We start from the raw sequence: 221,660 nt of genomic DNA, 5'->3' as shown, positions 1-221,660 counted from the left end.
GCCACCAGGGCACCGGGCGTGCCGCCCAGCGGCACCACGGCGACGGTACGGTGCCCGGCCGCGGCGACGGCGCGGGAGACGTTGACGCCCTTGCCGCCGGGGTCCACGCGTTCCCGGGTGGCGCGCAGCACGTCGCCGCGCTCCAGGGCCGGGACCTCGTAGGTCCGGTCCAGGGACGGGTTGGGGGTGACGGTGAGGATCATGCGCGTACGACTTCCGTTCCGGCCGCCTCGATGGCGGCCGCTTGCTCGGGAGCGAGGCCGGTGTCCGTGATGAGCAGGTCCACGTCGGTGAGGTCGCCGAAGCGGGCGAAGTGCTCCTCGCCGTGCTTGGCCGAGTCGGCGAGCAGCACCACGCGCCGGGCGGCGCCGATCATGGCGCGCTTCACGGCCGCCTCGGCGAGGTCGGGGGTGGTGAGCCCGGACGCGGCCGAGAAGCCGTTGGCGCCGAGGAGGAGGACGTCGGCCCGGATCTCTCCGTAGGCCCGCAGCGCCCATGCGTCGACGGCGGCGCGGGTGCGGTGCCGGACGCGCCCGCCCACCAGGTGGAGCGCGATGCCGGGGTGGTCGGCGAGCCGGAAGGCGGCCGGCAGGGCGTGGGTGACGACGGTGAGCGAGCACTCGGGCGGCAGCCCGGCCGCCACCCGGGCCACGGTGGACCCGGCGTCCAGGATGACGCTGCCCTCCTCGGGCAGCCCGGCGAGGGCGGCGCGCGCGATGCGGTCCTTCTCGTCGGACGCGGTGGACTCGCGCTCGGCGAGGTCGGGTTCGAAGTCCAGCCGCCCGGCGGGGATGGCCCCGCCGTGCACCCGGCGGACGAGGCCGGCCCGGTCCAGCGCCTTGAGGTCCCGGCGGACCGTCTCGGCGGTGACCTGGAACCGCTCGGCGAGGGAGAGCACGTCGACCCGGCCGCCCTCACGGGCGAGGCGCAGGATGAGCTGCTGGCGCTCCGGTGCGTACATGTGGGTTTGCGTCCGATCCATGCCCGAGTTTGTGGTTTCACCAGCAGGCTACGACCGGATCCGCAGGAAGTAAACACGGTCGGGCAACGCAATCGGGCAAACGGAAGGCCCGGCTCCAGGGATCTTCCGATCCCCGGAGCCGGTCCTACGGGCCGCCGGGCCGTCCCGGCGGGTGCCCGGGCCGCGCGGGAGCCCGACGCGCGGGACCGCCCGGCCGCCGGGGCCGCCGGGCCGTCCCGCGCGGGTGCCTCAGTGCGTGGGGGCCGGCTCCGCCTCCGTGGCGGCCGCCGCCTCGCCCTCCAGGTGCTGCGCGGGACGCCCGGGCAGCGCGAACATCACGGCGAAGATCAGCCCGAGCACCGCCACGACCCACCACAGCGCGCCCCGGAAGGCGTCCGCGAAGGCGGCACCGACCTCACCGGGCGCGAGACGCTCCTCGTCGATGACCCCGAAGAAGACCACCGACACGAGGCCGAGGCCCAGCGCCGTGCCCATCTGCCCGGTCGTGTTGATCAGCCCTGACGCCGAACCGGCGTGCTCGCGCGGCACGTCCGACAGCACGGCGTCCGTCAGCGGCGCCACGATCAGGCCCATGCCCGCGCCCATCACGATCAGCGGGGCGGCCATCTGCCAGGGCTCGATGCCGGTCCCGTACCGCCCGGCCTCCCAGATGTAGCCGAGCACACCGGCGGCCATCGTCAGCGCGCCCGCCTGGAGCACCTTCCGCCCGAAGCGCGGCACCAGCTTCTGCACGGACATCCCGGCCGCGGCGGACACGGCGATCGAGAACGGCACACCGGTCAGACCGGCCTTCAGCGGGCTCCAGCCCAGCCCTATCTGCATGTACAGCGTCCAGACCAGGAAGAAGATGCCCATCACGACGCCGAAGGTGAGCTGCACCGCGATGCCGGCCGCGAAGCTCTTCACCCGGAACAGCGACAGCTCCACCAGCGGCGAACCGTCCTTGCGCGTCTTGTACCGCTCGTACGCCACGAACACGGCGAACACCGCCAGGCTGCCCACCATGCACACATGGCCCCACAGCGGCCAGCCCAGCTCACGCCCGCGCGTCAGCGGGTAGATCAGCATCAGCAGCGCCAGGGTGACCAGCGCGACGCCGACCAGGTCCAGCCGCATCGCACGGTCGGCGCGGGACTCGGTGATGAACTTCCGGCCCAGGATCAGTCCGGCGATGCCGACCGGCAGGTTGATGAGGAAGATCGGCCGCCACTCCAGCCCGAACAGGTTCCACTGGGTCAGCAGCGCGCCCAGCAGCGGACCGGAGACGGCCCCGAGCCCCACGATCGCCCCGAACATCCCGAACACCTTGCCGCGCTCGTGCGCCGGGAACGTGACATGGATGATCGCCAGCACCTGCGGCACCATCAGCGCGGCCATCGCGCCCTGCAACAGCCGCGAGGCGACCAGCATCTCGGGATTGGCGGCGAGACCGCAGAGGGCGGAGGCGACGGTGAACCCGGCGATGCCGACCAGGAAGAGCCGCTTGCGGCCGTGGATGTCGCCGAGGCGCCCGCCGGTGATGAGCCCGGCGGCGAAGGCCAGCGCGTACCCGGCGGTGACCCACTGGATGGCGCCGAACGACGCCGACAGGTCGCGCTCGATGCTGGGAATGGCGATGTTGACGATGGTGACGTCGACGAGGTCCATGAACGCGGCCGTCATCACGACGGCCAGCGCCAGCCAGCGCCGCCGGTCGGCCTTGGCGGCAGCCGCGGTCGCGGCGTCCGCGGTCACGCCATCCGCGGTCACGGGGTCCGCGGTCACGGCGTCCGCGGACGGGTCCGTCGGTACGGCTGTGGTCTGTGGGGAGGAGGAAGGCATGCCGGAAAACTAATCGTCATATAGGTCAGGTCATGTCCTACTGGGCGCGCATCCTGGGATGCATGACGGACACCCCGGCACGACTCCTCACCCTGCTGTCCCTCCTCCAGACCCCGCGCGAATGGCCCGGCAGCGAGCTGGCCGAACGCCTAGGCGTCAGTCCCCGCACGATCCGCCGCGACGTCGACCGGCTGCGCGACCTGGGCTATCCGGTCGAGGCGACCCGGGGCGCCATCGGCGGGTACCGGCTGGTCGCCGGTGCCGCCATGCCGCCGCTGCTGCTGGACGACGAGGAGGCGGTGGCCATCGCCGTCGGCCTGCGCGCCGGGGCCGGTCACGCCATCGAGGGCGTCGAGGAGGCGGCCGTACGGGCGCTGGCCAAGCTGGAGCAGGTGCTCCCGTCGCGGCTGCGGCACCGGGTCGCCACCCTCCAGAACGCGACGATCCCGCTGACGCGCGGGGACGGCGCCACCGTCGCGCCCTCCACGCTGACCACGCTCGCGGCGGCCGTCACCGGCCATGAGCGCGTGCGGTTCGGCTACCGGGCGGGCGACGGAACGGAGACCAAGCGGCAGGTGGAGCCGTACCGTCTGGTGTCGACGGGCCACCGCTGGTACCTGGTGGCGTACGACCTGGGGCGCGAGGACTGGCGGACGTTCCGCGTCGACCGGGTCGACGAGCCGTTCGCGACGGGCGCCCGGTTCACCCCGCGCGAGCTGCCCGCGGAGAACGCGGCGGAGCTGCTGTCGCACTCGGCGTCGGGGACGCAGGCGGAGCACGAGGTCGACATCAGTTTCGAGGCCCCCGCGGAGTTCGTCACCGCCCGGCTGCCCGCGCACCTCGCCCCCACGCCCACGGGCCCCCGCACCTGCCGGCTGCGCGCCCGGTCGGCGGACTCCGTGGAGTGGCTGGCCCTGCGCGTCGCCGTCGTGGACTGCGCGTTCACCGTCCACGGCCCGCGGGCGCTGGTGGCGTACGTCTCCGACCTCGGCGCCCGACTCAGCCGCGCGGTGGCCTGAGGGCGGCCGCGGTCACGGTCGCGGTCACGGTCACGGTCACGGTCACGGTCACGGGGCGAACGGCCGGCGGCCCCCGGAAGTCCGGGGGCCGCGCCGTCGTGGCCGTCTTGGCGGGTCAGGCCGCCGCGTCGAAGCCCGTGTCGCGGGCCATGCGCTTCAGTTCCAGCAGCGCGTGCTTCTCGATCTGGCGGATCCGCTCCCGCGTCAGGCCGTGCTCCTTGCCGACCTCGGTCAGCGTCCGCTCGCGCCCGTCCTCGATGCCGTACCGCATCCGGATGATCGACGCCGTACGGTTGTCGAGCTTGCCGATCAGGTCGTCCAGTTCCTCACTGCGCAGCAACGTCAGCACCGACTGCTCCGGCGACACCGCCGAGGTGTCCTCCAGGAGGTCGCCGAACTGGGTCTCGCCGGCGTCGTCCACCGACATGTTCAGCGAGACCGGGTCGCGCGCCCAGTCCAGGACGTCGATGACCCGCTCCGGGTTGGAGCCGAGCTCGGCCGCCACCTCCGAAGGCTCCGGGTCGCGGCCGTGCTCGCGGTTGAACTCCCGCTGCACGCGCCGGATGCGGCCCAGCTCCTCCACCAGGTGGACGGGGAGGCGGATCGTGCGCGACTGGTCGGCGATCGACCGGGTGATGGCCTGCCGGATCCACCACGTCGCGTACGTCGAGAACTTGAAGCCCTTGGTGTAGTCGAACTTCTCCACCGCCCGCACCAGGCCCGCGTTGCCCTCCTGGATGAGGTCGAGGAGCGGCAGCCCGCTGCGCGGGTAACGGCGGGCGACGGCCACCACGAGACGCAGGTTCGACCGGATGAACACGTCCTTGGCACGCTCGCCCTCGGCGACCAGGCGCTCCAGCTCCTCGCGGGACGCGCCCGCGGCGGCGCCGTCCGCCTGCGGCTCCGTCTCGCCGTCCAGGATCTGCTGGGCGTACACGCCCGCCTCGATGGTCTGGGACAGCTCGACCTCCTTGGCGGCGTCGAGCAGGGGCGTGCGCGCGATCTCGTCGAGGTACATGCCGACCAGGTCGCGGTCGGCGATCTCCCCGCCCACGGCGCGAACGCTGCTTGCCCGGTCGGTGGTCTCACGTGCGGCGGACTGACGACGGGCGACGGCACGGGTTGCCATGCGAGCTCCCTTGCTGAGTAGGTCGCGACACCCTCCCGGGTGCCCTGCATCCGACGGAAACAACGACTGGAATCCGGACAGAATTCCCATGACGTCCCTCGATTTCCGCGATCTTGCAGTACCCTGTGCGGCCACCGAGGGCAGGGCGTATGTCTCACCACATCGCAGAGGTGCAGGTCAGCCCGGGCGGGGAGGGGGATCTGGCAGCCCTCACGGACCTCTGCCACCACTGCGTCCGTGAGACGGCCATCACATTCGACACCGCTCCCTTCACTCCCGGCGAGCGGCGCCCCTGGCTTCACTCCCACCCTGAAGACGGCCCTCACCGCCTGCTGGTTGCCCATGACGTCCGGGTTGCCGGAACCGTCCCCGGTTACGCCACCTCAAGCCCGTTCCCGGCCGAAGGCCGCGTACTCCGGCCCGCCCGGCCGAACCGCCCCGGCCGCCCCGGCCCTGCCCCATTCCACCCCGGCCCGCCTAGCCGAACTGCACGGACCGCTTCGCCAGCCCCATCCAGAAGCCGTCGATGACACTGCGCCCGCCGCTCAGGTCGCCGGCCGCGTCGGCGGCGCCCAGCGTGACGAACAGGGGCGCGAAGTGCTCGGTACGGGGATGGGCGAGCGCCCCGGCCGGTGAGGCGTGCGCGAAGTCCAGCAGCGCGTCCACGTCGCCGGTCTCCAGCGCCCGCCGCCCCCAGTCGTCGAACTCCGCCGACCAGCCGGGGACGCCCCGGTGGCGCAGCGCGGCCAGGTTGTGGGTGAAGAACCCGCTCCCGACGATGAGGACGCCCTCGTCGCGCAGCGGCGCCAGCTTGCGGCCGATGTCCATGAGCCGGACGGGGTCGAGGGTGGGCAGGGACATCTGGAGGACGGGCACGTCGGCGTCCGGGTACATCTCGACGAGCGGCACGTACGCCCCGTGGTCCAGTCCCCGGTCGGGGAGGTCCTGCACGGGTGTGCCGGGGGCGTCCAGCAGCTTGCGGACGGCGGCGGCGAGCGCGGGCGCCCCGGGAGCCGCGTACCGCACCCCGTAGTAGTGCTCGGGGAAGCCCCAGAAGTCGTACACCAGCGGCGCGGGGGCGGTGGCGCCGAGGGCCAGCGGGGCCTCCTCCCAGTGGGCGGAGACCATCAGAATCGCGGACGGCCGGGGCAGCCGGGCGGACCAGGCGGCGAGCTGGCCGGGCCATATGGGGTCGTCGGCGAGCGGCGGCGCGCCGTGGGAGAGGTACAGGGCCGGCATCCGCCCCGCCCCACGCGGTACGGATTCCTCGTGGGCGGTGGGGGTCATGGCGGCGCCTCCTGACGGGCTGCGTGCTGCTTCCATCCTACTTACTTGAAAGTTAAAGCAGGCTGGTGACCGAGCGTACCGATCCTTTGTTCAACTTTCAAGAAGCCGTAGAGTGGGATACATGGACACGGCAACCAACGGCGGCAACGAGGGGCCGCGCTGGCTCAGCGACGACGAGCAGCGCGTCTGGCGGGCGTACCTGCACGCGACCACGCTCCTGGAGGACCACCTCGACCGGCAGCTCCAGCGCGACGCCGGGATGCCCCACGTCTACTACGGGCTGCTGGTCCAGCTCGCCCAGGCCCCGCGCCGCCGCATGCGGATGACCGAGCTGGCCAAGGACGCCAAGATCACCCGCTCCCGGCTGTCCCACGCGGTGTCGAGGCTGGAGAAGAACGGCTGGGTACGCCGCGAGGACTGCCCCTCCGACAAGCGCGGCCAGAACGCGTACCTCACGGACGAGGGGTACGAGGTGCTGAGGCGGAGCGCCCCCGGCCATGTCTCCGCCGTACGCCAGGCGATGTTCGACCGGCTCACCCCGGAGCAGGTCGGCCAGCTCGGCGAGATCATGCGCGTCATGGCCGAGGGCCTCCAGCCGACCTGCCCGGACGCCGACCTGCCCTGGCTGCGCTAGAAAACGTCTCGCCGATCGTGCCGGCTCGCGGCGCCCGCTCCCTGACCCGGCCCGATCGACACGACCCCCAGGGGGTGTCAGGTCGTCAGCAGCACCCCCGCGTACGACGCCGCCGCGACGAGCACCCAGGCCGTCAGGCCCAGCACCGCGACCCGCGCCCCGGTCCGCGACAGCGTCGGCAGGTGCACCGCGCTCCCTAGGCCGAACAGGGCGGCGGCCAGCAGCAGTTCCTGGGCCGTCCCGGCCGCCTCCAGGGCCGCCCCGGGCAGCCACCCGGTGGTGCGCAGCGCCACCATCGCCAGGAACCCGGCGACGAACAGCGGCACCAGCGGCGGCCGCCGCCCTCCCGGCGCGGTACGGCCGCGGCGCCGTGCCGCCACCACCATGGCCGCGACCAGCGGGGCCAGCAGCGCGACCCGCATGAGCTTGACCAGCACCGCCTCGCCCAGCGCGGCCGGGCCGGCCGTCTGCGCGGCGGCGACCACCTGGCCCACGTCGTGCACGCCCGCCCCCACCCACCGCCCGAACTGCGCGTCGCTCAGCCCCAACGGGCCGTGCAGCAGCGGCAGTACGGCGATGGCGAGCGTGCCGCACAAGGTGACCAGGGCGACCGAGGTGGCGGCGTCCTCCTCGTCGCTGTCCCGCACCGCGCCGACCGCCCCGATCGCCGACGCGCCGCAGATCGCGTAGCCGGTGGCGATGAGCACCGGCCGGTCGCCCGGCAGGCCCAGCCGGCGCCCGAGCCACCAGGTACCGCCGAAGGTGGCGGCCACGACGGCCAGCACCATGGCGACGGTCCGCCAGCCCAGGCCCATCACGTCCGACAGGCTCAGCTTCAGCCCCAGCAGCACCACGCCGACGCGCATCAGGCGCTTGGCCGCCAGCGTCAGGCCGGGCCGGCAGCCGCCCCGGACGCGGTCGCGCAGCCACGGCGTGTGCGCGGCGGCGACCCCGAGGACCACGGCCGCGGTGAGCGGGGGGACGGCCGGTACGGCGAGGTGCGCCAGCCAGGCCGCGCCGACCCCGCCGGCGGCCAGCAGCAGTCCGGGCACGGGTCCGGGGCCCGGCCGCGCCCCCGTGCTCCCGGTGGCGGCGGGGCGGACGCGTGGGCCGACGAGCGTCATCAGCGGTCCGCGGGCAGGCGGTAGACGCGCCGGACGCTGGTGCCCAGGCGCGTGATGTCGGCGCCGTAGACGTGCAGCGACAGGGCGGTGCGGTCACCGCCGTTGCGTACGGCGTGGATGTCGCCGGGCGGGGCGAAGGCGGCGACCGCGCCCGGTCCGTTCACCACGTCCTCGGTGGCGAGCAGCCGGGCGGACGCACCGTCGGGGACGAGCTGGTAGCGCCGTTCGTGCTCCTCGCCCCGGTGGACGCCGGTCGCGCACCACGCGACGTGGTCGTGGATGGGTGTGCCCTGTCCGGGCAGCCAGACGAGGGCCACCACGGAGAAGCCGCCGTCCGGTTCGGCGTGCAGGACGTGCTGGCGGTAGTGCGCGGGGTCGGGCTCGCACTGCGCCGGGGTGAGCAGGTCGGACGCGCCGAGGTGCGGGGCGAGGCGTTCCGCCACGAGCCGGGCGGTCGGTTCGGGCGGGAGACCGCGGTCCACGGTCTCCCGGATCCCGGCGACGAGGGTGCGAAGGCGTTCGGTGGTCGGGCCGGCAGCGGCAACGGGGGTCGTCGTCATGGCCGCAGCGTCCGCCGGGCGCACGCGGGGCGTCCAAGGAGGGTTCTTTGCCCCGTACCCAAGGAACGCTTATGGGTGGGGGCGGGTGGTTCAGCAGCCGACCTTGGACTCCGCCACGGCGGCGATCTCGTCGAGCATCAGGGCCGTCGCGGGGATCCTGAGGTGGTCGCGGAGGACGTAGGCGTAGACCTGGCGACGTGTGTGCGGCTCGACGACCCGTCCGGTGACCTTGTCGTGGCAGAGGAAGGACAGCACCAGCGCCGGGACCATGGCGATGCCCACCCCGGCCGCCACCAGGCTCTGCATCACCAGGTTGTCGTCCGTGGTGCAGGCGATGTCGGGGCTGAAGCCCGCCTCGGCGCACGCGTGCAGGAAGTTGGCGTTGCAGCGCGCGCAGCCGGCGATCCACCGCTCGTGCGCCAGATCGGCCAGGTGCACCGCCTTGCGGCGGGCGAGCGGGTGCCCGGTGGGCAGGAGCACCGTCAGCGGGTCCTCCAGCAGCTTGAACTCGTCCAGCTCGTCGGGGACGTCGACCCGCAGGCCCGGGTAGCTGAAGGCCAGGGTGATGTCGCACTCCCCCCGGGCGGCCATCCGCAGCGACGCGGGCGGTTCGCTCTCCACCAGTTCGACCCGTATCCCCGGGTGCGCGGCCGCCATACGGGCCATCGCCTCCGGCAGGATCGTCGCCCCGGCGCTGGGGAAGGCGCACACCCGCACCCGGCCGGAGCGCAGCCGCGCTATGGCGTCGATCTGCTCCTGGGCGGCGGCCAGGCTGTCGAGGATCGTCCCGGTGTGCCGGGTCAGGGCCTCCCCCGCCTCGGTGAGCCGGAGGCCGCGTCCCACCCGGGTGAACAGCGGGGTGCCGACGTCCCGTTCGAGCGCCTTCATCTGCTGGCTGACGGCCGGCTGGGTGTACCCGAGGGAGCGGGCGGCCGCCGTATAGGAACCGGTCCTGACCACTTCATGGAAGGTCTTGATGTACCGGGAGTCGAACACAGCCGCAAGCATAAGCAGAAATTGGGGTACGAAAAGAGGCGCTCCCCGCCAATCCTGCGGCGGGGAACGCCTCTTGACGGCGAACCGTCAGTGCGCGACCACCGGGATCAGCAGTTCGTCCTCGACCTCGCCGCCGCCGGCGGCGGCGGTCTGCGAACCGGAGCCCGGCCGGCCGGTGTTGATGAAGGTCACCGCGATCGTCGCGGACACCAGCAGGATGCCGACCGCCCACCAGATGGCGGCGGAGTAGCCCTCCACCATGCCCTGGAGCTGGAGCAGCTTCTGCGCCTGCGGGGTGGTCGCGGCGGCCGCGTGGTCGGTGAGGTACGCGGTGGTCGCCGACGCGGCGATGGTGTTGAGCAGCGCCGTACCGATCGCGCCGCCCACCTGCTGCGAGGTGTTCACCATCGCGGAGGCGACGCCCGCGTCCCGGGCCTCGACGCCGTGCGTCGCCAGCGACATGGCCGGCATGAAGGCCGTACCCATGCCGAGGCCGAGCAGGAGCTGCGCGGGCAGGATCAGGCCGGCGTACGACGAGCCGACCTCGAGCTGGGTGAGCAGCAGCATGCCGGTCGCGGCCGCCAGGAAGCCGGGGCCCATCAGCAGCCGGGGCGCCACGCGGGTCATCAGCCGGGCACCGATCTGCGTGGAGCCCGTGATCATGCCGGCGATCATCGGCAGGAAGGCGAAACCGGTCTTGACCGGCGAGAAGCCCTTGACGACCTGGAGGTAGTACGTGAGGAAGAGGAACAGGCCGAACATCGCGATGATGGCGAGCCCCAGGGACAGGTAGACACCGCCCCGGTTGCGCTCGGTGATCACGCGCAGCGGCAGCAGCGGCGACTTCACCTTCGACTCGACGGCGAGGAAGGCGGCGAGCAGCACGACGGAGGCGACGAACATGCCGATGGTGCCCGTGTCGGACCAGCCCTCCGACTCGGCGCGGGTGAAGCCGTACACCAGCGAGACCAGGCCCAGGGTGGACAGGACGACGCCCGGGATGTCGAGCGGCGAGCGGTTGCGGCCGCCGGCCGGCTCGCGGATCACGAAGTAGGCGCCCGCGGCGGCGACGACGGCGAAGGGGATGTTGACGAAGAACGTCCAGCGCCAGTCGAGGTACTCGGTGAGGACACCGCCGAGGATCAGGCCGACGGCGCCACCGCCACCGGCGATCGCCCCGTAGATGCCGAACGCCTTGGCGCGCTCCTTGCCGTCGGTGAACATCACCGCCAGCAGGGACAGCGCGGCGGGCGCCAGCAGCGCGCCGAAGGCACCCTGGAGGGCGCGCGAGCCGAGCAGCATCGCCTCGCCGCCGGCCGCGCCACCCAGCGCGGAGGCGGCGGCGAAGCCCAGCAGGCCGACGACGAAGGTGCGCTTACGGCCCCACAGGTCGGCGATGCGGCCGCCGAACAGCAGCAGACCGCCGAAGGCGAGGGCGTACGCGGTGATGACCCACTGCCGGTTGCCGTCCGAGATCCCCAGGTCCACCTGGGCGGAGGGCAGCGCGATGTTCACGATCGTCGCGTCGAGCACGACCATGAGCTGGGCCAGGGCTATGAAGACCAGCGCCTTCCAGCGGCTGGGGTCGGGACCGGGCCCGGATCTGAGGTCGGCGGGAGCGGGAGCGGACGGGGTTTTCGGCATGGGAACAGCCACCTAAGCACTCGGGACGGCGAGGAGAGGGAACGGGCGAGGAACGACGTGAAGGAAGGGGGTGAAGGAAGGGGGTGAAGGGGGCCGGCGGCCGCGAGCGGCTCAGGGCTCGCGGCGGAGGTCCTCCAGGGTCGCGGGCGAGCCGGGCAGCTCGGAGCGGGCGGGCGCCTCCAGGCCGTCCAGGAAGAGCTGGAGGTGGCGGTGCACGAACCGGTCGAAGCTCGGGCACGCGGAGCCCGGCAGTGGCCGGGTGAGCTGGGACAGACCGATCAGCAGATCGCCGACGGCGACGTCGGTCCGCAGCCGGCCGGCCGCCTGCGCCCGGTCGAAGAGCCGCTGTACGGCCTCCTCCAGGCGCCCGCGTTCGGCGAGCAGCTCGGGGTGGTCCCGGTCGAAGGCGCCGGAGAGCATCGGGCACAGGGCGCCGATCCGCTCGTCGGCGGCGGCGTGCGTGAAGCGGCGCAGCGCCTCGAAGGGGTCGGCCTCCTCGGCGTCCGCCTCCAGGGCCCGCTCGGTGGTGCGGGACATGACGGACAGGACCACCTCGTGGACCAGCGTGCCCCGGTCGGGGAAGTGCCGGTACAGCGTGGCGTTGCCGATGCCGGCCCGGCGGGCGACCTCGTCGAAGGGCACGTCGGGCCCGAACTCGACGAACATCTCGCGGGCCGCCGTCACGATCCGCTCCCGGTTGCGCTGGGCGTCCGCCCGGGGGCGGCCGGCGCGGGACGCGGGGCGGGTGGCGGTGTCGGCGGTGCTCGTCACGGTCACTCCCTTTCTCGGAACGCAAGCGGGGAGTAGTTCCCCGCTTGTCGCGACACAGGGGTAAACGGGGATGCCGTCCCCGCTTACTCCCGTTCCGGCTGTGACCTGCGCCACTCACACCCCCGCTCCCGCGCCCACTCCCATTCCCGGCGGGTAACCCACGATCGGCCGCACCCGGCGGGCGCCCTCCCGCCGCGCGGCAGAGGCTGATCGGACGGAGAGCAGTCCGGGCCCGGCCGGCTGCCGCGGACCGAAGGCGATCAGCACGCATGCAGCAGACCCGCCGGCGGATACGCAGACCGGTCGCACTGGGCGCGGCCGCCACCACCCTGGCCATGGCCGGGCTCGCCACGGCGAGCTCGACCCTGCCGGACCCGACCCGCGCTTCGGCCGGGCCCGCCGCCGCCCGGTCCGCCGCCGACGCACCGGGGCTCGCACCGTGCCGGATCAGCACCGCCCTGGGGGTCCAGCTCTCGGAGGGCATACCCACGGGCCCGGTGTACGCCCGATCCACGGGCGAGATCCGGGCCCTGACCCTGATGGTCGACTTCCCCGACGCCCCCGGCGAGGGCCCGGCCATGAGCCGGTTCGCCGAGTTCTTCCCGCAGACCACCGACTGGTTCCGCGTCAGCTCCTACGGCCGGCTGCGCTACCGCCCCGAAGCCCCGCTGCCGGACTGGCTGCGGATGCCGATGCCCTTCGACTCGTACGGCATCGAGCGCGGCTCACCGTACGAACCCGGCTACCGGCAGCTCGTCCAGGACATCGTCACGGCCGCCGACCCGAAGGTCGACTTCGCCGACTACGACCTGGTCAACATCCTGGTCACGCCGAACGCGGGCCCGTCCGCCCTGGACACCGTCCTGTCCGTCACCTTCTCCGGCAACAGCGAGGCCCCGCACGCGGACGGGACGCCGCTCGCCAACACGTCCTTCGTCTACAGCCGCCAGGACGACGGCTCCGGCACGTACCACGAGACGGGCTTCCGGGTCCTCCCCCACGAGAACGGCCACGTCTTCGGCCTGCCCGACCTGTACACGACCGAGGGCGGCGGCGCGGTGGGGCACTGGGACATCATGTCCGAGGACTGGGGGGCCAACAACGACCTGCTGGCCTGGCACAAGTGGAAGCTCGGCTGGCTCGACGACGGCCAGGTCCGTTGCGCCTCCGCGTCCGGCAGCCGCGAGTACACGCTCACCCCGCTGGCCACCAAGGGCGGCCCGAAACTGGCCTTCGTCCCGCTGACCCCGGAGTCCGGGTACGCGGTGGAGGTCCGCACCCGGGAGGGCAACGACGAGGCGGTGTGCGAGCCGGGGGTGCTGGTCTACCACGTCCAGGCGGACGTCGACACCGGACAGGGTCCGGTCACCGTCGTCGACAGCGACCGCGAGAGCGGCGGCTGCACGCGCCGCCCGAACGTGCACGCGGAACTGTCGGACGCCCCGTACCGCCCCGGCGAGTCCTTCACTGACCGCGAGAGCGGCGTGCGCATCACGGTGCTGTCCGAAGACCCCGGAACGGGCACCTACCGCATCCGCGTCACCCGCGCCTGAGCCCGGCCCCGGGCCGGCCGGCGCCCGCGGGCGGGCGCGTGAAGACCCGCCCCGGCGGTCGCGGCCCCCGCGCGTGAAGACCCGCACAGTCCCGCGCAGTCCGGCACGGCCCCGCGCAGTCCCGCACCGGCCCGCACGGCCCCGCACAGGCCGCCCGCACGGCCACGCACAGGCCCCCGGCCGCCAGGCGCCTTCCTAGGACGCCGCCCGCACCCGCGCCTCGACGGCCGGGCGGAGGTCGCGCTTGAGCACCTTGCCGGTGGCGTTCCGGGGCAGCGGGCCGTCCTGGACGAGGACGTGGGCCGGCACCTTGAACGCGGCCAGGCTCCGCGCGACGTGCGCCCGCAGCTCCTCCGCACCGGCCGCCGCGCCCTCCCGGAGCCGTACGACGGCCGCGACCTCCTCGCCCAGTTGCGGGTGCGGGACGCCGAGGACGGCCGCGTCCAGCACGTCGGGGTGGTCGTACAGCGCCGCCTCGACCTCCCCGCAGTACACGTTCTCGCCGCCCCGGATCACCATGTCCTTCAGCCGGTCGACGACGCTGACCCGCCCGTCGTGCACGGTGGCCAGGTCACCGGTGCGGAACCAGCCGTCGGAGGTGAACGCGGCGGCCGTCGCCTCCGGGTCCTCCCAGTACCCGCGCACCAGGGACTGGCCGCGCAGCCACAGCTCACCGACCTCGCCCTCGGGCAGCGCCCGCCCGTCCGGGGCGGCGATCCGCACCTCGGTGACCGGGGTGGGCCGCCCCACGCTGCCGGGGAAGCGCCGGTAGGACGCGCCGAACGCGGCCAGCACGCCTCCGCAGGTCTCGGTCAGCCCGTACCCGTTCCGGGGCTCGACGCCCCGGGGGCAGCGGGCGACGATCCCGGGCGGGGCGGCGGCACCGCCGGTGTTGAGGTGGGCCAGCGACCCGAGGCCGCCGTCCCCGGCCGCGTCCAGCAACTGGAGCGCGGTGGTGGGCACGCCCGCGTAGTGCGTGACGCCGTGCCGGTGGATCAGCTCCAGGGCCTTGGCGGCGTCCCACCTGTGCATCAGCACGAGCGTGCCGCCCGCCGCCATCACCGCGTAGAAGGAGGTGAAGGCGGCGACGTGGAAGAACGGGAAGGTGGTCAGCGACACCGGCGCGGGGCCCTGCCCGGGGATCTCCCCGCGCTCCAGCGCGGCCGCGGCGGCGTGGAAGCGGGGGTTCGCCGCGGCCCCGGCCTGCGCCAGGTGCGTGGCGACGGCCCCCTTGGGCCGGCCGGTGGTGCCGGACGTGTAGACGATGGTGGCGTCGTCCTCGGGCCGGACCTCGACGTCCGGCGGGCCGAGCGCCGGATCGGCGGCGGGCAGGTCCTCGTACCGCTCGAAGCCCTCCTCGGCCTCCCCGTGGAAGACCAGCGCCGCCACCCGGTGGCGCCGCGCCCAGTCCCGTACGCGCTCCACCCGCTCCCCGTCCACCAGCAGCACGCGCGGCCGGCAGTCGTCGAGGGCGTAGGTGAACTCGTCCTCGGTCCACCAGGCGTTGAGCGGTACGGCGACGAGCCCCGCGAGCTGGGCGGCCCAGAAGGCGACCTGCCACTCGGGATGGTTCCGCATCGCGACGACGGCCCGGTCGCCGGGCCGCAGCCCGTAGACGTCGGTGAAGCGGCGGGCGAGGGCGCAGGCGGCCGCGAAGAACTCTCCGTAGGTGTAGGTCCGGCTGTCGGCGACGAGGAAGGGGCGCTCCCCGTACGCCCAGGTGACCTCGACGAACTCCCGCAGCGTGCGCGGTCCGTCGGCGTACACGCGCCGTCCGTCCTCGGTCGTCACGACCGCGAAGGGCGCCCCGGGCGCGGTGAGGCGCGCGCCGGGATCCGGGGCCGCGCCCCGGTCGGGGACCCGCCCGTCGGGGCCGGGCCCGGGTGCGGGCGCCGGGGAGCGGTGGGTGGACGGATCGGTGTGCGGCACGATCGCCTCTTCCTAAGCGCTTGCTCAGTCCTTCGGGCGACGCTATGCGCCCGGACCGCGCCCCGTCAAGGTCGTTGTAGTCACCACGTAATCCTGCCGCCCACCGGCACCCCCCTGAGCGCCGCCTAGGCCGCCGACACCGAGTGCGCGGGCGCGGGCGACGGGGCGAGGACGGGCCGTACGACCTGCCACATGCGCCCCAGCCACTCCTGCGCCGTCTCGCGCGGGGTGGGCAGCGCCTCGCCGAAGGCCATGTCGGCGCGCGTACGGGCCATCGTCTCGGCGCCCACGATCACGGACATGACGAGCGCCGCGGCGGAACGGGCGTCCGCGCCGGGCAGCGCCGTGCCGTCAGCCTCGGCCCGCCGGAGGGCCTGGAACAGGCTGCCGAGCCAGTTGACGTGGCAGTGCAGCGCCGGGTCCTCCGGAGTCTCCAGTTCACGGGCGAGCCGCACCCCGGCCCGGGTGACCACATCGCTCTCCAGCAGCCCCACCAGGGTGTACGTCATGTCGACGACCGACTGGAAGGCCGGCCCGCGCCGCTCGGCGCACACCTGGAGCGCGGCGCCGGAGGTGGCGCACGCCTCGACCTGCACCGCACGGGCCAGATCGGACTTGGCGGCGAAGTGGAAGGACAACGCCCCCTTGGTGACCTGGGCATGATCGCTGATCACCGCCAAGGTAGCCCGTTCGTAACCGACTTGGTCGAACACCGCGGCGGCGGCCCTGATCAGATTCGCCCGGGTCCGTTCGGCCCTCTCCTGCTTCGCCACAACCCCACCCTTCTCACGGGCACGACGGTAGAAACCAACCTTTTGGTTTGTCAACGGCGCGCAAAAGCAGCGGGTGTTCACGTCGAGACCCGCCCGAGCGGTCAGTTTGCCACCCGGAGGCCCGATCAAACAAACCACCTACGCGGTTCTTTCTTTTCTACCGCCCCAGCAGTCCCTCGGGCCTCATCAGTCACACCAGCCCCGGTACCTCACCCCGCCGACGCGGCCGGAGTGAACGCCTCCGCGTGCGCCCGGGCCCAGTCGGCGAAGGAGCGCGGAGCGTGCCCGGTGGCCTCCCGGACCCCGCTGCCCACCCCGGCCTTGGCCCCGTCGCGCTGGCGCCGGGCACCGTCCAGGAGCGCCCGCACCAGGGGCTCGGGCCACCGGGCCCGCCACCGCTCGACCGCCTGGTCCTCCGTCAGCTCGACGAACCGCAGCGCCCGGCCCGTCACCCGGCCCAGGATCTCCGTCTGCTCGCGCGCGGACAGCGGCTCCGGCCCGGTCAGGGCGTAACTCCGGCCGGCGTGCCCGGGTTCGAGGAGCGCCCGTACCGCCGCGTCGGCCACGTCACGCGGGTCGACGCACGCGTTGCGCCCGGAGCCGTGGAGGGCACGCACCACCCCCTCGTCCCGTACGGAAGCGGCCCATCCGAGCGCGTTCGACATGAACGCCCGGGGGCGCAGCAGGGTCCAGTCGAGTCCGGACGCCAGCAGCCGCTCCTCGTTGTCCCGTTGCCAGCGGGTGAGCGGGTCCTGGGCGCCCGCGTCGAGGACCGCCAGGGCGGAGAGCTTGACCACCCGGCGCACCCCCGCCGCACGGGCGGCGGCCAGGACGTTCTCGTCGTGCTCGGGCCGCAGGGGGTCGGCGGTGACCACGAACAGGGCGCCGGCCCCCGCCAACGCGCCCGTGAGCCCGTCCGGGTCGCCGAAGTCGGCGCCCACGGCCCGCCCCGGCAGCCCCAGGCGCGCCGCCTTCGCGGGATCCCGCACCAGGAGCCGCGCCTCCGCCCCGCCGGCGGCCGCGATCCCCCGGGCGACGAGCCGGCCGACGGTACCGGTGGCGCCGGTGACGGCCACGACGGGCCGGTCGTCCCCGCCCCGCGTCATGCCGCCTCCCCCGCCCGCCGCAGCCGCTCCCCGCGCGCGACACTGGCGTCGACGCTCCCGGCCGTGCCGGGGGCGGCGATCCCGGGCAGCAGACAGCCCCACATCTCCGTGACGCGCCGCGGCAACTCCCGCCGCCCGTCCACCTGGCGCGAGTAGAGCTGTACGCCGGTGCACGCCCCCACCACGAACCGGGCGATCACCTCGGGGTCGGCACCCTCCCGCAACTCCCCCCGATCCCGCGCCTCCCGCAGGTACCCGGCCACCAGCTCGTGCCACCCCTCGAACGGCGGCCCTTCCGCGAACCCCTCCCCGTCGAGCGCCAACTGCATCCCCGCCCGCACCAGCGGATCCTCCTGGAGCCGCCGCGCCCACAGCAGCGTCACGTCCACCAGCCCCTGGAGCCCCCGCGTCTCCAGCATCGGCACCACGGCATCCCGCTGCGCCTCCACCACCGCCTTGGCGAGCCCCTCCTTCGACCCGAAGTGGAAGTACAACGCCCCCGCGGTCAGCCCGGCCCGCTGCAAGATCTTGTTGATCCCGGCCCCGGCGTACCCGTACTCGTCGAACACCTCCGCGGCCGCCCTCATCAGCACCCACCGCGTCTGCACGGCCCGCTCCTGCTTGAGCTGCGCCATCCCTGCCCCCGTTCTCAAAACAAACCGAGCGCCCGCTACCGTACTCCCCCAAACGATCTTCCCCACCCCCTGCACCCGCCTGTCCCACCCTCCCCACCCCCACCCGCTACACTGACGCCGGTGCCGCCACGGCACCACGCCTCCGTAGCTCAGGGGATAGAGCACCGCTCTCCTAAAGCGGGTGTCGCAGGTTCGAATCCTGCCGGGGGCACAAGGGCAAAGGCCACACCTAAACGTTTAGGTGTGGCCTTTTGACATCCAGGTCTGACATCAACGGCGGCGGTCACTCACGGCCGGGCCGCCTCTTGAGCAGCCGGTCCATGTGACTGATCGCCTCACGCTGCGTGTCCTGGACGACGTGCGTATGCACGTCCATGGTGACGGATGCCCGAGGTCCGCGCGGTTCGGCTGCTGGACGCCCTGGACGGGGAAGGCCCGCCCGTCCAGAGCCATGACGGACGCCACCTGCTCCCAGCGCGGTAGAACTTTCCCTACTTCTTCAAGGCACCCGCCGCGCACAGCGCGGCGCGCGCGGCCCCCTGATCATGCTCGGCCCCAGACCGGGCAGGCCGCCGGCCAAACCCACTCCACCGACCTCGCGGACCGGATCCGGCCAATCTGGTGCAGCACTGGGGGGAGTAACTTCGATTAATTGCGAAGTACGGCAAGCTAAAGCAAGCTTGGGCAAGATTAAGTGCAGTACAGATCGCCAGGGGAAAAGCCACAGGGTCGCCCCATTCAGGGACATCGTCGCAGTTCAGGAAAGGTAGTCCGCGCGACCGCCGGGGTGCGGTGCAGGTAACTCGGCATCGAGGTAGCCGAAATCCGCTAGGTCTGAAATTCGTGCTGCGGCCGTCAACATGCATTGTTGCTACGGTTTTTCATGTCAGCACGCAAAAGCCCGCCGCACTGCTGCGCCTCCACAGCAACCGCAGTACGGGCGGGCATAGACACCCACGAAAGAGGTATCCCTTTGAGTCTCCCACACCTGTCTCCGCCACTAAATGCGGATCTTCGACTCTGGCTCATAGTCGTTGTCCTGCTCCTCGCCGTCACGCACGCGCCCACCGCAGAGATCTGTACTGGTGTGATCGACGTGCTCGCCCTGATGTCCCCGTCAGCGGATTGGGGTCCGCGGCCGAGTAGCCTCCCTGGGTATCGCCCTGGAACTCAGCAGCGTCGTACCGCAATACGAGCAACCACCCGCAGCCGATACCGTCCCTCCAAGGCCTAGAAGTAGCCGCTATGACCGTTCAAGACCGGCCTCGCTAGGGTCACGGGTCAGAGGGTGATCGTGCCCGATCCGTGCCCGCGGGTGCGGCAAACCACGGTCAATAGCGGGTGCCAGATCGAGCTCAACGGTTCGACCTGGCACTCCTTGCCAATGGTCAGGGCAGTGCTAAGGCCGGAAGGCGCAGTGATTCCCAAGCCCATGGCGTCGTCGCCTCGGGCTAAGGTAGGTTGCGCCCCATGTCCGCAGCTCCGCCCGCGTGTCCTGAGTGCGCCCAGACGATGAGGGCCGGCGGCCTGGTCCTCTCCGGCCGGGAAGATGATGGCGCGCGAGCCTGCCGCATGCTGTGGCGCTGCCCCGCTCGGCACATCTGGTGGAAGTGGGCGGACCGTCCGGACGACCCGCTGGAGCCCTGTCCGCACCCCCAGCTCTTCCGATCCTGACAGCCACGGCTGACATCAGCGAAGGCGCACAGCCGCATCCGCGGGCGACCCAACACGGCGGCCGGACGCCCCAGCGTGCGTGTGGTACAGCGCCCTTTGATCGAACTCCTAAAGCGGTGGCTTCCTGACCAGCGGCAGCGGCCAGCCGGCGCAGGCCACCAGTGCGCTGCCATCCTCGCTAATGAAGAGCAGGGTGGTCCATGTCCGATCCGGAGCATCGATAAGCCCTGTGCGCACGGGCTGGCCATGTTCGAGGATGAGCTGCACTGCTCGTTCCAGCCCAAGAGGTTCGAGTCCGTGCACCCGCATGCGGTGAAGTCGGCGCTTGAAGACTCCGGCATGCTGGCCTGCGGGTTGTGCCCGGTCCGCCACCCAGTAGGTGGCGCCGCTGCGGAGGGTGGCCAGAGCTATCACGGACACCTCGTCATCAACGGTCAACAGTGATTCCAGCACATGCCGTTCCATGGTCACCCCCGCTTGGATCCTGAGGTACAGCAGCCGGGTACCGCAACCCCGGCAACCGCCCCTGCACGGTGTCGTCCTTCCGGGCCCGCCCAGCGGCCGGTACGGCCGTTGTTGACCGGTCCGGCTAGAGCTACGGGGCAGAAGGTGGCCGTGCCCCCGCCGTGCCCGATCGAGCGGGAGAGCACGGGGAACACCAGGCAGTCACGGCACGCAGGCATGAGAGCGGCCCCCGACCGGACGTCCAGGTCAGGGGCCGTTCTCGCTGTTTTCCGGTGGATCAGATGGCGGCGGGCGCCTTCCTGTACCAGTCGGTGATCACCTTGGTCAGGTGGACGATGTTCTGCTGGCGCATGATCGGCGAGGAGGCGTTGGGCTCGAAGTCCTCCTTTGCCCCGGTGGTGAGCCAGATGCTCTGGTCAGTGACCGGGGCGCCCATGTGGCGGTCGAGCCGCTTGAAGAACTCCTGGACGTCGCCGTCGTCAACCCCGTCCTCCTTGAGATTGCGGTAGACGCCACCGAGGACGCGAAGCATGCCCACGGAGCCGAGCAGTGAGGACGTGCGGAGCTGCATAGCCTTGGTGGGAGGAGCCGGCGGCTCGTTCTTGCGCTTCTCAGAGAGGGAGGGGTGGTAGTTGTCGATGTCCTCCTCAGTGATCGCCGCCAGGTCGGTGAAGGCCGTGGAGATGACGTCTAGGAAGCTTCGGACGCTTTCGATCACCTCGTTGTCGGTGAGGGACTCGACCTTCTTGTTCACGCGCCCACCGGGACCGGCGATGACGGAGCGGGTGATGTCGGCGACGTGCTTGGCGCCCATCAGGTTGCGGTTCGCCAGGGTCATGCGGTCGCGCTCAATGTCGATTTTTCCCGCGAAGAGGGGGTGGGCGACGATGTCGGTGAGCGTGCGATTGGCGATGCGCGAAGTGTCGAAGCGAGCCCGAACGGCGCCGGAGATGCCCTTGGCGTTGTCGGCGACGTCGACGAACATCTGCTGCCCGCGGACGCCGTCGACCTCCACGTAGATGTCGACGCCGATGAACTCCGCCTTGAGGCGCTGGAGCCGGAGGATCAGAGCCTCGCGCTCCTCATCAAGCTTCTGCTTCTTGGCCTCGTTGGCACGGACCGACTCACGGTCGATGCGCGCGATGTCGTCGGTGATGCGCTTCTTCTCCAGGTGGACCCCGAGCACACGATGCTGGCCATCGATCGTGATCAGGCGCCCGATGCCGCCGATGGCCCACGGGACGGTGAGGTATCCCACACTCCCGTCCGCGCTGATCGGCTCGAAACGGCAGCCGCCAGTGTCGCGGATGAGGAGGGCCGGGGCCACCCAACCAGGGTTTTCGGCGAGGTAGTTGCCAAAGCCCTTCGCGTGGTTGGGGTCGACGCGGCGGTTGTCCGGGTCGGGCTTGGCCGGGTCCGGGATCGTGAGGATAACCGGGAGCTCGGACAGAGGGATGCGCGTCGTGTAGACCGTCCGTCCCCCCTGTGTGGTCCGAATCGCCAGATAGGTGGACTCCTCACGCGTCAGCGACAGGCGAGAGGGGTCAACGGTGATACTCACCTACAACATCCTTTCTGGCCAAGCGACTTGTTGTCCGGCCTCAGTAAGACGCAACCGTAGGGCGCTTGCCGAATCTCCACCCAGATAATCCGCTAAGTGGCACGTTTAGTGCATTGGATGTCAAATTGCTTTGGTGTGGTGTCGGTAGTTGATCAGGTGGTGATGAGCGTGGCCTGTTCGATGGCCTCCCGCTCGCATCCGCACACGGGGGTCTGTCGTGTAGTGCTCCTCCGCCAGACAGGTGCGGCGTCACGAGGGCTAAGCGCTACGGCATCGTGGGGCCGCCTCAGGGCCGTCCGGGGTCGACCCGGTGGTGACAGTCGGTGACAGTCCAACTGCAGGAGTGAGTTGCAAAGTCAGCTCACGCGCTTCTGGCATGGACGAGCTGGCCCGGCGGCGGCGCGCGGGGCTGGTCGACCGCCTTGAGACGCTGATGCGCGCGAGTCCGAACCCGCAGGATGAGCGGCTACTACGGGCAAAGGGTCCTCAGCAGCGACGATCTCGCGGAGATGGGCGAACTCAAGGACGTCCGGCGAGCCGCCCGGGAGGCCGGGCGCCGTCTCGGCCGGAAGACCGTTACCCGTCCGGTCGGTGGCCGGCTCTTCCCGCTCGACGAGCGGATTGATGGAGGCGCGGGGGCGAGGAGATCACCGTCGAGCAGTCGGACGAGGACGTCGTCGGAGGGTGCGCGCACCACACGCCCCGTCGGCGGTGCCGGAGCAGCCGACGGGGCGATCCGTCAGGAGGACGTCAGTCCTCGTCGGGGTCGAGGACGCGGCCCTTGAGCTTGACCGGGTTGGCGGCTCCCACCTTGAGTTGGCCGTCGGTGTAGCGGCCCGGTGTCGCGCCGTCGACGGCGGTGACCTGGGCCGCGTAGCCGAGGGCCTCCTGGTTGGTGGACAGGGACGGGTTATGGGTGAAGGTCAGTGTGCGGCCTCCGTCGCCGAGGGTGCCCTGGATGGTGCTCAGGTTGCCCTTCGCCTGGAGCGTGTTGGCATCGTGGTAGGACCAGGAGAGCCAGCCGGTGAACGCGAACCCCGTGGGCGCCTTCAGGGCGAAGGTGACGTCGCCGGGGTTCACCGGGTTCGGGACGGTGCTGAGGATGCCGAAGCTGAGGTGGGCCGGTACCCCGCCCGGTGCGTCCTCGACGATGCCTTGCTGGAGGACGTACAGCTTGCTCTCGGATCCCGGTTCGACGGGGGCCTGGATCTGCGTGGCCATGGTTTTCCCTTCTGTGGATGGTGGTGTCCGCGAGGGTGGTCCCGCTGGTCGCGGGCTCGGGGACCGGGCCCGCTCACGGGTCGCCGGGACGGTGACGGACGTCACGGGCCGGGCGACTGGAGCGGTGTCGTCGGGGCGTGGCCGGCCAGGAGCGGGCCGAGGACGATGAGGGCGCCGAGGGCGATGTCCTCGTAGAGGTAGAACCCCGCCTCCAAGGGGGGCAGCTCGGCATCGGTGCCCTCCGCCGCGGATTCCGGAGCGGTGGCGAGTCCGGTGTCGTCCCGAGTGGTGGGTGTGCCGAGCAGGTCGGTGAGGTCCTGTGCGGCCCCCAGGACGGCGGTGCGGGCGGTGGTGACCAGCAGGCGCAAGGGGAGGCCGAGAGCGGCGGCGGTGCGCTGGCCGGGGACGAGTCTCATCGCGTCGGGGGTCTCCGCGGTGGCGGCGGCGATCCACTGGACGGGCAGGGAGCAGGTGGAGACGATCCGCTCGGTGGGCATCAGGGGCGGGGGATCGCCGTCGACCATGAGGTCTTCCCACTCCATCAGGTCGAAGAGGAACTGGCCGCCTTTGTAGAAGGGCCAGGGCCGGATCGTGTCGAGGAGCAGTCGGGCGCGTTCGGGGGCGTGGCGGCGCAGCGCCACGCCGTGCCGGGCCAGGGTGCACAGGCACTGGCGCAGGCAGTGGTTGACCTGGTCGAGGAAGGCCAGGGCCCGGTGGTCGGTCGGGGTCAGCGGGCCGGTGGCGGCCGGATCGGCCGGCGGGGGCGGGGTCGTGGTGGTCACAGCGGCCTTGAGGTGACGTAGTGGGCGATCTGCCGCAGGACGGCTTTGCCTTCGTTCTCGGGGATGATCTGCAGGTCCTCTTCGAAGCGGGCGATGCCTTCGGCGGCGAGCCGGTCGGCGAGGTCGGTGGCGTACTCGATGGAACCGTGCCGTCGCATGGCGGCGAGGAGTTCCTCGGCGTGCTGCTGGGTCTTGTCGGTGCGGCGCTGCCGCAGGACCTCGAGGAGGCGGGGGCGCTCGTGGGTGCGCGCGGTGCGGAAGAGGTGGATCAGCATCACCGTGCGTTTGCCTTCGAGGAGGTCGCCGAGGGGTTCCTTGCCGTAGAGGGCCTCCTCGCCGACCAGGTTCAGGATGTCGTCCTGGATCTGGAAGGCAATGCCGATCAGGCGGAACGCCTCGTCGAACCGGCCCAGCACGGCCGGGTCGGTGACACCGGCGCAGACGGCTCCGATGCGGCACGGACTGATGCAGGTGTACCAGCCGGTCTTCTTCGTGCTCATGGTGAGGTAGGCGTCGTCGCTCTCGGGGACGACCTCGTGTCGGATCCAGCCCAGCTCCATGGCCTGGCCCTCGATGGACTCCCGGCACATGTGCATCGCCTCGTGGATGAGACCGAGGGTGCGGACCAGGCCGAGCGTTTCGAGGTTGGACAGGACGGCGTCGACGGCAAGCAGGTTGAGGCCGTCGCCAGCGTTGACCGCCAGACCGGGGCCGTGCTCCTCGTGCATGGTCGGCAGGCCGCGCCGGTGGGTGGACTCGTCGGCGATGTCGTCGTGGACGAGGAAGCCGTTGTGGAACAGCTCCAGCGCGGCGGCGGCGCGCACGGCGTCGTCGGGGCGCCCGCCGAAGGCGGCGCAGGTGGCGATGGTCAGGGTGGGCCGCAGGCCCTTGCCCTGCCGGGTGGGGTAGGAGCGCATGAGGTCGTACAGCTCGGCGCGCGGTTCCCGGTCCGGCAGCAGCCGTTCGATCTCCTCGTTGGTGCGGGCCCGGCACCGCTGCATGGTGTCCATCAGGTCCGCGTCGCGGACGGTGTCCTCCAGCGACCAACTGGTGCTGGTGCGGCCGTCCCACAGCAGTCGCGGCGCCCGGACGGTGGTGTCGCCGATCAGCGCGAGCGGTGCGGGTACGTCATCGGGGGAGCGTCGGGCGAGGAAGTCCAGCGCCGTCCAGTCGACCGGGTCGGCGGCCGACTGCGGGGCGGCGGACGCCGCGCCGCCCCACAGGTAGGGGGCCTGTTCGCGGTAGGCGCCCCAGAGTTCTTGCATGCTGCGCAGGCCGGCCGCGCGCTGGGACAGCAGGGTGAAGGCGCGCCACACGGCGAGGGTGTCGTCACGGGAGCCGCGGACGTCGAGGCTGTCGGGGAGGACCTGTTCGACGGGAGGGCGTTGCAGGTCGAACAGCAGGTTCATGGCCCGGTTGTCGAAGGCGACCTCGACGTCGGGGTCGGGGCAGCGGTCCTGGGTGACGACGATCCGGCTGTGCCGTGCGGTGAGGGTGGCGTGGCTGCCGTCGTTGAAGTGCAGGCCGAGCCGGATGCCGCGCAGTTGGTCGGCGGCGGCGGCGAGGACGGCCGGCGCCCGGTCGGACAGGGCGGCGACGGTCTCGTCCAGCAGCCGGGCGCCCGTGAACGCGGGCAGGGTCTCAGTCACGGGCGCCACCGGCGAACTCCACGATGCCCTTGGTGCGGAACCCGATGCGCCGCCCGCCGATGCGGCCTTCCACGGTGCACGGGCCGAGGGTCTCGTGCACGCTGAACGGGTGCAGGCTCGTCTCCGACGGGTTGGCGATGCGGCCCGCCGTGTGCGAGCGGAAGTCGAGGACGAGGCGGTCGTCACCGAGCCGGGCGGTGATCAGCAGCCGGCCGGGCACCGCGGCCATCGGCGGGGTGCCCAGTACGTCCGCCAGCGGTGGCACCATCGCCACCCGGTCGCGGTCCAGGGTGCCGCTGACCGCGACTTGCAGATTGCGCCGCGGGAAGTGGCGGATCATGCGTCCCTCGTGCCACAGCATCACCGACCCGTTGGCCGCGTCCGCCGGACGCGCGGGCTGGAGCAGGGTGAAGACCACCGCCGAGGGCGGGGCGGCATCGGCCGGTCCGGAAGGGTCGTTGACGAACCCGAACACCCAGCCGCCGAGTGTGGGCCAGGACCAGCGGCCGCGTACTCGTTCGTGGTAGCCGAGCAGGTCCGTCTCCGTGGTCGTGCCGTCGCCGTGCCGCAGGGTGCCGGTGCCCAGGACGCCGGGCTCCGACTGCCACCGCAGGTGCTCGTCCTCACCGAACGGCGCGCACTGCGAGGTGCACGGTCTGCTGGTACGGGTCAGCCGTACGTCGATCGCCGGCGCCGCGGACCGGGCCGCCACCCGGAAGACGCCGGGCTCACCGTGCGGATGTGGTAACCGGAAGGCCGACCAGGGCAGTTCGGGCTGCTCGGCGTTGAACTGCGTCGCGCTCCAGCCGTACCCCTCCTGGTAGACGAGGAGAATCGCCATGTGCTGTCCCTCGGCCGCCGTACCGGTGCCGCTGCGGCGGCCGCCGGCCGGGGCGCCCGGGTCCGCGAGGACCGTGCCGCTGGAAGACCCCAGAACGGAGAGGTTGGCGATCAGAGCCTGTCGACCGCACCGGGACAGGAACGCGTAGTGCAGCCATCTGCGGTCGAGCGCATGGGTGAGCGGGGCACGCGGGAAGGGGCCCGGAAGCCCGAGCCTCGGGAGGGTGGGCGTGAACACGGCTCGAACGCTAACTCACTGATTCCGATTTGTTGCCATCTGTAACCCCTCGAATGGGTGACCCGGGAGCGCAGAAACCTTCACTCATATGCCGACCGTGTGAACGCCAAGAGCCGCCCATGGCGGATGGTCCGCCACGGACGGCTCTCGGCCCTGCGCGTGTTCCCGCTACTCCTCGTCGTCTCCGAGAACGCTTGCCTTCAGGCGCACTTCCGGCCGGCCCGAGATCACCGCCCGTCCGTCGGTGTACCGGCCCGGCTCGGCGTCCGCCAGGGACCGGACGCCGAGCATGTAGACCAGGGCCGCCGCCGGGTGGCCGGGAGCGTTCAGGCGGGGCTCGTCCGTGACGGTCAGCGACCGGCCGTCGTCCCGCACGGTCACCGCCGGTTCCCCACCAGGGAGCACCGTGCGGTCCTCGCGGTAGTACGTGCAGGTCACCCGGCCGTCGAAGACGAATCCCGTCGGGGCCGTGAAGTGGTGTTGCACCCGTCCCGGAATCCAGGGATCGGTGGAGGAGACCCGTACGTGCAGCAGTTCGCTTCCGCCGCGCGGGGTCTCCACGCCGACCTCCTGGCGGACCAGCAGTCGCGCGGCGGCCGTGGCCTCGGCAGCGCCGTCGCCGACCTGCGCGCTCTCGGCTCCGCGGTCCGGCTCCGGTGTCGGCTCCGGTTCCGGCTTCGGTTCCGGTGTCGGCTCCGGGTCCGGTGTCGGTTCCGGTTCCGGCTTTGGTTCGGGTGTTGGCTCCGGCTCCGGCTTTGGTTCGGGTGTCGGCTCCGGTCGCGGCTTCGGCTTCGGTTTCGGCTTCTCGGCCGGTCCCTGCTCGATGGTCGGCGAGGGAACCGTGGCGAGGGGCAGAGCCACGATCCGGTGGTGGAAGTTGTCCACCACGAGCAGCCGCCCGGCCGGATCCACGGCGAGGCCGCACGGATAGGCCAGCGCGGTACCAGCGGCGGTACCGGCGCCGGCACCGGGTCCTGCCGTCTCACCGGCCGTCGGCTCCGGCCCCACGGCGACGCTGGCCACTCCGTCGGCCAGCCGCCAGACCCGGTGTCCGTTCAGGTCGGCGACGTAGACCGCCCCTCGGCCGTCGACCGCCACCGCGCACGGGGCGCTCCAGTCGACGGCCGTGGCGTCGCCGTCCCCGCCCGGCGGGCCCGCCAGTACCCGGAGCGTCCCGTCCGTGCCCAGCAACAGCACCCGTCGGCCCGCCGGATCGGCGATGTACAGCTGCCCGGCCGGGTCGACTGCCAGGCCCGCGGGCAGGAACGTCTCACCGGCGTCGGCCGCACCGGAGCCGCCGGACCGTCCGGATGCCGCGACGACCGTGCTGATGACGCCGTCGCCTCTGATCCTGCGCACCCTGGGGCTGCCCGCTTCCCCGATGTACAGCGATCCGGTGCCGTCCACGGCCAGGGCGCACGGGGCGTCCAGCCGGGCACGGACGGCGGGGCCGCCGTCGCCGTCGCCCTCGTCGCCGTCACCGGCGCCGCCGCCGCGGGAGCCGTCTCCCGCGATGGTGTCGATGACTCCCGAGGGCCCGATCCGGCGGACCCGGTGGTTCATCTCGTCGGCGACGAGCACCCCTCCGTCCGGGGCGACAGCGAGTGCGGACGGAAAACCCAGACGGGCCCGCACCGCGTCCCCGCCGTCCCCCGCGAAGCCCCGCAGCCCGTCCCCGGCGACCGTCGTCAGGGTGCCCGAGCCGTCGATGCGGCGGACCCGGTGGTTGGCGTGGTCGGCGACGAGGACCGCCCCGCCCCCCACCGCCACGTCTGCGGGGAACGCCAACCGCCCTTCCGTTGCGGGCCCGCCGTCCCCGGAGAATCCGGCGGTGCCGTTGCCCGCCACGGTGCTCAACGGTCCGCCCGCGGCCGAGGAGGAGACAGTCTTCCGCTGCCGCGCCGCGGCCTTCGCCGTCACGCCGTCACCGCCCGGTACGGGCACGGCCGGACCTCGGTGGCGCCCCGCGCCCCCCACTTCCACGGCCAGGTCTCCCGCATGTCCGTCTCCTTCCGAGCGGTCGTTGGCATTTCCCCTGCATACCGGCTGGGCCGGTCCCGCAGGAGCAGCGCACCGAGCGCTCCACCCGCACGGGGGAGGAGCCGAGCGGGACGCACGGCGACGGGACCCGCCGGGAACGAACAGCAGGGGATCCGGCACCCCCAGCCGGACACGGGCCTGCCGCACTCCGCGCCCTGAGGCCCGTGCGCCTCGGCTTCACTCGAACCAGCGACACAGAAACGATCCGGCACTCGTGAACGGGGGTACGGCGGCATATCGCCCGTGGCCTTGGGCCAACGATGGATCTGGATGACGGTCCAGTGCATGCCGTCATGCCTGTGCGACGCAGCGACGCCCCACCCGACGCCGTCGGCGGCGTCCCGCTCTCCGTCTTCCGGACACCGCTCCCCAGGGCGTCCCGCGTTCGGTGCACGGCACGGTACGCGATGCGGGGAGCCACCGGCCGCCCGGGAGCCGGGGCGGCCCGCTCCAGGACGTCTTTTCCGTCGCACGCTTCGACCACAGCCACAGGAGGACGCGGAGATGACCACCGACGTGCAGTCCAAGAGGGAAGCCTACAAGCGGGGGGAGGACCAGGGACGCGCCGACGCTCTCGCCGGACGCCCGCACGCCGACCCGCCGCGCGACGGCACACGCGGCGAGAAGGACCAGTACGCGAACGGCTACGACTGGGGTTACGAGCAGGGCCGGGCGCAGAAGCTGGACCTCGTGGTGTGGCAGGAAGGCGGCGTCGAGGACGCCCCCGGCGGCCTCGGCACCTCCGTCAACATCTGCGTCCGCACACCGAACTGGAACGAGACCGTCGACGCCGGTGAACGCGAACACGTCTTCACCGCCCCCACCGGATTCCGCTGGAACGGCGTGGTGGGCGCCCAGTACAAGCGCATCGACCGGACGACAGGCGGCAGCCTGCCCCCCATCCGGGCCACGGTCAGCGACGACGGGCGCACGCTGACCTTCACCTACCACGTGCACCTGAACACGAACGACGAGGACAAGGACTGCCTCGCCTACACCTGCGGCCTCGAAGCCGTCGAGGGCGCCAGTCCCGGCCGCCGCACCGACGGCACCGCCCGGATCGGCACCGCGCCGCCGGCCAAGCTCAAGGCCGAGGTCATCGAGGACGAGGACTGAGAGGGCAGGGATCGGACACCATGACCACCGTCGTCACTTCCGGCGTCTTTTCGTCCACGAATCCGGCCGTCTCGCCGGTCAACGGTCTGGGCACCCCGGACATCAGGTGGGGCAGCAACAACTCGCAGAGCGGGTACCAGTTCCGTGGCGCGGCCGCGGACGTCGAGCTCGACGGCACCGAGTTCGTCATCGGCACCTTCGTGCACCGCAACGTCCCCACCGTCGTCAACCCGAGCCAGTTCGACGTCCAGCTCTCCATCAGCGTCATGTTCGAGGACGGCAGCACGACCAACCTCGGCTTCACCTTCCATCACAACGAAACACCCAACAACACGGGCACCAGTCCCGCGGACGACGACCTGGTCGACCTACAGACCTTCGTCCACCCCCAGCCCGTCACGATCGACGGCAAGCAGTACCGGGCGGTCCTGAGCGGGTTCAAGCGCAACGGTCAGATCGTCCGGCAGTTCCGCAGCCCGGAAGGCGGCATCAACTTCGCCGAGGTCGTCTGCATGTTCACGCTCGAGGAGCCCGACGTGATCATCTCCGGTCTGCGCTACCTGGGCACCGGCGCGGGCCAGCCCGACGAATACGTCGAGGTCTTCAACCGGGGCGCCGCGCCCCAGGACCTGACCGGCTGGACCGTGGAGAGCAAACCCACCGGGCGTTCCTTCCCCTTTCCCCCGGGGACGGTCATCCAGCCCGGTCAGCGCTACCGGGTCTACACCAACGAGACCCATCAGCAGTTCGGTGGTTTCTCCTTCGGCTCCTCCGGGGAGGTCTGGCGGGACCAGGGCGGCATCGCCCGCCTGGTCGCGGACGACGGCTTCGTCGTGGACCAGCAGCCCTACCTCGACAAGGGCTTCAACAAGACCGGCGCGCCGTGAACAAGCCTCGCCGGCCCGTCGGGTACCGGTGAGGGCCACTGTCTCCGCAGCTCGCGGCCCCGCCCAGGAAGAACTCCTGAAGCGGGTGTCGCGGGTTCGCATCCCGCCGGAGGGCACCAGCGAAAGGACCCCCGGACCGATCACGGTCCGGGGTCTTCGGCATCCACTTCCGCATCAACGGGCATGGTCACTGACGACCACGCCTCCTGAGCAGCCGGTCCATGCGGCTCATGGCGCTCCTACCCGCGCCAGGTCCGCTGAGGCCGCGCCCCTCCCGGCCTTGGCGGGTGGAGCAGACGATCGGATCCTGTGTCGGTGAGAAGCCGTTCGGTCTGCGGGGACGGGTGGTGCAGCCGCAGGGACGTGTGGTTCCGGGCGGCGTGCCGTGACACGTCGAGGAAGACGCGCAGGCCGCTGCTGTCACAGCGGTCGACGGTGGTCAGATCGACGTCGATGAGGGTGATGCCGTCGTGCAGGCACCGTTCCAGGGCGGTACGCACCCGGGGTGCGGTGGCGGGGTCGATCACACCGGCCAGGGTGACCAGTGCCCGCCCGCGCCGGTCGTGCCGGTAGACGTTCAGTCGCGGAAGAGTCATGACGCCTCGGTTCGGATGCTCGGATGGCTGGGTCCAGGGGTAACGACCGCGCCCGGTTCAGTGCCCGGATGTACGTTCCGGGAACACGGCGGTGAGCGCCGCGCCTCCCGGCGGCAAGGAGCGATGGCCGCGTGAATCTGGAGGACTCCCCCCTCCGGGCGGCGGCCGGCCGGACCCGGTTCCGCCGGAACGCACGCGGACCGCTCCGGCACCCCCGTCCGTCACGGTGTGAGGGTTGATCACCTCCTACCGGCCGGCCCTCGCCGGCCTCAACCAGGCCGTGGGCCGAGCACCGCTCCGCCACACCGGCGCAGTCACCAGCCGCGTCGGTTCAGTCCTGGATCGGCAGGTCCGGGTGGGTGAGGAGGAAGAGCAGGTAGGCGACGGCCGCTGCGGTGCCCGTGGCGGAGAGGGCCAGGGCGAGCAGCGGCGGGGTGCGGGGGTGGCCGAAGCGCGAGGCGGTGCGGAGGTCCAGGAGGGAACGCACCAGGCCGGTGGCGCCGAGGGGGAGGGCGAGGAGCCACACCAGCATCCAGAACGGGCAGCAGAACCAGATCGCGACGGAGGTGCCGCCGCAGATCATCGCGACGTTCCGGGGCCGTGGCGCGCCGGTGGGCGGCGAGGGGTGGGGGCTGCTCATACGGTGATCCCACCACGTGGCTCCGGGGGCCCGTCAGCCGCGGCAGGTGAGGCGGAGCTGGGAGGCGGCGTGGTGGGCGCCCAGGAGGGTGCGGGAGCCCCAGTCGCGGCCCCGGTCGGTGAGGCGGACCGTGAAGGTCGGGGACTTGACGGGGTAGGCGCCGACCTGGACCAGGGTGCCGCGGTGGATGGTCTGGAGGACGCCGAAGACGGCGTACGTGGATGTGGGGTCCGCCGGGTCGGCGAGGACGCGGTACACGGTGGGGTCACCGGCGACATCGATGTCACGTGCGCCCTTCGGAACGTACACCGCCAGCGCGCACCGCTTGTACGCCGTGCCGACCGGCCACGTCCACGTCGCCGAGCCCGTACCGTCCCGGTCGGAGCTGCCCGACATCGGCAGGGCGGTGAACCGGCCGTCGCACCCGCCACCCCGGAAACCACCGGTGGGCACCGTGTACCAGGCGGCGTCGCCGTTCTCCAGCCGGCCCTGCTCGCGGTAGGCGGCCTCGGTCGCACACCCCGGACCCGCCCACACCGTGTACGTCGGCGGGCGCGTCGGGGCTATCCGGGACGGCAGGCTCCGCTCCGGCGGCCGGCCGCCGTCCCGGCCGGGGTCCGGGCGGGCGTCACCGCCCAGCAGACCGACCGAGGCGATCAGACAGCCCGCGGCCACGACGGTTCCCGCTGCCAGCACAGTTCGTACGCTCACCATGCGCGACCACTATGCAGCGCGACTCGCGGTAACCGTGAGGGCCATCAGCGCAGTTCCTCCGGACAGGGCGTGCCACGCGGGAAGATCTTGTACGGGGCGGCCAGCCGGTAGACCCCCGGCGCCGGGGCGACCAGCTCCGTCCACTCGTCGCCCTCCCGGTCCTCCTCCGCCTTCAGCAGACAGCCGCGCAGGTTGAGGAAGGTCTTCGGGCCGTCCTCGCGCTGCTGGGACGCCTCGGTCTCCTCCGGCGGCTCGACCTTCTTGCCCTCCTCGTCGAGGAGCGCGAGCCACGGCGAGTACGGGACCCGGATCAGCACCCGCCCCGCCGTCCGCACCCGGATGGTCACCTCACCGGCGCCCGCCCGCTCCACCGTCGCCGGCGGGTCGGCCAGCGGGGTCGGGTCCTCCACGGCGAACAGCCGCCAGTTGGCGTCGGACCACACCGGCCTGAGGTAGGGCTGCCCGTCCTTGACGAGCTCCGCCTCCTGCTCGGCGCCGGTGTCCGGCTCGCCCTTGGGCAGCACCACGTAGTGCACGGCCCAGCGGTGCAGCCAGTCCCGGTAGGTGGCGGAGTTGAGCGTGTCGTCGTAGAAGACGGGGTTGCGCTCCATGTCCGCCTGGCGGTTCCAGCCCCGGGCCAGGTTGATGTACGGCGTCAGCGCCGACGCCTCCCGGTGGCTGCGCGCCGGCACCACCTCCACCCGCGCCCTCTCCGCCCCGAGCTGCTGCAACTGGTGGATCAGCGGCGCCGCCTCCCGCGCCCACGACGCGTCCGGCGCGGTGCGCACGACGTCGTCGGCGCTCTTGAACCCGATCCACACGTTCAGGACGGCGAAGGCCAGGACCAGCGCGTACCACCTGCGCGTCCCGTGGGCGGTGTACGGCAGCGCGGCCAGCAGCACGACCCCCGCGAACAGCATCGGCAGCCGCGAGACGTTCGACCCGATCTGCGAGTCGATCAGCCAGGTGAGGAGGGTGCCGAGTGCGTACACGGCGGCGGCGGTGCGGACGGTGCGCCAGTCGGACGGTACGAGGACGAGGACGAGCACCCCGAAGGCGAACGGCAGCATCGTCGACCCGAACGACATCGGCTGCGTACCGGAGAAGGGGAACAGCCAGGACGACAGGGCCACGACGACGACCGGCGCGAGACCCAGCGCGTACGCCCCGGGGCGCCGCTTGTTGAGGAACAGGGCCGCCGCCGCGACCCCCAGGAACAGCCCGGCGACCGGACTCGCGGCGGTGGCCAGTCCGGCGAGCGGCGCCGCGACGGCGGCCTTGGCCCACCGCTTGGTGCGCCACCGGTAGGGCCAGCAGAACACGGCGGCCACCGCGCCCAGCGCGAACATCATGCCGAGGCCGAACGTCACGCGGCCGGACAGCGCGTTGCACAGGAACGCGAACACCCCGGCGAGCGCGCACGCCAGCGGATTGCGCACGGCCGGCACGCGGACCAGGATCAGCGCGGTCAGCGCGGCGGACGCCGTACCGGCGATCATCATCGTCGTCCGCACGCCCAGCAGCGACATCAGGTACGGGGACACCACGCTGTACGACACCGGGTGCATCCCGCCGTACCAGGCGAGGTTGTACGCGGAGTCGGGGTGCCGTCCGACGAACTCGGACCACGCGTCCTGCGCGGCGAGGTCGCCGCCGCTGTTCGCGAAGAAGAGGAACCAGACGATGTGGGTGAGCGCGGCGAGTGCCGTCGCGACGGTGACGGGGTGGCGGAGGACGCCGGGTCGGGTACGGGGACGGGGGGCGGGAGCGGGCGCGGGGGTGGGTGCCGAGGCGGGCGCCGGGGCGGCGACCTCGCCGGGGCCGGGCGCGGGCACCGGGAGCGCGGCGGGCGCGGCGGGGGCCTCGGAGCGTGTCTGGCCTCCGGGCGCCCCAGGGTCCGAGGGGCCGTCGAGGGCTTCGGGAAGCATGACGGTCCCGGGCGCCTCGGAGGCCCCCGGTACCTCACGCGCCCCAGCCGGTGGCCTTATTCGCGCCCGCGAATTCGGGGCGTCCTCCGCGCGGGCCGGCTCAGCGCTGGTCGGCTCAGTGGTGGTCACTGCGGCTCTCTGCTCTCTGCGTCGTCCCCCACGTCCTTGCCACGTGCTGTCTGCGAAGACGTCGTCCCGGCGCCTTCCGTTGCCCGGCCGTGCCCGGACGCTAACACGGGGGCGCCCCGGAAATCCGGGGCGCCCAGGGCGATTTCAGCCGATACGGGTCAGCTTGTCGCCGAGCCCGGGTTCGGACAGGGCGCTCTTGAGGGCCACCGGCACCCGGACCTGGCTGGCTCCCTCGCCCACGGTCAGCACACCGACCTGGGTTCCGGCGGGCGCCGAGTGGGGCAGCGGGCGGCCGTCGTTGCCCAGCTCCAGCTTGACGGTGAGGCCCGACCAGCCGACGACCTTCACGTCCTTGGTGGCGATCACCGGCGTACTGCCGCCGAGGCCGTCGTCCACGTACCCGACGACATCGCCCTTCTTGACGACCGCCCGGTCGGCCAGCAGGTCCTGCGTGGCGAGCATCGCCTCCTTGCTGGCGGCGATCGCGCTGCCCAGGATGGGCGTCTTGTACTGGGCCAGGACCGCGCCGACGATGAGCTGGTCCGTGTCACCGACCTTCTTGTGCGCGGCGAAGAGCAGGTTGCCGCCCGCCTTGGTGGTGCTGCCGGTCTTGATGCCGAGCGCGCCGTCGTAGGGGACGAGGTCGTTGTAGTTACGCCACTTCTTGCCCGACGGGTCCGTCCACCACGGCATGGCGGTGATCTCCACCAGCGACGGGATCTCGACCAGCTTCTCGCCGAGCTTCACCTGGTCCTCGGCGGAGCTGACGGTGGTGTGGTTGAGGCCCGAGGGATCGGTGTACGTCGTGTTCTTCATCCCCAGTTCCTTGGCGGTGTCGTTCATCTTCTTGACGAACGCCGCTTCGGAACCGGCGTCCCAGCGCGCCAGCAGCCGGGCGATGTTGTTGGCGGAGGGGATCATGATCGCGGCGAGCGCGTCGTACTCCGAGATCTTCTCCCCGGCCTTCACGGTGTTGAGGGTCGACTCGTTCTGCGCGTCGTAGCCGCCCTCCTTCTCCGCCAGGGCGTCGATCTCGATCATCTCGCCCTTGGACCCCTTCTTCAGGGGGTGCTCCTTGAGGATCACGTAGGCCGTCATGGCCTTCGCGACGGAGCCGATGGGCACGGGCTTCTGCTCGCCGAAGGAGTCGACGGTGCCGAGGCCGGTCGCCGACATGTACCCCTGTCCCTCGCCCGGCCACGGCAGGGACGGCTTGCCTCCCTCGAAGGTGAACGACGACGTGGCGGTCATCTTCAGGGTGGGCGCGGGCAGTGGTCGTACGAACTGCACGATCGCAAAGACGATCAGCAGGAGGAGGACCAGCGGCGTCCAGATCTTGACCCGCCGGACGGCCGTCCGCACCGGGGTCTCCGGCGGCGGCGGGGTGTTGGTGAGCTCCGCGAGCATGTCGAGCGGCGGGCGGGGCGGCAGCGGCTGCTGCTTGGTCCGCTCGGCCTCGGTCAGGGACGCGGGCGCCTGGGCGGCGGGGGCGGCGGCCTTGGCGGGAGCGCCCGTCCTGGGCGGCTCGGCGCTGCCGGCGGGGGCGGCGCCCTTCGCGGGCGCGGCGGGGGTCGCCGGTGCGGCGGGGGCTGCCGGTGCGGCCTGGGAGGGGGCCTTCGGCTCGGGCTTCCTCGCGGCGGGACGTACGTCGTCCCCGCGCAGCGGTACGAACTTGCTGGTCCGCTCGGCCGGGGACTCCGCCGCGGGACCGGACGTCCCCTGCTTCGCGTCGGGCGTGACGGCCTTGAGCGCGGTCGTCGGCTGGTCCACGGGCTTGCGCGGGACGGCCCGGAAGATGGCGGTGGGCTGGTCGACGGGCGGCTGGTCGCCCTTGGGCGCGGGCTCGTCGGCCTCGGGCTCGGGCTCGGGCTCCGGCTGGTCGGCCTCGGTGGTGGGGGCGTCCGCCTCGGCGGCGGGCTCGTCGGCCCCGGGCTCCGGCTCGGCGGCCTCGGGGGCGGGGGCGTCCGCCGCCGCCTCCGTCTCCGCCTCTGCCTCAGGCTCCGGGGAAGGGGCGTTTCCGCCCGGTTCGTCGGCCCGCGTGGTGGACGGCCGGTTCTCCTTGGTCACCCAGGCGGCCACGGCGTCCCGCAGGCGCGCGTCCCCGTCGGCACCCTTGCCGGCGTCTCCGGCCTCCCCGGCGTCTCCGGCGTCCCCCGTGGCAACGTCCTCGTCGGCACCCTTGCCGGCGTCCCCGGCGTCCCCGGTGGCAACGTCCTCGTCGGCACGCTTGCCGGCGTCGTCGGCGTCCCCGTCCGCCTCCGTCTCAGCGCCCCCGTCCACATCCGCGTCGGCATCGGCATCGGCGTCAGCGGCGGCGGTGGCGTCCGTCGGGACCGCCCGGAACACGGCTGTCGGCTGGTCGACCGAGCGCCCCGCGTCCCCCTCCGCCGGCCCGGTGCCGCCGCGCACGGCCAGCCTCGGATCGCGGTCGTTCGAAGCCGTCTCCCCCGGCGACTTCTGCTGCTCCGACTTGTCGGGGGACTCGCCCGCCACCGTGCCTCCTTCAATCAACGCGTTGCCCGAACCATGTACCAGTGTCCTGTGTGAGCGCTTGGCTCCCGTGCAAGACGAGAACGACATACCTGCCGGTTCCCGTACGAAGCACCCAGGCGCTCTCGACAGACCAATGTGAGAGGGGTCACCCTGTCATTCATCCACGCGGGGAGGCATGGATGGGCAGGAGCCGCAGAACACTTCCGGAGGAGCTTCTGCTGCTCGCTCTGGACCCGGCCACGGGTACCACAGCGCAGCCGCAGTCGCTCGACCTCGGCCTCGCCGGAGCACAGCTAGTGGAGCTGGCTCTGGCAGGACGGATAGCCCCTGACGGGGATCGTATCGCCGTGGTGATGCCACGGCCGACCGGAGATCCGACACTGGACTCCGCGCTCGAGCTGCTGCGCAGGCGCGGCAGCCCGGTGCGGGCCGTCCACTGGATCGGCGGGCCCCGGCTGGGGCTGCGCCAGACGTATCTCTCGCATCTGGAACGGTGCGGCATGGTGCATGCCGTCGAGGGCCAGATGTGCGGGGTGCTGCCGACGACGCGCTACCAGGCGACGGAGACGGCGATCAGCCGGGAGATCAGGGCCCGGCTGGACAGTGCGATCCGCACCGGTGTACCGCCGGACCCGCGGACCGCGGCGCTCGCCGCACTGGCCCACGCGGTCGGACTCGGCAAGCACCTCTACCCCGGCAACGAGGGGCGCTCCTCGCGCTCCCGGCTCCGGGACCTGATCAGGCACGACCCCATGGGCGGTCTCGTGGCGCACGCCGTGATGGACGTCCAGAACGGCGTAGGCGCGCAGCCACGCCGCGGCTCCGCCTCGGGAGGCGGTGGCCGCCCGGCCACGGCCGTACCGATGCAGCCGCGCGGCGGGCCCATGGCCCGCGCAGTGGCGCACTGAACCACACCGGCGGGGGCGCACCGCTCACCGCCGGAACACGGCACCGGGCGCACACCCCCACGGCCCGGTCCACGGCCCGGTTCGAGAGCCGCGCGAGCGCGCGGGACGGTGATCACCGCCGCCCCGCGCGCTCGCGCGTTCCCGTACGTGCGTAGTCCAGGGGCGCTTGTGGCCATTTTCCAGCGCGCAAAGCCTATTGGTGGCAGTCTGCTGAGCAGTAGATACGCAGAGCTACGCCAGCTACCCAGCCAAGCAGCCGGAGGTGCAGTTTCCCGTGGCGTCCAACGTCAACCCCACCGTCAGGCGACGCAGATTGGGCCAGGAGCTGCGCCGGCTGCGTGAGCTCAAGGGCATGACGGCGGAGGAGGTGGCGGAGCGCCTGCTCGTCTCGCAGTCGAAGATCAGCCGCCTCGAGAACGGCCGTCGCTCCATCAGCCAGCGCGATGTCCGTGATCTGTGCGGGGTGTACGAGGTCGAGGACCACCGTATCGTCGATTCGCTGATGCAGATGGCCAAGGACTCCCGCCAGCAGGGCTGGTGGCACGCGTTCGGCGACATCCCGTACAGCGTGTACATCGGCCTGGAGACGGACGCGGCCTCGCTGCGGGTGTACGAGCCCCAGGTGGTGCCGGGGCTGCTGCAGACCCGGCAGTACGCGGAGGCGCTGATCAGCGGGGCGCTGCCGGAGTCGTCGCCGGCCGACATCGAGAAGCGGGTCAACGTCCGGGCGCGCCGCCAGGAGCGCATCCGGGGCGCGGAGACGCCGCTGCGCCTGTGGGCGGTGATCGACGAGTCGGCGCTGCGCCGGGTGGTGGGCGACAAGCTGTTGATGATCGAGCAGTTGGAGCACCTGGTCGAGCAGTCGCAGCTACCGCACGTGACGGTGCAGGTGCTGCCGTTCGACATGGGCGCGCACCCGGGCATCAGCGGTCATTACGCGATCCTGGAGTTCCCCGACGCGTCCGACTCGTCGGTCGTCTACATCGAGGGGGTCACCAGTGACCTGTACCTGGAGAAGGCGAACGACGTGCAGCGGTACAGCGTGATGTACGAGCACCTGCGTGCCCAGGCGCTGAACGTGGAGCAGACGCGGCAGTTCATCGGCGAGGTCATCAAGGACTACACGGATCGCGCCCGGTGAAACCGGTGAACCCGGCCTGACATCCCTTATGGCGAAAGGTTCCGGTTCGCCGGTTCATCCGGTGATGAGGGCTTTTGCCCGGGCCGCCGGGGAAGAAGCCGGTACGGTACACCGCGACCGGCTTCCAGTGGAAGCCCCCTTGGAATATGCCATCCGGTCGAGTGAACGGCCGTCCCGCGCACAGATCGCGACGAGTAGCGTCGATCACGCCAGCCTGCAGGTCAGGCCGGTGCGAGTCACTGCTGTCACTGTCGAGAACCGGAGCGGAGAAGATGGCAATCATTCAGGGCGCCACGGACACCTGGACCAAGTCCTCGTATTCCGGCGGGAACGGCGCGTGCGTCGAGGTCAAGTCCCCCGTCGTCGCGTCGATCGCGGTGCGGGACTCCAAGGTCCCCACCGGTCCGTCGATCGAGTTCGTCCCCGAGTCGTGGAACGCGTTCGTGCGTGAAGTGAGCACGGGAGCTCTCTGAGCCTGCCGCGCTGTTCACCGATGAGCCCTCTCGACTGGTCCGCCGTCCCGGCCGAGGGGGCTCGGTCATGCGCCGGCGCGATCGGTCGACGTACCGCTCCGCGCCGAGGTCGGTGACGTACACAGGACCCGCTCCCCCGGGCGTCAGCCCCTCGGGTAGCGGGCCAGCCAGCCGGGTGCGGAGGCGGCCGGGCCGTGCAGGGCCGGGCCCTGGGTCATCTCCATCGCGAAGTCGTCGGCAAGCTGGAGGAGCGTGGGGCGCCCCTCCAGTTCGGCCAGCCAGGCCGGCGGGAGGGCCGTCTCGCCGTGCAGGGCCCCGAGGAGCGCGCCGGTGAGGGCGCCGGTGGTCTCCGACGGGCCGTCGTGGTTCACCGCCAGGCGCAGCCCGTGCCGTACGTCCTCGCCGACGAGCGCGCAGTAGACGGCGATGGCCAGGGCGTCCTCGGCATGTTCGCCGTCGGTGTCGCCGAGCGAGGCGATCCTGGCCGGGCCGGGGATGCCCTGGCGCACCGCGCCGAGGGCGTGCTGGAGGGCCTCGCCGACCGGCTCGTGCCCGGGGCGGGCCGCCAGCAGGGCCAGCGCCCGCTGCACCGAGCCGTCCACGCTCTCCCCACGGGCCAGGCCGTGCACGACGACGGCGAAGGCACCCGCCGAGAGGTACGCGGCCGGATGGCCGTGGGTCTGTACGGCGCATTCGACGGCGAGCTGGTACACCAACTGCGGCTCCCAGCCGACCAGCAGCCCGAACGGCGCGGACCGCACCAGGGCGCCGGCGTCCCGGGCGGCCGGGTTCTTCGGCTTGTCCAGGGTGCCGAGCACCCCGTCGGCCAGGCCGGTGAGCGTGGCGCGGGCCGGGTCGCGGCGGGTGTACAGCCACTCCTCGCAGGCCAGCCAGCCGTTGTCCTGGCGGCGCTCGTCGGGGCCCCAGTCGCGCTGGGTGGCGGCCCACCGCAGATGGGCGCGGTGCACATCGGTGGGCGGGTGCCAGGCGCCGGTGTCCCGGCGCACCTGGGCCCGTATCAGACCGTCCACGGTGAACAGCGAGAGCTGGGTGGCGGACGTGACCGCCCCGCGCCGCCCGTACGCCGGGGCCAGGTCGGCGAGCCCGTCGGCGCCGTGCGCCGCCCGGATCGCCTCGACCGACAGCCCGGACACGCCGGCCCCCAGGGCGTCCCCGATGGCGGCGCCCAGGAGGCAGCCGCGCACCCGCGCGCGGAAGTCCTGCTGCTCGGCCCGGCCCCAGACCGCCGCGGCTGCTGCGCTCACCTCGCGTCCCCTCCGTCGCCCCTGTACGCCACTCCGGCGCGCAGCACTGTAATGGACGGCGTGCGCGCGCCCCGGGCCCGGAGGGTGACGGGCTCAGTCGGTCAGGACCGGCAGCAGTTCCGGGAGGTGTCCGTCGGAGGCCGCGGCCGCGCGCCGGCGTTCCTCGGGGACCTCGCCGTAGAGGGTGGTGCGGGGGCGGGCGGGGCGGCCGGCGGCGCGGGCGATGGCGGTGAGGTCCCGGACGGACTTGTAGGAGCCGTAGCCGGAGCCGGCCATGCGGGAGATCGTCTCCTCCATCAGGGTGCCGCCGAGGTCGTCGGCGCCGGAGCGGAGCATCTCGGCGGCACCGTCGGCGCCGAGCTTGACCCAGCTCGTCTGGATGTGGGGGATGTGCGGGTGGAGCAGGATCCGGGCCATGGCGGTGACGGCCCGGTTGTCGCGGGTGGTGGGCCCGGGGCGGGCGATGCCGGCGAGGTAGACGGGGGCGTTGGTGTGGATGAAGGGGAGGGTGACGAACTCGGTGAAGCCGCCCGTCTCCTGCTGGATGCGGGCGAGGGTGCGGAGGTGGCCGAGCCAGTGGCGGGGCTGGTCGACGTGGCCGTACATCATCGTGGAGGAGGAGCGGATGCCCAGCTCGTGCGCGGTGCGCACCACCTCGATCCAGGTGGCCGCCGGCAGCTTGCCCTTGGTGAGGACCCAGCGCACCTCGTCGTCGAGGATCTCGGCGGCGGTGCCGGGGAGGGAGTCCAGACCGGCCTCCTTGGCGGCCGTCAGCCACTCGCGGATCGACAGCCCGGTGCGCGTGGCGCCGTTGACGACCTCCATCGGCGAGAAGGCGTGGACGTGGATGCCGGGGACGCGGGCCTTCACCGCGCGGGCGATGTCGAAGTACGCGGTGCCCGGCAGGTCCGGGTGGATGCCGCCCTGCATGCACACCTCGACCGCGCCCACGTCCCACGCCTGCTGGGCGCGGTCGGCGACCTGGTCCAGCGACAGGGTGTAGGCGTCGGCGTCGGTGCGGCGCTGGGCGAAGGCGCAGAAGCGGCAGCCGGTGTAACAGACGTTGGTGAAGTTGATGTTGCGGGTGACGATGTACGTGACGTCGTCACCGACCGTGTCGCGCCGGATGGCGTCGGCGGTCCGGCACAGCGCGTCCAGGGCCGGTCCGTCCGCGTGGAGCAGGGCCAGGGCCTGGTCGTCGGTGAGCCGGGTGGGGTCGTCGGCGGCGACACCGAGGGCCTCGCGTACGTCGGTGTCGATGCGCTGCGGCACCATGCCGGGTGCGGCGGCCTCCCGCAGCGCCTCCCAGTCGCCGTACACCTCGTCGAAGTCGTCGCGCCGGTCGGAGGTGCGGCCGGTGGTGTCGATGGTGCGGTGCAGGTCGGTGCGCCCGGCGGCGGTGAAGGCCTCGTCGGGTTCCTGCCAGGGCAGGCCGCGCACCTCCGCGCCGGGGTCGGCCAGCCCCGTCTCGGGGTCGGCGAGGGCGCGGACGTGCGGCAGCAGGCGGGGGTCGAGCCACGGTTCGCCGCGGGTCACGAACTCGGGGTAGACGCAGAGCCGTTCCCGGAGCTCGAAGCCGGCCGCGGCGGACCGCTCGGCGAGGGTGTCGATCGCCGGCCAGGGCCGCTCCGGGTTGACGTGGTCGATGGTGACGGGTGACACCCCGCCCCAGTCGTCGATGCCGGCGCCGATGAGGCGCCCGTACTCCCCGTCGACCAGGTTCGGCGGGGCCTGGAGGCAGGCGGCGGGGCCCATGATGTGCCGGGCGACGGCGATGGTGGCGACCAGGTCGTCCAGTTCGGCGTCCGGCATGCCGCGCATCGCCGTGTCCGGCTTGGCGCGGAAGTTCTGGATGATCAGTTCCTGGATGCCGTGGTGGGCGCGGGAGACGCGGCGCAGCGCGAACAGCGACTCCGCCCGCTCCTCGTACGTCTCGCCGATGCCGATGAGCAGTCCGCTGGTGAAGGGCACGGAGGACCGCCCGGCGTCCTCCAGGACCCGCAGCCGTACGGCCGGTTCCTTGTCGGGCGAGCCGTGGTGGGGGCCGCCCGGCTCGGACCACAGGCGGGTGGCGGTGGTCTCCAGCATCATCCCCATGGACGGGGCCACCGGCTTGAGCCGCTGGAAGTCGGTCCACGACAGCACGCCGGGGTTGAGGTGGGGCAGCAGCCCGGTCTCCTCCAGGATGCGGATCGCCATGGCCCGTACGTACGCCAGGGTGTCGTCGTAGCCGTGCGCGTCCAGCCACTCCCGGGCCTCGGGCCAGCGGTCCTCGGGCTTGTCGCCGAGGGTGATCAGGGCTTCCTTGCAGCCCAGTTCGGCGCCCCGGCGGGCGATGTCCAGGACCTCGTCCGGCGACATGAACATCCCCTGCCCGGCCCTCCGCAGCTTGCCGGGCACGGTCACGAAGGTGCAGTAGTGGCACGTGTCGCGGCACAGCCGGGTGAGCGGGAGGAACACGCTCTTCGAGTACGTGATGACCCCGGGCCGCCCGGCCGCCGCCAGCCCGGCGTCCCGCACGCGCGCGGCGGACGCGGTCAGGTCCTCCAGGTCCGCGCCCCGCGCCCGGAGCAGGACGGCGGCCTCGGTGACGTCGAGCGCGACACCGTCCCTGGCCCGCTTCAGGGCACGTCGCATGGCGGTGGGGGTTCCCCCTGCTCGAGCGGAGCCGAGAGCTCGGGGGAGGGTGGGGCGTCCGGCCTGGTCATCCGTCATGGCCCCGAGCATACGAGTGCCCCCTCCCTACACGTACCGCGCGTACTCGTCCAGGGTGCGCAGCACCTCCGCCTCCCCCGACGGCGGGAGTTGGACGACGACCTCGGTGACGCCGAGGGCGGCGAGGCGGTCGAGCTTGTCCGGCGAGGGGCGGACGGCGTAGGGCACGACCTGGAGGGCTTCGGGGTCGCGGCCCGCCTTCCGCCAGACCTCGCGCAGCGCGGGGATGCTCTCGGCGAGGCCCCGGCCGCCGACGGGGAGCCAGCCGTCGGCGTACTCGGCGATGTGGGCGAACAGCGTGGGCCCGGCCGCGCCGCCGATCAGGACGCGGGGGGCGCCTCCGGCGGGTTTCGGGAAGGCGTGGGAGGCGCGCACCGAGGCCGTCTCCCCGTCGTACGCGGTGGGTTCGGCGGCCCACAGGGCGCGCATCAGCGCCATCCGGTCACGGGTGCGGTCACGGCGGGTGGCCCAGGTGACGCCGTGGTCCTCGGCCTCCTCGCGGTTCCAGCCGTAGCCGACGCCGAGGGTGAAGCGGCCGCCGGAGAGGTGGTCGAGGGTGGCGACCTGCTTGGCGAGGTCGATGGGGTCGTGCTGGGCGACGAGCGTGATGCCGGTGCCCAGGGCGAGCCGCTCGGTGACGGCGGCGGCCTGGCCGAGCGCGACGAAGGGGTCGAGGGTGCGGCCGTACTCCGGCGGCAGTTCGCCGCCCGCCGGGTAGGGGCTGCTGCGTTCGACGGGGATGTGGGTGTGCTCCGGCAGGTACAGGCCCGCGAAGCCGCGCTGTTCGAGTTCGGGTGCGAGCCGTACCGGGGTGATGGTCCGGTCCGTGAGGAAAATCGTCGTCGCGATGCGCATGAGCGCCCAAGGTATGGCGGCCGGCGGCGAATTCCGAGACCGTCGCCCCGGATTGGCGGGAAGTTCACCGGCCGCGAGGAGGGTGGTGTCCCATGGTGGACAGACGAGGGTTCGTGAGGGGTGCGGCGGGTACGGCGGGCGCCTTCGCCGTGACCGGCGGGGTGGGCTCCGCGGCCGGGCGGACGGAGCGGGTGCTGCGCGGCACCCTGCCGCCGGGTGCGCCCGACTACGTGTACCTGCCGGTGGAGGTGCCGCCGGGGGTGCGGGAGTTCCGGGTGTCGTACGCGTACGACCGGCCCGCCGTGCCGCCCGGGACGCAGGGCAACGCCCTGGACATCGGCGTCTTCGACGAGCGCGGTACGGGGCCGGGCGGGCGCGGCGCCCCGCCGGACGGGCGGGGGTTCCGGGGGTGGTCGGGCGGCGCGCGCACCGAGTTCTTCCTGCGTGCCGACGACGCCACGCCCGGGTACCTCGCGGGGCCGGTCCGCCCCGGCACCTGGCACATCGTGCTCGGCCCCTACACGATCGCCCCGCAGGGCCTGGCCTACACGGTGACGGTCCGCCTCACGTACGGCTCCGCCGGGCCGGTCCGGCGCCCGGTGTACCCGCCGGAGCGGGCCCGGGGCCGGGGGCGGGCCTGGTACCGGGGCGACTGCCACCTGCACACGACGCACTCCGACGGGCGGCGCACGCCCGCCGAGGTGGCGGCGGCCGCGCGGGCCGCCGGGCTGGACTTCATCAACACCTCGGAGCACAACACGCACGCCGGCCACGGGGCGTGGGAGGGACTGTGGGGCGACGACCTGCTGGTCCTGACCGGCGTGGAGGTCACCACCCGCACCGGTCACCTGCTCGCCGTCGGTACCGATCCCGGCACGTTCGTCGACTGGCGCCACCGGGCCCGTGACGACCGCTCCGGCCGTACGGCCCGGGCGATCCGCCGGGCCGGCGGGCTGGCCGTCCCGGCGCACCCGCACGCCACGTGCGTGGGCTGCGGCTGGAGGTCCGGGTTCGCCGACGCGGACGCGGTGGAGGTGTGGAACGGCCCGTACACCCCGGACGACGAGGTCACCCTGGCCCACTGGGACAGCGGCCTGGCCGCCGGGGACCGCTGGGTCCCCGCGATGGGCGGCAGCGACGCGCACCGCGAGCCCGACCGGGTGGGCGGCCCGCAGACGGTCGTGCTGGCCGACGACCTGACCCGGGGGGCGGTCCTGGCCGGGCTGCGCGCGGGCCGCAGTTACGTCGCCGAGTCGTCCGCCGTGTCGCTGGCGTTCTCGGTGACGGGCGGCCGCGGCGGCCACGCGGGCATCGGCGGGCGGCTCGCCGTCCCGCCCGGCACCCCGGTCACCGCCCGCCTCGACGTGACGGGCGCCCCGGGCTGCACGGCCCACTTCGTCACCGACCAGGGCCTGGTGCACTCCGCCCCGCTGCCCGCCTCGGGTGCGGGCACGGTGGAATGGACGACGACGCCCGCCCGGGCCGGCTACGTCCGTGCCGAGGTGCGCCACCCGGCGGTGCTGCCGCCCCTCCCGGGGGCCCTGGCGGCGTTCACGAACCCGGTGTTCCTGGGGGCCGTCCGGGCCGCCCCTTAGGCTCGGCCGCATGAGCGATGCCAGTGGTGGGCCCCGGTCCGTGGAGCGTGCGTTGGAGATCCTCGACGTGGTGGCCGACGCGGCCGGGCCCGTCGGGGCGAAGGCGCTGGCGCGGCATCTGGGGTGCTCGCTGTCGACGGTGTACCACCTGCTCGGGCCGCTGGTGGCGCGCGGCCATCTGGTGCGGGCGGAGGGCGGGGGGTACGCGCCGGGGCCACGCGTGGCGGCGCTGCACCGGTCGTTCCGGCGGCGGGTGGAGGTGGCGCCGGGGGCCGGTGAGGTGCTGGCCCGGCTGCGGCGGGAGAGCGGTGCGGAGGCGTACGTGACGGCGTACCGGGACGGGCGGATCACCGTGGTGGACAGTACGGCTCCCGTGACGGCCACGGCCGACCCCTTCTCGCCCGGGCCGGAGGTGCGGGCGCACGCCACGGCGCACGGGAAGGCGCTGCTGGCGGAGGTGTCGCGGGGGGTGCGGCGGCGGTACCTGGCCGAGCACGGGATGGCCCGGTTCACCGACCGGACGATCACCGGGGCGGAGCGTTTCGAGGCGGAGCTGGCGCGGGTGCGGGGGCGGGGGTTCGCGGTGTCGGTGGGCGAGGCGGACCCGGCGTACACCTGCCTGGCGATGGTCGTCCCGGGCGGCGGGGAGGTGCGGCACGCCCTGTCGGTGGCCCTGCCGACGGTGGAGTTCCGGTTGCGGTACGGCAGGGTGCGGGCGGCGGTGGCCGGGGCGGTGGCGGCGTTTTCCGGCGGTGCCGGAATCCCCGGCGCGTGAGCTGGACCGCGGGCGGGGCGGGCAGCACCGTAACGGCATGATCTTCATCGCCGTCAGGTTCACCGTCCGTCCCGAGTACCGCGACCAGTGGCTCACGCTGGTCGACGGTTTCACCCGTGCCACGCGCGCCGAGCCCGGGAACCTCTTCTTCGACTGGTCGCGCGACGTCGCGCATCCGGACCGGTTCGTGCTGCTGGAGGCCTTCGCGGACGCGGAGGCGGGGGCGGCGCACGTGGCGTCGGACCACTTCGCGGCGGGGCTGGAGGCGATGGCCGGTGCCATCGCGACGACGCCGGAGATCATCAACGTCGAGCTGCCGGACCAGCACGGCTGGAACGCCATGGCGGAGCTGAGCCCGCGCGGGTGAGGCCGCTCAGTCGTTGACGGCGGTGAGCAGCACCGCCGCGTCGGTCACGGCCGTCACCCCGTGCCGCTCCGGCGGCAGCAGGTACAGGGTGCCCATGGTCAGCTCCACGTCACCGGACTGGGCCGTCACCCTGACCACGCCCCGCAGCACCTGGAGGGACGCGGCGGGCGGGGTGTTGTGCTCGTCGAGCGAGGTGCCCGCGGTGAGGGCGATGACGCTCTGCCGCAGCGGCGGGTCCCGGAGGATCAGGTTGGCGCTGCGGCCGTGCTCGTCGGCGTGCGCGGCGACGAGGTGTTCCTCTGCGATCACGTTGAGGTCGTACATACCGTCCACCTTGCCGTGCCGCGGAAGGCGGCGCATACGGAGGGGGCGGGCGCCGTGCCGTCCCACGGTGCCCGCCCCCTCCGGCTCAGGTGTCCGTCAGTCGGCGACGACCAGCGACGGCGTCTCCTTCCTGAGCACCTCGCCCCGGAAGAAGGCGGGGCTGCGGCGCTGCATCACCAGCATGATCACGACGCCGAGGAGCAGCAGGCCGACGCCGATCACGAAGACCGAGCCCATGCCGAGGACGGAGGACCCGGAGCCGTAGGCCGGGTCCCACATGTCGTACAGCGTCTTGGCGAAGACGGCGGTGAGCATCAGGCCGCCGAGGGCCGGCAGGACGCCCTTGAAGAGCGCGTCCTTGACGGAGGCCGTCAGCTCGCCGCGGAAGAACCAGACGCAGGCGAAGGCGGTCAGCGCGTAGTAGAAGCAGATCATCAGGCCGAGCGCGTAGATCGTGTCGACCAGGACGTTCTCGCTGACCAGGGTCATCACGGTGTAGAAGACGCCGGTGGCGACCCCGGCGACGACGGTGGCCAGGCCGGGGGTCTTGTACGTGGGGTGGACCTTGGTGAAGGAGTGCGGCAGGGCTTCGTACGTCGACATGGCGAGGACCGTGCGCGCCACCGGGATGAAGGTGGTCTGGAGGCTGGCGGCGGCGGAGGCGAGGACGGCGACGAAGAGGGTGACGCCCAGGACGCTGCCCATGACCGGCCCGGCGAGGGCGGCGAAGACGTTGTCGGAGGTGTCGGGGTTGGCGAGGCCGAGGCCCTGGTCGCCGGAGCCGACGACCATCTGGGCGGCGATGCCGGTGGCCAGGTAGGAGCCGACCAGCACGACCATGGTGATGAGGGCGGCGCGGCCGGGGGTCCTGGCGCTGCCGGTGGTCTCCTCGTTGGTCGCCATGCAGGCGTCCCAGCCCCAGTAGATGAAGATCGCCAGGGACAGGCCGGCGGTGAAGGCCGAGAAGGACTCGACCTCGAAGGGGTTCAGCCAGGACCAGGAGAAGTCGGTGCCGGTGGGGAAGTCGGTGCCGCCGGCCTTGGAGAAGGCCATGACCACGAAGATCGCCAGGACGGCGAGCTGGAGGCCGACCAGCGCGTACTGGACGCTCTTGGTGGCCGTCATGCCTCGGTAGCTGATGGCGGTGGCGATGGCGATGAGGGTGAGGCAGGTGAGGATGTGGACGGCCTTGTTGTCGTCCAGTGCGGCGATGTCCGGGCTGCCGCTGATCTCCCCGGCGAGGAGCCAGAAGTAGGAGGTCGCGACCCCCGCGAGGTTGGACAGGACGATGATCGTCGCGATGACCAGGCCCCAGCCGCACATCCAGCCGATCCGGGGGCCGAAGGCCTTGACGGTCCAGGTGAAGGACGTGCCGCAGTCGGGCATCGCCCGGTTGAGCTCGCGGTAGGCGAAGGCCACCAGGAGCATGGGCAGGAATCCGGCCAGGAAGACGGCCGGCATCTGGAGCCCGACCTCGCCCGCGGTGGACCCCAGCGTGGAGGTCAGGCAGTAGACGGGGGCGACCGTCGAGATGCCGATGACGGCACTGCCGACCAGTCCGACGGAGTTGCCGCCGAGCCCCTTGGTCCGTACGTCACCGGTGCCACCCGTCGCGGTGACGCCCCTCACCGTGTCTCCGGCCTGGGGCCGTGCTTCTACCTGAGTCATGCAGTGGACGTTAGGTGCTGCGGTTTCCACATCCGGAAGAAGGAACTCCGCGATCTTTTCCTTGCATTACGAGGCCACACGGGCGCCTCGGGCAAGGAATGAAAGATGCCCTCGGGTGCATGCCGACCGATTGGTAGGTCAAAACCGCACCGTCCGATATGCGGGAACCGCAGCCATGCCCATTTTGTCCGGTTCCAAATTTTCCCGCGCCGATTTCGGACGGCGCCTCAGCCGAGCAGCGCGTACACCGTCGAGGCCCGTGCGGCGGGCTCCGCCGCGCCCTCGGCGGTCATCGTGATGTCCGCGAACGTCATCCGCCTGCCCAGCTTGGTGATCCGCGCGTCCACCAGTACATCGGCACCGGTCACCGCCCGCATGAAGCTGGTCGACTGCTGCACCGTGGTCATGGGCACGAACGCCCCGCGCGCCGAGGCCACCGCGATCACCGTGGCGGTGTCGGCCGCCGCCATCAGCGCCTGCCCCGACAGCCCGCCCCCTTCCCGGGCCAGCCGCCCGTCCCAGGGCAGCCGCAGCACGGCGTGCGCCTCACCCGCCTCCACGACGGACAGCCCGAGCTCCAGCACCCAGGGCGCGAAGTTGTCGGCGAGGATCTTGTCGGCTTCGACGAGCGTGAGAGTCATGCCGCAATGCTGCCGCCCCGCCCCTCCCCCGAAACCCGTGCGGACGCCCGCCGGCCTGGCGGGAAGAGGCGGGGCGTGGGCGATGAGTCCGGGCGGCGGGCCGGGTCTGCCCCGTATGACACCCGACCCACGACGGCTGCCGGTGAGGGGATGACCACTGTCCACGTTCGAGGGATCGCCCTGGGCGTCGAGTCCTTCGGGGACGACGACGCGCCGCTCGTGCTGCTCGCGGGCGGGCCGACGATGCTCTCCTGGCCCGACGCGCTGTGCGAGCGGCTCGCCGCCGGCGGGCGCCGCGCGGTGCGCTACGACCTCCGCGACAGCGGGGAGTCCGAGGCGACGGATCCGGAGGCGCCCGCCTACACCCTGCGCGACCTCGCCGCCGACGCGGCGGCCCTCGTCGAGGCGCTCGGCGGGGGGCCGGCGCACCTCGCGGGGATCGGCGTCGGCGGGATGGTCGCCCAGGTGGCCGTGCTCGACCATCCGGGCGCGTTCTCGGCGCTCACCCTGATCGGCACCCGCCCGGTCGCCCCCGGCCCGACCGACGACGACCTCCCCGACCACGACGGCACGACGATGGGCCGGCTGTTCGCCCGTCCGGCGCCCGACTGGGCCGACCGCGAGGCGGTCGCGGAGTTCGCCGCCGCCGGCGCGGAGATCCGCGGCGACGACCCCGCCGCCGCGCGAGCGACCGCCGCGCGCGTCTGGGACCGCACGCCCGGCACCGCGCCCCCGGTGCAGCGGGCCAACCAGTTGGGCCTGGTGTTCTCCCGACTCGACTGCCGGCCCCGGTGGCGCGAGCGCCTGCCCGGGATCGCCGTCCCCACGCTCGTCGTCCACGGCCGCCGCGACCCGTTCTTCCCCGTCGGCAACGGCGAGGCGCTCGCGCGCGAGATCCCCGGGGCACGGCTGCTCGTCCTGGAGGACGCCGCCACCGCGATCCCCGGGGCGGCGGTCGGCGAGGTCGCCGGGGCGATGCTCGCGCGCGGATAGCGGAGAGCAAGTCGCCGGACGGCGGCGGGCGGTCAGCGGAGGGCGGATCGCGGACGGCGGACAGCGGACGGCGGCCGGCGGAGAGCGGACGGCGGCCGGCGGCCGGCGGAGAGCGGACGGCGGAGAGCGGACGGCGGACCGGCGGTCAGCCGAGGTGGAAGCCGAGCGCCGTGGCGATGACGGCGGCCTGTTCGAGATCGATCCTGGCGCCGGCCGGGTCCACCGTCAGGGGGTCGAGGGAGGAGAGGTCGCTGCCCCGGAGGTCCGCGTCCTTGAGCTTGGCGCCGTGCAGCAGCGCGCCGGAGAGGTCGCACCGGAGGACGTGCGCGCCCTCCAGGCGGGCGCCGGTGAGGTCGGCCTCGCGGAGGCGGACGCCGTCGAAGCACACCTTGCGCAGGTCGGCGCCGCGGAGGCCGGCGAACGACCAGTCGCCGCCGGTGACCTCCAGGAGCCCGAACGTCGACCGCTCGAAGCGGCTGCCGACGACCTTGCACCGCTCGAAGCGCGTGTCGAAGAAGCCGCACCCGCGGAAGGAGCAGTTGGTGAACGCCGCCCCCGTGTGACGGGAGGCGTTGAAGCGCACCCCCGAGAAGACGCACTCGTCGAAGACCGCCCCCTCGTTGACGACCTCGGTGAAGTCCGTGTCGTAGAAGGTGCAGCCCGTGTACGTGGTCCCGGGGCCGAGCTCCCGGGCGTACCAGTCCTCACCGCGGACGACGAGGTCGCGTACGTCGTGTTCGTTCCCCATGCGCCCATTCAACCGGCCGCCACCGACAACGCGGCCGCTCGGCGTCAGGAGGACAGGAACTGCCCCACGCCCGTCCGCACGTCCTCGGCGTTCATCACGGGCAACAGCGTGATCTTGGCGTCGAGCTCCATGAAGAGCGGCTCGCAGACGACCGGCATCTGGGAGGGGTGCTCCAGGTCGAAGACGATGAACCCGGTGCGCATGCCGTCCACCGAGCCGAAGTACGCCGCCTCGGGCTTCACCCGCTCCAGGAAGGCGCCCAGGACCTCCTCCAGCCGGTTGGCCCTGATCGCCTCGTTGGTCTTCCCGGTGTCCATCTGGCACATCAGCATCGTGCGCATGAGCCCGCCTCTTGTCCGTCTTGTCCGTGGTGTCCGGCCTGTCCGTCATGGCGCCGTCCCGACCAGTGTTCGCGGGCCGGGGCGGACCGCGCATCCGGGCGGAGCCGTCCGGGTGGCGGGTGCAGGGGTGGCCGCGGCGAACTGACGACCCGTCAGATCGCTGGTGGGCGGATCGTGTCACGACCTTGTGCAGAGCGTCACCCACTGCTGACGCAAACGCCGTCGACAAGGCAGACTGTCGGGGGCGGAACCAGCGGTACGGGCAGGGGGAGCTATGGACCGTGAAGACGGGCCGCGGGTGCCGGAGCAGCGCGCCCCGCGCGACGGCGACGGCGCGGTGGGCGGCCTGCGCTTCGGCGTGCTCGGCCCGGTGCGCGCCCGGTGCGACGGCGAACCCCTGCCGTCCGGCTCGCCGCAGCAGCGTGCCCTGCTGGCCGCCCTGCTGCTGCGCGACGGGCGCACGGCGACGGCCGCCGAGCTGATCGACGCCATCTGGGGCGACGAGCCCCCCTCCCAGGCCCTGGCCGCGGTACGGACGTACGCCTCCCGGCTGCGCAAGGTCCTCCCGCCGGGCGTCCTGGTCAGCGAGTCCGGCGGGTACGCGATCCGGGTGCGTCCCGACGCCCTGGACCTGAACGTGGCGCAGGAGCTGGCCGTCGAGGCGGAGAAGGCGCGGGCCGGCGGCGACCGGAACCGGGCGCGGGCGCTGATCGACGAGTCGCTGGGCCTGTGGGACGGCGAGCCGCTGGCGTCCGTCCCCGGCCCGTACGCCGAGACGCAGCGCGCCCGCCTGGAGGAGTGGCGGCTCGGGCTGCTGGAGACCCGGCTGGACCTGGACCTGGAGTGCGGGCACCACGCCGAAGCGGTGTCGGAGCTGACGGCCCTGACCGCCGCGCACCCGCTGCGCGAGCGGCTGCGGGAACTGCTGATGCTGGCCCTGTACCGCAGCGGGCGGCAGGCCGAGGCCCTCGCCGTGTACGCCGACACCCGCCGGCTCCTCGCCGACGAGCTGGGCGTCGACCCGCGCCCGGAGCTGGCCCGGCTCCAGCAGCGCATCCTCCGGGCGGACGCCGAGCTGGCCCGCCCGGTGGAGGCCCCGGCGCCCGCCCCGGCCGTTTCCCGTCCGGCGCAGTTGCCCGCGACCGTGCCGGACTTCACCGGGCGGGCGGCGCTCGTGCGCGAGCTGAGCGACCACCTGGACACGGCCGAGGGCTCCGTGATGGCCGTCTCGGCGCTCGCGGGCATCGGCGGGGTCGGCAAGACGACGCTCGCGGTGCACGTCGCGCACACCGCCCGCCCGCGCTTCCCGGACGGCCAGCTCTACGTGGACCTCCAGGGCGCGGGGGCACGCTCCGCGGAGCCGGAGACCGTGCTGGGCGCCTTCCTGCGGGCGCTGGGCACCCCGGACTCGTCCATCCCCGACACCCTCGACGAGCGCGCCGCGCTGTACCGCTCGACCCTGGCGGGCCGGCGGGTGCTGGTCCTGCTGGACAACGCCCGCGACGCCGCCCAGGTGCGGCCGCTGCTGCCCGGTACGGAGGGGTGCGCGGCGCTGGTCACCAGCCGGGTGCGGATGGTGGACCTGGCGGGCGCGCACCTGGTGGACCTTGATGTGATGTCGCCGGAGGAGGCGCTCCAGCTCTTCACCAAGATCGTGGGCGCCGAGCGGGTGCAGTCGGAGCGGGAGGCGGCCCTGGACGTGGTCGCCTCGTGCGGGTTCCTCCCGCTGGCGATCCGGATCGCCGCCTCCCGCCTGGCGGCGCGCCGCACCTGGACGGTGTCGGTCCTGGCGGCCAAGCTCGCCGACGAGCGGCGGCGCCTGGACGAGCTCCAGGCGGGCGACCTCGCCGTGAAGGCCACGTTCGAGCTCGGGTACGGCCAGCTCGAACCCGCGCAGGCGCGGGCGTTCCGGCTGCTGGGCCTCGCCGACGGGCCGGACATCTCCCTGGCGGCCGCGGCGGCGGTGCTGGACCTCCCGCCGCACGACGCGGAGGACCTGCTGGAGTCCCTGGTCGACACGTCGCTGCTGGAGTCGGCCGCTCCGGGCCGCTACCGCTACCACGATCTGGTCCGCCTCTACGCGCGTGCATGCGCCGCCCGGGACGAACAGCCGCCGGCGGAACGCCGGCTGGCCCTGTCCCGTCTGCTCGACTTCTATCTGTCGACGGCGACCCGGGTCTTCGCGATGGAACGGCCGGGCGACCGCCTGGTCGACCACCTGGAGCCGACCGCGTACGACGGACTGTCCTTCACCGACCGCCGGGCCGCGCTGGACTGGCTGTACACGGAGGCGAACTGCCTGCTGGCCTGCGCCCGGCAGGCGACGGGCGGTCCGGGCCTGCGTACCGCGGTGGACCTGCTGTGGGCCGCCCAGGACCTGGCGGAGTCCGGCGCGAATTCCAAGCTGTACGAGACGGCCGCGCTGACCGCCCTGGCCGCCGCCCGCGCCTCGGGCGACGCCCGGGTCGAGGCGCGCGCCCGGACGTCCATGACGAACGTGCACCTCGTCGCGGGCCGGTACGAGGAGGCGGACCGGGAGGCCGAGCAGGCCGCGCGCCTGGCCGCCGCGGCCGGGGACCCCGCTCCGGTGTACTGGGCCGACAACGACCGGGGCATCATCGCCTTCAACCAGGGCAGGCACGCGGACGCCGAGAAGCACCTGCTGCGGGGCATGGAGGGGTCCCGCGCGGACGGCAACCGCCCGGGTGAGGCCAGCGCCCTGTGCAACCTGTCGCGGCTGCACCTGTCCATGGACCGGGTGCCCCAGGCCATCGAACTGGCGCAGCAGGGCGTCGAGCTGTACGAGCGGATAGGCCACACCCTGCGGCTGGCCAACGCCCAGTACGCCCTCGGGGTCGCCCTCACGCAGGCCCGCCGGCACGCCGAGGCCCTGGAGCAACTGGCGCAGGCGCTGCACCGGTTCGAGACCAACCGGCAGCGCCTGTGGGCCGGGACGACGCACTTCCGCATCGCCCAGACGCACCTGTCCGCCCAGCGGCCGGCCAGGGCCGCCCAACACGCCGAGCAAGCCCTTGCCATCGGCTGCATCGGCGGCGACCGTATCCGGGGCAGTGTGCTGATCACCCTGGGCAAGGCGCTGGACCGGCTCGGGCAGACGGGCCGCGCGCGGGCCTGCTGGCGGGAGGCGCTGGCCCTGCACGAGCAGTCGGGGGCCGCAGAGGCGGCGGAGGCCCGGGAGCTGCTGTCGCCGCTGACCGCCGCATGACCTCCCACCAGGCCGTTCATCGATTGTTTATGCCGGCCCGGCATGCTCGTAGCAGTCGATCCGCCACATCGGGGGACCAGCGGGTCCACTAGCCTTCTGCCCGGCGACCCTCGGGGGAGTCGCCGGACAGAAGGCACGCACACACCATCAGCACCTCACGGGGGACGGATTCATGAGCGCCGAGAAGAAGCTCGAGACGAAGCGCGAAACGATCACGACACTGGGCGACCACCACACGCCGGCCCCGCCGGCCCAGGACCTCATCACCATGGGCGACCACCACACGCCCGCGCCGCCCGCCCAGGACCTCATCACGATGGGCGACCACCACACGCCCGCCCCGCCCGCCCAGGACATCGTCACCACCCAGGGCGACCACCACACGCCGGCGCCGCCGGCGAGCTGACACGGACCTTCACGACGGGGTGCGGCCGCGGCGGCGCGGAGGGGGAGCCGCCGCGGCCGCGGCACGAAACGACGGGGCACCGGACCGAACGCGGTCCGGTGCCCCTCGCGTCGCGTACCGGCTCCGGTAAGGACCGGTCAGAGCGCGTTCTTCGTCGCCGTGGAGACGACGCACTCCTTGTACTCGCTGCCGTCGCCGGTGCCGGTGTACGTCGTCGTGGCCTCGGCCTGCTGGGAGGCGCCGGCCTTGACGGTCAGCCCGGTGACGCTGGCGTACGCCGTGGCGGCGCTCGTACCGCGGAACTTCATGGTGACGTTGTACGTCTGGTCCAGCGAGCCGCTGTTGGTGACCGTGAGCCGGGCGACGAGGTTCTTGCCCGAGTCGTCCATCCGGCATTCGTCGATCTTGATGTCGCGCGAGGCCCGGTCGCTGCTGCTGGAGCCGCCGGGCACGGAGACCCCGCCCGAGCTGCCGCCGGTGCTGTCGCCGCTGCCGCCGGTGGTGCTGCCGGAGCTGCTGCTGGTGTCCGAGCCGGAGCCGCCGCTGGAGCTGCTGCTGGAACTGGAGCTGTGGCCACCGCCACAGCTTCCGCCGTGGGAGCCACGGGCTCCGGTGAGTGCGACGACGGCGATGCCGAAGACGGCGACGGCGCGGACATGGCGGAGCTTCACGTTCAACCCCCGTTGAAAGTGCGAGTGGATGCAGCCCGATCTTGACGGGCGCACGTCACCCTAGCAGCGCGGGAGGGGCCTCCCGTTCCGTCGTGTGGCGCTCCGCTCCCGCCGGGCGTAGCGTCGTGATCGAGAGCCGGACCCAGGGAGGCCGAGGATGATCCGTAACGTCGTCGGCTCGATCCTCGCTCTCGTCGGAGCGACGGCCGCCGTCTGGAGCCCCTTCCGTGCCTGGTACGACGGCCGTCCCGGACGGAACTACCCCGTCGCCGACCTCTTCGGCGGCATCGGCCAGACGAAGGCCGACCTGGCGACCTCGATCCTGCTGCCGCTGGCCGTCGCCGCGCTGGTGACCGTGATCGGAGTGGTGCTGCGGTCCCGGCTGCTGGTCCTCGTCGCGGGCGTGATCGTGCTGGGCTTCACCGTGCTGTGGATGGTCCGCCAGGGGCAGGCCGCCGGCAACCTGAGCGTGGAGTCGGACGGCTCGGGGCTCGGACAGGGCGTCGGGCTGGCGCTGGGCGGCGGCATCCTGCTGTTGCTGGGCGCCGCGCTGATGAGCGGACGCCGACGGGCCGACCGCGAGCCGTACGACACGGAAGGGCGCGGGTGGCGACGCCGCCACCGGCACGACGAGCCGTACGCCGAGCAGCACCCGGAGCCGTACACCGAGCCGTATGCCGACCCCCACGGCCGGCCGGAGCCCTACACCGAGCCCCCGGGGCAGGGACAGTCGTACGGGCAGCGGCCCTACGGGGACGGCTCCGACGAGACCCGCACCGCCGAGTACCCCCGCTACGACGAGGGCCGGTACGACGACCGCCCCGGCCCCGACGAGCCGGGTCCCGGACAGGGCGGACCCGGCCCCGACGCCTGGCCCGGCGGACCGGACCGGCCGCGCGGACCCCACCGCGGGCGCGGCTGAGGCACGCGCCCGGGCGACGGCACCGGCGCCTCGGCCGCTCCGGCCGGGCGACCGACCGGAGCGGGCGACCTACCGCCCGGCGCCGCCGCGGCCCGTGGCCGTGCCCTTCACCGCGTCCAGCGCGTAGACGCACCGGTCCTTGCTGCACGCGTAGACGACACCCGCCCGCGCGACCAGCGAGCCGGTGATCTCGCCGCCGGTGGTGAGCTTCCACCGGAGCTGGCCGCCGCCGGCGTCCAGGGTGTACAGCACGTGGTCGGCCGAGCCGAAGTGGAGCCGGCCGTCGGCCACGACCGGGGCACCGATGATCGGCCCGCCGGCCGGGAAGCGCCACTTCGGGGTGCCGGTCACCGCGTCCAGGGTGTAGACCGCGCTGCCGCTGCCGACGTGCACGTTGCCGTCCGCGACCAGCACGGGCTCGCTGGAGTGGCGGGACTCGGTGGCGATGCGCCAGCGGTCCTTTCCGGTCGTGGCGTCCAGCGCGTACACCGTGCCGAGGTAGTCGGCGAGGTACACCCCGCCGCCGGTGACGGCCGGGCCCGGGGCGAAGGCCGGCGGCGAGAGGAAGACCGCCGGGGCCTCGAAGTGCCAGCGCACGTGGCCGGACATGACGTCGATGGACAGCACCCGGGTGCCGGCGGCCACGTAGACGTACCCGTCCTCCGCCGGGGCGACCCGCACGGGCACCCCGCCGCAGGAGGCGGCGTCCCCGATCGGGTACGACCAGCGCTGCGTGCCGGTGCGCGCGTCGAGGGCCTGGAGCCGGGCGTCGCGCCACACGTAGACGGTGTCCCCGAACAGGGCGGGCCCGGCGTCGGGGGTCTCGAAGTCGGTCTGCGCCCCGGTGATCTCCCAGAGCCGCTCGCCGTTGGAGGCCTCCCAGCCCTGGACGCCGCCGCCGCGCGTGCCGGTGACCACGGTGCCGCGGTCGACCTTGAGCGAGTACGCCCAGGCGTCGGTCTGGAGCCGCCACCGCTCGCTGCCGTCGAGGGCGTCGAGCGCGTACAGCGAGGGTCCGTCGGAGGCGTGGATGCGGCCGCCCGCCACGGCCATCGTCCAGGCCACGTCCCGGGTCTTGAACTGGCGCCGGCCGGTGCCCACGTCCAGTGCGTGGACCTCGAAGGACGTGACGTAGAGCAGGTCGCCCGAGACGACGGGCGTGCCCCAGACGTCGTTGGACATCCGGAACCGCCACGGCCGCCAGTGCCCGGGGCCCGCGGGCTCCTGGGCGCCGGAGCCGGGGGCCCCGGAGGAGCCGGACGGGGCGGAGGAGCCGGACGGGCCGGTCAGGGGCGGCCCGGTGGGGGGCGCGAGGTGCTGCGGGGGCGCCGCGGCGGACCCGGCGGGACCGGACGTGGCCGGGTCGGCGCCGTGCGGGCCGCCGGCGGGGCGGCGGATCCAGCCGGTCGTCGGTCCGGCGTCCACCGGGAAGGCGGCGCGGGTGTCGGCCACGCGGGGCCCGGGTCCGATCGGCACGGGGGCGCCGGGCAGCCGTACGGGGGCGGCGGGGGCCGCGTGCCCGGTGCGCGGGTCGCCGGTGCCGCCCCGCCAGGCCGTGTCCCGGTCGCCGCCGGGGCCGGGCACGGGGGCGGGAGGGGGCGCGGACGGCGGCGCGGGGGGCGGGGCGGCCGGGGGTGCCGGCGGGGGCGGCGGGGTGCTGGGACGGCCGCCCCGGCGGGTCTCGATCATGGCGGTGGCGCGGGCCGGCAGCCACGCCGACGCCGTACCGCTGTCGTCGCTGCCCGAGAACAGGTGCGGTGCGAGCTGCGCCTGGAGGTCGGCCGGCGAGGGCCGCAGTCCCGCCTCCATCTGCATGCACGACTCGATGAGCGGCCGCAGTTCGTCGGGCAGCCCCTCCAGGTCCGGGCCCTCGCGCAGCAGCATGAAGACCGTCTCGACCGGGTTCGCCCCGTGGTAGGGGGCGTGTCCGGTGGCGGCGAAGACCAGGGTGGAGCCGAGCGAGAAGACATCGCTCGCGCCGGTGACGCTGCGGGAGTCCTTCGCCTGTTCGGGTGACATGTAGGCGGGCGTCCCCACGGCGACGTTGGTCATCGTCAGCCGGGTGTTGGAGACGCCGGACGCGATGCCGAAGTCGATGACGCGCGGCCCGTCCTCGACGACGAGGACGTTGGACGGCTTCAGGTCGCGGTGGACCAGACCGGCGCCGTGGATGGACTGGAGCGCCTCGGCGATCCCGGCGGCGAGCCAGCGCACCGCCTGGGCCGGCAGGGGCCCGCACTCATTCACTATTTCCTCGAGCGAGGGCGCCGGGACGTACGCGGTGGCCAGCCACGGCACCGCGGCCCGCGGGTCGGCGTCGACCACGGCCGCCGTGTAGAAGCCGGACACCGCCCGTGCGGCCTCCACCTCGCGCGTGAAGCGGACGCGGAACAGCTGGTCCTCGGCGAGCTCGGTCCGCACCGTCTTGATCGCCACGCGCCGCCCGGACGCCGATCGCGCGAGATAGACCAGGCCCATGCCTCCGGCACCGAGCCGGCCCAGCACCTCGAACGGGCCGATCCGTCTCGGGTCGTGCTGCGTCAGCTGCTCCACTTGCCTGCCACCTCCCCGTCGGGGCCATGAGAGTACGGCCCCGTGCCCCCTGATTCTTCCTGTCCGGGGCGGTGGTTGCGAACCCGGGGGCGGATCGGGGTGTCTCACCTCGTTCCGGACACCGCCGTGAGGGTTCTCAGGCGGCCTTCGGCTCCGCCAGCACGGCGAAGACGGCGCCCTGGTCGTCGGCGATCAGGGCGATCCGGCCGTACGGGGTGTCGAAGGGGTCCTCGGTGACCCGGCCGCCGAGCCGGGTGGCCAGGGCGGCGGTGTCGTCGCAGTCCTCGACGGCGAAATAGGTGAGGAAGTGGGCGGGCATCGCGGCCGGGAAGGCGTCGGTGATCACACTGCGTCCCCCGATGGCCGTATCGTCGCCGGCCCGGGTGCCGGCGGGCGACCAGACGCGGAAGTCGATGGAGGCGTCGTCGAGGTCGCGCACCTGGAAGCCGAAGACGGTCTCGTAGAAGGCGTCCACGGCGTCCTTGTCCCTCGTGTAGACCTCGGTCCAGCAGAAGGAGCCGGGTTCGCCCTGCTTCTCGAAGCCGGGGTGGTCGCCGGGCTCCCAGAGTCCGAAGACGGCACCGCCGGGGTCCACGGCCTGGGCCATGGTGCCGAAGGAGCCGATGGGCATGGGGTCCATCACCATCTGGCCGCCCGCCTCACGGATGCGGCGGGTGGTGGCGGCGGCGTCGGGGGTGGCGAAGTAGACGCCCCAGACGGTGGGCATGCGGCCGTCCCGCTTGGGCGCGAGACCGGCGACCCGCTTTCCCTCGCTGAAGGCGTTGGTGTAGTTGCCGTAGGCCTCGCCGCCCTCGTCGAACGTCCAGCCGAACAGCTCTCCGTAGAAACGCTTGCCGGCTTCGAGGTCGGGGAGCATCGCATCCGCCCAGCACGGCGTGCCCTCTGTGAACGCGGCCATGGACCTGATCCCTTTCCGTGTACGGGCGGGGCGTGTAGTGCCCGTCACGGTCACGCTAAGGGTGCCGGGCGTCCGCCGCAGGGGAGAATTCCCCGGATATGGGTCGCCCATCCCGGTTCGCGGGGGTTCGCGGCCGCCGCCGGGGAGTCCCCGGCCCGTGCTCCGGCGGTTGCCCGCCGCCGTCCCCGTGCGTTGTCCACCGAAGTTTTCCACAGGCTGTTCATAAGCCTATCGGGGTGGCGCGGGGATCCCGAGGTGGCCGAAAACCGCCCATTCGCCCCGGGCGCGGATCCGCGCCCGGGTGGCCGTCGAGGCCCGTACGGGCCTGGTGCGCGGGGCCCCGGCGGCCGCCGCACGGAGGGCCGTCACCCCATTTGCAGTCGGCCGAATCGCGCGCCGATCACCCGTCGGTAAGCTGACGGCATGACAGGACAAGTACGCACCGTCGACGGCCGCGTGGCCGGTCGACGCGGACAGGCGACGCGGCAGAAGCTGCTCGACTGCCTCAGCGAGATGCTCAGCTCCTCGCCGTACCGGGACGTCAAAGTCATCGACGTGGCCCGGAAGGCGGGTACTTCCCCGGCGACGTTCTACCAGTACTTCCCGGACGTCGAGGGCGCGGTCCTCGAGATCGCGGAGGAAATGGCCAAAGAGGGCGCCGGTTTGACCGAACTGGTATCCGGCCGGAATTGGGTCGGCAAGGCGGCCTGGCAGACCTCGGAGGAACTGGTCGAGGGATTCCTCGACTTCTGGCGGAAGAACGATGCCATCCTCCGTGTGATCGACCTGGGCGCCGCGGAGGGCGACAAGCGCTTCTACAAGATCCGGATGAAGATCCTGAACTCCGTCACCAACTCCCTGACGGACGCGGTGAAGGAGCTCCAGGCGAAGAACAAGGTCGACAAGGACGTCAACCCGGCGGCGATGGCGGGCTCACTGGTCGCCATGCTGGCGGCGGTCGCCGGCCACCAGAAGGGTTTCCAGGCCTGGGGCGTCAAGCAGGCCGAACTCAAGCCCCATCTCGCCCTGTTGGTCCATCTCGGCATCACGGGCAAGAAACCGACCCGATAACGCCCCACCCCCGTACGTCCTGTCACGCCGATGGCGGTCCACCTCGTCGACCGCCGTCGGCGTTCCTTTTCCCACGGCCCGGTAACGGTGGCCCCGGGCCGGGACCGGTGACGCATGATGGGCCGATGAGCGACTTCGACGAGACCCTCCGCTCCCTGCGGGTGTGGGACACCGAACTGCCCGCCTTCGACCCGGACTCCGCGCCCGGGGAGCCGCTGCCGCTGTTCCGCGCGTGGTTCGTGGCGGCGGCGGAGGCGGGCCAGGTGGAGCCGCACACCATGTCGCTGGCCACCGTCGGCGCGGACGGGCGGCCCGACGTACGGACGGTCATGCTGCACGGCGCCGACGGGCGGGGCTGGCACTTCGCCACCCATGCCACCAGCGCCAAGGGCCGCCAGCTCGCCGCCGACCCGCACGCGGCGCTCCACTTCTACTGGCCGGCCCAGGGCCGCCAGGTGCGGCTGCGCGGCCGGGTCTCGTCCGGCACGCCCGAGGAGGCATACGCCGACCTGCACGCCCGCTCCACGGGAGCGCTGGCCGCCGCGCTGGTGGGGCGGCAGAGCGAGGTGCTGGGCTCCCTGGACGAGCTGGCGCGGGCGAGCGCGGCCGCCTGGCGGCGCGCCGAGGCGGAGCCGGACGCGGACGCCGACACCTGGACCCTGTACGTGCTCGAACCGGACGAGGCCGAGTTCTTCCAGGGGGACGCCCGCCGCCGGCACGTACGGCTCCGCTACCGCGCCACCGCCGGGGGCGGCTGGGAACGCGACCTGCTCTGGCCGTAGCCCGCACCCCGCCGGGGCGGAGTTCACCGACCGCGTGGCGAGGCTGCCGGGGCTCCCGCCGGCCACCTGCCCGCCTACGAGGCCTGCGCAGCCGCCCCGGACCGCCTCACCGGCCGCCGACGCGGGCGCCCTGCGCGCGGTTCCGGCCGGATCCGGGGGCGGCGGGACACCCGCCCAACCGCGTGCGATTCTTGTCGCGTTGACACGTCGACGCGCATGACCGCACACGACCGAGGGGGACGACCATGACCGTGACGCTGGGCGAGGAGATCACGCTGCTCTCGCTGGACGACGAGTCGGGCGCCGCACGGGAACGTTCGTCGGCCGGATGGGCCGTGGCCGGGGGCATCCTGCTGGAGCTGGCGATGGCCGGGCGGATCGCCGTGTCCGAGGGCCGGCTGGAGGTCACCGACCCGACCCCGACCGGGAACGCGCTGCTCGACGGCCGCCTGGCGGCGCTCGACGAGTGGGCCCGGCGCAAGAGCAGGCGCAAGGTGTCGGACTGGCTGAGCAAGGACCAGTCCAGGGCGGTCCGCTCGACGGTGGAGAGCCTGTGCGAGCGCGGGCTCGTCGTCGAGGAGCAGACCCGGGTCCTCGGGATGTTCCCGGTACGCCGCTACCCCGAGGCGGACGGCTCGGTCGAGCGCGAACTGCGGGCCCGGCTGACGTCGGTGGTGGTGCACGGCGCGGAGCCGGACGACCGCACGTCCGGGCTCGTCTCCCTGCTGCACGCCGCCAAGCTGCACCGGCTGGCGTTCCCGGACATCCCGCGCAAGCTGGTCGAGCCCCGTATGGCGGCGATCGCCGAGGGCCAGTGGGCGGGTGACGGTGTGCGCGAGGCCATCCGGAACATGCAGGCCGCGATGGTGGCGGTCACGGTGGTCACCACCACGACGGTGCTCTGAGCCGCCTCGTACGCTTCAGCCATGTCGGTCAACATCACTTTCACCCTCACGGTCACCGCCCTGGAGAACGAGGCCCAGGCGCGGGAGGTCGTGCGCTCGCTGGACGAGGTCATGGCGGACGAGCGCGTCCAGGACCAGGTGAACCTGGGCGTCGCCTGGGACGCGGACGGCACGGCCTTCGTGTCCGGCGAGACCGACTTCCCGTTGAGCATCACCCGCTTCCACCTGTGGCAGCCGAACTTCGAGAGCTACGTCAGGTTCGCGGTCGACGAGGTCGCGCCGGGCGCGCGGACCACTCTCGACTGGGGCTACCCGGACCTGGAGCGCCGGCCCGCCGCGGGCTAGGGCCTCCGCAGAGTCTCGCCCGCCCCGCGGTTCGGCCGGTTCACGGCATCAGCGGGGCGGCCGGCTGCCGGCGGCGGATGACCAGGGCCATCAGGGCGGCCACCGCGCACAGGGCGCCCGAGGCGTACCAGACCACGTCGTAGGAGCCGAACACGTCACGGGCCAGCCCGCCCGCGAAGGCGACCACCGCCGCGCCCACCTGGTGGGAGGCGAGCACCCAGCCGAAGACGATGGCCGAGTCCTCCCCGTAGTGCTCGCGGCACAGGGCGATCGTCGGCGGTACGGTGGCGACCCAGTCCAGGCCGTAGAAGACGATGAAGAAGACCATCGGCGGGTGGACCGACGGGGCCAGCAGCATCGGCAGGAACAGCAGCGAGACGCCGCGCAGCGCGTAGTACACGGCCAGCAGCCGGCGCGCCTCGAAGCGGTCGGTGAACCAGCCGGAGGCGATGGTGCCGGCCACGTCGAAGACACCGATCACCGCCAGCAGCGACGCGGCCGCCGTCATCGGCATGCCGTGGTCGTGGGCGGCCGGCACGAAATGGGTCTTGACCAGGCCGTTGGTGGACGCGCCGCAGATGGCGAAGGTGCCGGCGAGCAGCCAGAACGGGCCGGTGCGGGCCGCCGAGACCAGGACCGTGACGGTCCGCCGTGCCGCACCGGTCACCGGGGCGGGCTTGGGGACGAACACGTCGGAGCCGTACGGCGTGAGCCCCACGTCCGCGGGGTGGTCGCGCAGCAGGAGCCGGACCAGCGGGACGACGGCGAGGGCCGACAGGGCGACCGTGATCGCGGCCGGGCGCCAGCCGTGGTCCGTGACGAGCCAGGACAGCAGCGGCAGGAACACCAGTTGCCCGGAGGCGCCCGCGGCGGTGAGGATGCCGGTCACCAGACCGCGCCGGGCGGTGAACCACCGGTTGGTGACCGTCGCGGCGAAGGCCAGCGCCATGGAGCCGCCGCCGAGCCCGACGAGGACGCCCCAGTAGAGGACGAGCTGCCAGCTCGCGGTCATCCACACCGTCAGCAGCGAGCCGGTGGCGACGACCGTCAGCGCCAGCGCCACGACCCGCCGGATGCCGAACCGGTCCATGAGGGCGGCGGCGAACGGGGCCGTCAGGCCGTACAGGGCGAGGTTGACCGAGACGGCGAAGCCGATCGTGCCGCGCGACCAGCCGAACTCCCCGTGCAGCGGCTCGATCAGCAGCCCCGGCAGCGAGATGAAGGCCGCCGCGCCGACGATCGTCACGAAGGTGACGGCGGCGACGGACCACGCGCGGTGGACGCGGGGCGCGCGGGCGGCGGGCGGGGGGACGGCCGGGGAGGCCGCGGCGGCGGGGGGCGGAGTCGTCTGGGTCACGTCCGACAGCATCGCGAGCGGCCGAGTACCGTACCAGTGGCCCGGATGCCACCGTTCACTAGGATCGGGCCATGGGTCAGCCGGTTCCGCATCGTGTCGTCGTCCTCGCCCTCGCCGGGCTCCTCCCCTTTGAGCTGGGCATACCGCACCGCATCTTCGGCGGCGCCCGGGACGCCGGGGGGCACCCCCTGTACGAGACGATCACGTGCGGGGTGGCTCCGGGAACGGTCCCGACCGACGCGGACTTCCTCATCTCGGTGGACCACGGGCCCGAGGTGCTGGCCACCGCCGACACGGTCGTCGTGCCCGCCTCGTACGAACTCGGCCCGGTGCACCGGGAGGGCAGGCTCACCGACGAGCTGGCCGCCGCGCTCGCCCACGTCCGGCCGGGCACCCGCCTGGTGTCCATCTGCACCGGCGGGTACGTCCTGGCCGCCGCCGGGTTCCTCGACGGGCGGCCGGCCACCACCCACTGGGCGTCCGCCGAGCACTTCCAGCGGCTGTTCCCGGCGGTGGAGGTGGACGCCGGCGTCCTGTTCATCGACGACGGCGACGTCCTGACCTCCGCCGGGGTGGCCGCCGGCATCGACCTGTGCCTGCACATCGTGCGGCGCGACCACGGGGCGGCGGTGGCCAACGAGGTGGCGCGCCGCACCGTCGTGCCGCCGCACCGGGACGGCGGGCAGGCCCAGTTCGTCCACCGCCCGGTTCCGGATCCGCAGTTCGTCACCACGACCAGGGCCCGCGCGTGGGCCCTGGACCGTCTGCACGAGCCGATCCAGCTACGGGACATGGCCCGGCAGGAGGCCATGAGCGTACGGACGTTCACCCGCCGCTTCCGCGAGGAGGTGGGCGTCAGCCCCGGCCAGTGGCTCACCCGGCAGCGGGTGGAGCGGGCCCGGCACCTGCTGGAGTCCACGGACCTGCCGGTCGACCAGGTCGCGGCGGACGCCGGGTTCGGCAGCGCCCAGTCGATGCGGCAGCACGTCCAGGCCGCGCTGGGCGTCACGCCCACCGTCTACCGCCGCACCTTCCGCGCCGCCCGCGCCTGACCGGGCCGGAGGAACTGTCCACAGCCTGTGCACAGGAACGGCGGTGCGCGTTCCCGCCGGGGTGCTCCCCGGGGGGCGACCTTGGGTGGCGGCGCACGCATGCGCACCCCGAGCACGGCACGGCCGCCGCCACCCGGCTCCGGCGGGCTCACCCCGAGGGCCCTGACAGGAGCCGCCGCCGAGCCGCGACCCGCACTCGCCGAGGGCGTCAAGCCCTCGGCGTCCCCTCGCCACGAATCGCTGCTCCAAGGGTGATCACACGGGCACCAGCCGTCAACACCCCATCAGAGTGGCACCGTTATCCCCGGTGGGTGACGGCGCACGACGGCATGAGTCCCCCTGACTCGCGCACCACCCGCGCCACCGCCGGTGCACCCCGGTCCACTTCGCACCAGATGCTCTTGCCGACCCCCTCCCGCTGCCAGCCCCACCGGTCGGCGAGCCCGTCGACCAGCTCCAGCCCCCGCCCGTTGGTGTCGTCACCGTCGGCGTGCCGCTGGCGCGGCGGGCGGGCGCTGGTGTCCGCGACCTCCACCCGCACCGTCCCCGCCTCCGCGGCACCCGCGCCGAAGAGCATCCGCAGCACGGCCGGACACCCGGTGTGCACCACGGCGTTGGTGACGAGTTCCGAAATGAGCAGCACCAGCGTCTCGGCCAGTGGCTCGTCATCCCCTATCCCGGAACCGGCGAGCCGTGACCTCGCCCATCTCCGGGCCCGACCGACCTCCGCCGGGTCGGGACCGATCTCCAACTGCACCTGAAGCACCTGCACCGCTCACACCATCCGAACCGGCGGACACAACGCCTCGCGTCTCACAGCGACCACAGCCTTCACAGTCGTCACTGAACGTGATTTCCCTGCGGAACAGGATGGTTGACGTACAGTCACCGCAACAAGCGCTTCGGGCATATTCCAGCGCGAAGGAGTACGTGTGCTGCATACTGTGCGACGCACCCCGCGCACAGTCGAACAGGGGGGCGCACCGCGCCGCCGAAGGGCAGGAGAGACGGGCACACCCGGGCAGGGAACCGGCGCACGGGCGGCGCCACCGGAACGCCCCGGCCCGTGAACCACGCGCATTCCACGGACGGTACCGAAGCCGGCGGCCGACTCCGGGCGGTGACGGGCCTCGGGCCCATGACCCGCCCGTTAATCAACGCAGCGTGATCGCGTCACCCGAAAGCGTTCCGCCTTGACCGGCCGGGCTCCGCCGCGCGCGTCTCGTGCGATCACCGCCTCGCTCGCCGAGTACGAGCCGGTCCCGGGGACAGCCATGGGGATGCCCCCGGGGCGGCTCGGTGGAACCCTGGTCAGCCCTGCGGGCCGACCGGTTCGGCGTCCTTGGACAGCGGGACCTGTCCCGTGTTGTCGACGTGCCGCGCGGCGACCCACGCGGCCTTGTCGCGCAGCAGGTACCAGATGCTGTTGCCGTCGATGTTCTGCGCGTTCACTTTGCTGCGCAGGCCGATCTCGGCACCGTGGCTCAGGTTGCCGATGATCGCGGAGTCCGTGCTCGGATACCTCCGCAGGTTGACGCCGATGGTGCTGACGACGGTGCCGAACGGCTGCGGTGGACTGGGCATGATGGCCTCCAGGGGAATGCGGAGCGGCAGAACGCCGTCCGGTATCCGGACGGGTCGCTTGGAGGGTAAGGCCGACTCCCGCCGGTGAGCCGGAGGCGTGCGGGCGGACCCCACGGGCCGCGCCCGGGCGTCATCCTGACGGCTCCGTCCCTGGCGTTCGGCCCGCCCTCACGTACGCGGCGCGGCCGACGACGTGGGCGCCCCCTAGGGCTCCTGGGTCACGAAGTAGCGGGCGAAGGCCGTGACGACCTCCTCCTCGTCGACCAGTCCGCTGCGGTCCAGGTCCAGCGACTCGGCCGCGAGCGCCGCGGTGTGCGACTCGACGCCCAGCACCCGCAGGGCGCGCTCCACCTCCGCCGTCCCGGCCTTCCCGTCGCCGTCCCCGTCGGCGACGGCGAGCAGGGCGCGGACGAAGGGGCGGGCGATCTCGGCGAACCGCTCCGGGTTGTCGCGCAGCCGCTTCACGGCACCGCTGACGAACTCGCCCCGCGTCACCCGCTGGTCACCGTCCACGTCGGCGATCCCGGCCAGGCCCTGCCAGAACGCCTCCGCGCCGCCGGCGAGCGCCTGCCCCTCGTCCGAGCGGAACGGGGTGCCGAACTCCTCCAGCAGCCGGGCGGCCGCGGTGGTGAAGTCCTCGCGGGAGACATAGCCGTTGCCGTCCTGGTCCAGGGCGTCGAACCGCGAGGCGATCCGGCGCTGGTACAACTCCTCTGCGTCCATGCCGGGAGGGTACGACGCGAAGGGGGCGCCGTCACGCCGAGAGTTGCTCGTCCTCCTCGCCGGTGGCCGAGGCGACGTCCGCGTACACAGCGAACAGCCGCCGTACGCCCAGGGCTGCCAGGACCCGGTTGACGTGGGAGCCCTCGACGGCCCCCCGGGCGGGCAGTATCAGCCGCAGCCTGCCCCGGCACGAGTGCAGCAGCCGCCGGGAGGCGATCAGCACTCCCACGCCGCTGGAGTCGCAGAACAGCACCTGGGACAGGTCGAGGACGACGTCGCGCCTGCCCTCCGCGACCGCGTCGTGCACCCGCCGGCGGACGACGGGCGAGGAGACGAGGTCGAGTTCTCCCCGGATGCTGAGCACGGTCCAGGCGCCGTGTTCGGCTTCGTCCACCGTGAGCGTCACGCGCCAACCCTTCGCCGATCCAACCGGGGCACAACGAACCGGAAGCGATGCTTCCTTCGGGCCGCTGCTGCCCCTCCCGTACTCCCATGAAACACGATCCACTCGGAGTGATGAGTCCCTTACCATGCGGAGCCGGCACGATGGGCGCTTGAGGCAAAGAGAGGCGCATTGTCCGTACGGCGCATTACATTCGAGGGGAGTCGGTTCGGGAGGACTTTCCGTATGGCGAAGGACACACCACCGCGCTGGGACCGCAAGATGCAGCAGCGGCTGGCGCGCGGCGAGGCGGCCGCCCTCGGTGAGCTGTACGACCGCTTCGCCTCCCTGGTGCACAACACGGCGCACCGCGTCCTCGACGACGAGTCGGCCGCCGACCGGGTCACCCGCGAGGTGTTCGGGTACGTGTGGGAGAACCCGGACGCGTACGACCCGAGGCGCGAGGGGTCCATGCGCTCGTGGATAGCGAAACTGACCCGCCGCCAGGCCGTCCACCGGCTGCGCCAGGCCGAGGCCAAGGCGCACGCGGAGCGGGGCGGCTCCACCGACGAGCTGGAGCAGAAGGTGCACCGCGCCGCGGTGTCCGCTCGCGCGGACTACATCGTCCAGTCCATGCCGGCGCCCCTGCGCGCCGCGCTGGAACTGGCCTACTTCCAGCGCCGGGACTACCGCCAGACCGCGGCCGACCTGGGCGTGACCGAGGACGAGGCGCGCCGCCGGCTGCGGCTCGGGCTCCAGCTCCTGGCCACCGCGAACAGCAGGCCGCTGGACGGGCGGTCGCTGTGACCGGGCCGCTGGACGGCGGTGGCCACGACGACGGCCGGGAAGGGGTGGGCGGCGTGCCGCGCATACCGGCCCCGCGACGGGCCGCCGACAACTTCGAGGAGCTGCCCGCGCCCGGGACGGCGCCGCCGCCCCTCCCCCACAAGGTCCTCCAGTCCCTGCTCGGCGCGTGGGCGCTGTCCGCGTGCTCGCCCGAGGAGACCACCGCCGTCGAGGAGCACCTCACCGAGTGCGCCCCCTGCGCGGAAGAGGCCCTGCGGCTGCGCGACGCGGTCGGGCTGCTCCACCACGAGCGGGACCTCGACCTCGACCCGCTGCTGCGCTCCCGGGTGCTGGAGAACTGCCTGGGCCGCCGCCCCGCCCGCATCCCCGTGCCCGACTGGGCCGGCCCCTACGACGCGGAGACGGCCCGGCTGGACGCGCTGCTGCGGGACATCGGGGACTCCGAGTGGCACGCCCCGGTGCGGCTCAAGTGGTTCGAGCGCGACCGGCCGGCCAGCCGCCGGACCACCGTCGCGGGGGTGATCAGCCACCTCCAGGCGGTCGACGGCCTGGTGGCGACGGCGATCGGCCTGGACGACCCGCTGTCGCCCAAGACCCCGGCCGAGCGCACCGAGGCCATCTGGCAGAGCGCGCACCACCCGCCCACGAGAGCGGTCCGCGGCCCGTGGCGCGATCAGGCCCACACCCTGATCCGCACGGTGTCCTTCGCGGGCCGCGGGGTGGCCGAACTGTCCGTCTCCTACGGCGACTTCTCGCTGCCCCTCCGGGACGCGCTGCTCGACCGGGCCTTCGAGTGCTGGGTGCACGCGGACGACATCGCGACCGCCGTCGACTACCCGTACGAGCCGCCCAGCGCCGCCCATCTGCACGGCATGATCGACCTGGCGGCCCGGTTACTGCCGGCCGCCCTCGCCGGCCGCCGCCGCGCGGGGCTCGCCGCCCCGGCCCGTCACCTCGTCACGGCCGGCGCGCCCGGCCGCTCGCTCCACCTGGAGGTCGAGGGTTCGGGCGGCGGCGACTGGTACATCGCCCTGGACTCCCCGGCGGCGGTCGGCTCCCCGGACCACAAGGTCGCCCAGGTGGCGCTGGACGGCGTGGAGTTCTGCCAGCTCGTGGCGGGCCACATCGCCCCGGAGGAAGCCGCCGCGGGCCAGGACGGCGACCGCGAGGCCATCCGCGACGTCCTCTTCGCCGCCGCGTCCCTCAGCCGCCTCTGAGCATTCCGGCCCCCCGCCCCCCTGGGGGGACCGGGGGGCCGGAGGCCGGCGGGGCGGAGGCCCGAGGCCTAGGCGAAGACGACCGTGCGGCGGCCGTTGAGCAGGATGCGGCGTTCCGCGTGCCACTTGACCGCCCGGGCCAGTGCCTGGCACTCCACGTCCCGTCCGACCGCGACGAGCTGCTCGGGCGTGACGTCGTGGCCCACCCGCTCGACCTCCTGCTCGATGATCGGGCCCTCGTCGAGGTCGGCCGTCACGTAGTGGGCCGTCGCGCCGATCAGCTTCACACCGCGCGCGTGCGCCTGGTGGTAGGGCTTGGCGCCCTTGAAGCTCGGGAGGAACGAGTGGTGGATGTTGATGATCCGGCCGCTCAGCTCCTTGCACAGGTCGTCCGACAGGACCTGCATGTACCGGGCCAGGACCACCAGCTCGACGCCTTCGGCGCGGACCAGGTCCAGCAGCTCGGCCTCGGCCTGGGCCTTCGTGTCCTTGGTGACCGGGATGTGGTGGAAGGGGACGTCGTACGAGGCGACCAGCTCGGCGAAGTCGGTGTGGTTGGAGACGACGGCCACGATGTCGACCGGCAGCGCGCCGATCCGGGCCCGGAACAGCAGGTCGTTCAGGCAGTGGCCGAACTTCGACACCATCAGCACGACGCGCATGCGCTCGTCGGCGCGGTTGATCCGCCAGTCCATCCCGAAGGAGTCGCCCACCGCCGCGAAGCTCGCCCGGAGCTTGTCCACCGTGACCGGCGTCTCGGCGGAGAAGTGGACGCGCATGAAGAAGAGGCCGGTGTCCCGGTCCCCGAACTGCTGACTGTCCTCGATGTTGCAGCCGGTGATGAAGAGGTAACTCGAAACGGCGTGCACGATGCCCTGTTTGTCCGGGCAGGAGAGCGTGAGGACGTACTGGTCGGTCATCCTGGCAGGATGCCACATCCGCCCGGGACGGCCGGACCTCGGTCCGTCAGGCGGACCCGGCCCCCGACCCGGTCGCGAAGCCCGTCACGCGGAGCCCGTCACGCGGGGCCGGTACGAAACCCGTCACGCGGCCCGGGTCATGATCCGCAGCACGTCCAGCGAGCGCGGCGGCGCGTCCGGGTCCTCGCCGTCGTTGACGGCCAGCCGTACGTGCGCGTCCCGGGCCGCCCGGACCGCCTCGGGCCAGCCGTGGTGGCCCATGTAGGCGGAGACGGGGGCGTCCGGGCCGACCTGGTGCATGATCCGCAGCACTCGCAGCACCGCGACGTCGACCAGCGCGGCCTCGCCCGAGTCCCGGAAGATGGTCCCCACGTACTTCTCGGCGGACCAGTTGTCCAGCCAGGTGTCCTCGACCAGCCGGTACACGGCGTCCGTGACGTCCCCGTACCCCTCGACACCGGCCAGCCAGCATTCCTGGTGGAAGACGGGGTCGGAGAGCATGTGCAGCGCCGAGCGCACGTTGGCGCGCCAGCGCCACCACGGCATGTCGTTGAGCGGCATGCCGCCCATGGTGGAGGAGCGACGGCCGCGACGGGAAGAGTTCACGGAAGCTGACACGTGGCGATCGTACGTGCCCCCTCGGACAACGCGGACCGGCCCCCGCAATTCACCTCGGCGTCACTCCGCGTTGAACCATCCTCACTCCCGCGTTACCCATGGGGCGGAATTGTGCATGACCATGACCGGTAACGGCAGGCGACGCTCCTCCACCACCCCCTCCCTCCTCAGGACGGCGGCGGCACTCGGTTCGGCGTGCCTGCTGGCCGGGTGCGGGGTCATCCCTGGGGCCACGGGGGGCTCCAGGGAGCCCCTCACCGTGATGACCTGGGCCCCCGACAACACCCGCGCTACCAATATGCCCGGTATGCCCGCCATGGGGCAGGCGTACGCCCGCTGGATCAACTCCCGGGGCGGCATCGGCGGCCGCGAGCTGCGCGTGCTCACCTGCAACGAGGGCAACGACCCGGCGGCCGCCGCCGCGTGCGCCCGGCGGGCGGTGCGGGAGGGCGTGGTGGCCGTGGTCGGCTCGTACAGCCAGAACGGCCGGGCCTTCATGCCTCCGCTGGAGGCCGCCGGCATCCCCTACATCGGCGGCTACGGCGTCACGGACGACGAGTTCCGGAGCCCGGTCTCCTACCCCGTCAACGGCGGCCAGGCCGCGCTGCTGGCGGGCAACGGGCTCCAGCTCGCGGACTCGTGCGACCGGGTCTCCCTGGTACGGCCCGACTCGCTGCCCGGCGCCGACCTGCCGTTCATCCTCAACTCGGGCCTCACCCAGGGGCACCACCGGACCGCCACCGACATCCCGGCCGCCGACGACGCCGGCGAGTACACCGAGGAGGCCCGGCTGTCCCGCAAGGGGGCGGGCGAGGAGGGCGGTTGCGTCACCGCCGCCCTGGGCGAGCACACCGCCACGTTCTTCGACTCCTTCCGCCGCCTCCCGCCCGACGGCCGGGACGTCAAGGTCTCCTCGGTCCTGGGCAGCGTGGACCAGCCGCTCATCGACCGCACCGGGGGTGCCGGCGGCCCCTTCGAGGGGGCCTACATCACCGGCTGGTACCCGGAGGCGGGGGACCCGCGCTGGGACACGATGAAGCGGGTGCTCCGCGACCACGCCTTCGCCGACAACCGGATCGACCCGGCCGACGCGGGCGTGCAGACGACCTGGATCGCCTACACGGTGCTGACCGAGGTCGTCGAGTCCCTGGACGGGGAGGAGATCACCCCCCGCCGGATCGGGCAGGCCCTGAACCGGGGGGTGCGGGTGGACACCGGGGGTCTCACCCCGCCGCTGCGCTGGCGCTACGAGGACATGCTCGGCACACCGGGCACGCCCCGGGCGGTCAACTCCCGGGTCACGTTCCAAGTGGTGCGACAGGGACGGCTGGTGGCCCAGAAGGACGGCTTCGTGGACGTCGGCCCGACGCTCCGCCGGGCCGCCGCCCTGTAGGACCTCCGCTTCCGTCGGTGGGCCGGCTCAGAGCTGCGCCGGCTGGCGCGGGGTCAGCCCGTACGTGCCCGCGATGCCGTTCCAGAGCCGCGAGGCCTCCCTCTTCGCGGTCGTCGCCTCACCGCTGGCCCGGTTGCCCTGGGCGAACTCGGCCGTGCTGCGCGCCTTGCCGCCCTTGCAGCCCTTCTTGCCCTTGGCCTCCGTCGCCCAGGCCGCGTAGTGGTCGTCGGCGGAGGCGGACGCCTGCCAGGCCTTGGTGAGCGCGGCACTCAGTGCGGCGTGGTCGGGGAGCTTGTCGATGCTCAGGCCCTCCAGCCGCGTCACCAGGTCCCGGCGCTGCCCGGCGGCACCGCGCAGGTCCGTGGCGGCCCGGTCGAGTTCCCGGCACTGCTTGATGTTCTCCACGGAGCGGATCACCGTGTCGCGGCTGTTGTTGCTGTCCGCGAGGAGCTTGTCGAGGGCCTCCGCCTGCGTCCTGACCGGGTCGGGGGCCACCTGCGAGGAGCCCGCGCCCGGGGTCGGGGAGCTGGCGGCGGCGACGCCGGCCTTGTCGGCGCCCTTCTTGTCGTCCTCGCCGCCGCTGAGCAGGGCGCCGGCGCCCAGGCCGAGCACGGTGGCGCCGATGACGACCGCCGCGATCAGCGGGAGCTTCGACGAGCGGCGCGGGGCGGGCTCGTCGTACGCCTCCTGATACTGCTGGGCGGGCTGGTGCGCCTGCGGTGCCTGGGGTGCCTGATACGGCTGCTGGGCCTGCCGGCGCGGCGCCTGGGCGCCGTAGGGGGGCAGGTGCTGCGTGGCCGCCGCGTCGTCGCGGAACAGGCTGTCGAACTCGGCCGGGGGCTGCCGGTCGCCGGGGGCACCGGGACGGATGCCGTAGGGCGCTCCGGACGGCTGGGGCGGAACGGGCGGGAGGTACTGCGTGGCGTTCTCGTCGCCGGCCGGCTGCCGGGTGCCGAGGAACGTGGTCGACTCGGCCGGGCTCTCGGGCCGGGGCGTGCTCGCCGGCATGGGCATGGGCCCGGCGCCGGTCGCGCCGACGGGCGGGAGGTACTGGGTGGCGGCCGCGTCGCCGGCCCCGGGGGTCACCTCGGGCGGCAGGGGCTGGGCGACGGTGCCGTACGCCTGCTGCTGCGGGGGCTGGTGCTGCTGCTGCGGCGGCTGGTGCGCGTGCTGCTGGTGCTGCGGCGGCTGCTGCGCGTGCTGCTGGTGCGGCTGGTGCGGTTGCGGGTGCGCGTGCTGCTGGGGCTGCTGGTACGGACCGGGCTCCCCGCCGTACGGACCCGGCTGCTGGGGCGGCAGGGGCTGCTGCTGTCCGTCCGGCGGCCCCCACGGGCCGCCCCACGGCCGGCCCCCGGCCGGCCCGGCGTCCGCCGCGCCGCCCCAGGCCTCACTGCCCTCGGCGGGCAGCACGACACCCTCGTGCGCGGGCCGCGCCGCGGGATGGTGCGGCTCCTGGCCCTGTCCGCTCTGCGTCACCGGGACTCCTACGTGTGAACCTGTAAACCTACGGAAGCGTCGGCTCACGCTACCGGGTGACGCAGAGCCCGCGCACACGTGTGTGGCGGCAGTAACAAGATCCTTCCCCGCGACGCTGTTGAGACGGGCACCGCACCGGGCCTCAGGCGGCCTGGAGCTCCAGCCGGGCGCCGAACTCCCGGACGGCGGGCTCGTCCGCGTACGGCTCCAGCCGCTGTTGCAGGTCGTCCAGGTACTCGGCACCCCGCGACGACCGCAGCGTGCCCAGGAGTTCGGCCGCGCGCGTACCCGTGTGGCAGGCGGCCTCCACCTCGCGCTGCTGGACCTGCGCGGTGGCCAGCAGGACCAGCCCGATCGCCCGCCGCCGCGCCCGTGTCCCGGGGTGACCGTCCAGCGCCTCGCCGGCCGCCCTCGCCGCTTCCTCGGGCCGGCCCAGGTCCCGGTAGCAGTGGGCCAGCTCGTCCGCGAGGTACGCCCGGTCGAAGTGGGCGATCCAGGCGGGGTCGTCGCCCGCCTCCGGATCGCTCCGGTCCATCGCGGTCACCGCCCGCGCCGCCACCTCCTGGCACGTGCGCAGATCACCGAGCAGGGCGTGCCCGCGCGCCTCGGCCGCCAGGAACATCGCCTCCGCCCGCGGCGGCACGTGCCCCCGTGCGCCCTCCTGCGCCGCCCGCGCCAACTGGGCGATCTCGCGCGGGTTGCCGAGCTGGGCCGCCAGGTGGCTCATGGACGCGGCCAGGACGTACCCGCCGTACCCGCGGTCGCCGGCCGCCTGCGCCAGCCGCAGCGCCTGGATGTAGTACCGCTGCGCCAGCCCGGGTTGCCCGGTGTCCACCGCCATGTACCCGGCGAGCTCCGTCAACCGGGCCACGGCGGCGAAGAGTTGCCGGCCGACGGTGTCCCGGTACGAGCCGGACAGCAGCCCCGACACCACGCTGTTCAGGTAGTGCACCACCACGGGCCGCACGTGCCCGCTGCCGAACCGGTGGTCCAGGTCGACCAGCGCGGCCGTCATCGCCCGTACCGCCTCGACGTCCGCCGCCCCGACCCGCGAGCCCGCCTGCCGGGCCACCTGCGGGTCGGCGCCCGTGATCAGCCAGTCTCTGCTGGGCTCCACCAGCGCGGACGCCGCCACCGTCGAGCCGGACAGGAAGTCGCGCCGGCCCACGTCGCTGCGCCACAGCTCGCAGACCTGCTCGATGGCGCCGAGCACGGTCGGCGAGAACTGGAGGCCCACGCCGGAGGCCAGGTTCTTGCCGTTGGCCATGCCGATCTCGTCGATCGTGACCGTGCGCCCCAGCTTCCGGCCGAGGGCCTCGGCGATGATCCCGGGGGCCCGGCCGCGCGGCTGCTGGCCGCGCAGCCAGCGGGCCACCGACGTCTTGTCGTACCGCAGGTCGAGCCCGCGCTCCTGCCCCACCATGTTCACGCGGCGGGCGAGCCCGGCGTTGGAGCACCCTGCTTCCTGGATGAGAGCCTGTAGCCGTTCGTTCGGCTGACGGGCGACGAGCGGCCTCGCTGCCATTGACTACCCCCTGTTGCCGCGGTGATCAGTCCCGCTGATCACTGCCCGGCTGATATGCGGAGAATGCAGAAGTTGACCTGCGAATACTGACGAAACCGATGAAGGACCGAGAAGGGCACGCACAGTTACGGAAGTGGGCGGAAGGCGCGGGAAGCGCCGGTCGTACGCAAAGGTCCGATGAAGCCCGATACGTCGTGCAATAGCCTGAGACGGTCACCTCCCCCGACTGTGGCTACCCGCGCACCGCTTCCGGTCCCCATGCGCGCCCCCGTTCGTGCATCCGTGCGCCCCGGATGCCGAATCGATGCTCCTCGGCCTCCCTTCCCGCGCCCCGTAACCCCCGCTGGGGTGGGGAGTTGAGTCCTTTCGTGGAAGAGACCATCGGAGTCACGGAAGCCGCACAGATCCCCAAGCAGCGCGGCGAGCAACTGCTGGACTGCGCCGTGCGGTATGCGGAAGAGCGGCACTGGGACGTGTTCCCCGGCACCTGGCTGGAGGCGGTCGACGGCCACGAGCGGTGCTCGTGCGGCGAGACCGCGTGCCCCGCGGCGGGGGCGCACCCGGCCCGGCCGGACTGGGCGACCCAGGCGACGGGCAGCGCCGTGGTGGCGCGCCGGCTGTGGGGGAAGCAGCCGAGGGCGTCGATCCTGCTGCCGACGGGCCGTACCTTCGACGCGCTGGACGTGCCGGAGGCGGCGGGCTTCCTGGCGCTGGCGCGGATGGAGCGGATGGACCTGACGCTCGGCCCGGTCACCTGCACCCCGGACCGCCGGATGCTGTTCTTCGTGCTGCCCGGTGCCGCCGTGAAGGTGCCGGACCTGGTGCGCAAGCTGGGCTGGTCGCCGACCGGCATCGACCTGGTGGCCCGGGGCGAGGGCGAGTACGTGGCGGCGCCGCCGACCCGGGTGGGCGGTTACGGCGCGGTGCAGTGGGCCCGCCGCCCCACGCCGGCGAACCGGTGGCTGCCGGACGTCGAGGAGCTGATCAGCCCGCTGGCCTACGCGTGCGCCCGCGAGGCCGCCGACGCCAGGGAGGCCGCGGCCGCCCGGGCCCGCCAGGGCTGACCGGGGCCCGGCGGGGCTGACCGGGGCCCGGCGGGGCTGACCGGGGCCCGGCGGGGCGAGGGACGAGGTGGCGGGCGGAGTGCCGAGGACGGCGCCGCCCGCCGCTCGCGTCCGGGGGCCGGGCCAGCGGCCCCGGCGTCATGGGCCCGGCGCGGGGCGGAGGTCAGGGACGGGCGGGGATTCGGGGCGGGCGGGGGTTCGGGGCGGGCGGGGGTTCGGGGCGGGCACGGCGGGCGGGTGCCTTCAGGCTGTCAGGACACCGTCGAGGAACGGGCTGATGGCGGTGCGCCAGCCGTCGGGCCGGTCGTAGTGGACGAGGTGGCCGGCGTCGGGGACCTCGGCGTACCGGCCGTGGGGCAGGACGCGGACCATCTCCTGCGCCTCCGCGCGGCCCAGTTCGCCGTCGAGGCCCCGGACGACGAGGGTGGGGCAGCGGACCTGGGCGAGGGAGTCCCAGTGGGCGTCGTACACCCAGGTCTCCCGGGAGGTGAGCATCTGGCGGCGGGAGAAGAGGGGGCGCCAGCCGTCGGGGCCCTCGGTCATGACCTCGGCGAAGAACTCGCCGCGGGCCGGGTTGGGGCGCTCCACCCAGGGGTCGTCCTCGCCGAACCACTTGCGGACGTCGGCGAGCGTGGCGAACGGCAGGGGCCAGGCGCGGAACCAGTCCTCCCATTCGCGCTGGGAGGCGGCGCCGAGGGCGGAGGCCCGCATGTCGCAGATGACCAGGGCCCGGACGAGGTCGGGGCGCTCGGCGGCGAGCTGCCAGGCGGTCAGGGCGCCCATGGAGTGGCCGATGAGGGTGACGGGCGCGAGCCCGAGCTGTTCGATCGCGGCGGCGGCGTCCGCCACGTACGCCTCGCGGGTGAAGGGGCCGTCGGCCGGCTTGTCGCTGCGGCCGTGCCCCCGCTGGTCGAGCGCGACGGCCCGGTGCCGCTCGGCGAGCCAGCGGGCGGTGGAGGCCCAGTGCGAGGCGCGGCCCATCAGGCCGTGGAGGAGGAGCACCCCGGGCGCCTGCTCGGCGTCCGCGGGCGTGCGGCCCTTGGGCGGGTCGGCGAACTCCCAGGCGGCGAGGCGTAAGCCGTCGGCTCCGGTCAGGTCGATGCGTCGCACCATGTGTCCTGACACCCCCTTCTGTCACGTGCACGGGCCAGACTATCGAACCTGTATTCGAAAACTGGGGTTCCAGCCGCAACACCGCTCGTTCGAGTGACCCGGCTCCAGGGTTGACGGCCGCCGCCGAGGGGAGATCTTCATCGGGAGGCGGGCCGCTCGGGGAAAACGGTCCGAGGGGATTGACCCTGAGAGCTCGGGGCTCCGGGTCAGCACAGGGGAGGTCGGGCCCCGGCGCCGTGCGGCGCCGGGGCTCTCCCCATGTCGGGGGCGTCCAGGCGGGCGCATCACCCTGCCCCTCCCCGGGCGCGGGGACTCGGCCCACGCCCACTCACGTCATATGCCTGAGCCAAGACTGGCACGGGAGCCGCCCCGGCGCTGCCATTCCGCTCGAAAGCGCGTTCCGTGACGGGTGGGGCGGACGCGCCGCCCGGCCCGGGGACCCGGGCAGGGCACCGGACGACGCTCCGGGAGCCGGTGCGGGACGGGGCACCCGCCCCGCCGCACCGGAGGTCAGCGCTTGGCGACGAAGACGTGCGACGCCACGTCGGCGCCCAGCTCGGCGGCCTCGCCGCTGCTGCCGACCAGCACCCCGCCGGGCGACTCCGTCACACTCACCACCGAACCGGGCTGCACGCCCGCCCGGCGCAGCGTGTACATGAGCTGGGCGTCCGTCTGGATCGGCTCGCCGATCCGGCGCACCACCACGGTCTTGCCCTCCGGGCCCGCGTCGAGCTCGGCCAGCGACACCATGCCCTCGTCCAGGAACGCCTCGGTCTCGGCCTTCTCGCCCAGCTCCTCCAGGCCCGGGATCGGGTTGCCGTACGGGGACTCGGTGGGGTGCCGCAGCAGCTCCAGCACCCGGCGCTCCACCGCCTCGCTCATCACGTGCTCCCAGCGGCAGGCCTCGGCGTGGACCTGCTCCCACTCCAGGCCGATCACATCGACCAGCAGGCACTCGGCGAGCCGGTGCTTGCGCATCACACGGGTGGCCAGGCGGCGTCCCTCGTCGGTCAGCTCCAGGTGCCGGTCGCCCGCGACGGTCACCAGACCGTCCCGCTCCATCCGGGCCACCGTCTGGCTGACGGTCGGCCCGCTCTGGTCGAGCCGCTCGGCGATGCGGGCGCGCATGGGCACCACACCTTCCTCTTCCAGCTCGAGGATGGTGCGGAGATACATCTCCGTGGTGTCGATCAGTCCGGACATTCGTGCCCCTCGAAAGATTCGTGCGCTGGCCCTGACTCAATTCTTGCGCATCGCGCCGACAACCGTGCCGTCCCGCGAGGAGCCGGTATTGACAGAGCAATGGTCCAGACCGCAACGTGATCCGCGACACGGAGAGAAGGGGCCTGACGCCATGGCTGACACCACCGGCGGGAGCGAGCTGGCCGGACGGTTCTTCGACGCCGCGATCGGCCTGCTCCGGCGCGTGCGGGACGAAGAGGCGCCGAACATCGCGGCCGCGGGCGCGGCCATCGCCGACACCGTCGCCTCGGGCGGCCGCGTGTTCGCCTTCGGCGCCGGCCACTCGTCGCTCGCCGCCCAGGACGTCGTCTACCGCGCCGGCGGGCTCGCGCTGGTGAACCTGCTCGCCGTGCCCGGCGTCGTCGGCGTCGACGTCATGCCCGCGACGCTCGGCTCCGCCCTGGAGCGGGTGGACGGGCTGGCCGGGGCGGTGCTGGACTCCTCGCCCGCCCGGGCCGGAGACGTCCTGGTCGTGGTGTCGCTGTCGGGGCGCAACGCCCTGCCCGTCGAGATGGCGATGAACGCCCGCGCGCTCGGCCTGAAGACCATCGGGGTGACGTCGGTGGCGTACGCGGAGGAGACGAAGTCCCGGCACGCGTCGGGCACCTTCCTCAAGGACCACTGCGACGTCGTCCTGGACTCCAAGATCGCCGTGGGGGACGCGGAACTCACCCACGAGGGCGTCGAGGCACCGTTCGCCCCCGCGTCCACCGTCGTCACCAGCGCCCTGATGCAGGCCGTGATGGCCGCCGCCACGGAGGAGCTGGTGGCGCGCGGCATCGAACCGCCGCTGCTGCGCTCCGGCAACGTCGACGGGGGCCACGAGTGGAACGGCCGGGTGATGACCGAGTACGCGGACCGCATCTTCTTCCGCCACTAGGGAGCGTCCGCGCAAGTCTCGCCCGGCCCGCCCGGAGGACGGGACGTCGCGGACACGACGGGCCGCCCGTCAGCCGGCGGCGGCCCCCGCCAGGTCCACCGCCGCCGCGACGCGCACCGCGACGCTCTCGGCGTACACCGCGTCCGGGCGCTCGAAGGCCGGGCGCGAACCGGAGCGGAGGAAGGTGACGACGCCGAGCGTCCGGCCCCGGCTGCGGAGCACCGTGCACAGGGCGTGCGCGGCGTCCCCGGGCCACTGCCGCTCGGCGGCCCACGCCTCGGACGAGCTGCTGGCCCGCACCGAGCCCGCCCGCTCCATCGCCTGGAGCGCCGGGTGGCCCGCGGCGTACCGGACCGGGATGCCGCCACCGGCGGGGCGGGCCACCGGACCGGGCTCGCCGGTCGGGGAGGCGGCCGCCCGGACGAGCCGGCCGCCCTCGGCGAGGTCCACCAGCGCGTGGTCGGCGAACCCGGCCAGCGCGAAGTCCAGGTAGGTCGCCGCCGCCTCCATCGGGTCCTCGCACTCGGCGGCCGCACCGCCCGCCCGGTGGAGCTGACTGGTCCGGAACCGCAGCCGGTCGGCCTCCTGTTCCGCCAGCTTGGCGTCCGTCACGTCCTGGAACAGCCAGCCGACCCCGAGCGGCACCGGCTCCTCCGCGAGCGGCGATGCCAGCCGCAGGAAGCCGCTGCGCCAGCAGCGCCGCCGCTCGCCCTGCGCCGTCCTGAGCGTCACCCACAGCTCGACCGGCGCCCGGGGCGGGCCTTCGGCGAGGACGTGGTGGAGCGCGCCCTCCAGTTCCTCCACGCCCTGCACGACCACCTCGCCGAGCGGCCGGCCGAGCAGGCCGGTCCGCCCGGCGCCGAGCGCCCGTGCGGCGTGGACGTTCACGACGGTGGGGCGGAGGTCGACGTCGACCAGGACGACGCCCCAGGAGGCGTCGTCGAACAGGGCCTCGCTCAGGGCGATGGACCGCTCCAGGTCGATCTGGGCGTGCACCTCGCTGAACGCGCAGTACACCCCGGCCGGCCGGCCGTCCGCGCCGCGCACCCCGGCGGACTGCGTCCGCACCAGGACGCGGCCGCCGTCCTTGCGGACCAGGGCGAACTCGTGGACCTGGCGGCCCGGCGCGTCCATGACGGCCATCAGCCGCCGGCGCACCTCGTCGGCGTCGGCGCTGCGCACGGCCCAGCCGGCGAACCCGCTGCGCCCGACGGCCTCCTCGGCGCTCCACCCGAGGATCCGCTCGGCCTCGCGGTTCCAGTGGGTGATCACGCCCTCGGCGTCGAACGCGCACAGCGCGGCGTCCATCCCGTCGAGCAGCGCGGCGAGCAGATCGGCCCCCGGCCCGAGAGCCTTGGCGGTCTCGCTCCTGGACGCACTCATCCCGGCACCCCCTGCAGGACGTGTACTCACGTGCATGTGCACGCCACCGGTCATTCAACTGGAACGTGACCCAGGGCACACCCGGTTCCCGGAAATCGCCCGCCGAGAAAAAACGGTTGTGGGGCGCGGACGGGGTTCCTAGGGTGTGGAGCACACGAAGAAAGGAGGTGATCCGGAAGTGGTTTCTTTTCGGATGCGTGAGGTGACTGCGGGCTGAGGCCCGTTGTCGCACTCTGTGCAACGTCGGCAGGCCTCCTGCCGCAATCCCCAGCAGTCACCGACCCGCGGGCTCGCCGGCACATCCGGCCGGCCTCTCCGTCAGGAGAGCCAAGAGCCCGCGGGTTTCCGCTTGTCCGGGGTCTCCGCTTGTCCGGGGTCCCCGCCCGCCGGAGCCCGCCCGCGTCCGGCCCGTGTTCCCGCGTACGGCGGCTGAGTACCCGGCCCGGCGGCTCTGAGTACGGGGACGGTGTCCGCCCCGTCGCCGGCCCCGCAGCATGTCGGCATGGACACGACCGACGACCCCTTCGCCCCCAGCACCCGGGCGGTGCGCTTCCTCGCCGGCACCGGGCTGGTGCTGCTGGCGTTCGCCTTCGTCATGACCCTGGTGGTGCTGCTGCGGCAGAGCTACGCGGGCGACGGCGTCGCCGGCCCGCTCGCCGGTCTGGCCATGTGGTCGCTGGGGCTCTCGGCGCTCGTGGGGCTCTGGGCGGCGTGCCTGCCCGTCGACGCGGTGGGCCACCGGGTGCGGCGGGCGGCGGTGTGCGTCCAGTACGCGGCGATGGTGGCGGGACCCCTGATGGCGGCGGTCGACCCGGCGTGACGCGGCCCGCCGCGGGTCAGGGCGACAGCCGCTCGACCCGCCAGGCCCCGCCGTCGCGGACGTACCGCAGCCGGTCGTGGAGGCGGTTCTCGTGGCCCTGCCAGAACTCGACCGTCGCGGGCTCGACGCGGAACCCGCCCCAGTGCGGCGGGACCGGCACCTGCTCGCCCTCCGGGTAGCGGGCCGCCAGCTCCTCGTACCGGGCGACCAGCTCCGCCCGCGAGGCGATCACCGAGGACTGCTCGCTCGCCCAGGCGCCGAGCTGGGAGCCGTGCGGGCGGGTGCGGAAGTAGGCGGCCGTCTCGTCCCGCCCGACGCGCGACGCCGTGCCGGTGACCATGACCTGGCGGGCGACCGGGTGCCAGGGGAAGAGCAGCGAGACGTACGGGTTGGTCTCCAGCTCCGCGCCCTTGCGGGAGCCGTAATTCGTGAAGAAGACGAACCCGCGGACGTCGTAGTGCTTCAGGAGCACCGTCCGCGACGACGGCCGGCCGTCGGGCGTGGCCGTCGAGACGATCATGGCGTTCGGCTCGACGATCGCCTCGCTGTCGGCGGCGTCCTTGAACCAGCGCGCGAACTGTTCCATCGGCCCGTCCGCGAGGTCCGACTCCAGGAACTCGGCGGTGCGGTACTGCTCGCGCATGTCGGCGGGATCGAGCGCTGCTGGATCGAGAGCGTCTGTCACAGGGCCATCCTGCCGTAGCCGCCCAGTCTGCCCGGCACCGCGTGCCACTAATCTCCCTGACCGGTTCGGCGCAGTGTGCCGGATGTCACGCTTCCCCGCATCCGACGAACCCGACAGACTCTTGGGCTGGGTCACTGTCCCCTCCCTACGACGGTGAGGATGACCACCAGTCGTACGGGGCATCACCGCACCACCGGAAGACACCCCGGACTGCCGCAACCTGTCGCACACCTCACGAGGAGCCGCCTGATGTCCGACTTCGTACCCGGACTCGAAGGAGTCGTCGCGTTCGAGACGGAGATCGCCGAACCGGACAAGGAGGGCGGCGCGCTCCGCTACCGCGGCGTCGACATCGAGGACCTGGTGGGCCAGGTCTCCTTCGGGAACGTCTGGGGCCTGCTGGTCGACGGGGCGTTCAACCCCGGTCTGCCGCCCGCCGAGCCGTTCCCGATCCCGGTCCACTCCGGTGACATCCGGGTCGACGTCCAGTCCGCGCTCGCCATGCTCGCGCCCGTCTGGGGCCTGAAGCCGCTGCTGGACATCGACGAGGAGGAGGCCCGCGACGACCTGGCGCGCGCCGCCGTGATGGCCCTGTCGTACGTCGCCCAGTCGGCGCGCGGCCAGGGGCTGCCGATGGTTCCGCAGAGCGAGATCGACAAGGCGGAGTCCGTCGTCGAGCGCTTCATGATCCGCTGGCGCGGTGAGCCGGACCCCAAGCACGTCAAGGCCGTCGACGCGTACTGGACGTCCGCCGCCGAGCACGGCATGAACGCCTCCACCTTCACCGCCCGTGTCATCGCCTCCACCGGCGCGGACGTGGCCGCGGCCCTGTCGGGTGCCGTCGGCGCCATGTCGGGCCCGCTGCACGGCGGGGCGCCCTCCCGGGTGCTGGGCATGATCGAGGAGATCGAGCGCACCGGTGACGCCGGCGCCTACGTCCGCAAGGCCCTCGACAAGGGCGAGCGCCTGATGGGCTTCGGCCACCGGGTGTACCGCGCCGAGGACCCGCGCGCCCGGGTGCTGCGCCGTACCGCCAAGGAGCTGGGCGCGCCCCGCTTCGAGGTGGCCGAGGCGCTGGAGAAGGCCGCCCTGGAGGAGCTGCACAACCGCCGCCCGGACCGGGTCCTGGCGACGAACGTGGAGTTCTGGGCGGCGATCATGCTGGACTTCGCGGAGGTCCCGGCGCACATGTTCACGTCGATGTTCACCTGCGCCCGGACGGCCGGCTGGTCCGCGCACATCCTGGAGCAGAAGCGCACCGGCCGCCTGGTCCGCCCCTCGGCCCGCTACGTGGGTCCCGGCCCGCGCAGCCCGCGCGAGGTCCAGGGCTACCAGGACATCGCCGGCTGAGGTCGTACGCACACGGCGCCGTACCTGCTCGGGGGCGGCGCCGTCCGCGTGCGGCGGCTCAGTCCAGGACGTCGTCCAGGAGGGCGGCCCACTGGGCCACCACCCGCTCGCGGCGCGCCGAGTCGTCCGTGAGGAGGTTGGCCAGGCCCAGTCCGCGGGCCATGTCGAGCAGGCCCTGGACGGTTTCGCGGACGCCGGGACGGGACTCGTCGGCACCGAGCAGGTCGACCGCGATGCGGTGGGTCTCACGGCCCACCCGGGCCTCCAGCTCGGTCACCCGGGGGCGAAGCTGCTCCTCGTCGGAGGCGGCCACCCACAGGTGCAGGGCGGCCCGGAACAGCGGCCCGGTGTAGAGGCCCACCAGGGCGGACACGACGTCGGCGCGGCCCTGGACGGGCAGGGCACGCAGTGCCTGGGAGCGCTCCTCGGCGACGTACTCGACCGCCGCGGTGAACAGGTCCTCCCGGGTCGGGAAGTGGTGCTGTGCCGCGCCGCGCGAGACGCCCGCCCGCTCGGCGACGACGGAGACGGTCGAGCCGGCCCAGCCGCGTTCGGCGAGGCAGGCGACCGCCGCCGCGAGGAGCCGCTGCCGGGTGGCCCGGCTGCGGTCCTGCTTCGGCTCCTTCGTGGCTGTCGTCACACCACCCATGCAGGGTCCCGTCGTTCGAGGAAGGCGGTCATGCCCTCGCGTGCCTCCGCCGAGGCGAAGAGCGAGGCCGAGCGCTGTACGAGGTCCTCCGCGTCGCGCTCGAACGTCTCCAGCACCCTAGCCGTGACCAGCCTCTTGGCCTCGGCCAGCCCCTGCGGGGAGGCCTTGCGCAGCCCGTCCAGCACCGGGGCGAGAACACCGTCGACGCCGTCCACACCGTCCCCCACGACCGTGACCAGGCCGATCCGGGCCGCCTCGGCCGCGTCGAACCGCTCCCCGGTGAGGTAGTAGCGGGAGGCGGCCCGCGGATCGAGGCGCGGCAGCAGCGACAGGGAGATGACCGACGGGGCCACCCCGATCCGCACCTCGGTCAGGGCGAAGTCCACGCCGGTGCCGGCCGCCACGATGTCGCACGCCCCGAGGATGCCCAGCCCGCCCGCCCGGACGTGCCCGTCCACCCGGGCCACCACCGGCTTGGGCAGCTCGACGATCGCCCGCAGCAGCGCCACGAAGGTGTACGGGCTGGGCGGTGCCTTCAGGTCGGCGCCGGCGCTGAAGGTGGGCCCGGTGTGGGTGAGCACCACCGCCCGGACCGCCGGGTCCTTGCCGCAGTCGTCCAGCGCCCCGGCCAGTTCGCCGACGAGCCGCGCCGACAGGGCGTTGCGGTTGTCCGGAGAATCCAGCGTCAGGGTCGTGATGCCCCGCTCGTGCGCGGTGGTGACGAGACTCGTCATGCGCCTTCCCGCTCCCTCAGTTCGCGCCGGAGTATCTTCCCCGACGCCGCCCTCGGCACGCCCTCGACGAACTCGACGCGCCGGATCTTCTTGTACGGGGCGACCTTCCCCGCCACGAAGGCGATGATGTCGTCGCCCGTCAGTCCGGTGGTGCCGGGTTGCGGAACGACGAACGCCTTCGGCACCTCGTTGCCGTCCTCGTCGTACACCCCGATCACGGCCGCGTCGGCGACCGACCCATGGGTCAGCAGCAGTGCTTCCAACTCGGCCGGGGCGACCTGGAAGCCCTTGTACTTGATCAGTTCCTTGACCCGGTCGACGACGAACAGCCAGCCGTCGTCGTCGACCCGGCCGATGTCCCCGGTGTGCACCCAGCCGTCGGAGTCGATCAGCGCGGCGGTGGCGTCGGGCCGGCCCAGGTAGCCCTTCATGACCTGCGGGCCGCGGATCGCGATCTCGCCCTCCTGCCCGGGCGGGACGTCCTTGCCGGATTCGTCCAGGGACAGCAGCCGCATCTCGGTGCTGGGCAGCAGTCTGCCCACCGTGCCGGGCGGGGGGGCGATGGCGTCCAGGGGGACGACGTGCGTGCCGGGCGACAGTTCGGTCATCCCGTACGCCTGCCGCACCGGGGGCAGGCCCAGGCGGGCGGAGCACGCCTCGGCGAGGCGGGCGTCGAGCGGGGCGGCGGCGCTGACGACGTACTCCAGCGACGACAGGTCGTACCGCTCGACCGCCGGGTGCTTGGCGAGCGCCAGGACGATCGGCGGGGCGACGTACAGGGCGTTGATGCGGTGCTTCTCGATCGCCGCGAGGAACCGGTCGATCTCGAAGCGGGGCAGGACGACGACGGTGGCGCCCATCCGCAGCGGGGCGTTCAGCAGGGCGGTCAGCCCGTAGATGTGGAAGAAGGGCAGCACCGCCAGGACGCGGTCACCCGGGCCCATGGGGATGGTCGGCTCGAGCTGGGCCAGGTTGGTGGCGATGGAGCGGTGGGTGAGCATGACGCCCTTGGGGACGCCGGTGGTGCCCGAGGAGTAGGGCAGGGCGGCGAGGTCTTCGTCCGGGTCGATGGGGACGGCCGGTTCGGGGGCGGTCGAGCCGAGCATGTCCAGGACGGACCGGTGCCCCTCGGCCTCGTCGCAGACGAAGACCTCGGCGATCCCGCCCGCCAGCTCGGCCGCCCGCCGCGCGGTGGGCAGGAGCGGGGAGACGGTGACGATCCAGCGGGCGGAGGAGTCCCGGAGCTGTGTGGCGAACTCCTCGGGGGTGGCCAGCGGGTGGACGGTGGTGACGGCCGCCCCGGCGCGCGTCGCGCCGTAGAAGACGACCGGGTAGGCGACCGTGTTGGGGCTGTGCAGGGCGAGGACGTCGCCCTTGCGCAGGCCCGCCTCGGCGAGCGCGGCGGCGACCCGCCGGTGGTACGTGTCGAGCTGCCCGTAGGTGAGGGTGAGGTCGCCCGCCCCGTCGACGAGGGCGGTCTCGCCGGCGTACACGGCGGCCGAGCTGGCCAGCACCGCGTCGTGGATGGGGAGGGAAACGGTCGGGACGTCCGCGTACGCGCTGTGGAACACCATCACGGCTCCTGTCGGTACGGCTGCCGGCGCCTGGCTCAGTACGACTTGGGCAGGCCCAGGGTCTGGTGGGACACGTAGTTGAGAATCATTTCCCGGCTTACCGGAGCGATGCGTGCCACTCGTGAGGCGGTGATGAGCGAGGCGAGGCCGTACTCGCGCGTGAGGCCGTTGCCGCCGAGGGTGTGCACGGCACTGTCGACGGCCCGCACGCACGCCTCGGCGGCGGCGTACTTGGCCATGTTGGCGGCCTCACCCGCACCGGTGTCGTCGCCCGCGTCGTACAGGTGGGCGGCCTTGCGCGTCATCAGGCCGGCCAGCTCCAGCTCGATGTGGGCCTGGGCGAGGGGGTGGGCGATGGCCTGGTGGGCGCCGATGGGGGCCTGCCACACCTGGCGGTCGTTGGCGTACCCGACGGCGGTGGCGAGCGCGTACCGGCCCATCCCCAGGGCGAACGCGGCGGTCATGATCCGCTCGGGGTTGAGCCCCGCGAAGAGCTGGAGCAGCCCGGCGTCCTCGTCGCCGACGAGCGCGTCGGCGGGCAGTCGCACGTCGTCGAAGGTCAGCTCGAACTGCTTCTCGTGGGCGTGCAGTTCCATGTCGATGCGCCGGCGGCCGTAACCGGGGGCGTCGCGCGGGACGATGAACAGGCAGGGCTTGAGCCGCCCGCTGCGGGCGTCCTCGGTGCGGCCGACGACAAGGGTGGCGTCGGCGATGTCGACGCCGGAGATGAACACCTTGCGGCCGGTGAGGACCCAGTCGTCCCCGTCGCGGCGGGCGGTGGTGGTGATGCGGTGGGAGTTGGAGCCCGCGTCGGGCTCGGTGATGCCGAAGGCCATGGTGCGGGTGCCGTCGGCCAGGCCCGGGAGCCACCTGCGCTTCTGCTCCTCGGTGCCGAAGCGGGCGATGACGGTGCCGCAGATGGCGGGCGAGACGACCATCATCAGCAGCGGGCAGCCCACCGCGCCCAGTTCCTCCAGCACGAGGGACAGTTCGGCCATGCCGCCGCCCCCGCCGCCGTACTCCTCGGGCAGGTTGACGCCGAGGTAGCCGAGCTTGCCGGCCTCCGCCCAGAGGGCCTCGCGGTCGTGCTCGCGCCCGTGGCGGCGGCCGAGGGCGGCGACGGCCGTGCGCAGGGCGGACTGCTCCTCGGTCTCGATGACTCCGGTCATGCCTGTTCCTCCTGTACGTGCTGTACGACGGCGAGCAGGGCACCGACCTCGACCTGGTGGCCGGGGACGGCGTGGAGCGCGGTGAGCGTGCCGGAGGCGGGAGCGGTGACGCGGTGCTCCATCTTCATGGCCTCCAGCCAGACGAGGGGCTGCCCGGCCTCGACGTGGTCGCCGGCCGCCACGTCGGCCACCCGGACGACGGTGCCGGGCATGGGCGCGAGCAGGGAGCCGGGCGCGGTGCGCTCGGCCGGGTCGGTGAACCGGGGGTGGGCGGTCAGCCGGTGGCCGTTCACATGGACGGCGCCGTCCCCGTGGGCGGCCACCGTGAAGCGCCGGACGACGCCGCCCGCCTCCAGGCGCACGCACCCGGGCGCGGCGGCCACCACCCGGACGCCCGGGTGGGACTCGACGGTGAACCCGCCGTCCCGGGTGGGCCGGTAGCGCACCTCGTGGTCGCCGTACCGGGCGGTCTGCGGCTGCGACGGTACGTTCCGGAAGGCGCCGAACCGGCCGGAGCGGCCGGCCGCGGCGGCGAGCGCGGCGGCGACGGCCGCGTACTCCTCGCCGGGCGCGGGGGCGGTCAGTTCGGCCAGGTGCCGCCCGTAGAACCCGGTGTCGAGGCGCCCGGCCACGAAGTCGGGGTGCCGCAGCGAGGCCACGAGCAGGTCCCGGTTGGTGACGGGCCCGTGCACGCGGGCGCGTGCGAGGGCGTGGGCCAGCTTGCGGACGGCCTCCTCCCGGGTGGGCGCGTGGGCGACCACCTTGGCGAGCATGGCGTCGTAGTGGACGCCGACGGTGTCCCCGGCGGCGTACCCGGCGTCGACGCGCAGTCCTTCGCCGGCGGGGACGTCCAGCGCGTGCAGGACGCCCGTCTGCGGGGCCCAGTCCCGGGCCGGGTCCTCCGCGTAGAGCCGGGCCTCCACGGCGTGGCCGGCCGGGGCGGGGGGTTCCGGGGGGAGGGCGGCGCCCTCGGCGATCCGGAGCTGGTGGGCGACCAGGTCCAGGCCGAAGACGGCTTCCGTGACGGGGTGTTCGACCTGGAGCCGGGTGTTCATCTCCAGGAAGTACGCCCGCTCCCCGGCGACCAGGAACTCGACGGTGCCCGCGCCGACGTAGCCCACCGCCCTGGCGGCCGCGACGGCCGAGGCGTGCAGCGTCTCGCGGAGGGCGGGGCCGAGGCCCGGCGCGGGGGCCTCCTCGACGACCTTCTGGTGCCGGCGCTGGAGCGAGCAGTCGCGGGTGCCGAGCGTCCACACCGTGCCGTGCGCGTCGGCGAGGACCTGCACCTCGACGTGGCGGCCGCGTTCGACGTACGGCTCCGCGAACACCTCGCCGTCACCGAACGCCGACCGGGCCTCGGCGGCGGCCGCCGCCAGTTCGCCGGGCAGGGCGGCCAGGTCGCGCACCACCCGCATGCCCCGGCCGCCGCCGCCCGCGGCCGCCTTGAGCAGCAGCGGCAGGTCCTCCTCGGTGGCCGTCGCGGGGTCGACGGGTGCCAGCAGCGGCACGCCCGCGGCGGCCATCAGCTCCTTGGCGCGCGTCTTGGACGCCATCGTCTCGACGGCCTTCGGCGGCGGGCCGACCCAGGTCAGGCCCGCGTCGGTGACGGCCCGCGCGAAGTCGGCGTTCTCGGAGAGGAACCCGTAGCCGGGGTGCACCGCGTCGGCACCCGCCGCGAGGGCGGCCCGCACGACCAGGTCGCCGCGCAGGTAGGTGTCGGCGGGCGCCGCGCCCGGCAGCCGTACCGCCGCGTCGGCCTCACGGACGTGCAGGGCGTCCGCGTCGGGGTCGGCGTACACCGCCACCGTGCCGATGCCCAGCGTCCGGCAGGTGCGGAAGACGCGGCAGGCGATCTCGGCGCGGTTGGCGACAAGGACGGTGGAGATCATGGGGTGGTCCTCACATCCGGAAGACGCCGAAGCCGCCGCGCGCGCCTTCGACCGGGGCGGTGTGGATGGCCGACAGGCACAGTCCGAGGACCGTGCGGGTGTCGCGCGGGTCGATCACTCCGTCGTCGTACAGCCGCCCCGACAGGAACATCGGCAGGGACTCGGACTCGATCTGCCGCTCCACCATGGCGCGCAGCGCGGCGTCGCCCTCCTCGTCGTACGGCTGCCCCTTGGCGGCGGCCGAGGCGCGGGCGACGATCGACAGGACGCCGGCGAGCTGCTGGGGGCCCATGACGGCGGACTTGGCGCTGGGCCAGGCGAACAGGAACCGGGGGTCGTAGGCGCGCCCGCACATGCCGTAGTGCCCGGCGCCGTACGAGGCGCCCAGGAGGACCGACAGGTGCGGGACCTTCGAGTTGGCCACCGCGTTGATCATCATGGCGCCGTGCTTGATGATGCCGCCCTGCTCGTACTCCTTGCCGACCATGTAGCCGGTGGTGTTGTGCAGGAAGAGCAGCGGCACGTCCCGCTGGTTGGCGAGCTGGATGAACTGCGCCGCCTTCTGGGACTCGGCGGAGAACAGCACCCCCTGGGCGTTGGCGAGGATCCCGACCGGATAGCCGTGCAGGGCGGCCCAGCCGGTGGTGAGGGAGGGCCCGTACAGCGGCTTGAACTCGTCGAAGTCGGAGCCGTCGACGATCCGGGCGATGACCTCGCGCGGGTCGAAAGGGGTCTTCAGGTCGCCGGGGACGATGCCGAGAAGCTCCTCGGGGTCGTACTTCGGGGGTGCGGCCGGGCCGGGGTCGGGGTGGGCCTTGCGGTGGTTGAGGCGGGCGACGATCCGGCGGGCCCGGCGGATCGCGTCGGGCTCGTCGAGGGCGTAGTGGTCGGCGAGCCCGGACACGCGCGCGTGCATCTCGGCGCCGCCCAGGGACTCGTCGTCGCTCTCCTCCCCGGTGGCCATCCTCACCAGCGGCGGGCCGCCGAGGAACACCTTCGACCGCTCCTTGATCATCACCGTGTGGTCGGACATGCCGGGGATGTACGCGCCGCCCGCCGTGGAGTTGCCGAAGACGACGGCGACGGTGGGGATCCCGGCGGCCGACAGCCGTGTGATGTCGCGGAACAGCGCCCCGCCGGGGATGAAGATCTCCTTCTGGGAGGGCAGGTCGGCGCCGCCGGACTCGACGAGGGCGACGCAGGGCAGGCGGTTGGCGTACGCGATCTCGTTGGCGCGCAGGGCCTTCCTCAGCGTCCAGGGGTTGGACGCGCCGCCGCGTACGGTCGGGTCGTTGGCGGTGATCAGGCACTCGACGCCCTCGACGACCCCGATGCCGGTGACGATCGAGGCGCCGACCGGGTGGTCGCTGCCCCAGGCGGCGAGCGGGGACAGTTCGAGGAACGGGGAGTCGGGGTCGAGCAGCAGCTCGATCCGTTCGCGGGCCAGGAGCTTGCCGCGCCCCCGGTGCCGGTCGGTGTACTTCTCGCCGCCGCCGGCGAGGGCCTTGGCGTGCTCGGCCTCCAGTTCGGTGAGTTTGGCGAGCATGGCCGCGCGGTGGGCGGCGTAGTCGGGGCCGGCCGTGTCGAGGGCGGTGGGCAGGGCGGTCACAGCAGGACCTCCGGTACGTCGAGGTGGCGGGCGCGCAGCCATTCGCCCAGCGCCTTGGCCTGCGGGTCGAACCGGGCCTGGGCGGCGACCCCTTCGCCGAGCAGCCCGGTGACGGTGAAGTTCAGCGCGCGGAGGTTCGGCAGGACGTGCCGGGTGACGGGCAGGTCCCGTGTCTCGGGGAGCAGGGCGCGCAGCCGGTCGGTGGTCAGCGTGTGGGCGAGCCAGCGCCAGGCCTCCTCGGTGGGCGCCCACACCCCGACGTTGGCGTCGCCGCCCTTGTCGCCGCTCCGGGCCCCGGCGACCAGCCCGAGCGGGGCGCGGCGCACCGGGCCGGGCGGGAGGGGGGCGGGCGGGGGCGGCTCGGGGACGGGTGCCAGGGCCCGGGTGCGCACCGGCGGCGGGATGACCTCGCGCCGGCCGTCCGGGAGCACGGCGGTGTGCGTGACGGTGCCGGGGTCGACGTACATCGCCTCGAACACGCCGTAGGGGGCGCCCTTCCCGGGCGGGGCGGTGACGTGGAAGCCGGGGTAGCTGCCGAGGGCCAGTTCGACGGCCGCGCCGCTCACGGCCCGGCCCACGGCGTCGGGGTCGGGGTCCCGGACGACCAGCCGCAGCAGGGCGCTGGCCGTCTCCTCGGTGGCGGCGTCCGGCCGGTCGGTGCGGGCCAGCTCCCACCGCACCTCGGCGGGCTTCGTCGTGAGGGCGTCCTCCATCTGCTCGCGCACCAGCCGCGCCTTGGCCTCGACGTCGAGGCCGGTCAGCACGAACACCACCTCGTTGCGCCAGCCGCCGAGCCGGTTCAGCCCGGCCTTCAGCGCCGGGGGCGGTGCCTCCCCGCGCACGCCGGAGATCCGCACCCGGTCCGGGCCGTCGGGGTCCAGGCGGACGGTGTCGAGCCGGGTGGTGACGTCCGGTCCCGGGTACCGGGCGCCCGCCGTCTCGTACAGGAGCTGGGCGGTGACCGTGCCGGTGTCGACGAGCCCGCCGGTGCCGTCGTGCTTGGTGATGACGGCGGTCCCGTCCTGGTGGAGTTCGGCGAGCGGGAAGCCGGGGCGGCGCACGTCGTGGCGGGCGAAGAACGCGTAGTTGCCGCCGGTGGCCTGGGTGCCGCACTCCAGGACGTGCCCGGCGGCGACCGCGCCCGCGAGCCGGTCGTACTCCTCGGGCCCCCACCCGAACCACCAGGCCGCCGGCCCGCTGACCAGGGCGGCGTCCGTGACGCGGCCGGTGACCACGACGTCGGCCCCGGCGCGCAGGCAGGCGGTGATGCCGCCGCCGCCCAGGTAGGCGTTGGCCGTCAGGGCCCCGTCCGGCACGGGGAGGTGGTCGCCCTCGACGTGGGCGACGCGCACCTCCGGCAGGCCGAGGCGGGCGGCGAGGGCGCGCAGCGCGTCGGCGAGGCCGGCCGGGTTGAGGCCGCCGGCGTTGGTGACGACCTTGACGCCCCGGTCGTGGGCGAGGCCCAGGCCCTCCTCCATCTGGCGCAGGAAGGTCTTGGCGTAGCCGAGTCCCGGGTCCTTGAGCCGGTCGCGGCCGAGGATGAGCATGGTCAGTTCGGCGAGGTAGTCGCCGGTGAGGACGTCGAGGGCGCCGCCGGTGAGCATCTCGCGCACGGCGTCGGAGCGGTCGCCGTAGAAGCCGGAGGCGTTGCCGATCCGCAGCGGCCGCCTCACCGGGCCCCCTTGGCGGGGCGGCCGGGGCCGGCCGGGCCGGCGAAGGCCTGCGCGATGTCCAGCCACCGGTCGGCGTCGGGGCCCTCCGCGCGCAGCGCCACGTCGTCGCGGTGGGCGCGCTGGGTGACGAGGAGGCAGAAGTCGAGGGCGGGGCCGGTGATCCGCTGGGCGGCGTCCTCGGGACCGTAGGTCCACACGCCGGAGCCGTCCGGTGCGGTCAGCTCCACGCGGAAGGGCGCGGCGGGCGGGGTGAGGCCCCGGACCGCGTAGGCGTAGTCGCGGGCGCGGACGCCGATCCAGGCGACGTGCCGGAGGCGCGCGGTAGGGGTGCGGGTGACGCCGAGTGCGTCGGCGACGTCCTGGCCGTGGGCCCAGGTCTCCATCAGGCGGGCGGTCGCCATGGCGGCGGCGCTCATGGGCGGGCCGTACCAGGGGAACCGGGCTCCGGCGGGGGCGGCGGCGAGGGCGGCGTGGAGGCGGGCGCGGCCGTCGCGCCAGCGGGCGAGGAGAGCGGGTGGCGGGTCGGCGGCCCCCGCGTCCGCCCCCTCGTCGACGAACGTGTCCGTGGCCTTCAGTGCCTGTTCGACGTGCGCGGTGAAGGCGTCCGGGTCGGTGAGGGCGAGCAGGGCGGCGTCGTCGGTCCACGCCAGGTGGGCGATCTGGTGGGCGACGGTCCAGCGGGGCGCCGGGGTGGGGGTGGCCCAGCCGTCAGGTTCCAGGTCCGCGACCAGCCGGTCGAGTTCCTCGCTCTCGTCGCGCAGGTCGTCCAGCAGGACTTCGGACACGGGGCGCTCCCTCCGGGACACGGCAGTGCGTGCCCCGGAGCATGGCAGCGGCCCGAGAAACAAGCAAGCGTGCTTGCTTTACTTTTTCGCCATCTGGGACCGCACGGCGCCCATGCTCGCCGCGATGACCAGCGCGATCGCCAACGCGTCGACGAGGGAAAGGGCTTGATGCAGGACGAGGAAGCCGGCGGTCGCCGCGATGGCGGGCTCCAGGCTCATCAGGATGGCGAAGGTCGGCGCGGGCAGCCGGCGCAGCGCGAGCAGTTCCAGGGTGTACGGCAGGACGGACGACATCAGCGCGACGGCCAGGCCCAGCCCGACCGTCGACGGCACCAGCAGTTTCGACCCGGCTTCGGCGATGCCCAGCGGCAGGGTCAGCACCGCGCCGAAGGCCATCGCCAGCGCCAGCCCGTCCGCCTGCGGGAACCGCCGCCCGGTGCGGGCGCTGAAGACGATGTACGCGGCCCACATCGCGCCCGCCGCGAGGGCGAACGCCGCGCCCACCGGGTCCAGCCGGTCGAAGCCGCCCCCGCTCAGCAGCACCACGCCGCCCAGCGCCAGGCCCGCCCACACGAGGTTGACCAGCCTCCGCGAGGCGATCACCGACAGGACGAGCGGGCCGAGCACCTCCAGGGTGACGGCGGCGCCCAGCGGGATGCGGTCGGCGGACTGGTAGAAGAGGACGTTCATCCCCGCCATGGCGGTGCCGAAGGCCACCACCGTCCCCCAGTCGGCCCGGGTGTACCCGCGCACGGTGGGCCGGCACACCGCCAGCAGCACCACGGCGGCCAGCACCAGCCGCAGGGTGACCACCCCGAGCGCTCCGGCGCGGGGCATCAGCAGCACCGCGACGGCCGAGCCGAACTGCACGGACAGCCCGCCGGCCACCACCAGCGCGACCGGGCCGAGGCCCCCTCGCCGCTGTCCGGCACCCTCCGGGTGCGCGGCGGCGGCCTCGGGCAGCGCGACGGCGGGGGCGTCTGCGGTACGGGTGGTGTCGTTCACACCGGGACCCTCAGGACTTTCTCTCGCACGGTACTTTCCATTGGCCTACCGGTGCAACATACTGCACCGACCAGGACGGGACCCACCCTCCCACGGTACGGGCCGTCCCTCAGCCCTCCAGCCCCTCCTCCAGCGCCTCCGCCAGCACCTCCGCCAGGTGCCGGGCCCGCCGGCCCGCGAGCTGCCCGATCTGCGTACGGCAGGAGAAGCCGTCCGCCAGCAGCTCGGCGTCCGGGGCGGCTGCGCGGACGGCCGGGAGGAGCTGGTCCTCGGCGCAGGCGACCGAGACGGCGTAGTGGCCGCGCGTGAAGCCGAAGTCGCCGGCCAGGCCGCAGCAGCCGCCGGCCAGGTCGCCGGTGAGGCCCGCCCGCTCGCGCAGGCGGCGGTCGGCGGCGTCGCCCAGGACCGCGTGCTGGTGGCAGTGGGTCTGGCCGGCGACCGGTCGGTCCAGGCGCGGCGGCCGCCAGTCGGGGGCGCGCTCCTGGAGGATCTCGGCGAAGGTGCGCACGGAGGCGGCCAGCCGGCGGGCGCGGGGGTCGCCGGGCAGCAGCTCCGGCAGGTCGGTCCGCAGGGTGGCGGCGCAGCTCGGTTCCAGGACCATCACGGGCGTGCCCAGGACGGGCGCCATGGTGTCGAGGGTGCGGCGCAGCACGGCGCGGGCCCGGTCGAGCTGGCCGGTGGAGACGTACGTCAGGCCGCAGCACACCCGGCCGCGCGGCAGCGCCGGGCGCAGCCCGGCCGCCTCCAGGACGGTGACGGCCGCGCGGCCGACGGAGGGCGTCAGGTGCTCGGTGAACGTGTCGGGCCACAGGACCGGGTCCCCCGGCCCGCCGCCCCGCCGCCGGAACCAGCGGGTGAACGTCTCGGCCGCCAGCTCGGGCAGGTCCCGCTCCGGTGCGACGCCCGCCGCCCGCTTGGCCAGGGCGGCGAGCGGCCGCACCCGGGCCAGCGCGTTCACCGGCCGGGCGACCGGGGCCGCCAGCCGCAGCCACCGCGGCAGCCGGCCCAGCGCGTAGTGGGCGGCGGGGCGCGGCCGGCCGGCGTAGTGGTGGTGCAGGAATTCGGCCTTGTACGTGGCCATGTCGACGCCCACCGGGCAGTCGCTCCGGCAGCCCTTGCACCCCAGGCACAGGTCGAGCGCGTCCCGTACCTCCGGCGAGCGCCAGCCGTCCGTGACCACCTCGCCCGCGAGCATCTCGTGCAGCAGCCGGGCGCGGCCGCGCGTGGAGTGCCGCTCCTCCCCCGTGGCGCGGAAGGACGGGCACATCACACCGGGCCCCTGGTTCGGCCCCTCCACCCGGCACTTGGCGACGCCGACACAGCGCCGTACGGCGGTGGCGAAGTCGCCGCCGTCGTGCGGGTAGCCGAAGGCCACCTCGACGCGCTCGCGCGGGAGCACGGCGAAGCGGAGGTTCTCGTCGAGGCGCGCGGGGCGGGCGAGCATGCCCGGGTTCATCCCGCCGTCCGGGTCCCACAGGTCCTTGAACCGGCCGAACAGGGCGACCAGTTCGTCGCCGTACATCCTCGGCAGCAGCTCGGCGCGCGCCTGGCCGTCGCCGTGCTCGCCGGAGAGCGAGCCGCCGTGGGCGACGACGAGGTCGGCGACCTCCTCGGAGAACCGCCGGAAGCGCCGGACGCCCTCGTCCGAGACCAGGTCGAAGTCGATCCGGACGTGGACGCAGCCGTCCCCGAAGTGGCCGTAGGGCGTGCCGCGCAGCCCGTGTTCGGCGAGCAGGGCGCGGAAGTCGCGGAGGTACGCGCCCAGGCGGGCGGGCGGCACGGCGCAGTCCTCCCAGCCGGGCCACGCCTCGGCGCCCCCGGCGGTGCGCGTGGCGGTGCCGGCGGCGTCCTCGCGCACCCGCCACAGGGCCCGCCGGGCCGCCGGGTCGGTGACGACGGCGCCGTCCAGGGCGCCGGCGGCCCGGAGCAGGGCCTCCGCGCGGGCGCGGGCCTCGCCGGGGGCCGCGCCGCCGGTCTCGGCGAAGAGCCAGGCGCCGCCCCGGGGCAGCGCGGCGCGGGCGGCCGGGTCGCGCACCAGGTCCTCGGCCATGCCCTCGACGGTGAGCGGGCCGTACGGGAGGAGGCCGGGCGCGGCCTCGGCGGCGGCGCTCTCGTCGGCGTACCCGAGGACGGCGAGGGCGCGGGCGGGCGGTGACTCGACGAGCCGGACGGTGGCCTCGGTGAGCACGCCCAGGGTGCCCTCGCTGCCGCAGAAGGCCCGCGCCAGGTCGGTGCCGCGCTCGGGCAGCAGGGCGTCCAGGGCGTAGCCCGAGATGCGGCGGGGCAGGTCCGGGCGGAAGCCGGTGCGGAGGACCGCCAGGTGGTCGCCGACCAGCCGGGCCAGTCCGTCCGGCGCGCCCTGTCCGCCGCGCCCCAGGCGGAGTTCGGCGCCGCCGTAGGTCATGACCGTGAGCCGGTCGACGTTGTCGGCGGTCGTGCCCCAGGCTACGGAGTGCGACCCGCACGCGTTGTTACCGATCATGCCGCCCAGCGTGCAGCGGCTGTGCGTGGACGGGTCGGGCCCGAAGGTCAGCCCGTACGCCCCCGCCGCGTCGCGCAGCCGGTCCAGCACCACGCCGGGCTGCACGACGGCCGTCCGCCTCCCGGGGTCGACCGAGACGACGTCCCTCATGTGCCGGGTGAAGTCCAGGACGACGCCGGTCCCGGTCGCCTGCCCGGCGATCGACGTCCCCGCCCCGCGCGGCACCACCGGCACCCCGTGCTCGCGGCACACCCGGAGCGCGGCGGCCACGTCCTCGGCGTCGCGCGGGGCGACGACGCCCACCGGGACCCGCCGGTAGTTGGACGCGTCCATGGTGTGCAGCGCGCGGGCGGCCGCCCCGAAGTCCACCTCGCCGCGCACGGCGTCCCGCAGCGCCCGTGCGAGGCCCGCCGTCTCCCGAAGCCGATCACCCATGGGGCCAGGATGCCCCGGGCGGGCCCGCCGGTGTCGTGCCCCCCGCCGGGGTCGCCGAGGTCACCGTAAGAAAGCGCACAAGAACTTCCCAAAGTGATCGTCAATTCTCTTATAGTGACCCGGAATTGCTAGGGAATTGACGGCTCCAGATACGTACGCAGATACCCACGCCCAGAGGACTGACGATTTGCGCCCCTCCATCCGGCCGGTCGCGCCGGCCCTGCTGATCTCGGCGGCCGTCACCGGCCTCCTGTGCGCGGGAGCGGTGGCCGTCGCTCCCGGCTCCGTCCGGGCTCCGCTGGCCTGGGGCGCGGCCGCGGCCGCCGTCCTGCTGACCGCCGCGGTCACCCTGGCCGCGTACGCCCTGGGCACCGCCCGCCGGCTGCGCGAACGCAACGCCGCGCTCACCGCCGAGGCCGCCCGCCGCGCCACCGACGGCGCTCGGACGGTCGCCGAGGCCCGCGGGGAGGCGTCCCGCACGAGGGCGGAGGCGGACCGGGCCGTCGCGGAGGCCCGTGCCGAGACCGCCCGCGTCACCGCCGAGGTCCGCGCCGCCGCCGAACGCGCCGTCGCCGAGGCCCGCGCGGAGGCGGACCGCGCCGTCGCCGAGGCCCGCGCGGAGGCGGACCGCGCCGTCGCCGAGGCTCGCGCCGAGACCGAACGCGCCACCGCCGAGGCCCGCGCGGAGGCGGACCGGGCCCGCGCGGAGGCGGCGCGCAGCGAGACCAACCGGGCCGCCGCCGTGGCCGCCTGCGCCAACGCGGCCGGCCGCATGCAGGCGCTGGCCACGAGCATGCTCGCCGACCTGCGCGAGATGGAGCACCGGCACGCCGACGAGGACGTCCTGACCGACCTCCTCCACCTCGACCACCGCACCGCCCAGGCGGGCCGCCTGGCCGACTCCATCGCCGTGCTCACCGGCGCCCGTTCGGGCCGCCGCTGGGCGAAGCCGATCGTGATGGAGTCCATCCTGCGCGGCGCGATGGGCCGTATCGGCGGCTACCAGCGCGTACGGCTGCACACCACCAGCGACGCCGCGATCGCCGGCCACGCCGCCGAGGGCGTCATGCACGCCCTGGCCGAACTCCTCGACAACGCCGCCAACTTCTCGCCGCCCACCGCCGAGGTGCACGTGTACGTGGAGGAGGTGCCCGCCGGGCTGGTCGTCACCGTCGAGGACAGCGGCCTGGTCATGAGCGAGGTGCAGTTGCGCCGCGCCGAGCGGGCCGTCACCGCCGAACGGACCGACCTCACCGGCCTGTCGGGCACCCGGCTGGGTCTCGCGGTCGTCGGCCGGCTGGCCCGCAAGCACGGGCTGACCGTCTCCTTCCGGCCCTCGGCCCGGGGCGGCACCGGCGCGCTGATGATGATCCCGCACGAGCTGATCACCCGCACCCGCCCCGCGCACCCGCCGGCACCGTCCCCCACACCCGCGCTCGCCCCCGCACCCGCGGCCACCGCCGCGCCCGCCCGCGCCCTCCCGCCCGTACCGGCGGACCGCGAGCCCCGGGAGGTCCACGACCGGCCCTCCTCCCCCTTCGCCACGCCCGAGCCGCCGCAGCCGGCCGGCACCGAACCCGGCCCCGGCACCGCGCTGACGCCCGGCGGCCTCCCCAAGCGCCGCCGCGGCCGGACCCTGGCCGCCGCGCACCCGGACGGCACCCTCACCGACGGCACCCTCCCCGAGCCCACCACGCCCCCCGACCCCGCCTCGCGGACCCGGTCGGCCGCCCGTTTCAGCAGCTTCCGCCAAGCGGTACGCACCACCACGGAAGGCACCCCCCGATGACCACCGGCACCACCACCGACGAGAAGCTCAACTGGCTGCTGGAGAACCTGCTCCAGCGCACGCCGGGAGCCCGCCACGCCCTCGTGCTGTCCCGGGACGGCCTCAAGCTGTGCCGTACGCCGGAGCTCTCCGTCGACCAGGCCGACCAGCTCGCCGCCATCGCCGCCGGCATCCAGAGCCTGTCCCACGGGGCGTCCATGGAGTTCGGCGACGGCACCGGCGGCGTACGGTCCGCGATGGCCGAGTTCTACGGTGGAGTGCTGCTGATCGTCGAGGCCGGGGAGGGCGCGCACCTCGCGGTCGTGGCCGCCGAGGACTCCGACGTCGGCCTGATCGGCCACAACATGAGCGAACTCGTCGAGCAGCTCGGTGAGCACCTGCACGCCGAGCCCCGCACCCCGTGACCCCGGGGAGCCACAGGGACGAGTCCCCGGACCGGCTGTACACCCTCACCGGCGGCCGCACCCGTTCCGCCCCGGACGCGCCGTTCGACCTGGTGACCCTGGTGGTGGCGGAGTCGGAGCCGGCGCCCGGCATGCAGTCCGAGCACGCGGCGATCCTGCGTCTGTGCCACCGCCCCACCGCCGTGGTGGAGGTGGCGGCCGAACTGGGCCTGCCGGTCGGCATCGTGCGCATCCTGCTCTCCGACCTGCTGGACACGGGCCGGATCAGCGCCCGTCACCCGCGCACCTCCGCGCACAGCCTTCCCGACCCCGACATCCTGGAGCAGGTGCTCGTTGGACTCCGCAACCTCTGAACGGACACCCCTCACCAGCACCGCCGACAACGGTCTCAAGATCGTCATCGTCGGGGGTTTCGGTGTCGGCAAGACCACCCTCGTGCGCTCGGTCAGCGAGATCCGTCCCCTCAACACCGAGGAGACGATGACCCGCGCGGGCGAGGACGTCGACGACGTGGCCCAGGTCCACTCCAAGACGTCCACCACCGTGGCCTTCGACTTCGGCCGCATCACCCTGGACGCGCACAACGTGCTGTACCTGTTCGGCGCGCCCGGCCAGGAGCGCTTCTGGTTCCTGTGGGACCGGTTGTTCGCCGGCACCCTGGGCGCGGTCGTCCTGGTCGACACCCGCCGCCTGGCCGACTCCTGGTACGCGATCGACCGCCTGGAGCACCACGGCATGCCGTTCATCGTCGCCTGCAACGACTTCGGCGGCCCGGCCCACACCGAGCGGGAGGTCCGCGAGGCGCTCGACCTGCCCGACCACGTACCGCTGGTGGAGTGCGACGCCCGCGACCGCTCGTCGAGCAAGTACGTACTGATCACCCTCGTCACGCACCTCCAGCGTCTGCACGCCCTCCGGGAGACCAGAACATGACCGCCCCCGTGCCCCTGTCCGGGCCCCGGTTCCAGACCGAACCCGCCCGGTTGTACCGGGAGATGAGGCGCGAGCACGGAGCCGTCGCGCCGGTCCTCCTCGACGGGGACGTCCCGGCCTGGCTGGTGCTCGACTACCGCGAGCTGCACCAGGTGACCAGCGACCCGGTGCTGTTCAGCCGCGACTCCGAGCTGTGGAACCAGTGGGACCGCATCCCCGCCGACTGGCCGCTGCTGCCGATGATCGGGCGCAAGCAGCCCTCGATCCTCTACACCACCGGCGAGCGCCACCGGCAGCGGGCGGGGATGATCGCGACCGCGCTGGAATCGGTCGACCCCTTCAGCCTGCGCCGGTACGCCGAGGAGTACGCGGACGGGCTCGTCGACACGTTCTGCGGCACCGGGCGGGCGGAGCTGATCGCCCAGTACGCCATGCTGCTGCCGGTCCGCGTGCTGGTGAAGGTCTACGGCGTCCCCGACGAGCAGGGCCCGGGGCTGGTGACCGCGCTCAACGACATGATCGACGGCCGGGAGCGGGCGCTGGAGGGCCAGCGGCACCTGGCGGAGTCGATGTCCGCCCTGCTCGCCGCCAAGGCCGCCGAGCCGGGCGAGGACGTGGTGTCCCGCATGCTGGCCGACCCGTCCGGGTTCTCGGTGGAGGAGATCGCCCAGGACCTGATGGTGATGATGGCGGCCGGGCACCAGCCGACGGCCGACTGGATCGGCAACTCGCTGCGGCTGATGCTGACCGACGACCGTTTCGCCGCCTCCCTGTCGGGTGGCCGGCACAGCGTCGCCGAGGCGATGAACGAGGTGCTGTGGGCCGACACCCCGACGCAGAACGTGGCCGGCCGGTGGGCGTCGCGCGACACGCACCTGGGCGGGCGGCACGTGAAGGCCGGTGACCTCGTCCTGCTGGGCCTGGCCGCCGCCAACGCCGACCCGCAGGTCCACATCGACAACGCGGCGCTCACCGGCGGCAACAGCGCCCACTTCTCCTTCGGGCACGGCGAGCACCGCTGCCCGTTCCCCGCCCAGGAGATGGCCGAGGTCATCGCCCGTACCGGGATCGAGGTGCTGCTGGACCGGCTGCCCGACCTGGACCTGGCGACCGGCGCCGACGCGCTGACCCGGCGTCCCTCGCCCTGGCTGCGGGGCATGACCGACCTGCCCGTGACCTTCACCCCGACCCCCGCCCTCGGAGGCACTCCGTGATCCCCGTGACCGAAGCGGCCGTACCGGCCGGAGCGGCCGAACCCATCCCCCTCGACCCGTTCGTCACCGACCTCGACGGCGAGAGCGCGGCGCTGCGCGCGGCCGGGCCGCTCGCCCGGGTCGTCCTGCCGGGCGGGGTCCCGGTGTGGGCGGTCACGCGCCACGCGGAGGCGCGGGCGCTGCTCACCGACAAGCGGCTGGTCAAGGACATCGAGGTGTGGGGTGCCTGGCGGCGGGGCGAGATACCGGCGGACTGGCCGCTGATCGGGCTGGCCAACCCGGGCCGCTCAATGCTGACGGTGGACGGCGAGGACCACCGCCGGATGCGGGCGCTGGTCGCCCAGGCGCTCACCCCGCGCCGGGTGGAGCGGATGCGGGGGCGGATCACCGAGCTGACCCGGGAGCTGCTGGACGGGCTGGCCGCGTACGGGCCGGCGGAGACGGTCGACCTGAAGGCCGCCTTCGCCTATCCGCTGCCCATGTACGTGATCAGCGACCTGATGGGCATCGACGCGGCGGACCACCCCCGGCTGAAGGTGCTGTTCGACCGGTTCTTCTCCACCCAGACGCCGCCCGGGGAGGTCGTGGCGACCCTCGGGGAGCTGGCGGGGATGATGGCGAAGGTGGTGGCGGCCCGCCGGGCGGAGCCGGGCGACGACCTGACGAGCGCGCTGATCGCCGCGTCCGAGGACGGCGACCACCTCACGGACGCGGAGATCGTCTCCACCCTCCAGCTCATGGTGGCGGCGGGCCACGAGACGACGATCTCGCTGATCGTCAACGCGGTCGTCAACCTGTCGGCCCATCCCGACCAGCTCGCCCTGGTCCGTTCCGGTGAGGTCGGCTGGGACGCGGTGGTCGAGGAGACACTGCGGTACTCCACCCCCACGTCGCACGTCCTGATCCGGTTCGCCACCGAGGACGTCGCCGTCGGCGACCGGGTCCTGCCGCGCGGGGACGCGCTGATCGTGTCGTACGGGGCGATCGGCCGTGACGAGGAGCAGCACGGTCCGACGGCCGGCGTCTTCGACGTCACCCGCTCGCCCAACCGGCACATCTCCTTCGGCCACGGGCCGCATGTGTGCCCGGGCGCGGCGCTGTCCCGGCTGGAGGCGGGGATCGCCCTGCCCGCCCTGTACGAGCGCTTCCCCCGTCTCACCCTGGCGGTGCCGGTCACGGAGCTGCGCCACAAGCCGGTCGTCACCCAGAACGATCTCTTCGAGCTGCCGGTCCGCCTCGGCTGACGCCCGCCGGGGAGGCGCTGCGCGTCTCATCCGCTCGTCTCACCGGACGGACACGGCGCTCGCGCCGTGTCCGTCACCGGCTAGGCTCCGAGGCGTGGCTGAGATCCAGATTCCCACCGACATCAAGCCCGCCGACGGCCGTTTCGGCGCGGGCCCCTCCAAGGTGCGTACGGAGGCGCTGGAGGCCCTGGCCGCCACCGGCACCTCCCTCCTCGGTACCTCCCACCGCCAGGCCCCGGTCAAGAACCTGGTCGGCGAGGTCCGCTCGGGCGTGCGTGACCTGTTCTCCCTGCCCGAGGGGTACGAGGTGATCCTCGGCAACGGCGGCTCCACCGCCTTCTGGGACATCGCGACCCACGGTCTGATCGAGAACAAGTCGCAGCACCTGACCTTCGGCGAGTTCTCCTCCAAGTTCGCCAAGGCCGCGAAGCTGGCTCCGTGGCTGGCCGAGCCGACCGTCATCTCCTCGGAGCCGGGCACGCACCCGGAGCCGCGGGCGGAGGCGGGCGTGGACGTGTACGCGTTCACCCACAACGAGACCTCCACCGGTGTCGCCGCGCCGGTCGAGCGCGTCGAGGGCGCCGACGAGGACGCGCTGGTGCTGGTGGACGCGACCTCGGGCGCGGGCGGCCTGCCGGTCGACATCACCCAGTCGGACGTCTACTACTTCGCGCCGCAGAAGTCCTTCGCCTCCGAGGGCGGCCTGTGGATCGGTGTGTTCTCGCCCGCCGCCCTGGAGCGCGCCCGGCGCGTCCACGCCTCGGGCCGCCACGTCCCGGAGTTCTTCTCGCTGCCGACCGCCATCGACAACTCGCTGAAGAACCAGACGTACAACACCCCGGCGCTGTCCACGCTGTTCCTGCTCAACGAGCAGCTCAAGTGGATCAACGGCCAGGGCGGTCTGGACTGGTCGGTGCGCCGCACGGCGACCTCCGCGCGGACGCTGTACGGCTGGGCGGAGGAGTCCAAGTACGCCTCGCCGTTCGTCGCCGACCCGGCGAAGCGCTCGCAGGTCATCGGCACCATCGACTTCTCCGACGAGGTCGACGCGGCGGCGGTCGCCAAGGTGCTGCGCGCCAACGGCATCGTCGACACCGAGCCGTACCGCAAGCTGGGCCGCAACCAGCTTCGGATCGCGATGTTCCCGGCGGTCGAGCCGTCGGACGTCGAGGCGCTGACGGCGTGCGTCGACTACGTGATCGAGAAGCTGTAGCCGACGGCACGACCGTGTGACGAAAGGGCCCCCGCCCGATGGGTGGGGGCCCTTCCGCATGCGGCCGATAACCGCTCTATCGGGGCTCGTCCGGTGTCCCTACCATCCCAAGCACTCCGGCAGCACCACACGCCGAGTGTGTGACATGCATGCGCCATCCGCGCTACCCGCGCCATCTGTGCCATCTGTGCCATCTGTGCCATCCACGGTTGGACCCCCCACTTCGACCGGCAACCGATCGGAGCCCCATGTCCAGAAGATCCCGGACCCTCTTCGCCGGCACGGCCGCCACCACGGCCCTCGCGGCGACCGTCCTCACCCCGTCCCCCGCGTCGGCGGGCATCGTCGCCCCGCCCGACAAGATCGTGATCGAGGTCGCCACCGTCAACGGATCGGGCTGCCGCCAGGGCACGGCCGCCGTCGCCGTGGCCCCGGACAACACCGCCTTCACCGTGACCTACAGCGACTACCTCGCCCAGGTGGGCGTGGGCGCGGAGCCGACCGACTTCCGCAAGAACTGCCAGCTCAACCTGATCGTCCACGTCCCCGGCGGCTTCACCTACGCCGTCGCCGGCGCCGACTACCGCGGCTACGCCAAGCTGGAGGCCGGCGCCACCGCCGTCCAGAGGGCGTCCTACTACTTCCAGGGCTCGCCCGACACCGCCCAGAAGAGCCACCCCTACCGGGGCCCGTACAACGACAACTGGCAGGCCACCGACCAGACCGACTGGGGCCAGCTCGTCTGGGCGCCCTGCGGGGTCAAGCGCAACTTCAACATCAACACCGAGCTGCGGGTCAGCGCGGGCACCTCCGACCCGACGAAGACCAACAGCTTCATCGCCATGGACTCCACCGACGGTGAGATCAAGACCGTCTACCGGCTGGCGTGGAAGGAGTGCCCGCCCAAGTAGGCGCTCCCCCGAGGACCGGGTGGGCCCGCGCCCCCTCCGCGGGCCCACCCCCGTCCCTCCCGGCTACCGGCTCAGCCGCCGGAAGCGCCGCACCGCGAGCGGCAGGAACACCGCCGTGATCACCACCGGCCACACCACCGCCATCAGCGGCGCGTGCTGCTCCACCCAGCTCCCGCCGCCCGCGCCGGGGTTGCCGAACAGCTCCCGGGTCGCCGCGGCCGTGGAGGAGATCGGGTTCCAGGCGGCGATCGTGCCCAGCCAGCCCGGCATCGTGCCCGGCGGCACGAAGACGCTGGAGATCATGGTGAGCGGAAAGGCGACCGCGAACAGCCCGCCCGCCGCCTCCGGGTTCGGGACCAGCAGCCCCAGCCAGATCCCCACCCAGGTGAGGCAGTAGCGCAGCAGGAGCAGCAGCGCGAAGGCGCCCGCCGTGGCGGCCGGGCCGCCGTCCGAGCGCCAGCCCATCGCGAACGCCGTCGTCGCCAGGATGGTCAGCTCGGCGCAGGCGATGATCGCGTCGGTGACGCCCCGCCCGGTGACCACCGCGGAGGGGGCCATGGGCATGGAGCGGAACCGGTCGATGACGCCCTTGTTGGCGTCGGTGACCACCGTCGTCGCGGTGTTGATGAATCCGAAGGCCATCGTCATCACGAACATCCCGGGCATCAGGAAGTCGCGGTAGTCCGACGCCCCGCCGCCGCCCGGCGGCTTCATCGCACCGCTGAAGACGTACCCGTAGAGCAGCACCGACAGGATCGGGAAGCCGAGCTGCCAGGCGATGTAGACCGGCTTGCGCCGGTAGGTGGTCAGATGGCGGCGGACCACGTTCCAGCAGTCCGCCACGGCCCAGTAGGCCCGTCCGCGCCCCGCGAGGGGTTCCATGGTCGTGCTCACGCGGCCACCTCCGCCTTCTTCTCCTCGGTCGCGTGACCGGTCAGGCGCAGGAACACGTCGTCCAGGCTGGGCCTGCGCAGCCCGATGTCCTCGACGTGGACGCCCTCGTCCTGGAGGGACCTGACGACCTCGGTCAGTGCCTTCACCCGGTCGGTGACGGGCGCGTGGACGCGGCGCCCGGCCTCGTCCACGCGCGGCTCGCCCAGGCACACCCGCGCCACGGTCCGGGCCACCCGCGGCAGGTCGGCCGCCTCCAGGGCGACGACCTCGATGCGGTCGCCGCCCACCCGGTCCTTCAGCGCCTCGGGGGTGTCGTCGGCGATGGCCCGGCCCCGGTCGATGACCGTGACCCGGGAGGCGAGCCGGTCGGCCTCCTCCAGGTACTGGGTGGTCAGCAGCACGCTGGTCCCGCCCGCCACCAGGGCCCGCACCGCGTCCCAGACCTCGCCCCGGCCGCGCGGGTCGAGGCCGGTCGTCGGCTCGTCCAGGAACAGCACGCGGGGCGCCAGGATCATCGAGGCGGCCAGGTCCAGGCGGCGGCGCATCCCGCCGCTGTACCCCTCGACGCCCTTGTCCGCCGCCTCCGTCAGGTCGAACCGCTCCAGCAGCTCGGCGGCGCGGGCGCGGGCCCGGCGCCCGCCCAGGTGGAACAGCCGGCCGAACATCTCCAGGTTCTGCCGGCCCGTCAGGATCTCGTCCACCGCCGCGTACTGGCCGGTGAGCCCGATCAGCGACCGCACCTTGCGCGGGTCGCGCGCCACGTCGACCCCGGCCACCTCGGCGCGGCCGCCGTCGAAGCGGCGCAGCGTCGCCAGCACCCGCACGGCGGTGGTCTTGCCCGCCCCGTTGGGTCCCAGCAGACCGTGCACCGTGCCGGTGCGCACGGCCAGGTCGAACCCGTCCAGCGCGCGCTTGTCCCCGTACCGCTTCTCCAGGCCCTCGGCCCGTACCGCCCAGTCGTCCATGCGCCCTCCCCGTCCAAGAACTGAGTACACCGTACCCAACATAGCGTACGGCGTACCCAGTTTCTGTCCAGTGATTTACGCTGACGCCATGACCAGCGACAGCAAGCCCGCGGCGGCGACGGCGACCAGCGGCAGCGGCGATGTCGTCCGCAGCCTGGAGCTGCTCTGGGGCACGGGCGAACCCGCCACCCGGGGACCCCGGCGCGGCCTCACCCTCGACCGGATCGTCACCACCGCCGTCGAGGTCGCCGACGCCGAGGGCCTGGACGCGGTGTCCATGCGGCGCCTCTCGGCCGACCTCGGCGTCGGCACCATGTCGCTGTACCGGTACGTCCCCGGCAAGGCGGAGCTGCTCGACCTGATGCTCGACCGCGTCCGCGGCCTGATGCTCGACTCCCAGCCGCCCGACCCCTGCGACTGGCGCGCCGCCGTGGACGCCCTGGCCCACGCCGAACTCGGCCTCTACCGCCGCCACCCATGGCTGCTCAAGGTCAACCAGGCCCGCAGCGTCCTGGGCCCCAGCACCCTGCGCGGCCTCGAACTCGCCCTGACCGGACTGCGGGGCACCGGCCTCTCCGACCCGGAGCTCATCTCCCTGATCATCGCCGTCCAGAGCTTCGTCACCGGCATCGCGCGCATGGAGGCCGAGACGGTCGAGGCGGCCAAGGAGACCGGCGTCAGCGACGAGGAGTTCTGGACGCGCCAGGAACCCTTCCTCGACCGCGCCATGCGCACCGGCGACTACCCCGTGATGGCCGCGCTCTCCCGGGACGCCTTCTCCCCCGACTTCGACCACTTCGCCTTCGGCCTGCGCACCCTGCTGGACGGCCTCGAAGCACGGGTGGCCCGCCGGGCGGAGGGCCGTCCGGACGACAGGCCCTAGGGAGGGACTTCCCGGTCACCGGATCGTCGGTCCGGCGGCTCGGCGCGCGATCGACAAGATCGGATACCTGATCCGTTCGGTAATGTGTTCGTCCGGGGAGGGCCCGAACGGCTGCTGCCAGGCGGCAACGTCCGCCGCAGCCATACACACGTCCCATGACCACGGACGTCGGCACGGCCTCCGGCCCCTTCTCCCAGAGAACGGACCACGATACGGACGGGGGAACACCGATGACGACCGCTCACGCCTCATCCGGGGTAGGGAGCAGCCCACCGCCGGAGAGCGACACGGTCATCGCCGTACGGGATCTGCGGATGCGCTACCGCAGTCAGGACGTGTTGAAGGGTGTCGGATTCACGGCCCGGCGAGGCGAAGTCGTCCTGCTGCTCGGCCCGAACGGCGCGGGCAAGACGACCACGATCGAGGTCTTGGAAGGCTTCCGGATGCGCTCTGCCGGTGACGTGACCGTCCTCGGCACTGATCCGGCCGGCGGGGACGAGCGGTGGCGTGCGCGCCTGGGCATCGTGTTGCAGTCCTGGCGTGACCACGGCAAGTGGCGGGTGCGGGAACTGCTGGCCCATCTCGGCTCGTACTACGCGCCGTACTCCACGGCCCTCGTGCGGCGGCCGTGGGACGTTGACGAGCTCCTCGCCGCAGTGGGTCTGACCGAGCAGGCGGACAAGCGGGTCGGGACTCTGTCCGGCGGGCAGCGCAGGCGCTTCGACGTGGCCGTCGGCATCGTAGGCAGGCCTGAGGTGTTGTTTTTGGACGAGCCGACGGCGGGTCTGGACCCGGAGGCGAGGAACGAGTTCCACGGCCTGGTACGCGGGCTGGCGGACGAGAACACCACTGTTCTGCTGACCACGCACGACCTTGCCGAGGCGGAGAGGCTCGCCGACCGGATCCTGATTCTGGCCGGCGGCCGGATCGTGGCCGATGGCTCGGCCGAGGAGCTGTCGCGGCAGGCATCGGCCGAGGCCACTGTGCGCTGGACGCGGGCCGGGCGGCACTTCGAGGAGGCGACGGCCGAGCCCACCCGGTTCGTCCGTCGGCTGTTCGAGGAGCACGGCGAGGCGATCGGCGGGCTGGAGGTGCGCCGGGCGAGCCTGGAGGACACCTACTTGACGATGGTGCGGGAGCTCGAGGCGGGGAACGTTCCCGATGAGCGGACGGTGCACGCTTTCGGGGAGGGATCGCGATGAGTCCGGTGTGGTACGCGGCGGGAGTAGGAGTGCGGCGCGGCTGGACGGAACTCCGGCAGACCTTCACCACCGGCCAGGACGTGTTCGGCTACGTACTCTGGACGGTCCTGCTCCTCGTGCCGCTGTTCCTGCTCAAGGACGACCCGCTGAAGGGCGCCGGCATCTCGACCGGCGCGTTCATGCTGCCGAGCATGCTGGGCATGACGCTCGCGTTCACCGGGATGATGACCACGGCACAGCTACTCGCGACCGAGCGCGAGGACGGCACGCTCCTGCGGGCCAAGGCGGTGCCGCACGGCATGGTCGGCCACCTGGTCGGAAAGATCATCATGGTGTCGGGCACGGCTCTCGTCTCCATGGCGCTCCCCTTCGCCGTCGGCGTGTTCCTGGTGGACGGGGTGGCCCGGCAGGGCGGCGGAGCGCTGCTGACGCTGGTGTGGGTGACGCCGCTGGGTCTCCTGGCGACCCTGCCGATCGGCGCCGTCATCGGCTCACTGGTCAGCAGTCCGCGCACCGTCGGCCTGCTGATGCTCCCGGTGATGGGACTCGTCGTGATCTCCGGGATCTACTTCCCCCTGTCCGAGCTGCCCGAGTGGCTCCGGACCGTCGGGCAGATCTTCCCCGTGTACTGGCTCGGCCTCGGTCTCCGCTCGGCGCTGCTGCCGGCCGATGCGGTCGCCGCCGAGATCGGCGAATCCTGGCGGCACCTGGAGACGGCGGGCGTTCTGGGCGTCTGGGCAGTCGCCGGGCTGCTCCTCGCACCATCCGTCCTGCGCAGGATGGCCCGCCGCGAGTCCGGGGCCGCGATGGCGGAACGGCACCGGAAGGCGATGCAGCGGGTCGTTTGACGATGTGCCGGGATGTCGGCCCGGCTCCTGGTCAGGCCGCGTCGGGCAGCGGGCGCCGGCGCAGGTGGCGGTGCAAGGCCACGATGTGGATCGGGACGCTGTCGGGCCGGGCGGCACGGATCGGCTTCAGCGCGGCCAGAGTGTTGGCGGTGCCCTTGCGGCGGCCGATGCTGTACGGACACTCCCCTAGCCGGCGCTCCGCCGCCGCGCCCGGTGCCACAGGAGGACCAGCCCGGCCGCGCCGGCCAGGACGAGGGCGCCCATCGTGGTGGTGCCGGTGCCGGTGCCGTCGCCGGCGGCGGGCTTCCCGGGGGCCGGCGTTCCGTCCGGGGCGGGGGAGCTGCGGCCGCCGGGGGCGGGCCGGGGGCCGTCCTCCAGCGGCACCCGCTCCACCCGGCTGCCCGAGCCCTCCGAGCCGTACATCAGCGCCGAACCGTCCGCCGTGTACGTCACCGACTCCGACTGCCGCATGATCGGCGCGCTCAGCCGCTTCTCGGCCCCGAGCCGCCCGTCCTCCCACGCGTACGCCCGGGCGCTGAAGTACCCGCGCAGCACCAGCTCCCGGCCGTCCGGCGAGAACGCCCCGTCGGTGACCCACGGCACCTCGCCGATCCGCCGGAACACGTTCGCCCCGTCCGCCGACAACCGCGCGGGGCCCTCGTACAGACCGCCCCCGTCCTCCTTCTTGGACGCGATGTAGACGCGCCCCGTGACGGGGTGCACCATCAGCGCCTCGGCGTTCCGGGGCCCGTCGGCGTACCGCACCGTGTACTGCGTGGCGTCCACGGCCTGGTCGCGCAGCTCCTTCGGCTCGGGGAAGCGGTAGATCCAGACGTGGTCCCAGGAGCCGTCGAGGTTGTCGCCGATGTCACCGACGTACACCGCCCCGTCGGCTCCGACGGAGATCGCCTCCATGTCCCGGGGCGTGCCGATGCCCCGCAGGGTGACGGTGGCGACGGTCTTGCCCGTCCTGGAGTCCACGGCGAACACCCGTGGCCCGTCCTGGTCGTTGTGCGTCCAGTAGACCCCCGGGTGGGCACGGCTGGCGGCGAGGCCGCTGGACTCGGTGATCCGGGCGTCCTCGACGGTGAACCCGCCGTCCTCCTCGCCGGCCACCGCCGGACCGGCCGCCAGCACCACCGCGGCGAAGGCCGCCCCCAGGGTCGTACGCAACGAACGCATGCCCCCAGTGTCCATGGTCACATCGCACTCCCCGGCCGGGGTCGGCCATGATGGCCCCCATGCGTTTCATGTTCGTCGGCGACTCCATGACCATCGGACGCGCCGGCGACTTCACCTGGCGCTACCGGATGTGGCAGCACCTGGACGCCACCCTCCCCGGCCGGTACGCGATCGTCGGCCCGCGCGACGGGCTGTACGAGGCGTCCGCCGACGCCCCCGTCTCACACGCCTACGCCGACCCCGGCTTCCCCGCCCGCGCCCGCCGGCACCTGGCCGGCTGGGGTGAGGGCTGGCTGCACATGGCGCCCCTGATCGGCGGGGCCGTCACGGCGGCGGAAGCGGACGTGCTCCTGGTGTCCCTGGGCCTGATAGACCTCGGCTTCTACACCAACAGCGACCAGACGTCCGAGAACGTCCACGCCTTCGTCGCCGCCGCCCGCGCCGCGAACCCGCGCGTCCGGGCCGTCCTGCTCCCCGTGATCCCCAACGTGCGCGCCGGGTACGACGCCCCCTTCGCCGCCGAGTGCGCCCGCTTCAACGAGCTGCTCGGCAAGGCCGTGGCCGACCTCGACGAGCCGGGCTCCCCGCTGCTGCTGGCCTCGGTGCCGGAGTCGTACGACATCGCCACCGACACCTACGACGGCACCCACCCGGGCCCGTCCGGTGAGCACAAGCTCGCGGCCGCCTTCGCGACGGCGATGCACCAGGCGTGGGGCCTGGGCGGCCCGTACACCGCGCCGGCCACCGCCTCCGAGCCGGTCACCTAGGGTCACCTAGGAGCGGCGAACACCGATGTTGGCCCGATGGCCGGGGCTGTCCATCCAGCCCCGCAGGACGGCCGCCGCGTCCGGATAGCCCCGGGCCACGTTCTCCCCGGCCATGCCCCACGCGTGACCGGTGCGGTTGATGCGGCCCACGAGCGTGGAGCCGCCCGAGCCGCGGTGGGAGAGCCGGTTGCGCCCCGCCATGTCGACGCTGTGGCCGCGCGCCGCGCGCGCCAGCTTCCGGTGGACCTTGAGCGGCGGGCAACCCGCCTTCCTCCGCTCGATGTTGACCAGCCGGACGACCTGGCCGACCCCCCGCAACGGCTTCGTCCGAGTTCGTCGGCAACGCGTTCGCCTCGGAGAACCACCGGGGCAACACCGCCAACGACGGCAAGCTGGTGGACCTGGCGAGCTGCGACACCTCGTCGGACCTGTCGAAGGACCTCACGCTGACCAAGTCGGCCGACAACCGGGCCGTCCAGCCCGGCGACAGGATCACCTACACCGTCACGGTCAGGAACGACGGCAACGCCCCGAACAACGAGGCCTCCTTCACCGACGACCTCTCGGCCCTGCGCGGCGCCGAGTACAACGGTGACGCCACCGCGTCCACGGGTTCGGTCTCCTTCGACGAGGAGACCTCCACCCTGTCCTGGGCCGGGGAACTCGAACCGGGCGAGGAGGCGGAGGTGACCTACTCCGTCACCGCTGGTGAACCGGACGGCGACACCGCCACCCTGTCCAACAGCGTCACCTCCACCGCGGACTCCAACTGCGGTGAGGGCGCCGAGGACCCGGGCTGCACCAGCGACGTCACCGTCTCGCGCGGCATCCCCGTCGTGAGCCCGGAGGCCCTGGCTCCCGCGCTGGCCTCGATCGGCGCGGTCGGAGCCCTCGGGTACGGCGCGGTCCTGATGCGTCGCCGCCGGGTGACGGGCGCCTGATCACAGCCCGCACCGGCCGAGCCCCGGGTCTCACGGCCCGGGGCTCAGGCGTGCCCGCCAGCCGACCGCCTCCCGGCGCGGCGGGGCCATCGACGCGGCGGCGTCCCGCCGGCACGGCCCGCACCGCGTCTCGTCCCCGACCGGCCGGAAGACGTGCTCGTCACCCGGCCCCTCGCAGACGACCAGCCCCCGCACGGCGGGCCTCGGCTCCAGCGGTACGGGCAGCTTCTCCACCAGCCGGTGCCGTAGGAAGCCCACGGCGGAACGCACCCCGCCGGGCGGCAACCCGGTCGTCAACGCCCGCCGCAGCTCGGTCGTCGAGAAGCCGCGCCGCAGCCACTCGGCCGCAGCCTCCGCCAGGCCCCGGGCTTCCCGCACGCCCAGCCACAGCTCCCGGTGCTCGTGCCGCAGCGAGAGCAACACGCGTTCGGCGGCGACGACTTCGGGGCACGCGGCCGTGGCGGCCGGTTCTTCGGGTGGGGGGTGGGGAGTGTTCTTCTCCCGGTCTTCTTCTACCGGAGGAGAACCGGCGACCACCGGGGGCTCCGGTGCACCGACCGTCGGTTCCGGGACCCTCGGAGCGGGCGGAGGTGGCGGAGGTGGCGAAGACTGTGGCGGCGGGCTGGAGGGTTCGGGCGCCACCCCGTCCCGCAGCCGGCTCGCCTCCTCCCCCGTCAGGGTGACGTTGGACAGCAACTGGTCGGTGATCCACTGACCGCGCCCGCCCTGCCGGCGCCAGTGGTGGAAGAACCCGCTCGCCAGCAGCTCCTCCTTGGCCCGCTGGAACGCCCGGGGCTTCATGCCCAGGCTCTCCGCGTGCTCACCGAGCGGCTTGGCGGCCTCGGGTTCGGGAAGCCCCTGCACATAGATGACCAGCAACTTGGCGTCGCTGCCGAGACGGCGATGCCGTACGAGCTCGTGCGAGACCTTGGTGAAGCGCCGCTCGGGCGCGATAGCATGCCGAAGCATTTCTGGTGGACCTCTAGCTCCACTAGTGGTGAAGGTCCTCGGTCGGTGTTGGCGCACCCCCGGGGACCGCTCCATGTCTGCACACGGAGCGTGTTGGCGCGATTACCGTACAGCATGTTCGACCATTTCGCGCAACAAGTCCGGTTCCACGAAAGGCACTTCGTCCGTGGGCCGCGACCTCCAGTCCAGCGGCCACGTCAGCCCCTCCAGCGCCGGGATCCCCACGAACGCGGCGCTCCGCCCGCTCCGGCTCAACGCCCGCGCCCCCGCAGGCCAGGCGTACGCCGCCGCCGTCTGGGGCGGCAGCAGGAAGTACAGGTTCCGCTCCCCGGTCAGCTCCCGGACGATCGGCCCGGCCTGGAAGTCCGTGAACTCCATGAGCCGGTAGGCCACTTCCTCGCCGAGCATCCCCCGGACGCGCACGGCGTCGAAGTGGATGCCCGCATGCCGGAGGGCATGCCCGGAGGCCGGGATCCAGGACGGAACCCTGTCAAGTGAAACGCGTGGATTCATGCGGCCAGCTTCCCGGTCCGGATCTACTGTGACCAGCGCCACAAGCTGTTTGTGCCGCGTTGTGCACCTGGGGAGGACGGGCGTGAACATCGGGAACAACGGCAGCCCGGGCGCCGCGAAGGCGTTCGGCCGGCTGCTGCGCTTCCACCGCGAACGGGCGAAGGTCTCGCAGGAGCTCCTGGGCCGCGAGACCGGATACTCCAAGTCCCAAGTGGCCATGATCGAGCGCGGTGAACGCCGCCCGAGGGGCAACTTCGTGGAGGTGGCGGACCAGTTGCTGGGTGCACAAGGTGCACTGCTGGAGGTGGCGCAGGAGCTGAAGGCGAGCGGAGTGGCGGCGTGGTTCGAGGACTACTTGGAGGAGGAGGCCCGGGCGGCCGCCATCCACAAGTACGAGAACCACGTCATCCCCGGCTTGCTCCAGATCGAGCCGTACGCCCGCGCTGTATTCGGCTCCCACCGTCCGGCACTGGACGATGAGGAGATCGACGCCATGGTTTCCGCCCGGCTCTCCCGACAGCAGCTCTTCACCCGTAAGCCAACCCCTCTCGTCAGCTTCGTGCTGGAGCAGAGCGTGCTCACCCGCCCCCTGGGCGGCCCTACGGTCCTCAAGGCGAACCTGGAGCATCTGCTCAGCGTCGGACGGCGTAGGAACGTCGAAATCCAGGTAATGCCTGCCGACCGTGAGACACATGCCGGGCTCGATGGCCCGTTTACCCTGCTCGACACGGCGGAACGGCAACGTCAGTTGGCCTACATCGAGGGGCAGGGTGGACGCTACTTCTTGAGCGAACAGCCGGACTTGGGGGACGTGTTCGCACGGTATGGCATTCTGCGGGCACAGGCCCTGGCCCCCGAAGACTCCGCCAAACTCATCGAACAGGTGGCACACGAGCTATGAACAGCGTCCTCGACTGGTTCAAGAGCAGCTACAGCAGTGGCCAGGGCGGCGAGTGCGTCGAGGTCGCCTTCGCCTGGACGAAGTCCAGCTACAGCGGCAGCCAGGGCGGCGACTGCGTCGAGGTCGCCCTGCTCCCCCACGCCGTCCACGTCCGTGACTCCAAGGACGTGACCCGCCCCGCCCTGACCCTCTCCACCTCCGCCTGGTCAGCCTTCCTTGTGGAAGACCACCTCCGGGTGCTGGGCGGTCGGGCCGTCCAGTAGCTTCCGGTCCACGCCCCTCAGGTGCAGGTCGAAGAAGGCGGTCACGTACGCGCGGGTGATCTCCTGGGACCGCTTGCCGGACAGGGGCTCCTCCGGGGGCAGGAGGCCGAGCTGGTCGGCGAGGACGGGCACGTCCGTGAAGGTGAAGTGTTCCGAGCCCGTGACGTTGATCCAGCGCTTCCAGCCGCCCAGGAGCGGCCAGTCGCGGATCCAGGAGGGGTCGTCGTCGCCGGTGCCGAGCATCAGGAAGGGCCGGCCGCCCAGACCCTCGGCGGGTACGGGCTCCATGAAGGAGCCGTCCATGTTGACGCCCGCGCGCACGCGCCGGTCGCCCGCCATGGTCGTGGCGGCGGAGGCGCCGCCGATGGAGTGGCCGGCCATGCCGATCTTCGTGCGGTCGATCATGCGGGCGTGCCGCCAGGCGGGGCGCTTGTCGGCGAGCAGCCGGTCGAGCAGGAAGGACGTGTCCTGGGCCCGGCCCTTGGGCACCACGCCGTACCCGCCCGGCTTGATCTTGTCGCAGGCGACGCAGGAGAGCAGACGGCCGCCCGGGAAGGCGGCACCGGCCGCCTCGTAGGCGTGGTCGACGGCGGCGACGACGTAGCCCTGGGCGGCCAGCTCCTCGGCGAGGACGGACAGGGTCCAGCGGTTGACGGAGAACCCGGGCGACAGCACCACGAGCGGGAACTTCCCGTGTACGGGGGCGGCGCCGGTGCGGGCGTTGGTGCGGGTGGCGCTGAGCGTCCGGGCGGACACCGCGTCGGTCAGCTTCCGGTCCTCCAGGAACGCCTGGGCCTCGCGCTCGGTCATGTACTTGGCGGTGCGGCCGCCACCGGGGCGGGCCGGGTAGTACATCGTCACCATCAGCTCGCGCGGCCCGGCCTCCGGGACCCACGGGTCGGGACGGCCGGTGTCGACGAGGTGCAGCGTGTCGCGGCCCACCGCGTACGGGCCGGTGGGCGCCGGGAGGTGGAGGCGCACGGAGGAGGGGTCGGAGGCGGCGACGGGGCCCACGGCCGGGGCCGCGTGGGCGACACCCGTACCGAGCAGGGCGAGGGACAGACCGAGGAGGGCGGCGGCCGCGCCGCGAGGCAGTCGATGCATACGGCGAGGCTAGGCAGCGGACCGGCCCCCGGGCGTCCCCCCATGGCCCGAGCCGGGTCGCCCCCTGGACGTACGGCGGTCTCCGACCGTGGAACGACCTGCCCCGTAAGGGAGTTGACCTCAAGTCCGGTCGAGGTCCTACGGTCGACCGCATGACGACCACGAAGACCGTTCCCGTCCCCGCCGACCCCGCCGCCACCGACGAAGAGCTCGCCGCGCAGCCCATCGGCTACTGGAGCGGCGTCGCCCACAAGGCGGTCATCAAGTACATCCGTGACGCGATGGCCCGGGTGGACATCACCCAGCCCATGTGGTGGACGCTCAACCGCGTCGACGCCGGTGACGACGTCACCCGAGAGGTGATCGTGGCCGGGCTGGCCGATGTCGCGGACACGCCCCACGACGCCTCCCGTGCCGTCGATCACCTCCTCCACCGGGGCTGGCTGCGCGCCGACGGCGCCGGGCACCTGCACCTGACCGACGAGGGCCGCGCCGCCAAGGCCCGTATCAAGGAGCTGGTCACGGACGTCCGGGCGCGGATCCACGACGGCATCGGCGACGACGAGTACGTGGCCGCGCTGAAGGTACTGCGCCGCATGGCCGCCAACGCGGCGGCTACGCCCGCGTGAGGCGATTGGCGAAGGTGGACATGGTGTACGTGCCGATGCCCATCACCACCTCCAGGGCGTTGCGTTCGGTGTAGCCGTGGGCGAGGAAGGCGGCCAGGTCCGCGTCGGCGACCTCGCCCGCCGTGGCGTACACGGCCTCGACGAACCGCCGCACCGCGTCGAGGCGTTCCTCGGGGAGCGGGGTGCCGTCCCGGAGGGCGGTGATCGTGGCGGGGTCGGCGCCCAGGGCGCGGAGCTTGCGGGTGTGGAGGTCCACGCAGACCTGGCAGCCGTTGCGGGTGGCCACCGTCATGACGACCGTCTCGCGGGCGAGCGGGTCGAGCGAGGTGCGGTCGAACATGGCCGTGAGGGTCATGAACCCCTCCAGCAGCTCGGGCGAGGCCGCCATGCGGGCGACGGCCGGCGGGACGTGGCCGCCCATGCGGTGGGCGACGGCCTCCATGACGGGACGGGAGGCGGGCGGGGCGGACTCCAGGGTGTGGTCGACGAACACGGCCGCTCCTAAGATGGACAACATGGTTGACGATAAGAAGGTAAACCAGGTTGTCGATCCGGGCAAGGGGTCGAGCCGGGGTTACGAGCTGCCGCTGCTCCTCTTCGCGGGCTTCCGCACCCTGATCGACCGCCTGCACGCCGAACTCGCCGCCCAGGGCCACCCGGACCTGCGGCCCGCCCACGGCTACGCCATGCAGGCCGTCGGGGTCGCCGGGGCGACCGCCAGCGAGGTCGGGCGGCGGCTCGGGGTGTCCAAGCAGGCGGCCGGCAAGACCGTCGACCGGCTGGTCGCCCTCGGGTACGCCGAGCGCGCCGACGACCCCGCCGACGCCCGCCGCAAGCTCGTCCGCCTCACCCCGCACGGTCTGGACGCGCTCGCCCGGTCGGCCGCGATCTTCGACGAGCTGCGGGCCGACTGGGCGCGCACCCTCGGGTCCGACCGCGTCCGGGACATGGAGGACGCCCTGCGCGCGGTCGTCCCGGCCGACGCCTTCCGGCTCGACGCGGCGGGGTGGCTGGGCGGGGCGTGACCCGCCCGGCGCCCCCTTGCTTCGAGGGCGCTCGAAGGCGTTGGCTGTACATCCATGAAGTACACGCAGCTCGGACGCACCGGACTCAAGGTCAGCCGACTCGTCCTCGGCACGATGAACTTCGGACCCCAGACCGACGAGGCCGGCAGTCACGCCATCATGAACGCCGCGATCGACGCGGGCATCAACTTCTTCGACACCGCCAACGTCTACGGCTGGGGCGAGAACAAGGGCCGTACGGAGGAGATCATCGGCTCCTGGTTCGCCCGGGACGGCGACCGGGACAAGGTCGTCCTCGCCACCAAGGTGTACGGCAACATGTCGACCGACGGGCAGGTCTGGCCCAACCACGACAAGCTCTCCGCCGTGAACATCCGGCGGGCCGTCGAGGCCAGCCTCAAGCGGCTGAACACCGACCACATCGACCTCTACCAGTTCCACCACATCGACCGGCACACGCCCTTCGACGAGATCTGGCAGGCCATCGACGTCCTGATCCAGCAGGGCAAGATCCTCTACGCCGGGTCGTCCAACTTCCCCGGCTACAAGATCGCCCAGGCGAACGAGGCCGCCGCCCGGCGCGGCATGGTCGGGCTCGTCAGCGAGCAGTGCCTCTACAACCTGTCCGAGCGCCGCGCCGAGATGGAGGTCATCCCCGCCGCGCAGGACTACGGCCTGGGCGTCATCCCCTGGTCGCCGCTGCACGGCGGACTGCTCGGCGGCGTGATCAAGAAGGAGGCCAAGGGCGGGCGCCGCACCAGCGGCCGCTCGGCGGACGCGCTCGCCGACACCGACGTGCGCCTCCAGCTCCAGGCGTACGAGGACCTCCTCGACAAGCACGGGCTGGAGCCCGGCGAGGTGGCCCTGGCCTGGCTGCTGACCCGGCCCGGCGTGACGGGACCGATCGTCGGCCCGCGCACCGCCGAACAGCTCGACTCCGCGCTGCGGGCGGTGGAGCTGGAACTCACCGACGAAGTCCTGTCCGAGCTGGACGCGATCTTCCCCGGCCCGGGACCGTCCCCGGAGGCCTTCGCCTGGTGACGGGCGTCACACCGGACGGCCGCGCCCCGGGCTCAGCCGAGCGCGGCCGCCACGGCGACGATCACGAACATCAGCACGAGTACACCGGCCATGATGCGGTTACGGGTCTTGGGGTCCACGCTTCGAGGTTAGCTGGCCCGCCCGAGCGGCCAGGACCCGACCGTCTCGTAACGGGGCCCCCGGCCCACGGCGCCGCCGCCCGGCAGGTTGCTGCGCACCAGCGCCAGCTCCGCGACGTCCCAGCGGACGCCCTCGAACTCCCGGAGCCGCTCCACGAAGGGGCGCAGGTCGACGGCGTCCGTACGGCTCCGGGCCACCGTGAGATGGGCCTGGTAGCGGCGGTGCTCCTCCATGGGCACGCCCGAGCGCCGGGCGGCCGCGTCCGCGCGCTCGGCGAGCAGCCGCATCTCGTCCAGCCCGCCCGCCGCGCCCGCCCACAGCACCCGCCGGCCGAACCGCCCGCCCCCGTGGAGCCGCAGCGCGAACGGGTCGGTGCGGTGCGCGGCACGGGCGAGCCGGGTGCTCAGCTCCGGCACCAGCCCGTCGTCGACCTCACCCATGAACGCCAGCGTGAAGTGCCAGCCGTCCCGCCCCGTCCAGCGGAGGTCACCGGCACCGGGCAGCGCCCTCAACCGGCCCACCTCGGCGGCGAGTTCGTCGACGGCCGCGGGACTCGGCAGCACGGCAGCGAAAAGCCTCATACCGCGAGTCTGGCATGATCCACGCGCCGTATCCTCGGCCGATGGACACTGTGGAGATCAGGAAGGCCACGGCGGACGACGTCCCCGCGATACTCGGCATGCTGGACAGCGCCGTCGTCTGGCTCAACGAGCGCGGGATCACCGACCAGTGGGGCACCGAGCCCTGGTCGTCGAAGCCCCGGGCCGTGCGCCGGGTGCGGGAGACGGTCACGGAGGGCTCGCCGTGGATCGCCGAGATCGGCGGCGTACCGGCGGGAACCCTGACGCTGACGCCCCACCCCGGGCCCGACGTCGCCCCCGCCGGTGAGCCGGAACAGTACGTGCGCTTCCTGGCCACCGGCATCCGGTTCCACGGACGGGGCGTGGGCGGCGCGCTGCTGGCGCACGCGGTCGAGGAGACCCGGCGGCAGGGCGTCTCGCTGCTGCGGGTCGACTGCTTCGCCGGCAGCGGCGGGCGGCTCGTGGACTACTACGTACGCAACGGCTTCACGCCCACCGAGACCTTCACCGTCGGTGACTGGCCGGGGCAGGTGCTGGAGCGGCGGGTATGACGAAGGGCCCCGCCGAGGGCGGGGCCCCTACCGTCGCGCCGGTGGCGCTCAGGCAGCCGTGGCGAGCTGCTCGCGCGGGACGAACCGCACGTGCGGGTGACGGCCGCGCATCTCGACCTTCACGCGCAGCCCGCCCACCCGGGCCAGCACCAGACCGATCACCACGGCGGCGGCCAGCGAGACGGCGCCGCCCGTGGCGAAGCCGGCGCGGGCGCCGTAGGTGTCGGTGATCCAGCCCAGCAGGGGCGCGCCCACCGGCGTACCGCCGACGAAGACCATCATGTAGAGGCTCATCACCCGGCCCCGCATCACCGGGTCGGTGGCGAGCTGGACCGACGAGTTGGCCGTCACGTTCACCGTCAGGCCGAACATGCCGATCGGGACCAGCAGCAGCGCGAAGAGCCAGAAGGACGGCGAGAGCGCGGCCGCGATCTCCAGGACGCCGAACGCGACCGCCCCGCCGACCAGCAGCCGCAGCCGGGAGGTGCCGCGCCGGGCGGCGAGCAGCGCACCGGCGAGGGAGCCGACGGCCATCAGGGTGTTGAGGAAGCCGTAGGTGCCCGCCCCGGCGTGGAAGACGTCGCCGGAGAAGGCGGTCAGCCAGATCGGGAAGTTGAAACCGAAGGTGCCGACGAAGCCCACCAGCGCGATCGGCCAGATCAGCTCCGGCCGGCCCGCCACGTACCGCAGCCCTTCCCGGAGCTGCCCCTTGCCGCGCGGTGCCCGGGCCACCTGGTGCAGCTCGGCGGTGCGCATGAGCAGCAGGGAGGCGAGCGGGGCGAGGAAGGACAGGCCGTTGACCAGGAAGGCGTAGCCGCTGCCGACCGACGCGATCAGGGCACCCGCGACGGCGGGGCCGATCAGCCGCGCCGACTGGAAGTTGGCCGAGTTCAGGCTGACGGCGTTGCGGACCTCGGCGGGCCCGACCAGCTCCGAGTAGAACGACTGCCGGGCCGGGTTGTCGACGACCGTGACCATGCCGAGCAGGAACGCGATCAGGTACACGTGCCAGACCTGGACATGCCCGGACAGGGTGAGGACGGCGAGTGCGAGACCGCACAGACCGAGGGCGGCCTGGCTGAACATCAGCAGGTTCCGCTTGGGGTAGCGGTCGGCGATGACACCGCCGTACAGGCCGAAGAGCAGCATCGGCAGGAATTGCAGCGCCGTGGTGATGCCGACGGCGGCGGCGGAGCCCGTGAGGCTCAGCACCAGCCAGTCCTGGGCGATCCGGGCCATCCAGGTACCGGTGTTGGAGACGATGGCGCCGGCGAAGAAGAGCCGGTAGTTGCGGACCTTGAGGGAGGAGAACGTCTCCGGCCGCCGGGGGGCCGCCTGCTCGGCGCGCTTGTCGTGCTTGCTGAGCTTGTCGTGCTTGTCGTGCTTGCTGTGCTTGTTGTAGGGGTTGTGTGCGGGTGCGGAGTCTGCTCCGGGTCCCGAACTCAAAAGGTCCGCCTCCTTGGTGCCTCGTGCGTCTTACAGATCTGCGAGCTTCTCCAGCACGGGAGCGGCAGCGCGCAGCTTCGCCCACTCGTCCTCGTCCAGGCCCTCGGCGAGCGAGGCCAGCCAGGCGTTCCGCTTGCGGCGGGACTCCTCGAGCATGGCCTCGGCCGTCTCGGTCTGGCTGACCACCTTCTGCCGGCGGTCGTCGGGGTGCGGCTCCAGCCGGACCAGTCCCTTGGCCTCCAGCAGCGCCACGATGCGGGTCATCGACGGCGGCTGTACGTGCTCCTTGCGGGCCAGCTCACCGGGGGTGGCGGAACCGCAGCGGGCGAGGGTGCCCAGCACCGACATCTCGGTGGGGCTCAGCGATTCGTCGACGCGCTGGTGCTTCAGGCGTCGGCCCAGCCGCATGACGGCCGAGCGCAAGGCGTTCACGGCGGCTGCGTCAGCGGGGTCGCCGTGGGAGAGGTCTGGCATGTATTTAGCGTAACTCATTACCCAGGCTAAATACCACCCGGTTGGCCGTGCGTGGTACGTGTCACCCGTACGAGTGAGACGAGGCCGAAAAGTGACGCGGGGGCGCGCGCTGGAGGGCGAGTCTGGGCGGCATGGGATCGACGGTGCTCAGCCTGCGGATAGACGGAGAACTGCTCGACCGGGTCCGGCGCCACGCCGCCCGCAGCGGGATGACCCTCCAGGACTACGTGGTCCGGGCGCTCGCCCGGGACGACTTCGACGAACGCTTCCGGGCCTCGGTCGACGAGACGGCCCGCTTCTACGGCCCCCGGGGCGCCTGACCGGCCGCCGACGGCCACCGGCGGCCGGGAACGCCGGCGGCCCGGACCGTGGGGGACACGGACCGGGCCGGACGGACGAAAAGGGGGCGGGGGACGCCCGTCAGGTGAGGCCGAGGGCCGGCATCGCGTAGTAGAAGGCGAAGACCGCCGAGACCACGTACATCGCCACCGGGACCTCGCGGCCACGGCCCGCGGCGAGGCGCAGCACGGAGAAGGCGATGAAGCCGATGCCGATACCGTTGGTGATCGAGTACGTGAACGGCATCATCACCATCGCCAGGAACGCCGGCACCGCGATCGTGAAGTCGCTCCAGTCGATGTCCTTCACCGACCCGGCCAGGATCAGGAACCCGACCGCCAGCAGAGCGGGGGTGGCCGCCTGGGAGGGGACCATCGTGGCGATCGGGGTGAGGAAGAGCGCCACCGAGAACAGCGCGCCGGTGACGACGGACGCCAGACCGGTGCGCGCGCCCTCGCCGACGCCCGCCGTGGACTCCACGAAGCAGGTGGTCGCCGAGGAGGAGCTGGCGCCGCCGGAGGCGACCGCGAGGCCGTCCACCAGGAGCACCTTGTTGATGCCGGGGAAGTTGCCGTCCTCGTCCATCAGCTTGGCCTCGTCGCCGACGCCCAGGATGGTGCCCATCGCGTCGAAGAAGCAGGAGAGCAGCACGGTGAAGACGAACAGGCACCCGGTCAGCAGGCCGACCTTGCCGAAGCCGCCGAACAGGCTCACCTGGCCGACCAGGCCGAAGTCCGGCGAGGCCACCGGGTTGCCGGGCCACTCCGGGGTGGTCAGGCCCCAGGAGGGGACGGTCGCGACCGCGTTGACCACCATCGCGACCAGGGTCATGACCACGATCGAGATCAGGATCGCGCCCGGCACCTTGCGGACGATCAGGGCCAGCGTCAGCAGCGCGCCCAGCACGAAGACCAGCACCGGCCAGCCGGTGAGGTGGCCGTCGGCGCCGAGCTGGAGCGGGACGGTGGTGTGGGCGGCGTCCGGGATGCGGGAGACGAACCCGGAGTCGACCAGCCCGATGAGCATGATGAACAGGCCGATGCCGATGGCGATGCCCTTGCGCAGCCCGACGGGCACCGCGTTCATCACCCGCTCGCGCAGACCCGTCGCGACCAGCAGCATCACCACGAAGCCGGCCAGCACGACCATGCCCATCGCGTCCGGCCACGACATGCGGGGCGCGAGCTGGAGGGCGACGACCGTGTTGACGCCGAGGCCGGCCGCCAGGGCGATCGGCACGTTGCCGATGACGCCCATCAGCAGCGTCGAGAACGCGGCGGTCAGCACCGTGGCGGTGACGAGCTGGCCACCGTCGAGCTGGTGCCCGTACATGTCCTTGGCGCTGCCGAGGATGATCGGGTTCAGCACGATGATGTAGGCCATCGCGAAGAAGGTCGCGAAGCCGCCGCGTACCTCACGGGCGACCGTGGAGCCACGCTCCGAGATCTTGAAGAAGCGGTCCAGGCGGCCGCGGGAAGACGGCTGGGGGGACGGCGGCGTGGAGACGGCGTCCGCCGGCGCGGTGGCCGAGGAGGGCATGGAGAACCTCAGGGTGCGGGGGCGGGAAGGAAGGCAGGACGGCTGTCATGACCGGTCGCATTTGGCCATTCACACAAAGAAAACCAGTCAGACACAAGCTGTTTCAGTATGAACGCATCATGCGAAGATCGGTATCTCCGCGCGTAGAGCCAGTCCCCGCACGGCCCCGGGGGACCGCCCCGCACGGCCCGTCGGACCCCGGGACCGCCCCGCCTACACTGTGCGCATGGCGAAGTGGACCCCCAAGCACGAGGCACCCGAGCCCCTGGAGGGGCCCGTCGTCGCCACCATCACCGGCGGCACGGTCCTCTGGTTCGTCCTCTTCCTCGCCCAGGTCCCCTTCTACGGCTGGTTCGCCGACCACGACCTCACCTGGTGGGTGTGGACCTGCCTCGCCGGCGCCGGACTGGGCCTGATCGGCATCTGGTACGTCCGCAGGCGCGACGCGGCCCTCAAGCGGGCGGCCGCCGCCGAGCGGGACGGCACCGCGCGCCCCTGACGCGGCGCCCGGGGACCGTCCGCGTCGTTCCGGGCGGATCCCCCCGCCGCTCGCCGTGTGCGGGCGCGGGGACGGTCGTACCGTCGGAAACATGACGCAGCGGGCGCAGATCGAGACCGACGGCTCCGAGGGCGCCGATCCCGGCGAACCCACCATCGACGCCGGGGCGGAACTCGACCCCGTCCACCCCGTGCGGCCGCCCGTCCAGCACCGGCCCGCCGGACTGACCGCCGCCGAGGTGGCCGAACGGGTCGCGCGGGGCGAGGTCAACGACGTACCCGTCCGCAGCTCCCGCTCCACCACCGACATCGTCCGCGGCAACGTCTTCACCCGCTTCAACGCGATCATCGGCGTCCTGTGGGTGATCATGCTGATCGTCGCCCCCATCCAGGACAGCCTCTTCGGGTTCGTGATCATCGCCAACACCGGCATCGGCATCGTCCAGGAACTGCGGGCCAAGCGGACCCTGGACTCGCTCGCCGTCATCGGCGAGACCAAGCCCACCGTCCGGCGCGACGGGAAGGCCGCCGAGGTCCACACCTCGGAGATCGTCCTCGGGGACTGCATCGAGCTCGGCCCCGGCGACAAGGTCGTCGTCGACGGCCAGGTCGCCGAGGCGGACAACCTGGAGGTGGACGAGTCCCTGCTCACCGGCGAGGCCGACCCCGTCGTGAAGAAGCGCGGCGACCAGGTCATGTCCGGCAGCTTCGTCGTCGCCGGCGGCGGGGCCTTCACCGCCACCCGGGTGGGACGCGAGGCCTACGCGGCCCAGCTCGCCGAGGAGGCGTCCCGCTTCACCCTGGTCCGCTCCGAACTCCGGTCCGGCATCTCCACCATCCTCAAGTACGTGACGTGGATGATGGTCCCGACCGCCATCGGCCTGGTCATCAGCCAGCTCGTCGTCAAGGACACCGACGTCAAGAACTCCGTCGCCCGCACCGTCGGCGGCATCGTCCCGATGATCCCCGAGGGCCTGGTCCTCCTCACCTCCGTCGCCTTCGCCATCGGCGTCATCCGGCTCGGCCGCAAACAGTGCCTCGTGCAGGAACTGCCCGCCATCGAGGGGCTCGCCCGCGTCGACGTCGTCTGCCTCGACAAGACCGGCACCCTCACCGAGGGCGGCATGGACGTCACCGAGCTGCGCACCCTCGGCGGCGGGGACGAGACCTACGTACGGACCGTCCTCGGCGCCCTCGGCGAATCCGACCCCCGCCCCAACGCCTCCCTCCGGGCGATCATCGACGCCTACCCGGACCACGAGGAGTGGCGCTGCACCCAGGCCCTGCCCTTCTCCTCCGCCCGCAAGTACAGCGGCGCCACCTTCAGCGAGGGCGACGGCCGCACCAGCACCTGGCTGCTCGGCGCCCCCGACGTCCTCCTCCCCGACGACGATCCCGTCCAGCGCGAGACCGACGACCTCAACCGGCGGGGACTGCGCGTCCTGCTCCTGGCGCGCACCGCCGGCGCACTGGACGCCCCCGACGTCACCGACGGCGCCCGCGCCACCGCCCTCGTCGTCCTCGAACAGCGGCTGCGCCCCGACGCCGCCGACACCCTCGGCTACTTCGCCGACCAGAACGTCGCCGCCAAGGTCATCTCCGGCGACAACGCGGTGGCCGTCGGCGCCGTCGCCGCGAAACTCGGCCTGCCCGGCGCCGACGCCACCGTCGACGCCCGCCGGCTCCCCGCCGAACGGCACGAGATGGCCGAGGCGCTCGACGCGGCCGCCGTCTTCGGGCGCGTCACCCCCCAGCAGAAGCGGAAGATGGTCGGCGCCCTCCAGTCCGGCGGCCACACCGTCGCCATGACGGGCGACGGTGTCAACGACGTCCTCGCCCTCAAGGACGCCGACATCGGGGTGTCCATGGGCTCCGGCTCCGAGGCGACCAAGGCCGTCGCCCAGATCGTGCTCCTCGACAACAGCTTCGCCACCCTGCCCGCCGTCGTGGCCGAGGGCCGCCGGGTCATCGGCAACATCACCCGGGTCGCCACCCTCTTCCTCACCAAGACGGTCTACTCGGTGCTGCTGGCGATCCTGGTGGTGTGCAGCGGCATCGAGTACCCCTTCCTGCCCCGCCACCTCACCCTGCTGTCCACCCTCACCATCGGCGCCCCCGCCTTCTTCCTCGCGCTGGCCCCCAACACCGAGCGAGCCAAACCCCACTTCGTCCGCCGGGTCATGCGGTACGCCGTCCCCGGCGGCATCGTCGCGGCCGCCGCCACCTTCACGACGTACCTCCTGGCCCGCGCCCACTACGACGGACCCGACGCGCTCGGCGCCGAGACCAGCGCGGCCACCCTCACCCTGTTCCTGGTGTCCATGTGGGTCCTGGCGATCATCGCCCGCCCCTACACCTGGTGGCGCGTCGCCCTGGTCGCCACCATGGCCGGCGCCTTCGTCCTGGTCCTCGCCGTGCCCTGGCTCCAGCACTTCTTCGCCCTCCGGCTGGTGGGCACCACCATGCCGTGGCTCGCCGTGGCCATCGCGGCCGTCGGCGCCGCGCTGGTGGAACTCGCCTGGCGGCTGGTGGACCGCCGGTCCACCGCCTGACGCCGCCCCGGGGGCGCGGGCCCGGGGGTTCGGTACCGGTGCCCCCCGGGGGCGCGGTGCCGGTGCCCCCGGGGCGCGCGGCCGTCAGTCGAACCAGCGGTCGCGGGCCAGCTCCGCCGTGCGGGACGGGTCCTCCAGCAGGGCGGCGACCTCGAAGCGGCGCGGCCACTGGCCCGCCGCCCACGCCAGGCCCGCCGCGACGCCCTCCAGGGTGGCCGCGTGCACCGTGCCGTCCGGGGTCCGCCGCCAGTCCAGCTCGACGCCCCCCGCCCGCAGCTCCTCGTGCTCCACGTACGTCACCGGCGTGCCCGGACCGAGCAGGGCGTGCACCGGCTCCGGTACGTCGTGCTCCTCGCCCGCCGACGTCACCTCCGCCGCCACCTCCTCGCTCAGCCGCCGTACCTGGAGCAGCTCCGCCAGGTCCGCCGCCCGCGCCGGGGCCACCGGCAGCAGCGGCCGCCCCGCCGTCAGCGGCAGCAGGTCCGGCGCGTCGGCGACCAGCGCGTCCGCCGCGTCCACCACCCGCACCTCGCCGTCCACCACCGCGCGCAGCTCGTCCGGCAGGGTCACCTGCTCGGGGTCGAGGTCCGCCAGGGCGGTGTACAGGCCGTGAAGCTGGGCGCCCGTCACCTCCCGCTCCGGATCGGCGAGCCGGCCCAGCAGCTCGGCGGCACCGCCCGGCTCGTCCAGCAGCGCGGCCACCGAGGTGCGCACGCCCAGGGCGCGCAGCACCTGCGCGTCGGCGAAACCGGTCGTGTCGGCCGGGTCGTACAGACCCTCCAGCAGCGGGTCCGCCCCGGCCGCGCGCAGCCCGGCGGGACGGCGGCCGTCCAGCACCGGGTGGTCGCGCAGCCACCAGGCCGTGTACGGGCGGACCGTCGTGGTCGTCCCGTCCGGCAGCAGGACCCGCACCGGCTGGGTCAGGGCGTCCCGCAGCGGCGGCCGGGCGAGCATGGCCAGCGCCCGGGGCCAGGCGTCGTCGTCCACCAGGTCCAGGTCCCGCACGGCCACGATCTCGGTCGCGACGGGCGGCACCGGCGTCTCGGGCAGCCGGTCCAGCACGTCCTCGCACCACACGTCGACCGCGTCCAGCAGCCCCGCGTCGTCCGGCTCCGGGAAGTCCCCCTCGCGCGGCTCCAGTTCGTCCGGGTCCAGCACCACGTCCGAGGCGCGTACCAGCGCGAAGTCCGCGAGCACCCCGCACGCGGCGAGCGGCTGCCCGCCCCACCGCTCGGCCAGCCCGGCGTCCACCAGCGCCAGTTCGTCCGGCCGCATCACGTCCGCGAACGGGCTGCCCGGCAGCACCAGTTCACCCGCCGGAGCCAGCTCGCCGTCCTCGTCGGGCAGCGCCAGCGCGCCCAGCCACGGCTCGTCGCCCGGCTCCAGCCCGGCGTCCCGTACGAGGGTGAGGACCGTCTCCGCCAGCTCCTCGGCGTCCGGGGCGTCCTCCTCCCACATCTCGCCCGCGTCCAGCGACCCCGCCACGGCCGCCCGCACCTGCGGGGTGGTGAGCACCGCGCGCGGGGTGGCGGGCAGGGCGCCGAGCTTCTCCAGCAGCGGGTGCGCGGCGTCGGGGTGGGCGACCTTCAGGCCCAGCTTCGTCAGGTCGGTGGGCGTGTCCGCCAGCGGCAGCAGCACGTGCCGGGGGCCGGTCGCGGTACGGCCGCCGACGAGCGGCACGGGCAGGCCCGTCAGCCGGTCCGGGTCGACGCCCGCGAGCGACTCGTACAGCCGGTGCCACCACGCGGGGGTGCGCTCGGTGCCGGCCAGCCGGTCGATCGCGTCGCCGAGCGACAGCCGGGCCACCCCCAGGGCGCGCAGCTCGGCCCGGCGCTCCAGACCGGCCGGCAGCAGCGTCGGCAGGACCTCCGCCAGGACGCGGACGGTGTCGGCGCCGGCGCCCTCGACGACCTCCGCCTCGAACGGGCGCAGCGCCGGGAGCTCCTCCGTGGCCGCCGCCGGGGCCAGGAACGCCACCCGGGGCAGCAGCTCCAGCACCGCCCCCCGGAGCGCCCCGTCCAGGACGCCCCCGCCCAGCGGGCCCGGCACCAGGTCGACCGTGCCGGTGGTCACCGGCCGCCAGTCGGCGAGCAGTTCGGCGTACGCGTCGGCGGCGCGCCGCACCAGGAAGTCGGTCAGCGGGCCGGGCGCCGGGTGGCGGCGGGTCGTGTCCAGCGGGAACGTCGCGATGAGCAGGGCGGGGATGCCGAGCGGTTCATCGGTGGGCGTCGGGGCGTGCACCACCGGCGCGGTGCGCGGACGGACCGGCGCGCCCTCGCCGTCCACCGGAACGGCCCACGTCACCGTCCAGTGCGGCCGCAGCCGCTCCTCGACGGGCCGGTCCTTCAGCAGCTCCGGCTCGATCGCGCCCCGGTGGGTGACGGTCCGCCACCGGCGCGTGCCGTCCTCGCTGTCGTCGATGTGGACGTACCCGTCCTCCTCCCGCCGGGTGAGCGTCCGCGTCCCCTTCGGGCCCTCCACGACGACCTCGGTGAGCCCCGGCAGGGTCAGCAGCAGGGCGTCGTCGATCCCGGCGAGCAGCCGCTCGGCCAGGTCCACGGCGGCGGCGTCCCGCAACGGCAGGATCACCACCGTGTCGTACCCCTCCGGCGCGGTGCCCTCGGCGGGCAGCGGCAGCCGCAGCAGCGGCACGTGGCCGTCCCGGCGGCGCAGTTCGTCGCCCAGGCCGGGGCTGGCCTTCGCCACGTCGGCCGCCATCTCGCGGGCCTCCCGCAACGACCACCGGACGCCCCCGTGCCGGCCCACGACCGCCGGCTCGTCGCTCACCGCCAGCACCGCGGCGAACCCGACGCCGAACCGGCCGACCGCGCCCTCGTGGCCCTCCCGCTTGGCGGACGCGCGCAGCGTGCTCAGCGACTCGACACCGGTCGCGTCCAGCGGCGCGCCGGTGTTGGCGGCCGCGAGCACGGCGGGGCCGTCCGCGTCCGCCGGGTGCAGCGTCAGCCGCAGCCGGCCGGGCACGCCGGCGCGGGCGGCGGCGTCCGCGGCGTTCTGCGCCAGCTCCACCACCAGCCGGTCGCGGTACCCGCCGAGCGCCAGGTCCTCCTCCGCGTTGGCGTCCTCCCGGAACCTCGCGGGTCCCGCGCCCCACGCGTCCAGCACCCCACGCCGCAGCCGCGCGGTCCCGAACGGGTCGGCCCCATCGGTCGCCGTCGCCCTCACGCCCACGTCGTGCTCCGCTCTCTCGCCCTGCGCGTCGTTACGGAGCCCGAAGGTACCGCGCGCCGCCCGGAGCGCCATGCCCCCCGTCCCCCGACGAGGCAGTCCCTCCCCCGGGGGCCGGGGCCTACGGCGGGCGGTACCCGGACTGTCGCTGCGCTCTTTTACGTCCGAGCACCCCCCACCTCCGACCCCGTCACCCTCACGCCGGTGGATCACCCCGGGCCGTGGGGCCACCCCGAAGGGGGACGCGGAGGGTGGCGTGTTCCGGGCGTAGGACGACCGGGCTTGCGTGGGAGAGCCCGTGACGTGCCTCCCGCAGCGGCCCGCCCGGCCGGCGCCCGTGGGCGCCCCCGCCCGGGGGGCTAGCTGTGGCCGAGGTCCTCGTCCGGGGACGCCGACGGCACCGAGCCGCTGTCGCGGGCCGGGCGCAGGGGGAACTCGTCCGCGCCCATCGAGTCCAGCACCGGCGGGGCAGGCCGCGGCGGCTTGGGCATGACGGCCGCCTCGGAGTGCCCGCCGCAGCCGTACGTCAGGGACACCACGCGCCCGTCCGCCGGCGAGAACTCGTTGGCGCACACGCCGAACGCCTGCTTCAGCGACCCGCCCAGCGGCATGAGGAACCCGCACGACACGCACGGCGCCGGCGCGGCCTGCGCCATCGGGGTCTTCGCCCCGAAGTTCTCCTCCCAGCGGTCGGCCGCGACATGCAGCCCGTACCGGGACAGCACCCGCGCCCGGCGCAGGCCCAGTTCCTCCGCGACGGCCGCGATGGAGCCCCGCGAGGGGGTGCGGGCCACCAGGTCGGCGTCCTCGGCGTCGACGAGCTCGGCCATCTCCTCCGACACGGGGGAGTTCGGCGGCGGCACGTCCTCCCCGGTGTACCCGGGCTCCAGCCGCAGGTCGTCCTGCTCGGTGGGCAGCAGGTCCCCCGGCCCCATGTCGCCCGGGCGCAGCCGCTCGCTCCACGGCACCCACTCGGGCGCCAGGAGGGCGTCGGGCCCCGGCAGCAGCACCGTCTCGTCGAGGGTGACGACCTTCGCGCGCGACGCGCGGGCGACCGTCACGGCCCAGCGCCACCCCCGGTAGCCGGGTTCGTGGCAGGCGAAGAAGTGCGTGACGACCCGGTCGCCCTCCGCGACGACGCCCGTGTGCTCACCCACCACCCCGGGCGCGGCCGCCTCCGCGGCCGCCTCCCGGGCAAGGTCCACCGCCTCGGCGCACAGGCGGTCGGGGGCGGGGGTACGCGGGGTACGGCTTCGCGTCGTCGCAGCACTCACAGGTCTCGCTCATCTCCTACGCCGTCTCACAGATGCGCCGGCCGATTCGCGAAGGTTCGGGCGGCGGGCGGAGCGGACCAGTGGGCCGCATCGACGTCCGCGCCCTCCGTGTCTCGGGCACACCTATCGTCATCCATTCTGCGGGATGCCGAAGAGGCGCGCGGCCGAGAACTTCCGCCGGTGGCGCGCTACGCACGCTACCCCTTCCGCAGCCCGCCGCCCACCTGCCCGCCCCAAGTAGCCCTCTTCACGGTTCGCGGAAGCGGCTGCTGGGGCACTATGACGAGGTGGCAGCCGCGAGGTCGTCCGACGATGCCGGGCCGCTCCGGAGGGCGGGCCGGCGGCTGGGGCGCGCCCTCCACCTGCCGTTCACCGGCACCGCGCGCGGTATCCGAAAAGCGACGCACGCCCACGGCGCGGGCGAATCGGGCCTCGGGAAACTGATCGAACTGCACGCCGTGAACGGCGCGGGTGACGTCATGATCACCGTCGCGCTCGCCTCCACGGTGTTCTTCTCGGTGCCGACGGACGAGGCCCGCGGCCGGGTGGCGCTGTACCTGGCCGTCACCATGGCCCCGTTCACCCTCCTCGCTCCCGTCATCGGCCCGCTGCTGGACCGGCTGCCGCACGGCCGCCGGGCGGCGATGGCGGGCGCGATGCTCGCCCGGGTGCTGCTCGCCGTCGCCCTGTCGGGCGCGGTGGTCACCGGGGACCTGGAGCTGTACCCGGCGGCGCTCGGCGTGCTGGTGGCGTCGAAGGCGTACGGGGTGGTGCGCAGCGCCGTGGTGCCCAGACTCCTGCCGCACGGCTTCTCCCTGGTGAAGGCGAACTCGCGGGTGACCCTGGCCGGGCTGCTGGCGACGGGCGTCGCCGCGCCCGTGGGGGTGGGGTTGCAGCGGATCGGGCCGCAGTGGCCGCTGTACGGGGCGTGCGTGCTGTTCGCCGGGGGGACGCTGCTGGCGCTGTCGATGCCGCCCAAGGTCGACTCGGCGAAGGGCGAGCGCAAGGCGCACATGCTGACGCACGGCGAGCGGAAGCCGAGCCTCCGCACGGTCGGCCCGTCGGTGCTGCACGGCCTCCAGGCGAACGCCGCGCACCGGGTGCTGTCCGGCTTCCTGATCTTCTTCCTGGCGTTCCTGCTGCGGGAGCACCCGCTGTCGGGACAGAGCGCGGCGGTGTCGCTGGGCATCGTGGGCGTGGCGGCGGGCGTCGGCAACGCGTGCGGTACGGCGCTGGGGGCGCTGCTCAGGTCGCGGGCGCCGGAGCTGATCGTCGCGGCGATGGTGACGCTCGCGATGGTGGCGGCAATCGTGGCGGCGGTGTTCTTCGGGGGGATCGCGGTCGCGGTGCTCGGCGCGGTGGCGGGGCTGTCGCAGGCGCTGTCGAAGCTGTCGCTGGACGCGATGATCCAGCGGGACGTGCCGGAGGTGGTGCGGACCTCGGCGTTCGCCCGCTCCGAGACGCTGCTCCAGATGGCGTGGGTGGTCGGCGGGGGGATCGGCATCGCGCTGCCGCTGAACGGGACGCTCGGCATGTCGGTCGCGGCGGCGATCCTGGCGCTGGGCGTGGCGGTGACGGTACGGGGCCTGCTGTCGGCGGCACGGCGCGGCACGCCGCACCCCCGCGTGGCGTGATGCGGGGCGGCGTATAGCCTTCGGCCCATGACCGTTGCGTTCTTTTCCGGTAAGGCCCGCCGGGCCGGCGTCGCTCTGGGTGCCGTCTCCGCCGGACTCCTCGTACTCTCCGCATGCGACAAGCCGACCCCGCTCGCGACCGTGACGGTCGGGTCCGACTCGGTCAACGCCGAAGCGGCCTGCTACAACGACGGCGAGGCCATCAAGGAGTCGCTGATCCAGGGCTGTCTGAAGAAGAAGCCGGAGAAGACCATCACGGTCTCCGCCGACGACCGGATCCGCTTCGGCGTGGACCCGGAGGTCGCCGAGCACGGCTGGACGCTGTTCATCGGGGGCCAGCAGGCCGAGCAGGAGCCCTACAAGAAGACGTACCGGTCGATCCCGGCCAGCGCGTTCCTCTCCAGCCAGACCGGTGAGACGTCCAACACGGCGCAGATCAGCATCGTGGAGACCAGCGGCAAGAAGCTGACCGGCATCTGGCACTTCGAGCTGAAGAAGGAATCCTGACCCTGCGTGTCCTGGTCGTGACGGCGGTGGCGGTGGAGTCGGACTCCGTCGTCGCCGGTCTCGGCGGTGACGCGGTGTCCGCCCCGGGCGCCCTGCCGTCGGGTCACGCCCTGACCCGTCTGCGCCGGCGTCCGCCGCACGCGGCGGACGGGGCCACCACGGACACCGTCGTGGACGTCGTCACCGGGGGCGTGGGCCCCGCGGCCGCGGCCGTCGCGGCGACCGCCGCCCTCGCCGCCGCCCCGGCCCCGTACGACCTGGTCGTCTCGGCCGGCATCGGCGGCGGTTTCGCGCCCGTGGCGCCGCTCGGGACGCTCGTGGTGTCCGGCTCGATCGTCGCCGCCGACCTGGGGGCCGACACGCCCGACGGGTACGTCGCCGTCGAGGAGCTGGGCTTCGGCCGCTCCGTCCACCTGCCGCCGCCCGGTCTGACCGGCCGGATCGCCGCCGCCCTGCGCGCGGACGGCCGGCCGCACGTGGTCGCCCCGGCGCTGACCGTGTCGACCGTCACCGGCACCGCCGCCCGCACCGCGGAGCTCATCGCCCGTCACCCCGGGGCCGGCTCGGAGGCGATGGAGGGCTTCGGCGTCGCCGAGGCGGCCGCCGCCCACGGGGTGCCCGTCGTCGAACTGCGCGCGGTGTCCAACACCGTCGGCCCGCGCGACCGGGCCGCCTGGCGGATCGGCGAGGCCCTGGACTCGCTGCGGCACGCCTTCCGGTCGCTCGGTACCACCGTCTTCCCGGAGGACCTGTGAGGATCGCGTACTCCCCGTGCCCGAACGACACGTTCGTCTTCCACGCCTGGGCGCACGGCCTGGTGCCGGGCGCGCCCCCGCTCGAGGTGACGTTCGCGGACATCGACGTGACGAACGGCCTGGCCGAGCGCGGCGCGGCCGGCTTCGACGTCCTGAAGGTGTCGTACGCCGTGCTGCCCTGGATCCTGGACGAGTACGCCCTGCTGCCCTGCGGGGGCGCGCTGGGCCGGGGCTGCGGCCCGCTGGTCCTCACCCGGGAGGCGGGCCTGGACCTGACCGGCCGGACGGTCGCGGTGCCGAGCGAGCGCTCCACCGCGTACCTGCTGTTCCGGCTGTGGGCGGCGGACGTCGTCCCGGGCGGGGTCGGCGAGGTCGTGGTGATGCCGTTCCACGAGATCATGCCGGCCGTGCGGGACGGCAAGGTCGACGCGGGCCTGGTCATCCACGAGGCCCGGTTCACGTACCAGGACTACGGCCTGCACCGCCTCGCCGACATGGGCGAGCACTGGGAGGGCACGACCGGGCTGCCGATCCCACTGGGCGCGATCGTCGCGAAGCGCTCCCTGGGCGCGGACACGCTCCGGCGGCTCGCGGAGTCGGCGCGCGCGTCGGTCCGTATGGCCTGGGACGACCCGGAGGCGTCGCGCCCGTACGTACGGGAGCACGCCCAGGAGATGGACCGGGCCGTGGCCGATCAGCACATCGGGCTGTACGTCAACGAGTTCACGGCCGACCTCGGCGAGGACGGCTACGCGGCGGTACGGGGGCTGCTGACCCGCGCGGCGGCCGAGGGGCTGGTCCCGCCGGTGCGGCCGGAGGCGCTGGCCTTCCCGTGACCCCGTGACGGGCCGCGCCCCCGGCCGTGGCCGGGGGCGGGCGTCGTGGCGGGGCCCCGCCGGGCGGGGCGGTCCTCAGACGTCGAGCTGGTCGGCGACCGCCCGCAGCAGGCCGGCGATCTTCTTGCCGTGGACCTTGTCGGGGTAGCGGCCGCGCTCCAGCATGGGCGTGATGTTCTCCAGCAGCGTCGTCAGGTCCTGGACGATCGAGGCCAGTTCGTCCGGCTTGCGCCGCTGGGCCGCCGCGACCGAGGGGGTCGGGTCGAGGACCGTCACCGAGAGCGCCTGGTCACCGCGCTGGCCCGCGACCACGCCGAACTCGACGCGCTGGCCGGGCTTGAGGGCGTCGACCCCGGCAGGGAGCACCGACGAGTGCACGAAGACGTCGCCGCCGTCGTCGCGGGAGAGAAAGCCGAAGCCCTTCTCGCTGTTGAACCACTTGACCTTGCCGGTAGGCACGTCTGTCCTCGTCCTCGTACTCGATGTCTGGCGCCAAAAATGGCTCTGGATAGCACTACAGCGGGTCGCCGGGACCCGCCACACGTCAAGGCTAATGGTCCAGGGGCTGGTGACAAGACGTCGCCGGTCCGTTCCTCCGGCCAGGGAACTACCCTGGCCGAATGCATAGTGAAACCCCCGCCGGCGGCACCGCCCCCGGTGACGGCCTGGTCCGGGCCGGCGGAATCGTCTTCATCGTCGGCGCCGTCGCCACTCTGGCCACCATGGCCCCGCTGTTCCTGGGCACCGACCCGTTCCCGCCGGTCGCGTACGCCGTGTGCATGCTCATGGGAGTCGGGTTCCTGATCGCCGCCGCCGGGGTGCTGCGGTCGGTCGCCGCCCAGCGCCGTCAGGCCACGTCGGCCCGGTAGGCGTCCCACCAGGCCGGGAAGGCCGTCAGGTCGGGCAGGACGACGTCCGCGCCGGCCGCCCGCAGCTCGTCGGCGTCGCACGGCCCGGTGGGTATCGACACCGCCAGGGCGCCGGCCGCGCGGGCGCCGCGCACGTCGCCGGTGTGGTCGCCGACGTACACGCCCGCGCCGTGCTCGCGCAGCGCCTCCGCCTTCGCCTCGGCCCACAACCAGCCGACCACCGCGTCGGGTTCGATGCCCAGGTGCTCCAGGTGCAGCTTGGCGTTCGGCTCGTGCTTGGCGGTGACGACGACGGCCCGGCCGCCCGCCGCGCGAACGGCTTGAATCGCATCCCTGGCGCCGGGCATCGCGAGGGTGGGCGCGATGGCGTGGGCCGGGTAGATCTCCCGGTAGCGGTCGGCCGTCTCCGCGATCCGGTCGGCCGGGAACCAGTGTGCGAGCTCCTGTTCGAGGGGTGGTCCCAGCCGCGTGACGGCCAGATCGGCGTCGATCCACGCACCGGTCTCGGCGGACAGCGCCCGGTAGGTGGCGTGGATCCCGGGGCGGGAGTCGATCAGGGTCATGTCGAGGTCGAAGCCGACCGTCAGCGTGGGGACCATGACCGCCATTGTGCCCGCCGGCCCGCGCGGTGCCGGCCGGTCGCCCGCTTCCCCGGGCGTCAGACGCGGCGGGCCCGCCACAGCAGGTAGAGGGCGGAGGCCAGGGCCGCCGCCCGCAGCGTCCACGGCCAGGCAGCGCCCAGCGCCTGGCCCAGGGCGTCGCCACCCGCCGGGATCGGCTCGCCCCAGCGGCCGTCGAGGCGGCCCCACAGCCACACCGCCGTGGCCGCGGCGACGGCACCGGGCAGCCCGAACACGGCCAGCTTGGCCTCCGTACGGCTGAGACGGCCCGACAGGTACGCCAGCAGCCAGCCGCCGCCGAGGGCCGCCCATGAGCCGAGCACCACGCCCGCCACCAGCAGCAGGGCGGCGGCCACCAGCATCGGGTGGCCGAGCCGCAGCGGCAGCCGGAGCAGCGGCGGGCGGCGGCGCGCGGGGGCCGCCGACGCGGGCGGCGACGGCGGCTCCGCGTCCGCCGCCGGCGCGCCGGCGGCGGGGGCGGCGGCCGGGGCGGGCTCCTCCTTCGGCGGGGGTTTCAGCATGTCCGGGATCTCCACCCCGCCCCGGAACCCGGGCGGCACGGCGTCCCCGCCGAACGCGCCCTCCTCGACCCGCCACCAGTCGGGCTGTTCCACCGACGCGCCGACCTCGTCCATCCCGGCCAGGTGCGGGCTCCACGCGTCCGCGGCGGGCCTCTCGCGCGCCGCCGGCACGTCGGAGCCCGTGCCCGCGCGGCGGCGGAAGCGTGTCCGGGGCGTGCGCTGTTCCGGCACGGCCGGCCGTGGCCGTCCCGGCGCCCCCGACGCACCCGGGGTGTTCGGCGCGCCCGACGCGCCCGAGGCCGCCGCGTCGACCACCTCGTCCGGCGTGCCCAGGGCGGTGAGGATGCCGCGCACCGCCCCCGGGCTGTCGTCCTTGGCGCGCCTGCTGTCGATCTCGCTGCGCAGCGACGACACCAGCCGCATCCGCGTCTGCGAGGACAGCTGCCGTTGCTGGGCCAGGTCACCCACCCGGCTCAGATAGTCGAACACCAGCTGGTCGCTCTCGATCCCCACCGTCACGACGTTAGCGCCTGCGCAGGGGCTAACGTGGTCCGGATGGGGACCGGTGAGCTCGATCGGGAGGCGCACGTGGCCGCAGGAACCGAAGGCAATGGCGGTACGACGGCTCCGCGCACCCTCGCGGAGGCCCTCCGGGCCCGTGGCGACGAGGGGCTGGCCGCGCTGCTGAGCGCCCGCCCCGACCTGCTGGTCCCCGTCCCCGGCGACCTGACGCAGCTCGCCACCCGGGCCGGGACCCGCGCCTCCGTCGTACGGGCGCTGGAACGGCTCGACCGGTTCGCGCTCCAGACCGCCGAGGCGCTCGCGGTGGCACCGGACCCCGCCCCGTACGCCGAGCTCCTCGCGCTGATGGCCGGCGACGAGGGCGACCCCGACGTCGAGGCGGCGCTGCCGCGCGCGGTCGCCGTGCTCCGCGCCCAGGCGCTGGCGTGGGGCGACGACGACCGGCTGCGGCTGGTGCGGACCGCCCGGGAACTGCTGGCCCCCTCCCCGCAGCACCCGTCCCCCACCGGCCTCGGCCCCACGGTCGCCGAGGCGACGGCGGGCATGTCCCCGACCCGGCTCCAGGAGATCATCGCGACGGCGGGACTGCCGACGACACACGATCCGGTGTCGGCGGTCGCCGCGTTGACGGACCTGTTCACCGACCGGGATCGGATGGGCGCGCTGCTGGACACCGCGCCGATGGAGGCGCTCGGCATCCTGGACCGGCTGGTGTGGGGGCCGCCGTACGGCGAGGTGACCCCGAACCCGGCGCCGCCGGTGCGCTGGCTGCGCGACCGGGGCCTGCTGCTGCCCGCGACCGCGCGCACGGTGGTGCTGCCCCGGGAGGCGGCGCTGCACCTGCGCGCCGGGCGCGCGCACCGGGCGCCCGAGCCGGTGCCGCCCGCCGTCACGCCCGCCCGCGAGTACGGCCCCCCGGTCGTCGACAGCACGGCGGCGGGCCAGGCCCACCACGCGCTCGCCACCATCGAGGAACTCGCCAAGGAGTGGAACGAGGGCGGACCGGCCGTCCTGCGCGCGGGCGGCATGTCCGTCCGCGACCTGAAGCGGACCGCGACGGCGCTCGACGTGCCCGAACAGGTCGCGGCCTTCTGGCTGGAGGTGGCGTACGGGGCCGGCCTGATCGCGTCGGACGGCGAGGCGGACGAGCGGTACGCGCCGACCCCCGCCTTCGACGAGTGGCTCGAACTGCCCGCCGCCGAACGCTGGGCGCTGCTCGCCGGAACGTGGCTCGCCTCGACCCGGACACCCGGCCTGATCGGCACCCAGGACGCCAAGGGCCGCACGCTCGCGGCCCTCGGACCCGACCTCGACCGGGGCGCCGCGCCCGAGGTGCGCCGCCGGGTGCTGTCCCTGCTGGCCGGCCTCCCCGCCGGGGCGTCGCCCGACCCGGAGGCCCTGCTCGCCCGGCTGCGCTGGGAGCGCCCGCTGCGCGACGGGCGGGGCGCCGCGCAGCCGGGCGCCGACCTGCGGGTCCGGCTGGCGAGCTGGACCCTGACCGAGGCCGAGCTGCTGGGCGTGACCGGGCGCGGCGCCCTGTCCGCCCACGGCCGCGCCCTGCTCCCGGGCGCCCCCGCCCCGGGCACGGACCACCCGGTGGCCGGCCAGGGCCCCGGGTACCCGGCGAAGGCGTTCGTGCCGGTGCCCGCGCCCGGCGGCACCGAGGCCGTCAACGGCCGCCGGCCCGCCCACGCCACCGTCGCCGCCCACGCGGGCGCCGCCGCGCTCCTCGCACCGCTGCTGCCCGAACCGGTCGACCACGTCCTGCTCCAGGCCGACCTGACGGCGGTCGCCCCCGGGCCCCTGAAGCGGCCGCTCGCCGACATGCTGGCCGTCGTCGCGGACGTCGAGTCCAAGGGCGGCGCGACCGTGTACCGCTTCACGCCCGGCTCGGTGCGCCGCGCCCTGGACGCCGGGCAGGCGGCCGCCGACCTGCACGCCTTCCTGGCGGCCCACTCCCGCACCCCGGTCCCCCAGCCGCTCGCGTACCTCATCGACGACGTCGCCCGCAGACACGGCCACCTCCGGGTGGGCGCCGCCTCCGCCTACGTACGCTGCGACGACGACACGGTGCTGGGCGAGATCCTGGCCGACAAGCGGTCGGCGTCCCTCCGGCTGCGGCGCCTCGCGCCGACCGTGCTCGCCGCCCAGGCCGACCCGGCGGCGCTGCTGGAGGGGCTGCGGTCCATGGGCTTCGCCCCCGCGGCCGAGTCGGCGGAGGGCGACGTCCTGATCACCCGGGCGCGCGCCTACCGGACCCCGGCGCGCACGGCGCCCGCGCCGGTGCCCAAGGGCCCCCCGGAGCCGGACGCCACGCTGCTGGGCGCCGCCGTGCGGGCCATCCGCGCCGGGGACCTGGCCTCGACGGTCGTCCGCAAGGAGGAGCCGGCCGCCTCCGGGACGGCCGGGGACGGCGCCCCTCCCCGCACCTCGGCCGCCGAGACCCTCGCCACCGTCCAGGCCGCCGCGATGACCGGCTCGGCGGTGTGGATCGGCTACGTCACCGCCGAGGGCGCCGCCAGCCAGCGGGTGATCGCCCCGGTACGGGTGGAGGGCGGCTTCGTCACGGCGTACGACCACACCGCCGACGAGGTCCGCACCTACCCGCTGCACCGCATCACCGGCGTCGCGGAACTCGCCGACGACCCGACCTGACCCCGGCCGGATCATGCGCGCGGGCGGACGATTTACCGCGCGTGAGTGACCGATTCCCCACCTCAGGGGGACCTTCCGCATTCCTCCGGCGCGGCGCGGGCAGCCACGGGACGTCCCGAACGGCACCGCACCCGAAAGAGGTCGCCCCCCATGCGTCGTCGCGTCACCACGGTCTTGATCACCACCGCCGCCTTCCTCTCCGCGATCACCACCCAGGCCGCCGCGGTCGGCATCGACCTCGGCGGCGGGCTCACCCTCTGACCGCCCGTCCCCCTCTGCCGCCGGGCCCGCGCCACCACGGAAGGCGCGGGCCCGGCCACGTACGCCGCCGATGTGAAAGGACCCCCCGCATGAGCCGGCGCATCGCCCTCCTCCTGACGGCCGCGACGCTGTTCTTCACCGCCCTCGCCACCCCGGCCGCCGCCACCACGCTCCCGCCGATCGGCGGGCCCGGCGGCCCCCTGGCCGACCTCCAGATCGAGGGCCCCCTGTTCAACAGTCCCCTGCTCTGACCCGCCCCGGCCCGGTCACCCCCGCACCCCGCCCACCCCGGCCCGGGCCGCTTACGCCGCCGATGCGTAACACTGGATGTTTGGCCACACACCGAGGCCGCCAGGAAAGGGTGAGGCGTGAACGGACCCCTGATCGTCCAGAGCGACAAGACACTGCTGCTCGAAGTGGACCACGAGCGGGCCGACGCCTGCCGTCGCGCCATCGCTCCGTTCGCGGAGCTGGAGCGCGCGCCCGAGCACATCCACACCTACCGGGTCACGCCGCTGGGCCTGTGGAACGCGCGGGCGGCGGGGCACGACGCGGAGCAGGTCGTCGACGCGCTGGTCGAGTTCTCCCGCTACCCGGTGCCACACGCCCTGCTGGTGGACGTCGCCGAGACCATGGCCCGCTACGGGCGGCTCACCCTGTCCAAGCACCCCACCCACGGGCTGGTCCTGACGACCACCGACCGGCCGGTCCTGGAGGAGATCCTCCGCTCCAAGAAGGTGCAGCCGCTGGTCGGCGCGCGCATCGACGCGGACACCGTCGTCGTCCACCCCTCCGAGCGCGGGCAGATCAAGCAGACACTGCTGAAGCTCGGCTGGCCGGCCGAGGACCTCGCCGGGTACGTGGACGGCGAGGCGCACCGCATCGACCTGGCCGAGGACGGCTGGGCGCTGCGCCCGTACCAGCGGCAGGCCGTCGAGGGCTTCTGGCACGGCGGCTCGGGCGTCGTCGTCCTCCCCTGCGGCGCGGGCAAGACCCTCGTCGGGGCGGGCGCCATGGCCAAGGCCGGGGCGACCACCCTGATCCTGGTGACCAACACGGTCTCCGCCCGCCAGTGGAAGCACGAGCTGGTGAAGCGGACCTCGCTGACCGAGGACGAGATCGGCGAGTACAGCGGGACGAAGAAGGAGATCCGCCCGGTCACGATCGCCACCTACCAGGTGCTGACCACGAAGCGGAAGGGCATCTACCCGCACCTGGAGCTGTTCGACTCCCGCGACTGGGGCCTGATCGTCTACGACGAGGTGCACCTGCTGCCCGCGCCCGTCTTCAAGTTCACCGCCGACCTCCAGGCCCGCCGGCGCCTCGGACTGACCGCGACGCTGGTGCGCGAGGACGGCCGCGAGTCGGACGTGTTCTCGCTCATCGGGCCCAAGCGGTTCGACGCGCCGTGGAAGGAGATCGAGGCGCAGGGCTACATCGCGCCCGCCGACTGCGTCGAGGTGCGGGTCAACCTCACCGACGGCGAGCGGCTGGCCTACGCGACCGCCGAGACGGAAGAGAAGTACCGCTTCTGCGCGACGACCGCGACGAAGCGGAAGGTCACGGAGGCACTGGTGCGGAAGTTCGCCGGCCAGCAGATCCTCGTCATCGGCCAGTACATCGACCAGCTCGACGAACTGGGCGAACACCTCGACGCCCCGGTGATCAAGGGCGAGACGCCCAACGCGCAGCGCGAGAAGCTCTTCGACGCCTTCCGCAACGCCGAGATCAGCGTGCTGGTGGTCTCCAAGGTGGCGAACTTCTCGATCGACCTGCCGGAGGCGACCGTCGCCATCCAGGTGTCGGGCACCTTCGGCTCACGCCAGGAGGAGGCCCAGCGTCTCGGCCGGGTGCTGCGGCCCAAGGCGGACGGGCACCAGGCGCACTTCTACTCGGTGGTCGCGCGGGACACGATCGACCAGGACTTCGCCGCGCACCGCCAGCGGTTCCTGGCCGAGCAGGGGTACGCGTACCGGATCGTCGACGCGGACGAGCTGCTGTCCCCGTCGCAGGGCACCGATCCGGATCTCAGCGGCGCCTGACGCCTGCCTCCTCGGCGAACTCGCCGAGCACGACCACCCCGAACGCCGCCTCGGCGAACACCTTGATCACACGCAGGGCGTTGCCGATGCGGTGGGCGGGGTGGTGGGCCGTGCCCAGGGCGGTCGCGCCGGGGGCGTCATGGAGGGTGGTGGTCATGTCTCCATGATGGTTCCCGCCGGTGGCCGGTACATCGGTCCGCAGACCGAACCCGGGCGCCGCCCGCGTACGACTCCAGGCATACGGCATCCCCTACGGGACGGATGGCCACGACAATTCGCTCGCCCGCCGCCCGGCACCCTGGCTAGAATCGCCCGCCTTGCCCGCCTCCCTCCCGTGGAGCGCCGCCCACCGGTCGGAAACCGGTCGGCCCGCCGTCCCCCCGCGTACGCCCCTGGAGGCCCCGCCGTGCCCGATCCGCTCGCGCGAGAGCGCGCCCACCTCGCCGCCTCGCGTGCCGCCCTGCGCACCATGCGCGAGGACGTCCAGGCCCTCGACATCCGTGACGTCACCGCGAACTGGGTCAACGCCGCCGTGCTGTCGGCCCAGATCGAGGACCGGATCAAGGCGCTCGCCGACCTGTCCCACACCCCGCTGTTCTTCGGCCGGCTCGACTACCTGCACACCACGCAGGAGGGCCAGAGGTTCTACATCGGGCGGCGGCACGTCCACGACGCGGACGGCGACCCGATGGTCGTCGACTGGCGCGCCCCGGTGTCGCAGCCGTTCTACCGGGCGTCCCGGAAGGACCCGCTTGACGTCGCGCTGCGCCGGCGGTTCGGGTACACGGGCGGTGAGCTGACCGCCTACGAGGACGAGCACCTGTCCGACCCGGAGGAGGCGGAGACGACGTCCCGGCTGCTCCAGGCGGAGATCGAGCGGCCGCGCGTCGGCCCGATGCGGGACATCGTCGCGACCATCCAGCCCGAGCAGGACGAGATCGTCCGCAGCGGCCTGTCCGGCTCCGTCTGCGTCCAGGGAGGGCCCGGCACCGGCAAGACGGCGGTCGGCCTGCACCGGGTGGCCTACCTGCTGTACGCGCACCGGGAGCGGCTGGCCCGCACCGGCACGCTGGTCGTCGGACCGAACCGGTCCTTCCTCCACTACATCGAGCAGGTGCTGCCCGCGCTGGGCGAGCTGGAGGTGAAGCAGGCCACGGTCGACGACCTGGTCGCGCGCGTGGAGGTGCGGGGCGCGGACGAGGCGACGGCGGCCGTCGTCAAGGGCGACGCCCGGATGGCCGAGGTGCTGCGCCGGGCCGTGCGGTCGTACGTGACGCCGCCCACCGAGCCGCTGGTGGTGGTGCGCGGTTCCCGGCGCTGGCGGGTGCCGGCGTACGAGCTGGAGGAGATCGTCCGCGAGCTGCTGGACCGCGACATCCGGTACGGGGCCGCGCGGGACGCCCTGCCGCAGCGGATCGCGCACGCGGTGCTGGTCCGCATGGAACAGGCGGGCGAGGCGCCGGACGACCGGGTCCAGGACGCGGTGGCGCGGAACACGGCGGTGAAGGCGGTGGTCAAGGCGGTGTGGCCGGCCGTCGACCCGGCGAAGCTGGTGCTGCGGCTGCTGTCGGACGCCGCGTTCCTGGCCGAGCACGCGGACGGGCTGCTGACCGCCGAGGAACAGAAGGCGGTCCTGTGGACGAAGCCGCCCCGCTCGGTGAGGGCCGCGCGGTGGTCGGCGGCGGACGCGGTACTGATCGACGAGGCGGCCGACCTGGTGGAACGTACGCCGTCCCTGGGCCATGTGGTCCTGGACGAGGCGCAGGACCTGTCGCCCATGCAGTACCGGGCGGTGGGGCGGCGCTGCTCGACCGGCTCGGTGACCGTGCTGGGCGACCTGGCCCAGGGAACCACCCCGTGGGCGACGGCGAGCTGGGCGGAGGCGCTGGCGCACCTGGGCAAGCCGGACGCGGTGGTGGAGGAGCTCACGGCCGGTTTCCGCGTGCCGCGCGAGGTGATCGCGTACGCGTCCCGGCTGCTGCCGCACATGTCGCCCGGGCTGGCCCCGGTGCGCTCGGTGCGGGAGTCGCCGGGCTCGCTGGAGATCGTGCCGTGCCGGGCGGAGGACCTGGCCGCCTCGGTGGTGGCGGCGTGCCGGGCCGCGCTGCGCCACGAGGGGTCGATCGGCCTGATCGCGGCGGACGCCCGGGTGCCGGTCCTGGCGGACGCGCTGCGCGGGGCGGGCCTGGCGTGGCTGGCGCCGGGCGAGGAGACGACCGCCGAGTCCCGTCTGACGCTGGTGCCCGCGTCGCTGGCGAAAGGTCTGGAGTACGACTACGTCGTCCTCGACGAGCCGGCGGCGGTCGTCGACGGCGAACCGGACGAGCGCACCGGCCTCCGCCGCCTGTACGTGGCCCTCACCCGGGCGGTCTCGGGCCTGACGCTCCTGCACGCGGCCCCGCTGCCCCCGGAGTTGGCCCCCTGACGGGGCGCCGCCCCGCACCACCGGCAGGAGCCGGACGGCGGGACGTCCCCACCCACCGGGCAGGAGCCGAACGGCGCCCGGCCGGGCTCACGCGACCGGCTTGAAGCCGCGCAGGCGGAGGCTGTTGCCGACCACGAAGACCGACGAGAACGCCATGGCCGCGCCCGCGATCATCGGGTTCAGGAGGCCCGCCGCGGCGAGCGGCAGCGCGGCGACGTTGTAGGCGAACGCCCAGAACAGGTTGCCCTTGATCGTGGCGAGGGTCCGGCGCGAGAGCCGGATGGCGTCGACCGCGGCGCGGAGGTCACCGCGGACGAGCGTGAGGTCGCCCGCCTCGATCGCGGCGTCCGTGCCGGTGCCCATGGCGAGGCCCAGGTCGGCCTGGGCGAGCGCGGCGGCGTCGTTGACGCCGTCGCCGACCATGGCGACCGAGCGGCCCTCGGCCTGGAGGCGCTTGACCACATCGACCTTGTCCTCGGGCATGACCTCCGCGTACACCTCGTCGATGCCGACCTCGGCAGCGACCGCCTCGGCGACGGCCCGGTTGTCGCCGGTCAGGAGGATGGGCGTGAGGCCGAGCGCCCGGAGGCGGCCGATCGCCTCGGCACTGGTGTCCTTGACCGCGTCCGCGACCTCCAGGACCGCGCGGGCCTCGCCGTCCCAGGCGACGGCGATGGCGGTGCGGCCGGCGGCCTCGGCCTCGTGCTTGGCGCGCTCCAGCGCGGCGGGGAGCTCGATGGACCACGCGGCCAGCAGCTTCTCGCGGCCGACGAGCACGGCGTGGCCGTCCACCACGCCCTGGACGCCGAGGCCGGCGGCGTTGGCGAAGTCCTCGGGGGTGGGGAGCGTGCCGACGCGCTCGGCCGCCCCGGTGGCCACCGCCTTGGCGATGGGGTGCTCGGAGGCGTGCTCCAGGGCGCCCGCCAGGCGCAGCACGTCGTCCTCGTCGGTGCCCTCGGCGGTGTGGACCGCGAGCAGGGTCATGCGTCCGGTGGTGACGGTGCCGGTCTTGTCGAGGACGATCGTGTCGGCCTTGCGGGTGGTCTCCAGGACTTCCGGGCCCTTGATCAGGATGCCGAGCTGGGCGCCGCGTCCGGTGCCGACCATGAGGGCGGTCGGGGTGGCGAGGCCGAGGGCGCACGGGCAGGCGATGATCAGCACGGCGACGGCGGCGGTGAACGCGGCGGTGAGGCCGGAGCCGTTGCCGAGCCAGAAGCCGAGGGTGGCGAGCGCGAGGCCGATGACGACGGGGACGAAGACGGCGGAGATCCGGTCGGCGAGGCGCTGGGCGGCGGCCTTGCCGTTCTGGGCGTCCTCCACCAGCTTGGCCATCCGGGCCAGTTGGGTGTCGGCGCCGATACGGGTGGCCTCGACGACCAGCCGGCCGCCGGCGTTGAGGGTGGCGCCGGTGACGGGGTCGCCGGTGCCGACCTCCACCGGCACGGACTCGCCGGTGAGCATGGAGGCGTCCACGGCGGAGGTGCCCTCGACGACGGTGCCGTCCGTGGCGATCTTCTCGCCGGGCCGGACGACGAAGCGGTCGCCGACCCGCAGCTCGCCGACGGGGACGAGGGTTTCCCGGCCGCCGCGAAGGACGGTGACGTCCTTCGCGCCCAGCTCCAGCAGCGCCTTCAGCGCCGCGCCCGCCTTGCGCTTGGAGCGGGCCTCGAAGTAGCGGCCGGCCAGGATGAAGGCGGTGACCCCGGCCGCGGCCTCCAGGTAGATGTTCCCGGCGCCGTCGCCGCGGGCGATGGTCAGCTCGAAGGGGTGGGTCATGCCGGGCGTGCCGGCGGTGCCGAGGAACAGCGCCCACAGCGACCAGAGGAAGGCCGCCGACGTGCCGACCGAGATGAGGGTGTCCATCGTGGCGGCGCCGTGCCGGGCGTTGGTCCAGGCGGCCCGGTGGAAGGGCCAGGCGGCGTAGGTGACGACCGGCGCGGCGAGGGTGAGGGAGAGCCACTGCCAGTACTCGATCTGGAGCGCCGGGACCATGGCCATGGCGACGACGGGTACGGACAGCACGACGGCCGTGACCAGACGCTGGCGCAGCGGCCGCAGTTCGTCGGCCGGCTCCCGGTCCTCCTCCCGGACCTCGGGCACGGGGGGCTCGGGTTCGCGGGCGGTGTAGCCGGTCGCTTCGACGGTGGCGATGAGATCGGCGACCCGCACCCCGTCGGCGAAGGTGACCTTGGCCTTCTCGGTGGCGTAGTTGACCGTCGCGGTGACGCCGTCCATGCGGTTGAGCTTCTTCTCGACGCGGGCCGCGCAGGAGGCGCAGGTCATACCGCCGATGGCGAGCTCCACCTCGGCGGTGGGGCCGGGTGTCGTCGTCGTAGGGGTGCTCATGAGTGCTGCTCCTCGCCGATTGATACCCCGACAGGGTATGCCCTTCCGTTCGACTCCGGTATACCCCCGGGGGGTAGAAGGAAGCAAGCGTCGCCCCCGCTTGACTTGATACCCCATGGGGGTATGGTGAGCTGCATTGGGACCCGCCTCATCAAGGAGCCGTCATGAACACCGGAGCGAAGATCACCGCATTCGCCGCCGCCCTCGCCGCGACCTTCGGCACGGCGTACGGGGTGGGGAAGGGCGTCGGGCCGGTCGTCGCGGCGGAGGAGCGGCCGGCCGCGGCGCACGGGCGGCACGACGCGCCCGCCACGCCCGCCGGAGCGGCCGAACCCCCGGTCCCCGGCGGGCTCCAGATCTCCGAGCGCGGCCGCACCCTGGCCCTGGAGCGGCCGGCCCTCACCGCCGGCGAGCCGGGTGAGCTGCGGTTCCGCATCGAGGACGGGCACGGGCGGGCCGTCACGGCGTACGAGCGGAAGCACGGCAAGGAACTGCACCTGGTGCTCGTCTCCCGGGACCTCACCGTCTACCGGCACCTGCATCCCGTACGGGCCGCCGACGGCACCTGGTCGACACCGGTGGAGCTGCCGCGGGCCGGCGACTACCGGGCGCTGGCCGACTTCACGCCCGCGGGCGGCGAGGCGCTGACGCTCGGCGCGGACCTCGCCGTGTCCGGCACGTACCGCCCGGCGCCGCCGCCCGCGCCGAACCGGGTCGCCGAGGTGGACGGCTACCGCGTCGAACTGGCCGGGACGCCCGAGCCGGGGCGGGCGGCAGAACTGACGCTGCGGGTCAGCCGGAACGGAAGGCCCGTCACCGACCTCCAGCCGTACCTCGGCGCGTACGGCCACCTGGTCGCGTTGCGCGCCGGAGACCTGGCGTACCTGCACGTCCACCCCCACGAGGGCCCCGCCGGGCCGGAGGTGGCGTTCACGGCCACGGCGCCGAGCGCGGGGGCGTACCGGCTCTTCCTCGATTTCCGGCACGGCGGGAAGGTGCGTACGGCTGCCTTCACCGTGCACGCGCATTAGGGTGGCATTGGACTAGACCTGTAGCCCGGTGAAAGGGAGCCGTCAGTGAGCAACCGTGCAGTCCTGGAGGTGATCGCCCTCGACGCGGAGGACGCGATCGCCGCACAGGCCGGAGGAGCGGACCGGCTGGAGCTGGTCACCGACATGGCCGCGGACGGGCTCACCCCCTCCCGCGAGACCTACGGGCGGATCCGCGCCGCCGTGGACATCCCGCTGCGCGTGATGCTGCGACTGGCCGACGGCTTCGCGGCCGGCGACGTCGACGCGCTGGTGCGGGTGACCCGGGAGCTGCGCGAGGAGGGCGCCGACGAGTTCGTCCTCGGCTTCCTCGACGCCGAGGGGAATGTCGACCTGGTGACCGTCGAGCGGGTGGTGGCCGAGCTGGAGGGCTGCCGCTGGACGTTCCACCGCGCCCTCGACCGGGCGGCCGACCGGGACGCGGCGCGCAAGCAGCTCGCGGACCTGCCGGGTCTGGACACCTACCTCACCGCCGGCTCGGCCACCGGTGTCGACGCGGGCCTGCCGACCCTGCTCGCCGAGGCCGACGCCGCCCGCCGCGGCGAACCGGGGTACGAACCCCGGCTCCTGGTCGGCGGCGGACTGCGCCTGGACCACGTCCCGGCGCTCCTCGCGGGCGGGATCACCGCCTTCCACATCGGCGGCGCCGCCCGCCCCTCCGGCTGGACCGCCCCGGTCTCCCCCACCGCGGTCCGCACCTGGCGCACCACCCTCGACGCCCCCGCCCCCTGACCCCCGGACCCCGACCGGAGGGCGCCCGCCCCCGGGCGGGCCCGGGCGGTGTGGGCGGGGTGGGCGGGGTGGGCGGGGTGAGCGGGCGGCAGAATGGGCGCATGGCGTCCCTTCCCGCGCACCCCGCCCACGACGACCTCCGCCGGCGCTGGCTGTCGGCCGTACGGGACGCGCCCCATGCCGACCGGTACGCCGACGACCTGCTCGCCCGCTGGGCCGAGCCGCAGCGGCGGTACCACACCACCGACCACCTGCTCGCCGTGCTGGACCGCGTCGACGAGCTGGCGGACCACGCGGACGACCCCGACCTCGTACGGCTCGCCGCCTGGTTCCACGACGCCGTGTACCTGCCCGAGCGGTCCACCAACGAGGAGCGCAGCGCCCGGCTGGCCGAGCGGGCCCTGCCCGAGCTGGGCTTCGACGGGGCGGCCACGGCGGAGGTGGCCCGCCTGGTCCGGCTCACGGTCACCCACGACCCGGCCGAGGGCGACCGCAACGGCGAGGCGCTGTGCGACGCCGACCTCGCCGTACTGGCCGCCACGCCCGACGCGTACGCCGTGTACGCCGCCGCCGTACGGGAGGAGTACGGCTTCGTCCCGGACGACGCGTTCCGCGCGGGCCGCGCGGCGGTGCTGCGCCAGTTGCTGGGCCTGCCGCGCCTGTTCCGTACGCCCCACGGGGCACGCGCGTGGGAGGAGCGGGCCCGGCAGAACCTGACCACGGAGCTGAAGCTCCTGGAGACCGCGGGAATGTAAGGGATCAACGAGGTGTTGACCCCTGGCATGCCGTCCTCCACCGATCGCACCCGCATGCCCCTGGCCGTCTACATCCTCGGCCTGTCCGTCTTCGCGCTCGGCACGAGCGAGTTCATGCTGTCCGGCCTGCTGCCGCCCATCGCGGAGGACATGGGCGTCTCCATCCCCCGGGCGGGGCTGCTCATATCCGCCTTCGCGATCGGCATGGTCATCGGCGCCCCGCTCCTCGCGGTGGCCACCCTCCGGCTGCCGCGCAAGACCACGCTCATCGCGCTGATCAGCACGTTCGGCGCCGGGCAGCTTGCGGGCGCGCTGGCGCCCTCGTACGGGATCCTCTTCGCCTCCCGCGTGGTCAGCGCGCTGGCGTGCGCCGGTTTCTGGGCGGTCGGCGCCGCCGTCGCCATCGCGATGGTGCCGGTCGGCTCACGCGCCCGCGCGATGGCCGTGATGATCGGCGGCCTGTCGATCGCCAACGTCCTGGGCGTCCCGGCCGGCGCGTTCCTCGGCGAGCACCTGGGCTGGCGGTCCGCGTTCTGGGCGGTCGGCGCCGCCTCCGCCGTCGCCCTGGCCGGCGTGGTGACCCTCATCCCCCGCATCCCCCTCCCCGACGAGAAGCCACGGCTCCGGCACGAGCTGAGCATCTACCGGGACCGGCAGGTCTGGCTCGCGGTGGCGGTCACCGCGCTCGCGGCGGGCGGCGTGTTCTGCGCCTTCTCCTACCTGGCGCCGCTGCTCACCGACGTGTCCGGGCTGGACGCCGGCTGGGTGCCGACCGTGCTGGCCCTCTTCGGCATCGGCGCGCTGATCGGCACGACGATCGGCGGCCGGGTCGCGGACGCCCACCTGTTCGGCGTGCTGCTCAGCGGCATCACCGCCTCGACGGTGTTCCTGGTGGCGCTCGCGGTCCTCGCCCCCAGCCCCGTCGCCACGGTCGTCCTCTCCTTTCTCCTCGGCGTCTCGGCGTTCTACACGGCCCCGGCCCTCAACGCCCGGATGTTCAACGTCGCCGGGGCGGCCCCCACCCTGGCGGGCGCCACCACCACGGCCGCGTTCAACCTGGGCAACACCGGCGGCCCGTGGCTCGGCGGCACCGTCATCGACGCGGGCCTCGGCTTCCCGTCCACGGCCTGGGCGGGCGCCGCGATGACCGTCCTCGGACTCGCGGCGGCGGCCGTGGCCCTGCGCCTGCACTCCTCGGCGTCCCGCGTGGTCACCGGCTCGGCCGTCCCGACGGCCCGGGACCGCGAGACCGCCCGCCGCTGAGCCCACCACCACCCACCGCCCGCGAGGGGCGGGAGCGGCCTCAGTCCGCCGACCGGTGCTTCGGACGGCGCAGACCGGACTCCTGGAGCAGGCGGACCAGTTCCTTCGACCCCACCTCGACCGCGCCCGCCGCCACCGCGTCGGCGTACCGCTCGGAGGGGACGTCGTAGTGGTCCCGGTCGAAGGCGCGGGGCGGGGCGCCGATCCCGGCGGCGAAGGCGTGCAGCTCGTCGTAGGACGTGTCGCTCACCATGTGGGACCACATGCGGCCGTGCCCCGGCCAGTTCGGCGGGTCGATGTAGACCGTCACGTGAGGCCGCCGACCCGGGCCACGACCACGCCCGCCTTGCCGCACACCCAGTGCGGGTCGGGGCCCAGTTCCGGTTCGACGTCCAGCGCGTGCGGGTCGCCGGAGCTGCACACGGGGCACAGCGGCCAGCGGCCGTACCGCTCCAGCAGGGCGTCCTGGACGTCCTGGGCGACGAGACCGGCGAGGTACTCGATGCCTTCCGGCCACTGCTCGACCCACCATCGGCGGTGCGTCACCGCGTCCTCGACGAGGGACACGACCTCGGCCTCGGCGACGTTCCGCGCCATGAGATCGGCGAGGACCAGGGCCCGCGCGGCGTGCAGGGCCTGCTCCAGGGGGTCTACGGCGTCCATGGAGCCATTGTCACCCCAGGTCCGGAGGGGTTGACGGCCCACCGGGCTGAAAATACCTTTCAGTGGTGACCAACAAGGTGAAGGAAATTTTCAGCAACGGTTCGGGGAGCACGGGCAGACCCGGCGGGGAAGCCGCCCCCGCGCCCGCCGCCCTCGCCGCCAAGGTCCGCACCCTCGCGCCCTCCATGACCCGCTCCATGCAGCGCGTCGCCGAAGCCGTCGCCGGTGACCCCGCCGGCTGCGCCGCCCTCACGGTCACCGGCCTCGCCGAGCTCACCGGCACCAGCGAGGCGACCGTCGTCCGCACCGCCCGCCTCCTCGGCTACCCCGGCTACCGCGACCTGCGCCTTGCCCTCGCCGGGCTGGCCGCCCAGCAGCAGTCCGGCCGCGCCCCCTCCGTGACCGCCGACATCGCGGTGGACGACCCGATCGCGGACGTCGTCGCCAAGCTCGCCCACGACGAGCAGCAGACCCTCGCCGACACCGCCGCCGGACTCGACACCATCCAGCTCGGAGCCGCCGTCACCGCCCTCGCCGGCGCGCGCCGCACCGACATCTACGGCGTCGGCGCCTCCGGCCTCGTCGCCCAGGATCTCGCGCAGAAGCTGCTCCGCATCGGACTCGTCGCCCACGCCCACAGCGACCCGCACCTCGCCGTCACCAACGCCGTCCAGCTCCGCTCCGGCGACGTCGCCATCGCCATCACCCACTCGGGCTCCACCGGTGACGTCATAGAACCGCTCCGCGCCGCCTTCGACCGCGGCGCCACCACCGTCGCGATCACCGGCCGCCCGAACGGCCCGGTGTCCCAGTACGCCGACCACATACTCACCACCTCCACCGCCCGGGAGAGCGAACTGCGCCCCGCCGCCATGTCGTCCCGCACCAGCCAGCTACTGGTGGTCGACTGCCTGTTCACCGGCGTCACCCAGCGCACGTACGAGACGGCCGCGCCCGCCCTCTCCGCGTCCTACGAGGCCCTCGCGCACCGCCACGCTCCCCGCACCCGCTGACGCACACGACGGAAGAGCACGACAGATGAACCCCTCCGAACTGTCCGGCCTCACCACGGAGGCCTTCCGGCCGGAGCTGGCGGACATCGACCGCCTCCCCACCGCCGAGATCGCCCGCCTGATGAACACCGAGGACCGGACGGTCCCCGGCGCAGTCGCCGCCGAACTGCCCCGCATCGCCGCCGCCATCGACGCCACCGCCGACCGCATGGCCCGCGGCGGCCGCCTCGTCTACGCCGGCGCCGGCACCGCCGGGCGGCTCGGCGTGCTGGACGCCAGCGAGTGCCCGCCCACCTTCAACACCGCCCCCCACCAGGTCGTCGGCCTCATCGCCGGCGGCCCGGCCGCGCTGCTGGAGGCGGTCGAGGGCGCCGAGGACTCCCGGGAGCTGGCCGTCGCCGACCTGGACGCCCTCTCCCTCACCGCCGACGACACGGTCGTCGGCGTCTCCGCCTCCGGCCGCACCCCCTACGCCGTCGGCGCGGTCGAACACGCCCGCGCCCGGGGCGCCCTGACGATCGGCCTGTCCTGCAACCCGGGCAGCACCCTCGCGGCGGCCGCCGAACACGGCATCGAGGTCGTCGTCGGCCCCGAACTCCTCACCGGCTCCACCCGCCTGAAGGCCGGCACGGCGCAGAAGCTGGTCCTCAACATGATCTCCACGATCACGATGATCCGGCTGGGCAAGACGTACGGGAACCTCATGGTCGACGTCCGCGCCTCCAACGACAAGCTCCGCGCCCGCTCCCGCCGGATCGTCGCCCTCGCCACCGGCGCCCCCGACACGGCCGTGGAAGCGGCCCTGGCCGCCACGGACGGCGAGGTCAAGCCCGCGATCCTCACCCTCCTGGCGGGTGTCGACGCCGAGACGGCGACCGCGCTCCTCACCAAGACCGACGGCCACCTCCGGGCGGCCCTGGAACAGTGACCGGCGGCGTCGGCCCGGGGACGAACGGGTGGGCCCACCACCCGCCCACCGGCGCGCACCCGCCCCACGGTGCCGCACCCCTGGCACCATCCGCGCCATGACCCCACCCGCGTCCGACCCCCGCACGACCGCCGCCGACCTCCTCCCCCTCGTCGGCGGCGCCGGGAACGTCACCACCGTCGCCCACTGCATGACCCGGCTCCGCCTCGGCCTCCGCGACCGCACCCTGGTCAGCGACGAGGCCCTCAGGGCCCACCCCGCCGTCCTCGGAGTCGTCGAGGACGGGGCGAGCTACCAGATCGTCCTCGGCCCCGGCACCGTCGCCCGGGTCACCCCCGAGTTCGAGGCGCTCCTCCTCCGGTCCCGGGGCGCCGCCCTGAGGGCCGGCCGGAAGGCCCGTAACGCCACCCCCGCCAAGCTCCTCCTCCGCCGCGTCGCGAACATCTTCGTGCCGCTCATCCCCGCCCTCATCGGCTGCGGCATCATCGCGGGCTTCAACGGCCTGCTCCTCAACCTCCACCGGCTCCCCGCCCTCACCCCCGCCCTCACCGCCATCGCCTCCGGCTTCATGGCGCTGATCGCCGTGTTCGTCGGCGTCAACACCGCCACGGAGTTCGGCGGTACGCCGGTCCTGGGCGGCGCGGTCGCCGCGATCGTCGTCTTCCCCGGGGTCGCCAAGGTCGAGGCGTTCGGCCAGCAGCTCGCACCCGGCCAGGGCGGAGTCCTCGGCGCCCTGGCCGCCGCGCTGCTCGCCGTACGGATCGAGAAGTGGTGCCGGCGCCGCGTCCCCGAGTCCCTCGACGTGCTGCTCACGCCCACGCTCACGGTGCTGCTCTCCGGCCTCGTCACCGTCTACGGCCTGATGTTCCTCGCGGGCGAGGTGTCCGCCGCCATCGGCAACGCCGCCGACTGGCTCCTGGTACGCGGCGGCGCGGCGGCCGGATTCGTCCTCGGCGGGCTCTTCCTGCCCCTGGTGATGGTGGGCCTGCACCAGGCGCTGATCCCCATCCACGCCACCCTCATCGAGCAGCAGGGCCACACCGTGCTGCTGCCCATCCTCGCCATGGCGGGCGCGGGCCAGGTCGGCGCCGCCGCCGCCGTCTACGTACGGCTCCGGCGCAACACCGCCATCCGCCGCACCATCAGGTCCGCCCTCCCGGCCGGCCTGCTGGGGGTGGGGGAGCCCCTGATCTACGGCGTCTCGCTGCCGCTCGGCCGCCCCTTCGTCACGGCCTGCGTCGGCGGCGCCTTCGGCGGCGGGTTCGTCGGCCTGTTCGGCATGCTCGGCGAGCCCGTCGGCGCCACGGCGATCGGCCCGTCCGGCTGGGCCCTGTTCCCCCTCCTCGCGGGCGGCACCGGCCTCGGCACGACGATCGCGGTCTACGCCGGCGGGCTGCTCACCGGCTACGTGGCCGGCTTCCTCGTCACGTACTGCTTCGGCTTCGGCAGGACGCTCCTCGAAGAGTTCGACGTGCCCCCCGAGGAGCCGGCCGCCCCCGGGGCCACCCGTGGCGCCGGGGCCACCGGGGGCTCCCCCGCCCCCGCCCCGCAGGCCTCCGAAGCGCCCGTCACCCCACCACCGGCTCCTTGACCACCCCCTTCAGGGCAGGCGCCCCCGCTGGTTCAACTCCCGAACGCGTGCGCGCAGCACCTCACCCGGCGGCGCGGGGGCCAGGGCGTCGGCGGGGCAGTCCCACTCCCGGCCGCCGCCCGGTGGACGCAGTTGTACGTAGCCGCCGACGTGCCCCATCACCTCGCCGATCCGGCCGTCCCGGCCGTCGATCACGTACTCGGGCCCGCCGCTCATCGCCGCGCCTCGTGCAGCACGGCGATCAGCCGCATGGCCGTGTCCACGTTGCAGCGCCCCAGGTCCACCAGCGGATACGGCATCTCGCTCGCGGCCGACACCGGGTCCACCCGCAGGGACGGCAGCGTCACGCCCACTCTGCCGAGCTCGTCCCGCAGTTGGTCCACCACGTGCTCCACGGATCGCATCCCCATGACCAGGCACCTCCACGCTGAGTGTTCGGCTTCTGTACACAGCGTGGTCGATTGGCGGCTAGTCTGAACACAAAGGCGGCCCAACAACCCCATCTGTGCTAACGGGAGTTGACACATGCCCGGTCCAAAGGATCTCGACCCGTCTTCCTCGCCCAGGGCACTGCTCGGCGCCGAGCTGCGCCATGCCCGCGAGAACGCCAGGCTCAGCCAGGACGCGCTGGGCCTGAAGCTCTTCGTGAGCGGCTCGTTCATCGGCCAGCTCGAAGCGGGTACGCGGCGGATGCAGCCGGAGTTCGCCGTCAAGATCGACGCGATACTGGATACGGACGGCTTCTTCGAACGCAACTGCGAGGCCGCCAACAAGTCGTCTTACCCGAATCACTTCGCCGAGGCGGTGGAAGCGGAAGCGGTCGCGACAACGATCAAGCAGTACGTACCGCTTCTCATTCCCGGCCTGTTGCAGATCGGGGAGTACGCCCGAGCCCTGTTCCAGGCGTACCAACCGATGGCGTCGCAAGCGGAGATCGACGAGCTGGTCAACGCACGGCTCGAGCGCGCGCACGTGCTCACCGATCCAACGAGGCCCTTGTTTTGGGCCATCCTGGACGAGTCGACGTTGCGGCGGCCGGTCGGCGGGCCATCAACCATGGCCAGTGCGCTGCATCATGTGGCCGTGCTGGCCAGGCAGCGTAAGGTCATTGTGCAGCTCCTCCCTTTCAACTCCGGAGCCATCGCGGCCCTCGGCGGCGGGATCAAGCTGATGTACTTCCCTGACGCACCGCCGCTCGCATACATCGACGGGGTCGGCACAGGCCACTTGTTGGATGATCCGGGGACGGTCGCACGGCACGAGTTCACCTACGATCTGCTGAGGGCCAATGCGCTGTCACCGGACGCCTCCCTGGCCCTGATCGAATCAGTGGCGGAGGATTACGCCCATGAAGATCGACACCCTTGAGTGGCGCAAGTCGAGCTACAGCGGCGGCGACGGTGCCGACTGCCTCGAAGTCGCCGACGGCCACCCGGACATGATCCCCGTCCGTGACTCCAAGAGCCCCACCGGCCCGGTGCTTGTGTTCCGGGCCGCCGCATGGTCCTCGTTCGTGGCGGACCTCAAGCGATAGCGCGCCACCGCGACCCCGGGGGTCACGCCCCGGGGCCGTAGCGCGTCTCCAGGAGGTGCCGCAGCAGCGCGAGGTCCTTGCGGTTGGCGCGGCGCATCGCGGCGGCGACGACCCGGCTGCCGCCGTCGCCCCGGTTGCGCAGGGTCATCAGCGTTCGGTCGCCCCCGGGGCCGTACGGCTCCCAGGTGTAGGTGGTCTCCATGGGGAACGGCCCCTGGTCGGCGCGCATCACCAGTCGGCGGCCGGGCTCGTACGCGACGATCTCGTAGGTGTACACGAGCCTCCGGCCGAGGAAGCGGGCGACGAACGCGGCCCGTGCGCCGACCTCGACCTCCGCCGGGGTCTCCCACTCGACGGAGACGATGTTGACGTACCACTCGGGCGCGTTCGACGGGTCGGCGGCGTAGGCGGCGACGAGGTCGCACGGGGCGCCGATGACGGTCTCGGTGAGGACGTCGACGGCCATGGGTCCAGCGTATGCCCCGGCTGCGAGCGGGGGCTCAGGCCCGGCCCTTCTCGTAGGTGACCAGGCCGTGGGTGAGCTTCAGCGGGACGCCGATCAGCTCCACCAGGAGGGCCTTCCATGCGTAGACGATGTTGACCATCTTGTTCATATAGACGAACGGGAAGTTGCGGAGGATGCGCAGCCAGGACAGGTGGCGGCGTCTTATCGCGTAGATCAGCGGCAGCCACATCAGCACCATCTCGAAGCCCAGCCACCACATCAGGGTGGTGCCGACGTCCTGGTGGAGGACGAAGATCAGGAAGAACGGCATGACGTACCAGAGTGGCGCGGTGACGATGTCCCAGCAGGCGATGAGGATCCAGAGGAACAGCATCGGCTTGTGGCAGATCATGCCCTTGGAGTGGATGCGGACGTTCTGGAAGAAGCCGGCCATCCAGCGCCATACCTGCTTGCGCAGGTAGGTGAGGTCGGAGGGGTCGGCCGCCCACGCGACGGCGTCGCCGACGTAGACCGCGCGACGCCCCTCGATCTGCTTGCTCCAGGTGTAGTCCATGTCCTCGACGATGGTCCGCTCGGGAAAGCCCCCGAAGCTGCGCAGTTCGTCGGTGCGGAAGGCCGAGCAGCAGCCGGAGCAGACGACCGGGCTGTTGGCGGCGTTCTGGATCGGCCGCTGGAAGTGGAAGCCGAAGAGGTACTCGATGCACCGGCCCCGCTCGGTCGCCCTGTCGTCGAACCTGGTCTGGACGCAGCCGGCGGCGATCGCCACGCGGTCGTCGTGGAACGCGGCCTCGATCAGTTCGACGTAGTCGGGCGCGAGGAGCGTGTCGGCGTCCACCGGCAGGACCAGGTCGGTCCGCACCGCGGGCAGCCCGTAGTTCTGGGCCTTCGCCTTGCTCCCCCGGTTGCGCTCGGGTCGGACGACGGTCACGCCGTAGGACCGGGCGATGTCGCCGGTGCGGTCGGTGGAGCAGTCGTCGACGACGATGATCTCGTCGAAGGGGTCGGTCTGGTCGAGGAGGGACCGGAGGGTGTCGCCGATGGCCTCCTCCTCGTTGTGGGCGGGGACCAGGGCGGTGACGGACAGCCGTCCCGTCCCGGGCCCGGGATGTCGTACCGGCGTGACGTTTTCACGCTCGATGGTGCCGACGGGGGTCATCAGTGATCCCTGAACCAGCTCAGCGTCTTGCCGACGACCGTCGCGATGATGCCGACGACGGCGTACAGAGGCCAAGAGATTCCGGTGTGTGCGAGTGAGCCGTACATGGTGTGCCGACTTCCCTGAAATGCGGTTCGAGGGGAGGGGCGCGATCGATGGCGCCGGGGGCCGCCCGCGCCGGGAGGCGCTTACGGGCTAACCATGGGTCGTACGTTTACGTTGTATACCCGATTGTTCACCCGGGAGAAGTGCCACGTCAAGCCCCAAATGGGGAATACGTATACAAAGGCCGCGTACGGTGTAGATACGACGAGGGGACGGCAGCCGATGGCTCATGACGACACGGCCGGCGGACGGCGCGCCAGTGACAGAGGGCGTTACGGGCGGCTCACCCGCGAGCGCGTGCTGGCGGCCGCCCTCGGGGTGGTCGACGCGGAGGGGCTGTCGGCGCTGAGCATGCGCCGCCTCGGCGCCGAGCTCGGCGTGGAGGCCATGTCGCTGTACCGGTACCTGCCCGGCAAGGGAGCCCTGCTGGACGGACTGGTGGAGGCACTGCACCAAGAGGTGGAGGAGCTCCTGGCGCCGGACGCCGACGCGGGAGCGGGCCCGGAAGCGGACGGGGACGCCGAGGACTGGCGCGCGGGGCTCCAGCGGATCGCCCGCGCCACGTACGCCGTCGCCCTGCGCCACCCCGAGGTCGTGCCCCTGCTCGCGACCCGGATGCTGAGCGTGCCGCTCGCCCGCCGGCCGGCCGCCGTGCTGCGCGTCGACGAGCGGATCCTCCGCCTGCTGCACCAGGCGGGGCTGGACGAACCCACCGCGACGGCCGCCCACCGCGCCTTCACCGCCTGGCTGCTCGGCTACCTGCTGGTGGAACTGCGCGCGATGGTCGACGCGCCCGACGAGCCGGAGCCGGCGTTCCGGCTCGGCCTGCACCGCATGCCCGCCCAGGACTTCCCGCGCCTCCGCGCGAGCGCCGTGTCCCTCTCCGGCCGGGGCGGGCGCGAGGAGCTGGCCGCCGGGGTCGACGCGCTCCTCGACCGCGTGACCGGCGCCCGGCCCCGGGAAACGCCCGAGGGCGGCACCCCCTGGGAGTAGGGGTGCCGCCCTCGGAACGAAAGGACTGTGTCCGATCCGCGAGGATCAGAAGTCCATGTCACCGCCCGGCATGCCGCCCGGAGCACCGGCCGCGGCCTTCTCCGGCTTGTCGGCGATGACGGCCTCGGTGGTGAGGAACAGCGCCGCGATGGAGGCCGCGTTCTGCAGAGCGGAACGGGTCACCTTGGCGGGGTCGATGATGCCCTCGGCGATCATGTCGACGTACTCGCCGGTCGCGGCGTTCAGGCCGTGGCCGACGGGCAGGTTGCGCACCTTCTCGACGATGACGCCGCCCTCGAGACCACCGTTGACGGCGATCTGCTTCAGCGGGGCCTCCAGCGCCAGGCGAACGATGTTCGCGCCGGTCGCCTCGTCGCCCTCGAGCTCGAGCTTCTCGAAGACCGAGGAGGCCTGGAGCAGGGCCACGCCACCACCGGCGACGATGCCCTCCTCGACGGCGGCCTTGGCGTTGCGCACCGCGTCCTCGATGCGGTGCTTGCGCTCCTTGAGCTCGACCTCGGTGGCGGCACCGGCCTTGATGACGGCCACGCCGCCGGCCAGCTTCGCCAGACGCTCCTGGAGCTTCTCGCGGTCGTAGTCCGAGTCCGAGTTCTCGATCTCGGCACGGATCTGGTTGACGCGGCCCGCGACCTGGTCGCTGTCACCGGCACCGTCGACGATGGTGGTCTCGTCCTTGGTGATGACGACCTTGCGGGCGCGGCCCAGCAGGTCCAGGCCGGCGTTCTCGAGCTTGAGGCCGACCTCCTCGGAGATGACCTGGCCACCGGTGAGGATGGCGATGTCGTTCAGCATGGCCTTGCGGCGGTCGCCGAAGCCCGGGGCCTTGACGGCGACGGACTTGAAGGTGCCGCGGATCTTGTTGACGACCAGGGTCGACAGGGCCTCGCCCTCGACGTCCTCGGCGATGATCAGCAGCGGCTTGCCGGACTGCATGACCTTCTCCAGCAGCGGGAGCAGGTCCTTCACCGAGGAGATCTTCGAGTTGACGATCAGGATGTACGGGTCGTCGAGCGACGCCTCCATACGCTCCATGTCGGTGGCGAAGTACGCCGAGATGTAGCCCTTGTCGAAGCGCATACCCTCGGTGAGCTCCAGCTCCAGACCGAAGGTCTGGGACTCCTCGACGGTGATGACGCCTTCCTTGCCGACCTTGTCCATGGCCTCGGCGATGAGCTCGCCGATCTGGGTGTCGGCGGCGGAGATGGAGGCCGTGGAAGCGATCTGCTCCTTGGTCTCGACATCCTTCGCCTGCTCGAGCAGCGCGCCGGAGACGGCCTCGACGGCGGTCTCGATGCCGCGCTTCAGGGCCATCGGGTTGGCGCCGGCGGCGACGTTGCGCAGACCCTCGCGGACGAGCGCCTGGGCGAGGACGGTCGCGGTGGTCGTACCGTCACCGGCGACGTCGTCCGTCTTCTTGGCGACTTCCTTGACCAGCTCGGCGCCGATCTTCTCGTACGGGTCCTCGAGCTCGATCTCCTTGGCGATGGAGACACCATCGTTGGTGATCGTGGGGGCGCCCCACTTCTTCTCGAGGACGACGTTGCGACCCTTGGGGCCCAGGGTCACCTTGACGGCGTCGGCGAGCTGGTTCATGCCGCGCTCGAGGCCGCGCCGTGCCTCCTCGTCGAACGCGATGATCTTGGCCATGTGAAGTGGTCCTCCCGGACTGGGGTGGATGCTCCGGACCGCGCTGGCGCCCGCGACGGACGGTCTGCCTGCCTGAGGTGGTTCCTTGCCCCACCGGCCTGCGGACCTCACCGACCCGGTCCTTCGTTGTCACTCTCACCTTCAGAGTGCTAACGCCAATGATTAGCACTCGACCCCTGCGAGTGCAAGCGCCTCTCGCGGAGAGAACCCCCTCGGGGGCCTCCGCCCGGGGGCGCGGCGCGTCCCGGCCGGCCCGGAGAAACACCGAGGGGCCCGGGCGAATGCCACGGGCCCGGACGAACGCCGAGGGGCTCGCGTCCCCTGGAACGCGAGCCCCTCGGCTCTTGACGTGCGGTACTGACGAGACTTGCGATGTCGACAGTCGATGGTCGGTCGATCGCGACGCGGCTCTCAGCCGGCGGCGAGCTTGACCATGTCCGCCTGCGGACCCTTCTGGCCCTGCGAGATCTCGAACTCGACCCGCTGACCTTCTTCAAGGGTGCGGTAGCCGTCCATCTGGATCGCGCTGTAGTGGACGAAAACATCCGCACCACCGTCGACCGCGATGAAGCCGTACCCCTTCTCCGCGTTGAACCACTTGACGGTGCCCTGAGCCATGCCTAACTCCCCTATTACTGGCCCTTGCACAGGACCGCACTTCGCGGACCCGGGTCAGACCTCGCCCCCCTGACAGGTGGAGGCGTGCGCCGGAACGCGTCGACCGCCGCTGAATGTATCTGCCCAACTGCCGTCTGCAACAGGTCAATCGGACGAGAAATCCGAGCATGCGTGAACGGAAAAGGGGGCTGAAGTAGCCAAAATCCCGGGCAAGTCGGGCCGGGCAAAGCGCGCAAATGGCGCAACTCTCGGGCTCACATTGACTGCATCTTGTCGCGACCGCGCACCTTCTCATATGCGTGCGGCACAGGCGGTGGCGGGGACTTCCCCAACTCTACCGCGCTCAACCATGCAGAATTGCCCCCTCCGCTTTCTCTCGCGGAGGGGGCAATGTCCGTCACGCTGCGTACGTCAGCAGCCGCCCGCGACGGCCGGGATGATCGACACGCCGGCACCGTCGGGCGTGGCGGTGGCCAGACCGTCCTCGAAGCGCACGTCGTCGTCGTTGACGTACACGTTCACGAAGCGGCGGAGCTTGCCCTGGTCGTCCAGGACACGCGCGGCGATGCCCGGGTGGTTCTTCTCCAGCGACTCGATGACCTCGGAGAGGGTCGCGCCCTCCGCCGGGACCTCGGCCTGGCCGCCCGTGTACGTACGGAGGATGGTGGGGATGCGGACGTTGACGCTCATGTCGTGGTGCTGCCTCTCAGTCGGTCAGGCCAGGCCGGCGGCGCGGAAGGCGTCCAGGCTCGGGCGGATGGTGGCGGTCGGGCCGGTGGTCGGCGCCACCGCGTCGAGGGTCTTCAGGCCGTCGCCCGTGTTGAGCACGACCGTGGTGAGCGACGGGTCCAGCACGCCCGCCTCGATCAGCTTCCTCGTCACGCCCACGGTCACCCCGCCCGCCGTCTCGGCGAAGATGCCCTCCGTGCGCGCCAGCAGCTTGATCGCGTCGACGACCTGCTCGTCGTTCACGTCCTCCACCGCGCCACCCGTGCGGCGGGCGATGTCCAGCACGTACGGGCCGTCCGCCGGGTTGCCGATGGCCAGCGACTTCGCGATCGTGTTCGGCTTCTGGGGCCGCACGACGTCATGACCGGCCTTGAAGGCCGCCGACACCGGGGAGCAGCCCTCCGCCTGCGCACCGAAGATCCTGTACGGCTTGTCCGCGACCAGACCGAGCTCGACGAGCTCCCGGAGCCCCTTGTCGATCTTCGTGAGCTGGGAGCCGGACGCGATCGGGATGACGAGCTGGTCCGGCAGCTCCCACCCGAGCTGCTCGCAGATCTCGTACGCCAGGGTCTTGGAACCCTCCGCGTAGTACGGCCGCAGGTTCACGTTCACGAAGCCCCAGCCCTCGCCCAGCGGGTCGCCGATGAGCTCGGAGCAGAAGCGGTTGACGTCGTCGTAATTGCCCTCGATGCCGACCAGCTCACCGCCGTACACGGCGGCCATGACGACCTTGCCCTGCTCCAGGTCGTGCGGGATGAACACGCACGAGCGGAACCCGGCCCGCGCCGCCGCGGCGCCCACGGCACCCGCCAGGTTCCCCGTGGAGGAGCACGACAGCGTGGTGAAGCCGAAGGCACGGGCGGCCTCCAGCGCCTGGGCGACGACCCGGTCCTTGAAGGAGTGCGTCGGGTTGCCGGAGTCGTCCTTCACGAACAGCTTGCCCGGCTCGACGCCCAGCTCGCGCCCCAGGTTGTCCGCCCGGACGAGCTTGGTCCAGCCGGGGTTCAGGTTCGGCTTGTCCGCCACGTCGGACGGCACGGGCAGGAGAGGGGCGTACCGCCAGATGTTGGCGGGACCGGCCTCGATCCGCTTGCGCAGGGCTTCCGGGTCACCCACCGGCAGGTCGTAGGCGATCTCCAGCGGCCCGAAACACAGCTCACAGGCGAAAACCGGACCGAGCGGGAAGCGCTCGCCGCATTCGCGACAGGAGAGGGCGGAAGCAGGCCCGAGGTCGACGTTCTTGGCGGTGGCGACAGTCTGTACAGCCATGGAGGCGAGGCCCTTTCTCCTCATCTTCCTCATGGCGCACTTCGCCATGAGACGGATTTGGCACCTTCCCTAGCCGGGGCCTCGCGCAAGAGCTGACGAGTGCCGACTGGAGGGTTGCCGGGGCTTCAACGGGCCGTGTCCCTCTGCCCCTCTGGATGAGCGGTATTCGATTGTGTGGTGCGTGTTCACCAACGTGGGGACCCGACATGCGACGGTCATCCGCGTTGTTCAAGACTGTAACCGAACCCCCCGACGCCCGAGATGGTCGTCCGAAACGCGAGATGGAGATCACGTGCTGGAAGAGGTGGAGCGCTGGCTGGAACGGCGGTCCTGGTCCATGGCCGACCGGCCGCTCGACCGGCTGCTCGCGGCCAAGCACGGCACGACCGTCAGCGTCGTCCTGCCGGCGCTGAACGAGGAGGCGACGGTCGGCGACATCGTCGCCACCATCCGCCGCGACCTCATGTCACCCGCCGTCCCCCTCGTCGACGAACTCCTGGTGATCGACTCCGGCTCCACCGACCGCACCTCCGAGGTGGCCGCCGCCGCGGGCGCGCGCGTGGTGCACCGGGACGCGATACTCCCCCGCATACCCGCCCTCCCCGGCAAGGGCGAGGTTCTGTGGCGCTCCCTCCTCGCCACCACCGGTGACGTCGTCTGCTTCGTCGACGCCGACCTGCGCGACTTCTCGGCCGATTTCGTCAGCGGCATCGTCGGCCCGCTCCTCACCGACCCCACCGTCCACCTGGTCAAGGCCATGTACGACCGGCCCCTGGCCGGCACGCCCGGCCAGGGCGGGCGGGTGACCGAGCTGGTGGCCCGGCCGCTGCTGAACCTCCACTGGCCGCAGCTCGCCGGCTTCGTCCAGCCCCTGGGCGGGGAGTACGCGGCCCGCCGCTCGCTCCTGGAACGGCTGCCCTTCCCCGTCGGGTACGGGGTCGAACTCGGCCTGCTGGTCGACGCCCTGCACACCGTGGGCCTCGACGCCCTCGCCCAGGTGGACGTGGGCGTCCGCAAGCACCGGCACCAGGACGAACGGGCGCTGGGCCGGATGGCGGCGGCGATCTACCGCACGGCCCAGCTACGGCTGTCGCGCGGGCACCTGGTCCGGCCGCGGCTGACCCAGTTCGACCGCGGGGAGGACGGCTTCGTCCCGCGCACGCACGACGTCGACACCGAGGAACGGCCCCCGATGATCGAGGTGGCCGAGTACGCACGGCGCCGCCGCGTGGCGTGAGCGCCATACGTTTGAGTGTTTGGGCTACGGGCTAGGTTCGTCTCCATGGCAGCCCAGATTCTTGTCGCCTCGAACCGCGGTCCGGTCAGCTACGTGCCACGGGAGGACGGGACCTTCGACACCCGGCGCGGCGGCGGCGGACTGGTGTCGGGACTGTCCGCGATCGGGCCCGACGCGGGCGCGCTCTGGGTGTGCGCGGCCCTGAGCGACGGCGACCGGCAGGCCGTGCGCCGGGGCGCCGCGGTCGAGCCGGGCGTGAAGATGCTGGACATCGACGCGGCCGTGCACGCCGACGCCTACAACGGCATCGCCAACTCCGTGCTGTGGTTCGTCAACCACATGCTGTACCAGACCCCGCTGGAGCCGGTCTTCGACGCGGAGCTGCGCCGCCAGTGGGCGTCCTACCGCCTCTACAACCGCGCCTTCGCCGAGGCCCTCGCCGTGGAGGCGGCCGACGACGCCGTCGTGATCGTCCAGGACTACCACCTGGCCCTGGTCCCCGGCATGCTCCGCGAGCTGCGCCCCGACCTGCGGATCGGCCACTTCTCGCACACCCCCTGGGCCCCTCCCGAGTACTTCGCCATGCTGCCCGACGACATCGCGGAGGAACTCCTCCTCGGCATGCTCGGCGCCGACCGGCTGGGCTTCCTGACCTGGCGCTGGCTCCAGGCCTTCCAGGACTGCTGCGCGTCCGCCCTCAAGGACATGGACGTGACGACGCAGTGGCCCAAGGACCAGTCGCCGAGCGTGCGCCACTCGGCGCACGGCACGCCACACCAGACACACCTGGGCGTGCACGGCCTCGGCGCGGACGCCGACTTCCTCCGCGAGCGGTCCCGCCGCCCGGACGTCGAGGACCGGATGGCGGCCCTGCGCGAGCAGATCGGCCCCGACCGCCGGACCGTCGTGCGCGTCGACCGCACCGAACTGTCCAAGAACATCGTCCGCGGCCTCCTCGCCTACCGGCACCTGCTCGCCGAGCGGCCCGAGTGGCACGAGCGGGTCGTCCACCTCGCCTTCGCGTACCCCTCCCGCCAGGACCTGGCCGTCTACCGCGAGTACACCGCCGAGGTCACCCGCCTCGCGGACGAGATCAACGCGGAGTACGGCCGCGACGGCTGGACCCCGGTGATCCTGCACGTCGAGGACGACTTCGCCCGCTCGCTGGCCGCGTACCGGCTGGCCGACGTGGCCCTGGTCAACCCGATCCGGGACGGCATGAACCTGGTCGCCAAGGAGGTCCCCGTCGTCTCCGACGCGGGCTGCGCCCTGGTCCTGTCCCGCGAGGCGGGCGCGCACGAGGAGCTGGGCGACGACGCGATCACGGTGAACCCGTTCGACGTGGTCGGCACCGCGGACGCCCTCCACGAGGCCCTCTCCATGCCCCTCACCGAGCGCGCCGACCGCACCAAGCGCCTGGCCGCCGCCGCCACGTCCCTCCCCCCCTCCCGCTGGTTCCTCGACCAGCTCACCGCCCTCCGCTCCCTCTGACCCCTCCGGCGGGGCGCCGCCCCGCGGGCACGGCCGCCCCGCCGGAGGGGTCAGACGGCCGCCGCCAGGGCCTGGAGGAAGCGGGCGACGCCCGAGGGGCCGGGGAGGAGGAGGTCGGCGCGCTGGGCGACTTCGGTGACCTCGTCGCTGCCGCTGCACACCAGCAGTCCCGCCAGGCCGTCCGAGCGGAGCTTCTCCACCGCCGCGAAGGCGGGCAGGTCGCCCAGGTCGTCGCCCGCGTACAGGACGGTCCGCGCGCCGGTCTCGCGGACGTACTCCGTCAGCGCCACGCCCTTGTCGACGCCCGGGGGGCGCAGTTCCAGGACCAGGCGGCCGGGTTCGAGGACGAGGCCGTGCCGGGTGGCGAGGTCGGCGAGCGGGGCGTGCAGCGCGTCGAAGGCGGCCTGGGGGTCGTCCGCGCGCCGGGTGTGGACGGCCAGCGCCCGGCCCTTCTCCTCGATCCACGTGCCGCGCCACGCGCCCGCCCGGTCGAGGAAGCCGGGCAGCTCGGCGCGGACGGCCGCGACGCCCGGGTGCTCGGGGGCGGCCCGGACGGTGCCGGTGACGGCGTCCCACCGTTCGGCGCCGTAGTGGCCGAGGACGACCAGGCGCTCCAGGCCGGGCACTCCGGCGAAGCCTCCGTGGCGCACCGCGACTCCGGCCGGGCGGCCGGTGATGACCGCGACGGACGCGACCCGCGGGGCGAGCGCGGCGATGGCGGGCACGGCGCCGGGGTGGGCGCGGGCCTGCTCGGGGTCGTCGACGATGTCGGCGAGGGTGCCGTCGAAGTCGAGCGCGACGACGGCCCGCCGGGGGTCGGCCAGGAACGCGTCGAGGCCCTCACGGCCGGCGGGCGTGACGGGACGCGGCAAGGATTCCGGTGGGGTGCCCATGCACCGAACCTATCCAGGGCCCCGGCCGCCCACACCTACCGCCGCGCCTCCCGCGACGCCCGCAGCCGGCGCAGCCGGTTGACGGTGACGGGGTCGTGCGCGAGGGCGCGCGGGTCGTCGAGGAGCGCGTTGAGGAGCTGGTAGTAGCGGGTGGGCGACAGGCCGAGCTGCTCGCGTATCGCGCGCTCCTTGGCACCGGGGCCGGGCCACGAGCGCCGTTCGACGGCGAGGACGGCGCGGTCCCGGTCGGTCAGGTCCGGGCCCGCCGGACGAGGAGAAGCGGTCATATGAGCAACATAGTTACTCGGCCGCCTCCGCGTCCTTGGCGTCCCGTGCTATCTGCGACAGCACGGCGTCCGGGTCGCCGCCGGGCGCGACGGCCTTGCCGATGTTCTTCTTGACGCTCTCGCTCACCTTGGCCCAGGACGTGCTGCCCACCGGGTAGAGCTCGGAGGTGGGCAGCTCCTCCAGGAACGGCCACAGGTCCTTGTGCTTGGTGTCGTTGCGCATGGCGGCGCTGGCGGTGCTGGTGACCGGGAGGATGTCGTACCGGTCGGAGAAGGCCAGCACGTTCTTGTCCTGGTAGACGAACTCCAGGAACGCGCCGATCTCCTTGCGGTGGCCGTTCTGCTTGAAGGCCATCATCCAGTCGGCCACGCCCATCGAGGGCCGGGGTTCGCCGTCGGGGCTGGGCAGCGGCACCATGCCGACGTCCACGCCGGCCTGCTTCGCCGCGTCCATCAGCGTGGGGTGGCCGTTGAGCATGCCGACGTCGCCGCGGACGAAGGCGTCGAAGGCCTCCTGCCGGTCGAACCGGCCGGGGGCGACGGGCCCGGTCAGCCCCTTGGCGACGAGGTTGTCCCTCAGCCAGGTGAACGTGGCGACGTTCTGGTTGGAGTTGATGTCGTACGAGATGTTGCTGGTGTCGCGGTACCCACCGCCGCCGGCGAGCATCCACATCATGGTCTCGGCCTGGGACTCCTCGGCGCCGAGCGGCAGCGCGAAGGGGTACGTCACGCCCTTGGCCTTCAGCTTCCCGGCGGCGGCGCTGATCTCGTCCCAGGTCTTGGGGGGCTGGGCGCCGGCCTTCTCGAAGAGGTCCTTGTTGTAGAAGAGCAGCCGGGTGCTGGCGGCGAACGGCATGCCGTACTGGTTGCGGTCGACCTGGCCCGCCCGGCTGAGCAGGGGCAGGAAGTTGGCCTGGGTGGGGATGGGGAGGAGTTCGTCGGCCTTGTAGAGCCGGTCGTCGGCGGCGTAGTCCGCGTACGCGCCGATCTGGGCGAGGTCGGGCGCCCGGCCGGCACGGACCATCTCGGCGACCTCGCGGTCGACGTCCTTCCAGGACATGACGTCGACGTCGACCGTGATGCCGGGGTGCGTCTTCTCGAAGGAGCGGGCGACCTCGTCCCAGTACTTCTCGGACGTGTTGCCCTGGTTGCTGCCGTAGTCGGCGGCGACGAGCCTGAGCGTGACGTCCTCGGCACCGCCGCCGGCTCCGCAGCCGGCCAGCGTCGCCGCCATGCCCAGTGCGGCCACCGCCGCGGTCAGTCCTGTGTAGCGGCGCTGCACGACTCTTTCCCCACCTTTGCGTCTGTTCGAGCAGTGATTTTCGCACAGCGGGGATGAGGTCTACACCACCTGGGTATCGCTTGGCCAACAACGCCCGGTCCGCCACAGCCGGCCGTCCCCTCCGCAGCCACTCGCAGCCGTAGGAGCCTCCGCGCATGTCACGCACCGCAGAAGAGATCGCCACCCAGCCCGACTCCTGGCGCCGTGCCGCCGAGGCGGCCGCGTCGTTCGGGGAGGGCCTCCCGCGGCCCGGGGAGCGGGTCGCGGTGACGGGGTGCGGCACGTCCTGGTTCATGGCCATCGCGTACGCGGCGCTGCGGGAGGCGGCCGGCCAGGGGGAGACGGACGCGTTCGCCTCCTCGGAGTTCCCGTCGGCCCGCGCGTACGACCGGGTCGTGGCGATCACCCGTTCGGGCACGACGACGGAGGTGCTGGAGCTGCTGGGGGCGCTGCGCGGGCGGGGGGTGCCGACGCTGGCGCTGACGGCCGACCCGAGGACGCCGGTGATGGAGTCGGCGGACGTGGTCGCGGTGCTCGACTGGGCGGACGAGGAGTCGGTGGTGCAGACCCGGTTCGCGACGACGGCGCTGGCGTTCCTGCGCGCGGCGCTGGGCGACGTACCGGGCGTCAAGCCGGTCGCGGAGGCGGCGGTGGACGCGGAGGCGGCGGTGGCGGAGCCGCTGCCCCGGGCCGTGGCGGAGGCCGAGCAGTGGACGTTCCTGGGCCGGGGCTGGACGTACGGGCTGGCGCTGGAGGCGGGGCTGAAGATGCGGGAGGCGGCGGGGGCGTGGACGGAGGCGTACCCCGCGATGGAGTACCGGCACGGGCCGATCGCGGTCACCGGCCCCGGCCGGGTGACCTGGGTGTTCGGCACCCCGCCGGAGGGGCTCGCGGGGGACGTGGCGAGGGTGGGCGGGACGCTGTACGCGCACGCGTCGGCCGACCCGATGGCCGATCTGGTCCGGGCGCAGCGGCTGGCGGTGGCCGTGGCGGAGGCGAAGGGGTACGACCCGGACCGGCCGCGCAACCTGACGCGGAGCGTGATCCTGTCCTCACCCGGAGCATGACCCCGTCCCCCGGCCCCGTTTTGTATGCGTCGGCAACAATCCCGGGAAGTGGACTAGACCTTTCACGGGTTCACGAGCGACACTGTCCCTCGTGAGACACGTCATCGCCCTCGATGTGGGCGGCACCGGGATGAAGGCCGCCCTGGTCGGAGCCGACGGGGCCCTGCTGTACGAGGCGCGCCGGGCGACCGGCCGCGAGCGCGGCCCCGACGCGGTCGTGGAGTCCATCCTCGGCTTCGCCGCCGAGCTGCTCGCGCACGGCCGCGAGCGGTACGGCACGGCCGCCGTCGCCGCCGGTGTCGCCGTCCCCGGCATCGTCGACCCCGACCGGGGCCTCGCGGTCTACGCCGCCAACCTCGGCTGGCGCGACGTCCCGCTGCGCGCCCTCCTCGCGGAGCGGCTCGGCGGCCTGCCGGTCGCCCTCGGGCACGACGTGCGCACCGGCGGGCTGGCCGAGGGCCGGGTGGGCGCCGGCCGGGGCGCCGACCGGTTCCTGTTCGTGCCGCTGGGCACCGGCATCGCCGGGGCGATCGGCATCGGCGGCGCCATCGAGGCGGGCGCGCACGGGTACGCCGGCGAGATCGGCCACATCGTGGTCCGCCCGGGCGGCCCCGCGTGCGGCTGCGGGCAGCGCGGCTGCCTGGAGACGCTCGCCTCGGCCTCCGCCGTATCCAGGGCCTGGGCGGTGGCGAGCGGCGACCCGGAGGCGGACGCGGCGGACTGCGCCAAGGCCGTCCGGTCGGGCGACGAGCGGGCCGTACGGGTGTGGCGGGAGGCGGTCGACGCGCTCGCCGACGGGCTGGTCACCGCGCTCACCCTGCTGGACCCCCGCACGCTCATCATCGGTGGCGGTCTCGCCGAGGCGGGGGAAACGTTGTTCACACCCCTCAGGGCGGCCGTCGAGGAACGCGTCACGTTCCAGAAACTCCCCGCCATCGTGCCGGCGGCCCTCGGGGACACCGCCGGATGCCTGGGCGCGGGCCTGCTCGCCTGGGACCTACTCGCCAGTTCGGAGGTATCCGCCTGATGGCCGATCACAAGGTTCTCGCCGGCGCCCGCGTGGTGCTGCCGACCGGGATCGCGGACAACGGGCGGGTGATCGTCGAAGGCGGCCGGATCGCGGGACACGCCCCGGCGGACGCCCCGGCCCTCGACCTCACCGGGCACTGGGTGGTGCCCGGCTTCGTCGACATGCACAACCACGGCGGCGGCGGCGCGTCGTTCACCTCCGGCACCATGGAGGAGGTCCTCCGGGGCGTCCACACGCACCGGCTGCACGGCACGACCACCGTCGTCGCCTCGACCGTCACCGGCGACATGGACTTCCTCGCGCACCGCGCCGGTGAGCTGTCCGAGCTGGCCCAGCAGGGCGACATCGCGGGCATCCACTTCGAGGGGCCGTTCATCTCGCCCTGCCGCAAGGGCGCCCACAGCGAGGGCCTGCTGCGCGACCCGGACCCCGCCGAGGTGCGCAAGCTGGTCGACGCGGCACACGGCCACGCCCGGATGGTCACCCTCGCCACCGAGCTGCCCGGCGGCATCGACTCCGTACGGCTGCTGGCCGAACACGGCGTCATCGCCGCGATCGGCCACACGGACGCCACGTACGAGCAGACCGTCGAGGCCATCGACGCGGGCGCCACCGTCGCCACCCACCTGTTCAACGCCATGCCCGCGCTCGGCCACCGCGCGCCCGGGCCGATCGCCGCGCTGCTGGAGGACGAGCGGGTCACCGTCGAGCTGATCAACGACGGCACCCATCTGCACCCCGCGGCCCTGGAGCTGGCGTTCCATCACGCGGGCCCCGGCCGGGTCGCGTTCATCACGGACGCGATGGACGCGGCGGGCTTCGGGGACGGGACCTACCACCTGGGCCCGCTGGAGGTCCAGGTGCTCGACGGCGTCGCCCGGCTGGTCGAGGGCGGCTCGATCGCCGGCTCCACCCTCACCCTCGACACCGCGTTCAAGCGGGCCGCCACCGTCGACGGCCTGCCCGTGGAGTCGATCGTCCGCGCCGTCTCCGCCAACCCGGCGAAGCTGCTCGGCGTGTACGACAGGGTCGGCTCCCTGGAGCCCGGCAAGGACGCCGATCTGGTGGTCCTGGACGCCGGATTCACCCTGGTGGGTGTCATGCGCAAGGGCGAATGGGTGGTTGAACCCCGACTGGGCTGAATTCTGAACCAATGACTGCAAGGCGGTTGGGCCGGGGGACTGGGCGCGACCGCCTTCGGTTTGGCATGATCAGGGCCCGGAAGCGTCACGCACACAGGCGGAAGCACGCCGTACTTCTCGGGGGTGTTACGGGTGATCCTGACGGTCACGCTCAACACCGCGCTCGACATCACCTACCGGGTGGACGCCCTCACCCCGCACGCCACCCACCGCGTCACCGACGTCGCCGAACGCCCCGGCGGCAAGGGCGTCAACGTGGCCCGCGTCCTCGCCGCCCTCGGCCACGACACCGTGGTCACCGGCTTCGCGGGCGGCCCCACCGGCGAGGTGCTGCGCGGCCTGCTCGCCCCGCTGCCCGTGCGCGACGCGCTCGTCCCCGCCGCCGGCACCACCCGCCGCACCGTCGCCGTCGTGGACGCGTCGACCGGCGACACCACCCAGCTCAACGAACCGGGACCGGTCCTCACCCCCGCCGAGTGGTCCGCCTTCCTCGCCACCTACGACGACCTCCTCCGGGACGCCGACGCCGTCGCCCTGTGCGGCAGCCTCCCGCCCGGCATCCACGTCGGCGCCTACGCCGACCTGGTGCGCCGCGCCCGCGCCGCGTCCGTACCCGTCCTGCTGGACACCGGCGGCGAACCGCTGCGCCGGGGCATCGCCGCCCGCCCCGACCTGGTCAAGCCCAACGCCGACGAGCTCGCCCGGCTCACCGGCGCCCGCGAGCCGCTGCGCGCCACCCGGGACGCCCGCCGCCGGGGCGCCCACGCCGTGGTCGCCTCGCTGGGGCCGGACGGACTGCTCGCGGTCACGCCCGACGGCATCTGGCAGGCGGCGCCGCCCTCGGCGGTGCGGGGCAACCCCACCGGCGCGGGCGACTCGGCGGTGGCCGGCCTGCTCTCCGGCCTGGTCGAGGGCCTGACATGGCCGGACCGGCTGGCCCGGGCGGTCGCCCTCTCGGCGGCGACGGTGCTGGCACCCGCGGCGGGCGAGTTCGAGACGGCCGCGTACCGGGAACTGCTGACCCGGATCACAGTGACGGAGCACGCCACGGCCGCTTAGTGGAGGTACTGCACATGCCCCTCGTCCCCACCGGCGAACTGATCGCCCGGGCCAGGTCCGTGGACGGCGCCGTCGCGGCGTTCAACGTCATCACGATGGAGCACGCCGAGGCCATCGCACGGGGGGCCGAACGGGTGGGGCGGCCCGCCGTCCTCCAGATCTCCGAGAACGCGGTGCGGTTCCACGGCGGCGACCTGTCCGCCGTCGCGGCCGCCACCGCCGCCGTCGCCCGCGCCTCCACCGCCCCGCTCGGCCTCCACCTGGACCACGTCGTCTCCCCCGACCTGCTGCGCGCCGCCCACACCGAGGGCTTCAGCTCCGTGATGGTCGACGCGTCGAAGCTCGGCTACGGCGACAACGTCAAGGCCACCGCCGAAGCCGTCCGCTGGGGTCACGAGCGGGGCATCTGGGTCGAGGCCGAGCTGGGCCGGGTCGGCGGCAAGGACGGCGAGCCGCCGCTGGACGCCCACACCCCCGGCGTCCGCACCGACCCGGCGGAGGCCGCCGCGTACATCGCCGACACCGGCGTCGACGCCCTCGCCGTCGCGGTCGGATCCACCCACGCCATGACCGAACGCACCGCCGCCCTCGACCACGCCCTGATCAGCGCGCTGCGCGACGCCGTCCCCGTCCCGCTCGTCCTGCACGGCTCGTCGGGCGTCCCCGACGACGAGCTGCGCGCGGCGATCGCCGCCGGCATGACCAAGATCAACGTCGGTACGGCCCTCAACACCGCCTTCACCGGCGCCGTCCGCGACCACCTGGCCGCCCACCCCGGCGTCGTCGACCCCCGGAAATACCTCGCCCCCGCTCGCGAGGCGATGACGGGGACGGTGGCGCACTTCCTGTCGGTGATCAGCCCTTGACGTGACCCTGCTGCAACCAGACCTGGTCGAGGTACGCCTCGCACTGGTTCCCCGGCTCGCACGACATCTTCATCGTGTTCGTGCCCTTCTTCAGCTCGGCGTAGGAGTAGGTGTACGTCCAGCCCTTCTCCCAGTCGCCCTCCGCCGCGTGCGCGAAGTTCTTCATCCGGATCTCGCGCGGCGACGCGCCGTTGACCGACAGCGTCGCGCCGGCGTCCTTGCCCGGCACGCTGTAGCTCAGGAACAGCGTGTACGGGCCGTCCTCGGGGACGTCGACCGTCCAGCTCGCGGACCCGCCCACACCGTTGAACATGACGTACGCGCCGTCGGCGCCCTTCGCGCCCTTGACGTCCTTGCCCAGCCGGGCGGGACCGCCGAGCTGGAGCGTCGCCGCGTCCTGCTTCGGCAGCTCGACGGGCTTCTCGTCCTCCCCGCCCTTGGAGGCGTCCGGGCTCGGGGTCTGCTGGACCTGGGTGGCCGGCGCCGACGGGGTGGCCTTGCGGTCCTTGTCGCCGTCGTTGTTCGTCAGCACGGCGATGGTGATGCCGATCACCACGACCAGCACCACCGAGACCGCACCGAGCAGCAGGCCCTTGGTGTTCGGGCCGCCACCGCGGCCGCCACCGCGCTGCGCCGGCTGCGCCTGGGGCACCGGACGGGTCCGGTCACCGCCGCCGCCCGGGTAGGTCTCCGGAGCCGCGTAGGGGGCGCTGGGCTGGGCGTACTGCTGCGCGTACTGCTGCTGCGGTGCCTGCCCGTACTGCCGCTCGCCGACCGCCCTGACCTGGTTGTACGACGTCCTGGGCACTCCCGGCTGCGCGGCCGGACCCGGATAGCCGTAGCCGCCGCCCTGCCGCGGCGCCTGCGCACCCGCCGCCTGTCCGTCCGCGTACAGGTAGCCGAACGGATCGTCGTCCTCGGGCGTGCCCGCGCCGTTGCCGTGAGTCCCGGCAGCCATCCCTGGTCACTCCTCATCCGTGCTCGCCAGCGGTCACCGACCCCGGCGAGCCTACCCCGAACGGCTCAGCCCGCCCGGCGGTGAACCTTCGACCGGGAGCGCTTCTCGATGTACATCCGCTGGTCAGCGGAGTTCAGCACCTCTTCGACGGACATTCCGCACTCCGCCCAGCCGATCCCGAAACTGGCGCCCACCCGCACCGCGCGCCCGTCCACCCGGATCGGCGGAATGATCGCGTTGCGCAGCCGTACGGCCAGGTCGGCGGCGTCGGCCGCGCCGAGCCCGTCGGCCAGGACCACGAACTCGTCACCCCCGAGCCGGGCGACGGTGTCGCCGTCCCGCACCCCGGCGGTCAGCCGCCGGGCCACCTCGATGAGCACGGCGTCACCCGTGTGGTGCCCGAACCGGTCGTTGATCGACTTGAACCCGTCCAGGTCGCAGAAGAGGACCGCCAGGCCCTTCGTCCCGTCGTCGACCTCGGCGGGCGGGGCCACGGCGTGCACATGGTGGTCGTACGCGCCGGCCTCCGCGCGGGCCGCGAAGTCGAAGCCGTCCCCCCGGTAGGCGTGCTCCCCGTACTCGTAGTCCCCGCTCTCGTAGGCGTCGACCTCGTGCGTCCCGGCCGTCGCCCGCACCGCGTGCGGGCGGTCGCACAGCCGGGCACTGAGCCGGGCGCGCAGCTCCGCGCTGTTCGGCAGGCCGGTCAGCGCGTCGTGCGAGGCGCGGTGGGCGAGCTGGAGCTCGTGCCGCTTGCGCTCCTCGATGTCCTCCACGTGCGTCAGCAGGAAACGCGGCCCGTCGGCGGTGTCGGCCACCACCGAGTTGCGCAGCGACACCCACACGTAGGTGCCGTCCCGGCGGGCCAGCCGCAGCTCCGCCCGGCCGCCCTCGGCGGAGGTCCGCAGCAGGGTGCCGATGTCCTCCGGGTGGACGAGATCGGCGAACGAGTACCGGCGCATCACCGAGGCGGGACGGCCCAGCAGCCGGCACAGCGCGTCATTGGCCCGCAGCAGCCGGCCGTGCTGGTCACCGCCCATCTCGGCGATCGCCATGCCGGACGGGGCGTACTCGAACGCCTGGCGGAACGACTCCTCGCTCGCGCGCAGCGCCTGCTGCTCGCGCTCCAGGCGCACCAGGGCCCGCTGCATGTTGGCGCGCAGCCGGGCGTTGCTGATCGCGATGGCGGCCTGCGAGGCGTACATCTGGAGCGCCTCCTGGCCCCACGGCCCGGGCCGGCGGCCGTTGCGCGGCCGGTCCACGGAGATGACGCCGAGGAGCTCACGGCCGCTGCCGGAGGCGTACATCGGTGCGTAGAGGCGGTCCCGGGGGTGCCACTCGTCCTCGAACCGGGGCTCCGGCCCGTCGGTGTGCCACTGCGGCACGTCGTCCTCTATCAGCACCCAGCCCTCGGTGTGCGGAATGAAGCGCAGCTCGCCCCAGGCCTCGCCCATGCCCAGGCGGCGCTCCCACGACTCCCGGGACCCCACCCGGCCGGTGATCAGGGCCTCGGCGGCGGGGCTGCCGGCGAAGGCGGCGACGACGAGGTCACCGTCGGGGCGGACGAGGTTCACACAGGCCAGCTCGTAACCGAGACCGGCGATGACGCCGTCGGCGACGGTCTGCAACGTGTCGGCCAGGCTGCGGGCCGTGTTGAGGTTGGCGACGACCTGATGCAGCTGCCGCAGGGTCGCAAGACGGACGTACGGCTCCGACTCGGTCTCCATTGCTCGCTCTCCCCGAGACCTCGACAGCAACTCCAGGGTTCTCATCGGCGCTCGTGTTGCACTGTCCCCGCCACTGAATCACAGCGAGCTGTGCCCCAGGTACACAGGGTCAACAAAACCTTGGCTCTGTGACTCAAGTCACAAAGAATGATGTTGGACGTGGCGACGGGCCGTACTACGGGTAACCGACCGCCGAACTCCGCGTGAACGCACAGTATGGGGTCACGACGGCCCGAGGACCTAGGACTGCCGGCCTCCCGGCTGGTTCCCCGGTCCGATGCGTACGCCGGGAGGGCGGGGTTAGCGTTCCCGGTGTGTTGCCGACGAGCCAGACCCAGACCCAGACCGGGGCCCAGGCCCCTGCCGTCCCCCATGCTGAGGGGGTGAGCAACGACGAGTTCCGTGCCGCGATGTCCCGGCTGGCCGCCGGTGTGGTGCTGGTCACGGCCCACGACCCCGACGAGGGCCCGCGCGGCGAGGACGTCGGCATGACCGCGACCGCCTTCCTCTCGGTGTCGCTGGACCCCCCGCTGGTCCTGGTCAGCCTCCGCGACGGCTCCCGCATGGACGACCTGCTCGCCGAGCAGCCGCTGTGGGGCGTGTCCGTCCTCGCGGAGGGCCAGCGGCAGGTCGCCGGGCGGTTCGCGATGAAGGGCCGGGTGAGCGACCGGCTGCTGTTCGCGGACCTCCCCACCACCCGGGGGGAGGCCAGCGGGGCGCTCCTGGTGGGCGGCGCGCTGGCGACCCTGGAGTGCCGCACGGAACAGCGCGTCGAGGCGGGCGACCACACGCTGGTCATCGCCCGGGTGCTCACCGTCGCCTTCCCGGGCCCGGACGGCCCGCCGCTCACCTACTTCCGCGGCAACTACCGCCATCTCGCTTGACCGCCCCGCCGGCGCCCGGCCCCCGGCACAGGCGATCGTTCCGCCGGAACGGGGGCGTCAGGACCAGTCACGGGACGAGCGGCCGCGCTTGGTCTCGCCCCGCTGCTTCTTCTCCCGCAGCCGCCGCTCATTGATCCCGCGAGGAACCTTCGTCGCCCGCCGCGCCCTCGGCGGCGGCGCCGTCGCCTCCGCCAGCAGCGACGCCATCCGCAACGCCGCCGTCTCCCGGTTCCGCCACTGCGAGCGGTGCTCGGACGCCCGCACCGTCAGCACCCCGCCGACCAGCCTGGACGCCAGCCGCTCCAGCGCGCGCTGCTTCCACACCGGCGGCAGCGCCTCCGTACGCGCCAGGTCGAACCGCAGCTCCACCTGGGAGTCGCTGGTGTTGACGTGCTGTCCGCCCGGCCCGGAGGAGCGGGAGAAACGCCACATCAGCTCGGCCTCCGGCAGGGAGACCGAACCGCGGATGACATGAGGACCGGACATGTCCCCCATGGTCCCCGCCGGGACGCGTCCGCGTCACCCCGTTTTCCGTTCGTGGAACCAGCCCGCCGCGTGGCGCGTTATCTGCTGTGACCGGCATCGAGGTACGAAGAAAGGGACTTCCCATGGCTGTAAGCCTGTCCAAGGGCGGCAACGTCTCGCTGACCAAGGAGGCGCCGGGCCTGACCGCCGTCACTGTGGGCCTCGGCTGGGACGTCCGCACCACCACCGGTACCGACTTCGACCTGGACGCCTCCGCCATCGGCGTCGACGCGGCCGGCAAGGTCGCCTCCGACGCGCACTTCGTCTTCTTCAACAACAAGTCCACCCCGGACCAGACCATCGTCCACACCGGTGACAACCGCACCGGCGAGGGCGGCGGCGACGACGAGCAGATCAACGTCAACCTGGCCGGCCTCCCCGCCGACGTCGACAAGATCGTCTTCCCGGTCTCCATCTACGACGCGGTCACCCGCTCGCAGAACTTCGGCCAGGTCCGCAACGCCTACATCCGCATCATCAACCAGGCCGGCGGCGCCGAGATCGCCCGCTACGACCTGAGCGAGGACGCGGCCACCGAGACCGCCATGGTCTTCGGCGAGCTGTACCGCAACGGCGCCGAGTGGAAGTTCCGCGCCGTCGGCCAGGGCTACGCCTCCGGCCTGGAGGGCATCGCCCGCGACTTCGGCGTGAACATCTGACACGGCTGAGCACCGGCGGCCCCGGCGGCGAAGTCCGCGCCGGGGCCCTACTGTTTTCCGCATGATCGTCGAACCGCTGGAGGTCGGCGAGGGCGGTGCCCTGCCCGGCCCGCTCCTCACCGAACTCACCGAGCTGTACGCCTCGAACCGGGAGTTCCAGCAGCTCAGCGGGGACTTCCCGGACCCGGACGACATCCGGCCCGAGCAGGTCGCCGCCTCCCTGGCCGAGGAACTGTCCCACCCGGACACCGAGGTGCTGCTGGCCCGTTCGGCCGGCCACGTCATCGGCATCTCGGTGACCCGCGCCCACCACCCCGACCCCGACGACCCCGACCCCTGGATCGGGCTGCTGATGGTCCACGCCCGCGACCACCGCGCCGGCTTCGGCCGCGAGCTGGCCGAGATCGTCGAGAAGCGGTTCCGCGCCTCCGGCCGGCGGGGCCTCAGGCTCGCCGTCCTCGACAACAACCCCAACGCCCTGTCCTTCTGGTCCGCCCTCGGCTACGAGGAGATCGACCGCCGCGAGGACCACCGGCTCGGCCGCGACTGCGTCGTCATGCGGAAGGACCTGTAGGACGGCCCTCGCCGTACAGCCAGGTGTCCCACAGGCCGCTCAGGTCCTTGCCCGACTCCGCCTCCACGTAGCGCGTGAAGTCCTCCGTCGAGGCGTTGGCGTGCCGGTACTTCGCCGGCCAGCCGCGCAGGATCGCGAAGAAGGTGTCGTCGCCGACCGCCTGACGGACCTTGTGCAGCACCATCGCGCCCCGGCCGTACACCGGCGGCCCGGACAGGTCCTCGGCCGTGGGCGGCTTCGCGGGCGGGAACGCCCAGTTCTCCTCGTCGGCGAACGCCTCGTCGAAGCTCTCCTGGACGGGCGTGCCGCCGAAGTCCTCCGCGTACAGCCACTCGGCGTACGTCGCGAAGCTCTCGTTCAGCCACATGTCCCGCCACGACTTCGGCGACACGGAGTTGCCGTACCACTGGTGGGCCATCTCGTGCACCAGCGTCGGCAGATCGAAGGTGCTCTTGTCGAAGAACGGCCGGTTCTGCGTCTCCAGCGCGTACTGCACGTCGACCAGCGGATCGACGATCGCGCCGGTGGAGGAGAAGGGGTAGGGGCCGAACTTCCCCGTCTCCCACTCCAGCACCTCGGGGATCTCGCCCAGCAGGGCCGGGTTGCCGCGGGCGGCGGTGTGGACCGGGAGCCCGGAGCCGGTACGGGAGGTCGTGGTCCGGTACCGGCCGATGGCCAGGGTCGCCAGGTAGCTCGCCATCGGTTCGGTGGAACGCCAGGTGAAGGTGGTGCGGCCGCCCCGGGACGTACGGGCCGTCAGCTCGCCGTTGGACACGGCCTCCAGGCCCTCGGGGACCGTGACCGCGACGGTGTACGTGGCCTTGTCGGAGGGGTGGTGGTTGCCCGGGAACCAGGCGGTCGAGCCCGTCGGCTCCCCCAGCGCCACCGCCCCGTCCGCGGTCCGCAGCCAGCCCTCCTCGGCCCCCTCGGCGTCGGTGATCGTGACCGGCACGCCCGAGTACCGGATGACGGTACGGAAGGTGGCGCCGTCCTTCACGGCGGCACCGGGCCGCACCGTGACCTCGGTGCCGGAACGGCTGACGGCGGCGGCCTCGCCGTCGACGAGCGCGCCCTGGACGGTGAGCCCGGTCAGGTCGACGTTGAAGGCACTGAGGGCCTGGGTCGCGCGGGCGGTGATGTCGGCGGAGCCGCTGAGACGGCCGGTGCGCGGGTCGTAGTCGAGCGTCAGGGCGTAGTGGCGCACGTCGTAGCCGCCGTTGCCGAGCCGCGGGAAGTACGGGTCGCGCAGCCCGGCCGCCCCCGGGGCGGCGCGCCCCCCGCCGCGGGTGCCGCCGCCTCCGTCGCCGTCACCGCCGGCCGTGCAGCCGGTGAGCGGGAGGGCGAGGAGCAGGGCGACGGCGGCGGCCGGGGCGCGGCGGCGACGGAGGGGGTGCGGGTCCACTCCGTGATCGTATGGGCGGAATGAACGGTTCAGCGGGTGAGCGCGGCCACACCCGCCCGGGCGAACTCCTCGTCCAGCGCCCCGCTCGGCGCACCGGCGACCCCGATACCGGCGATCGGCGCGCCCTTGGCGGCGACCGGGGCGCCGCCCGCGAGGAACAGGGTGCCGGGGATGTCCTTCAGGTTCGGGGCCGTGTCCAGACGCTTGACCAGCTCGGACGTCGGCGCGTTCCACGACACGGCGGTGAACGCCTTGCGGACGGCCGACTCGTAGGACTGCGGGCCGGCCCCGTCGCCGCGGAGGGTGACGACCGTGTTGCCGTCGCGGTCGACCACGGCGACCGTGACCCGCTGGTTCTCGCGCTCGGCGGCGTCCAGCGCCGCCTGCGCGGCCCGGGTGGCGGCGTCGATCGTCAGGTGCGTGGACTGGGCCAGGTCGCGCGGATGGGCGGCGGCCGCGGCGGCGGGCCCGGCGGCGGGCGCCGGGTCCGGCTCGGCGGCGCTCGCGGACATCGCGCCGAAGGTGCCGGCGCCGAGCGCGGCGGCCACGGCCGCGCCGGTCAGCAGGCGGGAGCGCAGCGACGGCTTCTTCGAGGATCGGGGGTGCTTCGGGTTCGTCATGCCTTCGATGCTGGGGCCGGAACCGGGAGCCGCGGGTCAGCCGATCGGCTGATGCCGGACCGTTCCGCGCGAGTGAGGATGGGTGCGTCACACAGTCGTACGAGGAGTGGTGGACGTGGAGCACGACCCCGACGCCCGCTGGACGGACCGGGTGATGCACGCCGCGTTCTTCGCCCTGCTGGGCGCCTCCCTGGCCAGGTTCCTGCTCCGCCACGCGTGGCTGGACCTCGGCCCCTGGGTGGTGGCGCTGTCGGCGGCGCTGGCGGTGCTGTACGTCCTGCCCGTACCGCGCCGGCTGGCCTGGCTGTGCGCGGTCGTCGCCGTCTGGATGGTGCTCGTGGTGCTGGCGCCCAGCTTCGCCTGGTGCGCGGTCCCGCTGTTCTACACCGGGCTGCGGACCCTGCCGCCGCGCGCCGCGCTCGTGCTGGTCGCCCTGCTGACGGTGTTCGTCGTGGCCGCCCAGCTCCAGCTCGCGGACGGCGCCCTCGACCCGAATCTGGTGGTCGCCCCGCCCGCCGTCGCCGCCATCGCCACCGCCGTGTTCGTGCACGCCCAGCGGCAGGCGGAACGGCTGGCCGCCACCGAGCGCCGCGAAGGCACCCTCGCGGAACGGCAGCGGCTGTCGATGGAGATCCACGACAGCCTCACCCAGGGCCTGTCCAGCCAGCGCATGCTGCTCCAGGCCGCCGACCGCACCTGGGACGCCGACCCGGCCGCCGCCCGCCGCCACGTCCGTACCGCCGCCTCGATCGCCGAACGCAGCCTGGCCGAGGCCCGCCGGTTCGTGCACGACCTGGCGCCCGCCGACCTCGCCGGTGGCGGCGGCCCGGAGGAGGCGCTGCGGGACCTGGCCGCCCGCGAGTCGGCACGCCTCCCGGTCGCCTTCCGTATCGACGGCCCGCCCGTGCCCCTGCCGGACCGGGTGGGCGCGGCGCTGCTGCGGATCGCCCAGGGCGCCCTGGCCAACGTCGCCGAGCACGCGGGCGCCACGTCCGCCGGGCTGACCCTCACCTACCTGGACGACCAGGTGGTGCTCGACGTCGCCGACGACGGGCGCGGCTTCGACCCCGGCGCGCCGCCCCCGCCCGGCGACCGGGGCCACGGCCTGCCCGCGATCCGGGCCCGCGCCGCACAGCTCGGCGGCACCCTCACCGTCGAGTCCGCCCCCGGCGAGGGCACCGTCCTGTCCGTGTCGATCCCCCTGGAGGGCCCGCGATGAGCACCGTCCGCATCCTGCTGTGCGACGACCACGCCGTCGTACGCGCCGGGCTGCTCGCCCTGCTCGCCAGCGCCCCCGGCATCGAGGTCGTCGGCGAGGCGGGCAGCGGTGAGGAGGCCGTCGCCATGGCCGCCAAGCTCACGCCCGACGTCGTCCTGATGGACCTCCAGCTCGGACGCGGCATCGACGGCGTGGAGGCCACCCGCCGCATCGCCTCCCCCGACGTCCGCGTCCTGGTCCTCACCACGTACGACACCGACGCCGACGTCACCCGGGCGATCGGCGCGGGCGCCACCGGCTACCTGCTGAAGGCCGAACGCCCCGAAGAGCTCTTCGCCGCCATCCACGCGGCTGCCGCCGGCCGCACCGCCCTCTCCGCCCCGGTCGCCCGCCGCGCCGCCTCCGCCGCCGCCGCACCGTCCCTCACCGACCGGGAGCGGGACATCCTCGGCCAGCTCGCACGCGGGCTCGGCAACCGGGAGATCGCCCGCGCCCTGTTCATCAGCGAGGCCACCGTCAAGACCCACCTCGGCCGCGTCTACGCCAAGCTCGGCGTCGACACCCGCGCCGGCGCGGTGGCCGTAGCGAAGGAACGGCGACTGCTGCCCTGACCCGGCCGCCACCCCCGCACCGGCCGCACCCCGCCCGGACGCCCGGACGCCGCCCCCCGCCCCGGCAGCACCCCATCCGGCCGCCCGGCCGCCGCCCACGCACCCGTGCGAGCACCCGCCCGGGCCGTGACACCATCGAGTACGTGCTCGACATCGGCTACTCCCTCTCCCGCCGCTTCCCCGACCCGCCGCAGACGGACTACCGCCACGCGGACGTCCACGCGCTGCGCCACGACCTGTTCTGCGGCGACGTGTACGTCGCCGACACCGAGGCCGACCGGGAGGTGTCCACGGCCTGGGGATGGGTACCGGTGCTCGACTTCGCGTGGGCGCTGTGCGACATCGTCGAGCGACTCGACCGCGACCCCCGCGGCAGCCGGGCGGCCCAGCCGCAGTACGCCGAGCTGGACTTCACCGAATCGACCGACCGCATGCTCTTCGAGCGCCGCTTCGGCTGGGTGGACATCGAGGCCGACTGGATGCCGGGGGACGAACCCCCGCTGACGTTCGGCCACGCCGTCCTGCGCCGCGAGGCGCGCGACTTCCTCCACGACCTCATCGCCGACCTCACCGACATGCACGAGGGCCTCGCCGACAACCCGGCGATCTGGACGCTCCAGTCCCGCTTCCCCCGCCTCCCCTGACGCCCTTCCCACCCCAGGCGCCTTGACCTCAAGCGAAGTCGAGGTCGGATGCTCTCCTCCGTAACCCCACCAGGCCCGTCCGGGCCCTGACGGAGGAGAAACCGCCGTGCACGCCATCCGCCTCCACGCCTTCGGCCCCGCCGAGAACCTCACCTACGAGCGGGTCCCCGACCCCGCGCCCGCACCCGGCCAGGTCCGCGTCGCCGTCACCGCGGCGGGCGTCCACCTCCTCGACACCGCCCTGCGCCAGGGCATGTCCGGCCCGTACCCCGCGCCCGCCGAACTGCCCACCGTCCCCGGCCGCGAGGTCGCCGGCACCGTGGACGCCCTCGGGGAGGGCACCGACCCCGCCTGGCTCGGCAAGCGCGTCGTCGCCCACCTCGGCATGGCCCCGGGCGGCTACGCCGAACTCGCCACCGTCGACGCCACCCGCCTCCACGAGATCCCGCCCGCCCTGGACGACGCCGAGGCCGTCGCCATGATCGGCACCGGCCGCACCACCATGGGCATCCTCCAGTTCGCCGAACTCGGCCCCGGCCGCGTCGCCGTCGTCACCGCCGCGGCCGGCGGCATCGGCACCCTCCTCGTCCAGTACGCCAAGAACGCCGGCGCCACCGTCGTCGGCCTCGCCGGCGGCCCCCGCAAGACCGCCCTCGTCCACGACAACGGCGCCGACCTCGCCGTCGACTACACCCGCCCCGACTGGCCGGAGAAGGTCCGCGCGCACCTCGACGGCACACCCGCCGACACCGTCTTCGACTCCGTCGGCGGCGCCACCGGCCGCGCCGCCGTCGACCTCCTCGGCAAGGGCGGACAGCACCTCGTCTTCGGCTGGGCGGGCCAGGGCCCCCACGACGGCGAACCGCTCACCTTCACCGACGCGGAACTCGCCGAACGCGGCATCACCTCCCGCTCCGTCCTCGGCCCCGTCATGCTCCGCAAGGCCGGCGGCGACATCCGCACCCTGGAACTGCGCTCCCTCACCGAAGCCGCCACCGGCCGCCTCCGCCCCGCCGTCCAGCGCTTCCCGCTCGCCGAGGCCGCCGCCGCGCACCGCGCCCTGGAGACCCGCGCCACCGTCGGCAAGGTGGTCCTCGTCCCGTAACCGCCTCCGCCCGCCGGGTGAACCGGCGTAGCGGAACCGGCGCAGTACCCGCGTGGGGCGGGCCACGGCGCGCGGCGGCTCCCGCACCATCCAAGCCACCGAAACAGGAGGCAAGGATGACCACGAAAGCGCGCACCGCCCTGGGCGCCCTGTCGGTGCTGCTGCTGGGGACCGCCACCGCGGCCCACGCCACCCCACCGCACACCGCCCCGCTCCACACCCCGGCCCCGGCCCCGGCCCCCGGCCACGCCCCGCCCCCCGCGGGCCCCGTCACCCACTGCTCCCCCGGCGGCACCCTCCGCGGCCCGCACGGCCAGTACGCCGACATCGCCCTGTGCGTCACCGGCACCGGCACCACCATGACCGTGACCGCCGCCGCCACCTGCCGCCGGGGCCACACCGGAGCCCGCCCCGCATGCCGCACCACCGGCACCTGGACCGCCCGGCGCCACGACACCCCCGCCGGCCGGCCCACCGCCACCGGCACCCTCGCCGGCCGCGCCGACTACCCCGGACCCGGCACCTACGACATCAGCGCCACCGTCCACGTACGCTCCGACCCGCCCGGGACCGACCTCCACGGCCAGGCGCACGCCACCATCACCCTCACCGACCCCGCGCCACGGCCCACCCACCGCGTCGACGTCACCACCACCAAGGGCACACCGGGCACCCTGCGACCCGGCACCACCACCGCCCTCACCTACACCGTCGCCCGCGTCAGCGACCACGGCGACGGCAGCGCCCGCCTCGGCCTCATCGGCGAGGAGAACACTGGCATCCGCCTCACCACGACCGACCCGCGCTGCGTCAACCCGCTCCCCGGCCGCTACCCCTCCACCACCAGGAGCATGTACGCCCTGGACTGCGCCCTCACCGACCTCCAGCCCGGCCGGCCCACCACCGTCACCGTCCACGCCACCCTCACGACGGCCTGCTCCACCGTCGTGTCCAAACTCGGCTACTGGACCCCCCGGGGCCAGGAAAGCACCGGCGGCATGCTCACCGGCCCCACCGTCACCTGCGACCGCTCCTAATACTCCAGCTGTAGATCGTGATCTTGCAGGTGGAGGCTGGCGCAGGGACGGGTGCGGCCACCGTCGATCACCGTGAGTCGTGTGGACAAACGACAAGACGGTGGCCCCAGCCCGGGAGCTAGCTCGCCCTGTCCGCGGTCTCCGCCGCGCTGGTGGCCCGCTGTTGTGGGATCGTGCCTGCTGGCGGTGCCTGTCGCACGGACCGGTTGGCAGTGATGAGGAGGGCCAGGGTGAGCAGCCATCCTCCACAGAGCCAGACCAGAGGCTTGGCGCCCAGTGTCGTGATCAGCGCGCCGCCTGCGAGTGTGCCGATCGACAAGGCTCCCGTGGTGAGCGTCGAGATCGCGCTCGTCGCCCGGCCCCGCAGCTCATCGGGGGTGATGGCCAGCTGGTGGGTGGTCATGGCCACCGCGTACACGGGGGCCACCAGCGACTCGGCGGCCGCGACCGCCGCCAGCAGCAGCGGGTTGGGGACGAGCGCGTACAGCGGGAACATCAGCGCCTCCAACCAGAGCATCACCACAGCGATCCGGCCGAGCGGGAAGCGACGTGTGACCCGGTCCGAGACCAGGGCCCCCACCATGGCGCCGACCGCCCCGCCACTGAAGATGACGCCTATCCACACGGACGAGGCGCCGACTTGCTGGGCGAGGGTAATGATCAGCAGGTACCCAGCGCCGTAGCGCACCTTGTCAGCGGCCGAGACCAGGGTGAGGAAGCGGATGACCGGCTGGTGCCAAAGCCAGCCGAGCCCCTCACGGATCTCGGTGGTGAGCCGGGCCGTCGTCCGCGCGTCCTCTCGGTCCATCTGGAACCGGGCGCGCATCAGACGCAGCGACGCCGCGGACATTGCGAAGGAGACCGCGTTGACGGCGAACGGCACGGTCCGCCCGGCGGCGTACAGCGCACCGGCGAGCGGAGCCCCGAAGACGCTCACGGCACTGGCGGCGGACTGCGAGTAGCCGAGTGCAGCGGACAGCTGTCGCGGATCGACCACGTTGGGCAGCGCCGCGGTGTTTGCCACTTGGAAGAGGGTGGTGAGGATCCCGGCAAGCACGGCCGTCGCGTAGAGCTGGGGCACGGTGAGCCTGTCAAGCCACAGCGCGACGGCGACGCCAGCGGTGAGCACAGTCTGGCCGAGCTCGCACCAGATCATGGTGGCCTTACGGTCCCACCGGTCGACGAGGGCGCCGGCGATCAGCCCGAACACCAAGTAGGACAGGGTACTGAGGCCGAGTACGAACCCGGCTTGGGTTGCCGACCCAGTGAGGGCCAGGACGAGCAGCGGCAGGGCCATGCTCTGAGCCTGGTTGCCGATGGCAGAGATCAGCTGACCGCTCAGCAGCAGCGAGAAGTCTCGGTCCCGGAACAGGCCGGGACCGCGAAAGGTATTCATGATTGTTACGCTCCGTAACAGCTCAAGGGCACAAGGGTGACGTCGAGGCTTGTGTCCGAGCTAAGAAACACGGGGCGTTGTAAACATGGGCGGACCGTACCCAGGGCATGGGCGGGGCCACAATCGAATTTGTCGTGAGGGCCGCACTAGGTGTATTGCCCCGGGAGGTTGTGGACGGGTGAGCTAGGTCTCGACTGGGGGGGGTCGCGGTCTACCTCGTTTACGCGGGCCGACGCGGGCACGCTGCAGTCGACCGAGAGCCGTACATCCCGCGCTCATGGACCGAAGATCTGGATCGCTCCCGGACGGCGGGCATCCCCGAACCGACCGTGTTCGCCACCAAGCCGGACCTCGCCCGGCAGATGATCGAGCGATTCCGGGACGCCGGGCATCATGCCGCTTGGATCGCCGGGGACGAAGTCTACGGCGGCAACCCAAAGCTGCGGGCGGCCCTGGAGGCGCGTGGCATGAGCTACGTGCCGGCCATCGCCTGCTCGGCCGAAGTCCCCACCAGGGCAGGTAAGTTCCGAGTGGACGGCCTGGTCGGGCAGCTGCCGAAGCGGGCTTGGCAGAAGCTGTCCGCAGGTGCCGGCGCCCAGGGACACCGCTTCTACGACTGGGCTGTCATCGACCTGGCCGAGCCCCGGCCGGGCCGCCACCAGCTGCTGATCCGCCGCAGCCGCACCACCGGAGAACTCGCCTACTACCGCTGCTTCTCGCCGAAGCCGGTGCCATTGCCCCAGTTGGTGCGGGTCGCCGGGTCCAGGTGGCGGGTGGAGGAGACCTTCCAGGCCGAGAAGGGTTTGGCTGGACTCGATGAGCACCAGGCCACCGCTTCACCTCGTGGTCCCGCTGGGTCACCCTCGCGATGCTCGCCCACGCCTTCCTCGCCGTCGTCCGCGCCGAGGAACACGCCCGGTCCCCCGCCCCAGACCACATGATCCCGCTTACCTGCAACGAGATTCAGCGGTTGTTCGTCGCCCTCGTGATGCAGCCCGTCCGGGACGCGGCCCATCGGCTCGGCTGGTCCGACTGGAGACGCCGCCACCAGGCCCGAGCCCACAACAGCCATTACCGCAGGCAAGCCGCATCCGGGACATGAAGATCACGATCTAAGCTGGAGTACTAACCGCGGCCACCCAGCTCCGCCAGCGCCCCGTCGGTCAACCGGTACACCGTCCACTCGTCCTGCGGACGGGCACCCAGCGACTCGTAGAAGCGGATCGACGGGGCGTTCCAGTCCAGCACGGACCACTCCAGCCTCTCGTACCCCCGCGCCACACAGATCCGCGCCAACTCCCGCAGCAGCGCCTTCCCGTACCCACCGCCGCGCATCCCGGGCCGCACGTACAGATCCTCCAGGTAGATACCGTGCACACCCCGCCAGGTCGAGAAGTTCAGGAACCACAGCGCGAAGCCCACGACCTCCCCCTCCTCCGTCTCCGCGACGTGCGCGAAGGCCGCCGGCCGCTCCCCGAACAGCGCCTCCCGCAACTGCTCCTCGCTCGCCCGCACCTCGTCCAGGGCCTTCTCGTACTCCGCGAGCTCCCGGACCATCGCGTAGAGGGCGGGCACGTCATCCACAACAGCGCTACGAATCATGACCGCAGCCTGCCTCCCCGACCGCCCCCCGCGCCAGCAGCGTCCATAGTCCGAACCCCTTACCGCCGCCCGGCCCCCTCGCCACCGCTCCCCCGCCCCATCCGCTACCGTCCACACCCACCCACCGACGAGGGACCCGAGGAACCACATGAGCACGGTCAACGGCGGCATATCGTTCTGGTACGCACAGGAAGGCACCCCCGCCCCCCGGGAACCCCTCCCCGGCGACACCACCGCCGACGTCTGCGTGATCGGCGGCGGCTACACCGGCCTGTGGACCGCGTACTACCTCAAGAAGGCCGTCCCCTTCCTCAACATCGTCGTCCTCGAAGCGAACTTCTGCGGCTACGGCGCCTCCGGCCGCAACGGAGGCTGGCTCTACAACGGCATCGCCGGCCGCGACCGCTACGCCAGGGAACACGGCCACGACGCCGCCGTACGCCTCCAGCAGGCCATGAACGCCACCGTCACCGAAGTCATCGACGTCGCCGCCGCCGAGAACATCGACGCCGACATCCACCACGGCGGCGTCCTCGAAATCGCCCGGACCCCCGCCCAGCTGGCCCGCCTGAAAGCCTTCCACTCCGTCGAGGTCGCCTTCGGCGAGACCGACCGCCGGCTCCTCGGCGCCCGCGACACCGCCGACCGCGTCCACGTCACCGGCGCCGTCGGCTCCACCTGGACCCCCCACGGCGCCCGCATCCACCCCGTCAAACTCGTCAAGGGCCTCGCCGCCACCGTCGAAGCGCTCGGCGTCACGATCCACGAATCGACCCCCGTCACCGAGATCAAGCCCAAGCACGCCATCACCCCGTACGGCACCGTCCGCGCCCCCTACGTCCTCCGCTGCACCGAAGGCTTCACCGCGAACCTCAAGGGCCACAAACGCACCTGGCTCCCCATGAACTCCTCGATGATCGTCACCGACCCCCTCCCCACCACCCTCTGGGACGACATCGGCTGGACCGGCCGCGAAACCCTCGGCGACATGGCCCACGCCTACACCTACGCCCAGCGCACCGCCGACAACCGCATCGCCCTCGGCGGCCGCGGCATCCCCTACCGCTACGGCTCACGCACCGACAACGACGGCCGCACCCAGCCCGCCGCCATCGACGCCCTCCGCGACATCCTCGTCCGCCTCTTCCCCCGCCTCGCCGGCACGCCCATCGCCCACGCCTGGTCCGGCGTCCTCGGCGTCCCCCGCGACTGGTGCGCCACCGTCACCCTCGACCGCTCCACCGGCCTCGGCTGGGCCGGCGGCTACGTCGGCTCCGGCGTCGCCACCGCCAACCTGGCCGCCCGCACCCTCCGCGACCTCATCCAGCAGGACTCCGGCCAGTCGGGCCCCACCGACCTCACCACCCTCCCCTGGGTCAACCACAAGGTCCGCCCCTGGGAACCCGAACCCCTCCGCTGGCTCGGCGTCCACACCCTCTACGCCGCCTACCGCACCGCCGACCACCACGAAACCACCACCCACACCCCCACCACCCACCGCCTCGCCACCCTCGCCGACCGCATCTCCGGCCGCCACTGACCCCACCCACACCAAAGGCCCCGGACACATCCCGCCCGGGGCCTTCGCTCGCTCACCACTGGAGCCCCCTGTCGGATTCGAACCGACGACCTACGCATTACAAGTGCGTTGCTCTGGCCAGCTGAGCTAAGGAGGCACGTCGCACGAGTGTAACCGGACCCCGCGCGCCTCCGGTCGGGAATTCCGCCGTCCGCCGACTGCTGACAGACGCCGTCCGGCCAGGTACCGTCACCCGGAGTCCATGTCGCGTGGACCAGACCACTTCCATTCCTTTACTCGGATCGTCCGGCACGTTCCTGCCGGTGAAGGGACTGCATCACCATGGCTTCCGTCACTTTCGACAAGGCGACCCGGATCTACCCGGGTGGCACCAAGCCCGCCGTCGACCAGCTGGACATCGAGATCGCGGACGGCGAGTTCCTCGTCCTCGTCGGTCCGTCCGGCTGCGGCAAGTCGACCTCCCTGCGCATGCTCGCCGGTCTGGAGGACGTCAACGGCGGCGCCATCCGGATCGGTGACCGTGACGTCACGCACCTGCCGCCGAAGGACCGGGACATCGCCATGGTGTTCCAGAACTACGCGCTGTACCCGCACATGACCGTCGCCGACAACATGGGCTTCGCGCTCAAGATCGCCGGCGTGAACAAGGCGGAGATCCGCAAGAAGGTCGAGGAGGCGGCGAAGATCCTCGACCTTTCCGAGTACCTGGACCGCAAGCCGAAGGCGCTCTCCGGCGGTCAGCGCCAGCGCGTGGCGATGGGCCGCGCGATCGTGCGCGAGCCGCAGGTGTTCCTCATGGACGAGCCGCTGTCGAACCTCGACGCCAAGCTCCGCGTGTCCACCCGTACGCAGATCGCGAGCCTCCAGCGGCGGCTCGGCATCACCACGGTGTACGTCACGCACGACCAGGTCGAGGCCCTCACCATGGGCGACCGGGTGGCGGTCCTCAAGGACGGTCTGCTCCAGCAGGTCGACACCCCGCGCAACATGTACGACCGCCCCGCCAACCTCTTCGTCGCCGGTTTCATCGGCTCCCCGGCCATGAACCTGGTCGAGGTCCCGATCACCGACGGCGGCGTCAAGTTCGGCAACAGCGTCGTGCCGGTGTCGCGCGAGGCGCTGTCCGCCGCGGCCGGCAAGGGCGACACCACCGTGACGGTCGGCGTCCGCCCCGAGCACTTCGACGTCGCGGGTGCCGAGAGCGACCAGGGCCTGGCCGTGTCCGTCAACGTCGTCGAGGAGCTCGGCGCCGACGGGTACGTGTACGGCTCCACCCGGGTCGGCGGCGAGGACAAGGACCTGGTGGTCCGCGTCGGCGGCCGCTCCATCCCGGAGAAGGGCTCCGTGCTGCACGTCGTACCGCGTCCGGACGAGATCCACGTGTTCTCGACCTCGACCGGCGAGCGCCTCAGCGGCTGACCGCCGCCGAAACCCGTACACGGCCCCGCACTTCGGTGCGGGGCCGTGCGCGTCCGCCCGCGCGCACACCATCCGGATGTCGACAAATACCCCGGCACACCGGTCAATTCGGACCCCGCACGTCAACACCTGATTCGAAAAGGAGCATCGAACCATCCCCCGTGGGGGTGACTAAATGTCTCCAAATCATCACTGGCCGCTACGCTCACGTCCGTGACCCACACCGCACGCCGAATCGGCCGCTCTCTCGCCCTCGTCCTGCCCGTCGTCCTGGTGCTCTCCGGAACTCTCGCGGTCACCAGTGTCCCGTGGGCGGGCAACAGCTCGCAGACGCAGATGCTGACCGCGTCCTCGGAGAACGTCTCGGTACGGGCGAAGCCCCGTGCCCCACAGGATATTCTCCGCGACAAGCTCCTCGCAGAGCTTCAGGAGAAGGACCCGGGTGTCGCCCTCACCCACCTCCAGCGCACGGTGGAGGAGCGCCCGTCGCTCGCCAGGCACTGCATGTCGATCGCCCGCGCGCTCGGCCGTGCCGCCGTCCAGCACTACGGTCCCGTCCGCGCCCAGACCTACTCCCGTCCCGTGTGCGACACGTCCTACGCCGCCGGCGTCGCCCACGAGAGCTGAGGCGTATCGCCGGCACCGAGGTGCGCCTATCGTGCGCGGTATGCACACCTCTCCGACGCAGGCCGTGGTCCTGGCGGGCGGCCAGGGTTCCCGACTGCGCCCGTACACCGACGACCGCCCCAAGCCGATGGTCGAGATCCCGGGAACCGGGACCCCGATCATCGGCCATCAGCTTTCCTGGCTGGCCGCCGAGGGCGTGACCGACGCCGTCATCTCCTGCGGCCACCTCGCCGAGGTGCTCGAGCAGTGGCTGGCGACGACCGAACTGCCCTTGCGGGTCACCACCGTCGTGGAATCCGAACCGCTGGGCCGCGGTGGCGGCCTCAAGTACGCGGCCGCGCACCTGCCGCACCCCGACGAGCCCTGGTACGCGACGAACGGTGACATCTGGACCCGTTTCTCGCTGCGCGAGATGGCCGCGTTCCACGCCGAGCGCGACGCCACCGCGACGCTCGCCCTGGCCCGCCCCCGGATCCCCTGGGGAGCCGTGGAGACGGACACCTTCGGGCACATCACCGACTTCATCGAGTCGCCGCCGTCGCCGTATCTCATCAACGCGGGCGTGTACGTGTTCTCCCCGGACTTCACGGGCGCGCTGCCCGACCGCGGGGACCACGAGCGCACCACGTTCCCGCGTCTGGCCCGTGAGCGGCGTCTGGCGGGCTTCCCGCTGCCCCACGGGGCGTACTGGAGGGCCATCGACACCGCGAAGGACCTCCGCGAGGCCGCCAAGGAACTGGCCGCGGCCACCGGCCCCACCCCCTGACCCCGGGCCGGGGCAGGGGCCCGGGCCCCTGCCCCGGTCCCTGTCTCCGGGCCCTGTCTCCGGGCCCCGGTCCCGAAGCGGCACGGTCCCTTCGGGGGCGAGCCGCTCCCGGGTCCCGGCTCCCTGCCCGGGGGCGGGCGCCTGTCCAGGACGCCCTGGGGGGACGGCCGGAGGGCGCCGTGGAGGGCCGCCCCCGAAGGCCCTCCCCGTACGGCCCACCCTCGCCCTCGCGGCTTTCCCGGGGCGGACCCGGGCCCACGGGTCGCCCTGGTGACGCCCGTACGGCCGCCGTCCCAGCCGCTCCCCCGCCCCGCGCCTCGCGCCTCACCGACCCGCATGACGGAGGGGCGGTCACCGTCGTCGCGGTGGCCGCCCCTCCGGGGTGTGGTGTGCGTCAGCCGAGGAGGCCGCCGATCGGGTTGCGGTTGCCGCCGGTGCTGGAGCCGCCGTCGTTGCCGCCCGAGCCGCTGCCGCCGCTCGTACCGCTGTCGTCGCCGCCACCGCCACCGCCGCCGGTGCTGCCGCCGCTGCCGGTGCCGCCCGTGGAGGTGGGGCCGGCGCTGGAGGACGGCGGGGGCACGGGCTCGGACTGCTCCGGGGCCTCCTGGCCGGTGCCCTGCGAGGCGGTCGGCCGCTCCTCCTCGACGCGCTCGTCCTCGCGGGCCGTCTCCTCCTCCGGGGCGGAGGCCTCCTCCTCGGCCGTCGGGCCGGCGGAGGCGGACGCCGAGGGCTCGGGGCGGCGGGAGGACTCGCGGGCGGACGGGGAGTGCTCGCCGGGCTCCTCGGGGAGGGGCCGGCCGGGCAGGTGGTTGGTCGGGTCGTCGTCGGGCCCGGGCACGGTGACCATCTCCGAGGACCGGACGGCGCCGCCGAGCACCGAGCCGACCAGCAGCGTCAGGCCGACCACGACGGCCGCGACGACCACGCCGCGCCGCAGCACCCGGCGCCGCAGGTCCCTCAGGGCGGAGCGGGGGCCGAGGGTGCGCCAGGCCTCGCCGGCGAGGCGTCCGTCGATGGAGTAGACGGGCGCGCCGGCGATGATCAGCGGCGACCAGGCGGCGAGGTAGATGATGTCGGGCGCGTCGTAGACGGGGACGGTCTTCCAGCTGACGGTCAGGATGAGCGCGGCGGAGAGCATCGCGCCGAAGACGGCGGCGACCCGCTGCCAGAGGCCGAGCACGGTGAGGACGCCGACGACGACCTGGGCGAAGGCGACGGTGAGGCCGGCGCCGACGGGGTGGGCGAGGGCGAAGTCGCGCAGCGGTTCGGCCAGCGCCCAGGGGTGGAGGGAGGTGAGCCACTTGACCATGGAGCCGCGCTCGCCGCCGTCGAAGTAGACGGGGTCGCAGAGCTTGCCCATGCCGGCGTAGATGGAGATGAAGCCGAGGAACACGCGCAGCGGCAGCAGGACGACGCCGAGGTTCATCCGCCGGCCGGGGTAGTACGCGTGCCGGTGGGCGGGGCCGGTGTACGAGCCGTCGGCTGCGCGGTCGCCGGTGCGGCCGGCCTCGTGGCCGGGGTGGTCGGTGCCGTGGCCGTCGGGGGTGTCGCCGCCGTACGGGCCGGTGTAGGGGTCGGCGTACGGACCGGGCTGCTCGTCGTAGGCGCCGACGGCGCGCCGCATGGGCGGCAGCAGCGGCGGGGCGTCCGGGCCGCGCTGGGCACCGACGACGGGGGTCGGCATGGTGTCGTCGAGGCGCGGGATGACCTGGGTGGCGCCGGCGTCGAGCGTGCCGACGGCCGTCGATTCCCGCACGGCCTGGAGCAGCCCGGTCGCGCCGGGGTCGCCGGGCGAGGACTTCCCGCTCCACACGACGGGCGCGCGCCGGCGCGCGGCCATGCCGCCGGCGCCGCTCATGGCGGGCACGCGGGCGGGGTCGGCCAGCCGGGGCTTGTTCACCGGGGCGAGCTGCACACGGAAACTGGCGTGGTTCACGATGACCTGCGCGGGATCGCAATCCACCTTGACCATGCTCAGCGCAGGCTGATCGTCGAAACCGGGCCGGGGCGTTCTGGTGTCCACACTCATCTAACCGAGTGACGTGGGGTTAGGACACTGCCTTGACGGGTGGGAAATGTCCGAGACCCGTCAAGATCATGACGGGTCCCGGTACGGCTCCTCCGGCGCCCGGCCGGCCGGGCGGGCGCGGATCGTCAGACGCGGCGGCGCGACGCCTCGTACAGCACCACGCCGGCCGCGACACCGGCGTTGAGCGACTCGGCGCCGCCCGGCATGGGGATGCGCACGAGGTGGTCGCAGGTCTCGCCGACGAGGCGGGACAGGCCCTTGCCCTCGCTACCGACGACGATGACGACCGGGCCGCCGAGCGCCTCCAGCTCGCCGACCTCCATGTCGCCGTCGGCGGCCAGGCCGACGACGGTGATGCCGGCCTTCTGGTACGCCTCCAGGGCGCGGGTGAGGTTGGTGGCGCGGGCGACCGGGGTGCGGGCGGCGGTGCCGGCGGCGGTCTTCCAGGCACCGGCGGTCATGCCGGCGGCGCGCCGCTCCGGGACGACCACGCCGTGGCCGCCGAAGGCGGAGACGGAGCGGACGACGGCGCCGAGGTTGCGCGGGTCGGTGACGCCGTCGAGGGCGACGATCAGCGGGTCCTCGCCGTTGTCGAAGGCGACCGCGGCCAGGTCCTCGGGGTGCGCGTACTCGTAGGGCGGCACCTGGAGGACGAGGCCCTGGTGGTTGAGGCCGTTGGTCATGCGGTCGAGCTCGGGGCGGGGGGCCTCCATGAGGTTGATGCCGCCGCGGTCGGCCGCGAGCTTGAGCGCGTCGCGCACCCGCTCGTCGTTGTCGATGAACTGCTGGACGTACAGCGTCGTCGCCGGTACGCCGTCGCGCAAAGCCTCGAAGACGGGGTTGCGGCCGACGACCATCTCGGAGAGGCCCTTGCCGCCCCGCCGGGCGACCTGGCGGCGGTGCGCCTGCTTGGCCTTGGCGTTGGCGACGCGGTTCTTCACATGGCCCTTGCGGGCGGAGGCGGGCGGCGTGGGGCCCTTGCCTTCCAGGCCCCGGCGCCGCTGGCCACCGCTGCCGACCGTCGCGCCCTTCTTGTTGGACGTGCGGCGGTTCCTGCGCTGGCTGTTCCCGGCCATGACTTACCTGCTTCGTCGATGATGCGTACGTACGTGCGTGTATATGAAGTGTGCCAGCGCGGTGCCTAGCGCGCGCCCAGCGTCCACCTGGGCCCGTCGGGGCCGTCCTCGATGACGAGCCCGGACTGGCCGAGCTGGTCCCGGATGGCGTCGGCCGTGGCCCAGTCCTTGCGGGCCCTGGCCGCCTCGCGCTGGTCGAGGACCATGCGTACGAGGGTGTCGACGACGCCGTGGAGGTCCTCGCCGCGGTCGGCCTCGCCCGCCCAGTGCGGGTCGAGCGGGTCGAGGCCGAGGACGCCGAGCATGGCGCGCACCTCGGCGAGGCGGGCGACGGCGGCTTCCTTGTCGTCGGCGGCCAGCGCGCTGTTGCCCTGCCGGACGGTGGTGTGGATGATCGCGAGCGCCTGCGGGACGCCCAGGTCGTCGTCCATGGCCTCGGCGAAGGCGAGCGGCACCTCGGCGGCGGGTTCGACGGAGCCCGCCTTCTCGACGACCCGCTGGATGAACCCCTCGATGCGGGCGAAGGCCGACTCGGCCTCGCGCAGGGCTTCCTCGCTGTACTCGATCATCGACCGGTAGTGCGGGGTGCCCAGGTAGTAGCGCAGCACGATGGGGCGCCACTGCTTGACCATCTCGGAGACCAGCACCGAGTTGCCCAGCGACTTCGCCATCTTCTCGCCGGCGATGGTCACCCAGGCGTTGTGGACCCAGTAGCGGGCGAACTCGTCGCCGTAGGCCTTGGCCTGGGCGATCTCGTTCTCGTGGTGCGGGAAGATCAGGTCGATGCCGCCGCCGTGGATGTCGAAGGCGGAGCCGAGGTACTTGTGCGCCATGGCCGAGCACTCCAGGTGCCAGCCGGGGCGGCCACGGCCCCACGGGGTCTCCCAGTCGGGCTCGCCCGGCTTGGTGGCCTTCCACATGGCGAAGTCGCGCGGGTCGCGCTTGCCGGTGATGCCCTCTTCGCTGGGCTGCCGCAGGTCGTCGATGTCCTGGTTGGACAGGGAGAGGTACTCGGGGAAGGAGCGCACGTCGAAGTAGACGCTGCCGTCCGCCACATACGCGTGCCCGCGCTCGATGAGGCCGCGCATCATCTCGATCATCTCGGGGACGTGGCCGGTGGCGCGGGGCTCGTAGGTGGGCGGGAGGCAGCCCAGGGCCCGGTAACCGTCGTTGAACGCGCGCTCGTTCTCGTACCCGATCGACCACCAGGGGCGGTCCTGGTCGGCGGACTTGGCGATGATCTTGTCGTCGATGTCGGTGACGTTGCGGACGAACGTGACGTCGTAGCCGCGGTAGGTGAACCAGCGGCGCATGATGTCGAAGTTCAGGCCCGACCGGATGTGTCCGATGTGCGGGGCCGCCTGCACGGTGGCGCCACACAGGTAGATCGAGACGCAGCCCGGCGTGAGCGGGGTGAAGTCGCGGATCTGCCGGGCGCTGGTGTCGTACAGACGAATAGTCACCACTCCAGGGTAGTGGGCCGGTGCCGGTGCCCGGTGCCGCAGGTGCTGGAGCGGGTCCGGTCGGAGGCCCGGCAAGATCGGCGTGGCGCCCCCTGGCGCGTGCGGGGCGCCGCGGGCCGGGCGGGACCTAGGAAGCGCTGCGCACGAGGAGGGCGGTGGCGATGGCGGCGAGGCCTTCGGCGCGGCCCGTCAGGCCGAGGCCGTCGGTCGTGGTGCCGGACACCGAGACGGGGGCGCCGGCCGCCGCGCCCAGGGCCTTCTGGGCCTCGTCGCGGCGCTTGCCGACCTTGGGGCGGACGCCGATGACCTGGACGGCGATGTTGCCGATCTCGAAGCCCTCGGCGCGGACGATCCGGGCGGCCTCGGCGAGGAGGGTGACGCCGGACGCGCCGGACCACTCGGGGCGCGAGGTGCCGAAGTGGGCGCCGAGGTCGCCGATGCCGGCGGCGGAGAACAGGGCGTCGCAGGCGGCGTGGGCGGCGACGTCGCCGTCGGAGTGGCCGGCGAGTCCGTACCCGTCGCTCTCGGAGGCGTCCCAGAGGAGGCCGGCGCACCACAGCTCGCGGCCCTTCTCGAAGGCGTGGACGTCGGTGCCGATGCCGATGCTGGGCAGGCCGGGGACGCGCGGGTCAGAAGCCATCGTTGGCCCTCCTCCGGGCGAGGACCGCCTCGGCGAGTACGAGGTCGAGCGGGCGGGTCACCTTGAACGCCTCCTCGTGGCCGGGGACGACCACGACGGGCTCGCCGAGCCGCTCGACCATGCCGGCGTCGTCGGTGACGGCGTCGGTGACGGTGCGGTGCGCGCGGACGAGCGTGTCGCGGGCGAAGCCCTGCGGGGTCTGGACGGCGCGGAGGGTGGCGCGGTCGGGTGTGGAGAGGACGGGCTCGGGCTCGCCCCTCTCGCGCGGCTCGACCTGCTTGACGGTGTCGGCGAGCGGTACGGCGGGAACGACGGCGACGGCGCCGTCGTGGACGGCCTCGACGACCGCGTCGACGGTGTCGACGGGCACGAGCGGGCGGGCGGCGTCGTGGACGAGGACGGTGGTGATGCCGTCGGGCAGGGCGTCCAGGCCGAGGCGCACGGACTCCTGGCGGGTCTCGCCGCCGGGGACGACGAGGTAGTCGGTCCGCTCGGGCAGCGCGTGTGTGTCGAGGAGGTTCTTGACCTCGGGCGCGCCGTCGGGCGGGGCGACCACCACGACGAGGGAGACCGCCCGGGAGGCGGCCATGGCGCGGACGGCGTGGATGAGCATGGGCGTCCCGTTGAGGGCGCGGAGCGCCTTGGGGGCGCCGGGGCCGAGCCGTACGCCGCGGCCGGCGGCGGGGATCACCGCCGCGGTGCGGGCGGGGTGTGTCGCGTCTGACATCGGGTGCACTCCGGCAGGTTTGTTGACTCGGCCGATCTGGGTATGGCCTCTGCTGGGCGGCGCAACGCCTCGACCGGTCCCTTCCGTGACCTCCGGTCGGGTGGGCCGCGCGTTACGCCCGGCAGGAGCCCGTGCGGGCCTGCGGGCTGTGGGAATCACGGGTACCGAAGAAGACGCGGAGCCGGACATGCCGCAGCGCCCGGCGACGAGCTGTGTGTCACACAGCATGTCATCGGGCACCGCGGCATCGCTTCGCTTCAGCTACGCGTCTCGCTTCGGCTACGCGTCGCGCCGGCCTGCCGGCTGCGCGGGACGCGTCCGTGTCAGGACGCGAGGACCTCGTCCAGCAGGGCCTCGGCCTTGTCCTCGTTGGTGTTCTCCGCGAGCGCGAGCTCGCTCACCAGGATCTGGCGCGCCTTCGCGAGCATGCGCTTCTCTCCTGCGGAGAGACCGCGCTCCCGCTCCCGGCGCCACAGGTCACGCACCACTTCGGCGACCTTGATGACGTCGCCGGAGGCGAGCTTCTCGAGATTTGCCTTGTAGCGACGGGACCAGTTCGTCGGCTCTTCGGCGTACGGCGCGCGAAGCACCTCGAAGACCCGGTCCAGTCCGTCCTGACCGACCACATCGCGCACGCCGACGAACTCCGCGTTGTCCGCTGGCACACGAACCGTCAAGTCGCCCTGGGCGACCTTGAGCACCAAGTAGGTCTTGTCCACGCCTTTGATCTGGCGAGTTTCGATGGCCTCGATCAGCGCGGCCCCGTGATGGGGATAGACCACGGTGTCGCCAACCTTGAACGTCATGTGACAGGTACCCCTTCCGTGGCTATCCAGGGTAACACGGATACGGCTTCTTCTGAATGGCGTTTTCGCAGGTCAGGGCATATCTCGGGGCTTGACAACAGCAACACGAACGTGCTGCGGAGGGCTTCCGGAAGGGGGTATTCGCAGGTCGGAGCGGCTGCGCGGGGCCCCTGAAACGAGCTCGTCACACCCCTCGGAGGGTGGTCCGAAGGGGCGGATCGTCCCGGTTTGCCGGGTTACCGGAGGTGAACTTCCCGTACTCCGTTCGGCCGCCGCTCACCCGTACGGACGGACGTCCCGCGCGTTTGTCGAAATTGACGCGTGGTGATCGCACGATGACCGCGGAGCTTGACCGAGCAGCGCTTTTCGGAAGGAATGCGGGACGGTCCCGGAATTGATCAAGAGCGGTTTTGTGAACGCCGTGCGAACCACCGGGACCGGCGGGGCGCGGCGGCCGCGGGCCGGCCGCCGCGGGGTGCGGGCGGACCCCGGCACCGCCCAGGGGCGGGTCGGGTGCGGCACGGGCGAGGAGGGTCGGTAACCTGAGCGCGCCGACTGATCCTCTGACCCCTTCTCAGGCGGTCCCGGGGTCGGCCGGCGGTCCGTACCACCAGACCGTGCCCCGTCCCTCCGTCCGTACGTCCTAGGAGTTGCCGCCGCCGTGAGCCGCAGCCTTCGACGCGGCGCCCTCGCCGCCACCGCCATCGTGTTCTCGATCGCCTCGCTCTCCGCCTGCGGTGCGGGCAACAACGCGCAGACCCTCGGCGTCAGGCCGGACAACGCCGCCGTCTCGGTCGGCACCGTCAAGATCCAGAACGCCGTGGTGATCACCCAGCCCAAGCTGGACGCGGAGGGCCCCGCCGTCGTCTCGGCGATGCTCTTCAACAACGGCTCCAAGGCGGAGACGCTGGAGGCCGTCGAGCTGCCCGGTTCGAACAGCCCGGTCAAGCTCACCGCCGCGAGCGGCTCCGGTCCGATCACCGTCCCCGCGGGCGGCTCCGTCCTCCTGGGCGGCAAGGGCAACGCCTCGGCCGTGATCGAGAAGGGCCGCGAGGCCGCGAAGGACGGCAACGCGCAGGAGGTCGTCTTCAAGCTCAGCGAGACCGGCGATGTCCGGCTGAAGGCGTACGTCGTCCCGGCGACCAGCTACTTCGCCGGCTTCGGCCCCGCCGAGGTGCCGCAGAAGCCCGCCGAGCAGAAGCCCGCCGAGTCCCTCCCGCCGGCTCCGCCGTCGGGCGCTCCGACCGGCAGCCCCACCGGCTCGCCCACCGCGTCGAACACCCCGGTCGCCCCGGCGGACGGCGGCGAGGGCGTGGCCGAGGGCGAGGGCGCGGCCCCGTCGGACTCCGCCTCGGCCTCGCACGCGGGCCACTGACGCACACGTCGTACGGCGAGGGGCGCCCCACCGGTGGTGGGGCGCCCCTCGTCGTCGTCCGCACGGCCGGCCGGGCCCGGCGGGAGCCGTGGTGCCCGGCACGATCCGGAAGACAGGCCTACGGCTCGAACTTGTAGCCCAGGCCCCGGACGGTGACCAGGTAGCGCGGGGCGCCCGGGTCGGGCTCGATCTTGGCGCGGAGGCGCTTGACGTGGACGTCGAGCGTCTTGGTGTCGCCGACGTAGTCCGCGCCCCACACCCGGTCGATGAGCTGCATCCGGGTCAGCACCCGGCCCGCGTTGCGCAGCAGCATCTCCAGCAGGTCGAACTCCTTCAGCGGGAGGTCGACCTTGCCGCCCGCCACCGTCACCACATGGCGGTCGACGTCCATCCGGACCGGCCCGGCCTCCAGCGCCGCCGGGGTGACCTCCTCCGGCTCGCCGCGGCGGCGCAGCACCGCGCGGATACGGGCGACCAGCTCGCGGGACGAGAAGGGCTTCGTGACGTAGTCGTCCGCTCCTATCTCCAGTCCGACGACCTTGTCGATCTCGCTGTCCTTGGCGGTCACCATGATCACGGGGACGTTCGACCGGCCGCGAAGCTGGCGGCAGACCTCGGTGCCGGGCAGACCGGGGAGCATGAGGTCCAGCAGGACGAGGTCGGCGCCGTTGCGCTCGAACTCGTCCAGCCCCTCGGGCCCGGTGGACGCGACGGCGACCTCGAAGCCTTCCTTGCGGAGCATGTAGGACAGGGCGTCGCTGAAGGATTCCTCATCCTCGACGACGAGCACTCGGGTCACGGAAGGACCTCCGGGGCGGTGAGCGGTTCGGTGGTGGTGTGGTCGGGGTCGGACCGCGTGGTGCGGTCCCGTACGGCGCCGGACTCGGGGAGCCGGAGGGTGAACGTGGAGCCCTGACCCTCGGTGCTCCACACCGTGACCTCCCCGCCGTGCGAGGCGGCCACGTGCTTGACGATGGCGAGGCCCAGTCCTGTACCGCCGGTGGCGCGGGAGCGGGCGGGGTCGACGCGGTAGAAGCGCTCGAAGATGCGCTCCTTGTCCTTGTCGGGGATGCCGATGCCCTGGTCGGTGACGGCGATCTCTATCTGGTCGCCGCCGGGGGCGGTGACGCGGCGGGCGGCGATGCCGACGCGGGTATGGGCCGGGGAGTAGTTCACGGCGTTCTCGACGAGGTTGCCGAGGGCGGCGGCGAGCTGGCCGCGGTGTCCCCAGACGGACAGGTCGGCGGTGCCGCCGGCGGCCATGGTGATCTGCTTGGTGGAGGCGGCGTGCCGGGAGCGGTCGACGGCCTCGGCGACCAGTTCGGCGACCGGGACGGGCTCGGCGTCCTCCAGGGGGTCGTCGTTCTGTACCCGGGAGAGGTCTATGAGCTCCTGGACGAGGTTGGTGAGCCGGGTGGCCTCGATCTGCATGCGGCCGGCGAAGCGCATCACGGCCTCGGGGTCGTCCGAGGCGTCCATGACGGCCTCGGAGAGCAGGGAGAGGGCCCCGACGGGGGTCTTGAGCTCGTGGCTGACGTTGGCGACGAAGTCGCGGCGCACGGCCTCTATGCGGCGGGCCTCGGTGAGGTCCTCGACCAGGAGGAGGACGAGGCGGGAGCCGAGGGGGGCGACGCGGGCGGACACCGCCAGGGCCTCACCGCGGCCGGTGCCGCGCCGGGGGAGGTCCAGCTCGACCTGGCGTATCTCGCCGTCGCGGCGGGTGTCGCGGGCCATGTGGAGCATCGGCTCGACGGCGAGCTTGCCGCCGCGGACGAGCCCGAGGGCGTACGCCGCCGAGCTGGCCTTGACGACGGAGTCGCTCTCGTCGAGGACGACCGCCGAGGACCGCAGTACGGACAGGACGGTGTCCACACCGGGCGGCAGGACCGCGTCGGTGTGCAGGGAGGTCCTGGTGGGTCTCGCCTGGTCGCGCTCGCTCCAGCGGAACGCCAGCATGGCGATCACGCCGGTGCAGGCTCCGGCGATCGCGGCCAATGCGGCGACCGCCGCGTTCACGTCCATGTGTCCAGGTTATGCGGGGCCGCGGACACTCTCCCAGCCATCCGGGGCCGTGCTCGAACAGTCGTCGCCCAGAGTTCACCGAGGGGACGGTGACGGTTCACTTGGGAGGGAGGCCCCGGACTTTTTGGACTTCGACCGTGGGAACGTGGGGGCCCGAGCCCCACCCGGACCCCTGTAGGTCGCACTGAGAGAGGGACATCCATGCGGGACGCGTACCACGAGGAACTGGACTCGATCGGCGAGAGTCTGGTCGAGATGGCCCGGCTGGTCGGGTCGGCGGTCGGGCGCGCCACGACGGCGATGCTCGACGCGGATCTGAAGCTGGCGGAGGCCGTGATCGCGGCCGACCAGAAGGTCGACGACCTTCAGCACGAACTGGAGGCGCGGGCGATAGCCCTGCTGGCGCGCCAGCAGCCGGTCGCGACGGACCTGCGGATCGTGGTGACCTCGCTGCGGATGAGCGCGGACCTGGAGCGCTCCGGCGACCTGGCCCAGCACGTCGCGAAGCTGGCGCGGCTGCGCTTCCCGGACGCGGCGGTGCCGCGTGACCTGCACGCCACGATCCTGGAGATGGGGCAGCTCGCGCAGCGCCTGATGGCGAAGGCGGCGGAGGTCATCATCACCAAGGACGTCGACCTGGCGCTCCAGCTCGAGCACGACGACGACGAGATGGACCGGCTGCACCGGACGCTGTTCCAGCACCTGATGGACGACCGGTGGAAGCACGGCATCGAGACGGCCGTGGACGTGACGCTGCTGGGCCGCTACTACGAGCGGTTCGCCGACCACGCGGTGTCGGTCGCCAAGCGGGTCGTGTACCTGGTCACGGGTGAGCACGCGGACGAGCTCCAGCAGGCGGAGGCGCCGGTGGAAGGGGCGTAGCGCGGCGGCGGGGGTCGCACCTCCGTGCGCCGTTGGTGCGCCCTGCCGGGCGGGCATGCAAGGGGGGAGGCGACGTACGCCTCGGAAGGTGCGCCTTCGAGGAGGGACCCATGGCAGAAACGCCCATGACCGACCCCGAGCGGGAAGTGCCCGTCGATGTGCTCCGCCTGCCCGTGCTGGGGGCGTGCGGCTGTGGCTCGGGCTGCGGCTGCGGCTGCCAGTCGGGCGCGCCGTGCCAGTGCGGCGGCTGCTGCGGCTGACGCGCCGGGCGGCCGAGGGAAGGGCCCCGTCCATGTCCTGGGCGGGGCCCGCGGCATGGGCGGCGGGGGTGCGCGGCGGGTGCGCGGCGGGTTGGCCGTGGAAAACGCGCCCCGCGACTCCCGTACGACGAACACGACTTCGAATCATCTCGATCTTCGCGTTTCATAGAAATACACAAGGCTCTTGAGTAATCTGAACGTACTACCGAGCCTGTGGGGGGTGGAGGGGTGGCCGGTGATCACGCCTTGTCGGAGCTGTTCCGCTACACCATTACCGACCGCCGGCCCCTCCACTCGGGCGGGTGCGGCGATCTCTGGCGAGCGCACGACCGCCTTTTCGACGAACAGGTCGCGGTCAAGACCATTCGCAGCGATCTGAGTTCCCACGCCCTGGAAAAGGCGCAGGCGTCCTTCGCCACGGAGGCCATCGTGGCCGCCCGGCTGAGCCGCAAATCGCCGAACGTCGTACCGGTGCGCGATCTCGGCCGCCTGGACGACACGCTCTACCTGGTCATGGACTGGGTGGATTCGGGCGACGCCAACAGTGCGGACCTTTCGCACATGATGGGGCGCCTTTCCGTGGGAGCCGCGAAAAAGGTCCTCCTCCAGATGTGCGACGCGGTGGCGATCGCCCATGCCGAGGGGATCGTCCACAGCGACATCGCACCGTGGAACGTGATGTACAGCAAGGCTTCGGACAGTTATCTGCTCGCCGACTTCGGTCTGGTGAAAGTGGTGGAGGCGAATCTCATCTCCCTTCCCTCCAGGAGTCTGCTCCAGGGCGGGCGGCTCGCTTTCCTCCCCGATTACGCCCGCAGGGACATCGGCCGGGTTTCCTACGCGACCGACGTCTTCGCCCTCGCGGTCACCTTCTGGTCCCTCCTGGACGCGCGGGCCCTGCACCACGAGGACCGGACGCCCCCGGTGGTCCGGGTCGCCCGGGACCAGGTCGACGCCCCCTTCCAGGTCCGCGCCCTGCTCGCGCGGTTCATCGAGGGGCACACCCGCGAGGACAGCGTCCAGCAGTTCGTGGACCACCTCTACCGCGTACCCGCCAGGTGAACGAGACGAGCGTGAGGAGCCGGACATCAGCAACCAGAAGGATGGAAAGGCAGCGGCCGACGGCCTCGGACAGGGTGGCGAGGGGGCCGAGGACCGGCTGATCCTCGACATCCCGTCGACGGTCATGCTCCAGGACTCCAGCGTGAGTTACTGGGTCGAGCGGTACCGCCAGTACGTGCGCCGGTCCCCGACCGAGATCTGCCTGCCGGCCATCGTGCGCTCGGGGCCGGCGTTCGAGTCCGTGGTGCAGCCCCCACAGGCGTCCCTCGGGGTGAGCGACCCGCTGGCGCAGTGGATCGCCGAGGCGCGCGAGGCGGTCGGCCCGAACGGGGTGATCTGGGGGCGCGTCCTGCTGCACTTCGGTTTCACGGGCTCGGAATACCTCTTCATCAAGGACCAGTACGACACCCCCGGCGACCAGATCTGCATCACCAACAGGGTCGCCCAGCAAGTGGTCGCGCAAATGGTGTCGGAGGTGCTCGACCGGGGCGTCGACGGAATCGTCCTGGACGCCGTGAACCTCCTGCCGAACGCCGGGTCCAACATCCTGGACAGCAACGAGATCTCGGTCTCCTGTTTCTGCGACCACTGCGTCACCGGACTGCGTGAACGCGGTTTCCAGGTCAGGCACAGCGATTTCATGGGACCGCGCAACAAGATGCGCATCGTCCTGCACAACACGCCCACCGGGACCGACCACATCGACCCGACGCACGACACGCTCCGCACCCGGGACCACGACCGGCTGCTCTCCCACGCCCGGGCCCGCCGGTTCGTTCCGCCGGACGAGGACTGGCGCGAGGAGTCGATCGCGCTGATCAAATACCTGGAGGCCCGTGGCCGCCTGGTGTGGGAGAGCTTCCGGGCGCTCACCGAACCCTGCAAGGGCAGGGTTCGGACGGCGGTCATCCTCGGGTCGGTCGATTACGACCAGTCGCAGCAGGTCACGGCGGAAATGATGATGAATTCCGGCGCCGTGGAAGAGATCTGGGTGCCCGACGCCAAGGTCAACGTGACGCCGCCGTCCACCCTGCTCTGCTACCAGGCCACCCGCTCCTCGTACTACTCGAACTCCCTCTTCGCCACGCTCGAACGGGCCAACGAGATCATCGTGGCGTTCGGCATCGAGAAGTTCCTCGAACTCCTCCTCGCGCATTCGAAGTCGTGGTCGTCGGCGAACAAGCTGTCGCCCGCCTCCGTGTATTCGAGCTCGATCGCCCCGCAGTACTCGGGGAGCGTCGGGATGCCGCTGTTCGAGCACGAGCACCGCAAGCTCGTCGAGGACGCCACGCTGCGGGTGACCGGCGCGGTCCTCCCCGAGGCGCTGCTGGAACAGTTCCGCATCGCCGCCGGGCCCGCCACGCTGGCCTGAGCCGACGGGGCAGTCGCGGCCGGGCCACTCGGACCGGCCGCGGCGGCCACCGGGCGGGATGCGCCGGGACCTGACCCGGCGCGGGAACGACGGAGCCCCCCACGTGACGGCGAAACCGCGGGTGGGGGGCCTGGCGTCGATCGGCGTTACTTCTTGCCCTGGTTCTTGACCGCCTCGATGGCCGCCTTGGCCGCCTCGGGGTCGAGGTAGGTGCCGCCCTTGACGAGCGGCTTGAAGTCGGCGTCCAGCTCGTAGACCAGCGGGATGCCCGTGGGGATGTTCAGGCCCGCGATGTCGGCGTCGGAGATGCCGTCCAGGTGCTTGACCAGGGCGCGCAGGCTGTTGCCGTGCGCGGCGACGAGGACCGTGCGGCCGGCCAGCAGGTCCGGGACGATGCCGTCGTACCAGTACGGCAGCATGCGGACGACGACGTCCTTGAGGCACTCGGTGCGCGGACGCAGCTCCGGCGGGATCGTCGCGTACCGGGCGTCGCCGGCCTGGGAGAACTCGTTGTCGTCGGCGAGGACCGGCGGCGGGGTGTCGTAGGAGCGGCGCCACAGCATGAACTGCTCCTCGCCGAACTCGGCGAGCGTCTGCGCCTTGTCCTTGCCCTGGAGCGCGCCGTAGTGCCGCTCGTTCAGGCGCCAGGAGCGGTGGACCGGGATCCAGTGGCGGTCCGCGGCCTCCAGCGCGAGCTGCGCGGTGCGGATGGCGCGCTTCTGGAGGGAGGTGTGCAGTACGTCGGGGAGCAGACCGGCGTCCTTGAGCAGCTCACCGCCGCGGACGGCCTCTTTCTCGCCCTTCTCGGTGAGGTTGACGTCCACCCAGCCGGTGAACAGGTTCTTCGCGTTCCATTCGCTCTCGCCGTGGCGGAGGAGGATCAGCTTGTACGGTGCGTCGGCCATGCGTACGAGATTAATGGACGCCGGGACGGTTGACGGCTCCCGTCAATCGAGTGGCCCCCCTGCCCCGGCGCACCGTAATTTGCGGTCACCGGGTCGGGCACTTACGGGGGGAAACGCATGTCGATCACCACGCTCAAACGGGCGGCCAGGGAGAGCGTCTCGGGGTTGCCGCGTGCGTTCTGGTGGCTCTGGGCGAGCACGCTGATCAACCGGCTCGGTGCCTTCGTCGCCACCTTCATGGCGCTGTACCTGACGCTGGACCGGGGCTACTCGGCCTCGTACGCGGGGCTCGTCGCCGCCCTGCACGGGCTCGGCGGCGTGGTGTCGTCGATCGGGGCGGGGGTGATGACCGACCGGCTCGGCCGGCGGCCCACGATGCTGGTCGCCCAGGTGTCGACGGCCGTGTCCGTCGCCGTCCTCGGGTTCATGCAGCACCCGGTGGCGATCGCCGCGGTCGCCCTCGTCGTCGGTGCCGCCTCGAACGCCTCACGGCCGGCGGTGCAGGCGATGATGGCGGACATCGTCCGGCCCGAGGACCGGGTGCGGGCGTTCTCGCTGAACTACTGGGCGATCAACCTGGGTTTCGCGGTCTCCTCGGCGGGCGCCGGGTTCATCGCGGAGTACAGCTACCTGGCCGGTTTCCTGGGCGAGGCCGCGCTGACGCTGGTGTGCGCGGTGCTCGTGTTCGCGCGGATCCCCGAGTCCCGCCCCGTCCGGGCGCCGTCCGCTGCCGGGAAGGCCGCGGCACCGGAGGTGGGCATGGGGACGGTGCTGCGCGACGGGCGGTTCATGGGAATGGTGGGGCTGTCCTTCCTGATCTCCCTGATCTTCCAGCAGGGGTACGTGGGCCTGCCGGTCGCCATGGGGACGGACGGGTTCAGCGCGGCGGACTTCGGGCTGGCGATGTCGGTGAACGGTGTCCTCATCGTGGCGCTCCAGATACCGGTCACCCGGTACATCGAGCACCGCGACCCGCGCCGGCTGCTGATCGTCTCGTCGGTGCTGGCCGGGTACGGCTTCGGCCTCACGGCGTTCGCCGGGTCGGTCGCCGGGTACGCGCTGACGGTCTGCGTCTGGACGCTCGCCGAGATCGTCAACGCCCCCACGCAGACGGGACTGGTGGTGGCCCTGTCCCCGGTCCACGGGCGCGGCCGCTACCAGGGTGTGTACACGATGTCGTGGTCGGTCGCCGCGCTGATCGCGCCGCTGGCGTCGGGGTGGACGATCGACCGCTTCGGCGCGGAGTGGCTGTGGGGCGCGTGCGCGGTGCTGGGAACGGTGGCCGGGCTGGGCTACTGGCTGCTGATGCGGGCGCTGCCGGAGGAGCCGGCGGGAGCGGAGCCCGCGCCGGCCGCCCCGGAGCCGGAGAGGACCGCCGCCTGAGGGTTCCGGGGGCGTACGGACACGGGGGTGTCGTACGCCCCCGGTCGGAACGCCGCTCGCCGGGGGGCGGCGGTCACTTCTCCGGGCGGGTCAGGTGGGCGAAGGCGTCCAGGTTGCGCGTGGACTCGCCGCGCGCCACCCGCCAGGCGTACTCCTTGCGGATCGCCGTCGCGAACCCGAGCTCCAGCAGGGTGTTGAACGCCCCGTCCGCCGCTTCCAGGACCGAGCCGAGCACCCGGTCCAGCTCCTCCGGCGTCACCACGGACAGCGGGAGCCGGCCGGTCAGGTAGACGTCGCCGAGGCCGTCGACCGCGTACGCCACCCCGTACAGCCGCAGGTTCCGCTCCAGCAGCCAGCGGTGGACGGCCGCCTCGTTCTCGTCGGGGTGCCGGATCACGAACGCGTTCAGCGACAGCGAGTGCCTGCCCAGGCGCAGCGACAGCGTGGTCGACAGCTTGCGCGTGCCGGGAAGGGTGACGACGTACGAACCGGGCTCCGGGGACTCCCAGGTCAGCTCGGCGTCGGTCAGCGCGGACTCGATGATCTTCCGGGCGTCAGCCATGACGCGAGCGTACGCCACGGCGGTGTTCGTGCATGGCGGCGGTGTACACGTCGGCCGTCCCGGCCGCCGCCGCGTCCCAGCCGAAGGACCCGGCGTGCCGCGCGGCCGCCCCGCCCAGGCGGTCGGCCAGCCCCGGGTCGACGACGAAGCGGCGCAGCGCGGCCGCGTAGTCCGCCGGGTCGTGGCCCCGTACGAGGAAGCCGGTCGAGCCGTCCCGGACGGCCACCGGCAGTCCGCCCACCGAGGCGGCGACGACCGGGGTGCCGGCCGCCTGGGCCTCGATGGCGACGAGCCCGAAGGACTCGCTGTACGAGGGCATGACGAGGACGGACGCGGCCCGGAACCAGTCGGCGAGCCGCTCCTGGTCCACCGGCGGGTGGAAGCGCACGACGTCGGCGATGCCGAGCCGCGCGGCGAGCTTCTGGAGGCCCTCGGGCTTGGCGAGGCCGCTGCCGCTGGGCCCGCCGACGACGGGGACGAGCATCCGGGACCGCAGGGACGGGTCCTGGTCGAGCAGCAGGGCGGCGGCCCGCAGCAGGATGTCGGGGGCCTTCAGGGGCTGGATGCGCCCGGCGAAGACGGGGATGAACGCGTCGGCCGGCAGTCCGAGGCGGGCGCGGGCGGCGGCCCGCCCGTCGGCGGGGCGGAACCGGTCGAGATTGACGCCCGGGTGGACGACGGCGACCTTGGCGGGCTCGGCCTCGTAGAAGCGGACGAGCTCGTCCGCCTCCCCCGCGGTGTTGGCGATCAGCCGGTCGGCAGCCCGCACGATCTGCGTCTCGCCGATGACCCGGGCCGGCGGCTCGGGGGCGTCGCCCTCCGCGAGCGAGGCGTTCTTGACCTTGGCCATGGTGTGCATGGCGTGCACCAGCGGGACGCCCCACCGCTCGGCGGCGAGCCAGCCGACGTGGCCGGAGAGCCAGTAGTGGGAGTGGACCAGGTCGTAGTGGCCGGGCCGGTGCCCCGCCCAGGCGCGCATCACGCCATGCGTGAAGGCACAGAGCTGGGCGGGCAGCTCCTCCTTGGCGAGCCCTTCGTACGGGCCGGCGTCGACGTGCCGCACGAGCACGCCGGGGGCCAGTTCCACGGCGGCGGGGAGGCCCCCGGCGGTGGCCCGGGTGAATATCTCGACCTCGATGTTGATCGCGGCCAGGCGCTTGGCCAGCTCCACGATGTAGACGTTCATGCCGCCGGCGTCGCCCGTGCCGGGCTGGTGCAATGGGGAGGTGTGGACGCTGAGCATGGCGACCCGGCGCGGCACGCGCGCCCGCCCGGGCAGCCGGAGCCGGTGCGGACCGGCGGTCCGGTGCGGCCCCGCCAGGGCGCCGGCGAACCGGGACACGTACTGGCTCACGTCGGCAGTCCTTCCGCTGTGCGGGCACGGCAAGCGGAGGACACGCGCGCGCCGGTGCGTACGGCCCTCCCGTCAGCGTCAACAGCGGACCCGGGCCCCCGCATTTCCGCTTTGCCAATTCATTACGCGTCCGGTCGGCGGGTGCACGGGGTACGGGGAGGCGCCCGCCCACCGCTTACCCTCGTGCCCATGGCCCCGCGCACCACCCGCCCCGTCGGCACCCCGACCCGCGGGACCACCAACCCCAACCGCCTGCGCCGCATGGACCGCTGGATCGCCGCCGTCCACGGCGCCGCGCTGCGTCGCTGCGAGGGCCCGCCCACGGCGGTGGACCTGGGGTACGGGGCCGCTCCCTGGACCGCCGTCGAGCTGCTCGACCGGCTGCGCGCCGACGCCGACCCGCGCGCCCGGGTCGTCGGCGTCGAGATCGAGCCCGCCCGGGTGGCGGCGGCCCGGCCGTACGAGCGCGACGGGCTGACCTTCGTGCACGGCGGCTTCGAGGTCCCGGTGGACGGCGCCCCGGCGCTGATCCGGGCGGCGAACGTGCTGCGCCAGTACGACGAGGACGAGGTGGCGGAGGTGTGGGCGCGGCTGTGCGCGCGGCTGGCGCCGGGCGGGCTGCTGGTGGAGGGGACCTGCGACGAGATCGGGCGGCGGCACGTGTGGGTGGCGCTGGGGCCGGAGGGGCCGCGGACGGTGACGTTCGCGACGCGGCTCGGTTCGCTGGAGCGGCCCTCGGACCTGGCGGAGCGGCTGCCGAAGGCGCTGATCCACCGGAACGTGCCGGGCGAGCCGGTGCACGCCTTCCTGCGGGACTTCGACCGGGCGTGGGCGGCGGCGGCCCCGTACGCGTCGCTGGGCGCCCGGCAGCGGTGGATCCGCACGGCACGGGACCTGGCGGCCGACTGGCCGCTGGTGGACGGCCGGCGCCGGTGGCGGCAGGGCGAGCTGACGGTGCGGTGGCCGGCGCTCGCGCCGGGCTCGTACTGACCGGAGGGGCGCCCGGCGACGCCCGACGCGGCCCTGCACGGCCCCTCCGCGGGGCCCGGCGGAACGGACCGGGACGATCTTCCGTCCCCTTCGGTGGGTACGGCCCTGTCGTTTTCGCCACCGCCGTGGCACCATCTCGGACGGCACCCAAAGTTACTGACGGTAAATCAGATGGGGAGATGGGGGAGTCCGTGAACCGACGCCGCTGTGCCTCCGCCGCGATCGTCGTGGCCTGCGCTCTGACCGTGCTGGCGTCACCGGTACAGGCCGCGTACGCGGCGCCCGCTCCGCCCACCGTGCCGCCCTCCTCGCCCGGCGCCCCCGCGCTGCCGGGCACCCCGTCCCCCACCGCCTCCGGCAAGAGCCTCGACGAGGTACGCCGGGAGATCGACGCCCTCTACCGGCAGGCCGCCTCCGCCACCGACGCGTACAACCTCGCCGACGAGCGGGCGAAGAAGCAGTCGGCCGAGATCGTGCGGCTGGCACAGGCGATCGTGGACGGCCGGGCCCGCATCGAGGACCTGAGGAACCGGGCCGGGGCCGCCGCCCGCGCCCAGTACCGCAACGGCGGCCTACCGGACGAGGCGCGGTTCGTCCTCACCGACGACCCCCAGCTCTTCCTGAACGGCGTCGGCCGGCTCCAGCAGGGCCAGAAGGCCACCAAGGACCTCCTGGCCGAACTGAAGCAGCGCCAGGCGGAGTTGGAGGCGTACACCAAGGACGCCAGCGCGCACTGGACCGAGCTGGAGGCCAACCGGCTCCAGCAGGCCAGGACGAAGAAGCGGATCGAGACCAAGATCGCCGCGGCGAAGGCGCTGGAGTCCCGGCTCCAGGCCGAGGAGCGCGCCCGGCTGGAGCGGCTGGAGCGGGACGAACAGGCGCGGGCCCAGACCGCGTGGCTCGGCTCCGGTGTACTGAAGGGGATCGGCGGCAGCGCCAGCCCGCAGGGCAGGAAGGCGATCGCCTTCGCGTCCGCGCAGCTCGGCAAGCCGTACGTGTGGGGGGCGGAGGGCCCCGGCTCGTACGACTGCTCGGGGCTGACGTCCCAGGCGTGGGCGGCGGCGGGCAAGGGCATCCCGCGCACCTCGCAGGAGCAGTGGCGGCTGCTGCCCCGGATCGACATCAAGGACATGCGGCCCGGCGACCTGATCATCTACCACGCCGACGCCAGCCACGTCGGCATGTACATCGGCGACGGCGCGATCATCCACGCGCCCCGCCCGGGACGGAACGTGACGGTCGCAGGCGCCGGCTCGATGGCGATCCTGGGGGTCGTACGCCCGGACAGGTGAGGCGCGTCCCGCCTCCATGCCCGCGCCCCCTCCCCGCCCGCGCGCCCCGCCCTACCGCCCGCGAGCCCCTCCCCGGCCCTCTCGTGCACCGCGCTCCGTACGCGCCCCTGCCGGATACGTCCGGGATGTGACCGGGCCAACACACAGCGCGTGACGTTCGTCATGGCCCGGTGCCCAACTACCTCCCGCCGTGCGGCATATGCCGCCGGCTCTTCGCCGATCACCATTCCGTTCGGCCGCCGGGGACCGCTATGGTCCCCGTCTGGTGGTGCGTCGTCCGACGGGCCACCGCCCTCGGGGGGAGGGAAGGAAACCGAACCGATGCCCGTACCCGTACCGCGACAGAGGGTGAGCAGTCCCGGCCAGGCCGTGGTCCCCGAGACCACAGCCGCCGTCACGGACCTCACCCTGCTGGTGATCGAGGACGATCCGACGGGCACGTTCACCGTTCCGGAGCTGACCGACGCGTCCGGCTGCCGGGTCCGCATCCGTACCGCCCGCAACCTCACCGAGGCCGAACGGCTGCTCACCGACGACGTGCACTGCGTGCTCGTCGACCTCGCGCTGTCCGCCGCCCGCCCGGACGACGACCGGCTGGCGCCGCTGCACCACGTGCTGCGCCTCGCCCCCCGCCACGCCGTGCTGGCCCTGACCCCGTCGGGCGACACCGAGCTGGCGAACGCGGCGGTACGGGCCGGTGCGCAGGACCACCTGTGCCGCGAGGAACTGGACGGGCCGCTGCTCAGCCGGGCCATCCGGTACGCGGTGGAACGCAAGCGGGCCGACTCGGTACAGGTCAAGCTGGCCGAGTCACGGCTGCGCGCCCAGGAGAACGCCCGCCTGGAGCGGGGCCTGCTGCCCACGCCCCTCCTCCAGGGCTCCGACCTGCGCTTCGCCGCCCGCTACCGGCCGGGCCGCTCGCGCGCGCTGCTGGGCGGCGACTTCTACGACACCGTCCGGACGCCGGACGGGACCGTGCACGCCATGATCGGCGACGTGTGCGGGCACGGGCCGGACGAGGCGGCGCTCGGGGTCGAGCTGCGCATCGCCTGGCGGGCGCTGACGCTGGCGGGCCTGTGCGGTGACGAGCTCCTCTCGACGCTCCAGCAGGTGCTGGAGCACGAGCGGGACAACGAGGAGATCTTCGCGACCCTCTGCACGGTCGACATCGCGCCGGACGGGCGCCGCGCCGGGCTGTGCCTGGCGGGCCACCCCTCGCCGCTGATCGCACGGCACGGCCGGGCGGCCCAGCTCCTGCCGTACGAGGACGGCGGCCTCGCCCTGGGGGTGTTGCCGCGCGCCCGCTGGCCGCGCCGCCAGGTGGAGCTGGGCGGCGCGTGGAGCCTGATGATGTACACGGACGGGCTGATCGAGGGCCGCTCGGCCGGCCCGGGCTCGCCCCGGCTGGGCCAGGACGGCATGGTCGAGATGATCAACCGCCAGCTCGCGCAGGGCCTCGGCGGCGAGGAGTTGCTGGAGGCCGCCGTGGCGGAGGTGCGGGAGCTGAACGGCGGGGAGCTGACGGACGACGTGGCGGTGCTGCTGCTCGCCCGCGAGCGGACGTCCGGCGAGGGGCCCGCCGCCCGCAGGTCCCGCCAGGGCCGGGCGGCCGGCCGCCGAGCGCCCGGCAACCGCTGAGGCCGCCCGTGCCCGCGCCCCCAGGTGGGTGGTCCCGCCGGGCTAGCGGCCGCCGTTGTACGGGCCGTACGGACCGTCGCTGCTGGAACCGCCGCCGCGCCGGCCGCCGCGCCCGCCACCGGACACCTGCTGGAGGGCCGGCCGTACGTCGACCATGAACACGATCGACGCGACCAGGCCGGCGATCTGGAGGAACAGCATCGGCACCAGCAGGTTCACCGCGACCGTGACGCCCAGGATGACCAGCCAGAACATCTTGGTCTGCTTGTCGGCGGCCCGGTAGGCGTCCTCGCGTGCCGTCACCGCGATGAACAGGGCGACCACGGCGATCAGGAGCATCGCGAGGTTGAGCAGAAAGAGGAACGTGCTGAATCCTGCGAGCAACATACTGAGCACCGCCTAGTCAGTGGGTGGAGCGCCTCGCGGCCAAGGTACCGGTACAACGCCCCGGCCACCCCGAACGTGCCCGGCGGCAGCCGGGCGACACGGGGTGGCCGGTACGTCAGGGCGGCCCCGGGCGGCGGGCCCGGGCGGCCGGTGGGGTCACGCGTCGGGCGCGGTGGTCTTCTTCGCCGCCGGCTTGCGCGGCGTGGGCGCCTTCTTCGCGGGGGCCGGCTTGGCGGCGGCGGGCGCCTCGGCCGGGGCGGGGGCCTCGGTCCTCGGCTCCGGGTCCGGCTCGACGGCGATGGCGATCTCGTTGATCTCCTCGGCCGCCTCGCCGCGCCACTGCTTCACCGCCTGCTCGCCGTGCTCGGCGACCTTCTCGTACGTCTCCCGCGCGCGGACCGCGTACTCGGCCGCCACGCCGACGCTGCGCAGCGCGAGCTGCTGGGCGCTCTCGCCGAGCTTCTTCAGGTCGGTGTCCAGCGAGCCGATCACCTCGGTGACCTTCGCCTGCACGGTGGCCTGGGCCTCCTTGGCCTGGGTGCTCACCTTCTCCTGCACGACCTTCGGGTCGGTGTGGCGCACCGCGTCGATGCGGGCGGGTGCCTCGGCGGCGATCTGCTCGATGAGGCCGGGGACCTTCTTCGCCTGCCGCACGGCGAGGTCGGCGGTACCGGCGGCGAAGTAGAGGGGCGTGCGGAGTTCTTCGATGATGGCCACGGCTGTGGTCCTCCCGGATCGCGGAGTCAGAGTTCGGGTGAGGTGCCGTCCTCGGTAGTGTGCTCGGCACCCTTCGTCTCCGTATCGAGTCCGTTCTCCTTGCGGAACGAGTCGTAGATCTGGAGCAGCACCTGCTTCTGCCGCTCGTTGATCGACGGGTCCGCGAGGATGACGGCACGCGTCTCCAGTTCCTCGCGCTCCCGCTCGTCCAGGATCCCGGCCCGCACGTACAGCGTCTCGGCGGAGATCCGCAGCGCCTTGGCGACCTGCTGGAGCACCTCCGCGCTCGGCTTGCGCAGCCCGCGCTCGATCTGGCTCAGATACGGATTGGACACCCCGGCGGCATCGGCGAGCTGACGCAGGGACAGCTGCGCGCTGCGCCGCTGCTCGCGCAAGTACTCGCCGAGATTGCCGACGTTGAGTGATGCCATGCCTCGATGGTGCACCCCATTGCTAACTTTTGCAAGCAGGCGCTTGCAAAAGTGTGACGCGCTACGACGGTCCCCGCACCATCCACTTTCGGATAATCCGTTACGGATCCACCGTGGGTACGCTGGGACCATGACCGCCATGTCTCCCGCCCGCACCGAGCCCGACCTCTCCTTCCTCCTCGACCACACCAGCCATGTCCTGCGGACCCGGATGTCGGCCGCCCTCGCGGAGATCGGCCTGACGGCGCGCATGCACTGCGTCCTGGTCCACGCCCTGGAGGAGGAGCGCACCCAGATCCAGCTCGCCGAGATCGGCGACATGGACAAGACCACGATGGTGGTCACCGTCGACGCCCTGGAGAAGGCCGGGCTCGCCGAGCGCCGCCCCTCCAGCACGGACCGGCGCGCACGGATCATCGCGGTCACCGCCGAGGGCGCCCGGGTCGCCCGGCAGAGCCAGGAGATCGTCGACCGCGTCCATCAGGAGGCCCTCGGCTCCCTGCCCGCCGGTGACCGCGAGGTGTTCCTGCGGGCACTGAAGCACCTGACCGAGGGGCACCTCGCCACGCCGGTCGAGGGCCCCCGGCCGGCCCGGCGGGCACGCCAGCGGGAGAGGTGACACCCCGGGCGGCCATTTGATCCGCAGCAGATCGTCTACAACAAAACTATCTGCTACGGTCTCTCCTGTCGGGTCCCATGACAGGAGAGACCGCCATGTCCTTCGCACCACGCACCCCACGCACCTCGCGCGACCCGCGCGCTCTCGCCCTCGCCGTGCTCGCCGGCGGCATGCTGATGACCGTCCTCGACGGCAGCATCGTCACCGTCGCCATGCCGGCCATCCAGAACGACCTGGGCTTCTCCCCCGCCTCGCTGAGCTGGGTCGTGAACGCCTACCTGATCGCCTTCGGCAGCCTGCTGCTGCTGGCCGGACGGCTCGGCGACCTGATCGGGCGCAAGCGGATGTTCCTCGCCGGCACGGCGGTTTTCACCGCCGCCTCGCTGCTGGCCGGGGCAGCGGGCTCGCCCGCCGTACTGATCGCCGCCCGCTTCCTCCAGGGCGCCGGCAGCGCGATGGCCTCCGCCGTCAGCCTCGGCATCCTCGTCACCCTGTTCACCGAGGCCCGCGAACGCGCCCGGGCCATCGCGGTGTTCAGCTTCACCGGAGCGGCGGGCGCCTCCCTCGGCCAGGTGCTCGGGGGCGTCCTCACCGAGGCGCTCGACTGGCACTGGATCTTCTTCATCAACCTGCCGATCGGGCTCGCCACCCTCGCCCTCGCCGTCCCCGCCCTCCCCGGCGACCGCGGTCGCGGCCTCGCCGCCGGGGCCGACGTCATCGGCGCCGCCCTGGTGACGGCCGGTCTGATGCTCGGCATCTACACGGTCGTCGAGGTCGAGGCGTACGGCTGGACCTCCGCGCACACGCTGGGGCTCGGCGCGCTCGGCCTCGCCCTGCTCGCAGCCTTCGCCGTGCGCCAGGCCACCGCCGCCGCACCGCTGATACCGCCGCGCGTCCTCCGCTCCCGCAGCGTCGCCGGGGCCAACCTGGTCCAGATCCTCATGGTGGCCGCGCTGTTCTCGTTCCAGGTGCTCGTGGCGCTCCACCTCCAGAAGGTCCTCGGGTACGGGGCCGCCGCCACCGGCCTCGCCATGCTCCCTGCCGCCGCCGTGATCGGCGCCGTGTCGCTGGGCGTCTCCGCCCGCCTCAACGCCCGCTTCGGCGAGCGCAACGTCCTGCTCGCCGGGCTGGTCCTGCTGATCGGCGTCCTCGGACTGCTCACCCGCGTCCCCGTGCACGCGCACTACGCCGTGGACCTGCTCCCCGTGATGCTGCTCGCCGGCGGGTTCGGGCTCGCCCTCCCCGCGCTCACCACGCTCGGCATGTCGGACGCGGGCGAGGACGACGCGGGGCTGGCGTCCGGGCTGTTCAACACCACCCAGCAGGTCGGCATGGCGCTGGGCGTGGCGGTCCTGTCCACCCTCGCCGCCTCCCGCACGGAGAGCCTGCTGGCCGGCGGCAGCGGACGGGCCGAGGCCCTCACGGGCGGCTACCGGCTGGCCTTCGCCGTCGGTACGGGACTCCTCGTCGCCGCCCTCGTCGTCGCGGCCACCGTCCTGCGCCGCCCCCGCACCCCGGCGCACCCGGCCGCCGGCGACACTCCGGCGGCGGCGCCCGGCGAAGCGCTCAGCCCCGCCGCAACGGCGTAGGCAGCGGCAGGTGGTGCAGCACGTCGAGGCGGGAGACCGCGCGGGTGAGGACCACGTACAGCCGGTTCAGCCCGCGCGGCTCGGCCGCCACGATGGCGGCCGGCTCGGCGACGACGACGTGGTCGTACTCCAGGCCCTTGGCGAGCGTGGCCGGCAGCACCGTCACCCGCGGCCCGGTCAGGCCCGCCTCCTCCAGGGTGGCGCACAGCCCGTCGACCGCCCCCTCCGCGGCGATCACCCCGACCGAACCCTCGCGGTCCAGCGCCGCCCGCACGGCACCCGCCACCGCCGCCGGCACGTCCCGCACCTCGCGCACCGCCACCTCGCCGTCCCGGCGCAGCGACCGGCCGGGC

213 protein-coding genes, 3 tRNA genes, 3 pseudogenes and 1 riboswitch (2 of these 220 running past the window's edge) are annotated in these 221,660 nt (G+C 73.1%); of the genes and pseudogenes, 103 read left to right on the top strand and 116 right to left on the bottom strand.

Annotated elements, in window-relative coordinates:
- The 3 genes from pfkB to ACF068_RS17590 form a co-directional block, all read right to left on the bottom strand.
- Positions 1-203, bottom strand: partial view of a 1-phosphofructokinase gene (pfkB, locus tag ACF068_RS17600; RefSeq protein WP_392275128.1) — the start only. It extends 751 nt beyond the left edge of the window; only the first 203 of its 954 coding nucleotides appear in the window; it begins with the start codon at positions 201-203; its stop codon lies off the left edge, out of view.
- Complete coding sequence (locus tag ACF068_RS17595; protein WP_392275312.1) at positions 200-961, bottom strand: DeoR/GlpR family DNA-binding transcription regulator; 762 nt, start codon at positions 959-961, stop codon at positions 200-202. The genes pfkB and ACF068_RS17595 overlap by 4 nt, the downstream gene beginning before the upstream one ends.
- Before the next feature lie 249 nt (positions 962-1,210).
- The gene (locus ACF068_RS17590) at positions 1,211-2,803 is read right to left on the bottom strand and encodes an MFS transporter (protein ID WP_392275127.1); all 1,593 of its coding nucleotides are present in this window, start codon (positions 2,801-2,803) and stop codon (positions 1,211-1,213) included.
- A 62-nt stretch (positions 2,804-2,865) separates the two neighbouring features.
- Between ACF068_RS17590 and ACF068_RS17585 the strand changes: the two genes are divergently transcribed.
- Positions 2,866-3,822 (top strand): helix-turn-helix transcriptional regulator, encoded by a 957-nt coding sequence (locus ACF068_RS17585; RefSeq protein ID WP_392275126.1) that lies wholly within the window; start codon positions 2,866-2,868, stop codon positions 3,820-3,822.
- 115 nt (positions 3,823-3,937) lie between these two features.
- Here ACF068_RS17585 and ACF068_RS17580 read toward each other — a convergent pair whose 3' ends face one another.
- Both ACF068_RS17580 and ACF068_RS17575 read right to left on the bottom strand, forming a co-directional pair.
- Positions 3,938-4,951: an RNA polymerase sigma factor RpoD/SigA gene (locus ACF068_RS17580; protein ID WP_392275125.1), complete on the bottom strand. Its 1,014-nt coding sequence runs from the start codon at positions 4,949-4,951 to the stop codon at positions 3,938-3,940.
- Positions 4,952-5,428: 477 nt separating this feature from the next.
- Positions 5,429-6,238 carry a dioxygenase gene (locus tag ACF068_RS17575; protein ID WP_392275124.1) on the bottom strand — a complete coding sequence of 270 codons (810 nt, stop codon included), beginning with the start codon at positions 6,236-6,238 and terminating at the stop codon, positions 5,429-5,431.
- A gap of 121 nt (positions 6,239-6,359) precedes the next feature.
- Here ACF068_RS17575 and ACF068_RS17570 point away from each other — a divergent pair, with 121 nt between their 5' ends.
- Positions 6,360-6,872, top strand: a complete 513-nt coding sequence (locus ACF068_RS17570) for a MarR family winged helix-turn-helix transcriptional regulator (protein ID WP_392275123.1) — start codon at positions 6,360-6,362, stop codon at positions 6,870-6,872.
- 77 nt (positions 6,873-6,949) lie between these two features.
- Here ACF068_RS17570 and ACF068_RS17565 read toward each other — a convergent pair whose 3' ends face one another.
- The 5 genes from ACF068_RS17565 to ACF068_RS17545 all read right to left on the bottom strand — a co-directional run bounded on the left by ACF068_RS17565 (position 6,950) and on the right by ACF068_RS17545 (position 11,967).
- Positions 6,950-7,996 (bottom strand): YeiH family protein, encoded by a 1,047-nt coding sequence (locus ACF068_RS17565; RefSeq protein ID WP_392275122.1) that lies wholly within the window; start codon positions 7,994-7,996, stop codon positions 6,950-6,952.
- The gene (locus ACF068_RS17560) at positions 7,996-8,556 is read right to left on the bottom strand and encodes a cysteine dioxygenase (protein ID WP_392275121.1); all 561 of its coding nucleotides are present in this window, start codon (positions 8,554-8,556) and stop codon (positions 7,996-7,998) included. The genes ACF068_RS17565 and ACF068_RS17560 overlap by 1 nt, the downstream gene beginning before the upstream one ends.
- Positions 8,557-8,646: 90 nt before the next feature.
- Entirely contained in the window at positions 8,647-9,552 is a 906-nt protein-coding gene (locus ACF068_RS17555; protein WP_392275120.1) for a LysR family transcriptional regulator, read from the bottom strand.
- 87 nt (positions 9,553-9,639) lie between these two features.
- Complete coding sequence (locus ACF068_RS17550; protein WP_392275119.1) at positions 9,640-11,196, bottom strand: MFS transporter; 1,557 nt, start codon at positions 11,194-11,196, stop codon at positions 9,640-9,642.
- A gap of 111 nt (positions 11,197-11,307) precedes the next feature.
- A complete protein-coding gene (locus tag ACF068_RS17545) occupies positions 11,308-11,967 on the bottom strand; it encodes a TetR/AcrR family transcriptional regulator (RefSeq protein ID WP_392275118.1) in 660 nt (219 codons plus the stop codon).
- A gap of 269 nt (positions 11,968-12,236) precedes the next feature.
- On the opposite strand from ACF068_RS17545, the gene ACF068_RS17540 reads away from it, so the two are divergent.
- Positions 12,237-13,520 (top strand): M6 family metalloprotease domain-containing protein, encoded by a 1,284-nt coding sequence (locus tag ACF068_RS17540; protein ID WP_392275117.1) that lies wholly within the window; start codon positions 12,237-12,239, stop codon positions 13,518-13,520.
- A gap of 195 nt (positions 13,521-13,715) precedes the next feature.
- Here the strand turns inward: ACF068_RS17540 and ACF068_RS17535 are convergent, their stop codons facing one another.
- The 4 genes from ACF068_RS17535 to ACF068_RS17520 form a co-directional block, all read right to left on the bottom strand.
- Positions 13,716-15,449 carry a class I adenylate-forming enzyme family protein gene (locus ACF068_RS17535; protein ID WP_392275116.1) on the bottom strand — a complete coding sequence of 578 codons (1,734 nt, stop codon included), beginning with the start codon at positions 15,447-15,449 and terminating at the stop codon, positions 13,716-13,718.
- Between the two features lie 125 nt (positions 15,450-15,574).
- Positions 15,575-16,222 carry a ScbR family autoregulator-binding transcription factor gene (locus tag ACF068_RS17530; RefSeq protein ID WP_392275115.1) on the bottom strand — a complete coding sequence of 216 codons (648 nt, stop codon included), beginning with the start codon at positions 16,220-16,222 and terminating at the stop codon, positions 15,575-15,577.
- A 209-nt stretch (positions 16,223-16,431) separates the two neighbouring features.
- Positions 16,432-17,328, bottom strand: a complete 897-nt coding sequence (locus ACF068_RS17525; protein ID WP_392275114.1) for an NAD(P)H-binding protein — start codon at positions 17,326-17,328, stop codon at positions 16,432-16,434.
- Positions 17,325-17,963, bottom strand: a complete 639-nt coding sequence (locus ACF068_RS17520) for a ScbR family autoregulator-binding transcription factor (protein ID WP_392275113.1) — start codon at positions 17,961-17,963, stop codon at positions 17,325-17,327. The genes ACF068_RS17525 and ACF068_RS17520 overlap by 4 nt, the downstream gene beginning before the upstream one ends.
- A gap of 138 nt (positions 17,964-18,101) precedes the next feature.
- On the opposite strand from ACF068_RS17520, the gene ACF068_RS17515 reads away from it, so the two are divergent.
- A tRNA-Arg gene (locus ACF068_RS17515) sits at positions 18,102-18,174 on the top strand.
- A 72-nt stretch (positions 18,175-18,246) separates the two neighbouring features.
- Here ACF068_RS17515 and ACF068_RS17510 read toward each other — a convergent pair.
- Positions 18,247-18,348: pseudogene (locus ACF068_RS17510) on the bottom strand (oxidoreductase); the annotation flags it as partial.
- Between ACF068_RS17510 and ACF068_RS17505 the strand changes: the two are divergent.
- A pseudogene (locus tag ACF068_RS17505) lies at positions 18,345-18,446 on the top strand (NUDIX hydrolase); the annotation flags it as partial. The pseudogenes ACF068_RS17510 and ACF068_RS17505 overlap by 4 nt on opposite strands.
- A gap of 1,299 nt (positions 18,447-19,745) precedes the next feature.
- Here the strand turns inward: ACF068_RS17505 and ACF068_RS17500 are convergent.
- The 7 genes from ACF068_RS17500 to ACF068_RS17470 form a co-directional block, all read right to left on the bottom strand.
- Positions 19,746-20,102, bottom strand: a complete 357-nt coding sequence (locus ACF068_RS17500) for a hypothetical protein (RefSeq protein ID WP_392275311.1) — start codon at positions 20,100-20,102, stop codon at positions 19,746-19,748.
- Positions 20,103-20,379: 277 nt separating this feature from the next.
- On the bottom strand, positions 20,380-21,663 hold the full coding sequence (locus tag ACF068_RS17495; protein WP_392275112.1) for a DNA sulfur modification protein DndB: 1,284 nt from the start codon (positions 21,661-21,663) through the stop codon (positions 20,380-20,382).
- Between the two features lie 750 nt (positions 21,664-22,413).
- Positions 22,414-22,884 carry a hypothetical protein gene (locus tag ACF068_RS17490; RefSeq protein WP_392275111.1) on the bottom strand — a complete coding sequence of 157 codons (471 nt, stop codon included), beginning with the start codon at positions 22,882-22,884 and terminating at the stop codon, positions 22,414-22,416.
- A gap of 101 nt (positions 22,885-22,985) precedes the next feature.
- Positions 22,986-23,666: a hypothetical protein gene (locus tag ACF068_RS17485; RefSeq protein ID WP_392275110.1), complete on the bottom strand. Its 681-nt coding sequence runs from the start codon at positions 23,664-23,666 to the stop codon at positions 22,986-22,988.
- Positions 23,663-25,315, bottom strand: coding sequence for a polyprenyl synthetase family protein (locus ACF068_RS17480; protein ID WP_392275109.1), 1,653 nt, complete (start codon positions 25,313-25,315; stop codon positions 23,663-23,665). Before ACF068_RS17480 ends, ACF068_RS17485 begins: the two co-directional genes overlap by 4 nt.
- Positions 25,308-26,393, bottom strand: a complete 1,086-nt coding sequence (locus tag ACF068_RS17475; protein WP_392275108.1) for a hypothetical protein — start codon at positions 26,391-26,393, stop codon at positions 25,308-25,310. Before ACF068_RS17475 ends, ACF068_RS17480 begins: the two co-directional genes overlap by 8 nt.
- A gap of 168 nt (positions 26,394-26,561) precedes the next feature.
- Complete coding sequence (locus tag ACF068_RS17470) at positions 26,562-28,181, bottom strand: serine/threonine protein kinase (protein WP_392275107.1); 1,620 nt, start codon at positions 28,179-28,181, stop codon at positions 26,562-26,564.
- A 756-nt stretch (positions 28,182-28,937) separates the two neighbouring features.
- On the opposite strand from ACF068_RS17470, the gene ACF068_RS17465 reads away from it, so the two are divergent.
- From ACF068_RS17465 to ACF068_RS17455, 3 genes are all read left to right on the top strand, one after another.
- Positions 28,938-29,549 (top strand): hypothetical protein, encoded by a 612-nt coding sequence (locus ACF068_RS17465; protein WP_392275106.1) that lies wholly within the window; start codon positions 28,938-28,940, stop codon positions 29,547-29,549.
- Positions 29,550-29,569: 20 nt separating this feature from the next.
- On the top strand, positions 29,570-30,436 hold the full coding sequence (locus ACF068_RS17460) for a choice-of-anchor K domain-containing protein (RefSeq protein ID WP_392275105.1): 867 nt from the start codon (positions 29,570-29,572) through the stop codon (positions 30,434-30,436).
- Positions 30,437-30,469: 33 nt separating this feature from the next.
- Positions 30,470-30,555, top strand: a tRNA-OTHER gene (locus ACF068_RS17455).
- Positions 30,556-30,675: 120 nt separating this feature from the next.
- On the opposite strand, the gene ACF068_RS17450 is transcribed toward ACF068_RS17455, so the two are convergent.
- The 5 genes from ACF068_RS17450 to ACF068_RS17430 all read right to left on the bottom strand — a co-directional run bounded on the left by ACF068_RS17450 (position 30,676) and on the right by ACF068_RS17430 (position 36,936).
- Positions 30,676-31,032 carry an STAS domain-containing protein gene (locus ACF068_RS17450; RefSeq protein WP_392275104.1) on the bottom strand — a complete coding sequence of 119 codons (357 nt, stop codon included), beginning with the start codon at positions 31,030-31,032 and terminating at the stop codon, positions 30,676-30,678.
- 331 nt (positions 31,033-31,363) lie between these two features.
- The gene (locus ACF068_RS17445; RefSeq protein WP_392275103.1) at positions 31,364-31,672 is read right to left on the bottom strand and encodes a hypothetical protein; all 309 of its coding nucleotides are present in this window, start codon (positions 31,670-31,672) and stop codon (positions 31,364-31,366) included.
- Between the two features lie 33 nt (positions 31,673-31,705).
- Positions 31,706-32,386: an adhesin gene (locus tag ACF068_RS17440; protein ID WP_392275102.1), complete on the bottom strand. Its 681-nt coding sequence runs from the start codon at positions 32,384-32,386 to the stop codon at positions 31,706-31,708.
- A 44-nt stretch (positions 32,387-32,430) separates the two neighbouring features.
- The gene (locus ACF068_RS17435) at positions 32,431-34,314 is read right to left on the bottom strand and encodes an MFS transporter (protein WP_392275101.1); all 1,884 of its coding nucleotides are present in this window, start codon (positions 34,312-34,314) and stop codon (positions 32,431-32,433) included.
- Positions 34,315-34,587: 273 nt separating this feature from the next.
- Complete coding sequence (locus ACF068_RS17430; protein ID WP_392275100.1) at positions 34,588-36,936, bottom strand: D-alanyl-D-alanine carboxypeptidase family protein; 2,349 nt, start codon at positions 36,934-36,936, stop codon at positions 34,588-34,590.
- A gap of 179 nt (positions 36,937-37,115) precedes the next feature.
- Here ACF068_RS17430 and ACF068_RS17425 point away from each other — a divergent pair, with 179 nt between their 5' ends.
- From ACF068_RS17425 to ACF068_RS17415, 3 genes are all read left to right on the top strand, one after another.
- The gene (locus ACF068_RS17425) at positions 37,116-37,844 is read left to right on the top strand and encodes a GPP34 family phosphoprotein (protein ID WP_392275099.1); all 729 of its coding nucleotides are present in this window, start codon (positions 37,116-37,118) and stop codon (positions 37,842-37,844) included.
- Positions 37,845-38,118: 274 nt separating this feature from the next.
- Positions 38,119-38,985 carry a helix-turn-helix domain-containing protein gene (locus ACF068_RS17420; RefSeq protein ID WP_392275098.1) on the top strand — a complete coding sequence of 289 codons (867 nt, stop codon included), beginning with the start codon at positions 38,119-38,121 and terminating at the stop codon, positions 38,983-38,985.
- A gap of 272 nt (positions 38,986-39,257) precedes the next feature.
- Complete coding sequence (locus ACF068_RS17415; RefSeq protein WP_392275097.1) at positions 39,258-39,458, top strand: DUF397 domain-containing protein; 201 nt, start codon at positions 39,258-39,260, stop codon at positions 39,456-39,458.
- 143 nt (positions 39,459-39,601) lie between these two features.
- Here the strand turns inward: ACF068_RS17415 and ACF068_RS17410 are convergent, their stop codons facing one another.
- The 3 genes from ACF068_RS17410 to ACF068_RS17400 all read right to left on the bottom strand — a co-directional run bounded on the left by ACF068_RS17410 (position 39,602) and on the right by ACF068_RS17400 (position 44,293).
- The gene (locus ACF068_RS17410; protein ID WP_392275096.1) at positions 39,602-40,723 is read right to left on the bottom strand and encodes an ADP-ribosylglycohydrolase family protein; all 1,122 of its coding nucleotides are present in this window, start codon (positions 40,721-40,723) and stop codon (positions 39,602-39,604) included.
- A gap of 93 nt (positions 40,724-40,816) precedes the next feature.
- Positions 40,817-43,438 carry a bifunctional FO biosynthesis protein CofGH gene (locus tag ACF068_RS17405; RefSeq protein WP_392275095.1) on the bottom strand — a complete coding sequence of 874 codons (2,622 nt, stop codon included), beginning with the start codon at positions 43,436-43,438 and terminating at the stop codon, positions 40,817-40,819.
- Positions 43,439-43,465: 27 nt separating this feature from the next.
- Positions 43,466-44,293 (bottom strand): TIGR03619 family F420-dependent LLM class oxidoreductase, encoded by an 828-nt coding sequence (locus ACF068_RS17400; protein ID WP_392275094.1) that lies wholly within the window; start codon positions 44,291-44,293, stop codon positions 43,466-43,468.
- Positions 44,294-44,385: 92 nt separating this feature from the next.
- On the opposite strand from ACF068_RS17400, the gene ACF068_RS17395 reads away from it, so the two are divergent.
- Genes ACF068_RS17395 through ACF068_RS17385 form a run of 3 tightly spaced genes read left to right on the top strand, consistent with a single transcriptional unit; the run spans position 44,386 to position 47,030 of the window.
- Positions 44,386-45,888 (top strand): CehA/McbA family metallohydrolase, encoded by a 1,503-nt coding sequence (locus ACF068_RS17395; protein WP_392275093.1) that lies wholly within the window; start codon positions 44,386-44,388, stop codon positions 45,886-45,888.
- A 10-nt stretch (positions 45,889-45,898) separates the two neighbouring features.
- Positions 45,899-46,663, top strand: a complete 765-nt coding sequence (locus ACF068_RS17390; protein WP_392275092.1) for an IclR family transcriptional regulator — start codon at positions 45,899-45,901, stop codon at positions 46,661-46,663.
- 37 nt (positions 46,664-46,700) lie between these two features.
- Positions 46,701-47,030 (top strand): putative quinol monooxygenase, encoded by a 330-nt coding sequence (locus tag ACF068_RS17385; RefSeq protein ID WP_392275091.1) that lies wholly within the window; start codon positions 46,701-46,703, stop codon positions 47,028-47,030.
- Between the two features lie 6 nt (positions 47,031-47,036).
- On the opposite strand, the gene ACF068_RS17380 is transcribed toward ACF068_RS17385, so the two are convergent.
- From ACF068_RS17380 to ACF068_RS17370, 3 genes are all read right to left on the bottom strand, one after another.
- Positions 47,037-47,354 carry a cupin gene (locus ACF068_RS17380; protein ID WP_392275090.1) on the bottom strand — a complete coding sequence of 106 codons (318 nt, stop codon included), beginning with the start codon at positions 47,352-47,354 and terminating at the stop codon, positions 47,037-47,039.
- Positions 47,355-47,450: 96 nt separating this feature from the next.
- Positions 47,451-49,022: an APC family permease gene (locus ACF068_RS17375; RefSeq protein ID WP_392275089.1), complete on the bottom strand. Its 1,572-nt coding sequence runs from the start codon at positions 49,020-49,022 to the stop codon at positions 47,451-47,453.
- Between the two features lie 227 nt (positions 49,023-49,249).
- Positions 49,250-49,663: a PaaI family thioesterase gene (locus ACF068_RS17370; RefSeq protein WP_392275088.1), complete on the bottom strand. Its 414-nt coding sequence runs from the start codon at positions 49,661-49,663 to the stop codon at positions 49,250-49,252.
- A 150-nt stretch (positions 49,664-49,813) separates the two neighbouring features.
- On the opposite strand from ACF068_RS17370, the gene ACF068_RS17365 reads away from it, so the two are divergent.
- Entirely contained in the window at positions 49,814-50,656 is an 843-nt protein-coding gene (locus ACF068_RS17365; protein ID WP_392275087.1) for an alpha/beta fold hydrolase, read from the top strand.
- 145 nt (positions 50,657-50,801) lie between these two features.
- Here ACF068_RS17365 and ACF068_RS17360 read toward each other — a convergent pair whose 3' ends face one another.
- Entirely contained in the window at positions 50,802-51,404 is a 603-nt protein-coding gene (locus tag ACF068_RS17360; RefSeq protein WP_392275086.1) for a pentapeptide repeat-containing protein, read from the bottom strand.
- A 44-nt stretch (positions 51,405-51,448) separates the two neighbouring features.
- Positions 51,449-51,745, bottom strand: a complete 297-nt coding sequence (locus ACF068_RS17355) for a hypothetical protein (RefSeq protein WP_392275085.1) — start codon at positions 51,743-51,745, stop codon at positions 51,449-51,451.
- A 274-nt stretch (positions 51,746-52,019) separates the two neighbouring features.
- Between ACF068_RS17355 and ACF068_RS17350 the strand changes: the two genes are divergently transcribed.
- The gene (locus tag ACF068_RS17350) at positions 52,020-54,971 is read left to right on the top strand and encodes a BTAD domain-containing putative transcriptional regulator (protein WP_392275084.1); all 2,952 of its coding nucleotides are present in this window, start codon (positions 52,020-52,022) and stop codon (positions 54,969-54,971) included.
- Between the two features lie 172 nt (positions 54,972-55,143).
- The gene (locus ACF068_RS17345) at positions 55,144-55,377 is read left to right on the top strand and encodes a sigma-like protein (protein WP_392275083.1); all 234 of its coding nucleotides are present in this window, start codon (positions 55,144-55,146) and stop codon (positions 55,375-55,377) included.
- Positions 55,378-55,514: 137 nt separating this feature from the next.
- Here the strand turns inward: ACF068_RS17345 and ACF068_RS17340 are convergent, their stop codons facing one another.
- Positions 55,515-55,766, bottom strand: coding sequence for a hypothetical protein (locus ACF068_RS17340; protein ID WP_392275082.1), 252 nt, complete (start codon positions 55,764-55,766; stop codon positions 55,515-55,517).
- 19 nt (positions 55,767-55,785) lie between these two features.
- Here ACF068_RS17340 and ACF068_RS17335 point away from each other — a divergent pair, with 19 nt between their 5' ends.
- Together ACF068_RS17335 and ACF068_RS17330 are read left to right on the top strand one after the other, a co-directional pair.
- Positions 55,786-56,064, top strand: a complete 279-nt coding sequence (locus ACF068_RS17335) for a hypothetical protein (protein WP_392275081.1) — start codon at positions 55,786-55,788, stop codon at positions 56,062-56,064.
- A 141-nt stretch (positions 56,065-56,205) separates the two neighbouring features.
- The gene (locus ACF068_RS17330) at positions 56,206-56,970 is read left to right on the top strand and encodes a hypothetical protein (RefSeq protein WP_392275080.1); all 765 of its coding nucleotides are present in this window, start codon (positions 56,206-56,208) and stop codon (positions 56,968-56,970) included.
- A gap of 69 nt (positions 56,971-57,039) precedes the next feature.
- On the opposite strand, the gene ACF068_RS17325 is transcribed toward ACF068_RS17330, so the two are convergent.
- Complete coding sequence (locus tag ACF068_RS17325) at positions 57,040-59,523, bottom strand: PQQ-binding-like beta-propeller repeat protein (RefSeq protein ID WP_392275079.1); 2,484 nt, start codon at positions 59,521-59,523, stop codon at positions 57,040-57,042.
- Between the two features lie 136 nt (positions 59,524-59,659).
- Complete coding sequence (locus ACF068_RS17320) at positions 59,660-60,442, bottom strand: VOC family protein (RefSeq protein WP_392275078.1); 783 nt, start codon at positions 60,440-60,442, stop codon at positions 59,660-59,662.
- Between the two features lie 423 nt (positions 60,443-60,865).
- Between ACF068_RS17320 and ACF068_RS17315 the strand changes: the two genes are divergently transcribed.
- The 4 genes from ACF068_RS17315 to ACF068_RS17300 all read left to right on the top strand — a co-directional run bounded on the left by ACF068_RS17315 (position 60,866) and on the right by ACF068_RS17300 (position 63,545).
- Complete coding sequence (locus ACF068_RS17315) at positions 60,866-61,513, top strand: TetR family transcriptional regulator (RefSeq protein WP_392275077.1); 648 nt, start codon at positions 60,866-60,868, stop codon at positions 61,511-61,513.
- 125 nt (positions 61,514-61,638) lie between these two features.
- Positions 61,639-62,295, top strand: coding sequence for a pyridoxal 5'-phosphate synthase (locus ACF068_RS17310; protein WP_392275076.1), 657 nt, complete (start codon positions 61,639-61,641; stop codon positions 62,293-62,295).
- A gap of 245 nt (positions 62,296-62,540) precedes the next feature.
- A complete protein-coding gene (locus ACF068_RS17305; protein WP_392275075.1) occupies positions 62,541-63,200 on the top strand; it encodes a GPP34 family phosphoprotein in 660 nt (219 codons plus the stop codon).
- 21 nt (positions 63,201-63,221) lie between these two features.
- Complete coding sequence (locus ACF068_RS17300; RefSeq protein WP_392275074.1) at positions 63,222-63,545, top strand: hypothetical protein; 324 nt, start codon at positions 63,222-63,224, stop codon at positions 63,543-63,545.
- A 40-nt stretch (positions 63,546-63,585) separates the two neighbouring features.
- Here ACF068_RS17300 and ACF068_RS17295 read toward each other — a convergent pair whose 3' ends face one another.
- Positions 63,586-64,914 carry an MFS transporter gene (locus ACF068_RS17295; RefSeq protein WP_392275073.1) on the bottom strand — a complete coding sequence of 443 codons (1,329 nt, stop codon included), beginning with the start codon at positions 64,912-64,914 and terminating at the stop codon, positions 63,586-63,588.
- Positions 64,915-64,973: 59 nt separating this feature from the next.
- Here ACF068_RS17295 and ACF068_RS17290 point away from each other — a divergent pair, with 59 nt between their 5' ends.
- A complete protein-coding gene (locus ACF068_RS17290) occupies positions 64,974-65,954 on the top strand; it encodes a GlxA family transcriptional regulator (protein WP_392275072.1) in 981 nt (326 codons plus the stop codon).
- A 298-nt stretch (positions 65,955-66,252) separates the two neighbouring features.
- On the opposite strand, the gene ACF068_RS17285 is transcribed toward ACF068_RS17290, so the two are convergent.
- The 4 genes from ACF068_RS17285 to ACF068_RS17270 all read right to left on the bottom strand — a co-directional run bounded on the left by ACF068_RS17285 (position 66,253) and on the right by ACF068_RS17270 (position 68,667).
- Positions 66,253-66,726, bottom strand: a complete 474-nt coding sequence (locus tag ACF068_RS17285; RefSeq protein WP_392275071.1) for an ATP-binding protein — start codon at positions 66,724-66,726, stop codon at positions 66,253-66,255.
- A 539-nt stretch (positions 66,727-67,265) separates the two neighbouring features.
- The gene (locus ACF068_RS17280; RefSeq protein WP_392275070.1) at positions 67,266-67,538 is read right to left on the bottom strand and encodes an SH3 domain-containing protein; all 273 of its coding nucleotides are present in this window, start codon (positions 67,536-67,538) and stop codon (positions 67,266-67,268) included.
- 204 nt (positions 67,539-67,742) lie between these two features.
- Complete coding sequence (locus ACF068_RS17275) at positions 67,743-68,261, bottom strand: EF-hand domain-containing protein (protein WP_392275069.1); 519 nt, start codon at positions 68,259-68,261, stop codon at positions 67,743-67,745.
- Positions 68,262-68,292: 31 nt separating this feature from the next.
- Positions 68,293-68,667, bottom strand: a complete 375-nt coding sequence (locus tag ACF068_RS17270) for an STAS domain-containing protein (protein WP_392275068.1) — start codon at positions 68,665-68,667, stop codon at positions 68,293-68,295.
- Between the two features lie 222 nt (positions 68,668-68,889).
- On the opposite strand from ACF068_RS17270, the gene ACF068_RS17265 reads away from it, so the two are divergent.
- Positions 68,890-69,450: a sigma-70 family RNA polymerase sigma factor gene (locus ACF068_RS17265; RefSeq protein WP_392275067.1), complete on the top strand. Its 561-nt coding sequence runs from the start codon at positions 68,890-68,892 to the stop codon at positions 69,448-69,450.
- Complete coding sequence (locus tag ACF068_RS17260) at positions 69,447-70,667, top strand: zf-HC2 domain-containing protein (protein ID WP_392275066.1); 1,221 nt, start codon at positions 69,447-69,449, stop codon at positions 70,665-70,667. The genes ACF068_RS17265 and ACF068_RS17260 overlap by 4 nt, the downstream gene beginning before the upstream one ends.
- 68 nt (positions 70,668-70,735) lie before the next feature.
- On the opposite strand, the gene purU is transcribed toward ACF068_RS17260, so the two are convergent.
- Positions 70,736-71,587, bottom strand: a complete 852-nt coding sequence (purU, locus tag ACF068_RS17255) for a formyltetrahydrofolate deformylase (protein WP_392275065.1) — start codon at positions 71,585-71,587, stop codon at positions 70,736-70,738.
- A gap of 123 nt (positions 71,588-71,710) precedes the next feature.
- Positions 71,711-72,148, bottom strand: a complete 438-nt coding sequence (locus ACF068_RS17250) for a hypothetical protein (protein WP_392275064.1) — start codon at positions 72,146-72,148, stop codon at positions 71,711-71,713.
- A 178-nt stretch (positions 72,149-72,326) separates the two neighbouring features.
- Between ACF068_RS17250 and ACF068_RS17245 the strand changes: the two genes are divergently transcribed.
- On the top strand, positions 72,327-73,598 hold the full coding sequence (locus ACF068_RS17245; protein WP_392275310.1) for an ABC transporter substrate-binding protein: 1,272 nt from the start codon (positions 72,327-72,329) through the stop codon (positions 73,596-73,598).
- Between the two features lie 27 nt (positions 73,599-73,625).
- Here ACF068_RS17245 and ACF068_RS17240 read toward each other — a convergent pair whose 3' ends face one another.
- On the bottom strand, positions 73,626-75,074 hold the full coding sequence (locus ACF068_RS17240; RefSeq protein ID WP_392275063.1) for a hypothetical protein: 1,449 nt from the start codon (positions 75,072-75,074) through the stop codon (positions 73,626-73,628).
- 142 nt (positions 75,075-75,216) lie between these two features.
- Positions 75,217-76,599, bottom strand: a complete 1,383-nt coding sequence (locus ACF068_RS17235) for a transcriptional regulator (RefSeq protein WP_392275062.1) — start codon at positions 76,597-76,599, stop codon at positions 75,217-75,219.
- Positions 76,600-76,967: 368 nt separating this feature from the next.
- Between ACF068_RS17235 and ACF068_RS17230 the strand changes: the two genes are divergently transcribed.
- Positions 76,968-77,663: a bifunctional DNA primase/polymerase gene (locus ACF068_RS17230; protein WP_392275061.1), complete on the top strand. Its 696-nt coding sequence runs from the start codon at positions 76,968-76,970 to the stop codon at positions 77,661-77,663.
- 243 nt (positions 77,664-77,906) lie between these two features.
- On the opposite strand, the gene ACF068_RS17225 is transcribed toward ACF068_RS17230, so the two are convergent.
- Together ACF068_RS17225 and ACF068_RS17220 are read right to left on the bottom strand one after the other, a co-directional pair.
- Complete coding sequence (locus ACF068_RS17225) at positions 77,907-78,776, bottom strand: alpha/beta fold hydrolase (protein WP_392275060.1); 870 nt, start codon at positions 78,774-78,776, stop codon at positions 77,907-77,909.
- Positions 78,777-79,286: 510 nt separating this feature from the next.
- Positions 79,287-79,979: a metal-dependent transcriptional regulator gene (locus ACF068_RS17220; protein WP_392275059.1), complete on the bottom strand. Its 693-nt coding sequence runs from the start codon at positions 79,977-79,979 to the stop codon at positions 79,287-79,289.
- Positions 79,980-80,130: 151 nt separating this feature from the next.
- On the opposite strand from ACF068_RS17220, the gene ACF068_RS17215 reads away from it, so the two are divergent.
- The gene (locus ACF068_RS17215; RefSeq protein ID WP_392275058.1) at positions 80,131-80,898 is read left to right on the top strand and encodes an SIS domain-containing protein; all 768 of its coding nucleotides are present in this window, start codon (positions 80,131-80,133) and stop codon (positions 80,896-80,898) included.
- Positions 80,899-80,967: 69 nt separating this feature from the next.
- On the opposite strand, the gene ACF068_RS17210 is transcribed toward ACF068_RS17215, so the two are convergent.
- Positions 80,968-82,281 carry a PAS domain-containing protein gene (locus ACF068_RS17210; protein WP_392275057.1) on the bottom strand — a complete coding sequence of 438 codons (1,314 nt, stop codon included), beginning with the start codon at positions 82,279-82,281 and terminating at the stop codon, positions 80,968-80,970.
- 502 nt (positions 82,282-82,783) lie between these two features.
- Here ACF068_RS17210 and ACF068_RS17205 point away from each other — a divergent pair.
- Positions 82,784-83,101: a hypothetical protein gene (locus ACF068_RS17205; protein ID WP_392275056.1), complete on the top strand. Its 318-nt coding sequence runs from the start codon at positions 82,784-82,786 to the stop codon at positions 83,099-83,101.
- Between the two features lie 16 nt (positions 83,102-83,117).
- On the opposite strand, the gene pdxH is transcribed toward ACF068_RS17205, so the two are convergent.
- The gene (gene pdxH / locus ACF068_RS17200; protein WP_392275309.1) at positions 83,118-83,744 is read right to left on the bottom strand and encodes a pyridoxamine 5'-phosphate oxidase; all 627 of its coding nucleotides are present in this window, start codon (positions 83,742-83,744) and stop codon (positions 83,118-83,120) included.
- Between the two features lie 291 nt (positions 83,745-84,035).
- Between pdxH and ACF068_RS17195 the strand changes: the two genes are divergently transcribed.
- Positions 84,036-85,136 carry a citrate synthase 2 gene (locus ACF068_RS17195; RefSeq protein WP_392275055.1) on the top strand — a complete coding sequence of 367 codons (1,101 nt, stop codon included), beginning with the start codon at positions 84,036-84,038 and terminating at the stop codon, positions 85,134-85,136.
- 58 nt (positions 85,137-85,194) lie between these two features.
- Here the strand turns inward: ACF068_RS17195 and ACF068_RS17190 are convergent, their stop codons facing one another.
- From ACF068_RS17190 to ACF068_RS17145, 10 genes are all read right to left on the bottom strand, one after another.
- On the bottom strand, positions 85,195-85,785 hold the full coding sequence (locus ACF068_RS17190) for a TetR/AcrR family transcriptional regulator (protein WP_392275054.1): 591 nt from the start codon (positions 85,783-85,785) through the stop codon (positions 85,195-85,197).
- Positions 85,773-86,519 (bottom strand): enoyl-CoA hydratase family protein, encoded by a 747-nt coding sequence (locus ACF068_RS17185; RefSeq protein WP_392275053.1) that lies wholly within the window; start codon positions 86,517-86,519, stop codon positions 85,773-85,775. The genes ACF068_RS17190 and ACF068_RS17185 overlap by 13 nt, the downstream gene beginning before the upstream one ends.
- Entirely contained in the window at positions 86,516-88,093 is a 1,578-nt protein-coding gene (locus tag ACF068_RS17180) for a 4-coumarate--CoA ligase family protein (RefSeq protein WP_392275052.1), read from the bottom strand. The genes ACF068_RS17185 and ACF068_RS17180 overlap by 4 nt, the downstream gene beginning before the upstream one ends.
- Before the next feature lie 35 nt (positions 88,094-88,128).
- Entirely contained in the window at positions 88,129-89,262 is a 1,134-nt protein-coding gene (locus ACF068_RS17175; RefSeq protein WP_392275051.1) for an acyl-CoA dehydrogenase family protein, read from the bottom strand.
- Positions 89,259-91,151, bottom strand: coding sequence for an acetyl/propionyl/methylcrotonyl-CoA carboxylase subunit alpha (locus tag ACF068_RS17170; protein ID WP_392275050.1), 1,893 nt, complete (start codon positions 91,149-91,151; stop codon positions 89,259-89,261). Before ACF068_RS17170 ends, ACF068_RS17175 begins: the two co-directional genes overlap by 4 nt.
- Positions 91,152-91,161: 10 nt before the next feature.
- Complete coding sequence (locus ACF068_RS17165; protein WP_392275049.1) at positions 91,162-92,760, bottom strand: acyl-CoA carboxylase subunit beta; 1,599 nt, start codon at positions 92,758-92,760, stop codon at positions 91,162-91,164.
- Positions 92,757-94,433, bottom strand: a complete 1,677-nt coding sequence (locus tag ACF068_RS17160) for an acyclic terpene utilization AtuA family protein (RefSeq protein WP_392275048.1) — start codon at positions 94,431-94,433, stop codon at positions 92,757-92,759. Before ACF068_RS17160 ends, ACF068_RS17165 begins: the two co-directional genes overlap by 4 nt.
- On the bottom strand, positions 94,430-95,218 hold the full coding sequence (locus tag ACF068_RS17155; RefSeq protein ID WP_392275047.1) for a TIGR03084 family metal-binding protein: 789 nt from the start codon (positions 95,216-95,218) through the stop codon (positions 94,430-94,432). The genes ACF068_RS17160 and ACF068_RS17155 overlap by 4 nt, the downstream gene beginning before the upstream one ends.
- 78 nt (positions 95,219-95,296) lie before the next feature.
- The gene (locus tag ACF068_RS17150) at positions 95,297-96,223 is read right to left on the bottom strand and encodes a DMT family transporter (protein ID WP_392275046.1); all 927 of its coding nucleotides are present in this window, start codon (positions 96,221-96,223) and stop codon (positions 95,297-95,299) included.
- Positions 96,224-96,332: 109 nt separating this feature from the next.
- Positions 96,333-99,140, bottom strand: coding sequence for an FAD-binding and (Fe-S)-binding domain-containing protein (locus tag ACF068_RS17145; protein WP_392275045.1), 2,808 nt, complete (start codon positions 99,138-99,140; stop codon positions 96,333-96,335).
- Between the two features lie 187 nt (positions 99,141-99,327).
- Between ACF068_RS17145 and ACF068_RS17140 the strand changes: the two genes are divergently transcribed.
- The 8 genes from ACF068_RS17140 to ACF068_RS17105 all read left to right on the top strand — a co-directional run bounded on the left by ACF068_RS17140 (position 99,328) and on the right by ACF068_RS17105 (position 106,848).
- Positions 99,328-100,929 (top strand): sensor histidine kinase, encoded by a 1,602-nt coding sequence (locus ACF068_RS17140; RefSeq protein ID WP_392275044.1) that lies wholly within the window; start codon positions 99,328-99,330, stop codon positions 100,927-100,929.
- On the top strand, positions 100,926-101,333 hold the full coding sequence (locus tag ACF068_RS17135; protein ID WP_336320886.1) for a roadblock/LC7 domain-containing protein: 408 nt from the start codon (positions 100,926-100,928) through the stop codon (positions 101,331-101,333). Before ACF068_RS17140 ends, ACF068_RS17135 begins: the two co-directional genes overlap by 4 nt.
- A complete protein-coding gene (locus tag ACF068_RS17130) occupies positions 101,330-101,686 on the top strand; it encodes a DUF742 domain-containing protein (protein ID WP_392275043.1) in 357 nt (118 codons plus the stop codon). Before ACF068_RS17135 ends, ACF068_RS17130 begins: the two co-directional genes overlap by 4 nt.
- Positions 101,667-102,266 carry an ATP/GTP-binding protein gene (locus ACF068_RS17125; protein WP_392275042.1) on the top strand — a complete coding sequence of 200 codons (600 nt, stop codon included), beginning with the start codon at positions 101,667-101,669 and terminating at the stop codon, positions 102,264-102,266. Before ACF068_RS17130 ends, ACF068_RS17125 begins: the two co-directional genes overlap by 20 nt.
- Entirely contained in the window at positions 102,263-103,480 is a 1,218-nt protein-coding gene (locus ACF068_RS17120) for a cytochrome P450 (protein ID WP_392275041.1), read from the top strand. Before ACF068_RS17125 ends, ACF068_RS17120 begins: the two co-directional genes overlap by 4 nt.
- Positions 103,480-104,724 carry a cytochrome P450 gene (locus ACF068_RS17115; RefSeq protein ID WP_392275308.1) on the top strand — a complete coding sequence of 415 codons (1,245 nt, stop codon included), beginning with the start codon at positions 103,480-103,482 and terminating at the stop codon, positions 104,722-104,724. The genes ACF068_RS17120 and ACF068_RS17115 overlap by 1 nt, the downstream gene beginning before the upstream one ends.
- Before the next feature lie 94 nt (positions 104,725-104,818).
- On the top strand, positions 104,819-105,937 hold the full coding sequence (serC, locus tag ACF068_RS17110) for a phosphoserine transaminase (protein ID WP_392275040.1): 1,119 nt from the start codon (positions 104,819-104,821) through the stop codon (positions 105,935-105,937).
- Between the two features lie 248 nt (positions 105,938-106,185).
- The gene (locus tag ACF068_RS17105) at positions 106,186-106,848 is read left to right on the top strand and encodes a DUF4360 domain-containing protein (protein WP_392275039.1); all 663 of its coding nucleotides are present in this window, start codon (positions 106,186-106,188) and stop codon (positions 106,846-106,848) included.
- A 63-nt stretch (positions 106,849-106,911) separates the two neighbouring features.
- Here the strand turns inward: ACF068_RS17105 and ACF068_RS17100 are convergent, their stop codons facing one another.
- Entirely contained in the window at positions 106,912-107,730 is an 819-nt protein-coding gene (locus ACF068_RS17100) for an ABC transporter permease (RefSeq protein WP_392275307.1), read from the bottom strand.
- A gap of 8 nt (positions 107,731-107,738) precedes the next feature.
- Complete coding sequence (locus ACF068_RS17095; RefSeq protein WP_392275038.1) at positions 107,739-108,707, bottom strand: ATP-binding cassette domain-containing protein; 969 nt, start codon at positions 108,705-108,707, stop codon at positions 107,739-107,741.
- A gap of 88 nt (positions 108,708-108,795) precedes the next feature.
- Here ACF068_RS17095 and ACF068_RS17090 point away from each other — a divergent pair, with 88 nt between their 5' ends.
- The 3 genes from ACF068_RS17090 to ACF068_RS17080 all read left to right on the top strand — a co-directional run bounded on the left by ACF068_RS17090 (position 108,796) and on the right by ACF068_RS17080 (position 111,640).
- Positions 108,796-109,590 (top strand): TetR/AcrR family transcriptional regulator, encoded by a 795-nt coding sequence (locus ACF068_RS17090; RefSeq protein ID WP_392275037.1) that lies wholly within the window; start codon positions 108,796-108,798, stop codon positions 109,588-109,590.
- A gap of 230 nt (positions 109,591-109,820) precedes the next feature.
- Positions 109,821-110,792, top strand: a complete 972-nt coding sequence (locus ACF068_RS17085; protein ID WP_392275306.1) for an ABC transporter ATP-binding protein — start codon at positions 109,821-109,823, stop codon at positions 110,790-110,792.
- Entirely contained in the window at positions 110,789-111,640 is an 852-nt protein-coding gene (locus tag ACF068_RS17080) for an ABC transporter permease (protein ID WP_392275036.1), read from the top strand. Before ACF068_RS17085 ends, ACF068_RS17080 begins: the two co-directional genes overlap by 4 nt.
- Positions 111,641-111,826: 186 nt before the next feature.
- Here ACF068_RS17080 and ACF068_RS17075 read toward each other — a convergent pair whose 3' ends face one another.
- Positions 111,827-112,822 (bottom strand): WD40 repeat domain-containing protein, encoded by a 996-nt coding sequence (locus ACF068_RS17075; protein WP_392275035.1) that lies wholly within the window; start codon positions 112,820-112,822, stop codon positions 111,827-111,829.
- Positions 112,823-112,881: 59 nt separating this feature from the next.
- Here ACF068_RS17075 and ACF068_RS17070 point away from each other — a divergent pair, with 59 nt between their 5' ends.
- Positions 112,882-113,589 carry a GDSL-type esterase/lipase family protein gene (locus ACF068_RS17070; protein ID WP_392275034.1) on the top strand — a complete coding sequence of 236 codons (708 nt, stop codon included), beginning with the start codon at positions 112,882-112,884 and terminating at the stop codon, positions 113,587-113,589.
- A 6-nt stretch (positions 113,590-113,595) separates the two neighbouring features.
- Here ACF068_RS17070 and ACF068_RS17065 read toward each other — a convergent pair whose 3' ends face one another.
- Complete coding sequence (locus ACF068_RS17065) at positions 113,596-113,907, bottom strand: CAP domain-containing protein (protein WP_392275033.1); 312 nt, start codon at positions 113,905-113,907, stop codon at positions 113,596-113,598.
- Between the two features lie 77 nt (positions 113,908-113,984).
- On the opposite strand from ACF068_RS17065, the gene ACF068_RS17060 reads away from it, so the two are divergent.
- A complete protein-coding gene (locus ACF068_RS17060) occupies positions 113,985-114,530 on the top strand; it encodes a hypothetical protein (RefSeq protein ID WP_392275032.1) in 546 nt (181 codons plus the stop codon).
- A 30-nt stretch (positions 114,531-114,560) separates the two neighbouring features.
- Here ACF068_RS17060 and ACF068_RS17055 read toward each other — a convergent pair whose 3' ends face one another.
- Both ACF068_RS17055 and ACF068_RS17050 read right to left on the bottom strand, forming a co-directional pair.
- Entirely contained in the window at positions 114,561-115,499 is a 939-nt protein-coding gene (locus tag ACF068_RS17055) for a hypothetical protein (RefSeq protein ID WP_392275031.1), read from the bottom strand.
- Positions 115,500-115,601: 102 nt separating this feature from the next.
- Positions 115,602-116,012 carry a hypothetical protein gene (locus ACF068_RS17050; RefSeq protein ID WP_392275305.1) on the bottom strand — a complete coding sequence of 137 codons (411 nt, stop codon included), beginning with the start codon at positions 116,010-116,012 and terminating at the stop codon, positions 115,602-115,604.
- A gap of 82 nt (positions 116,013-116,094) precedes the next feature.
- Here ACF068_RS17050 and ACF068_RS17045 point away from each other — a divergent pair, with 82 nt between their 5' ends.
- Together ACF068_RS17045 and ACF068_RS17040 are read left to right on the top strand one after the other, a co-directional pair.
- The gene (locus ACF068_RS17045) at positions 116,095-116,913 is read left to right on the top strand and encodes a helix-turn-helix domain-containing protein (RefSeq protein WP_392275030.1); all 819 of its coding nucleotides are present in this window, start codon (positions 116,095-116,097) and stop codon (positions 116,911-116,913) included.
- Positions 116,910-117,176, top strand: coding sequence for a DUF397 domain-containing protein (locus ACF068_RS17040; RefSeq protein ID WP_392275029.1), 267 nt, complete (start codon positions 116,910-116,912; stop codon positions 117,174-117,176). The genes ACF068_RS17045 and ACF068_RS17040 overlap by 4 nt, the downstream gene beginning before the upstream one ends.
- Here the strand turns inward: ACF068_RS17040 and ACF068_RS17035 are convergent.
- On the bottom strand, positions 117,120-118,280 hold the full coding sequence (locus tag ACF068_RS17035; protein WP_392275028.1) for an alpha/beta hydrolase family protein: 1,161 nt from the start codon (positions 118,278-118,280) through the stop codon (positions 117,120-117,122). The genes ACF068_RS17040 and ACF068_RS17035 overlap by 57 nt on opposite strands.
- Before the next feature lie 152 nt (positions 118,281-118,432).
- Here ACF068_RS17035 and ACF068_RS17030 point away from each other — a divergent pair, with 152 nt between their 5' ends.
- Positions 118,433-118,909, top strand: coding sequence for a MarR family winged helix-turn-helix transcriptional regulator (locus ACF068_RS17030; protein WP_392275027.1), 477 nt, complete (start codon positions 118,433-118,435; stop codon positions 118,907-118,909).
- On the opposite strand, the gene ACF068_RS17025 is transcribed toward ACF068_RS17030, so the two are convergent.
- Entirely contained in the window at positions 118,896-119,426 is a 531-nt protein-coding gene (locus ACF068_RS17025; protein ID WP_392275026.1) for a carboxymuconolactone decarboxylase family protein, read from the bottom strand. The genes ACF068_RS17030 and ACF068_RS17025 overlap by 14 nt on opposite strands.
- Here ACF068_RS17025 and ACF068_RS17020 point away from each other — a divergent pair.
- Positions 119,425-119,934, top strand: coding sequence for a MarR family winged helix-turn-helix transcriptional regulator (locus ACF068_RS17020; protein ID WP_392275025.1), 510 nt, complete (start codon positions 119,425-119,427; stop codon positions 119,932-119,934). The genes ACF068_RS17025 and ACF068_RS17020 overlap by 2 nt on opposite strands.
- 54 nt (positions 119,935-119,988) lie before the next feature.
- Complete coding sequence (locus ACF068_RS17015; protein WP_392275024.1) at positions 119,989-120,975, top strand: aldo/keto reductase; 987 nt, start codon at positions 119,989-119,991, stop codon at positions 120,973-120,975.
- A 128-nt stretch (positions 120,976-121,103) separates the two neighbouring features.
- Here the strand turns inward: ACF068_RS17015 and thpR are convergent, their stop codons facing one another.
- Entirely contained in the window at positions 121,104-121,676 is a 573-nt protein-coding gene (thpR, locus tag ACF068_RS17010) for an RNA 2',3'-cyclic phosphodiesterase (protein WP_392275023.1), read from the bottom strand.
- A gap of 41 nt (positions 121,677-121,717) precedes the next feature.
- Between thpR and ACF068_RS17005 the strand changes: the two genes are divergently transcribed.
- Positions 121,718-122,227, top strand: coding sequence for a GNAT family N-acetyltransferase (locus ACF068_RS17005; RefSeq protein ID WP_392275022.1), 510 nt, complete (start codon positions 121,718-121,720; stop codon positions 122,225-122,227).
- Positions 122,228-122,275: 48 nt separating this feature from the next.
- On the opposite strand, the gene ACF068_RS17000 is transcribed toward ACF068_RS17005, so the two are convergent.
- Both ACF068_RS17000 and ACF068_RS16995 read right to left on the bottom strand, forming a co-directional pair.
- The gene (locus ACF068_RS17000; RefSeq protein WP_392275021.1) at positions 122,276-123,673 is read right to left on the bottom strand and encodes an MFS transporter; all 1,398 of its coding nucleotides are present in this window, start codon (positions 123,671-123,673) and stop codon (positions 122,276-122,278) included.
- A 30-nt stretch (positions 123,674-123,703) separates the two neighbouring features.
- The gene (locus ACF068_RS16995) at positions 123,704-124,147 is read right to left on the bottom strand and encodes a MarR family winged helix-turn-helix transcriptional regulator (RefSeq protein ID WP_392275020.1); all 444 of its coding nucleotides are present in this window, start codon (positions 124,145-124,147) and stop codon (positions 123,704-123,706) included.
- 131 nt (positions 124,148-124,278) lie between these two features.
- Here ACF068_RS16995 and ACF068_RS16990 point away from each other — a divergent pair, with 131 nt between their 5' ends.
- Positions 124,279-124,467 (top strand): ribbon-helix-helix protein, CopG family, encoded by a 189-nt coding sequence (locus tag ACF068_RS16990; protein WP_392275019.1) that lies wholly within the window; start codon positions 124,279-124,281, stop codon positions 124,465-124,467.
- Between the two features lie 100 nt (positions 124,468-124,567).
- Here the strand turns inward: ACF068_RS16990 and ACF068_RS16985 are convergent, their stop codons facing one another.
- The gene (locus ACF068_RS16985) at positions 124,568-126,025 is read right to left on the bottom strand and encodes an NCS2 family permease (RefSeq protein WP_392275018.1); all 1,458 of its coding nucleotides are present in this window, start codon (positions 126,023-126,025) and stop codon (positions 124,568-124,570) included.
- A gap of 226 nt (positions 126,026-126,251) precedes the next feature.
- On the opposite strand from ACF068_RS16985, the gene ACF068_RS16980 reads away from it, so the two are divergent.
- Together ACF068_RS16980 and ACF068_RS16975 are read left to right on the top strand one after the other, a co-directional pair.
- Entirely contained in the window at positions 126,252-126,524 is a 273-nt protein-coding gene (locus tag ACF068_RS16980; protein ID WP_392275017.1) for a DUF2530 domain-containing protein, read from the top strand.
- A gap of 91 nt (positions 126,525-126,615) precedes the next feature.
- Positions 126,616-129,075 (top strand): HAD-IC family P-type ATPase, encoded by a 2,460-nt coding sequence (locus ACF068_RS16975; protein ID WP_392275016.1) that lies wholly within the window; start codon positions 126,616-126,618, stop codon positions 129,073-129,075.
- Between the two features lie 84 nt (positions 129,076-129,159).
- Here ACF068_RS16975 and ACF068_RS16970 read toward each other — a convergent pair whose 3' ends face one another.
- Together ACF068_RS16970 and ACF068_RS16965 are read right to left on the bottom strand one after the other, a co-directional pair.
- The gene (locus ACF068_RS16970) at positions 129,160-132,336 is read right to left on the bottom strand and encodes a sacsin N-terminal ATP-binding-like domain-containing protein (RefSeq protein WP_392275015.1); all 3,177 of its coding nucleotides are present in this window, start codon (positions 132,334-132,336) and stop codon (positions 129,160-129,162) included.
- A gap of 284 nt (positions 132,337-132,620) precedes the next feature.
- Complete coding sequence (locus tag ACF068_RS16965; RefSeq protein WP_392275014.1) at positions 132,621-133,535, bottom strand: DUF3027 domain-containing protein; 915 nt, start codon at positions 133,533-133,535, stop codon at positions 132,621-132,623.
- A gap of 287 nt (positions 133,536-133,822) precedes the next feature.
- On the opposite strand from ACF068_RS16965, the gene ACF068_RS16960 reads away from it, so the two are divergent.
- Genes ACF068_RS16960 through ACF068_RS16945 form a run of 4 tightly spaced genes read left to right on the top strand, consistent with a single transcriptional unit; the run spans position 133,823 to position 137,267 of the window.
- Positions 133,823-135,169, top strand: a complete 1,347-nt coding sequence (locus ACF068_RS16960; protein WP_392275013.1) for an MFS transporter — start codon at positions 133,823-133,825, stop codon at positions 135,167-135,169.
- Between the two features lie 27 nt (positions 135,170-135,196).
- On the top strand, positions 135,197-135,676 hold the full coding sequence (locus ACF068_RS16955) for a DUF2771 domain-containing protein (RefSeq protein ID WP_392275012.1): 480 nt from the start codon (positions 135,197-135,199) through the stop codon (positions 135,674-135,676).
- A gap of 2 nt (positions 135,677-135,678) precedes the next feature.
- Positions 135,679-136,431: a futalosine hydrolase gene (locus ACF068_RS16950; protein WP_392275304.1), complete on the top strand. Its 753-nt coding sequence runs from the start codon at positions 135,679-135,681 to the stop codon at positions 136,429-136,431.
- Entirely contained in the window at positions 136,428-137,267 is an 840-nt protein-coding gene (locus ACF068_RS16945; protein WP_392275011.1) for a 1,4-dihydroxy-6-naphthoate synthase, read from the top strand. Before ACF068_RS16950 ends, ACF068_RS16945 begins: the two co-directional genes overlap by 4 nt.
- 75 nt (positions 137,268-137,342) lie before the next feature.
- On the opposite strand, the gene ACF068_RS16940 is transcribed toward ACF068_RS16945, so the two are convergent.
- Positions 137,343-137,726: a cold-shock protein gene (locus ACF068_RS16940; RefSeq protein ID WP_031073201.1), complete on the bottom strand. Its 384-nt coding sequence runs from the start codon at positions 137,724-137,726 to the stop codon at positions 137,343-137,345.
- 161 nt (positions 137,727-137,887) lie between these two features.
- Between ACF068_RS16940 and ACF068_RS16935 the strand changes: the two genes are divergently transcribed.
- Positions 137,888-138,136, top strand: a complete 249-nt coding sequence (locus ACF068_RS16935; RefSeq protein ID WP_392275010.1) for a hypothetical protein — start codon at positions 137,888-137,890, stop codon at positions 138,134-138,136.
- Here ACF068_RS16935 and ACF068_RS16930 read toward each other — a convergent pair.
- Positions 138,115-138,744, bottom strand: coding sequence for an HAD family hydrolase (locus tag ACF068_RS16930; RefSeq protein WP_392275009.1), 630 nt, complete (start codon positions 138,742-138,744; stop codon positions 138,115-138,117). The genes ACF068_RS16935 and ACF068_RS16930 overlap by 22 nt on opposite strands.
- Before the next feature lie 50 nt (positions 138,745-138,794).
- Positions 138,795-139,790: a hypothetical protein gene (locus tag ACF068_RS16925; RefSeq protein ID WP_392275008.1), complete on the bottom strand. Its 996-nt coding sequence runs from the start codon at positions 139,788-139,790 to the stop codon at positions 138,795-138,797.
- A gap of 42 nt (positions 139,791-139,832) precedes the next feature.
- Here ACF068_RS16925 and ACF068_RS16920 point away from each other — a divergent pair, with 42 nt between their 5' ends.
- The 3 genes from ACF068_RS16920 (at position 139,833) to ACF068_RS16910 (ending at position 144,757) form a co-directional block, all read left to right on the top strand.
- Positions 139,833-142,454 carry a helicase-associated domain-containing protein gene (locus tag ACF068_RS16920; protein ID WP_392275007.1) on the top strand — a complete coding sequence of 874 codons (2,622 nt, stop codon included), beginning with the start codon at positions 139,833-139,835 and terminating at the stop codon, positions 142,452-142,454.
- Between the two features lie 350 nt (positions 142,455-142,804).
- Entirely contained in the window at positions 142,805-142,966 is a 162-nt protein-coding gene (locus ACF068_RS16915; protein WP_392275006.1) for a hypothetical protein, read from the top strand.
- 117 nt (positions 142,967-143,083) lie between these two features.
- Positions 143,084-144,757, top strand: a complete 1,674-nt coding sequence (locus tag ACF068_RS16910; RefSeq protein ID WP_392275005.1) for a DNA repair helicase XPB — start codon at positions 143,084-143,086, stop codon at positions 144,755-144,757.
- On the opposite strand, the gene ACF068_RS16905 is transcribed toward ACF068_RS16910, so the two are convergent.
- A complete protein-coding gene (locus ACF068_RS16905; RefSeq protein ID WP_392275004.1) occupies positions 144,744-144,914 on the bottom strand; it encodes a hypothetical protein in 171 nt (56 codons plus the stop codon). The genes ACF068_RS16910 and ACF068_RS16905 overlap by 14 nt on opposite strands.
- A gap of 312 nt (positions 144,915-145,226) precedes the next feature.
- Here ACF068_RS16905 and ACF068_RS16900 point away from each other — a divergent pair, with 312 nt between their 5' ends.
- Positions 145,227-147,182, top strand: coding sequence for a HelD family protein (locus tag ACF068_RS16900; RefSeq protein WP_392275303.1), 1,956 nt, complete (start codon positions 145,227-145,229; stop codon positions 147,180-147,182).
- Positions 147,183-147,269: 87 nt separating this feature from the next.
- Here ACF068_RS16900 and ACF068_RS16895 read toward each other — a convergent pair whose 3' ends face one another.
- A complete protein-coding gene (locus ACF068_RS16895; RefSeq protein ID WP_392275003.1) occupies positions 147,270-149,528 on the bottom strand; it encodes a heavy metal translocating P-type ATPase in 2,259 nt (752 codons plus the stop codon).
- 164 nt (positions 149,529-149,692) lie between these two features.
- On the opposite strand from ACF068_RS16895, the gene ACF068_RS16890 reads away from it, so the two are divergent.
- From ACF068_RS16890 to ACF068_RS16875, 4 genes are all read left to right on the top strand, one after another.
- The gene (locus ACF068_RS16890; protein WP_392275002.1) at positions 149,693-150,559 is read left to right on the top strand and encodes a hypothetical protein; all 867 of its coding nucleotides are present in this window, start codon (positions 149,693-149,695) and stop codon (positions 150,557-150,559) included.
- Positions 150,560-150,604: 45 nt separating this feature from the next.
- Complete coding sequence (locus ACF068_RS16885) at positions 150,605-151,309, top strand: copper homeostasis protein CutC (RefSeq protein WP_392275001.1); 705 nt, start codon at positions 150,605-150,607, stop codon at positions 151,307-151,309.
- A gap of 101 nt (positions 151,310-151,410) precedes the next feature.
- Positions 151,411-152,064, top strand: a complete 654-nt coding sequence (locus ACF068_RS16880) for an HD domain-containing protein (protein WP_392275000.1) — start codon at positions 151,411-151,413, stop codon at positions 152,062-152,064.
- A gap of 54 nt (positions 152,065-152,118) precedes the next feature.
- Positions 152,119-153,327 carry a Cmx/CmrA family chloramphenicol efflux MFS transporter gene (locus ACF068_RS16875; protein ID WP_392275302.1) on the top strand — a complete coding sequence of 403 codons (1,209 nt, stop codon included), beginning with the start codon at positions 152,119-152,121 and terminating at the stop codon, positions 153,325-153,327.
- 40 nt (positions 153,328-153,367) lie between these two features.
- Here ACF068_RS16875 and ACF068_RS16870 read toward each other — a convergent pair whose 3' ends face one another.
- Positions 153,368-153,637, bottom strand: a complete 270-nt coding sequence (locus ACF068_RS16870) for a DUF4031 domain-containing protein (protein WP_392274999.1) — start codon at positions 153,635-153,637, stop codon at positions 153,368-153,370.
- Positions 153,634-153,990, bottom strand: coding sequence for a hypothetical protein (locus tag ACF068_RS16865; protein ID WP_392274998.1), 357 nt, complete (start codon positions 153,988-153,990; stop codon positions 153,634-153,636). The genes ACF068_RS16870 and ACF068_RS16865 overlap by 4 nt, the downstream gene beginning before the upstream one ends.
- Positions 153,991-154,055: 65 nt before the next feature.
- On the opposite strand from ACF068_RS16865, the gene ACF068_RS16860 reads away from it, so the two are divergent.
- The 3 genes from ACF068_RS16860 to ACF068_RS16850 all read left to right on the top strand — a co-directional run bounded on the left by ACF068_RS16860 (position 154,056) and on the right by ACF068_RS16850 (position 157,522).
- On the top strand, positions 154,056-155,003 hold the full coding sequence (locus tag ACF068_RS16860) for a MurR/RpiR family transcriptional regulator (protein ID WP_392274997.1): 948 nt from the start codon (positions 154,056-154,058) through the stop codon (positions 155,001-155,003).
- A 25-nt stretch (positions 155,004-155,028) separates the two neighbouring features.
- The gene (gene murQ, locus ACF068_RS16855; RefSeq protein ID WP_392274996.1) at positions 155,029-155,931 is read left to right on the top strand and encodes an N-acetylmuramic acid 6-phosphate etherase; all 903 of its coding nucleotides are present in this window, start codon (positions 155,029-155,031) and stop codon (positions 155,929-155,931) included.
- Positions 155,932-156,028: 97 nt separating this feature from the next.
- Positions 156,029-157,522, top strand: a complete 1,494-nt coding sequence (locus tag ACF068_RS16850) for a PTS transporter subunit EIIC (RefSeq protein ID WP_392274995.1) — start codon at positions 156,029-156,031, stop codon at positions 157,520-157,522.
- A gap of 9 nt (positions 157,523-157,531) precedes the next feature.
- Here the strand turns inward: ACF068_RS16850 and ACF068_RS16845 are convergent, their stop codons facing one another.
- Together ACF068_RS16845 and ACF068_RS16840 are read right to left on the bottom strand one after the other, a co-directional pair.
- Positions 157,532-157,738: a hypothetical protein gene (locus ACF068_RS16845; protein WP_392274994.1), complete on the bottom strand. Its 207-nt coding sequence runs from the start codon at positions 157,736-157,738 to the stop codon at positions 157,532-157,534.
- Positions 157,735-157,932: a hypothetical protein gene (locus tag ACF068_RS16840; protein ID WP_392274993.1), complete on the bottom strand. Its 198-nt coding sequence runs from the start codon at positions 157,930-157,932 to the stop codon at positions 157,735-157,737. The genes ACF068_RS16845 and ACF068_RS16840 overlap by 4 nt, the downstream gene beginning before the upstream one ends.
- Before the next feature lie 115 nt (positions 157,933-158,047).
- Here ACF068_RS16840 and ACF068_RS16835 point away from each other — a divergent pair, with 115 nt between their 5' ends.
- Positions 158,048-158,890, top strand: coding sequence for a helix-turn-helix domain-containing protein (locus ACF068_RS16835; RefSeq protein ID WP_392274992.1), 843 nt, complete (start codon positions 158,048-158,050; stop codon positions 158,888-158,890).
- A complete protein-coding gene (locus tag ACF068_RS16830; RefSeq protein WP_392274991.1) occupies positions 158,871-159,056 on the top strand; it encodes a DUF397 domain-containing protein in 186 nt (61 codons plus the stop codon). The genes ACF068_RS16835 and ACF068_RS16830 overlap by 20 nt, the downstream gene beginning before the upstream one ends.
- A gap of 22 nt (positions 159,057-159,078) precedes the next feature.
- Here the strand turns inward: ACF068_RS16830 and ACF068_RS16825 are convergent, their stop codons facing one another.
- Both ACF068_RS16825 and ACF068_RS16820 read right to left on the bottom strand, forming a co-directional pair.
- Positions 159,079-159,522 carry an SRPBCC family protein gene (locus ACF068_RS16825; RefSeq protein WP_392274990.1) on the bottom strand — a complete coding sequence of 148 codons (444 nt, stop codon included), beginning with the start codon at positions 159,520-159,522 and terminating at the stop codon, positions 159,079-159,081.
- 34 nt (positions 159,523-159,556) lie between these two features.
- Entirely contained in the window at positions 159,557-160,678 is a 1,122-nt protein-coding gene (locus ACF068_RS16820) for a glycosyltransferase (RefSeq protein ID WP_392274989.1), read from the bottom strand.
- A 327-nt stretch (positions 160,679-161,005) separates the two neighbouring features.
- Here ACF068_RS16820 and ACF068_RS16815 point away from each other — a divergent pair, with 327 nt between their 5' ends.
- Positions 161,006-161,776, top strand: a complete 771-nt coding sequence (locus ACF068_RS16815; protein ID WP_392274988.1) for a TetR/AcrR family transcriptional regulator — start codon at positions 161,006-161,008, stop codon at positions 161,774-161,776.
- 45 nt (positions 161,777-161,821) lie between these two features.
- Here ACF068_RS16815 and groL read toward each other — a convergent pair whose 3' ends face one another.
- The 4 genes from groL to thrC form a co-directional block, all read right to left on the bottom strand.
- The gene (gene groL, locus ACF068_RS16810; RefSeq protein ID WP_392274987.1) at positions 161,822-163,444 is read right to left on the bottom strand and encodes a chaperonin GroEL; all 1,623 of its coding nucleotides are present in this window, start codon (positions 163,442-163,444) and stop codon (positions 161,822-161,824) included.
- Positions 163,445-163,855: 411 nt separating this feature from the next.
- Positions 163,856-164,062: a cold-shock protein gene (locus ACF068_RS16805; protein ID WP_008743607.1), complete on the bottom strand. Its 207-nt coding sequence runs from the start codon at positions 164,060-164,062 to the stop codon at positions 163,856-163,858.
- Positions 164,063-164,473: 411 nt separating this feature from the next.
- Positions 164,474-164,752: a ubiquitin-like small modifier protein 1 gene (locus ACF068_RS16800; RefSeq protein ID WP_156693656.1), complete on the bottom strand. Its 279-nt coding sequence runs from the start codon at positions 164,750-164,752 to the stop codon at positions 164,474-164,476.
- Between the two features lie 24 nt (positions 164,753-164,776).
- Positions 164,777-166,093, bottom strand: a complete 1,317-nt coding sequence (gene thrC, locus ACF068_RS16795; protein WP_392274986.1) for a threonine synthase — start codon at positions 166,091-166,093, stop codon at positions 164,777-164,779.
- Positions 166,078-166,222: riboswitch (SAM riboswitch) on the bottom strand. Its footprint overlaps the gene before it by 16 nt.
- Positions 166,223-166,352: 130 nt before the next feature.
- Between thrC and ACF068_RS16790 the strand changes: the two genes are divergently transcribed.
- Complete coding sequence (locus tag ACF068_RS16790) at positions 166,353-167,297, top strand: glucosyl-3-phosphoglycerate synthase (protein WP_392274985.1); 945 nt, start codon at positions 166,353-166,355, stop codon at positions 167,295-167,297.
- A gap of 45 nt (positions 167,298-167,342) precedes the next feature.
- Positions 167,343-168,788 carry a trehalose-6-phosphate synthase gene (locus ACF068_RS16785; protein ID WP_392274984.1) on the top strand — a complete coding sequence of 482 codons (1,446 nt, stop codon included), beginning with the start codon at positions 167,343-167,345 and terminating at the stop codon, positions 168,786-168,788.
- Positions 168,789-168,838: 50 nt separating this feature from the next.
- Here ACF068_RS16785 and otsB read toward each other — a convergent pair whose 3' ends face one another.
- Genes otsB through ACF068_RS16770 form a run of 3 tightly spaced genes read right to left on the bottom strand, consistent with a single transcriptional unit; the run spans position 168,839 to position 171,202 of the window.
- Positions 168,839-169,681: a trehalose-phosphatase gene (otsB, locus tag ACF068_RS16780; RefSeq protein ID WP_392274983.1), complete on the bottom strand. Its 843-nt coding sequence runs from the start codon at positions 169,679-169,681 to the stop codon at positions 168,839-168,841.
- Between the two features lie 35 nt (positions 169,682-169,716).
- On the bottom strand, positions 169,717-169,968 hold the full coding sequence (locus ACF068_RS16775) for a DUF3263 domain-containing protein (RefSeq protein WP_392274982.1): 252 nt from the start codon (positions 169,966-169,968) through the stop codon (positions 169,717-169,719).
- A gap of 13 nt (positions 169,969-169,981) precedes the next feature.
- Positions 169,982-171,202 (bottom strand): extracellular solute-binding protein, encoded by a 1,221-nt coding sequence (locus ACF068_RS16770; RefSeq protein ID WP_392275301.1) that lies wholly within the window; start codon positions 171,200-171,202, stop codon positions 169,982-169,984.
- Between the two features lie 203 nt (positions 171,203-171,405).
- On the opposite strand from ACF068_RS16770, the gene ACF068_RS16765 reads away from it, so the two are divergent.
- The 5 genes from ACF068_RS16765 (at position 171,406) to ACF068_RS16745 (ending at position 176,414) form a co-directional block, all read left to right on the top strand.
- Positions 171,406-172,317, top strand: coding sequence for an SIS domain-containing protein (locus tag ACF068_RS16765; protein ID WP_392274981.1), 912 nt, complete (start codon positions 171,406-171,408; stop codon positions 172,315-172,317).
- A 91-nt stretch (positions 172,318-172,408) separates the two neighbouring features.
- The gene (locus ACF068_RS16760) at positions 172,409-173,344 is read left to right on the top strand and encodes an ROK family protein (protein WP_392274980.1); all 936 of its coding nucleotides are present in this window, start codon (positions 172,409-172,411) and stop codon (positions 173,342-173,344) included.
- Positions 173,344-174,489, top strand: coding sequence for an N-acetylglucosamine-6-phosphate deacetylase (nagA, locus tag ACF068_RS16755; RefSeq protein WP_392274979.1), 1,146 nt, complete (start codon positions 173,344-173,346; stop codon positions 174,487-174,489). The genes ACF068_RS16760 and nagA overlap by 1 nt, the downstream gene beginning before the upstream one ends.
- 132 nt (positions 174,490-174,621) lie before the next feature.
- Positions 174,622-175,548 (top strand): 1-phosphofructokinase family hexose kinase, encoded by a 927-nt coding sequence (locus ACF068_RS16750; RefSeq protein ID WP_392274978.1) that lies wholly within the window; start codon positions 174,622-174,624, stop codon positions 175,546-175,548.
- A 14-nt stretch (positions 175,549-175,562) separates the two neighbouring features.
- Complete coding sequence (locus ACF068_RS16745; RefSeq protein WP_392274977.1) at positions 175,563-176,414, top strand: ketose-bisphosphate aldolase; 852 nt, start codon at positions 175,563-175,565, stop codon at positions 176,412-176,414.
- On the opposite strand, the gene ACF068_RS16740 is transcribed toward ACF068_RS16745, so the two are convergent.
- Entirely contained in the window at positions 176,404-177,372 is a 969-nt protein-coding gene (locus ACF068_RS16740; protein WP_392274976.1) for a carbohydrate-binding protein, read from the bottom strand. The genes ACF068_RS16745 and ACF068_RS16740 overlap by 11 nt on opposite strands.
- Positions 177,373-177,437: 65 nt before the next feature.
- The gene (cdgB, locus tag ACF068_RS16735; protein WP_392274975.1) at positions 177,438-179,096 is read right to left on the bottom strand and encodes a diguanylate cyclase CdgB; all 1,659 of its coding nucleotides are present in this window, start codon (positions 179,094-179,096) and stop codon (positions 177,438-177,440) included.
- A 410-nt stretch (positions 179,097-179,506) separates the two neighbouring features.
- Here cdgB and ACF068_RS16730 point away from each other — a divergent pair, with 410 nt between their 5' ends.
- Positions 179,507-179,980 (top strand): flavin reductase family protein, encoded by a 474-nt coding sequence (locus ACF068_RS16730; protein ID WP_392275300.1) that lies wholly within the window; start codon positions 179,507-179,509, stop codon positions 179,978-179,980.
- 57 nt (positions 179,981-180,037) lie between these two features.
- Here ACF068_RS16730 and arfB read toward each other — a convergent pair whose 3' ends face one another.
- Entirely contained in the window at positions 180,038-180,466 is a 429-nt protein-coding gene (gene arfB, locus ACF068_RS16725) for an alternative ribosome rescue aminoacyl-tRNA hydrolase ArfB (RefSeq protein ID WP_392274974.1), read from the bottom strand.
- A gap of 122 nt (positions 180,467-180,588) precedes the next feature.
- Between arfB and ACF068_RS16720 the strand changes: the two genes are divergently transcribed.
- Positions 180,589-181,164, top strand: a complete 576-nt coding sequence (locus ACF068_RS16720; protein ID WP_392274973.1) for a TerD family protein — start codon at positions 180,589-180,591, stop codon at positions 181,162-181,164.
- A 61-nt stretch (positions 181,165-181,225) separates the two neighbouring features.
- Positions 181,226-181,738: a GNAT family N-acetyltransferase gene (locus ACF068_RS16715; RefSeq protein ID WP_392274972.1), complete on the top strand. Its 513-nt coding sequence runs from the start codon at positions 181,226-181,228 to the stop codon at positions 181,736-181,738.
- Here the strand turns inward: ACF068_RS16715 and ACF068_RS16710 are convergent.
- Entirely contained in the window at positions 181,719-183,140 is a 1,422-nt protein-coding gene (locus ACF068_RS16710; RefSeq protein WP_392274971.1) for a M1 family metallopeptidase, read from the bottom strand. The two genes, ACF068_RS16715 and ACF068_RS16710, sit on opposite strands and share 20 nt — an antisense overlap.
- Positions 183,141-183,169: 29 nt before the next feature.
- Positions 183,170-183,760, bottom strand: a complete 591-nt coding sequence (locus ACF068_RS16705; RefSeq protein WP_392274970.1) for a heme-binding protein — start codon at positions 183,758-183,760, stop codon at positions 183,170-183,172.
- Positions 183,761-183,914: 154 nt separating this feature from the next.
- On the opposite strand from ACF068_RS16705, the gene ACF068_RS16700 reads away from it, so the two are divergent.
- The 5 genes from ACF068_RS16700 (at position 183,915) to ACF068_RS16680 (ending at position 188,376) form a co-directional block, all read left to right on the top strand.
- The gene (locus ACF068_RS16700) at positions 183,915-184,979 is read left to right on the top strand and encodes a sensor histidine kinase (protein ID WP_392275299.1); all 1,065 of its coding nucleotides are present in this window, start codon (positions 183,915-183,917) and stop codon (positions 184,977-184,979) included.
- Entirely contained in the window at positions 184,976-185,590 is a 615-nt protein-coding gene (locus tag ACF068_RS16695; RefSeq protein WP_392274969.1) for a response regulator, read from the top strand. Before ACF068_RS16700 ends, ACF068_RS16695 begins: the two co-directional genes overlap by 4 nt.
- Positions 185,591-185,733: 143 nt before the next feature.
- Positions 185,734-186,234, top strand: a complete 501-nt coding sequence (locus ACF068_RS16690; protein ID WP_392274968.1) for a hypothetical protein — start codon at positions 185,734-185,736, stop codon at positions 186,232-186,234.
- Between the two features lie 106 nt (positions 186,235-186,340).
- Positions 186,341-187,339 (top strand): zinc-binding dehydrogenase, encoded by a 999-nt coding sequence (locus ACF068_RS16685; protein ID WP_392274967.1) that lies wholly within the window; start codon positions 186,341-186,343, stop codon positions 187,337-187,339.
- Positions 187,340-187,455: 116 nt separating this feature from the next.
- Positions 187,456-188,376: a hypothetical protein gene (locus ACF068_RS16680; RefSeq protein ID WP_392274966.1), complete on the top strand. Its 921-nt coding sequence runs from the start codon at positions 187,456-187,458 to the stop codon at positions 188,374-188,376.
- A 118-nt stretch (positions 188,377-188,494) separates the two neighbouring features.
- On the opposite strand, the gene ACF068_RS16675 is transcribed toward ACF068_RS16680, so the two are convergent.
- Positions 188,495-189,772: an MFS transporter gene (locus tag ACF068_RS16675; RefSeq protein WP_392274965.1), complete on the bottom strand. Its 1,278-nt coding sequence runs from the start codon at positions 189,770-189,772 to the stop codon at positions 188,495-188,497.
- Positions 189,773-189,975: 203 nt separating this feature from the next.
- Between ACF068_RS16675 and ACF068_RS16670 the strand changes: the two are divergent.
- Positions 189,976-190,874 (top strand): annotated as a pseudogene (locus tag ACF068_RS16670) (IS701 family transposase); the annotation flags it as partial.
- Positions 190,875-190,897: 23 nt separating this feature from the next.
- Here the strand turns inward: ACF068_RS16670 and ACF068_RS16665 are convergent.
- Complete coding sequence (locus ACF068_RS16665) at positions 190,898-191,374, bottom strand: GNAT family N-acetyltransferase (RefSeq protein ID WP_392274964.1); 477 nt, start codon at positions 191,372-191,374, stop codon at positions 190,898-190,900.
- A 148-nt stretch (positions 191,375-191,522) separates the two neighbouring features.
- Here ACF068_RS16665 and ACF068_RS16660 point away from each other — a divergent pair, with 148 nt between their 5' ends.
- Positions 191,523-192,914 carry an NAD(P)/FAD-dependent oxidoreductase gene (locus ACF068_RS16660; protein ID WP_392274963.1) on the top strand — a complete coding sequence of 464 codons (1,392 nt, stop codon included), beginning with the start codon at positions 191,523-191,525 and terminating at the stop codon, positions 192,912-192,914.
- A 59-nt stretch (positions 192,915-192,973) separates the two neighbouring features.
- Here ACF068_RS16660 and ACF068_RS16655 read toward each other — a convergent pair.
- Positions 192,974-193,050: transfer RNA gene (locus ACF068_RS16655), tRNA-Thr, on the bottom strand.
- A gap of 185 nt (positions 193,051-193,235) precedes the next feature.
- Between ACF068_RS16655 and ACF068_RS16650 the strand changes: the two genes are divergently transcribed.
- From ACF068_RS16650 to ACF068_RS16640, 3 genes are all read left to right on the top strand, one after another.
- On the top strand, positions 193,236-194,333 hold the full coding sequence (locus ACF068_RS16650) for an ABC transporter ATP-binding protein (protein ID WP_392274962.1): 1,098 nt from the start codon (positions 193,236-193,238) through the stop codon (positions 194,331-194,333).
- A 213-nt stretch (positions 194,334-194,546) separates the two neighbouring features.
- Complete coding sequence (locus ACF068_RS16645) at positions 194,547-194,960, top strand: hypothetical protein (protein WP_392274961.1); 414 nt, start codon at positions 194,547-194,549, stop codon at positions 194,958-194,960.
- Between the two features lie 40 nt (positions 194,961-195,000).
- Positions 195,001-195,726, top strand: a complete 726-nt coding sequence (locus tag ACF068_RS16640) for an NDP-sugar synthase (protein ID WP_392274960.1) — start codon at positions 195,001-195,003, stop codon at positions 195,724-195,726.
- 394 nt (positions 195,727-196,120) lie between these two features.
- Here ACF068_RS16640 and ACF068_RS16635 read toward each other — a convergent pair whose 3' ends face one another.
- From ACF068_RS16635 to ACF068_RS16610, 6 genes are all read right to left on the bottom strand, one after another.
- On the bottom strand, positions 196,121-197,755 hold the full coding sequence (locus tag ACF068_RS16635; protein WP_392274959.1) for a DoxX family membrane protein: 1,635 nt from the start codon (positions 197,753-197,755) through the stop codon (positions 196,121-196,123).
- Between the two features lie 125 nt (positions 197,756-197,880).
- Positions 197,881-198,831, bottom strand: a complete 951-nt coding sequence (gene rlmB / locus ACF068_RS16630; protein WP_392274958.1) for a 23S rRNA (guanosine(2251)-2'-O)-methyltransferase RlmB — start codon at positions 198,829-198,831, stop codon at positions 197,881-197,883.
- Positions 198,832-198,896: 65 nt separating this feature from the next.
- Positions 198,897-200,294, bottom strand: coding sequence for a cysteine--tRNA ligase (gene cysS / locus ACF068_RS16625; RefSeq protein ID WP_392274957.1), 1,398 nt, complete (start codon positions 200,292-200,294; stop codon positions 198,897-198,899).
- A gap of 127 nt (positions 200,295-200,421) precedes the next feature.
- A complete protein-coding gene (gene ispF, locus ACF068_RS16620) occupies positions 200,422-200,934 on the bottom strand; it encodes a 2-C-methyl-D-erythritol 2,4-cyclodiphosphate synthase (RefSeq protein ID WP_392274956.1) in 513 nt (170 codons plus the stop codon).
- The gene (ispD, locus tag ACF068_RS16615) at positions 200,924-201,661 is read right to left on the bottom strand and encodes a 2-C-methyl-D-erythritol 4-phosphate cytidylyltransferase (RefSeq protein WP_392274955.1); all 738 of its coding nucleotides are present in this window, start codon (positions 201,659-201,661) and stop codon (positions 200,924-200,926) included. Before ispD ends, ispF begins: the two co-directional genes overlap by 11 nt.
- 323 nt (positions 201,662-201,984) lie before the next feature.
- Positions 201,985-202,467: a CarD family transcriptional regulator gene (locus tag ACF068_RS16610; protein ID WP_003953493.1), complete on the bottom strand. Its 483-nt coding sequence runs from the start codon at positions 202,465-202,467 to the stop codon at positions 201,985-201,987.
- 661 nt (positions 202,468-203,128) lie between these two features.
- Between ACF068_RS16610 and ACF068_RS16605 the strand changes: the two genes are divergently transcribed.
- A complete protein-coding gene (locus tag ACF068_RS16605) occupies positions 203,129-203,842 on the top strand; it encodes a DUF461 domain-containing protein (protein ID WP_392274954.1) in 714 nt (237 codons plus the stop codon).
- Positions 203,843-203,960: 118 nt separating this feature from the next.
- Here the strand turns inward: ACF068_RS16605 and ACF068_RS16600 are convergent, their stop codons facing one another.
- Together ACF068_RS16600 and ACF068_RS16595 are read right to left on the bottom strand one after the other, a co-directional pair.
- Positions 203,961-204,641, bottom strand: coding sequence for a response regulator (locus ACF068_RS16600; protein WP_382668803.1), 681 nt, complete (start codon positions 204,639-204,641; stop codon positions 203,961-203,963).
- Positions 204,638-205,864, bottom strand: coding sequence for a sensor histidine kinase (locus ACF068_RS16595; RefSeq protein ID WP_392274953.1), 1,227 nt, complete (start codon positions 205,862-205,864; stop codon positions 204,638-204,640). The genes ACF068_RS16600 and ACF068_RS16595 overlap by 4 nt, the downstream gene beginning before the upstream one ends.
- A gap of 201 nt (positions 205,865-206,065) precedes the next feature.
- Between ACF068_RS16595 and phoU the strand changes: the two genes are divergently transcribed.
- The 4 genes from phoU to ACF068_RS16575 all read left to right on the top strand — a co-directional run bounded on the left by phoU (position 206,066) and on the right by ACF068_RS16575 (position 209,440).
- Positions 206,066-206,746: a phosphate signaling complex protein PhoU gene (gene phoU, locus ACF068_RS16590; protein ID WP_392274952.1), complete on the top strand. Its 681-nt coding sequence runs from the start codon at positions 206,066-206,068 to the stop codon at positions 206,744-206,746.
- A 110-nt stretch (positions 206,747-206,856) separates the two neighbouring features.
- Positions 206,857-207,006 carry a hypothetical protein gene (locus ACF068_RS16585; RefSeq protein ID WP_392274951.1) on the top strand — a complete coding sequence of 50 codons (150 nt, stop codon included), beginning with the start codon at positions 206,857-206,859 and terminating at the stop codon, positions 207,004-207,006.
- Positions 207,007-207,234: 228 nt separating this feature from the next.
- Positions 207,235-208,068 (top strand): serine/threonine-protein kinase, encoded by an 834-nt coding sequence (locus ACF068_RS16580; protein ID WP_392274950.1) that lies wholly within the window; start codon positions 207,235-207,237, stop codon positions 208,066-208,068.
- A 142-nt stretch (positions 208,069-208,210) separates the two neighbouring features.
- Positions 208,211-209,440 (top strand): hypothetical protein, encoded by a 1,230-nt coding sequence (locus ACF068_RS16575; protein WP_392274949.1) that lies wholly within the window; start codon positions 208,211-208,213, stop codon positions 209,438-209,440.
- A 146-nt stretch (positions 209,441-209,586) separates the two neighbouring features.
- On the opposite strand, the gene ACF068_RS16570 is transcribed toward ACF068_RS16575, so the two are convergent.
- On the bottom strand, positions 209,587-210,345 hold the full coding sequence (locus ACF068_RS16570; RefSeq protein WP_392274948.1) for a phosphoglyceromutase: 759 nt from the start codon (positions 210,343-210,345) through the stop codon (positions 209,587-209,589).
- 117 nt (positions 210,346-210,462) lie between these two features.
- On the opposite strand from ACF068_RS16570, the gene ACF068_RS16565 reads away from it, so the two are divergent.
- Positions 210,463-211,728, top strand: coding sequence for an MDR family MFS transporter (locus tag ACF068_RS16565; RefSeq protein ID WP_392274947.1), 1,266 nt, complete (start codon positions 210,463-210,465; stop codon positions 211,726-211,728).
- 73 nt (positions 211,729-211,801) lie between these two features.
- Here the strand turns inward: ACF068_RS16565 and ACF068_RS16560 are convergent, their stop codons facing one another.
- Together ACF068_RS16560 and mshA are read right to left on the bottom strand one after the other, a co-directional pair.
- Entirely contained in the window at positions 211,802-212,290 is a 489-nt protein-coding gene (locus ACF068_RS16560) for a YbjN domain-containing protein (RefSeq protein WP_392274946.1), read from the bottom strand.
- Complete coding sequence (gene mshA / locus ACF068_RS16555) at positions 212,283-213,644, bottom strand: D-inositol-3-phosphate glycosyltransferase (RefSeq protein WP_392274945.1); 1,362 nt, start codon at positions 213,642-213,644, stop codon at positions 212,283-212,285. Before mshA ends, ACF068_RS16560 begins: the two co-directional genes overlap by 8 nt.
- A 189-nt stretch (positions 213,645-213,833) precedes the next feature.
- Between mshA and ACF068_RS16550 the strand changes: the two genes are divergently transcribed.
- From ACF068_RS16550 to ACF068_RS16540, 3 genes are all read left to right on the top strand, one after another.
- Entirely contained in the window at positions 213,834-214,634 is an 801-nt protein-coding gene (locus ACF068_RS16550; RefSeq protein ID WP_392274944.1) for a class I SAM-dependent methyltransferase, read from the top strand.
- A 191-nt stretch (positions 214,635-214,825) separates the two neighbouring features.
- Positions 214,826-215,926: an NlpC/P60 family protein gene (locus tag ACF068_RS16545; RefSeq protein ID WP_392274943.1), complete on the top strand. Its 1,101-nt coding sequence runs from the start codon at positions 214,826-214,828 to the stop codon at positions 215,924-215,926.
- Between the two features lie 321 nt (positions 215,927-216,247).
- Positions 216,248-217,564 carry a PP2C family protein-serine/threonine phosphatase gene (locus tag ACF068_RS16540; RefSeq protein ID WP_392274942.1) on the top strand — a complete coding sequence of 439 codons (1,317 nt, stop codon included), beginning with the start codon at positions 216,248-216,250 and terminating at the stop codon, positions 217,562-217,564.
- 42 nt (positions 217,565-217,606) lie between these two features.
- Here ACF068_RS16540 and ACF068_RS16535 read toward each other — a convergent pair whose 3' ends face one another.
- The 3 genes from ACF068_RS16535 to ACF068_RS16525 all read right to left on the bottom strand — a co-directional run bounded on the left by ACF068_RS16535 (position 217,607) and on the right by ACF068_RS16525 (position 219,099).
- Entirely contained in the window at positions 217,607-217,951 is a 345-nt protein-coding gene (locus ACF068_RS16535; protein ID WP_392274941.1) for a DUF2516 family protein, read from the bottom strand.
- A 156-nt stretch (positions 217,952-218,107) separates the two neighbouring features.
- Complete coding sequence (locus tag ACF068_RS16530; protein ID WP_392274940.1) at positions 218,108-218,668, bottom strand: hypothetical protein; 561 nt, start codon at positions 218,666-218,668, stop codon at positions 218,108-218,110.
- A 26-nt stretch (positions 218,669-218,694) separates the two neighbouring features.
- On the bottom strand, positions 218,695-219,099 hold the full coding sequence (locus ACF068_RS16525; RefSeq protein ID WP_392274939.1) for a helix-turn-helix domain-containing protein: 405 nt from the start codon (positions 219,097-219,099) through the stop codon (positions 218,695-218,697).
- A 130-nt stretch (positions 219,100-219,229) separates the two neighbouring features.
- Between ACF068_RS16525 and ACF068_RS16520 the strand changes: the two genes are divergently transcribed.
- Together ACF068_RS16520 and ACF068_RS16515 are read left to right on the top strand one after the other, a co-directional pair.
- The gene (locus ACF068_RS16520; protein WP_392274938.1) at positions 219,230-219,718 is read left to right on the top strand and encodes a MarR family winged helix-turn-helix transcriptional regulator; all 489 of its coding nucleotides are present in this window, start codon (positions 219,230-219,232) and stop codon (positions 219,716-219,718) included.
- Positions 219,719-219,813: 95 nt separating this feature from the next.
- On the top strand, positions 219,814-221,307 hold the full coding sequence (locus tag ACF068_RS16515; protein WP_392274937.1) for an MFS transporter: 1,494 nt from the start codon (positions 219,814-219,816) through the stop codon (positions 221,305-221,307).
- On the opposite strand, the gene ACF068_RS16510 is transcribed toward ACF068_RS16515, so the two are convergent.
- Positions 221,285-221,660: the end of a HelD family protein gene (locus ACF068_RS16510; RefSeq protein WP_392274936.1), read on the bottom strand. It continues 1,646 nt past the right edge of the window; only the last 376 of its 2,022 coding nucleotides appear in the window; its start codon lies beyond the right edge, outside the window; it ends in the stop codon at positions 221,285-221,287. The two genes, ACF068_RS16515 and ACF068_RS16510, sit on opposite strands and share 23 nt — an antisense overlap.

It is taken from the genome of Streptomyces sp. NPDC016309, assembly GCF_043077235.1.
Classification (GTDB): domain Bacteria; phylum Actinomycetota; class Actinomycetes; order Streptomycetales; family Streptomycetaceae; genus Streptomyces.
The sequence above is the reverse complement of the archived record's forward strand: the minus strand, read 5'-3'. Positions and strand labels throughout refer to the sequence as shown.

Bases quoted from the DNA above. Each gene is read 5' to 3' on its own strand.
- ACF068_RS17095 (WP_392275038.1), bottom strand. From the start codon at position 108,707: ATGGACGACTGGGCGGTACGGGCCGAGGGCCTGGAGAAGCGGTACGGG.
- ACF068_RS17275 (WP_392275069.1), bottom strand. From the start codon at position 68,261: ATGGACGCAGAGGAGTTGTACCAGCGCCGGATCGCCTCGCGGTTCGAC.
- ACF068_RS17330 (WP_392275080.1), top strand. From the start codon at position 56,206: ATGATCCGTAACGTCGTCGGCTCGATCCTCGCTCTCGTCGGAGCGACG.
- ACF068_RS17550 (WP_392275119.1), bottom strand. From the start codon at position 11,196: ATGCCGAAAACCCCGTCCGCTCCCGCTCCCGCCGACCTCAGATCCGGG.
- ACF068_RS17415 (WP_392275097.1), top strand. From the start codon at position 39,258: ATGGCAATCATTCAGGGCGCCACGGACACCTGGACCAAGTCCTCGTAT.
- ACF068_RS17055 (WP_392275031.1), bottom strand. From the start codon at position 115,499: ATGCTTCGGCATGCTATCGCGCCCGAGCGGCGCTTCACCAAGGTCTCG.
- ACF068_RS17190 (WP_392275054.1), bottom strand. From the start codon at position 85,785: ATGGGTGGTGTGACGACAGCCACGAAGGAGCCGAAGCAGGACCGCAGC.
- nagA (WP_392274979.1), top strand. From the start codon at position 173,344: ATGGCCGATCACAAGGTTCTCGCCGGCGCCCGCGTGGTGCTGCCGACC.
- ACF068_RS16915 (WP_392275006.1), top strand. From the start codon at position 142,805: ATGAGCCGGCGCATCGCCCTCCTCCTGACGGCCGCGACGCTGTTCTTC.
- ACF068_RS17075 (WP_392275035.1), bottom strand. From the start codon at position 112,822: ATGCGTTCGTTGCGTACGACCCTGGGGGCGGCCTTCGCCGCGGTGGTG.
- ACF068_RS17220 (WP_392275059.1), bottom strand. From the start codon at position 79,979: ATGTCCGGACTGATCGACACCACGGAGATGTATCTCCGCACCATCCTC.
- ACF068_RS17020 (WP_392275025.1), top strand. From the start codon at position 119,425: ATGGTTGACGATAAGAAGGTAAACCAGGTTGTCGATCCGGGCAAGGGG.
- ACF068_RS17350 (WP_392275084.1), top strand. From the start codon at position 52,020: ATGGACCGTGAAGACGGGCCGCGGGTGCCGGAGCAGCGCGCCCCGCGC.
- ACF068_RS17185 (WP_392275053.1), bottom strand. From the start codon at position 86,519: ATGACGAGTCTCGTCACCACCGCGCACGAGCGGGGCATCACGACCCTG.
- ACF068_RS16720 (WP_392274973.1), top strand. From the start codon at position 180,589: ATGGCTGTAAGCCTGTCCAAGGGCGGCAACGTCTCGCTGACCAAGGAG.
- ACF068_RS16955 (WP_392275012.1), top strand. From the start codon at position 135,197: ATGACCGTTGCGTTCTTTTCCGGTAAGGCCCGCCGGGCCGGCGTCGCT.
- ACF068_RS16705 (WP_392274970.1), bottom strand. From the start codon at position 183,760: ATGACGAACCCGAAGCACCCCCGATCCTCGAAGAAGCCGTCGCTGCGC.
- ACF068_RS17590 (WP_392275127.1), bottom strand. From the start codon at position 2,803: ATGCCTTCCTCCTCCCCACAGACCACAGCCGTACCGACGGACCCGTCC.
- ACF068_RS17295 (WP_392275073.1), bottom strand. From the start codon at position 64,914: ATGCTGTCGGACGTGACCCAGACGACTCCGCCCCCCGCCGCCGCGGCC.
- ACF068_RS16935 (WP_392275010.1), top strand. From the start codon at position 137,888: ATGCATAGTGAAACCCCCGCCGGCGGCACCGCCCCCGGTGACGGCCTG.
- ACF068_RS17005 (WP_392275022.1), top strand. From the start codon at position 121,718: ATGGACACTGTGGAGATCAGGAAGGCCACGGCGGACGACGTCCCCGCG.
- ACF068_RS17375 (WP_392275089.1), bottom strand. From the start codon at position 49,022: ATGACTCAGGTAGAAGCACGGCCCCAGGCCGGAGACACGGTGAGGGGC.
- ACF068_RS17235 (WP_392275062.1), bottom strand. From the start codon at position 76,599: ATGGCAGCGAGGCCGCTCGTCGCCCGTCAGCCGAACGAACGGCTACAG.
- ACF068_RS16900 (WP_392275303.1), top strand. From the start codon at position 145,227: ATGCGCGAGGACGTCCAGGCCCTCGACATCCGTGACGTCACCGCGAAC.
- ACF068_RS16800 (WP_156693656.1), bottom strand. From the start codon at position 164,752: ATGAGCGTCAACGTCCGCATCCCCACCATCCTCCGTACGTACACGGGC.
- ACF068_RS16540 (WP_392274942.1), top strand. From the start codon at position 216,248: ATGCCCGTACCCGTACCGCGACAGAGGGTGAGCAGTCCCGGCCAGGCC.
- ACF068_RS16565 (WP_392274947.1), top strand. From the start codon at position 210,463: ATGTCGATCACCACGCTCAAACGGGCGGCCAGGGAGAGCGTCTCGGGG.
- ACF068_RS17145 (WP_392275045.1), bottom strand. From the start codon at position 99,140: ATGGGTGATCGGCTTCGGGAGACGGCGGGCCTCGCACGGGCGCTGCGG.
- ACF068_RS16695 (WP_392274969.1), top strand. From the start codon at position 184,976: ATGAGCACCGTCCGCATCCTGCTGTGCGACGACCACGCCGTCGTACGC.
- rlmB (WP_392274958.1), bottom strand. From the start codon at position 198,831: ATGGCCGGGAACAGCCAGCGCAGGAACCGCCGCACGTCCAACAAGAAG.
- ACF068_RS16775 (WP_392274982.1), bottom strand. From the start codon at position 169,968: ATGACCGCTTCTCCTCGTCCGGCGGGCCCGGACCTGACCGACCGGGAC.
- ACF068_RS17315 (WP_392275077.1), top strand. From the start codon at position 60,866: ATGACAGGACAAGTACGCACCGTCGACGGCCGCGTGGCCGGTCGACGC.
- ACF068_RS16745 (WP_392274977.1), top strand. From the start codon at position 175,563: ATGCCCCTCGTCCCCACCGGCGAACTGATCGCCCGGGCCAGGTCCGTG.
- ACF068_RS16640 (WP_392274960.1), top strand. From the start codon at position 195,001: ATGCACACCTCTCCGACGCAGGCCGTGGTCCTGGCGGGCGGCCAGGGT.
- ACF068_RS16635 (WP_392274959.1), bottom strand. From the start codon at position 197,755: ATGAGTGTGGACACCAGAACGCCCCGGCCCGGTTTCGACGATCAGCCT.
- ACF068_RS17090 (WP_392275037.1), top strand. From the start codon at position 108,796: ATGACCAGCGACAGCAAGCCCGCGGCGGCGACGGCGACCAGCGGCAGC.
- ACF068_RS16985 (WP_392275018.1), bottom strand. From the start codon at position 126,025: ATGCCCTCCTCGGCCACCGCGCCGGCGGACGCCGTCTCCACGCCGCCG.
- ACF068_RS17525 (WP_392275114.1), bottom strand. From the start codon at position 17,328: ATGACGCGGGGCGGGGACGACCGGCCCGTCGTGGCCGTCACCGGCGCC.
- ACF068_RS17070 (WP_392275034.1), top strand. From the start codon at position 112,882: ATGCGTTTCATGTTCGTCGGCGACTCCATGACCATCGGACGCGCCGGC.
- ACF068_RS16865 (WP_392274998.1), bottom strand. From the start codon at position 153,990: ATGGACGCCGTAGACCCCCTGGAGCAGGCCCTGCACGCCGCGCGGGCC.
- ACF068_RS16715 (WP_392274972.1), top strand. From the start codon at position 181,226: ATGATCGTCGAACCGCTGGAGGTCGGCGAGGGCGGTGCCCTGCCCGGC.
- ACF068_RS17210 (WP_392275057.1), bottom strand. From the start codon at position 82,281: ATGAGTGCGTCCAGGAGCGAGACCGCCAAGGCTCTCGGGCCGGGGGCC.
- ACF068_RS17395 (WP_392275093.1), top strand. From the start codon at position 44,386: ATGGTGGACAGACGAGGGTTCGTGAGGGGTGCGGCGGGTACGGCGGGC.
- ACF068_RS16515 (WP_392274937.1), top strand. From the start codon at position 219,814: ATGTCCTTCGCACCACGCACCCCACGCACCTCGCGCGACCCGCGCGCT.
- ACF068_RS17465 (WP_392275106.1), top strand. From the start codon at position 28,938: ATGACCACCGACGTGCAGTCCAAGAGGGAAGCCTACAAGCGGGGGGAG.
- ACF068_RS16730 (WP_392275300.1), top strand. From the start codon at position 179,507: ATGTCCCGGCTGGCCGCCGGTGTGGTGCTGGTCACGGCCCACGACCCC.
- ACF068_RS16970 (WP_392275015.1), bottom strand. From the start codon at position 132,336: ATGGCGCTCCGGGCGGCGCGCGGTACCTTCGGGCTCCGTAACGACGCG.
- ACF068_RS17170 (WP_392275050.1), bottom strand. From the start codon at position 91,151: ATGATCTCCACCGTCCTTGTCGCCAACCGCGCCGAGATCGCCTGCCGC.
- ACF068_RS16785 (WP_392274984.1), top strand. From the start codon at position 167,343: ATGGCAGCCCAGATTCTTGTCGCCTCGAACCGCGGTCCGGTCAGCTAC.
- ACF068_RS17320 (WP_392275078.1), bottom strand. From the start codon at position 60,442: ATGGCCGCGTTCACAGAGGGCACGCCGTGCTGGGCGGATGCGATGCTC.
- ACF068_RS16990 (WP_392275019.1), top strand. From the start codon at position 124,279: ATGGGATCGACGGTGCTCAGCCTGCGGATAGACGGAGAACTGCTCGAC.
- ACF068_RS17215 (WP_392275058.1), top strand. From the start codon at position 80,131: ATGGCTGACACCACCGGCGGGAGCGAGCTGGCCGGACGGTTCTTCGAC.
- ACF068_RS16665 (WP_392274964.1), bottom strand. From the start codon at position 191,374: ATGATTCGTAGCGCTGTTGTGGATGACGTGCCCGCCCTCTACGCGATG.
- ACF068_RS16805 (WP_008743607.1), bottom strand. From the start codon at position 164,062: ATGGCTCAGGGCACCGTCAAGTGGTTCAACGCGGAGAAGGGGTACGGC.
- ACF068_RS16820 (WP_392274989.1), bottom strand. From the start codon at position 160,678: ATGACCCCCGTCGGCACCATCGAGCGTGAAAACGTCACGCCGGTACGA.
- ACF068_RS16830 (WP_392274991.1), top strand. From the start codon at position 158,871: ATGAAGATCGACACCCTTGAGTGGCGCAAGTCGAGCTACAGCGGCGGC.
- ACF068_RS16875 (WP_392275302.1), top strand. From the start codon at position 152,119: ATGCCCCTGGCCGTCTACATCCTCGGCCTGTCCGTCTTCGCGCTCGGC.
- arfB (WP_392274974.1), bottom strand. From the start codon at position 180,466: ATGTCCGGTCCTCATGTCATCCGCGGTTCGGTCTCCCTGCCGGAGGCC.
- pdxH (WP_392275309.1), bottom strand. From the start codon at position 83,744: ATGCGCGAGCAGTACCGCACCGCCGAGTTCCTGGAGTCGGACCTCGCG.
- ACF068_RS17050 (WP_392275305.1), bottom strand. From the start codon at position 116,012: ATGAATCCACGCGTTTCACTTGACAGGGTTCCGTCCTGGATCCCGGCC.
- ACF068_RS17445 (WP_392275103.1), bottom strand. From the start codon at position 31,672: ATGAGCAGCCCCCACCCCTCGCCGCCCACCGGCGCGCCACGGCCCCGG.
- purU (WP_392275065.1), bottom strand. From the start codon at position 71,587: ATGACCGACCAGTACGTCCTCACGCTCTCCTGCCCGGACAAACAGGGC.
- ACF068_RS16895 (WP_392275003.1), bottom strand. From the start codon at position 149,528: ATGAGCACCCCTACGACGACGACACCCGGCCCCACCGCCGAGGTGGAG.
- ACF068_RS16570 (WP_392274948.1), bottom strand. From the start codon at position 210,345: ATGGCCGACGCACCGTACAAGCTGATCCTCCTCCGCCACGGCGAGAGC.
- phoU (WP_392274952.1), top strand. From the start codon at position 206,066: ATGCGGGACGCGTACCACGAGGAACTGGACTCGATCGGCGAGAGTCTG.
- ACF068_RS16520 (WP_392274938.1), top strand. From the start codon at position 219,230: ATGACCGCCATGTCTCCCGCCCGCACCGAGCCCGACCTCTCCTTCCTC.
- ACF068_RS16550 (WP_392274944.1), top strand. From the start codon at position 213,834: ATGGCCCCGCGCACCACCCGCCCCGTCGGCACCCCGACCCGCGGGACC.
- ACF068_RS16920 (WP_392275007.1), top strand. From the start codon at position 139,833: ATGGGGACCGGTGAGCTCGATCGGGAGGCGCACGTGGCCGCAGGAACC.
- thrC (WP_392274986.1), bottom strand. From the start codon at position 166,093: ATGAGGAAGATGAGGAGAAAGGGCCTCGCCTCCATGGCTGTACAGACT.
- ACF068_RS17570 (WP_392275123.1), top strand. From the start codon at position 6,360: ATGGACACGGCAACCAACGGCGGCAACGAGGGGCCGCGCTGGCTCAGC.
- ACF068_RS16675 (WP_392274965.1), bottom strand. From the start codon at position 189,772: ATGAATACCTTTCGCGGTCCCGGCCTGTTCCGGGACCGAGACTTCTCG.
- ACF068_RS16880 (WP_392275000.1), top strand. From the start codon at position 151,411: ATGGCGTCCCTTCCCGCGCACCCCGCCCACGACGACCTCCGCCGGCGC.
- ACF068_RS16995 (WP_392275020.1), bottom strand. From the start codon at position 124,147: ATGCCAGACCTCTCCCACGGCGACCCCGCTGACGCAGCCGCCGTGAAC.
- ACF068_RS17030 (WP_392275027.1), top strand. From the start codon at position 118,433: ATGACGACCACGAAGACCGTTCCCGTCCCCGCCGACCCCGCCGCCACC.
- groL (WP_392274987.1), bottom strand. From the start codon at position 163,444: ATGGCCAAGATCATCGCGTTCGACGAGGAGGCACGGCGCGGCCTCGAG.
- ACF068_RS17180 (WP_392275052.1), bottom strand. From the start codon at position 88,093: ATGGTGTTCCACAGCGCGTACGCGGACGTCCCGACCGTTTCCCTCCCC.
- ACF068_RS16770 (WP_392275301.1), bottom strand. From the start codon at position 171,202: ATGGCGGCGACGCTGGCCGGCTGCGGAGCCGGCGGCGGTGCCGAGGAC.
- ACF068_RS17540 (WP_392275117.1), top strand. From the start codon at position 12,237: ATGCAGCAGACCCGCCGGCGGATACGCAGACCGGTCGCACTGGGCGCG.
- ACF068_RS17580 (WP_392275125.1), bottom strand. From the start codon at position 4,951: ATGGCAACCCGTGCCGTCGCCCGTCGTCAGTCCGCCGCACGTGAGACC.
- ACF068_RS16610 (WP_003953493.1), bottom strand. From the start codon at position 202,467: ATGACGTTCAAGGTTGGCGACACCGTGGTCTATCCCCATCACGGGGCC.
- ACF068_RS16835 (WP_392274992.1), top strand. From the start codon at position 158,048: ATGCCCGGTCCAAAGGATCTCGACCCGTCTTCCTCGCCCAGGGCACTG.
- ACF068_RS17575 (WP_392275124.1), bottom strand. From the start codon at position 6,238: ATGACCCCCACCGCCCACGAGGAATCCGTACCGCGTGGGGCGGGGCGG.
- ACF068_RS17380 (WP_392275090.1), bottom strand. From the start codon at position 47,354: ATGTACGACCTCAACGTGATCGCAGAGGAACACCTCGTCGCCGCGCAC.
- ACF068_RS16890 (WP_392275002.1), top strand. From the start codon at position 149,693: ATGAACACCGGAGCGAAGATCACCGCATTCGCCGCCGCCCTCGCCGCG.
- ACF068_RS16905 (WP_392275004.1), bottom strand. From the start codon at position 144,914: ATGACCACCACCCTCCATGACGCCCCCGGCGCGACCGCCCTGGGCACG.
- ACF068_RS17500 (WP_392275311.1), bottom strand. From the start codon at position 20,102: ATGGAACGGCATGTGCTGGAATCACTGTTGACCGTTGATGACGAGGTG.
- ACF068_RS17390 (WP_392275092.1), top strand. From the start codon at position 45,899: ATGAGCGATGCCAGTGGTGGGCCCCGGTCCGTGGAGCGTGCGTTGGAG.
- ACF068_RS16975 (WP_392275016.1), top strand. From the start codon at position 126,616: ATGACGCAGCGGGCGCAGATCGAGACCGACGGCTCCGAGGGCGCCGAT.
- ACF068_RS17300 (WP_392275074.1), top strand. From the start codon at position 63,222: ATGTCGGTCAACATCACTTTCACCCTCACGGTCACCGCCCTGGAGAAC.
- ACF068_RS17560 (WP_392275121.1), bottom strand. From the start codon at position 8,556: ATGACGACGACCCCCGTTGCCGCTGCCGGCCCGACCACCGAACGCCTT.
- ACF068_RS17310 (WP_392275076.1), top strand. From the start codon at position 61,639: ATGAGCGACTTCGACGAGACCCTCCGCTCCCTGCGGGTGTGGGACACC.
- ispD (WP_392274955.1), bottom strand. From the start codon at position 201,661: ATGTCAGACGCGACACACCCCGCCCGCACCGCGGCGGTGATCCCCGCC.
- ACF068_RS17400 (WP_392275094.1), bottom strand. From the start codon at position 44,293: ATGCGCATCGCGACGACGATTTTCCTCACGGACCGGACCATCACCCCG.
- ACF068_RS16585 (WP_392274951.1), top strand. From the start codon at position 206,857: ATGGCAGAAACGCCCATGACCGACCCCGAGCGGGAAGTGCCCGTCGAT.
- ACF068_RS17460 (WP_392275105.1), top strand. From the start codon at position 29,570: ATGACCACCGTCGTCACTTCCGGCGTCTTTTCGTCCACGAATCCGGCC.
- ACF068_RS16595 (WP_392274953.1), bottom strand. From the start codon at position 205,864: ATGGACGTGAACGCGGCGGTCGCCGCATTGGCCGCGATCGCCGGAGCC.
- ACF068_RS17245 (WP_392275310.1), top strand. From the start codon at position 72,327: ATGACCGGTAACGGCAGGCGACGCTCCTCCACCACCCCCTCCCTCCTC.
- ACF068_RS16560 (WP_392274946.1), bottom strand. From the start codon at position 212,290: ATGGCTGACGCCCGGAAGATCATCGAGTCCGCGCTGACCGACGCCGAG.
- otsB (WP_392274983.1), bottom strand. From the start codon at position 169,681: ATGGGCACCCCACCGGAATCCTTGCCGCGTCCCGTCACGCCCGCCGGC.
- ACF068_RS16930 (WP_392275009.1), bottom strand. From the start codon at position 138,744: ATGGCGGTCATGGTCCCCACGCTGACGGTCGGCTTCGACCTCGACATG.
- ACF068_RS17175 (WP_392275051.1), bottom strand. From the start codon at position 89,262: ATGACCGGAGTCATCGAGACCGAGGAGCAGTCCGCCCTGCGCACGGCC.
- ACF068_RS17120 (WP_392275041.1), top strand. From the start codon at position 102,263: ATGACCGCCCCCGTGCCCCTGTCCGGGCCCCGGTTCCAGACCGAACCC.
- ACF068_RS17595 (WP_392275312.1), bottom strand. From the start codon at position 961: ATGTACGCACCGGAGCGCCAGCAGCTCATCCTGCGCCTCGCCCGTGAG.
- ACF068_RS17025 (WP_392275026.1), bottom strand. From the start codon at position 119,426: ATGTTGTCCATCTTAGGAGCGGCCGTGTTCGTCGACCACACCCTGGAG.
- ispF (WP_392274956.1), bottom strand. From the start codon at position 200,934: ATGGCTTCTGACCCGCGCGTCCCCGGCCTGCCCAGCATCGGCATCGGC.
- ACF068_RS17425 (WP_392275099.1), top strand. From the start codon at position 37,116: ATGGGCAGGAGCCGCAGAACACTTCCGGAGGAGCTTCTGCTGCTCGCT.
- ACF068_RS17435 (WP_392275101.1), bottom strand. From the start codon at position 34,314: ATGCTTCCCGAAGCCCTCGACGGCCCCTCGGACCCTGGGGCGCCCGGA.
- ACF068_RS17265 (WP_392275067.1), top strand. From the start codon at position 68,890: ATGGCGAAGGACACACCACCGCGCTGGGACCGCAAGATGCAGCAGCGG.
- ACF068_RS17365 (WP_392275087.1), top strand. From the start codon at position 49,814: ATGACCACTGTCCACGTTCGAGGGATCGCCCTGGGCGTCGAGTCCTTC.
- ACF068_RS16740 (WP_392274976.1), bottom strand. From the start codon at position 177,372: ATGGCTGCCGGGACTCACGGCAACGGCGCGGGCACGCCCGAGGACGAC.
- ACF068_RS17080 (WP_392275036.1), top strand. From the start codon at position 110,789: ATGAGTCCGGTGTGGTACGCGGCGGGAGTAGGAGTGCGGCGCGGCTGG.
- ACF068_RS17335 (WP_392275081.1), top strand. From the start codon at position 55,786: ATGTCGCGCGAGGCCCGGTCGCTGCTGCTGGAGCCGCCGGGCACGGAG.
- ACF068_RS17035 (WP_392275028.1), bottom strand. From the start codon at position 118,280: ATGCATCGACTGCCTCGCGGCGCGGCCGCCGCCCTCCTCGGTCTGTCC.
- ACF068_RS17195 (WP_392275055.1), top strand. From the start codon at position 84,036: ATGTCCGACTTCGTACCCGGACTCGAAGGAGTCGTCGCGTTCGAGACG.
- ACF068_RS17490 (WP_392275111.1), bottom strand. From the start codon at position 22,884: ATGGCCACGCAGATCCAGGCCCCCGTCGAACCGGGATCCGAGAGCAAG.
- ACF068_RS16765 (WP_392274981.1), top strand. From the start codon at position 171,406: ATGTCACGCACCGCAGAAGAGATCGCCACCCAGCCCGACTCCTGGCGC.
- ACF068_RS17520 (WP_392275113.1), bottom strand. From the start codon at position 17,963: ATGGCGCAGCTCAAGCAGGAGCGGGCCGTGCAGACGCGGTGGGTGCTG.
- ACF068_RS17405 (WP_392275095.1), bottom strand. From the start codon at position 43,438: ATGACGGATGACCAGGCCGGACGCCCCACCCTCCCCCGAGCTCTCGGC.
- ACF068_RS16980 (WP_392275017.1), top strand. From the start codon at position 126,252: ATGGCGAAGTGGACCCCCAAGCACGAGGCACCCGAGCCCCTGGAGGGG.
- ACF068_RS16700 (WP_392275299.1), top strand. From the start codon at position 183,915: ATGCACGCCGCGTTCTTCGCCCTGCTGGGCGCCTCCCTGGCCAGGTTC.
- ACF068_RS17345 (WP_392275083.1), top strand. From the start codon at position 55,144: ATGAGCGCCGAGAAGAAGCTCGAGACGAAGCGCGAAACGATCACGACA.
- ACF068_RS17290 (WP_392275072.1), top strand. From the start codon at position 64,974: ATGGGTCAGCCGGTTCCGCATCGTGTCGTCGTCCTCGCCCTCGCCGGG.
- ACF068_RS16680 (WP_392274966.1), top strand. From the start codon at position 187,456: ATGACCACGAAAGCGCGCACCGCCCTGGGCGCCCTGTCGGTGCTGCTG.
- ACF068_RS16815 (WP_392274988.1), top strand. From the start codon at position 161,006: ATGGCTCATGACGACACGGCCGGCGGACGGCGCGCCAGTGACAGAGGG.
- ACF068_RS17040 (WP_392275029.1), top strand. From the start codon at position 116,910: ATGAACAGCGTCCTCGACTGGTTCAAGAGCAGCTACAGCAGTGGCCAG.
- ACF068_RS17225 (WP_392275060.1), bottom strand. From the start codon at position 78,776: ATGGTGCGACGCATCGACCTGACCGGAGCCGACGGCTTACGCCTCGCC.
- ACF068_RS17450 (WP_392275104.1), bottom strand. From the start codon at position 31,032: ATGACTCTTCCGCGACTGAACGTCTACCGGCACGACCGGCGCGGGCGG.
- ACF068_RS17085 (WP_392275306.1), top strand. From the start codon at position 109,821: ATGACGACCGCTCACGCCTCATCCGGGGTAGGGAGCAGCCCACCGCCG.
- ACF068_RS16825 (WP_392274990.1), bottom strand. From the start codon at position 159,522: ATGGCCGTCGACGTCCTCACCGAGACCGTCATCGGCGCCCCGTGCGAC.
- ACF068_RS17280 (WP_392275070.1), bottom strand. From the start codon at position 67,538: ATGCCCAGTCCACCGCAGCCGTTCGGCACCGTCGTCAGCACCATCGGC.
- ACF068_RS16845 (WP_392274994.1), bottom strand. From the start codon at position 157,738: ATGAGCGGCGGGCCCGAGTACGTGATCGACGGCCGGGACGGCCGGATC.
- ACF068_RS16840 (WP_392274993.1), bottom strand. From the start codon at position 157,932: ATGGGGATGCGATCCGTGGAGCACGTGGTGGACCAACTGCGGGACGAG.
- ACF068_RS17340 (WP_392275082.1), bottom strand. From the start codon at position 55,766: ATGGACGACTCGGGCAAGAACCTCGTCGCCCGGCTCACGGTCACCAAC.
- ACF068_RS17385 (WP_392275091.1), top strand. From the start codon at position 46,701: ATGATCTTCATCGCCGTCAGGTTCACCGTCCGTCCCGAGTACCGCGAC.
- ACF068_RS17105 (WP_392275039.1), top strand. From the start codon at position 106,186: ATGTCCAGAAGATCCCGGACCCTCTTCGCCGGCACGGCCGCCACCACG.
- ACF068_RS17370 (WP_392275088.1), bottom strand. From the start codon at position 49,663: ATGACTCTCACGCTCGTCGAAGCCGACAAGATCCTCGCCGACAACTTC.
- ACF068_RS17250 (WP_392275064.1), bottom strand. From the start codon at position 72,148: ATGCCGCTCAACGACATGCCGTGGTGGCGCTGGCGCGCCAACGTGCGC.
- ACF068_RS17100 (WP_392275307.1), bottom strand. From the start codon at position 107,730: ATGGAACCCCTCGCGGGGCGCGGACGGGCCTACTGGGCCGTGGCGGAC.
- ACF068_RS17360 (WP_392275086.1), bottom strand. From the start codon at position 51,404: ATGGGGAACGAACACGACGTACGCGACCTCGTCGTCCGCGGTGAGGAC.
- ACF068_RS16850 (WP_392274995.1), top strand. From the start codon at position 156,029: ATGACCCCACCCGCGTCCGACCCCCGCACGACCGCCGCCGACCTCCTC.
- ACF068_RS17440 (WP_392275102.1), bottom strand. From the start codon at position 32,386: ATGGTGAGCGTACGAACTGTGCTGGCAGCGGGAACCGTCGTGGCCGCG.
- thpR (WP_392275023.1), bottom strand. From the start codon at position 121,676: ATGAGGCTTTTCGCTGCCGTGCTGCCGAGTCCCGCGGCCGTCGACGAA.
- ACF068_RS16660 (WP_392274963.1), top strand. From the start codon at position 191,523: ATGAGCACGGTCAACGGCGGCATATCGTTCTGGTACGCACAGGAAGGC.
- ACF068_RS17355 (WP_392275085.1), bottom strand. From the start codon at position 51,745: ATGCGCACGATGCTGATGTGCCAGATGGACACCGGGAAGACCAACGAG.
- ACF068_RS16535 (WP_392274941.1), bottom strand. From the start codon at position 217,951: ATGTTGCTCGCAGGATTCAGCACGTTCCTCTTTCTGCTCAACCTCGCG.
- cdgB (WP_392274975.1), bottom strand. From the start codon at position 179,096: ATGGAGACCGAGTCGGAGCCGTACGTCCGTCTTGCGACCCTGCGGCAG.
- ACF068_RS16525 (WP_392274939.1), bottom strand. From the start codon at position 219,099: ATGGCATCACTCAACGTCGGCAATCTCGGCGAGTACTTGCGCGAGCAG.
- ACF068_RS17585 (WP_392275126.1), top strand. From the start codon at position 2,866: ATGACGGACACCCCGGCACGACTCCTCACCCTGCTGTCCCTCCTCCAG.
- ACF068_RS17135 (WP_336320886.1), top strand. From the start codon at position 100,926: ATGACCACCGGCACCACCACCGACGAGAAGCTCAACTGGCTGCTGGAG.
- murQ (WP_392274996.1), top strand. From the start codon at position 155,029: ATGAACCCCTCCGAACTGTCCGGCCTCACCACGGAGGCCTTCCGGCCG.
- ACF068_RS17305 (WP_392275075.1), top strand. From the start codon at position 62,541: ATGACCGTGACGCTGGGCGAGGAGATCACGCTGCTCTCGCTGGACGAC.
- ACF068_RS17565 (WP_392275122.1), bottom strand. From the start codon at position 7,996: ATGACGCTCGTCGGCCCACGCGTCCGCCCCGCCGCCACCGGGAGCACG.
- ACF068_RS16650 (WP_392274962.1), top strand. From the start codon at position 193,236: ATGGCTTCCGTCACTTTCGACAAGGCGACCCGGATCTACCCGGGTGGC.
- ACF068_RS17205 (WP_392275056.1), top strand. From the start codon at position 82,784: ATGGACACGACCGACGACCCCTTCGCCCCCAGCACCCGGGCGGTGCGC.
- ACF068_RS17015 (WP_392275024.1), top strand. From the start codon at position 119,989: ATGAAGTACACGCAGCTCGGACGCACCGGACTCAAGGTCAGCCGACTC.